The organism is Nocardia goodfellowii (genome assembly GCF_017875645.1).
GTDB classification, from domain to species: domain Bacteria; phylum Actinomycetota; class Actinomycetes; order Mycobacteriales; family Mycobacteriaceae; genus Nocardia; species Nocardia goodfellowii.
Map to the genome: position 1 here is coordinate 2,629,620 of NZ_JAGGMR010000001.1, position 227,618 is coordinate 2,857,237.

The 227,618-nt window shown below is 67.2% G+C and carries 220 protein-coding genes, 2 tRNA genes, 1 other RNA gene and 1 pseudogene (2 of these 224 cut by a window edge); 110 read left to right on the plus strand and 114 right to left on the minus strand.

All coding sequences use genetic code 11. The features are described 5' to 3' along the window. From BJ987_RS11645 to BJ987_RS11655, 3 genes are all read right to left on the minus strand, one after another. A protein-coding gene (locus BJ987_RS11645; protein WP_245366860.1) for a DUF3499 domain-containing protein crosses the window boundary here: on the minus strand, window positions 1-143 show its beginning. The gene continues 241 nt to the left of window position 1, outside the view; 143 of the gene's 384 nt are visible here — the first part of the coding sequence; the start codon lies at window positions 141-143; the stop codon falls past the left edge of the window. Between the two features lie 74 nt (window positions 144-217). Beyond that, window positions 218-691, minus strand: a complete 474-nt coding sequence (locus BJ987_RS11650) for a metallopeptidase family protein (RefSeq protein WP_209888079.1) — start codon at window positions 689-691, stop codon at window positions 218-220. A 142-nt stretch (window positions 692-833) separates the two neighbouring features. Continuing rightward, a complete protein-coding gene (locus BJ987_RS11655; RefSeq protein ID WP_194815746.1) occupies window positions 834-1,067 on the minus strand; it encodes a WhiB family transcriptional regulator in 234 nt (77 codons plus the stop codon). Window positions 1,068-1,607: 540 nt separating this feature from the next. On the opposite strand from BJ987_RS11655, the gene cofD reads away from it, so the two are divergent. From cofD to ahcY, 5 genes are all read left to right on the plus strand, one after another. Next, a complete protein-coding gene (gene cofD / locus BJ987_RS11660) occupies window positions 1,608-2,576 on the plus strand; it encodes a 2-phospho-L-lactate transferase (protein WP_209888082.1) in 969 nt (322 codons plus the stop codon). Further along, window positions 2,570-3,919 (plus strand): coenzyme F420-0:L-glutamate ligase, encoded by a 1,350-nt coding sequence (locus BJ987_RS11665; protein ID WP_372446849.1) that lies wholly within the window; start codon window positions 2,570-2,572, stop codon window positions 3,917-3,919. The genes cofD and BJ987_RS11665 overlap by 7 nt, the downstream gene beginning before the upstream one ends. After that, window positions 3,916-4,434 (plus strand): NUDIX hydrolase, encoded by a 519-nt coding sequence (locus BJ987_RS11670; RefSeq protein ID WP_209888088.1) that lies wholly within the window; start codon window positions 3,916-3,918, stop codon window positions 4,432-4,434. Before BJ987_RS11665 ends, BJ987_RS11670 begins: the two co-directional genes overlap by 4 nt. A 442-nt stretch (window positions 4,435-4,876) precedes the next feature. Then, window positions 4,877-6,034 (plus strand): alkane 1-monooxygenase, encoded by a 1,158-nt coding sequence (locus tag BJ987_RS11675; protein ID WP_209888091.1) that lies wholly within the window; start codon window positions 4,877-4,879, stop codon window positions 6,032-6,034. A gap of 58 nt (window positions 6,035-6,092) precedes the next feature. Further along, window positions 6,093-7,559, plus strand: a complete 1,467-nt coding sequence (gene ahcY, locus BJ987_RS11680) for an adenosylhomocysteinase (RefSeq protein ID WP_209888094.1) — start codon at window positions 6,093-6,095, stop codon at window positions 7,557-7,559. Window positions 7,560-7,869: 310 nt separating this feature from the next. On the opposite strand, the gene BJ987_RS11685 is transcribed toward ahcY, so the two are convergent. Next, window positions 7,870-8,154, minus strand: coding sequence for a hypothetical protein (locus tag BJ987_RS11685; protein WP_209888097.1), 285 nt, complete (start codon window positions 8,152-8,154; stop codon window positions 7,870-7,872). Window positions 8,155-8,231: 77 nt separating this feature from the next. Here BJ987_RS11685 and BJ987_RS11690 point away from each other — a divergent pair, with 77 nt between their 5' ends. The 6 genes from BJ987_RS11690 (at window position 8,232) to hpf (ending at window position 15,048) form a co-directional block, all read left to right on the plus strand. Continuing rightward, window positions 8,232-8,879, plus strand: coding sequence for a dTMP kinase (locus tag BJ987_RS11690; protein ID WP_209888100.1), 648 nt, complete (start codon window positions 8,232-8,234; stop codon window positions 8,877-8,879). A 78-nt stretch (window positions 8,880-8,957) separates the two neighbouring features. Beyond that, window positions 8,958-9,635 carry an MtrAB system response regulator MtrA gene (gene mtrA, locus BJ987_RS11695; protein ID WP_062984230.1) on the plus strand — a complete coding sequence of 226 codons (678 nt, stop codon included), beginning with the start codon at window positions 8,958-8,960 and terminating at the stop codon, window positions 9,633-9,635. 175 nt (window positions 9,636-9,810) lie between these two features. Beyond that, complete coding sequence (mtrB, locus tag BJ987_RS11700) at window positions 9,811-11,547, plus strand: MtrAB system histidine kinase MtrB (protein WP_209898213.1); 1,737 nt, start codon at window positions 9,811-9,813, stop codon at window positions 11,545-11,547. After that, the gene (gene lpqB / locus BJ987_RS11705; RefSeq protein ID WP_209888103.1) at window positions 11,544-13,397 is read left to right on the plus strand and encodes an MtrAB system accessory lipoprotein LpqB; all 1,854 of its coding nucleotides are present in this window, start codon (window positions 11,544-11,546) and stop codon (window positions 13,395-13,397) included. Before mtrB ends, lpqB begins: the two co-directional genes overlap by 4 nt. Before the next feature lie 34 nt (window positions 13,398-13,431). Then, a complete protein-coding gene (locus tag BJ987_RS11710; RefSeq protein ID WP_209888105.1) occupies window positions 13,432-14,073 on the plus strand; it encodes a ComF family protein in 642 nt (213 codons plus the stop codon). Window positions 14,074-14,355: 282 nt separating this feature from the next. Then, window positions 14,356-15,048, plus strand: a complete 693-nt coding sequence (hpf, locus tag BJ987_RS11715) for a ribosome hibernation-promoting factor, HPF/YfiA family (protein WP_307869575.1) — start codon at window positions 14,356-14,358, stop codon at window positions 15,046-15,048. A 66-nt stretch (window positions 15,049-15,114) separates the two neighbouring features. On the opposite strand, the gene BJ987_RS11720 is transcribed toward hpf, so the two are convergent. The 3 genes from BJ987_RS11720 to BJ987_RS11730 all read right to left on the minus strand — a co-directional run bounded on the left by BJ987_RS11720 (window position 15,115) and on the right by BJ987_RS11730 (window position 16,845). Next, window positions 15,115-15,624, minus strand: a complete 510-nt coding sequence (locus tag BJ987_RS11720) for a hypothetical protein (RefSeq protein WP_209888108.1) — start codon at window positions 15,622-15,624, stop codon at window positions 15,115-15,117. An 89-nt stretch (window positions 15,625-15,713) separates the two neighbouring features. Next, complete coding sequence (locus BJ987_RS11725; RefSeq protein WP_209888112.1) at window positions 15,714-16,142, minus strand: hypothetical protein; 429 nt, start codon at window positions 16,140-16,142, stop codon at window positions 15,714-15,716. A gap of 7 nt (window positions 16,143-16,149) precedes the next feature. Then, window positions 16,150-16,845 carry a helix-turn-helix domain-containing protein gene (locus BJ987_RS11730; RefSeq protein WP_209888115.1) on the minus strand — a complete coding sequence of 232 codons (696 nt, stop codon included), beginning with the start codon at window positions 16,843-16,845 and terminating at the stop codon, window positions 16,150-16,152. Between the two features lie 369 nt (window positions 16,846-17,214). Between BJ987_RS11730 and BJ987_RS11735 the strand changes: the two genes are divergently transcribed. Continuing rightward, a complete protein-coding gene (locus tag BJ987_RS11735; protein WP_209888118.1) occupies window positions 17,215-18,507 on the plus strand; it encodes an acetyl-CoA C-acyltransferase in 1,293 nt (430 codons plus the stop codon). A gap of 115 nt (window positions 18,508-18,622) precedes the next feature. On the opposite strand, the gene secA is transcribed toward BJ987_RS11735, so the two are convergent. Then, window positions 18,623-21,460, minus strand: a complete 2,838-nt coding sequence (secA, locus tag BJ987_RS11740) for a preprotein translocase subunit SecA (protein ID WP_209888121.1) — start codon at window positions 21,458-21,460, stop codon at window positions 18,623-18,625. A gap of 364 nt (window positions 21,461-21,824) precedes the next feature. Between secA and BJ987_RS11745 the strand changes: the two genes are divergently transcribed. The 7 genes from BJ987_RS11745 (at window position 21,825) to BJ987_RS11775 (ending at window position 29,088) form a co-directional block, all read left to right on the plus strand. Beyond that, window positions 21,825-23,225, plus strand: a complete 1,401-nt coding sequence (locus BJ987_RS11745; RefSeq protein ID WP_209888124.1) for a WS/DGAT/MGAT family O-acyltransferase — start codon at window positions 21,825-21,827, stop codon at window positions 23,223-23,225. Next, window positions 23,212-23,775, plus strand: a complete 564-nt coding sequence (locus BJ987_RS11750) for a DUF6912 family protein (RefSeq protein WP_209888127.1) — start codon at window positions 23,212-23,214, stop codon at window positions 23,773-23,775. Before BJ987_RS11745 ends, BJ987_RS11750 begins: the two co-directional genes overlap by 14 nt. Before the next feature lie 109 nt (window positions 23,776-23,884). Beyond that, on the plus strand, window positions 23,885-25,021 hold the full coding sequence (locus BJ987_RS11755; protein ID WP_209888130.1) for a ferredoxin reductase: 1,137 nt from the start codon (window positions 23,885-23,887) through the stop codon (window positions 25,019-25,021). 124 nt (window positions 25,022-25,145) lie between these two features. After that, the gene (locus BJ987_RS11760; RefSeq protein WP_209888133.1) at window positions 25,146-26,594 is read left to right on the plus strand and encodes a fatty acid desaturase family protein; all 1,449 of its coding nucleotides are present in this window, start codon (window positions 25,146-25,148) and stop codon (window positions 26,592-26,594) included. Between the two features lie 102 nt (window positions 26,595-26,696). Beyond that, window positions 26,697-27,947, plus strand: a complete 1,251-nt coding sequence (locus tag BJ987_RS11765) for a fatty acid desaturase family protein (protein WP_209888136.1) — start codon at window positions 26,697-26,699, stop codon at window positions 27,945-27,947. 81 nt (window positions 27,948-28,028) lie between these two features. Continuing rightward, window positions 28,029-28,658 (plus strand): 5,6-dimethylbenzimidazole synthase, encoded by a 630-nt coding sequence (bluB, locus tag BJ987_RS11770; RefSeq protein WP_307869576.1) that lies wholly within the window; start codon window positions 28,029-28,031, stop codon window positions 28,656-28,658. Between the two features lie 52 nt (window positions 28,659-28,710). Continuing rightward, window positions 28,711-29,088 (plus strand): nuclear transport factor 2 family protein, encoded by a 378-nt coding sequence (locus BJ987_RS11775; RefSeq protein WP_307869577.1) that lies wholly within the window; start codon window positions 28,711-28,713, stop codon window positions 29,086-29,088. Here BJ987_RS11775 and rsgA read toward each other — a convergent pair. The 3 genes from rsgA to BJ987_RS11790 all read right to left on the minus strand — a co-directional run bounded on the left by rsgA (window position 29,085) and on the right by BJ987_RS11790 (window position 32,975). Further along, the gene (gene rsgA / locus BJ987_RS11780) at window positions 29,085-30,131 is read right to left on the minus strand and encodes a ribosome small subunit-dependent GTPase A (protein WP_372446851.1); all 1,047 of its coding nucleotides are present in this window, start codon (window positions 30,129-30,131) and stop codon (window positions 29,085-29,087) included. The genes BJ987_RS11775 and rsgA overlap by 4 nt on opposite strands. Further along, entirely contained in the window at window positions 30,092-31,390 is a 1,299-nt protein-coding gene (aroA, locus tag BJ987_RS11785) for a 3-phosphoshikimate 1-carboxyvinyltransferase (RefSeq protein ID WP_209888145.1), read from the minus strand. The genes rsgA and aroA overlap by 40 nt, the downstream gene beginning before the upstream one ends. Before the next feature lie 85 nt (window positions 31,391-31,475). Further along, window positions 31,476-32,975 carry an aldehyde dehydrogenase family protein gene (locus BJ987_RS11790; protein ID WP_209888148.1) on the minus strand — a complete coding sequence of 500 codons (1,500 nt, stop codon included), beginning with the start codon at window positions 32,973-32,975 and terminating at the stop codon, window positions 31,476-31,478. 172 nt (window positions 32,976-33,147) lie between these two features. On the opposite strand from BJ987_RS11790, the gene BJ987_RS11795 reads away from it, so the two are divergent. Continuing rightward, window positions 33,148-33,942, plus strand: a complete 795-nt coding sequence (locus BJ987_RS11795; protein WP_209888151.1) for an SOS response-associated peptidase — start codon at window positions 33,148-33,150, stop codon at window positions 33,940-33,942. A gap of 24 nt (window positions 33,943-33,966) precedes the next feature. Here the strand turns inward: BJ987_RS11795 and BJ987_RS11800 are convergent, their stop codons facing one another. Together BJ987_RS11800 and ybaK are read right to left on the minus strand one after the other, a co-directional pair. Then, window positions 33,967-34,260 (minus strand): hypothetical protein, encoded by a 294-nt coding sequence (locus tag BJ987_RS11800; RefSeq protein WP_209888153.1) that lies wholly within the window; start codon window positions 34,258-34,260, stop codon window positions 33,967-33,969. 142 nt (window positions 34,261-34,402) lie between these two features. Next, window positions 34,403-34,894, minus strand: a complete 492-nt coding sequence (gene ybaK, locus BJ987_RS11805; protein WP_209888156.1) for a Cys-tRNA(Pro) deacylase — start codon at window positions 34,892-34,894, stop codon at window positions 34,403-34,405. Window positions 34,895-35,099: 205 nt separating this feature from the next. On the opposite strand from ybaK, the gene BJ987_RS11810 reads away from it, so the two are divergent. Further along, window positions 35,100-35,774 (plus strand): sigma-70 family RNA polymerase sigma factor, encoded by a 675-nt coding sequence (locus BJ987_RS11810; RefSeq protein WP_372446935.1) that lies wholly within the window; start codon window positions 35,100-35,102, stop codon window positions 35,772-35,774. A gap of 8 nt (window positions 35,775-35,782) precedes the next feature. Then, the gene (gene rsrA / locus BJ987_RS11815; protein WP_209898220.1) at window positions 35,783-36,046 is read left to right on the plus strand and encodes a mycothiol system anti-sigma-R factor; all 264 of its coding nucleotides are present in this window, start codon (window positions 35,783-35,785) and stop codon (window positions 36,044-36,046) included. Window positions 36,047-36,175: 129 nt separating this feature from the next. Here the strand turns inward: rsrA and BJ987_RS38195 are convergent, their stop codons facing one another. Further along, window positions 36,176-36,250: a 50S ribosomal protein bL37 gene (locus BJ987_RS38195; RefSeq protein ID WP_095887907.1), complete on the minus strand. Its 75-nt coding sequence runs from the start codon at window positions 36,248-36,250 to the stop codon at window positions 36,176-36,178. A gap of 62 nt (window positions 36,251-36,312) precedes the next feature. On the opposite strand from BJ987_RS38195, the gene BJ987_RS11820 reads away from it, so the two are divergent. Both BJ987_RS11820 and BJ987_RS11825 read left to right on the plus strand, forming a co-directional pair. Beyond that, the gene (locus BJ987_RS11820; protein WP_245365911.1) at window positions 36,313-36,558 is read left to right on the plus strand and encodes a biotin/lipoyl-binding carrier protein; all 246 of its coding nucleotides are present in this window, start codon (window positions 36,313-36,315) and stop codon (window positions 36,556-36,558) included. 17 nt (window positions 36,559-36,575) lie between these two features. Next, complete coding sequence (locus BJ987_RS11825; protein WP_209888160.1) at window positions 36,576-38,090, plus strand: sensor histidine kinase; 1,515 nt, start codon at window positions 36,576-36,578, stop codon at window positions 38,088-38,090. A 126-nt stretch (window positions 38,091-38,216) separates the two neighbouring features. Here BJ987_RS11825 and BJ987_RS11830 read toward each other — a convergent pair whose 3' ends face one another. Further along, window positions 38,217-38,471 carry a WhiB family transcriptional regulator gene (locus BJ987_RS11830; protein ID WP_011211115.1) on the minus strand — a complete coding sequence of 85 codons (255 nt, stop codon included), beginning with the start codon at window positions 38,469-38,471 and terminating at the stop codon, window positions 38,217-38,219. A gap of 255 nt (window positions 38,472-38,726) precedes the next feature. Continuing rightward, complete coding sequence (locus tag BJ987_RS11835) at window positions 38,727-39,671, minus strand: diacylglycerol/lipid kinase family protein (RefSeq protein WP_209888162.1); 945 nt, start codon at window positions 39,669-39,671, stop codon at window positions 38,727-38,729. Window positions 39,672-39,710: 39 nt separating this feature from the next. Between BJ987_RS11835 and BJ987_RS11840 the strand changes: the two genes are divergently transcribed. Further along, on the plus strand, window positions 39,711-40,151 hold the full coding sequence (locus BJ987_RS11840) for a hypothetical protein (protein ID WP_307869578.1): 441 nt from the start codon (window positions 39,711-39,713) through the stop codon (window positions 40,149-40,151). Here the strand turns inward: BJ987_RS11840 and BJ987_RS11845 are convergent. From BJ987_RS11845 to BJ987_RS11865, 5 genes and pseudogenes are all read right to left on the minus strand, one after another. Then, complete coding sequence (locus BJ987_RS11845; protein WP_245365912.1) at window positions 40,115-40,753, minus strand: endonuclease V; 639 nt, start codon at window positions 40,751-40,753, stop codon at window positions 40,115-40,117. The genes BJ987_RS11840 and BJ987_RS11845 overlap by 37 nt on opposite strands. Before the next feature lie 112 nt (window positions 40,754-40,865). Next, on the minus strand, window positions 40,866-41,363 hold the full coding sequence (locus BJ987_RS11850) for a GNAT family N-acetyltransferase (protein ID WP_209888167.1): 498 nt from the start codon (window positions 41,361-41,363) through the stop codon (window positions 40,866-40,868). Then, on the minus strand, window positions 41,360-41,971 hold the full coding sequence (locus BJ987_RS11855; protein ID WP_209888170.1) for an acid phosphatase: 612 nt from the start codon (window positions 41,969-41,971) through the stop codon (window positions 41,360-41,362). The genes BJ987_RS11850 and BJ987_RS11855 overlap by 4 nt, the downstream gene beginning before the upstream one ends. A gap of 173 nt (window positions 41,972-42,144) precedes the next feature. Next, on the minus strand, window positions 42,145-43,383 hold the full coding sequence (locus BJ987_RS11860) for an Rv3212 family protein (protein ID WP_209888173.1): 1,239 nt from the start codon (window positions 43,381-43,383) through the stop codon (window positions 42,145-42,147). A gap of 939 nt (window positions 43,384-44,322) precedes the next feature. Next, window positions 44,323-45,837 (minus strand): annotated as a pseudogene (locus tag BJ987_RS11865) (DEAD/DEAH box helicase); the annotation flags it as partial. Between the two features lie 119 nt (window positions 45,838-45,956). On the opposite strand from BJ987_RS11865, the gene BJ987_RS11870 reads away from it, so the two are divergent. The 3 genes from BJ987_RS11870 (at window position 45,957) to BJ987_RS11880 (ending at window position 48,064) form a co-directional block, all read left to right on the plus strand. Beyond that, window positions 45,957-46,136 carry a hypothetical protein gene (locus BJ987_RS11870; RefSeq protein ID WP_209888178.1) on the plus strand — a complete coding sequence of 60 codons (180 nt, stop codon included), beginning with the start codon at window positions 45,957-45,959 and terminating at the stop codon, window positions 46,134-46,136. Between the two features lie 124 nt (window positions 46,137-46,260). After that, a complete protein-coding gene (locus BJ987_RS11875; protein WP_209888181.1) occupies window positions 46,261-47,313 on the plus strand; it encodes a polyhydroxyalkanoate synthase family protein in 1,053 nt (350 codons plus the stop codon). Between the two features lie 49 nt (window positions 47,314-47,362). After that, the gene (locus BJ987_RS11880; protein WP_209888184.1) at window positions 47,363-48,064 is read left to right on the plus strand and encodes a ferritin-like fold-containing protein; all 702 of its coding nucleotides are present in this window, start codon (window positions 47,363-47,365) and stop codon (window positions 48,062-48,064) included. A 1-nt stretch (window position 48,065) separates the two neighbouring features. Here BJ987_RS11880 and BJ987_RS11885 read toward each other — a convergent pair whose 3' ends face one another. The 3 genes from BJ987_RS11885 to BJ987_RS11895 form a co-directional block, all read right to left on the minus strand. Next, on the minus strand, window positions 48,066-48,677 hold the full coding sequence (locus tag BJ987_RS11885; protein WP_209888187.1) for a class F sortase: 612 nt from the start codon (window positions 48,675-48,677) through the stop codon (window positions 48,066-48,068). Between the two features lie 5 nt (window positions 48,678-48,682). Further along, complete coding sequence (locus BJ987_RS11890) at window positions 48,683-50,275, minus strand: hypothetical protein (protein WP_209888190.1); 1,593 nt, start codon at window positions 50,273-50,275, stop codon at window positions 48,683-48,685. Between the two features lie 166 nt (window positions 50,276-50,441). Then, window positions 50,442-51,290, minus strand: coding sequence for a helix-turn-helix domain-containing protein (locus tag BJ987_RS11895; RefSeq protein WP_307869579.1), 849 nt, complete (start codon window positions 51,288-51,290; stop codon window positions 50,442-50,444). A 161-nt stretch (window positions 51,291-51,451) separates the two neighbouring features. Here BJ987_RS11895 and BJ987_RS11900 point away from each other — a divergent pair, with 161 nt between their 5' ends. Beyond that, a complete protein-coding gene (locus BJ987_RS11900; protein ID WP_209888193.1) occupies window positions 51,452-52,000 on the plus strand; it encodes a YceI family protein in 549 nt (182 codons plus the stop codon). Between the two features lie 100 nt (window positions 52,001-52,100). Continuing rightward, window positions 52,101-52,328, plus strand: a complete 228-nt coding sequence (locus BJ987_RS11905) for a DUF3107 domain-containing protein (RefSeq protein ID WP_209888196.1) — start codon at window positions 52,101-52,103, stop codon at window positions 52,326-52,328. Window positions 52,329-52,390: 62 nt separating this feature from the next. Here BJ987_RS11905 and fasR read toward each other — a convergent pair whose 3' ends face one another. After that, window positions 52,391-53,080 carry an HTH-type transcriptional activator FasR gene (gene fasR, locus BJ987_RS11910; protein WP_209888199.1) on the minus strand — a complete coding sequence of 230 codons (690 nt, stop codon included), beginning with the start codon at window positions 53,078-53,080 and terminating at the stop codon, window positions 52,391-52,393. Window positions 53,081-53,288: 208 nt separating this feature from the next. Here fasR and BJ987_RS11915 point away from each other — a divergent pair, with 208 nt between their 5' ends. The 3 genes from BJ987_RS11915 to BJ987_RS11925 all read left to right on the plus strand — a co-directional run bounded on the left by BJ987_RS11915 (window position 53,289) and on the right by BJ987_RS11925 (window position 56,623). After that, window positions 53,289-54,407, plus strand: coding sequence for a DUF3152 domain-containing protein (locus BJ987_RS11915; RefSeq protein ID WP_372446852.1), 1,119 nt, complete (start codon window positions 53,289-53,291; stop codon window positions 54,405-54,407). A gap of 115 nt (window positions 54,408-54,522) precedes the next feature. Further along, complete coding sequence (gene moeZ, locus BJ987_RS11920) at window positions 54,523-55,716, plus strand: adenylyltransferase/sulfurtransferase MoeZ (RefSeq protein WP_209888205.1); 1,194 nt, start codon at window positions 54,523-54,525, stop codon at window positions 55,714-55,716. A 55-nt stretch (window positions 55,717-55,771) separates the two neighbouring features. Continuing rightward, window positions 55,772-56,623 (plus strand): TIGR02569 family protein, encoded by an 852-nt coding sequence (locus BJ987_RS11925; protein WP_209888207.1) that lies wholly within the window; start codon window positions 55,772-55,774, stop codon window positions 56,621-56,623. Window positions 56,624-56,699: 76 nt separating this feature from the next. On the opposite strand, the gene BJ987_RS11930 is transcribed toward BJ987_RS11925, so the two are convergent. Both BJ987_RS11930 and BJ987_RS11935 read right to left on the minus strand, forming a co-directional pair. Further along, the gene (locus BJ987_RS11930; RefSeq protein WP_209888211.1) at window positions 56,700-58,184 is read right to left on the minus strand and encodes an MFS transporter; all 1,485 of its coding nucleotides are present in this window, start codon (window positions 58,182-58,184) and stop codon (window positions 56,700-56,702) included. 169 nt (window positions 58,185-58,353) lie between these two features. Next, window positions 58,354-59,025 carry a FadR/GntR family transcriptional regulator gene (locus BJ987_RS11935; RefSeq protein ID WP_209888214.1) on the minus strand — a complete coding sequence of 224 codons (672 nt, stop codon included), beginning with the start codon at window positions 59,023-59,025 and terminating at the stop codon, window positions 58,354-58,356. Window positions 59,026-59,252: 227 nt separating this feature from the next. On the opposite strand from BJ987_RS11935, the gene BJ987_RS11940 reads away from it, so the two are divergent. The 8 genes from BJ987_RS11940 to BJ987_RS11980 all read left to right on the plus strand — a co-directional run bounded on the left by BJ987_RS11940 (window position 59,253) and on the right by BJ987_RS11980 (window position 68,273). After that, the gene (locus BJ987_RS11940; RefSeq protein WP_209898229.1) at window positions 59,253-60,401 is read left to right on the plus strand and encodes an MFS transporter; all 1,149 of its coding nucleotides are present in this window, start codon (window positions 59,253-59,255) and stop codon (window positions 60,399-60,401) included. A 266-nt stretch (window positions 60,402-60,667) separates the two neighbouring features. Continuing rightward, complete coding sequence (locus BJ987_RS11945) at window positions 60,668-62,116, plus strand: MFS transporter (RefSeq protein WP_209888217.1); 1,449 nt, start codon at window positions 60,668-60,670, stop codon at window positions 62,114-62,116. Between the two features lie 29 nt (window positions 62,117-62,145). Next, the gene (gene nirB, locus BJ987_RS11950) at window positions 62,146-64,683 is read left to right on the plus strand and encodes a nitrite reductase large subunit NirB (protein ID WP_209888219.1); all 2,538 of its coding nucleotides are present in this window, start codon (window positions 62,146-62,148) and stop codon (window positions 64,681-64,683) included. Window positions 64,684-64,747: 64 nt separating this feature from the next. Continuing rightward, entirely contained in the window at window positions 64,748-65,149 is a 402-nt protein-coding gene (nirD, locus tag BJ987_RS11955) for a nitrite reductase small subunit NirD (protein ID WP_209888221.1), read from the plus strand. After that, entirely contained in the window at window positions 65,146-66,384 is a 1,239-nt protein-coding gene (locus tag BJ987_RS11960) for a uroporphyrinogen-III synthase (protein WP_209888223.1), read from the plus strand. Before nirD ends, BJ987_RS11960 begins: the two co-directional genes overlap by 4 nt. A 64-nt stretch (window positions 66,385-66,448) precedes the next feature. After that, window positions 66,449-67,333 (plus strand): sirohydrochlorin chelatase, encoded by an 885-nt coding sequence (locus BJ987_RS11970; RefSeq protein WP_245365914.1) that lies wholly within the window; start codon window positions 66,449-66,451, stop codon window positions 67,331-67,333. Between the two features lie 33 nt (window positions 67,334-67,366). Further along, the gene (locus BJ987_RS11975) at window positions 67,367-67,705 is read left to right on the plus strand and encodes a TfoX/Sxy family protein (protein ID WP_209888225.1); all 339 of its coding nucleotides are present in this window, start codon (window positions 67,367-67,369) and stop codon (window positions 67,703-67,705) included. A gap of 115 nt (window positions 67,706-67,820) precedes the next feature. Continuing rightward, window positions 67,821-68,273 carry a VOC family protein gene (locus BJ987_RS11980; protein ID WP_209888228.1) on the plus strand — a complete coding sequence of 151 codons (453 nt, stop codon included), beginning with the start codon at window positions 67,821-67,823 and terminating at the stop codon, window positions 68,271-68,273. 45 nt (window positions 68,274-68,318) lie between these two features. On the opposite strand, the gene narI is transcribed toward BJ987_RS11980, so the two are convergent. The 4 genes from narI to BJ987_RS12000 are packed head-to-tail and all read right to left on the minus strand — an operon-like array spanning window position 68,319 to window position 75,321. Next, window positions 68,319-69,080 carry a respiratory nitrate reductase subunit gamma gene (gene narI, locus BJ987_RS11985; protein WP_209888231.1) on the minus strand — a complete coding sequence of 254 codons (762 nt, stop codon included), beginning with the start codon at window positions 69,078-69,080 and terminating at the stop codon, window positions 68,319-68,321. Beyond that, entirely contained in the window at window positions 69,077-69,799 is a 723-nt protein-coding gene (gene narJ, locus BJ987_RS11990; protein WP_209888234.1) for a nitrate reductase molybdenum cofactor assembly chaperone, read from the minus strand. The genes narI and narJ overlap by 4 nt, the downstream gene beginning before the upstream one ends. Continuing rightward, window positions 69,796-71,577 (minus strand): nitrate reductase subunit beta, encoded by a 1,782-nt coding sequence (narH, locus tag BJ987_RS11995; protein ID WP_209888240.1) that lies wholly within the window; start codon window positions 71,575-71,577, stop codon window positions 69,796-69,798. The genes narJ and narH overlap by 4 nt, the downstream gene beginning before the upstream one ends. A gap of 3 nt (window positions 71,578-71,580) precedes the next feature. After that, window positions 71,581-75,321: a nitrate reductase subunit alpha gene (locus tag BJ987_RS12000; RefSeq protein WP_209898235.1), complete on the minus strand. Its 3,741-nt coding sequence runs from the start codon at window positions 75,319-75,321 to the stop codon at window positions 71,581-71,583. A gap of 443 nt (window positions 75,322-75,764) precedes the next feature. Between BJ987_RS12000 and BJ987_RS12005 the strand changes: the two genes are divergently transcribed. Then, window positions 75,765-75,986, plus strand: coding sequence for a YdeI/OmpD-associated family protein (locus BJ987_RS12005; protein ID WP_209888243.1), 222 nt, complete (start codon window positions 75,765-75,767; stop codon window positions 75,984-75,986). Between the two features lie 13 nt (window positions 75,987-75,999). Beyond that, window positions 76,000-76,803: an MmyB family transcriptional regulator gene (locus BJ987_RS12010; RefSeq protein ID WP_307869580.1), complete on the plus strand. Its 804-nt coding sequence runs from the start codon at window positions 76,000-76,002 to the stop codon at window positions 76,801-76,803. Here the strand turns inward: BJ987_RS12010 and mtnC are convergent. The 9 genes from mtnC to BJ987_RS12055 form a co-directional block, all read right to left on the minus strand. Continuing rightward, entirely contained in the window at window positions 76,800-77,477 is a 678-nt protein-coding gene (gene mtnC, locus BJ987_RS12015) for an acireductone synthase (protein WP_209888246.1), read from the minus strand. The genes BJ987_RS12010 and mtnC overlap by 4 nt on opposite strands. After that, the gene (locus BJ987_RS12020) at window positions 77,474-78,049 is read right to left on the minus strand and encodes a 1,2-dihydroxy-3-keto-5-methylthiopentene dioxygenase (protein WP_209888248.1); all 576 of its coding nucleotides are present in this window, start codon (window positions 78,047-78,049) and stop codon (window positions 77,474-77,476) included. Before BJ987_RS12020 ends, mtnC begins: the two co-directional genes overlap by 4 nt. Before the next feature lie 4 nt (window positions 78,050-78,053). Beyond that, window positions 78,054-79,688: an S-methyl-5-thioribose-1-phosphate isomerase gene (gene mtnA, locus BJ987_RS12025; protein ID WP_209888252.1), complete on the minus strand. Its 1,635-nt coding sequence runs from the start codon at window positions 79,686-79,688 to the stop codon at window positions 78,054-78,056. Window positions 79,689-79,802: 114 nt separating this feature from the next. Further along, window positions 79,803-80,147: a DUF1330 domain-containing protein gene (locus tag BJ987_RS12030; protein WP_209888255.1), complete on the minus strand. Its 345-nt coding sequence runs from the start codon at window positions 80,145-80,147 to the stop codon at window positions 79,803-79,805. An 81-nt stretch (window positions 80,148-80,228) separates the two neighbouring features. After that, complete coding sequence (locus tag BJ987_RS12035) at window positions 80,229-82,028, minus strand: NTP transferase domain-containing protein (protein ID WP_209888258.1); 1,800 nt, start codon at window positions 82,026-82,028, stop codon at window positions 80,229-80,231. A 194-nt stretch (window positions 82,029-82,222) separates the two neighbouring features. Then, on the minus strand, window positions 82,223-82,975 hold the full coding sequence (locus BJ987_RS12040; protein ID WP_209888261.1) for a VOC family protein: 753 nt from the start codon (window positions 82,973-82,975) through the stop codon (window positions 82,223-82,225). A gap of 27 nt (window positions 82,976-83,002) precedes the next feature. Next, on the minus strand, window positions 83,003-83,311 hold the full coding sequence (locus tag BJ987_RS12045) for an MGMT family protein (RefSeq protein WP_209888264.1): 309 nt from the start codon (window positions 83,309-83,311) through the stop codon (window positions 83,003-83,005). Between the two features lie 7 nt (window positions 83,312-83,318). Continuing rightward, entirely contained in the window at window positions 83,319-84,104 is a 786-nt protein-coding gene (locus BJ987_RS12050; protein ID WP_209898241.1) for an alpha/beta fold hydrolase, read from the minus strand. 49 nt (window positions 84,105-84,153) lie between these two features. After that, window positions 84,154-85,038 carry a TolB family protein gene (locus BJ987_RS12055; RefSeq protein ID WP_209888266.1) on the minus strand — a complete coding sequence of 295 codons (885 nt, stop codon included), beginning with the start codon at window positions 85,036-85,038 and terminating at the stop codon, window positions 84,154-84,156. A gap of 90 nt (window positions 85,039-85,128) precedes the next feature. On the opposite strand from BJ987_RS12055, the gene BJ987_RS12060 reads away from it, so the two are divergent. From BJ987_RS12060 to BJ987_RS12070, 3 genes are all read left to right on the plus strand, one after another. After that, window positions 85,129-85,575 carry a PaaI family thioesterase gene (locus BJ987_RS12060; RefSeq protein ID WP_209888269.1) on the plus strand — a complete coding sequence of 149 codons (447 nt, stop codon included), beginning with the start codon at window positions 85,129-85,131 and terminating at the stop codon, window positions 85,573-85,575. A 69-nt stretch (window positions 85,576-85,644) separates the two neighbouring features. After that, complete coding sequence (locus BJ987_RS12065; protein WP_372446853.1) at window positions 85,645-89,829, plus strand: PD-(D/E)XK nuclease family protein; 4,185 nt, start codon at window positions 85,645-85,647, stop codon at window positions 89,827-89,829. A 307-nt stretch (window positions 89,830-90,136) separates the two neighbouring features. Continuing rightward, window positions 90,137-94,279, plus strand: coding sequence for a UvrD-helicase domain-containing protein (locus tag BJ987_RS12070; protein WP_245365915.1), 4,143 nt, complete (start codon window positions 90,137-90,139; stop codon window positions 94,277-94,279). 6 nt (window positions 94,280-94,285) lie between these two features. Here the strand turns inward: BJ987_RS12070 and BJ987_RS12080 are convergent, their stop codons facing one another. Then, a complete protein-coding gene (locus BJ987_RS12080; protein WP_209888272.1) occupies window positions 94,286-94,681 on the minus strand; it encodes a DoxX family protein in 396 nt (131 codons plus the stop codon). Between the two features lie 209 nt (window positions 94,682-94,890). Here BJ987_RS12080 and BJ987_RS12085 point away from each other — a divergent pair, with 209 nt between their 5' ends. Further along, a complete protein-coding gene (locus BJ987_RS12085) occupies window positions 94,891-95,955 on the plus strand; it encodes a potassium channel family protein (RefSeq protein WP_307869581.1) in 1,065 nt (354 codons plus the stop codon). Window positions 95,956-96,006: 51 nt separating this feature from the next. Next, window positions 96,007-96,909, plus strand: a complete 903-nt coding sequence (gene nudC, locus BJ987_RS12090) for an NAD(+) diphosphatase (RefSeq protein WP_209888278.1) — start codon at window positions 96,007-96,009, stop codon at window positions 96,907-96,909. On the opposite strand, the gene BJ987_RS12095 is transcribed toward nudC, so the two are convergent. Continuing rightward, window positions 96,906-97,136 carry a mycoredoxin gene (locus BJ987_RS12095; RefSeq protein ID WP_245366889.1) on the minus strand — a complete coding sequence of 77 codons (231 nt, stop codon included), beginning with the start codon at window positions 97,134-97,136 and terminating at the stop codon, window positions 96,906-96,908. The two genes, nudC and BJ987_RS12095, sit on opposite strands and share 4 nt — an antisense overlap. A 90-nt stretch (window positions 97,137-97,226) precedes the next feature. Next, the gene (locus BJ987_RS12100; protein WP_209888284.1) at window positions 97,227-97,652 is read right to left on the minus strand and encodes a low temperature requirement protein A; all 426 of its coding nucleotides are present in this window, start codon (window positions 97,650-97,652) and stop codon (window positions 97,227-97,229) included. A gap of 562 nt (window positions 97,653-98,214) precedes the next feature. On the opposite strand from BJ987_RS12100, the gene BJ987_RS12105 reads away from it, so the two are divergent. The 3 genes from BJ987_RS12105 to BJ987_RS12115 all read left to right on the plus strand — a co-directional run bounded on the left by BJ987_RS12105 (window position 98,215) and on the right by BJ987_RS12115 (window position 101,442). Further along, entirely contained in the window at window positions 98,215-100,356 is a 2,142-nt protein-coding gene (locus BJ987_RS12105) for an ATP-dependent DNA helicase UvrD2 (RefSeq protein ID WP_209898247.1), read from the plus strand. 202 nt (window positions 100,357-100,558) lie between these two features. After that, window positions 100,559-100,978: a hypothetical protein gene (locus BJ987_RS12110; RefSeq protein ID WP_209888287.1), complete on the plus strand. Its 420-nt coding sequence runs from the start codon at window positions 100,559-100,561 to the stop codon at window positions 100,976-100,978. A 140-nt stretch (window positions 100,979-101,118) separates the two neighbouring features. Next, the gene (locus BJ987_RS12115; protein WP_372446854.1) at window positions 101,119-101,442 is read left to right on the plus strand and encodes a WhiB family transcriptional regulator; all 324 of its coding nucleotides are present in this window, start codon (window positions 101,119-101,121) and stop codon (window positions 101,440-101,442) included. Between the two features lie 228 nt (window positions 101,443-101,670). Here BJ987_RS12115 and BJ987_RS12120 read toward each other — a convergent pair whose 3' ends face one another. The 3 genes from BJ987_RS12120 to BJ987_RS12130 form a co-directional block, all read right to left on the minus strand. After that, complete coding sequence (locus BJ987_RS12120; protein ID WP_307869582.1) at window positions 101,671-103,020, minus strand: ABC1 kinase family protein; 1,350 nt, start codon at window positions 103,018-103,020, stop codon at window positions 101,671-101,673. A gap of 58 nt (window positions 103,021-103,078) precedes the next feature. Then, complete coding sequence (locus tag BJ987_RS12125; protein ID WP_209888293.1) at window positions 103,079-103,960, minus strand: hypothetical protein; 882 nt, start codon at window positions 103,958-103,960, stop codon at window positions 103,079-103,081. An 87-nt stretch (window positions 103,961-104,047) separates the two neighbouring features. Next, entirely contained in the window at window positions 104,048-105,481 is a 1,434-nt protein-coding gene (locus BJ987_RS12130) for a zinc-dependent metalloprotease (protein ID WP_209888296.1), read from the minus strand. 162 nt (window positions 105,482-105,643) lie between these two features. Here BJ987_RS12130 and BJ987_RS12135 point away from each other — a divergent pair, with 162 nt between their 5' ends. After that, window positions 105,644-106,675 (plus strand): YlbL family protein, encoded by a 1,032-nt coding sequence (locus BJ987_RS12135; RefSeq protein ID WP_209888299.1) that lies wholly within the window; start codon window positions 105,644-105,646, stop codon window positions 106,673-106,675. Here the strand turns inward: BJ987_RS12135 and BJ987_RS12140 are convergent, their stop codons facing one another. Beyond that, window positions 106,676-107,269 carry a PPA1309 family protein gene (locus tag BJ987_RS12140; protein ID WP_209888301.1) on the minus strand — a complete coding sequence of 198 codons (594 nt, stop codon included), beginning with the start codon at window positions 107,267-107,269 and terminating at the stop codon, window positions 106,676-106,678. Window positions 107,270-107,509: 240 nt separating this feature from the next. On the opposite strand from BJ987_RS12140, the gene BJ987_RS12145 reads away from it, so the two are divergent. Next, a complete protein-coding gene (locus BJ987_RS12145; protein WP_209888304.1) occupies window positions 107,510-110,503 on the plus strand; it encodes a UPF0182 family protein in 2,994 nt (997 codons plus the stop codon). A 147-nt stretch (window positions 110,504-110,650) separates the two neighbouring features. Here the strand turns inward: BJ987_RS12145 and BJ987_RS12150 are convergent, their stop codons facing one another. Beyond that, window positions 110,651-111,205, minus strand: coding sequence for a transglycosylase family protein (locus BJ987_RS12150; protein ID WP_209888307.1), 555 nt, complete (start codon window positions 111,203-111,205; stop codon window positions 110,651-110,653). 564 nt (window positions 111,206-111,769) lie between these two features. Here BJ987_RS12150 and BJ987_RS12155 point away from each other — a divergent pair. Continuing rightward, window positions 111,770-111,843 (plus strand) — tRNA-Met (locus tag BJ987_RS12155). A gap of 56 nt (window positions 111,844-111,899) precedes the next feature. On the opposite strand, the gene BJ987_RS12160 is transcribed toward BJ987_RS12155, so the two are convergent. The 4 genes from BJ987_RS12160 to BJ987_RS12175 form a co-directional block, all read right to left on the minus strand. Further along, window positions 111,900-112,490, minus strand: a complete 591-nt coding sequence (locus BJ987_RS12160; protein WP_209888310.1) for an ABC transporter permease — start codon at window positions 112,488-112,490, stop codon at window positions 111,900-111,902. 29 nt (window positions 112,491-112,519) lie between these two features. Beyond that, window positions 112,520-113,554, minus strand: coding sequence for a medium chain dehydrogenase/reductase family protein (locus BJ987_RS12165; protein ID WP_209888313.1), 1,035 nt, complete (start codon window positions 113,552-113,554; stop codon window positions 112,520-112,522). Between the two features lie 78 nt (window positions 113,555-113,632). Continuing rightward, window positions 113,633-114,202, minus strand: coding sequence for a TetR/AcrR family transcriptional regulator (locus BJ987_RS12170; protein ID WP_209888316.1), 570 nt, complete (start codon window positions 114,200-114,202; stop codon window positions 113,633-113,635). A gap of 62 nt (window positions 114,203-114,264) precedes the next feature. Continuing rightward, complete coding sequence (locus tag BJ987_RS12175) at window positions 114,265-115,077, minus strand: nuclear transport factor 2 family protein (protein ID WP_209888320.1); 813 nt, start codon at window positions 115,075-115,077, stop codon at window positions 114,265-114,267. A 94-nt stretch (window positions 115,078-115,171) separates the two neighbouring features. Between BJ987_RS12175 and BJ987_RS12180 the strand changes: the two genes are divergently transcribed. After that, complete coding sequence (locus BJ987_RS12180) at window positions 115,172-115,963, plus strand: phosphatidylethanolamine N-methyltransferase family domain-containing protein (protein WP_209888323.1); 792 nt, start codon at window positions 115,172-115,174, stop codon at window positions 115,961-115,963. Here the strand turns inward: BJ987_RS12180 and BJ987_RS12185 are convergent. The 11 genes from BJ987_RS12185 to BJ987_RS12235 form a co-directional block, all read right to left on the minus strand. Continuing rightward, window positions 115,951-116,409, minus strand: a complete 459-nt coding sequence (locus BJ987_RS12185) for a DUF2231 domain-containing protein (RefSeq protein WP_209888326.1) — start codon at window positions 116,407-116,409, stop codon at window positions 115,951-115,953. The genes BJ987_RS12180 and BJ987_RS12185 overlap by 13 nt on opposite strands. Window positions 116,410-116,498: 89 nt before the next feature. Next, window positions 116,499-116,702 carry a hypothetical protein gene (locus BJ987_RS12190; protein WP_209888329.1) on the minus strand — a complete coding sequence of 68 codons (204 nt, stop codon included), beginning with the start codon at window positions 116,700-116,702 and terminating at the stop codon, window positions 116,499-116,501. A 160-nt stretch (window positions 116,703-116,862) separates the two neighbouring features. Further along, window positions 116,863-118,623 (minus strand): aa3-type cytochrome oxidase subunit I, encoded by a 1,761-nt coding sequence (ctaD, locus tag BJ987_RS12195; RefSeq protein ID WP_209888332.1) that lies wholly within the window; start codon window positions 118,621-118,623, stop codon window positions 116,863-116,865. A gap of 312 nt (window positions 118,624-118,935) precedes the next feature. Then, window positions 118,936-119,523: a TetR/AcrR family transcriptional regulator gene (locus tag BJ987_RS12200; protein WP_209888334.1), complete on the minus strand. Its 588-nt coding sequence runs from the start codon at window positions 119,521-119,523 to the stop codon at window positions 118,936-118,938. 47 nt (window positions 119,524-119,570) lie between these two features. Beyond that, window positions 119,571-120,545, minus strand: coding sequence for a DoxX family protein (locus BJ987_RS12205; protein WP_209888339.1), 975 nt, complete (start codon window positions 120,543-120,545; stop codon window positions 119,571-119,573). A 25-nt stretch (window positions 120,546-120,570) separates the two neighbouring features. Continuing rightward, window positions 120,571-121,488, minus strand: a complete 918-nt coding sequence (locus tag BJ987_RS12210) for an alpha/beta fold hydrolase (RefSeq protein WP_209888342.1) — start codon at window positions 121,486-121,488, stop codon at window positions 120,571-120,573. Window positions 121,489-121,601: 113 nt separating this feature from the next. Further along, the gene (locus BJ987_RS12215) at window positions 121,602-123,344 is read right to left on the minus strand and encodes an N-acyl-D-amino-acid deacylase family protein (protein ID WP_209888345.1); all 1,743 of its coding nucleotides are present in this window, start codon (window positions 123,342-123,344) and stop codon (window positions 121,602-121,604) included. Window positions 123,345-123,350: 6 nt separating this feature from the next. Next, window positions 123,351-125,012 carry a steroid-24-oyl-CoA synthetase gene (casG, locus tag BJ987_RS12220; protein ID WP_209888349.1) on the minus strand — a complete coding sequence of 554 codons (1,662 nt, stop codon included), beginning with the start codon at window positions 125,010-125,012 and terminating at the stop codon, window positions 123,351-123,353. Window positions 125,013-125,028: 16 nt separating this feature from the next. Continuing rightward, window positions 125,029-126,069: an NAD(P)-dependent alcohol dehydrogenase gene (locus BJ987_RS12225; RefSeq protein ID WP_209888351.1), complete on the minus strand. Its 1,041-nt coding sequence runs from the start codon at window positions 126,067-126,069 to the stop codon at window positions 125,029-125,031. Further along, window positions 126,066-127,223, minus strand: coding sequence for a serine hydrolase domain-containing protein (locus tag BJ987_RS12230; protein WP_209888353.1), 1,158 nt, complete (start codon window positions 127,221-127,223; stop codon window positions 126,066-126,068). Before BJ987_RS12230 ends, BJ987_RS12225 begins: the two co-directional genes overlap by 4 nt. Before the next feature lie 3 nt (window positions 127,224-127,226). Further along, window positions 127,227-128,597 carry a flavin-containing monooxygenase gene (locus BJ987_RS12235; protein WP_245365917.1) on the minus strand — a complete coding sequence of 457 codons (1,371 nt, stop codon included), beginning with the start codon at window positions 128,595-128,597 and terminating at the stop codon, window positions 127,227-127,229. 109 nt (window positions 128,598-128,706) lie between these two features. Here BJ987_RS12235 and BJ987_RS12240 point away from each other — a divergent pair, with 109 nt between their 5' ends. Further along, window positions 128,707-129,318 carry a TetR/AcrR family transcriptional regulator gene (locus BJ987_RS12240; RefSeq protein ID WP_209888357.1) on the plus strand — a complete coding sequence of 204 codons (612 nt, stop codon included), beginning with the start codon at window positions 128,707-128,709 and terminating at the stop codon, window positions 129,316-129,318. On the opposite strand, the gene BJ987_RS12245 is transcribed toward BJ987_RS12240, so the two are convergent. After that, a complete protein-coding gene (locus BJ987_RS12245) occupies window positions 129,315-129,791 on the minus strand; it encodes a hypothetical protein (RefSeq protein ID WP_209888359.1) in 477 nt (158 codons plus the stop codon). The two genes, BJ987_RS12240 and BJ987_RS12245, sit on opposite strands and share 4 nt — an antisense overlap. A gap of 216 nt (window positions 129,792-130,007) precedes the next feature. Here BJ987_RS12245 and BJ987_RS12250 point away from each other — a divergent pair, with 216 nt between their 5' ends. After that, on the plus strand, window positions 130,008-130,766 hold the full coding sequence (locus BJ987_RS12250; protein ID WP_209888362.1) for a DUF6319 family protein: 759 nt from the start codon (window positions 130,008-130,010) through the stop codon (window positions 130,764-130,766). A 3-nt stretch (window positions 130,767-130,769) separates the two neighbouring features. Here BJ987_RS12250 and BJ987_RS12255 read toward each other — a convergent pair whose 3' ends face one another. From BJ987_RS12255 to BJ987_RS12265, 3 genes are read right to left on the minus strand one after another with little or no spacing between them, the layout of a single operon-like run. Beyond that, entirely contained in the window at window positions 130,770-132,383 is a 1,614-nt protein-coding gene (locus tag BJ987_RS12255; RefSeq protein ID WP_245365918.1) for a GGDEF domain-containing protein, read from the minus strand. Further along, complete coding sequence (locus BJ987_RS12260; RefSeq protein ID WP_209888366.1) at window positions 132,383-132,958, minus strand: hypothetical protein; 576 nt, start codon at window positions 132,956-132,958, stop codon at window positions 132,383-132,385. The genes BJ987_RS12255 and BJ987_RS12260 overlap by 1 nt, the downstream gene beginning before the upstream one ends. Before the next feature lies 1 nt (window position 132,959). Then, a complete protein-coding gene (locus BJ987_RS12265) occupies window positions 132,960-133,556 on the minus strand; it encodes a pyruvoyl-dependent arginine decarboxylase (protein ID WP_245365919.1) in 597 nt (198 codons plus the stop codon). Between the two features lie 397 nt (window positions 133,557-133,953). On the opposite strand from BJ987_RS12265, the gene BJ987_RS12270 reads away from it, so the two are divergent. Together BJ987_RS12270 and BJ987_RS12275 are read left to right on the plus strand one after the other, a co-directional pair. Continuing rightward, entirely contained in the window at window positions 133,954-135,672 is a 1,719-nt protein-coding gene (locus BJ987_RS12270) for a sodium:solute symporter family protein (RefSeq protein ID WP_372446855.1), read from the plus strand. A gap of 12 nt (window positions 135,673-135,684) precedes the next feature. Beyond that, window positions 135,685-135,966: a hypothetical protein gene (locus tag BJ987_RS12275; RefSeq protein ID WP_245365920.1), complete on the plus strand. Its 282-nt coding sequence runs from the start codon at window positions 135,685-135,687 to the stop codon at window positions 135,964-135,966. Window positions 135,967-136,076: 110 nt separating this feature from the next. On the opposite strand, the gene BJ987_RS12280 is transcribed toward BJ987_RS12275, so the two are convergent. The 3 genes from BJ987_RS12280 to BJ987_RS12290 all read right to left on the minus strand — a co-directional run bounded on the left by BJ987_RS12280 (window position 136,077) and on the right by BJ987_RS12290 (window position 138,920). Next, on the minus strand, window positions 136,077-137,537 hold the full coding sequence (locus BJ987_RS12280) for a PepSY-associated TM helix domain-containing protein (RefSeq protein ID WP_307869583.1): 1,461 nt from the start codon (window positions 137,535-137,537) through the stop codon (window positions 136,077-136,079). A 170-nt stretch (window positions 137,538-137,707) separates the two neighbouring features. Beyond that, window positions 137,708-138,271 carry a hypothetical protein gene (locus BJ987_RS12285; protein ID WP_209888368.1) on the minus strand — a complete coding sequence of 188 codons (564 nt, stop codon included), beginning with the start codon at window positions 138,269-138,271 and terminating at the stop codon, window positions 137,708-137,710. Window positions 138,272-138,380: 109 nt separating this feature from the next. Next, window positions 138,381-138,920, minus strand: coding sequence for a cysteine dioxygenase family protein (locus BJ987_RS12290; RefSeq protein WP_209888371.1), 540 nt, complete (start codon window positions 138,918-138,920; stop codon window positions 138,381-138,383). Window positions 138,921-138,995: 75 nt separating this feature from the next. On the opposite strand from BJ987_RS12290, the gene BJ987_RS12295 reads away from it, so the two are divergent. Further along, window positions 138,996-139,880, plus strand: coding sequence for a LysR family transcriptional regulator (locus BJ987_RS12295; RefSeq protein ID WP_209888374.1), 885 nt, complete (start codon window positions 138,996-138,998; stop codon window positions 139,878-139,880). Between the two features lie 24 nt (window positions 139,881-139,904). Here the strand turns inward: BJ987_RS12295 and BJ987_RS12300 are convergent, their stop codons facing one another. From BJ987_RS12300 to BJ987_RS12325, 6 genes are all read right to left on the minus strand, one after another. Then, window positions 139,905-141,545, minus strand: coding sequence for an acyl-CoA synthetase (locus tag BJ987_RS12300; protein WP_209888377.1), 1,641 nt, complete (start codon window positions 141,543-141,545; stop codon window positions 139,905-139,907). 187 nt (window positions 141,546-141,732) lie between these two features. Next, complete coding sequence (locus BJ987_RS12305; protein ID WP_209888380.1) at window positions 141,733-143,358, minus strand: acyl-CoA synthetase; 1,626 nt, start codon at window positions 143,356-143,358, stop codon at window positions 141,733-141,735. 106 nt (window positions 143,359-143,464) lie between these two features. Further along, on the minus strand, window positions 143,465-143,917 hold the full coding sequence (locus tag BJ987_RS12310; RefSeq protein ID WP_209898262.1) for a helix-turn-helix domain-containing protein: 453 nt from the start codon (window positions 143,915-143,917) through the stop codon (window positions 143,465-143,467). Window positions 143,918-144,078: 161 nt separating this feature from the next. Further along, window positions 144,079-144,813 (minus strand): RNA polymerase sigma factor, encoded by a 735-nt coding sequence (locus BJ987_RS12315; protein ID WP_209888384.1) that lies wholly within the window; start codon window positions 144,811-144,813, stop codon window positions 144,079-144,081. Window positions 144,814-144,916: 103 nt separating this feature from the next. Then, on the minus strand, window positions 144,917-145,426 hold the full coding sequence (locus BJ987_RS12320) for a winged helix-turn-helix domain-containing protein (protein ID WP_209888387.1): 510 nt from the start codon (window positions 145,424-145,426) through the stop codon (window positions 144,917-144,919). Window positions 145,427-145,491: 65 nt separating this feature from the next. Then, entirely contained in the window at window positions 145,492-145,896 is a 405-nt protein-coding gene (locus tag BJ987_RS12325; RefSeq protein ID WP_209888389.1) for a DUF3224 domain-containing protein, read from the minus strand. 69 nt (window positions 145,897-145,965) lie between these two features. Between BJ987_RS12325 and BJ987_RS12330 the strand changes: the two genes are divergently transcribed. Next, complete coding sequence (locus BJ987_RS12330) at window positions 145,966-146,757, plus strand: helix-turn-helix domain-containing protein (RefSeq protein WP_209888391.1); 792 nt, start codon at window positions 145,966-145,968, stop codon at window positions 146,755-146,757. A gap of 27 nt (window positions 146,758-146,784) precedes the next feature. Next, window positions 146,785-147,249, plus strand: coding sequence for a T6SS immunity protein Tdi1 domain-containing protein (locus tag BJ987_RS12335; protein ID WP_209888393.1), 465 nt, complete (start codon window positions 146,785-146,787; stop codon window positions 147,247-147,249). Between the two features lie 54 nt (window positions 147,250-147,303). Here BJ987_RS12335 and BJ987_RS12340 read toward each other — a convergent pair whose 3' ends face one another. Both BJ987_RS12340 and BJ987_RS12345 read right to left on the minus strand, forming a co-directional pair. Next, the gene (locus BJ987_RS12340; RefSeq protein WP_209888395.1) at window positions 147,304-148,524 is read right to left on the minus strand and encodes an acyl-CoA dehydrogenase family protein; all 1,221 of its coding nucleotides are present in this window, start codon (window positions 148,522-148,524) and stop codon (window positions 147,304-147,306) included. Between the two features lie 33 nt (window positions 148,525-148,557). Beyond that, window positions 148,558-149,952, minus strand: a complete 1,395-nt coding sequence (locus BJ987_RS12345) for an acyl-CoA dehydrogenase family protein (RefSeq protein WP_372446856.1) — start codon at window positions 149,950-149,952, stop codon at window positions 148,558-148,560. A gap of 899 nt (window positions 149,953-150,851) precedes the next feature. On the opposite strand from BJ987_RS12345, the gene BJ987_RS12350 reads away from it, so the two are divergent. Beyond that, window positions 150,852-152,282 (plus strand): glycosyltransferase family 39 protein, encoded by a 1,431-nt coding sequence (locus tag BJ987_RS12350; protein ID WP_209888399.1) that lies wholly within the window; start codon window positions 150,852-150,854, stop codon window positions 152,280-152,282. Between the two features lie 113 nt (window positions 152,283-152,395). Next, a complete protein-coding gene (locus BJ987_RS12355; protein ID WP_307869584.1) occupies window positions 152,396-152,905 on the plus strand; it encodes a GNAT family N-acetyltransferase in 510 nt (169 codons plus the stop codon). Window positions 152,906-152,909: 4 nt separating this feature from the next. On the opposite strand, the gene hisN is transcribed toward BJ987_RS12355, so the two are convergent. The 3 genes from hisN to BJ987_RS12370 form a co-directional block, all read right to left on the minus strand. Next, the gene (gene hisN / locus BJ987_RS12360; protein WP_209888405.1) at window positions 152,910-153,692 is read right to left on the minus strand and encodes a histidinol-phosphatase; all 783 of its coding nucleotides are present in this window, start codon (window positions 153,690-153,692) and stop codon (window positions 152,910-152,912) included. A 77-nt stretch (window positions 153,693-153,769) separates the two neighbouring features. Continuing rightward, window positions 153,770-154,213, minus strand: a complete 444-nt coding sequence (locus tag BJ987_RS12365; RefSeq protein WP_209888408.1) for a hypothetical protein — start codon at window positions 154,211-154,213, stop codon at window positions 153,770-153,772. A gap of 44 nt (window positions 154,214-154,257) precedes the next feature. Continuing rightward, window positions 154,258-154,836, minus strand: coding sequence for an NADPH-dependent FMN reductase (locus BJ987_RS12370; RefSeq protein ID WP_209888410.1), 579 nt, complete (start codon window positions 154,834-154,836; stop codon window positions 154,258-154,260). A 174-nt stretch (window positions 154,837-155,010) separates the two neighbouring features. On the opposite strand from BJ987_RS12370, the gene BJ987_RS12375 reads away from it, so the two are divergent. From BJ987_RS12375 to smpB, 11 genes are all read left to right on the plus strand, one after another. Further along, entirely contained in the window at window positions 155,011-155,868 is an 858-nt protein-coding gene (locus BJ987_RS12375) for a helix-turn-helix domain-containing protein (protein WP_209888412.1), read from the plus strand. A 154-nt stretch (window positions 155,869-156,022) separates the two neighbouring features. Then, window positions 156,023-157,138: a peptide chain release factor 2 gene (gene prfB, locus BJ987_RS12380; RefSeq protein ID WP_209888415.1), complete on the plus strand. Its 1,116-nt coding sequence runs from the start codon at window positions 156,023-156,025 to the stop codon at window positions 157,136-157,138. A 216-nt stretch (window positions 157,139-157,354) separates the two neighbouring features. Then, a complete protein-coding gene (locus BJ987_RS12385; RefSeq protein WP_209888418.1) occupies window positions 157,355-158,206 on the plus strand; it encodes a mechanosensitive ion channel family protein in 852 nt (283 codons plus the stop codon). Next, window positions 158,187-158,399, plus strand: coding sequence for an Rv3103c transmembrane domain-containing protein (locus tag BJ987_RS12390; protein WP_209888421.1), 213 nt, complete (start codon window positions 158,187-158,189; stop codon window positions 158,397-158,399). Before BJ987_RS12385 ends, BJ987_RS12390 begins: the two co-directional genes overlap by 20 nt. 51 nt (window positions 158,400-158,450) lie before the next feature. Beyond that, window positions 158,451-159,140, plus strand: a complete 690-nt coding sequence (gene ftsE / locus BJ987_RS12395) for a cell division ATP-binding protein FtsE (protein ID WP_209888424.1) — start codon at window positions 158,451-158,453, stop codon at window positions 159,138-159,140. After that, on the plus strand, window positions 159,140-160,042 hold the full coding sequence (gene ftsX / locus BJ987_RS12400; protein ID WP_209888428.1) for a permease-like cell division protein FtsX: 903 nt from the start codon (window positions 159,140-159,142) through the stop codon (window positions 160,040-160,042). Before ftsE ends, ftsX begins: the two co-directional genes overlap by 1 nt. A 93-nt stretch (window positions 160,043-160,135) precedes the next feature. Then, a complete protein-coding gene (recQ, locus tag BJ987_RS12405) occupies window positions 160,136-162,010 on the plus strand; it encodes a DNA helicase RecQ (RefSeq protein WP_209888431.1) in 1,875 nt (624 codons plus the stop codon). Window positions 162,011-162,148: 138 nt separating this feature from the next. Beyond that, complete coding sequence (locus BJ987_RS12410) at window positions 162,149-162,937, plus strand: alpha/beta fold hydrolase (protein ID WP_209888435.1); 789 nt, start codon at window positions 162,149-162,151, stop codon at window positions 162,935-162,937. A gap of 146 nt (window positions 162,938-163,083) precedes the next feature. Continuing rightward, window positions 163,084-164,148: a metallophosphoesterase gene (locus BJ987_RS12415; RefSeq protein ID WP_209888438.1), complete on the plus strand. Its 1,065-nt coding sequence runs from the start codon at window positions 163,084-163,086 to the stop codon at window positions 164,146-164,148. A 100-nt stretch (window positions 164,149-164,248) separates the two neighbouring features. Beyond that, window positions 164,249-164,476 (plus strand): WLR motif membrane protein, encoded by a 228-nt coding sequence (locus BJ987_RS12420; RefSeq protein ID WP_209888440.1) that lies wholly within the window; start codon window positions 164,249-164,251, stop codon window positions 164,474-164,476. A 57-nt stretch (window positions 164,477-164,533) separates the two neighbouring features. Next, window positions 164,534-165,010, plus strand: coding sequence for an SsrA-binding protein SmpB (gene smpB, locus BJ987_RS12425; RefSeq protein ID WP_194815049.1), 477 nt, complete (start codon window positions 164,534-164,536; stop codon window positions 165,008-165,010). Window positions 165,011-165,024: 14 nt separating this feature from the next. Here the strand turns inward: smpB and BJ987_RS12430 are convergent, their stop codons facing one another. Both BJ987_RS12430 and BJ987_RS12435 read right to left on the minus strand, forming a co-directional pair. Next, window positions 165,025-165,690, minus strand: coding sequence for a class I SAM-dependent methyltransferase (locus BJ987_RS12430; protein WP_209888442.1), 666 nt, complete (start codon window positions 165,688-165,690; stop codon window positions 165,025-165,027). Window positions 165,691-165,728: 38 nt separating this feature from the next. Beyond that, window positions 165,729-166,478 (minus strand): SDR family NAD(P)-dependent oxidoreductase, encoded by a 750-nt coding sequence (locus BJ987_RS12435; protein WP_209888445.1) that lies wholly within the window; start codon window positions 166,476-166,478, stop codon window positions 165,729-165,731. 51 nt (window positions 166,479-166,529) lie between these two features. Between BJ987_RS12435 and BJ987_RS12440 the strand changes: the two genes are divergently transcribed. Both BJ987_RS12440 and mraY read left to right on the plus strand, forming a co-directional pair. Beyond that, window positions 166,530-168,077: an AMP-binding protein gene (locus BJ987_RS12440; protein ID WP_209888448.1), complete on the plus strand. Its 1,548-nt coding sequence runs from the start codon at window positions 166,530-166,532 to the stop codon at window positions 168,075-168,077. A 104-nt stretch (window positions 168,078-168,181) separates the two neighbouring features. Next, window positions 168,182-169,258 (plus strand): phospho-N-acetylmuramoyl-pentapeptide-transferase, encoded by a 1,077-nt coding sequence (mraY, locus tag BJ987_RS12445; protein ID WP_209888451.1) that lies wholly within the window; start codon window positions 168,182-168,184, stop codon window positions 169,256-169,258. A gap of 57 nt (window positions 169,259-169,315) precedes the next feature. On the opposite strand, the gene BJ987_RS12450 is transcribed toward mraY, so the two are convergent. Both BJ987_RS12450 and BJ987_RS12455 read right to left on the minus strand, forming a co-directional pair. Beyond that, complete coding sequence (locus BJ987_RS12450) at window positions 169,316-169,558, minus strand: hypothetical protein (protein ID WP_209888453.1); 243 nt, start codon at window positions 169,556-169,558, stop codon at window positions 169,316-169,318. A 69-nt stretch (window positions 169,559-169,627) separates the two neighbouring features. Continuing rightward, window positions 169,628-169,873 carry a helix-turn-helix domain-containing protein gene (locus BJ987_RS12455; protein ID WP_307869585.1) on the minus strand — a complete coding sequence of 82 codons (246 nt, stop codon included), beginning with the start codon at window positions 169,871-169,873 and terminating at the stop codon, window positions 169,628-169,630. A gap of 454 nt (window positions 169,874-170,327) precedes the next feature. On the opposite strand from BJ987_RS12455, the gene BJ987_RS12460 reads away from it, so the two are divergent. Beyond that, on the plus strand, window positions 170,328-171,377 hold the full coding sequence (locus tag BJ987_RS12460; RefSeq protein ID WP_209888459.1) for a helix-turn-helix domain-containing protein: 1,050 nt from the start codon (window positions 170,328-170,330) through the stop codon (window positions 171,375-171,377). A gap of 3 nt (window positions 171,378-171,380) precedes the next feature. Here BJ987_RS12460 and BJ987_RS12465 read toward each other — a convergent pair whose 3' ends face one another. After that, a complete protein-coding gene (locus BJ987_RS12465; protein WP_209888462.1) occupies window positions 171,381-171,968 on the minus strand; it encodes a hypothetical protein in 588 nt (195 codons plus the stop codon). A 133-nt stretch (window positions 171,969-172,101) separates the two neighbouring features. On the opposite strand from BJ987_RS12465, the gene BJ987_RS12470 reads away from it, so the two are divergent. Genes BJ987_RS12470 through BJ987_RS12490 form a run of 5 tightly spaced genes read left to right on the plus strand, consistent with a single transcriptional unit; the run spans window position 172,102 to window position 174,406 of the window. Further along, a complete protein-coding gene (locus BJ987_RS12470; protein WP_209888465.1) occupies window positions 172,102-172,386 on the plus strand; it encodes a hypothetical protein in 285 nt (94 codons plus the stop codon). Next, entirely contained in the window at window positions 172,383-173,105 is a 723-nt protein-coding gene (atpB, locus tag BJ987_RS12475; RefSeq protein WP_209888468.1) for a F0F1 ATP synthase subunit A, read from the plus strand. Before BJ987_RS12470 ends, atpB begins: the two co-directional genes overlap by 4 nt. Window positions 173,106-173,145: 40 nt before the next feature. Next, complete coding sequence (gene atpE / locus BJ987_RS12480; protein ID WP_209888471.1) at window positions 173,146-173,406, plus strand: ATP synthase F0 subunit C; 261 nt, start codon at window positions 173,146-173,148, stop codon at window positions 173,404-173,406. Between the two features lie 6 nt (window positions 173,407-173,412). Beyond that, window positions 173,413-173,886 (plus strand): F0F1 ATP synthase subunit B family protein, encoded by a 474-nt coding sequence (locus BJ987_RS12485; RefSeq protein WP_209888474.1) that lies wholly within the window; start codon window positions 173,413-173,415, stop codon window positions 173,884-173,886. A gap of 4 nt (window positions 173,887-173,890) precedes the next feature. Continuing rightward, window positions 173,891-174,406 (plus strand): F0F1 ATP synthase subunit B family protein, encoded by a 516-nt coding sequence (locus BJ987_RS12490; protein ID WP_209888477.1) that lies wholly within the window; start codon window positions 173,891-173,893, stop codon window positions 174,404-174,406. Window positions 174,407-174,462: 56 nt separating this feature from the next. On the opposite strand, the gene BJ987_RS12495 is transcribed toward BJ987_RS12490, so the two are convergent. From BJ987_RS12495 to BJ987_RS12505, 3 genes are all read right to left on the minus strand, one after another. Further along, entirely contained in the window at window positions 174,463-174,828 is a 366-nt protein-coding gene (locus BJ987_RS12495; RefSeq protein ID WP_209888480.1) for a cupin domain-containing protein, read from the minus strand. Window positions 174,829-175,049: 221 nt separating this feature from the next. Then, a complete protein-coding gene (locus BJ987_RS37710; protein ID WP_209888483.1) occupies window positions 175,050-175,691 on the minus strand; it encodes a 2'-5' RNA ligase family protein in 642 nt (213 codons plus the stop codon). Window positions 175,692-175,887: 196 nt separating this feature from the next. Beyond that, window positions 175,888-176,208, minus strand: coding sequence for a hypothetical protein (locus BJ987_RS12505; protein ID WP_209888486.1), 321 nt, complete (start codon window positions 176,206-176,208; stop codon window positions 175,888-175,890). 303 nt (window positions 176,209-176,511) lie between these two features. On the opposite strand from BJ987_RS12505, the gene BJ987_RS12510 reads away from it, so the two are divergent. After that, window positions 176,512-177,498, plus strand: a complete 987-nt coding sequence (locus tag BJ987_RS12510) for a hypothetical protein (protein ID WP_209888489.1) — start codon at window positions 176,512-176,514, stop codon at window positions 177,496-177,498. Between the two features lie 237 nt (window positions 177,499-177,735). Continuing rightward, the gene (locus BJ987_RS12515) at window positions 177,736-178,272 is read left to right on the plus strand and encodes a restriction endonuclease (protein ID WP_209888491.1); all 537 of its coding nucleotides are present in this window, start codon (window positions 177,736-177,738) and stop codon (window positions 178,270-178,272) included. Between the two features lie 999 nt (window positions 178,273-179,271). Here the strand turns inward: BJ987_RS12515 and BJ987_RS12520 are convergent. Together BJ987_RS12520 and BJ987_RS37715 are read right to left on the minus strand one after the other, a co-directional pair. After that, window positions 179,272-179,673 (minus strand): hypothetical protein, encoded by a 402-nt coding sequence (locus tag BJ987_RS12520; protein ID WP_209888494.1) that lies wholly within the window; start codon window positions 179,671-179,673, stop codon window positions 179,272-179,274. Beyond that, window positions 179,666-179,800 carry a hypothetical protein gene (locus tag BJ987_RS37715; protein WP_281070365.1) on the minus strand — a complete coding sequence of 45 codons (135 nt, stop codon included), beginning with the start codon at window positions 179,798-179,800 and terminating at the stop codon, window positions 179,666-179,668. Before BJ987_RS37715 ends, BJ987_RS12520 begins: the two co-directional genes overlap by 8 nt. 190 nt (window positions 179,801-179,990) lie before the next feature. Here BJ987_RS37715 and BJ987_RS12525 point away from each other — a divergent pair, with 190 nt between their 5' ends. Further along, entirely contained in the window at window positions 179,991-181,208 is a 1,218-nt protein-coding gene (locus BJ987_RS12525) for a helix-turn-helix domain-containing protein (RefSeq protein ID WP_209888497.1), read from the plus strand. Between the two features lie 39 nt (window positions 181,209-181,247). Here the strand turns inward: BJ987_RS12525 and BJ987_RS12530 are convergent, their stop codons facing one another. From BJ987_RS12530 to BJ987_RS12540, 3 genes are all read right to left on the minus strand, one after another. After that, window positions 181,248-181,496, minus strand: coding sequence for a hypothetical protein (locus BJ987_RS12530; RefSeq protein ID WP_209888500.1), 249 nt, complete (start codon window positions 181,494-181,496; stop codon window positions 181,248-181,250). A 38-nt stretch (window positions 181,497-181,534) separates the two neighbouring features. Beyond that, window positions 181,535-181,906: a transfer-messenger RNA gene (gene ssrA / locus BJ987_RS12535) on the minus strand. A 117-nt stretch (window positions 181,907-182,023) separates the two neighbouring features. Beyond that, the gene (locus BJ987_RS12540) at window positions 182,024-183,259 is read right to left on the minus strand and encodes an MFS transporter (RefSeq protein ID WP_245365927.1); all 1,236 of its coding nucleotides are present in this window, start codon (window positions 183,257-183,259) and stop codon (window positions 182,024-182,026) included. A gap of 249 nt (window positions 183,260-183,508) precedes the next feature. On the opposite strand from BJ987_RS12540, the gene BJ987_RS12545 reads away from it, so the two are divergent. After that, a complete protein-coding gene (locus tag BJ987_RS12545; protein ID WP_209888503.1) occupies window positions 183,509-184,345 on the plus strand; it encodes an alpha/beta fold hydrolase in 837 nt (278 codons plus the stop codon). 144 nt (window positions 184,346-184,489) lie between these two features. On the opposite strand, the gene BJ987_RS12550 is transcribed toward BJ987_RS12545, so the two are convergent. The 4 genes from BJ987_RS12550 to BJ987_RS12565 form a co-directional block, all read right to left on the minus strand. Next, complete coding sequence (locus BJ987_RS12550; protein ID WP_209888506.1) at window positions 184,490-185,323, minus strand: SDR family oxidoreductase; 834 nt, start codon at window positions 185,321-185,323, stop codon at window positions 184,490-184,492. A gap of 118 nt (window positions 185,324-185,441) precedes the next feature. Beyond that, a complete protein-coding gene (locus BJ987_RS12555) occupies window positions 185,442-186,347 on the minus strand; it encodes an esterase/lipase family protein (RefSeq protein ID WP_209888509.1) in 906 nt (301 codons plus the stop codon). A 171-nt stretch (window positions 186,348-186,518) separates the two neighbouring features. Further along, on the minus strand, window positions 186,519-187,190 hold the full coding sequence (locus BJ987_RS12560; RefSeq protein WP_209888512.1) for a response regulator: 672 nt from the start codon (window positions 187,188-187,190) through the stop codon (window positions 186,519-186,521). Beyond that, window positions 187,187-188,746 carry a sensor histidine kinase gene (locus BJ987_RS12565; RefSeq protein WP_209888515.1) on the minus strand — a complete coding sequence of 520 codons (1,560 nt, stop codon included), beginning with the start codon at window positions 188,744-188,746 and terminating at the stop codon, window positions 187,187-187,189. The genes BJ987_RS12560 and BJ987_RS12565 overlap by 4 nt, the downstream gene beginning before the upstream one ends. A gap of 174 nt (window positions 188,747-188,920) precedes the next feature. Here BJ987_RS12565 and BJ987_RS12570 point away from each other — a divergent pair, with 174 nt between their 5' ends. From BJ987_RS12570 to BJ987_RS12580, 3 genes are read left to right on the plus strand one after another with little or no spacing between them, the layout of a single operon-like run. Continuing rightward, window positions 188,921-189,898, plus strand: coding sequence for a Bug family tripartite tricarboxylate transporter substrate binding protein (locus tag BJ987_RS12570; RefSeq protein ID WP_209888518.1), 978 nt, complete (start codon window positions 188,921-188,923; stop codon window positions 189,896-189,898). Further along, on the plus strand, window positions 189,895-190,500 hold the full coding sequence (locus BJ987_RS12575) for a tripartite tricarboxylate transporter TctB family protein (RefSeq protein WP_209888522.1): 606 nt from the start codon (window positions 189,895-189,897) through the stop codon (window positions 190,498-190,500). The genes BJ987_RS12570 and BJ987_RS12575 overlap by 4 nt, the downstream gene beginning before the upstream one ends. Then, the gene (locus tag BJ987_RS12580; RefSeq protein ID WP_209888537.1) at window positions 190,500-192,044 is read left to right on the plus strand and encodes a tripartite tricarboxylate transporter permease; all 1,545 of its coding nucleotides are present in this window, start codon (window positions 190,500-190,502) and stop codon (window positions 192,042-192,044) included. The genes BJ987_RS12575 and BJ987_RS12580 overlap by 1 nt, the downstream gene beginning before the upstream one ends. Window positions 192,045-192,111: 67 nt before the next feature. Here BJ987_RS12580 and BJ987_RS12585 read toward each other — a convergent pair whose 3' ends face one another. Then, window positions 192,112-193,047, minus strand: a complete 936-nt coding sequence (locus tag BJ987_RS12585; RefSeq protein WP_209888540.1) for an ADP-ribosylglycohydrolase family protein — start codon at window positions 193,045-193,047, stop codon at window positions 192,112-192,114. Between the two features lie 189 nt (window positions 193,048-193,236). On the opposite strand from BJ987_RS12585, the gene BJ987_RS12590 reads away from it, so the two are divergent. After that, the gene (locus BJ987_RS12590; protein ID WP_209888543.1) at window positions 193,237-194,016 is read left to right on the plus strand and encodes a Rossmann-like fold-containing protein; all 780 of its coding nucleotides are present in this window, start codon (window positions 193,237-193,239) and stop codon (window positions 194,014-194,016) included. Between the two features lie 6 nt (window positions 194,017-194,022). Here BJ987_RS12590 and BJ987_RS12595 read toward each other — a convergent pair whose 3' ends face one another. Next, the gene (locus tag BJ987_RS12595; protein WP_209888546.1) at window positions 194,023-194,511 is read right to left on the minus strand and encodes a GNAT family N-acetyltransferase; all 489 of its coding nucleotides are present in this window, start codon (window positions 194,509-194,511) and stop codon (window positions 194,023-194,025) included. Between the two features lie 32 nt (window positions 194,512-194,543). Next, window positions 194,544-195,296: a histidine utilization transcriptional repressor HutC gene (hutC, locus tag BJ987_RS12600; RefSeq protein WP_209888549.1), complete on the minus strand. Its 753-nt coding sequence runs from the start codon at window positions 195,294-195,296 to the stop codon at window positions 194,544-194,546. Window positions 195,297-195,452: 156 nt separating this feature from the next. Between hutC and BJ987_RS12605 the strand changes: the two genes are divergently transcribed. From BJ987_RS12605 to hutG, 4 genes are all read left to right on the plus strand, one after another. Continuing rightward, on the plus strand, window positions 195,453-196,895 hold the full coding sequence (locus BJ987_RS12605; RefSeq protein ID WP_209888552.1) for a purine-cytosine permease family protein: 1,443 nt from the start codon (window positions 195,453-195,455) through the stop codon (window positions 196,893-196,895). Between the two features lie 46 nt (window positions 196,896-196,941). Beyond that, window positions 196,942-198,666 (plus strand): urocanate hydratase, encoded by a 1,725-nt coding sequence (hutU, locus tag BJ987_RS12610; RefSeq protein WP_209888555.1) that lies wholly within the window; start codon window positions 196,942-196,944, stop codon window positions 198,664-198,666. A gap of 3 nt (window positions 198,667-198,669) precedes the next feature. Further along, window positions 198,670-199,848 (plus strand): imidazolonepropionase, encoded by a 1,179-nt coding sequence (hutI, locus tag BJ987_RS12615; RefSeq protein WP_307869586.1) that lies wholly within the window; start codon window positions 198,670-198,672, stop codon window positions 199,846-199,848. A gap of 327 nt (window positions 199,849-200,175) precedes the next feature. Beyond that, window positions 200,176-201,126 (plus strand): formimidoylglutamase, encoded by a 951-nt coding sequence (gene hutG, locus BJ987_RS12620; RefSeq protein ID WP_307869587.1) that lies wholly within the window; start codon window positions 200,176-200,178, stop codon window positions 201,124-201,126. 231 nt (window positions 201,127-201,357) lie between these two features. On the opposite strand, the gene aztA is transcribed toward hutG, so the two are convergent. Continuing rightward, window positions 201,358-202,059, minus strand: a complete 702-nt coding sequence (gene aztA / locus BJ987_RS12625; protein WP_209888558.1) for a zinc ABC transporter ATP-binding protein AztA — start codon at window positions 202,057-202,059, stop codon at window positions 201,358-201,360. A 48-nt stretch (window positions 202,060-202,107) separates the two neighbouring features. Between aztA and aztB the strand changes: the two genes are divergently transcribed. The 4 genes from aztB (at window position 202,108) to BJ987_RS12645 (ending at window position 207,557) form a co-directional block, all read left to right on the plus strand. Then, window positions 202,108-204,096, plus strand: coding sequence for a zinc ABC transporter permease AztB (gene aztB / locus BJ987_RS12630; RefSeq protein ID WP_209888561.1), 1,989 nt, complete (start codon window positions 202,108-202,110; stop codon window positions 204,094-204,096). Continuing rightward, window positions 204,093-205,010: a zinc ABC transporter substrate-binding protein AztC gene (aztC, locus tag BJ987_RS12635; RefSeq protein ID WP_209888564.1), complete on the plus strand. Its 918-nt coding sequence runs from the start codon at window positions 204,093-204,095 to the stop codon at window positions 205,008-205,010. Before aztB ends, aztC begins: the two co-directional genes overlap by 4 nt. A 15-nt stretch (window positions 205,011-205,025) precedes the next feature. Next, window positions 205,026-206,192 (plus strand): zinc metallochaperone AztD, encoded by a 1,167-nt coding sequence (gene aztD, locus BJ987_RS12640; RefSeq protein ID WP_209888567.1) that lies wholly within the window; start codon window positions 205,026-205,028, stop codon window positions 206,190-206,192. Between the two features lie 72 nt (window positions 206,193-206,264). Then, window positions 206,265-207,557: a glycosyltransferase 87 family protein gene (locus BJ987_RS12645; RefSeq protein WP_209888582.1), complete on the plus strand. Its 1,293-nt coding sequence runs from the start codon at window positions 206,265-206,267 to the stop codon at window positions 207,555-207,557. 117 nt (window positions 207,558-207,674) lie between these two features. Here BJ987_RS12645 and BJ987_RS12650 read toward each other — a convergent pair whose 3' ends face one another. Both BJ987_RS12650 and BJ987_RS12655 read right to left on the minus strand, forming a co-directional pair. Beyond that, complete coding sequence (locus tag BJ987_RS12650) at window positions 207,675-208,418, minus strand: GAF and ANTAR domain-containing protein (RefSeq protein WP_209888585.1); 744 nt, start codon at window positions 208,416-208,418, stop codon at window positions 207,675-207,677. Window positions 208,419-208,436: 18 nt separating this feature from the next. Continuing rightward, window positions 208,437-209,240: a GAF and ANTAR domain-containing protein gene (locus BJ987_RS12655; protein ID WP_209888589.1), complete on the minus strand. Its 804-nt coding sequence runs from the start codon at window positions 209,238-209,240 to the stop codon at window positions 208,437-208,439. 266 nt (window positions 209,241-209,506) lie between these two features. Between BJ987_RS12655 and BJ987_RS12660 the strand changes: the two genes are divergently transcribed. The 3 genes from BJ987_RS12660 to BJ987_RS12670 all read left to right on the plus strand — a co-directional run bounded on the left by BJ987_RS12660 (window position 209,507) and on the right by BJ987_RS12670 (window position 211,385). Next, window positions 209,507-209,707 (plus strand): hypothetical protein, encoded by a 201-nt coding sequence (locus tag BJ987_RS12660; RefSeq protein WP_209888591.1) that lies wholly within the window; start codon window positions 209,507-209,509, stop codon window positions 209,705-209,707. 72 nt (window positions 209,708-209,779) lie between these two features. Continuing rightward, window positions 209,780-210,916 carry a serine hydrolase domain-containing protein gene (locus BJ987_RS12665; protein WP_209888593.1) on the plus strand — a complete coding sequence of 379 codons (1,137 nt, stop codon included), beginning with the start codon at window positions 209,780-209,782 and terminating at the stop codon, window positions 210,914-210,916. A gap of 169 nt (window positions 210,917-211,085) precedes the next feature. Further along, on the plus strand, window positions 211,086-211,385 hold the full coding sequence (locus tag BJ987_RS12670; RefSeq protein WP_209888595.1) for a hypothetical protein: 300 nt from the start codon (window positions 211,086-211,088) through the stop codon (window positions 211,383-211,385). Between the two features lie 2 nt (window positions 211,386-211,387). Here BJ987_RS12670 and BJ987_RS12675 read toward each other — a convergent pair whose 3' ends face one another. Both BJ987_RS12675 and BJ987_RS12680 read right to left on the minus strand, forming a co-directional pair. Further along, a complete protein-coding gene (locus tag BJ987_RS12675) occupies window positions 211,388-212,335 on the minus strand; it encodes a threonine/serine dehydratase (protein WP_209888597.1) in 948 nt (315 codons plus the stop codon). A gap of 55 nt (window positions 212,336-212,390) precedes the next feature. Further along, window positions 212,391-213,170: a dienelactone hydrolase family protein gene (locus tag BJ987_RS12680; RefSeq protein WP_209888599.1), complete on the minus strand. Its 780-nt coding sequence runs from the start codon at window positions 213,168-213,170 to the stop codon at window positions 212,391-212,393. A 245-nt stretch (window positions 213,171-213,415) separates the two neighbouring features. Between BJ987_RS12680 and BJ987_RS12685 the strand changes: the two genes are divergently transcribed. Beyond that, entirely contained in the window at window positions 213,416-213,889 is a 474-nt protein-coding gene (locus BJ987_RS12685) for a hypothetical protein (RefSeq protein ID WP_209888601.1), read from the plus strand. A 29-nt stretch (window positions 213,890-213,918) separates the two neighbouring features. Further along, window positions 213,919-214,653 (plus strand): helix-turn-helix domain-containing protein, encoded by a 735-nt coding sequence (locus BJ987_RS37990; protein WP_209888603.1) that lies wholly within the window; start codon window positions 213,919-213,921, stop codon window positions 214,651-214,653. Here the strand turns inward: BJ987_RS37990 and BJ987_RS12695 are convergent. From BJ987_RS12695 to BJ987_RS12720, 6 genes are all read right to left on the minus strand, one after another. Then, window positions 214,635-215,027: a VOC family protein gene (locus BJ987_RS12695; RefSeq protein ID WP_209888606.1), complete on the minus strand. Its 393-nt coding sequence runs from the start codon at window positions 215,025-215,027 to the stop codon at window positions 214,635-214,637. The genes BJ987_RS37990 and BJ987_RS12695 overlap by 19 nt on opposite strands. 50 nt (window positions 215,028-215,077) lie before the next feature. Continuing rightward, window positions 215,078-215,488 (minus strand): arsenate reductase ArsC, encoded by a 411-nt coding sequence (locus tag BJ987_RS12700; protein WP_209888609.1) that lies wholly within the window; start codon window positions 215,486-215,488, stop codon window positions 215,078-215,080. Between the two features lie 245 nt (window positions 215,489-215,733). Next, window positions 215,734-216,636: an oxygenase MpaB family protein gene (locus tag BJ987_RS12705; RefSeq protein ID WP_209888612.1), complete on the minus strand. Its 903-nt coding sequence runs from the start codon at window positions 216,634-216,636 to the stop codon at window positions 215,734-215,736. A 103-nt stretch (window positions 216,637-216,739) separates the two neighbouring features. Continuing rightward, window positions 216,740-218,038 (minus strand): D-arabinono-1,4-lactone oxidase, encoded by a 1,299-nt coding sequence (locus tag BJ987_RS12710; RefSeq protein WP_209888615.1) that lies wholly within the window; start codon window positions 218,036-218,038, stop codon window positions 216,740-216,742. Window positions 218,039-218,089: 51 nt separating this feature from the next. Then, window positions 218,090-218,764, minus strand: a complete 675-nt coding sequence (locus tag BJ987_RS12715) for a TetR/AcrR family transcriptional regulator (RefSeq protein WP_209888618.1) — start codon at window positions 218,762-218,764, stop codon at window positions 218,090-218,092. A gap of 97 nt (window positions 218,765-218,861) precedes the next feature. Beyond that, the gene (locus BJ987_RS12720) at window positions 218,862-220,091 is read right to left on the minus strand and encodes a lipase family protein (RefSeq protein WP_443677975.1); all 1,230 of its coding nucleotides are present in this window, start codon (window positions 220,089-220,091) and stop codon (window positions 218,862-218,864) included. Window positions 220,092-220,335: 244 nt separating this feature from the next. Between BJ987_RS12720 and crcB (BJ987_RS12725) the strand changes: the two genes are divergently transcribed. The 5 genes from crcB (BJ987_RS12725) to BJ987_RS12745 all read left to right on the plus strand — a co-directional run bounded on the left by crcB (BJ987_RS12725) (window position 220,336) and on the right by BJ987_RS12745 (window position 225,075). Next, window positions 220,336-220,836 (plus strand): fluoride efflux transporter CrcB, encoded by a 501-nt coding sequence (gene crcB, locus BJ987_RS12725; RefSeq protein WP_307869588.1) that lies wholly within the window; start codon window positions 220,336-220,338, stop codon window positions 220,834-220,836. Continuing rightward, window positions 220,833-221,195, plus strand: coding sequence for a fluoride efflux transporter CrcB (crcB, locus tag BJ987_RS12730; protein ID WP_209888624.1), 363 nt, complete (start codon window positions 220,833-220,835; stop codon window positions 221,193-221,195). The genes crcB (BJ987_RS12725) and crcB (BJ987_RS12730) overlap by 4 nt, the downstream gene beginning before the upstream one ends. Before the next feature lie 47 nt (window positions 221,196-221,242). Continuing rightward, complete coding sequence (gene pgm, locus BJ987_RS12735) at window positions 221,243-222,886, plus strand: phosphoglucomutase (alpha-D-glucose-1,6-bisphosphate-dependent) (protein ID WP_209888627.1); 1,644 nt, start codon at window positions 221,243-221,245, stop codon at window positions 222,884-222,886. An 88-nt stretch (window positions 222,887-222,974) separates the two neighbouring features. Then, window positions 222,975-224,225, plus strand: coding sequence for an MFS transporter (locus tag BJ987_RS12740; RefSeq protein WP_372446936.1), 1,251 nt, complete (start codon window positions 222,975-222,977; stop codon window positions 224,223-224,225). A gap of 142 nt (window positions 224,226-224,367) precedes the next feature. Next, window positions 224,368-225,075: a DsbA family protein gene (locus BJ987_RS12745; protein WP_209898283.1), complete on the plus strand. Its 708-nt coding sequence runs from the start codon at window positions 224,368-224,370 to the stop codon at window positions 225,073-225,075. Between the two features lie 552 nt (window positions 225,076-225,627). Here the strand turns inward: BJ987_RS12745 and BJ987_RS12750 are convergent. Next, the gene (locus tag BJ987_RS12750) at window positions 225,628-227,184 is read right to left on the minus strand and encodes a DUF222 domain-containing protein (RefSeq protein ID WP_209888630.1); all 1,557 of its coding nucleotides are present in this window, start codon (window positions 227,182-227,184) and stop codon (window positions 225,628-225,630) included. Window positions 227,185-227,307: 123 nt separating this feature from the next. Here BJ987_RS12750 and BJ987_RS12755 point away from each other — a divergent pair. Beyond that, window positions 227,308-227,380: transfer RNA gene (locus tag BJ987_RS12755), tRNA-Ala, on the plus strand. 176 nt (window positions 227,381-227,556) lie between these two features. Here BJ987_RS12755 and BJ987_RS12760 read toward each other — a convergent pair. Continuing rightward, a protein-coding gene (locus BJ987_RS12760) for a recombinase family protein (RefSeq protein ID WP_209888633.1) crosses the window boundary here: on the minus strand, window positions 227,557-227,618 show its end. 595 nt of this gene lie beyond the right edge of the window; only the last 62 of its 657 coding nucleotides appear in the window; its start codon lies beyond the right edge, outside the window — the gene reads right to left on this strand; it ends in the stop codon at window positions 227,557-227,559.

The following is a 227,618-nucleotide window of genomic DNA, read 5'->3' on the forward strand; positions in this document are numbered from 1 at the left end:
GATCCGTGCGTTTCACACAGATCCCAGGAGTGCGGTTCGGCGACGGTGGCCAGCGGGCCGACGACTGCCGTGGAGTCGGAGTACACATAGGTGAGCGTCGCGACGGCCGGATTCTTGCAGCCTGGTCGGCAACAACGACGCATGGGGATCACGCCGAGAAGAGTAACCCCCCTGGCCCTTTCACGGGCTCAGACACGCTCTAGATCGACGATTCGGGCTATTCGGGATCGATGATCTCGGGGTCGACGCCGAGGTAGGTGGCGATCTGCTGCACCAGGACCTCGCGGAGCAGTTCCACCAGATCGTCCGGGTCGCCCGCGCGCAGTTCCAGGGGCTTGCGGAACAGCACGACCCGGGCGCGGGTCGCGGCGCCGTGCCGATCGACCCCGGCGGGGATCAGGCGGGACAGCGGAACGGGGCCGTCGGCCACCACCTCGTCCGGCCAGGTGACCGAATCGGGGTGCAGCGGACGAATTTTCGGTACATCGTCGACCGCGATGTCGAGTTTGGTGAGCCGGTCGTGCCAGCGGCTGTCCAGGGGCGCGAACGCCTCCAGGACGAGACGGTCGAACTGCTGGCCGCGGGTGCGCCAGGCCGGGACCGTCGGCGGGAGCATGGGCCCGCGCACCCCACGGCCGCGGCGGATCACCGACCGGGCGGTCGGGGGTCGTCGGTTGCGGGAGCGTGCCATAGAGAGAAACTTACTGCGTCGCCCGGCGACTCCGTGCGGGGTGGCGGTCGTCCGCGGTGGGGTCCGGGCCCGGACAAACTCGCGCCGACCTCGGGAGAGGCCGGCGCGAGTGTTCGCTGTCGGAGAAACCGGTACCGCGGGACTATCCGATGCCGCGTTTGAGGCGGCGGCGCTCCCGCTCGGAGAGGCCGCCCCAGATACCGAAGCGTTCGTCGTGCGCGAGTGCGTACTCCAAGCACTCGTCCCGAACCTCGCAGCCCATGCAGATCCGTTTCGCCTCGCGGGTCGAGCCGCCCTTCTCGGGGAAGAACGCCTCCGGATCGGTCTGCGCGCACAGAGCACGCTCTTGCCACTGTTCTTCGATGGTTTCGAACATCTCGTCGAAGCCCGTGACGATCAGGCTCAACCGGGGTGCCTGTGCGACCTCGGGTTGTTGCGAGAATTCGTCACCTGCCGCGTGTTCGATGCCGCCGATGTCTGCGCAGACGCCACGTGCTGCGCCTGCTGTGGAATCGGTTGGCGTGACCATATCGTCGGCCATCGCTCCGCCTCCTCACTGTGTGTTAGCGCAGAATGATTCTTTCCGTCGGACCAACGCGCACACCGACGGCACTACCCCGCGACGTTGTCCCGCGGACATCCCCGAGCTCGTCACCCCAGTGCGAACATGCGTTCGAAAAGCCGTCCGCGCCTTGAGGTCTCGCGCGAACCCGGAATGACATGACTGTGATTAGACACGCCGGACGTGTCGATGGTCAAGCGGCCGACGCTATTCCGTTACTATCCGCCACCGTTTTCCGGCCTGATCTTGGTGTCAGCCATAGCAAATGGATAGCAAATAGGATCTTGCGGTCGGGCGCGTCGGTTACGCCTAGGCTGTGCGGATGTGACTGCACAACAAGCGGACGGCACCACCGTGCGCGCGCCGAAGATCGCCGTCCTGGTCGGCGGCGTAGGGGGCGCGCGTTTTCTGCAGGGCGTCCGGGAACTGCTTCCCGAGGCCGATGTCTCGGCCATCGTCAATGTCGGCGACGACGTCTGGATGCACGGTCTCCGTATCTGCCCCGACCTCGATACCTGCATGTACACCCTGGGTGGCGGCATTGATACCGAGCGCGGCTGGGGCCGGCTCGGGGAAACCTGGCACGCCAAGGAAGAGCTGGCGAAATACAACGCGCAGCCGGATTGGTTCGGCCTGGGCGATCGCGATATCGCCACGCACTTGATTCGAACTGAAATGCTGCGTGCCGGATACCCGCTTTCGGCGGTCACCCAAGCGCTCTGCAACCGGTGGCAGCCGGGCGTCGAACTCATCCCGGCAACCGACGATCGCTGTGAAACGCATGTCGTTGTGAGTGATCCGGAGCGCCCTGGCGAACGCCGCGCGATCCATTTTCAAGAGTGGTGGGTGCGCTATCGAGCGAACCTCGAAACGTACGGATTTGCCACAATCGGGGCAGATGAAGCGAAACCGGCACCAAATGTGACGGAGATCATAGCTGCGGCAGATGCCGTTCTGCTGGCCCCTTCGAACCCGGTTGTCAGCATCGGTTCCATCCTCGCGGTGCCCGGAATCCGGGGTGCGTTGCGCACCACGGAGGCGAAGGTGATCGGGGTGTCCGGGGTGATCGACGGCAAGCCGTTGCGCGGCATGGCCGACGAATGCCTGTCGGTGATCGGCGTGGACACCACCGCCGAGGCGATCGGCCGCTACTACGGCGCCCGCACGGCCACCGGCATTCTGGACGGCTGGCTGATCCATACCACCGACACCGCCGAGGTGCCCGGCGTCGAAGTGCGCAGCGTACCGCTGCTGATGACCGACCCGCCGACGACCGCCGAAATCGTCCGGGAGGCACTGGATCTGGCTGGGGTGAAGTGGTGAACCCGATCGTCGATCACGCTGCGGCCGAACTGACGATTCTGCCGGTCACCGGGCTGCCCGAGTTCCGGCCCGGCGATGATGTCGCCGCGCACATCGCCGCCTGCGCGCCGTGGCTGGCCGACGGCGACATCCTCGTGGTCACCAGCAAGATCGTGGCCAAAGCCGAGGGCCGCATCGTCACCGCGCCGCTGGATCCGGAGGAGCGCGACGCCGCGCGCCGGACGCTGGTCGATCAGGAAGCGGTGCGGGTGCTCGCGCGCAAAGGCCGCACCCTGATCACCGAGAACAAGCTCGGCATCGTCCAGGCTGCCTCCGGTGTCGACGGCTCCAATGTGGAGCAGGGCGAATTGGTGCTGCTGCCCGCCGATCCCGACGCCAGCGCCAAGGCCTTGCGCACCGCGCTCGCCGACCAGCTCGGCGTCGATGTCGCGGTGGTCATCACCGACACCATGGGCCGGGCCTGGCGCAACGGCCAGACCGATGCCGCCATCGGCGCGGCCGGCCTGCGGGTGCTGCACGACTACGCGGGCGCGGTGGACACACAGGGCAACGAACTGCACGTCACCCAGATCGCGCTGGCCGACGAACTCGCCGCGGCGGCGGATCTGGTGAAGGGCAAGCTCGGCGGGCTCCCGGTCGCGGTGGTGCGCGGGCTCCCGATCACCGATGACGGGTCGAGCGCGCGGGATCTGCTGCGCGGTGGCACGGAGGACCTGTTCTGGCTCGGCACCGCCGAGGCGATCGAGCAGGGCCGGCGGGAAGCGATCCTGCTGCGCCGCTCGGTGCGCCAGTTCGCCGATACCCCGGTGGATCCCGACCGTATCCGGGCCGCGGTAGGGGTGGCGTTGACCGCGCCCGCACCGCATCACACCCGGCCCGTGCGTTTCGTCTGGCTGCGCGATCCGGACCGCCGCGCCGCGCTGCTGGAAGCGATGGCCGACAAGTGGCGCGCCGATCTCGGCTCCGACGGCCGGACACCCGAGAGCGTCGAGCGCCGAGTCGCCCGCGGCCGCATCCTTTTCGACGCCCCCGAGGTGATCATCCCGTTCTGTGTCCCCGACGGCGCGCACGATTATCCCGACGAGCGCCGCCGCGCCGCCGAGCAGACAATGTTCACCGTCGCGGTGGGCGCCGCGGTGCAGGGCCTGCTGGTGGCGCTGGCCACCGAGGGGATCGGCAGCTGCTGGATCGGGTCGACCATTTTCGCTCCCGAGGTCACCCGCGAGGTGCTCGGATTGCCGGCCGACTGGAATCCGCTGGGGGCGATCGCGGTCGGTTACCCGCTGGAGGAACTGGCGCCCCGGCCCGCGCGCAGTCCGGGCGACGGGTTGGTCGAGCTGTGACCGCCGAGTCGCTGCACGCCTCGGCCACGAAACTGCTCGAAACTTGGTCACCGCCAACCGGTCCGGAACATGCGCTGCGGGAGGCGATGCTCGCGTTCCTCGGGTCGGCGCCGCGCGGCTGCCTGCGCGAGCACGCCCCGGGGCACATCACCGCCTCCGCCGTCGTCTTCTCGCACGACGGCGGCGCGGTGCTGCTGACCCTGCACCCGCGCGTGGGCCGCTGGATCCAGCTCGGCGGCCACTGTGAGGAGACCGACGAGACCGTCGTCGACGCCGCCTTGCGTGAGGCGACCGAGGAGTCCGGTATCGAGGGTCTGGTCATGGACCCGGAACTGTATGGCGCGCAGGCCCATCCGATCACCTGTTCGCTGGGCGTGCCGACCCGGCATCTGGATCTGCTGTTCCGGATCACCGCCCCGCCGGGCGCGGTGCCGGTGCGCAGCCACGAATCCACCGATCTGCGCTGGTGGCCCGTCGACGCGCTGCCGCCGAATGCCGAAGTGCTGCTGCGCTGATCGGCCCTACCACAGTGCGCCGGATTCCCGCTCGAAACATGTTGATACCAAATCGTTGTACTCCGTCTTTGCCTCGATGCCGGGCTGTTGCTCCGGTTTTCGAGGGGTCGATCGCCCCCGGCGCGCCTCGGTAAACCGCCGGGCGAGAGCGGTTCGTCACCTTTCGCTTCCTGTGGCTCCGCAGCCCGCGCGGTAGGCGCCGCAGGTCCCGCCGACTCGATCGGTGCTGGTCCCGGCTACCGCGGCAAGGACTTCCAAGTCAGGGCACCCTTCGTTAGCCGGACGTGTGCGGTGACCGCAGTCACATGTGACTCCACTCAAATAACGACCGCCGCCGTTGTAACCACTGCCACGTTTCCCCACTCGGTGCCGTTGTAACAGACGTAAAGTCTGTAAGTATTCTCATGCGTCGGAGTTAGGGTTCTTATTTAGCGGGGCAAACGTGCAATCGGCTGGCAAACCTGCGGGGTCTCCCGATCCAAAACGCCATTTGTGGGTTCTCGGCCTGATCGCCCCCTCATGTGCGCTCTTGCCTTCTCAACTGGTGCTTCACACCGGGCAAGCAGTGTTCTGGTGGATCGGGCCGATCATCGTGCTGGTAGTCATTCCGATCCTGGATTGGCTGGTGGGCGAGGACGGCAGCAACCCCCGGGACGAGGACTACGAGCTGCTGTCCAACGATCGGTACTACCGTTGGTGCACATACCTTTTCCTACCCATCCAGCTGATCGGTCTGGGGATCGCCTGTTTCATGTGGGCCGGCAATGACCTGAGCGTCCTGGACAAGCTCGGCCTGGCGGCGACGCTCGGCTTCGTCAGCGGGATCGGCATCAACGCCGCGCACGAACTCGGGCACCGGGTGGAGCATCTGGAACGCTGGCTCGCGAAAGTCGCGCTGGCGCAGTCCTGCTACGGCCACTTCTTCGTCGAGCACAACCGCGGCCACCACGTCCGGGTCGCCACCCCCGAGGACCCGGCCAGCGGCCGGCTCGGCGAATCCCTGTGGGAGTTCTTGCCCCGCAGCGTGATCGGCGGTTTCCGCTCGGCCATCGCGTTGGAACGCGAGCGCCTGGCGCGCAAGGGCAAGCGCTGGTGGGACCCGCACAACCACATCCTGCAAGCCTGGTCGATGTCGATCGTGCTGTTCGGTGGCCTGGTCGCGGTGTTCGGCATCGGTGCGCTGCCCTACCTGCTGCTGCAGGCGGTGATCGGCGCGGCGCTGCTGGAAACGGTGAACTACGTAGAGCATTACGGCCTGCTCCGGGAGCGGCGGCCCAACGGCAATTACGCCCGCTGCTCCGCGCGGGACAGCTGGAACAGCGACCGGCTCGTCACCAACATCTTCCTGTTCCATCTGCAGCGGCACAGTGACCACCACGCCAATCCGGGCCGTCGCTATCAAACCCTGCGCAGCTCCATGCAAGCCCCGCAACTACCCGCCGGCTACGCCTCGATGATCGTGTTCGCGGCCATCCCGCCGCTGTGGCGCGCGGTGATGGACCACCGCGTGATCGCGCACTACGACGGCGATATCAGTCGCGCGAACATCCAGCCGCGTAAGCGCCGCCGGATCCTGTCCGCGAACGAGGCGACCGCGTAACCCGTGACTGTCGTCTCCGACTAGCCTTGGTCGCGGAACTGTCGACCAGGAGAGGCTGATGACGACCTCAGAACTTACCGCCGATGTGCGCAACGGCATCGATTACAAAGTAGCCGATCTGTCCTTGGCCGAGTTCGGCCGCAAGGAGATCCGCCTCGCCGAGCACGAGATGCCCGGCCTGATGGCGCTGCGCCGCGAGTATCACGACGTGCAGCCGCTCAAGGGCGCGCGGATCTCCGGCTCGTTGCACATGACGGTGCAGACCGCGGTGCTCATCGAGACCCTGGTCGCGCTCGGCGCGCAGGTCCGCTGGGCCTCGTGCAACATCTTCTCCACCCAGGACCATGCCGCCGCGGCCATCGTCGTCGGGCCGCACGGCACTGTCGAGGAGCCCAAGGGCACCCCGGTTTTCGCCTGGAAGGGCGAGACGCTGGAGGAGTACTGGTGGGCCGCCGAGCAGATGCTCACCTGGCCGGAGGAACCGGCCAACATGATCCTCGACGACGGCGGTGACGCCACCATGCTCGTGCTGCGCGGCGCGCAGTTCGAGAAGGCCGGCGTCGTGCCGCCGGAGGAGGAGGATCACTCGGCCGAGTACAAGGTGTTCCTGAACCTGTTGCGCGCCAGCCTCGAAGCCGACAAGTCCAAGTGGACCAAGATCGCCGAGAGCGTCAAGGGCGTCACCGAGGAGACCACCACCGGCGTGCTGCGGCTCTACCAGTTCGCCGCCGCGGGTGAGCTGGTGTTCCCGGCCATCAACGTCAACGACTCGGTCACCAAGTCGAAGTTCGACAACAAGTACGGCACCCGCCACTCGCTGATCGACGGCATCAACCGCGGCACCGATGTGCTCATCGGCGGCAAAAAGGTGCTGATCTGCGGTTACGGCGATGTCGGCAAGGGCTGCGCGGAATCGCTTGCCGGACAGGGTGCTCGGGTCCAGGTCACCGAGATCGACCCGATCAACGCGCTGCAGGCGTTGATGGACGGCTACGACGTCGTCACCGTCGAGGAGGCGATCGGCGACGCCGACATCGTCATCACCTCGACCGGCAACAAGGACATCATCACCCTCGATCACATGAAGGCGATGAAGGATCACGCGATCCTCGGCAATATCGGTCACTTCGACAACGAGATCGATATGGCGGCGCTGGAGCGTTCGGGCGCGACCCGGATCAACATCAAGCCGCAGGTCGACGAGTGGACCTTCAAGGAGTCCGGCAAGGCGATCATCGTCCTGTCCGAAGGCCGCCTGCTGAACCTCGGCAACGCCACCGGTCACCCGTCGTTCGTGATGTCGAACAGCTTCTCCAACCAGGTCATCGCGCAGATCGAACTGTGGACCAAGCCGGAGCAGTACGACAACGAGGTCTACCGGCTGCCCAAGGCCCTGGACGAGAAGGTCGCCAAGATCCACGTCGAAGCGCTCGGCGGCACGCTGACCAAGCTCACCAAGGATCAGGCGGAGTACATCGGCGTCGATGTCGAAGGCCCGTACAAGCCGGAGCACTACCGGTACTGACGAGGCCGCGATTCGCTGTCGTGGCCGTTCCGTGTCAAGTATCATGGTGTGCGTCACGCATGTGATGTTGAGCGGTAGGGACCGCCCGCGACAGACGATCCCTACCTGATGGGTTAACTAATCCATACTCGACGGACTAGCACCAGCGCCCCGGCGATTACGGCAGCCATTGTGAGGACTATGCCGTAGTCGACCGGGGACTTGCTTTTCCGCCGACGATGCTTAGCCATTCCATCACCTCCTCCCTCGGCGCGGTGTGGCCTGGACTAGCTGGTTGCCACACCGCCCCTCGGTGGGAGGTGTCCCCACCCTACGTGAGCTGGGCCTCGCCAAATAGCGATTTCGCATGAATCCTGTTGCGCCCGACGGGGTCCTGCGCTTTGCCCGTCCCGGGTGGCAGGCAGGTGGTGCTCGGGACGATCATCCGAACCAGGCTGCATAGCCGGAAGGCGGTCGCCGGGCCCGACCCCGGGTACGCGGACCCGGTCACCGACCCGATCGCGGCGGGTTCGGCCACGGCGCTCGGGGCGATGCAGGCCGGTGTCGCGATGAGCAGGAACGCGATCGTCCCCGTGCGTGCGAGGTAGAGGTTCATCAGTGCATTCAAGCCGGATTCGGCTCGGCCGCGAGGCCCCGAATTGCAGTGGCTTGCGCGCCTGTAATCTCCTGCCCATGGGTGTGCTGGTGGCGGTGGAGGGTCTCGACGGTGCGGGCAAGCGCACGCTGATCGAGGCGACGGCCGCCCGGTTGCGCGCGGATGGACTGCGGGTGAGCACGCTGGCCTTCCCGCGTTACGGCCGGTCGGTGCACGCCGACCTCGCCGCCGAGGCCCTGCGTGGCGCGCACGGGGATCTGGCGGAATCGGTGAATGCGATGGCGTTGCTGTTCGCCCTCGATCGCGCCGACGCCCGCGCCGAGCTGACGAAGCTGGTGCTGGACAACGACATCGTCATTCTGGACCGCTACGTCGCCTCCAACGCGGCCTACAACGCGGCCCGCCTCGCGCAATCCGCCGACAGCGAGATCGCGCGTTGGGTGGCCGAATTGGAGTTCGGCCGTTTCCAGCTGCCCACGCCGGATCTGCAGCTGTTGCTGGACGTCGATACCGAGCTCGCGGCCGACCGCGCGCGCAAGCGCGGCGAACTCGACGCGACTCGCGCACTGGACGCCTACGAACGCGACGGCGGATTACAGCGGCGCACCCTCGAGGTCTATCGTGAGCTGGCCGAAGGCAACTGGCGCAGTCCTTGGTGGAGAATACGATCCGATGACGATCCGGCATCGGCGGCCGCGCGATTGGCCGAATTGGTTTCCGGATAAGGTTGGATGTGCGGCGGGTTCGCACCAGTGTTGGCGTGGCGGCCCGTTCCTGGCCTGGGAGATGACAACATAGTAATTATGAAGCCCAAGATTCTGGTCGTCGACGACGATATGGCACTCGCTGAGATGCTCACGATCGTCTTGCGCGGGGAAGGGTTCGACCCGCACGTGGTCGGCGACGGCACGCAGGCCCTGGCGGCGGTTCGTGAGATCCGCCCCGATCTTGTGTTGCTGGACCTGATGCTGCCCGGCATGAACGGCATCGATGTATGCCGCGTGCTGCGGGCCGATTCCGGCGTTCCGATCGTGATGCTCACCGCCAAGACCGACACGGTCGACGTGGTGCTCGGTTTGGAGTCCGGCGCCGACGATTACATCGTCAAACCGTTCAAGCCGAAGGAGCTCGTCGCCCGCGTGCGGGCGCGGCTGCGGCGCACCGAGGAGGAGCCGGCCGAGCTGCTCTCCATCGCCGACATCGTCATCGACGTGCCCGCGCACAAGGTGACTCGCGGTGGTGCGCAGATCTCGCTGACGCCACTGGAATTCGATCTGCTCGTCGCGCTCGCGCGCAAACCGCGCCAGGTGTTCACCCGTGAGGTCCTGCTGGAGCAGGTCTGGGGATACCGGCACGCCGCCGACACTCGTCTGGTGAACGTGCACGTGCAGCGGTTGCGTGCGAAGGTCGAGAAGGATCCCGAGAATCCGGAGATCGTGCTTACCGTGCGCGGGGTCGGGTACAAGGCCGGACCTCCGTGATCGAGCGCGCGAGCGAGCCATTCGACGCAGCGACCTCGGTCGGCGCGGAGGCGAGCGCTGACGAGGCGCGGCGGTGACCGAAAACCCGGAGCGCCCGCGCGGCGGATCAGGGGGACAGCGGTCGGCCGAAGCGTCCAGGCTTGCCGCGCGCCTGGAAGAATCGCTCGCGCCCGCGGTGGCCTGGCTCAAAGAGGTCGGTACCGGGCTCGGTCATGTCTGGCGCCGATCGCTGCAGCTGCGCGTCATCGTCTCCACGTTGACGCTGTCGCTGATCGTGATCACCATCCTCGGTGTGGTGCTGACCAGTCAGATCACCGACCGTCTGCTGGACGCGAAGATCAACGCGGCGGTCGAGGAAATGGATCGGGCCCGCAATACAGTCGAGAGCCAGCTGGTGGGCGCGCACGACGCCGGTTCCCAGGAACAGCGCCTCACCGACGCCCGCAGCGCCCTGTCCGACCGGGCCGGCGGCAGCGGATCCTCCGGCGCCGCAGGCGGTTTCGACTCCGCGCTGGCCATGGTCGGTGGCGCACCGCAGCAGCAGATCTTCACCGGGCCGATCCAGGAGGTCCCCGAGGAACTGCGCCGGTTCGTGCAACGCAACCAGGTCAGCTACCAATTCGCGATGGTGACGGACTCCGACGGCCGGCACGGCCGCGCCCTGATCATCGGCAGCCCCAGCGCCGAGGTGCCGACGCTGGAGATCTATCTGATCTTCCCGCTGTCCAACGAGGAACGCAGTCTGTCGCTGATGCGCGGCACCATGATGATCGGCGGCTTGGTCCTACTGGTGTTACTGGCCGCGATCACCGCGCTGGTCACCCGTCAGGTAGTGCTGCCGATCCGGTCCGCCGCCCGTATCGCCAGCCGCTTCGCCGACGGTCGCCTCAAGGAACGCATGCTGGTGCGCGGCGAGGACGATATGGCGCGCCTGGCGCAGGCGTTCAACGAGATGGCCGAAAGCCTGTCCAACCAGATCACCCAGCTCGAGGAGTTCGGTAATCTGCAGCGCCGCTTCACCTCCGACGTCAGCCACGAACTGCGCACCCCGCTGACCACCGTGCGCATGGCCGCGGACCTGATCCACGGCAGCAGCGACGACCTCGATCCCGCGCTCGCCCGCAGCTCCGAACTGCTGGTCACCGAACTGGACCGATTCGAAGGTCTGCTCAACGACCTGCTCGAGATCAGCCGTCACGACGCCGGCGTGGCCGAACTCCAGGTGGAGTCGCTGGATCTGCGGATGTGCGCGCGGGCCGCCATCTCCACCGTCCGGCACCTGGCCAAGGACACGGGCGTCGAGGTGATCGTCGACCTGCCCGAGGAACCCCTTGTCGCGGAGGTGGATCCACGCCGTGTGGAGCGGGTGCTGCGGAATCTGCTCGCCAACGCGCTCGATCACAGCGAAGGCAAACCGGTACTGATCCGGATGCGCGGCGACGTCGACGCCAACGCGGTCGCGGTAGTGGTGCGCGATCAGGGTGTCGGTTTGCGGCCGGGCGAGGAGAAGCTGGTCTTCAACCGGTTCTGGCGCTCCGACCCCTCCCGGATGCGGCGTTCCGGCGGCACCGGCTTGGGCTTGTCGATCAGTGTCGAAGACGCGAATCTGCACGAGGGCCGTCTGGAAGCCTGGGGCGAGGCCGGTGTCGGGGCGAGTTTCCGGCTGACGCTGCCGCTGGTCCGCGGGCGCAAACTGGGCCCGAGCCCGCTGCCGCTGGAACCGTCGCAGCGCAAGCCGCCCCCGCCGGTCGAGTTGGAGGCCGATGACGCGGACGGATCGAGTCAGCCGTTCCGCCCGGTCGGACCGTCCGAGAACGGCAACTCCGTGGCCGCGGAAGCGGCTTCTCCCCCGGACGGCGCGCAACCGCCCGGGTCCGGCGTGCTCACCGAACCCGGAGACAAACAGTCATGACTGTGTCTACCCACACCGGCGGCTATCCTGCCCAGTCCGCCCCGGCGCTTCCCCGGCGCAGGTCGCGGCTGACGGCGCTGGCCATCTGCGCCCTCGCGGTGGTGACCGCGCTGACGGGCTGTGCCAGCCTGCCGGAGAACTCCTCGCCGCAGGCCCTGGGCACCATCAACCGCGAACCCACCTCGGACGGACCGCCGCCGCCCCTGCTCGACCGCGACCCCGATCTGCTGCTGCGAGATTTTCTCGGAGCTACCGCCGACCCCGCGAACCGGCACCTGGCCGCCCGCCAGTTCATGACCCCGGCGGCTTCCGCCAAATGGGACGACGCGATCAGCACCACCATCGTGGAACGACCGGACACCCTGCGCGAGTCCCGCACCGGTGATCGGGCCACCTACGTGATTCGCGCGCGCCGGGTGGCCGAACTGTCGGCCGACGGCTCCTATCGAGCCGTCGAGGGGACGGTGCTGGAAAACAAGATCGAGATGAGCAAGGTCGACGGCCAGTGGCGCATCGACGATCTGCCCAACGGCGTGGTGATGGACGAATCGGCCTTCGCCAAGTCCTATCGGCGCTATGTGCTGTACTTCGTCGACCCCACGGGGACGACACTGGTCCCGGACCTGCGCTGGATCGCCGCGCCCAAGAACCAGCTGGCCGCGCGCCTGCTCACGTTGATCAGCGCGGGCACCCAGCCGGCGCTGGCGCCGGTGGTCCGCAACGAACTGACCGCGCCGGTGACGCTGCGTGGCCAGATCACCAAGGCCAACGGCGACCCGGACGAGGTCGGTGTCGGGTTGGGCGGTGTGCGAATAGATTTCGCGGGCGCGGCGAATCTCAGTCCGCGCGACCGGGAACTGCTGGCCGGACAGGTGGTGCTCACCCTGGCGGGCGCCGAGGTGCTCGGCCCGTACATGCTGCTCGCCGACGGCAAGCCCCTCGACGACCGCTTCGCCGCGACCGGCTGGTCGGTTGCCGACGTGCAACAGCTCAGCCCCGCGGTGCAGAGCCAGAACCGGATCGGCCTGCATGCCCTGCGCGGCGGGGCGCTGGCCCAGGTGACCGAGACCGGTGTGCTCAACGCGCCCGGCTATTTCGGCACCGTGAACAATCTGCAGGCGGCGGCGATCTCACCGGATGGCCAATTCGTCGCGGCGGTCGCCGATTCCGGCCGGCCCGCGCCCGAGCCGCAGCGCACCCTGATGGTCGGCAGCTATGGCGGCACCGCCTTCCCGATCGCCGAGGGCGGCAGCATCAGCCGGCCCTCGTGGAACTCCGACGGCAGCGCCGCCTGGGCGGTGGTCGACGGGGAGCGGGTCATCCGCGCGGTCAACGACCGCGCGACCGGCACCGTGTCGCCTCAGGAAGTCGACATCTCGGCTTTGCTGACGGCGCAGGGAGATCCGATGCCGCGGCTGCCCATCACCGAGCTGCGCGTCTCCCGGACCGGGGTGCGCGCCGCGCTGATCGCCGACGGCAAGGTCTATGTCGCCGTGGTCGAACGCCGCGCCAACGGCAGCTACGCGCTCACCTCGCCGCTGCCGATCGCGGTCGGGCTCAGCACCCGCGCGGTGTCGCTGAGCTGGCTGAACGCCGACACGATCATGATCGGCCGGGAGGGCAATATCGATCCGGTGAGCACCGTCTCGATCGATGGGTCCCAGCTGGTCTCGCAGATCAGCCAGAATCTCACGCCGCCGGTGCGGCTGGTCAGCGCGTCGCCGCAGCACCAGTACGTCGCCGATTCCCGGGCTGTGCTGGAGTTGACGAGCAATCCGGATGGCGGAGAGCCGTATTGGCGTGAGGTGCCGGGTCTGGGGTCGAGCGCGGTTCCGGTACTGCCGGGCTGAGGATTCTGTCGGTACCCGGGCGCAGACTCGGGCGATGGGGACACTGCTGGACCTGATTCTGCCGTCCGCCTGCGCCGGTTGTGACCGTCCGGGGACGGGTTGGTGTGCCGACTGCGACGGCGCGCTGGGCTCGCCGGTGCGAGTCCGCCCGCGTATCGATCCCGGGGTCCCGTGCTGGGCGCTGAGCCCCTACGCCGGAGCGGCCCGGTGCGCGGTGCTGGCGGCCAAAGAACGCGGCAGGCGCGACCTCTCGGAGCCGCTCGGGCATGCCTTGGCTCGCCGCCTGGCCGAGTTCCGCGACGGGAGGGTTCCCATGGTGCTGGTGCCCGCGCCGAGCCGCTCGGCAGCCGCCCGGCAACGTGGTGGCGACCCCGTGCTCCGGATGACGCGGGCGGCCGCTCGGTGGCTGCCCGATTGCCAGGTGGCGCCGGTGCTGCGGGTGTGGCGAGGTGTCCGGGATTCGGTGGGGTTGACACCGAATGAGCGGGAACGCAATCTGCGTGGCCGGATCACGGTGCCCGGCGGGTCGGCCGCCGTGGCCGCTATTCCAGAAAAAGCCGAGGTAGTACTGGTCGACGACGTGTTGACCACCGGTGCGACGGCCCGGGAGTCGGTGCGCGCGCTGGCCGCCGCGGGTGTGGTCACCCGGGCGGTTTTGGTGACATGTACTGCTTGACTCCGGAAAATTTGCGTGAATAGTGGCGCACTCGCAAATGTCGTACTAGCGTCGCGGACACACACCCAACCGGGAGTTTGGAGGTGGCGCCTCGGAGATTCCTCGTGCCGCGCGATTCCCGCCGCGATCCCCCCGCGAACCACGGAATCGGACATGCTCGGCACGGCTCAAACCCGCCGCACGTGAGTCAACAGGTGCGGCCAGATCCGGGAGGTACGCGTGACGACTTCTTCACGACCTTCAGTGCGAGATGCAGATCCTTCGGTGCAGAACGGCGCCGCTGTGGAAGACACCACGGAACAACAATCCGCTGCGGAGCGATCACGGGCTCCCCGCGCGGACGTCGTGGTCAAGGGCCGCAACGTCGAAGTACCAGATCATTTCCGAATTTATGTCGCGGACAAGCTCTCCCGACTCGAACGTTTCGATCCCTCGATCTTCATCTTCGACGTCGAGCTGTTCCATGAACGAAACCGGCGGCAGCGCAAGGCCTGCCAGCGCGTCGAGATCACCGCGCGGGGCAAGGGCCCCATTGTCCGGGCCGAGGCCTGCGCCGACAGTTTCTACGCCGCGCTCGAGTCGGTGACCGACAAGCTGGAAAGCCGGCTGCGCCGCACCAAGGATCGGCGCAAGGTGCACTACGGCGAGAAGACCCCGGTGTCGGTCGCGGAGGCCACCGCCGATTTGATCGACGAGTCGCTGTTCGCGCGCTCGAACGGCCATACGGCACACGACCATCCGGTCGAACAGCGCCCCGACGCGGCGCCGGACGGGGCGGATTACCAGCCCTCCGGGCCGGGCCACGTGGTACGCACCAAGGTGCACAGCGCGACCCCGATGACCGTCGACGATGCCCTCTACCAGATGGAGCTCGTCGGCCACGATTTCTTCCTGTTCCAGGATCGGGAGACCGACCGACCGTCGGTTGTCTATCGTCGGCACGCTTTCGACTACGGCCTCATCCGGCTCGCATAGAAGTCCCCGTCACCCGGCCGGACTCGATCCGGCCGGGTGTTTCGGACCTGGGTGCGGTGCTCGCGATCAGCGACCGCGGAAAAATGTGCGATGCAACAGTGATTCCCGCCGTGGCGGCCGCATCGCGGCCAGCATCACCAGATCCGCGAATGATTCGGCATCGCGTTCGCGTGCCGTCCCGTAATCGGTGCGACCCAGCACATGGGTAATGGACTCCGCCGAGATCGACGGCAGCAGTTCGGTGATCGCCGCGACGGAATGCGGCGTCTCGGACTCGGCGCTGTCCGGGCCGTGGCCGAGCAGCATGTGCCCGAGCTCGTGGGCGATGATGTGCTCGGCATGCCACTGAGTGGTGTCCGCGCCGTAGACGATGACATCACTGTCCCGCTTGGCGATCCACAGCCCGCTGCCCGTGCCGCACCCACTGCCGGCCAGCACCGCGGTGTCCACCGGATGCAGCGTGATCTCCCGGCCGCGGTACTCCGCCACGGCGTCGAGATAGAGGTGCAGATTCCAGGGGTGCGGTATCGGTACATCCCGGGAGACCTCCGAGAACCGGTCGTCCAAACCCGCCATGCTGACCCTTTCGAGCGATCTGCAGGCAGACGCTAGCGACGCGTTCACCTACAGCAGTTCTGCGATCCCGCCCCGTGCAGAAACAGATGCTACCGAGTTTTCGACCCAGACACCGCTTCGGTGCTCTGGATGACGGCCGTCAGCCGGGCCGGCTCGACATCGGAACCGCGCAGCGCGATGCTGGCGATATTCGCGTCGCGCATGGTCGCGAGCAGTTCGAGTTCCCGGTCGATCGCCGCGGCGATCGGGCCGGAGGTGGTGAGGTAGTCGGGTTTGACGCCGAAACAGTGCGCGAGCGCGGTCAGCACGTCGGATCCGACGGCGGCTGGTTCGTATTCGTCGAACATGCCCTCGCGCATCCGCTCCAGATGCTCGGCCGGAATCGTGCGCAGCAGCGCTTTGCTGATCTGTTCGGCGATCGAGTGCGTGCTGCGTTCCGGCGCCGAACGCGGGTGCATCGTGGCGAACAGGCGATTGATCTTGCGGCTCAGCGGTAGTCGCGCGGCGTCCTCGGTCATCGCTGGACTACCTTTCCATCCCACGGGCGTTGGCCGCTACCCACCGGGCATGGAAACGTGCTTCGGTGGCGGAATCCACATCCGCGAGCCGGCCCGCCAGCCAGCGCCGGTACTCGCGTTCACCGACCTCGTCCGGGTCGCTGGCCTCGGCGGGAATCTCCAGTAGATGCGAGAAGGCCATGGCGACCAGTGGATGCAGATCCCGGCCCGGCCCGCCGTTGCGTTCCAGCATGGCGGTCGCGTAGCGGGCCGACAGCCGCGAGACGACACCGTTGAGTTCGGCGACGGCGGCGAGTACGGCGGGTTCGGTGACGCCGGTGTGCTCGACCGAGTCGTTGAGCCGGCCCGCCGAGGCCAGTAACCCGGTCAGGTCGGCGATGTCGAAGCGAATCGAATCGGGGCCCGACACGATCGATTCGTCGCCCGCGTCGGGGGCGGATTCCCGCGCGGTCGGGGTGCCGCCGGCATAGGTGCGGGCGGCGCTGCCCGGCAGCCAGCGCAGCGGCCCATCCAGTTTGTTGAGGGTGTGCGTGCTGATCGCGGCCGCGCCGTCCTCGATCTTGCGGATGGTGGGTGCGGACGGGCCACCCAGATCGCCGATCTGCATCTGGGTCAGGCCGAGCTCGTCTCGGCGTTCCTTGATGATCCGGCCGAAGCGCTTCTGCCGCGACAGCTCCGCAGTGCTCTGCATAGTGGTCTTCATCGTAGAGCCTCTGGGCATTTCAAGACAAGTTTATGGAAAGCGTTTGAAAAGTTCATAGAAAACTTGCTACTGTTCTGACGCGCCGAGGGAGCGACGTCGGCCTGACTGGTTCTCCAGGAGTGCGATTCCCGGGGCGAGCAGGGGCGTTGCCGGGGATCGGCGCCCAGGTCTGCTTGCGCAACGGCGCGCGGGCAGGCCCAGGGCTCAGCGGCTTTTGGAGGGGATCGCTGAGCCCTTTCGGCTTGCTGTCCGCGCGGAAGGCCTCCCCGCCCGGTGGGGTGTGGGGAGGCCTGCTTCGGGCTGCCCGTAGACCTGAAACTTACTTAAGAGTAAGTTTGACGGGGATCAGGTCTCTCGAAGGGAATTCCCATGGCTACCAAAGCTGCTCGCCGTGCGGTGATCGTCTCCGGGGCGCGCACCCCGTTCCTGCGCGCCTTCACCGATTTCACGCGCATGGACTCCATCGCTCTCGCCGACGCCGCGGTACGCGGCTTGCTGGAGCGCACCGGGCTGCCGGGCGCGCAGGTACAGGCCATCGTCTGGGGCGGGGTCATCCTGCCCAGCGCCGCACCCAATATCGCGCGCGAGATCGCGCTGGACCTGCGACTCGACGCGGGGTGCGAGGGCTACACCGTCACCCGCGCCTGTGCCTCCGGCCTGCAAGCGGTGACCTCAGCGGCCGCCGCCATCGAACGCGGTGAATACGACATCATGATCGCCGGTGGCAGCGATTCCACCAGCAATGCCGAGGTCAAACTCCCGCAGAAACTAGTACACGCCGGCGCGCCACTGGCTTTGGGCAAGCCGAAGGTCAAGGATTACCTGTCCGCCGCCGCGCAGCTCGCCCCGTTCACCGACATCCTGCCGACCCGGCCCAAGATCGCCGAGCGCACCACCGGCGAGGTGATGGGGGAGTCGGCCGAGAAGATGGCCCGCATCCACGGCGTCACCCGCGCCGAACAAGACGAATTCGCCGCCCGCTCGCATCAGCGGGCCGCGGCCGCCATCGATTCCGGTCGCTTCGCCGACGAGGTGTTGCGCGTAAGCACCGCGGAGGGCGTCGACATCGAACGCGACGGTTTGGTCCGCGCGGACACCAGCGAAGCCAAACTGGCCACACTGAAGCCGGTCTTCGCCAAGGACGGCACCGTCACCGCGGGCAACGCCAGCCCGCTCACCGACGGCGCGTCGGCGGTCCTGCTGATGAGCGAGGAGAAGGCCCGCGAACTCGGCTATCACCCGCTGGCAGCCTTCCGTTCCTGGAGTTACGTCAGCGTCGACCCCACCGACCAGGTGCTGATCGGCCCGGCCATCTCGATGCCCCGCGCACTGGACAAGGCCGGAATGTCCCTGTCCGACATCGACTTCGTGGACATCCACGAGGCCTTCGCCGCACAGACCCTCTCGGTCGTGCGCGCTCTCGGCAGCACCGACTGGGCCAAAACCCGCCTCGACCGCGACACCGCCGTCGGTGAAATCGACATCGACACCCTCAACGTGCACGGCGGCTCGGTCTCCCTCGGCCACCCCTTCGGCGCCACCGGTGCCCGGATGGTCACCACCATGGCCAACGAACTCGCTCGCACCGGCAAGAACACCGCCCTGCTCGGCATCTGCGCCGCGGGTGGTATCGGTGCCTCGGCGGTCCTCGAGCGCGTCTGAACGACGGTCGTCCCGGCGAATGCCGGGACTCAGCTACCGCCGGGGTGAATTGCACGCCCGCCGGGAACGACGAAGGCGCCCATGGAAACCCATGGGCGCCTTCGTCATTCAGTGCCTAGTGCTTGCGGCGACCCTTCGGGGCGCGCTTGCCCTTGCTCTGGGTGCGGGCCGCCTCCCGGCGTTCCCGGCGGGTGGTGCTGTCCGCGTCGCTGCCGTACTCCTCGGCGTCGCTGTGGACGGTGGCGTTGCCGTCCTCGGCCGGGCCGTAGTAGCTGAGGCCGCGCTCGGTGCGGTCGTCGATCCCCTTGGCGCGCAACGCGGCCGGGGCCGCGTTGCCGGTCGGCGGGATCTGGTCGGTGGGCAGCGGGCGCGGCGGGTTCGCGCCGAGCGGGGACCGCAGACCCGGGTCGACGGAGACGCCCTCGGGCTGCGGCTGCTGCACCTCCACCTGCAGGTTGAACAGGAAGCCGACCGACTCCTCCTTCAGACCCTCGAGCATGGCCGCGAACATGTCGAAGCCCTCGCGCTGGTACTCGACCAGCGGGTCACGCTGCGCCATGGCGCGCAGGCCGATGCCCTCCTTGAGATAGTCCATCTCGTAGAGGTGCTCGCGCCACTTACGGTCCAGCACCGAAAGCAGCACCTGGCGTTCGAGATTGCGCATGGAGCCCGCGCCGGCCAGGCCGTCGATCTCCTGCTCGCGCTTCTCGTAGGCGTTGTGCGCGTCTTCGAGCAGCGCGTCCAGCAGCTCCTCGCGGGTGAGGTCGCCTGCCTCGCCGACGCCGGTCTCACCGGTCAGGTCTTTGTAGTCGACGCTCACCGGGTACAGCGTCTTGAGCGCCGTCCACAGCTTCTCCAGATCCCAGTCCTCGACGTAGCCCTCGGCGGTGGCGCCGTTGACGTAGGCGGTGATCACGTCGGTGATCATCTCCTGGACCTGGCCCTCCATGTCCTCGCCGCGCAGGATCCGATTGCGCTCGCCATAGATGATGGTGCGCTGCTGGTTCATCACCTCGTCGTACTTGAGGACGTTCTTGCGGATCTCGAAGTTCTGCTGCTCGACCTGGGTCTGCGCGCTCTTGATGGCCTTGGAGACCATCTTCGCCTCGATCGGCACATCGTCGGGCAGGTTGAGGCGGGTCATGATCGCCTCGAGCGCCGCGCCGTTGAAGCGCCGCATCAGTTCGTCACCGAGCGAGAGGTAGAAGCGGGACTCGCCCGGGTCGCCCTGGCGGCCGGAACGACCACGCAGCTGGTTGTCGATACGCCGCGATTCGTGCCGTTCGGTGCCGAGCACGTAGAGGCCGCCGGCCTCGCGCACCGCTTCGGCATCCTCCTCGGTCTGCTGCTTGACCTGCTCGAGCGCCGAATGCCAGGCGGCTTCGTACTCGTCCGGGGTTTCCACCGGGTCCAGGCCCTGCTTGCGCAGCAGGATGTCGGCGATGATGTCGGGATTGCCGCCGAGCACGATGTCGGTACCGCGGCCGGCCATATTGGTGGCGACGGTGACCGCGCCGGGCCGACCGGCCTCGGCGATGATCTCGGCTTCCTTCTCGTGGAACTTCGCGTTCAGCACGTTGTGCGGGATACCGCGCTTGGTGAACTGCTTGGACAGGTACTCCGAGCGTTCGACGCTGGTGGTACCGATCAGCACCGGCTGGCCGTTCTCGTGCCGTTCGGTGACATCGTCGACCACGGCGGCGAACTTCGACTCTTCGGTCTTGTAGATCAGGTCGGACTGGTCCGCGCGGACCATCGGCCTGTTGGTCGGGATCGGGACCACGCCGAGGCCGTAGATCTGGTGCAGCTCAGCGGCTTCCGTCTCGGCGGTACCGGTCATGCCGGACAGCTTGTCGTAGAGGCGGAAGTAGTTCTGCAGCGTGATGGTGGCCAGCGTCTGGTTCTCCGGCTGGATCTCGACCTTTTCCTTGGCCTCGATCGCCTGGTGCATGCCCTCGTTGTAGCGGCGGCCGACCAGGATGCGTCCGGTGAACTCGTCGACGATGATGACCTCGCCGTCGCGGACGATGTAATCCTTGTCCTTCTGGTACAGCTCCTTGGCCTTGATGGAGTTGTTCAGGTAGCTGACCAGCGGCGAGTTCGCGGCCTCGTACAGGTTGTCGATGCCGAGCTGATCCTCGACGAACTCCACACCGGCTTCGTGCACGCCGATGGTGCGCTTCTTGATGTCGACCTCGTAGTGCAGGTCCTTCTTCAACAGCGGTGCGATGCGCGCGAATTCGGCGTACCACTTCGAGGAGGCGTCGGCCGGGCCGGAGATGATGAGCGGGGTGCGGGCCTCGTCGATCAGGATGGAGTCGACCTCGTCGACCACGGCGAAGTTGTGCCCGCGCTGCACCAGATCGTCCAGCGAGTGGGTCATGTTGTCGCGCAGGTAATCGAAGCCGAACTCGTTGTTCGTGCCGTAGGTGATGTCGGAGTGGTAGGCGGTGCGGCGCTGAGCCGGGTTCATGCCGCCGAGGATGACGCCGACCTCGAGGCCGAGGAAGCGGTGCACGCGGCCCATCCACTCCGCGTCGCGCTTGGCGAGATAGTCGTTGACCGTGACGACGTGCACGCCCTCGCCGGACAGCGCGTTGAGGTAGGCGGGCAGCACACAGGTCAGGGTCTTGCCCTCACCGGTCTTCATCTCGGCGATATTGCCGAGGTGCAGCGCGGCGCCGCCCATGATCTGGACCTTGTAGTGCTTCTGGTTCAACACGCGCCAGGACGCTTCACGGGCAACCGCGAAGGCTTCGAGCAGCATCTCGTCGAGGGTTTCCCCGTCGGCGAAGCGCTCCTTGAACTCGTCGGTCTTGGCGCGCAGCTCGGCGTCGGTGAGCGCCTCGATTTCCGACTCGAGCGCGATCACCTCGTCGGCGAGATGGGCCAGGCGCTTGACCGTGCGACCCTCACCAATCCGTAGCAACCTCGTCAGTGTCAGCGCAGGCACGAGTCTCGTCAGTCCTCTGGTCGGTGTGTCAAATGTCGGTGCCGTTGGGGGGTGGGCGGCGGGTCGGCCTGGCCCGTCAGTTCACATGGCGGGTCCGCAGCACGCTCCATGGTAATTGCCGGGCCCATGGTAGGCGCCGGTGACCAGCGACGAACGGCACGCCCCGGATCTGTCGCGTATGCGGCGGCTTTCTTCTCTCACCGTAGCCGAGCAGGACGACTCACGTCGCTTACGATGGGATGCGTCCGCCGTGTCGAGGGCGGCGGGGCAGCGCAGCTCGCAGGCCCTTCTCCGGGCGGGGACGGTAGTGGTTCGGCCCGGGGATCGGGTGGGTGAATTCAGTGAGCAAGGAGCAGCGGGCAGCGTGATCACGAGGTTGACGCCGCAGGACGCGTCCTTCTTCCGGCTGGAGTCGAGCAGCAATCCGATGCACATCGGCGCGCTCGCGATCGTGCGGAACGCCGATGACCAGCCGGGCATCGATTACGACCGCCTGGTGGATCTGGTCGAGAGCCGCCTGCCGCTGGTGCCGCGCTATCGCCGCAAGGTCCGTGAGATCCCGTTCGCGCTGGGCCGCCCGGTCTGGGTGGAGGACAGCGGTTTCGACATCACCTATCACGTCCGGCGTTCGGCGCTGCCGCATCCGGGCACCGACGAACAGCTGCACGATCTGGTGGCGCGGCTGGCGTCACGCCCCCTGGATCAGACCCGCCCGCTGTGGGAGATGTATCTGATCGAGGGTCTGTCGGGGGATCGGTCCGCGATCTTCACCAAAACTCATTCGGCGCTGGTGGACGGGGACAGCGCGCTCGAGATCGGGCACGTCATCCTGGACGCGAGTGTCGCGCCGCGCGGGCTGGCCGACGACGCCTGGGTCGCGCCGCGCGAACCTCGCGACACCGAACTCCTGCTCGGCGCGCTGACCCATCTGATCGCGCAGCCGCGGGAGGTGCTCGAGGTCGCCCGCGATGCCAGCGCGGACGCGTTCGCGATGGTGGCCGCCGCGGGCCGGGCGGTGGACTCGGTGATCTCCGCGGTGCGCGCGGCCACCACCGGTGCTCCGGACAGCCCGCTCAACACCAAGACCACCCGCAATCGCCGCTTCGATGTGGTGCGCAGCGATCTCGAGGATTACCGCGTCATCCGCAAACGGTTCGACTGCTCGATCAACGACGCCATCCTGGCGGTGGTCACAGGGGCCCTACGCAACTGGCTGCTTTCGCGCGGCGAATCGCTCACCGAGTCCTCGACGGTGCGCGCCGTGGTCCCGATGTCGGTGTATGTAGAAGGCGGCGACGAGCTGAAACCGGCGAGCGAGGTGTCCTCGTTCCTCATCGATCTGCCGGTGGGCGAACCCAATCCGGTGATGCGGCTGTCGCATATCGCGCACGCGACCGAGGCCGACGGCAAGCGCCGGCGCGGGGTACGGGCGCGCACCCTGGTGCACATGGCCGGATTCGCACCGGCGAGCCTGCACGCCATGAGTGTGCGCGCGGCGAGTACTTTCGCAGAGCACACGTTCAATTTGGTGATCACCAATGCGCCGGGTCCGCAGACGCCGATGTTCATCGGCGGCGCGCGGATGCTGGAGATGTATCCGGTGTCGCCGTTGCTGCGCAATCAGGCCTCGAGCATCGGGATCACGTCCTACGACGGACAGGTGTTCTACGGACTCAACGCCGATCGCGACGCGATGGCCGACATCGGCGTGCTGGCCGCCGCGGTACACGAATCCATGGAGGAGATGCTCGGTGCCTGTGTCTGACGAGAAGACGCGCGTCTACATTCCGGCCACGGTGCCGTTGCTGCGCAGGCTGGTCGCCGACCGTGAGATCTTCCCGCTCGGCGCGACCGCGTTCGCGGTCACGCCGGCGTTGCGCGAGGCCTACGCTTCCGGCGACGACGACGAGTTGGCCGAGGTGGCGATGCTGGAGGCGGCCCGGGCTTCGCTGCGGCTGCTCGCCGGTGAACGCGATGATGCCGAGGATGTCGCCGAGCCCGCGGCGGGTGCGAACCCGCCGAGCCGGCCGATCTACCGCCGCGCGGTGATCGCCGCCGATGTCGTCGGGGCCAAGCACCGCCCGGATCTGGACGACGCGGTGGTGAAACTCGCCGGGCCGGTCGCTTACAACCAGATCGCGTCGGTGCATGTCGACCTGGCCGACGCCGAACCGCAGGTGGCGAAGGCCGTCGATGTCATCGATGCCGCCGACCTGGGCGATGCCGACGCCGAGTTCGTGCTCGGCGACGCCGAAGATCACCAGCTGGCCTGGTATGCGGCGCAGGAACTGCCGTTCTTGCTGGACCTGCTGTGATGCCCTGGTAGGGCGCGCTAACCTACGATGCCGTAACCTTGGGTCCAACGCAGTCGCACGGAGTGAGTCTTGCGACCTGCAAATCAGACACAGGAGATATACGGCACCGATGGTCTTCAAGAATGTGCGCGAGTGGCTGGAGGCGCCGGCCGCGAGTGTCGCCGATCGAGGCGGCCGGCTGAACGTTTTGCGGGGCGCTGTCGCCCGCGTGACCACACCGCTGTTGCCCGACGACTACCTGCACCTGGCCAACCCGCTGTGGTCGGCACGTGAGCTGCGCGGCCGAGTTGTCGAGGTGCGCAAGGAAACCGCGGATTCGGCGACCCTGGTGATCAAGCCGGGCTGGGGTTTCGATTTCAAATACCAGCCGGGCCAGTACATCGGCATCGGCATTCTGGTCGAGGGGCGCTGGCATTGGCGCTCCTACTCGCTGACCTGCCCGCCGAACTGGTCCGAACCGGGCCACGGCGGCAAGCGCGTCATCTCCATCGCGGTGAAGGCGATGCCGGAGGGCTTCCTGTCCAGCCACCTGGTCAACGGCGTGCAGCCGGGAGCCATCATCCGGTTGCAGGCGCCGCAGGGCGGTTTCGTCATGTCGTTCCCGCCGCCGGACAAGGTGCTGTTCCTCACCGCGGGCAGCGGCATCACTCCGGTGATGTCCATGCTGCGCGGAATGGACCGGCGCGAGCAGGTCACCGATGTGGTGCACCTGCACTCCGCGCGCACCGCCGACGATGTGATGTTCGGCAACGAATTGCGCGCGCTGCACGACCGGCATCCGAGCTTCAGCACGCATCTGCATCTCACCGGCGAGAACGGCAAGTTCAAGCTGACGGATCTGGACGAGCGCTTCCCGGATTGGCGCGAGCGCGAGACCTGGGCCTGTGGCCCGGCGGCGATGCTGGACGAGATCGAGCAGTATTGGCGTGAGGCGGGTCTGTCCGACCGGTTGCACGTGGAGCGCTTCGAGGCGGAACGTTCCGCCGTGGGTGAGGGCGGCACCGTCACTTTCGCCAAATCGGACCGCACGGTCGAGGTCGACGGGGCGACCAGCCTGCTCGAAGCGGGCGAGTCGGCCGGGGTTCAGATGCCGTTCGGCTGCCGGATGGGTATCTGCCAAACCTGTGTGCTCACATTGAGTTCCGGGCACGCCCGCGACTTGCGCAACGGTGACGAGAAGCGTGAAGGCGACAAAGTGCAAACTTGCATTTCCGCCGCCGCCGGAGATTGCACGCTCGATATCTGAGCGACATCGCTGGTAGAAACGGCGCGGCCGGGGTAACACCTATCGGCAGAGGGGCAGCGTCACAGCTGCGGGGTGGGTGAACACAGGTAAGCTCGAGCTAATTCGAGCCGACGAAGGGACCCGGGTGGCAATCACCGACATCAAGGCTTTCGCGCACCTCACCGAGGCCGATATCGAGATGCTGGGCCAAGAGCTCGATGCCATCCGGCGTTCGGTCGAGCTGTCGCGTGGCGAGCGTGACGCGAAATACATCCGCCGCACTATCGCCGCCCAGCGCGGTCTGGAAGTGGCCGGGCGCGCAATTCTTTTCGGCAGTCGCAACCGGTGGGCCTGGCTCACCGGCACCGCGCTGTTGTCGGTCGCCAAGATCGTCGAGAACATGGAGCTCGGGCACAACATCAGCCACGGGCAGTGGGACTGGATGAACGATCCGGAGATCCATTCCACGAATTGGGAATGGGATCAGACGGGTCCGTCGTCGCAGTGGCGGCGTGCGCACAATTACTCGCATCACACCTATACCAACGTGCTCGGCAAGGATGAGGATCTCGGGTTCGGCATCCTGCGGATGACGCGTGACGAAGCCTGGCGCCCGGTGCATCTGGTGCAGCCCTTCGCCAACCTGATCCTGGCCGCCACCTTCGAGTGGGGCATCGCGCTGCACGACTGGGATGCCGAGAAGGAACTCTCCGGCGCGCCCCGCAAGTGGAACTCCGAGCCGAACAAGGAGTTCGCGCGGAAAGCGGCCCGCCAGGTCGCCAAGGATTTCGTGTTCTATCCGGCGCTCACCGGTCCGGCGTGGAAGTCCACGCTGAAGGCCAACGCCACCGCCAATCTGGCGCGCAACCTGTGGGCCTACGCGGTGATCTTCTGCGGCCACTTCCCCGACGGCGCCGAGAAGTTCACCGTCGAGCAGCTCGACGGTGAGACCAGCGGCGAGTGGTATCTGCGCCAGATGCTGGGCAGCGCAAACTTCAAGGCGGGCCCCGCGATGGCGTTCATGAGCGGCAACCTGTGCTATCAGATCGAGCACCACCTGTTCCCGGACCTGCCGAGCAACCGGTATGCCGAGGTGTCGGTGAAGGTGCGCGAGCTGTGCGACAAGTACGACCTGCCTTACACCACCGGCTCGCTGGGCAAGCAGTATCTGCTCGCGTTCCGCACCATCCACAAGCTCGCGCTGCCGGACAAGTTCCTCAAGCGCACCGCCGACGATGCCCCGGAAACCTCCTCGGAGCGCAAGTTCGCGGGTGTCACCCTGCCCTCGCTACCGACCGCCGCGCAGATGCAGGAAACGTGGCATGACACCCACATCATTCCCGTCGATCCGGCGACCGGGCAGCGCTACGGCCTGCGCTCGGCCATGCAGGAGGCGAAGGTCGTACTGAAGGCGAAGGCCGAGCACGAGAAGGAAGTTCTGCGTGAGGCCAAGCGCGCGCTGAAGGAGAAAGCGCGCCAGGAGAAGCAGGTGCTGCGCGACGCCGGTGCGGCGCTGCAGGAGCGGGCCCGCCATGAGCAGGAAACGTTGCGGCACAAGCCGTTCTGGACGAAGTTGACCCGCCGCTTCGGATAACGGCTTAGCATCGTCGGGTCACGAATTCAATGCGGGATTTGCCACACTTTCATGTCGGATCTCGCAACCTACGGTCTCGTAACTTACGGTACTGTAACCGACATGGCGATCTCGGATGTCAAGGAATACGCACACCTCACCCCGGAGGATGTCGAAGCGATCGGGGCCGAACTCGATGCCATTCGCCGTGAGGTCGAGTCAGCACGTGGTGAAAGCGACGCCCGCTACATCCGCAATGTGATCCGGCTACAGCGTGCCCTGGAAATCAGCGGGCGCGGTGTGCTGTTCTTCAGCCTGTTCCCGCCGGCCTGGTTCGCCGGCGCCGCACTGCTCGGCACGGCCAAGATCATCGAGAACATGGAGATCGGCCACAACGTCATGCACGGCCAGTGGGACTGGATGAACGATCCGGAAATCCACTCCACCAACTGGGAGTGGGACAACGCGGGCCCGTCCGAGCACTGGAAGATCACGCACAACTTCCTGCACCACAAGTACACCAACGTGCTCGGCATGGACGACGACATCGGCTACGGCCTGCTGCGCGTCACCCGTGATCAGCGCTGGTCGCCGTTCTACCTGGGCCAGCCGGTGTACAACCTGCTGCTGCAGATGTTCTTCGAATACGGCGTCGCCATCCAGCATTTGGAGCTCGGCAAGGTCGCCAAGAAGAAGTGGGCGCCGGGCAGTCCCGAGCGGCTCCAGTTCGAGGAGGACCGCAGGCTGGTCCTGAAGAAGATCGGCAAGCAGGCCGCGAAGGACTACCTGATCTTCCCGCTGCTCACCGGTCCCGCCTTCTTCGGCACGCTGACCGCGAACCTGACCGCCAACGTGATCCGCAACGTGTGGACCAACGCGGTCATCTTCTGCGGCCATTTCCCCGACGGCGCCGAGAAGTTCACCCGGGGCGACGTGGACACCGAAACCCAGGGCGAGTGGTACCTGCGTCAGATGCTGGGGTCGGCCAACATCTCCGGTGGCAAGCTCATGCACTTCATGACCGGCAACCTCAGCCACCAGATCGAGCACCACCTGTTCCCGGACCTGCCGTCCAACCGCCTGGCCGGTATCGCGGTCCGGGTGAGAGCCATGTGCGACAAGTACGACCTGCCCTACACCACCGGATCGCTGCCGGTGCAGTACTTCAAGTCGTGGCGCACCATCATGAAGCTGTCGCTGCCCAACAAGTACCTGCGCCACACCACCGACGACGCGCCGGAAACCAAGTCGGAGAAGGCTTTCGGCGGTGCGCCCGTGATCGACCCGGCCACCGGACAGCGTCGCGGCCTGCGCACGGCCCTCACCGAGGGTCGGCGCCGGATCAGCCGTCGCCGCGAACCGGTGTCGGTCTAAGTAACCCGGCGCGCCGGTCGGCCTCGATCGGCGCGGTGGCCCCCTCGCCGGATTCCGCCTCGCCACTGCTTGACTGAACCGGTGAGTGCTGAGCAGTTGTACGAGATCATCCGGCGGCGCCGGGATGTGCGGGCGGAGTTCACCGGCGATCCGGTGGACGAGGCCACCCTGCTGCGCATCCTGGACGCCGCCCATCGTGCGCCGAGTGTCGGGAACTCGCAGCCATGGGACTTCATCGTGGTGCGGGATCCGGGGACGCTCGGCAAGTTCGCCGACCATGTCGCGGAGAAGCGCGTCGAGTTCCACGCCGCCCTGCCGCCCGAGCGGGCCGCCACCTTCGACCCCATCAAGATCGAAGGCATCACCGAGTCGGGTACCGGCATCGTCGTCACCTATCAGCACGACCGCGGCGGCCCGCAGGTGCTCGGCCGCGCGACGATCCCCGAAACCGGGGTGTACTCAGCGGTTCTCGCGATCCAGAATCTCTGGCTCGCGGCCACCGCCGAGGGGATCGGCGTCGGCTGGGTCTCCTTCTACGACCCGGAATTCCTCACCGCCCTGGTCGGCCTGCCCGGCGGCATCCAGCCGGTCGCCTGGCTGTGCGTCGGCCCAGTGCGCGAGTTCCAGGAGGTCCCCGACCTGGAACGCTTCGGCTGGCGTGCCGGTCGGCCGTTGTCGGAAGCCATCCACCGGGAGACCTTCGGCGGCTAGGACCGGCGCGGCAATACCGTTGCGTACGCCCGTGATCCGGTACCTTGTGCCGGTGGACCGCACTGCCGTGCAGGCATGGGTGGAGGAATACGAGCGGGCCTGGCGTACGCCGGGCACGGAATCGCTCGACGGCCTCTTCGCACCCGGCGTGGGATATCTGGTGTCGCCCTGGGCCGATCCGATCGACGGCCTCGAAGCGTTGGCCGAGTTCTGGGACAAAGGGCGCGACGGACCGGACGAGGCCTTCACGATGGAAGCCGAAGTCGTCGCGGTAGACGGGGATACGGCCGTCGTCCGGGTCGAGGTGGAGTACGAGCACGACGACCCCGCGCACTGGCGGGACCTGTGGATCCTGTGTTTCGACTCGGTCGGCCGCTGCACCTGGTTCGAGGAATGGCCGTTCGCGCCCAAGCAGGCCGACGGGCACTAATCGGCGGGACGCTGCCAGGATTCGTTGGAAGTCAACGCGGTCAGCAGGATTCGGATGGCCTCGACCCGGCGTTCCTTGCCCGGGAGCTGATCCAGGGCGCATTCCGGGTCGGCGGGCGGCCCGAGATGGGTGCAGCCGCGCGGGCAGTCCTGGATCGCGTCGGCGAGGTCGGTGAAGGCGGCGATCACGTCGTCGGGGGTGATGTGGGCCAAACCGAAGGAGCGGACGCCGGGGGTGTCGATCACCCAGCCGCCCGCGGGCAAGGGCAGGGCGACGGACTGGGTGGAGGTGTGCCGGCCCTTGCCGACACCCGAGACGATGCCGACGGCTCGATCCGCGTCGGGCACAAGGCGATTCACCAACGTGGACTTGCCGACGCCGGAGTGCCCGATCAGTGCGGTGAGCTTGTGATCGAGCAGCGCGTTGACCGGTTCCAGCGGGTCGTCCACGCCGCCGTAGACGATGGTCAGGTCCAGATCGTCGAAGGCGGAGGCGAAATCGGACTCGGCGGCCAGATCGTGCTTGGTCAGGCACAGAATCGGTTGCAGCCCACCGGCATACGCGGCGACCATGGCCCGCTCCACGAATCCGGTACGCGGCGGCGGGTCGGCGAGCGCGACCACGATGAACAGCTGCTCGGCATTGCCGACCACGACGCGTTCGAACGGATCGGTGTCATCCGCGGTGCGGCGCAATACCGTCCGGCGCTCGCCGACCCGCACGATGCGGGCCAAGCTGTCGGGTTTGCCGGACAGGTCACCGACCACGTCCACCTGGTCACCCACCACGATCGGGGTCCGGCCCAATTCGCGGGCGCGCATCGCGACGATCAAGCGCTCCGGATCCCCGCCGAGCACACACCCCCAGCGGCCGCGGTCCACCGAGACCACCATGGCCGCCTCCGCGTCACTGTGCCGCGGACGGGTTTTCGTGCGCGGACGGGAGCTTTTACCGGGACGAACCCGGACATCGGATTCGTCGTAGCTCGACGAACTCCGCCCGCTCAGTGCGACACTCCGCTCGGATCGAGCATCTGCTCCCACAGCTCCACGAAACCGGGCAGCGTCTTGGCGGTGGTGCCGATGTCCTCGATGTCGATGCCCGGCACCTTCAGGCCGAGGATCGCACCCGCGGTCGCCATCCGGTGGTCGGCGTAGGAATGCCAACGGCCGCCGTGCAATTCGGCCGGAACGATCTCGAGCCCGTCCGCTGTCTCGGTGACCTTGCCACCGAGTCGATTGATCTCGGTGGACAGAGCCGCCAGCCGGTCGGTCTCGTGCCCGCGCAGATGCGCGATGCCGCGCAGTACGGACGGGGATTCGGCGAGCGCGGCGAGCGCGGCCACGGTGGGGGTGAGTTCGCCGACGTCGTGCAGGTCGATGTCGATGCCCGCGAGCCGGTCCGGCCCGCGCACGGTGAGGATGCCGTCGACGATGCCCACCTCCGCGCCCATGCGGACCAGGATCTCCCGGATGACGTCACCCGGCTGGGTGGTGATCCGCGGCCAGTGCGGGATGCTGACCTCGCCGCCGGTGATCGCCGCGGCCGCCAGGAAGGGGGTCGCGTTCGACAGGTCCGGTTCGACTTCCCAGTCGACCGCACGGATCGGGCCGGGGTGCACGGTCCAAGTTTGCGCCTGACGGCTGTCGGCCGGGGCTTGCACCGATACGTCGGCGCGCCGCAGCATCTCCACCGTCATCTCGATATGCGGCATGGACGGCAGCGCCTTACCGTCGTGGTGCACGGTGAGACCCTCGTCGAACCGCGCACCCGAAAGCAGCAGGCCGGAGACGAACTGCGAGGAACCGGACGCGTCCATGGTGACGGTGCCGCCGCGCAGCGCGCCCTTGCCCCGCACGGTGAACGGCAGGGTATCGCCGTCGATGTCGGCGCCCAGACCACGCAGCGCGTCGAGGATGGTGCGCAGCGGGCGGGCCCGGGCCTGGGTGTCACCGTCGAAGGACACGGCTCCGGTGGCCAGCGTCGCGGCCGGCGGCAGGAAACGCATGACCGTGCCGGCCAGGCCGCAGTCGACGGAGCCGCCGCCCAGCGGCTCCGGGGTGACGGTCACGGTGTCACCGTCGCCCTCGATGCTCGTGCCCATGGCCCGCAGCGCCTCGATCATCAGATCGGTATCGCGACTGCGCAGCGCACCGGTGATCGTCGAGGGGCCGTCCGCCAGGGCCGCCAGGATCAAAGCCCGGTTCGTGATCGATTTCGATCCGGGCAAAGTAACGGTGGCGTGGACGGGAACATCGACATGGGGCGCTTGCCAATAAGTCACAGGTCCATCTTCGCCCATCCCCCCGACAGACACGCGGGCGGTCGCGGAATAAGACCAGCCGCACCGGCAAGGGGTTCCGGTGCGGCTGGACCGACCGTACTGCCTACTTGTGCCGTCCGTGCAGGAACGGCACCATCTTGCGGAGCAGGTTCATGGTGGACTCGCTGCGCGAGTAGGACAGCAGCGCCATACCCGGAATCGCGAAGCGCTGCATGGCGATCGAGTGCGGGCGCGCGAACTCGCGCAGGCCCGGCTCGCCGTGGATCCGGCCGATACCGGAATCGCCGACGCCGCCGAAGGGCAGACCGGGGATGGCGGCGAAGGCCAGCACCGAATTCACCGAGGTGGCGCCCACGCGCAGCCGGCGCGCGATTTCCAGGCCGCTCTTCTTCGAGTACACCGCCGAGGACAGTCCGTACTTGGACTTGTTGGCCAGCTCCACGGCCTCGTCGATGCCGTCGACGGTCTTGATGGTGACGGTCGGGCCGAAGGTCTCCTCGGCCACGGCCTCGGAGTCCTCGTCCACGTCGACCAGCACGACCGGCTCGATGAACGGACCCTTGACCGATTCCGGGCCGCCGAGCACCGCGGTGCCGCCCTTCTTCAGCGCGTCCTCGATGTGCCGGCGCACGATATCGATCTGGCTCGGCATGGTCATCGGACCGTAGTGCGCCCCGGCGCCCGAGCCCGGCTTCACTTCGGTGAGGATGCGCTTGACCTCGGCGACGAATTCCTCGCGCACCGAACGATCCACATAGACCCGCTCCACGCCGGCGCAGGTCTGCCCGCTGTTGGCGGTGGCGCCCCAGGCCACCGCGTCGGCGGCGGCCTTCACATCGGCGTCACCCGCGACGATCACCGCGTCCTTGCCGCCGCACTCGAGCAGCACCGGGGTCAGGGTTTCCGCGGCGGCGGCCATGATCCGCTTGCCGGTGGCGGTGGACCCGGTGAAGGCGATCTTGTCGACGCCGGACCGGACCAGCGCGGCGCCGGTCGCGCCGTAGCCGTTGACGGTCTCGAAGACGCCCTCGGGCAGTTCCGGATTCGCCTTCTTGAAGGCCTCGACCAGGAAGTTGCCGATACCGGTGGAGTACTCACTCGGCTTGAACACCACGGTGTTGCCCGCGGCGAGCGCGTAACCGATGGAACCGTTGGGGGTGTAGACCGGGTAGTTCCACGGCCCGATGACGCCGACCACCCCGAGCGGGCGGTACTCGAGCCGCGCGGAGAAATTCGACATCAGCGCGCCGGGGGAGACCCGCTTCGAGCCCAGCACCTTCTTGGCGTTCTTGGCGGCCCAGGCAATGTGCTCGAGCGCCAGCATCAGCTCCAGGAAGGCGTCATCGAGCGGCTTGCCGTTCTCCCGGTGGATCAGGGTGCAGAACGCCTCGGAGTCGGCGACGAGCTGGGATTCCCAGCGCTGCAGATACTTGCGGCGTTCGCCGTAGCTGAGCGCGCCCCAGGTGCCGGCGGCGGCGCGGGCCTTGGCGACGGCCGCGCGCACCGCCTCCTCGTCGTCGACGGTGTAGGTGGCGATGACTTCCCCGGTGGCCGGATCGACCGATGTCAGCAACGTTTCTGGGGTGGTCTCGGTGGTGGTCACGGTGAAACTCTCCTCTTACCTCTGCGGCGGCCCGGTCGGTGCGCGCACCGGCGTGGACGAGGTGTGATCCACCCCATCCGATGAGAGGATGTTATGCCAAAACTCTCACCAGGTCACCAGCTGACTTCGATCGGTCCCGGAAAGTGTCAGCGGATAGTGGGACCATCGAGATATGTGCGGACGATATGCGACCACCACGAACCCCGGCAAGCTCGCCGTGGAACTGGATGCTCTCGACGAGACAGGTAGCGAAAACGATTCGGGCGGAAACAATTTCACCAATTACAACGTCGCGCCGACCACCCAGGTCCTGACCGTAGTGGAGCGGCACGAACACGGCCACCCCGACGACGACCCGAAATTGCGGATCCGCCGCATGCGTTGGGGATTGGTCCCGGTGTGGACCAAGGCCGCCGAGCCGGGCGTGCCCGTCAAGGGAAAACCACTGTTCAACGCGCGGGCCGACAAGGCCGCGACCACGCCCTCGTTCCGCGACGCGGTGAAGTATCGCCGCTGCCTGGTCCCGATGGACGGCTGGTACGAGTGGCTGGTCGAACCGGACACCGGCAAGAAGGGCAAGGTGGCGAAGCAGCCCTATTTCATGGCCAACGCCGACGGTTCCCGGCTCTATATGGCCGGGCTGTGGTCGGTGTGGCGGGATAAATCCCTGCCCGACAGCGATCCGCTGCTCTCCTGCACCATTCTCACCACCGACGCGGTCGGCGATCTGACCCGCATCCACGACCGGATGCCGTTACCGATGCCGCGCGAACACTGGGATGCCTGGCTGGATCCGGATCACCCGGCCCCGGCCGACTTGCTGGCGACGCCCACCCCCGACGTGGTCGCCGGAATCGTGGCGCGGCCGGTCGCACAGCTGGTCAACAGCGTGCGCAACAACGGTCCGGAGTTGCTCGAGCCCCTGGACGACGCGACGAAAACGGCCGAACAGATCAGTTTGCTCTGATCCGCTCGGCCGCGCGTCGGGTAGTCAGATCTTGCAGGGCACCGCTTCGGTGGCGAGACTCAAACCGCACTTGATGACGCCCGCGCCCAGGTCGATGGCCCGGGTGACGAGCCCGCCGCCAAGCTTCTCGGCCTTCTCCGCCTTCTGCTCGGCCTCGTTGGGAGCCTTCTTGCCGGGGGCGTCCTGCTGGCCCGGATTGACCTGAATGATCACCGGATCGGCGCTCGCCGGGATGGCGGCCATCGGGCCGAGAGCCAAAGCGGTCGCTCCCAGTGCCGCGACGAGCGAGCGGGAGACGAGATGGTGCTGAGACAACATTGAGCATCACATCCTCGGGTCGGACGAATCGGACCTAGCTGGAGCTCGATCGCGCCGCCCGGCTGACCGAGCGGTGCGCTGCCTCGATAATTAGCGCACAGATCGGCGACCAGCTGTTGGATGCCACACAGTCTGTTTTCGCTCAGGCGGTGATGGGAGCGGTAACCGCCGCCGCGAGCCGCACCAGGTCCGCCGGTGCGAGGTCGATTTCCAGGCCGCGCCGCCCCGCGCTGCAGAGCATCCGGTCCCACCGCAGCGCCGACTCGTCCAGCACTGTCGGCAACCGCTTGCGCTGCCCGAGCGGCGAGATGCCGCCGAGCACATAGCCGGTGGTCTTCTCGGCCTTGGTCTTGTCCGCCATGGTGGCCTTCGGCGCGCCCAGCGCGGCGGCCGCCGCCTTGAGCGACAAGGTGTCCGGCACCGGCAGCACCGCGACCGCCAGTGTCCCGGTGGACAATTCGATCACCAATGTCTTGAAGATCTGTTCGGGCCGCACGCCGAGTTCCGCGCCGAGCGCGTCGACGGCCTCGGTGCCGTAGGAATCCGAGCGCGGGTCGTGGGTATAGGCATGCACGCGATGCGCCACCCCGGCTTCGGTCAGGGTGCGGATCGCCGGTGTCGAGGCTCCAGCCATGGGTGTGACTGTATGGGGATAGCAGGAGACCGAGCCAGCGGGGCAGGTAACCGCGGCCGGGAACACCGGGGCGCCCGTGCCTGTTGCATGCCATATCAGCCAGTTGTTGACGTGTAAGGAGAAGTCGGTGCCCGTACTGCTCGACGAACGTCCGGTATGGACCGGGGCCACTCCGGGAGACACGCAGTTCCCGATCGTTGTGCCGATGCCGGTAGATTTGGCAGGTACGGCTATCGAAGGGACAGGTGTGACGAGCGACGAAGACGTGGTGGACGACGGTCCGGCCGCCGCCGTCGACGAGGCGGAACTGGCACAGCGGTTCGAGCGTGACGCGCTGCCGATGCTGGACCAGCTCTACGGCGCCGCGCTGCGTATGACCAGGAACCCCGCCGACGCCGAGGACCTGGTGCAGGAGACCTACGTCAAGGCGTTCCAGGGCTTCAAGAGCTTCCGGGAGGGCACCAACCTGCGGGCTTGGCTGTACCGGATCCTCACCAACACCTACATCAACTCCTATCGCAAGAAGCAGCGCCAGCCCGCGCAGTACCCGACCGAAGAGATCACCGACTGGCAGCTCGCGGCGACCGCCGAGCACACCTCGACGGGCCTGCGTTCGGCCGAGGTGGAGGCGCTGGACGCGTTGCCCGACGACGACATCAAGGCCGCGCTGCAGGAACTTCCCGAGGAGTTCCGGATGGCGGTCTACTACGCCGACGTCGAAGGCTTCCCCTACAAGGAAATCGCCGACATCATGGGCACCCCCATCGGTACCGTGATGTCCCGGCTGCACCGCGGCCGCAAGCAACTGAAGGGTCTGCTCGCCGACGTGGCGCGCGAGCGCGGGTTCAACCGCGGTGAACGGCAGGAGGTCAAGCAGTGAGTGACGACATGGAGCTCGACTGCCGTGCCGTTCTGGCCGATGTCTGGCTGATGCTCGACGGTGAGTGCGACGACGCCACCCGCGCTCGGTTGCAGCACCACATGGACCACTGCTCGCCCTGCATCGAGGCCTACGGCATCGAGGAGAAGGTCAAGGGCCTGCTCAGTCGTAAGTGTGGCGGCGATCGCGCACCGGATTCGCTGCGCGACCGGTTGAGCATCGAGATCCGCCGATCGATCACGATCACCGAGATCAAGACCGAAGAGGCCTGACCAGCCGTAAAACCCAGCCGTAAAACATTGAGCGGCCCGCGCTTCCCGGAGGAAGTGCGGGCCGCTCGGTGTTTTCACACGTGCGCTACGGCTGACCGTTCGAGCGACCGGCGACGCGGTCGCTACGGGTCAGGCGTTGGGCCGCTTGCCGTGGTTGGCTGCGCTTCCCTTGCGGCTGCGCTTCTTACGTCCACGCTTACCCATGAGTAGGCTCCCTTCTGATTGAAGGCCATTCTTTCACGTGTGGTTGGCTGTACCTTCAGCGGATGCAGACCGAACCGAAAGATGGGGTATCCATGGCCGAGGAAGTGCGCGCGGAGATGGTGTCGACTGTCCTGACCGTCGATGTGCGGGTCGGCGACAAGGTGCACGTCGATCAGGCGCTCATCCTGCTCGAGTCCATGAAGATGGAAATCCCGGTCCTGACCGAGGTCGAGGGCGAGGTCACCGAGGTCGCGGTGCAGCCCGGCCAGGTCCTGCAGGCAGGCGATCTCATCGCCGTGATCTCCTGATCGAAACGTAGATCCCCGTGTCGACCCTCAGCGAGCTACTTGCCGAACACACCGATCTTCCCGGTCAAGCGGTGGATCATCTGCAACGGGTGGTGGGGGACTGGCAGTTGCTCGCCGATCTGTCCTTCGCCGACCTGCTGCTGTGGGTCGGGGCCGGGCCGGTCAACGACGGCGCCGATGTGGTGTGCGTCGCGCAGTGCCGCCCGACCACCGCGGCGACCGTGCATCTCGAGGACAGGGTCGGCACCACCGCCACTCCCGACGACTATCCCCAGGTCTTCGACGCGCTGATGAGCGGCAAGGTCGTGCGCGCGGACCGGGACGGCGAGGCGGCGGGCGTCTATCACCCGCATCCGGTGCACGCCGTCCGCGAGGCCATCCCGGTGCGCTGTGGCGACGACGTGATCGCGGTGCTCTCCCGGGACACCGACATGCAGCGCTCCCGGGTCCGCAGCACCCTGGAGATGGCCTATGTGGCCTGCGCCGACGACCTGTGCCAGATGATTGCCGACGGCTCCTTTCCGACCACCGAGGATCGTGCGGCCACCCATTCCAGTCCGCGCGCCGGTGACGGTTTCATCCGCCTGGACACCGAGGGCACCGTGGTCTACGCCAGCCCGAACGCGCTGTCGGCTTACCACCGGATGGGTCTGCAGAGCGATCTGGCCGGCCAGGATCTCGCGGTCACCACGCGCTCGCTGATCACCGATCCGTTCGACGCCCAAGAGGTGGTCGGTGATATCCAGGCGGCGCTGGCCGGGCGCACCGGTCGCCGGATGGAGGTCGAGGCGCGCGGCGCCACCGTGCTGCTGCGCACCCTGGTATTGCGCCCGCACGGCGAATTGGCCGGTGCCGCGGTACTTGTCCGTGATGTCACGGAGGTGAAGCGCCGCGACCGCGCGCTGCTGTCCAAGGACGCGACCATCCGAGAGATCCATCACCGGGTGAAGAACAACCTGCAGACGGTGGCCGCGCTGCTGCGCCTGCAGGCCCGCCGCACCGAGAACGAGGAGGCGCAGGTCGCGCTCACCGAATCGGTGCGCCGGGTGACTTCCATTGCCTCCGTGCACGAAATGCTGTCCATGTCGGTGGACGAAGAGGTCGATCTCGACGAGGTCGTAGACCGGCTGTTGCCGATCATGGCCGATGTCGCCACCGTGCACACCACCCGGATCAAGGTGCGCCGCGCGGGCTCGCTGGGCGTCTTCTCCGCCGAACGCGCGACGCCGCTGGTGATGGTGCTCACGGAGCTGGTGCAGAACGCGATCGAGCACGCCTTCGATTCGGGCGAAAACGGCACGGTGACAATCCGTTCCGAGCGCTCGGCGCGCTGGCTGGATGTGATCATCAGCGATGACGGCCGGGGTCTGCCCGCCGGTTTCAGCCTGGAATCCTCCGACCGGCTCGGCTTGCAGATCGTGCGCACGCTGGTCACGGCGGAACTGGGCGGCTCCATCGGCCTGCACCCCGGCGCCGATGTCGGCACCGATGCCGTGCTACGAGTTCCGTTGGGGCGCAGGACCGGTCGCTGACCAGCGCGGTCGCGGTGTTCGAATTCGTTGGTGGCGCAAATAAGCCCGGCACCTCTGAGGTGCCGGGCCGAATGCGTTCCCGGGCCGGGGGCTGATGGCCCGGTCAACGCCGTGTCGTCGTACTCTCTAGACGACGGTGCGGGTCCGGGTGCGTGCGTTACGACGCTTGAGCGCCCGGCGCTCATCCTCACTCATACCACCCCACACGCCGGCATCCTGACCGGACTTCAGGGCCCAGGACAGGCAGTCGGCAGTGACGGGGCAGCGAGCGCAGACCAGCTTGGCATCGGCAATCTGCGCGAGCGCAGGACCACTGTTACCCACCGGGAAGAACAGCTCAGGGTCCTCGTCACGACAGATGGCCTTGTGGCGCCAGTCCATTCCTCTGCTCCTTTGCTGGGCGCCGCAAATGGCGCCATTTGATGGTTTGTGGATCGTTCATTTGTGCAACGGAGAAGTTTCCGCACGGTTGCTTGTGAATGCTTTCACGAACACCGTAGATGTCAATAGGTATCCGGTGCACCGTGGGGAAGCTCACGCTCTCAAAGTTCCCAACGCGGGAACCTGCGGGCTCCTTTGTACTCGCTCTCCCCGGTTTTCGCAGCGCAACGTGATGTTTCACATCGCGTTTCTTCTTCAACGAGGCTGTGGGGCCACTACTTCGAGTACACCCGACACCGAGGTGAAGTCCACCACGTTGCGCTTGCCGATAAAGTCGCCATCGATTTGCAGGCCGATCGGCACCGGCGACTCGACTCGGACCGAGGGCACATCGTCTTGCCGAAACAAATTGCGCGACTTGGGATTTCCGTCAGTGGCGAGCAACTGCCGGGCGAGCAGCAGGGTCGGCAGGACATCCATCGACCGCATGGCAAACACGCCGAGACCCGCCTCGAAGGTGGTGCCCGGATTGGTGTGCACCGGGGTGTCGTTCAGGTAGGTCCACGGACTGGTGTTCGTTACGAACGCGTAATGAACCTCATCGACCGGCGCGTGTCCGGGAATCTGCACCCGGACGCTGGGCTCCTTGCCTTTGGCGCGGAAGAATTGCCGAACAGTTGTGCGAAGGTAGCGTGCCGGAGTGGCGGGATGGCCGTTGGCGCGGCTGGCGTCGATCGCCTCGCACACATCGGCGTCCAGCCCGACGCCCGCGCTGAAGGTGAACCAGCGATCGTCGGCCAGGCCCAGGCCGATCTTGCGGTCCCGGTTCACCGTGAGCAGGTCGATCAGCTGATTGGTCGCGGTCACCGGGTCGGGGGAGATACCCAGCGCGCGGGCGAAGACGTTCGCGGACCCGCCGGGAATGACACCCAGCCGGGGCCGCCAGACCTGATCGTCTTCGACCTGCGGCAGCGGCAGGAAACCGTTGATCGTCTCGTTCACCGTCCCATCGCCACCGTGCACGACGATCAGGTCCATTTCGTTGGTGGAAGCCCACTGCGCCAGCTCCGCCGCGTGGCCGCGATGCTGGGTGTGCGCAACGGTCAGCTGTGTGCGGCTCTCCAGCGCGTGTGCCAGCAGATCCCTAGTCTCCGGAGTGGTGGAAGTGGCATTCGGATTCACGATCAGCAGGGTCCGCACGGTCGGAAGCCTAGTTGGCGCGTCTCGTAGGCTTGGCGCGTGGTTGACAGCGACAGGAATGCGGCAAACGCGGGTGTGCCCGCGACGGTGCGCGGCGCGGGCGGACTGGTCGCGCTCGAGGGCGGTGTCGCGGTGACCGTGGCGATCGTGCTGGTGGTGCGCGGCCTGCTCGGGCACGACCAGTCCGCGACCAGCGGCTACGGCACCGCGGCGTGGTTCGGCATCCTCGGCGGCGCGGTGCTGGCCGCCGGTGTGGGCTTGCTGACTGGCCACCGCTGGGGCCGTGCCATCGCGGTGATCGCGCAGATCCTGCTGCTGCCGGTGGCCTGGTCGTTGCTCACCGACTCGCATCAGCCGGTCTACGGAACGCTGCTGGGCATTGTCGCGATCGCCGCACTGGGCTTGCTGTTCGCGCCCGCCTCGAACCGCTGGATGACCGAGGCCTACGGGGTCGACCCGAGCGCGGAGCGCAAGGCCTGACGGCAGAGCCGGTCGGCCTGCCTGGTGGTCTCGGGCTGGCGATAGTTCGGGGTGAGCGCCAAGACCTGAGCGCAGGCGGTGTCCAGATCGATGCGGTGCCCGACGGAGACGAAGACCGGTTTCACACCGGTTCTGGTCCGCAGCGCGCGGCCGACGACCGCACCGTCGATACGCACGTCGGTGGCGCTGCCGCGTTCGGGCTCCGGCTCGGTGTAGGTGCCCCACACCGTTTTCGCGACGCCGATGGTCGGGACACCGGTGAGGATGCCGAGGTGGCAGGCGAAGCCGAAGCGGCGCGGATGGGCCAGCCCCTGGCTGTCGCAGACCAGCAGATCCGGTGTGGTGGCAAGCTTTTCGAGGACGAGCAGCGAGGTGGGCAGTTCCCGGAAGGCGAGCAGGCCGGGGACGTAGGGAAACGATGTGGCGCCGTGCGCGACGGCGGTTTCGAGCGGATCCAGTGTGCTCGCGTCCAGCACGACCGCGGCCGCGGCGACCACGCCGGACTCGTCATAGGCCGAGTCCAGTCCGGCGACAGTCCGGAATTCCGGTGGGCGCGGATCGGTCTGGTCGACGAGGGGACGCAACCGGTCCTGTAATGCCATGGCTTCCTCCGCCGTGGCGGGCCAGGTTTCCGGCGTCGTCACCCGCATCGTCGCCCGCCCGAATCCGCGCCCCGAGAACGAGAACGTTCTCGCCCATATAGATTGGTGATGGTCACCGAGCTTGCTTCGCCAGCCGCAAGAGCTCGCCACCGGCCAGGCGGTAGCCGACCCAGTCGTTCTGTTCGACGGCGCCGAGCGAACGGTAGAACTCGATGGACGGGCTGTTCCAAGTGAGCACCGCCCAATCCACCCGGCTGTAGCCGTTGTCCGCCGCCTCCTTGGCGAGCGCCGCGAGCAGCGCCTTGCCGTAGCCCTTACCGCGGGTCTCCGGCTTCACATAGAGATCCTCCAGGTAGATGCCGTGCGTGCCCTTCCACGTGGAGAAGTTCAGGAACCAGATGGCGGTGCCGACCACGCCCGTCTCGTCCTCGACGACATGCGCGAAAAGCGCCGGCGCGGAACCGAACAGCGAGTTGTGCAGCTGGTCGACGGTCAGGGTGCACTCCTCCCGGGCCCGCTCGTATTCGGCCAGGTCGTAGACGAGGTCGACCATGGCGGGCACGTCGGCCGGGGTGGCGCGGCGGATGACGGCGTGGCCCGGGTGAGTCATCGGTTGGCTCCATTCAGCTGTGGAACGAGGTTGTGCGCGTGGATGGTTCGGTCGCCGTGGTCGTAGCCGAGCACGCTGGTCGCGGCCGTCGACATGGCGAAGCGGCGGCCTTCGATCAGTTCCAGCTCGGCCCAGCGGGTGATCAGGGCTCGGGAGAAGTGCCCGTGGCCGACCAGCACCACGTCCCGTTCGGCCAACTCCGGCTCCGCGGTGGCGAGCACCCGATCGGCGCGGGTTCGCACCTGCGCCGCCGATTCGCCACCGGGCACGGTGCCGGTCCAGATGGTCCAGCCGGGCGCGCTCTCGCGGATCTGCGGGGTGGTCAGCCCCTCGTACTCGCCGTAATCCCATTCGACCAAGTTGTCGTCGAGCGTGAAATCGCCGAGCCCCGCGAGTTCCGCGGTGCGTACTGCCCGCCGGAGCGGACTGACCAGCACCAGCGGATCACGCAGCTTCAACTCGGCCAGCAATGGCCCGGCGGCCCTGGCCTGTTCCTCGCCGAGCTCGGTCAGCGGCAGGTCGGTGCGGCCGGTGTGCTGGCGTTGCCTGGACCAGGCAGTCTCACCGTGCCGGAGCAGGACCAGTCGGGCGTCGTCGCGTGCGGACATGTCTCCATCATGCTCGAAGCGCGGACCGGATCCGACTGTCACTCGTCGAAGTGACCCCTGCCGGTGGCAGCAAGCGGTCGATCTCGGACGACGCAGCCGCCCGAGCGGTGCCAGGTGCCGCGTGCCGCGCTCGGCTCCGGCGGTGGTGCGCAGGATCAGTGGGCCGCGGGGAGTCAGCTGCCGAGGGCGTACAGGTCCGCGCCGCGATGCTCGAGCACGATCCCGCCGGCCACCGCCAGCGAGATGGGGGAACCGTCGTACCCGGCGCGGTCGACCGGAATGCGTTGCGCCTCAGCGCCATTGGCTGGGTCGAGCGCCACGATCGCACCCGCGACGGGCAACAGCAGCTTGCCCGCCATCAACGCGGGGGTGCCGAGCGCGCCGGGAGCGGTCCACATCGGATCGAACGTGCTCGCGTGCAAGGCGATCAGGCTGTTGCCGGTGAACACCAGGTAGGCCGAACCGATGCGCACGGTACTGGCGTTTGCCGCCAGCGGAGCCGAAAGCTGGTGCACGACAACCGGATTGCCGGTCGAATCGTAGATCGCGAGGCGCGGCGGTGTGGTCTCGCCGCCGGGCTGGGTGACGCCGGGCAGATACAGCGCGATGCGGCTGTCCGAGACCGCGATCACCCGGGCCTCGGGCGAATCCGCGCCGGGCCCGTTGAGCAGGCGCGAGCCGTATTCCTCGGGCACCGTGTTGTCTTTGGGTGCCGGATTGAGCACGGTCAGCCGGTTGACGCCGGCGTCCTCCGGGCAGCGTTCCAGCACCGCCAGCCGGGACGGGCTCGACCCCGCGGAGAGCAGTGTGCAGTCTTTGCGCGGTTGGGTTTTCACGTTCACCGGCGCGTCGACATACCCGTACTCGAGGGTGCGTACCAGATCCGAACGCCACATCTCCAAGCGCTTCTCGCCCTGCGCCAGCGTGTACGTGCCGTCGACGGACAAGCGCACCGCCGGGTCCATATAGCTGCTGCGCGCGGTGCGCCGGTCGCCGTTGTCGCCGGCGAGCAGCGTGGCCTGACTGCAGCCACGCTGATCCTTGTACACCGCCACGACCGTGCCGAATTGGGATTCGATACCGCACAGCGGCATATCCCGGCGGTACCGCCACAGTTCGGCGCCGGTGCGCGGATCGCGCCCGGTGACGGTGCCACCCGCACCGGTGATCACCGCGCCCCCGGAGATCATCGCCCGGGGCGCGGCGTCGGCCGGCGCGTGCCAGAGCTCATGCAGGGACGCAGGCAATTTATCCGCGGTGGGAGGCGCCGACGCCGGGGTCGCCGCGGTCACCGATTCGGTGCCGGTGGCATCGCCACGGGCCCACACCACCAGCGCCGCGACCACCACGAGCGTGGCGATCGCGACTGCGGAGATGATGTCGGCGCGCGTTCGCCGCTCGGGTGCGAGCACGTTTGCGAGAGTAGCGGATCCGCCGAATTATGCCGAAGTGGTCGCGCCCGACCTCGCCACCGCACCGTTGTCGGCGCTCTCCTCCGCGGGCTTGCGACGACGCCGGGCACGGACCGGCTTCTCCTCCGAATCCGCTTCCGCAGCACCATTTTCCGCGTTGACGCTGCCGTTCTCGGCCGTGGCTTCGGCAGCGGGCTTGCGGGTGCGTCGACGCTTGACCGGGGCCTCGGCGGGTTCGCCGTCACCCTGGCTGGCGGTTTCGCCGACCGTGGCCGTGCTGTCGCCGTTGCTCGTGGTGTCGGCGGCGGGCTTGCGGGTGCGCTGACGCTTGACCGGGGCCTCGGCGGGTTCGCCGTCGCCTTGGTTCGCGGTTTCATCGAGCGTGGCCGTGCTGTCGCCGTTGCTCGTGGCTTGGGCGGCTGTGGCCGTGCTCTCGCCGTTGTCCGTGGTGTCGGCGGCGGGCTTGCGGGTGCGTCGACGCTTGACCGGGGCCTCGGCGGGTTCGCCGTCACCCTGGCTCGCGGTTTCGCTTGCCGTGGTGCTGTCACCGTTGTCCGTGGCCTTGGCGGCTGTGGCCTCGAGGTCACTCGTGCCCGCGCTGTGGGCGGTCGTGGCCTCGCTGACACCACTGCCCGCGGCTTGGGCGACCGTGGTGTTGCCCGCACCGGTGTCCGCGGCTTCGGTGTCCGCGCGCTTGCCATCACCGTTGTGGGTGGTTTCGGCGTCCGCGGCCTTACGGGTGCGTCGGCGTGCGGGCTTCTCCTCCGGCGCGACCTCGGCCGACACCAGCTCGGTGCCGGTGGCCTCAGTGACCTCGGCGGCCGCGCCCTCGCCCGCGGGCTTGCGGCGGCGGCGACGGCGGCGGGCCGGTTGATCCGCGCTGTCCGAACCCGCGTCGACGCTCTCGACCATGGCTTCGGTGTCACCGTTGCTCGTCACAGCTGAGGTGTCGCCGTTGCTGGTCGCGGCCTCGGCGTCGCCGCTCGACTTGCCGCGGCGGCGGCGACGGCGGGTAGGCGCCGCGGTGTCGTCCGAAACAGGTTCGGCGGCAGCGGTTTCCTCGTTGCCGGTGCCGTTTTCGGCGGCTTCGTCCAGCGGCTGACCGCGCAGCGTCCGCCTGCGGTTGCGCTTGCGCGGGGCACGCGGTTCGCGCTCCACGACGACGGCGTCCTCGTCGCGCGCGGGCTTGGCCTTGCGGACCTGACCCGTCGCATCGGCGGGAATACCGAGATCGGTGAACAGATGCGGCGAGCGCGAGTACGTCTCGACCGGTTCCGGAATGCCCAGCCCGAGCGCCTTGTCGATACCGGCCCAGCGGTTCAACTCGTCCCAGTCGATCAGGGTGACCGCGACACCGGTGCGCCCGGCGCGACCGGTACGGCCGATGCGGTGCACGTAGGTCTTCTCGTCCTCCGGGCACTGATAGTTGATGACGTGGGTGACATCGTCGATGTCGATGCCGCGCGCGGCCACGTCGGTCGCGACCAGCACGTCGATCTTGCCGGTGCGGAACTTGGTCAGCGCCTTCTCGCGCGCGATCTGCCCGAGGTCACCGTGTACCGCACCGACCGCGAAACCACGGTCGGCCAGTTCGTCGGCCACCTTCTGCGCGGTGCGCTTGGTGCGGGTGAAGATCATGGTGGCGCCGCGACTCTCGGCCTGCAGGATCTTGGCCACCAGTTCGCTCTTGTCCAGCGCGTGCGCCCGGTAGACGAACTGCGTAGTCCGATCGTGCACCGAGGACGCATGGGCTTCCTCGGCCCGGATGTGCGTGGGCTTGGTGAGGAAGGTGCGGGCCAGGGTGATGATCGGGCCCGGCATGGTGGCCGAGAACAGCATGGTCTGGCGCTTGTCCGGAACCATGGTGAGGATGCGCTCGATATCGGGCAGGAAGCCCAGATCCAGCATCTCGTCGGCTTCGTCGAGCACCAGCACGCCGACCTTGCCGAGGATCAGGTGGTTCTGGTTGGCCAGGTCCAGCAGGCGGCCGGGGGTGCCCACGACCACGTCGACGCCGGCCCGCAGCGCGGCGATCTGGGTGTCGTAGGGGCGTCCGCCGTAGATCGAGGCGACCTTCAGCGAGCCCTGATGGTTCTTCAGGTACTTGGCGGCGTTCACCAGGTCGGAGGTGACCTGGATGCACAGCTCTCGGGTCGGCACGATGATCAGTGCGCGGGGTGTGCCGTCCAGCGGCGTGGTGCCGGTGTCGGCGGTGGCCAGGCGGTGCAGCAGCGGGACGCCGAAACCGAAGGTCTTGCCCATGCCGGTGCGGGCCTGGCCGATGAGGTCTTCGCCGGCCAGGGCCAGCGGCAGGGTCAGTTCTTGAATGGCGAAGGTGCGGTCGATACCGATCTCGGCGAGCGCGCGGACGATTTCGTCGCGGACGCCCAATTCGGCGAATGTGGGGCCGAGGTGCGATTCATCCAGTTCGGCGGTCAATAGGGTCTCCGCCAGACCGGGCTCTTGTTCGACAGTGATCTTGCTCAGGGTTCGTGCCTTCCTCGTAGCGCGTCACGCGCGCACGAGGCGTGGGGCGGGCCGGCCGGCCCGCGATGACCACGTATCCGCCTGTGATGTTCACCGTCCGGGCCGCTGGCACGATGTTCGCGACGGGTGCCGTGGATACGGCAGCTACCTGGGACATCGGCGCGGGCAAGGGTGATGCGGATCTGGTGCGCGCACATTTTCTCGGACAGCGGGATTCGCCGCTCCAGGCGCGAAACTTTCCGTTGTCCATGGTGATTGTAGCGTGATATGGTGCGCGCCCCGAATTGCCGCCTGCGTAATTCCGAAATCGCGCCCGTGGAGACCGGTAATTACGGACAAACCGGTCGTGCGTGTTACCGCCGGTATCAGGATGTGTGAGACATTCTTCGGGTGAGTTTCGCTGACACCGTCTCAATCGCCGCGCGCAATGTCTGGGCGCTGACTTTCGGCCCCGGCGTCGAAGCCCCGAATCCCACGCCGTCGACCGTGCTGTGGGACGCACCGCACCGTCTGCTGCGGCGTTTCGAGGGAGACGAAACATCCAGCGCGGCAAGCGATTCCGCGGTCCTGCTGGTTCCGCCACTGGCCGCCCCCGCGACCTGCTTCGACCTGCGCCCCGAACAGAGCCTGGCCCGATTCCTGCTGGAAACCGGCCGCGCGCCCTACGTCGTCGACTACGGCGAAATCACCTTCGCCGACCGCAGGCTGGGCTTCGAGGACTGGATCGACGACATCCTGCCCGACGCGATTCTGCGCGCCTCCGCCGATCGCGGCGGCGCACCCGTCGATCTGATCGGCTGGTCCATCGGCGGCACCCTCGCGCTGCTGACCGCGGCCGCGCACGCGCACCTGCCGATCCGCTCGGTCACCGCGGTCGGCGCACCGCTGAACTACGACAAGATGACCGGTATCCCGCAACTGCGCGCGGTCGCGAAATTGACCGGCGGCATCGCCACCTCCACCGCGGTCCGCGCGATCGGCGGCATCCCCGCCGGGCTCACCCGCGCGGCCTACAGGGTCACCGCGTGGGACCGCGAACTCACCCGCCCTTGGTTCGTGGCGAGCAATATCGCCCGCACCGAAACCCTGGCCAAGATGGAATCCATCGACCGCTTCATGGCCGAGATGCCCGGCTACCCGGGCCGCTTCTACGGCCAGCTGTGGGGCCGGTTCATCCTGCACAACGACATCGGCAACGGCGTTCTGCGCCTCGGCGAACGCACCATCGCGCTGGCCGACGTCACCGCGCACGTCCTGCTGGTCGGCGGACCGTCCGACGTCATCACCCCGGCCGCCGCCGTCGAGGCGGGTACCCGCACGCTCACCGGCGCCGCCTCACTGCGGTACGAAACCGCGCCGGGCAGCCACCTGGGCATCCTCACCGGCGAGACCGCCCGCGACACCACGTGGACGTACCTGGACAAATTCCTGTCCGAGCTCTGAGGGGAGCGCGGGCCACAGGTTTCCCCGAACGCGACTACGCTGGGCGGCTATGGGAGCACAGAGTTCGGGAGCAAGGGGATTTTCGTTGACCGATCAGGCCCTCGCGCCGATCGAATCGGACCACCCCGGCGTCACCGACCTGTTCGCCGTGCTGGCCTACGGCGAGATCTCGGCGTTCTACCGGCTGACCGAAGAGGCCAAATTGTCGCCGACGCTGCGCGGCAAGATCGCGGTAGCGAAGATGGCGGCCTCCGAGATGCGCCACTTCGAGACCTTGGAGGCGGCGCTGTCCGCACGCGGCGCCGACGCCTTCGACGCGATGGCGCCGTTCGTGCGCGCCCTGGATGCCTATCACGCGTCCACCGACCCCTCCACCTGGCTGGAGTCGATGGTGAAGTTCTACGTCGGTGACGGCATCGCCGCCGACTTCTACACCGAGATCGCCGACTCGCTGCCCGACGACGTGGCCAACGTGGTGCGCGATGTGCTCGCCGAGACCAGCCACTCCGAGTTCGTGGTGGAAGAGGTCCGCAGCGCCGTGCAGACCAGCAGGTCCGAACGCGACCGGCTCACACTGTGGGGCCGCCGCCTGCTGGGCGAGGCGATCACCCAGGCGCAGTACGTGATGGCGCAGCGCGACGAGCTCACCGAACTGGTGCTCGGCTCGGCCGGTGATCTCAACGGCATCGCCGCCTTGTTCGAACGCATGCAGGACAGCCACGCCAAGCGCATGGCTGTCCTGGGCCTCTGAATCAGCCTGTGGGCCGGGTTGATTGCGCGATCACGAAATAGTTGTCGTCGGTGGGTTCGCCATCGACGACATCACAGTTGGCGAGAATCAGTCGGCCCGGTACCGCTTTGCGTAGCTCGTGCCGGCTGAGCAACGAGCCTTTCGGCAGCGGGCCAACGGATTCCACCGTGTACTCCAGCACTCCGTTGGGCGTGCGGAGCACGACCAGGTCGCCCGGCCGGACCACCCGCAGGGCCCGGAAAGGCGCCGCGCGTTTCGCGTAGTTGTGCCCGGCCACCAGGACTGTCTGCTTGGTTTCCGTTCCCGGCAAACCACTTTCGCCCCACCACACCGGCAATTCGTCGACCGGATTCAACTGCTGTCCACCGGCGCCGCCGCGCAGCAATTTCTCGGGGTGCAGCGGGCTGCTCAAATAGGTCTCGCCGGTGGGGGAGCGCACTTCGATATCGGTCGGCTCGGCCGGTTCGATCACCGCACCGTCCGGCGCCGTCGCGACGATATGCGACGGCACCGGTGCGCGGTCCGGGGGTGGCAACGACACGCTGTCCTCGCCACAGCCCGCGACCGCGCACAGCACGGCCGCACCCACCAGCCAGAGGCGGGCGGCACGCATGCGTCTTACCCGCGAATCCGCTTGCGGCGCACCACAAGTGTGGTTGCCGTCGCGGCCACGCCCAAGACACCCACGCCCGCCGCCATGGCCACGATCATCGGCAGCTTCGAGCCGTCATCCTGGGAGTCGCCGAGCGCCAGTTCGACCGGCGGCAGTTCCCCGGCCAGGGTTTCGACACCGTTGCCGTCGGTCTTGTAGTAGTCGACGACCTCGAATTCCCCGTTGCCGTGGAAGACTCCGACCAATTTCACACCGCCGCCGAGCATGATCAGCGTTTCGGTCAGCTTGGTGATGCTGATGCCGGTGAGCAGTTCGCCGCCCAGGTTCAACGTCGTGACGAGTGCGACACCGGCGGCGATCGCGGCCTCGAGCTGCGCTTTCAGATCGAGTTGAGCTTGCAGCGCGGCAGTGAGCGCCGCGTTCGCGGCGCCCAACTTGACCTGCCATTCGGTGACGAGCGCCGCCGCCGCGTCGGCGTCGGCTTTCAGCCGCAGTGCGAGCGCCGCGTCGATCCCGGCCTGCGCCGCGGCCGAAGCGTCGAGGGCCGCCTTGGCGGCGAGCTGCAGCTCGTTCAGCTTCGCCGTCACGCCGGCGACTCCGGCCTGTGCGGCGGTGACCGCCGCCGAGGCCTTGGCCGCCGCGGCAATGCCTGCCTGCGCCGCCGCCTTCGCGGCGATCTTCTCGACCGCCACCTTGGCTGCCAGCGCCGCCTCGACGGCAACCTCGGCCTTGGCCGCGAGTTCCGCGGCCGCGACCGCCTCCACCTGGGCCTGGGCGGCCGCTTCGATCTTCAGGGTGGCCTCCGCGCCGGTGGCCGCCGCGGCCTCCGCGCCCAAGGCGGCGGCTTTGTCGGCGGCCGCACGAGCGGCGGCGGCGGCTTCGTCCGCGGCTTTCCGCGCTGCGACGACGGCGGCTTGCGCCGCCGCCACATCCGCCTGTGCCGTGGCGGTGACCTGGGTGGCGACGACGAATTCCTGCTCGGCCTCGACCGAAACCGCCGCGGCGCGCGACGCTTCGAGGTTCGCCTGGGCCGACACGACCGCGGCCTGCGCGACCGAATCATCGGGACGTGCGGCGGCGGTCGCGGCCGCGGCGGCGTGCGCCTGCTCGGCGTTCGCCGTGGCACCGGCCGCCGCGGAGACCGCGAGCGCGGCCTGTGCGCGGGCGTCCACATCGGCCGGGGTCAACGCCGCGGTGGCGTCGATGTGGATTCCGGTTTCACCTTGCACACCGCCCGGTTGCGGCTGGGTGGCGAGCGGCACGTCGATGGACGGCACGGCCACGGCGGGACTCGGAAGCCGCACTTCCGGGGACGGCAGCGTCACGGGCGGAACCTGGACCTGTGCCGTCGGAACAGGCACTCGCACAGTCACATCCGGCAGTTCCGGCGACGGGACCGAGACCTCGGGCTTGGGCAGATTCAGGTGCAACCCGGGTGCGCTGGTGGACGGCGCGGTGGCGCCGGTGGACGGCGCCGGTGCCGCCGAGGTCGGCTCGGCGGCCGCGATGGGACCGGCTACTCCGGTGGCGAGCGCTAGAACGGCGCCGGCGGCAGCCAGCCGCCGTAGTCGAGACATGGCGATAGAACGCTCCGACATCAGATTTACGACCCTCTCACTTCGTTGCTTCCGGCGCCGGGAAGCGGGGTCGCCCTTGCCCCGACAACGTCGGGCAACCAGAACGCACGTGCGCCGTGCAGGCGACTTGTTCAGCGCCTGCACCAATGTCGTCGCCCAGCGAACAGTTGTTACCGGGTGTTGCCGATCATTCGTTGGCGACCAGTCGCAGCCCGCGCGCGCCGGTCTCGAGCTTGTCGGTCAACCACACGACGATGCTCTGATCCCGGTCGGCGGCGAGCATCTCGAACGGCACGGCCACCGAGCCGTGCTCGGGATGATCGAAATGCAATGTGCCGGAGGCGTCTTCGCCGGGACGGTGCGATCTCCAGCGCTTGGCGAATTCCGGGTCTTTCCGGAGCGCTTCGATGGTCGCGCGCAAAGTGCCGTCGGCGGGCCAGCGCGATTTCGCGAGATGCAATGCGGCCACGAAATGATCCGCGGCACCCGACCAATCCCGGATGACCGTACGCGCGTTCGGGTTCATGAACGTGAACCAGGCGAGGTTGGGCCCGTGCTCCTCGTCCAGCATGCCGAGCGGTTCGACGAAATCGGCCCAGGCCGAATTCCAGCCGAGCACATTGAGGCGGCGGCCGACGACGAAAGCCGGTGTGGGATTCAAGGACCGCAGAATCGCTTCGATGGACTCCGGCAACTGCTCCTGCGGGGTACTGGCGCCGGGGCAGAGGGCGGAATCCTCGCTGCAGGCGGAGGCCGTGCCGGAGGCGAGGGCGAGCATGCTGAAGTGGCGGCGATCGGCGTCGTCGAGGAGCAGTGCGTCGGCGAGCGCGCCGATCACCGCGGCCGACGGGTTGCGGTCGCGGCCTTGTTCCAGCCGGGCCAAATAGTCGACGCTGACACCGGCGCGCACCGCGACTTCCTCCCGGCGCAGCCCGGGGGTGCGCCGCCGGCCGCCGGCCGGCATCCCGACATCGGCCGGGCGCAGCTCGTTGCGCCGGGCGATCAGGAAATCGGCGAACAAGTTCTCCTCTGCCACCGCTCCATGGTGCCTCGTCCGCGGACCCGTTGCCTCGCCCTGTCAGTGCCTGGATAGATTTCTCACAGGCCGAAAGTACGTGGTCGCGTTATCCCCGCACTGCGAATCCCAGGATAACGGCGGTCTGGTTACCGGCCGCGGTCACGGCGAGGGTGGTTGCCATGACAACTTCGGAATCCACCACTGCCACCTCGACTCTGAAGCCCGGCGCCTGGGCGCTGGACACCGCGCACTCCACGGTCTCCTTCACCATCCGCCATCTCGGTATCTCCAAGGTGCGCGGCGGCTTCACCAAGTTCGAGACCGAGTTCGTCGTGGACGAATCCGGCGCCGCCACCCTCGGCGCCACCATTTACCTGGACAGCTTCGACACCGGCAACGCCGACCGCGACGCGCACGTACGCAACGCCGACTTCCTCGATGTCGAGAACCGCCCCACGCTCACCTTCCGCGCGCTCGGGCCGGTCCAGATCGCCGAGAACTTCACCGTCGAGGGAGAGGCGACCCTGGGCCAGATCACCCAGCCGGTCACCCTCGAGGTCGAGTGGGGCGGCGTGCAGGACTTCCCTCAGGCCGGTGAGCGGCACGCCGGGTTCTCCGCCACCGGCAGCATCAAGCGCACCGATTTCGGCGTCGGCGGCCACATGCCCGGCATGCTCAGCGACAAGGTGCAGATCGAACTCGACATCGAGCTGATCGAACCCAAGTAGCCGGTGTTCGCTGTCAGCGCAGGCAGGCTGGTGCCCCGGCATACATGCCCTGGACTAGCCTTGATTCGACAGCACAGGACTCTAGGTTCGGAGGTTGGCCGTGGAGGTCAAGATCGGTATTTCGGATAGCCCGCGCGAGCTCATCATCAACAGCTCGCAGACCGCCGCGGAGGTCGAGGCGCTGGTGTCCGGTGCGCTGACCGGCGACGGCGGCCTGGTGTCGCTGACCGACGACAAGGGCCGCAAGTTCCTGATCCAGGCCTCGAAGGTCTCTTACGTGGAGATCGGCACCCCGGCCAGCGGCCGCGTGGGCTTCGCCACGGTCTAGGGTCCCCCCAGCAACGACCGAGCCCCTGTCCGGAGCGGACAGGGGCTCGGTCGTTCGCGGTCTCAGGAGCCGAGGCTGCGCGGCACGCCGTCGATCGGATGCAGCGGCACGTGCGACAGGCCACCCCAGGCCAGCGTCACGGTGGTGTCGATGGCGTCGTCCTTGGGAATGGGACGATCGGCTTCCAGCCAGTAGCGGGCGGTGGTCTGGCTCGCGCCGACCAGGCCCACCGCGAGAATGCGGGCGCGGTACGGATCCAGGCCGGAGTCGTGCGCGACCAGATCGAAGACCGCGTCTACGCAGGCCTCGGTGGCCTGCTCGACCCGGCGCTGTACCTGCGGCTCGGAGGTCAGGTCGGACTCGAAAACGAGTCGGAAGCCCTGCATTTCGTTGTCGACGAAATCGAAGTACGCCGCGACGGCGGCGCGCACGCGCTGCTTGTTGTCGGTGGTGGAGCGCAGTGCCTGGCGCACGCTCGACACCAGCATGTCGACGTAGTTCTGCAACACCGCCAGGTACAGCTCGAGTTTGCTGGTGAAGTGCTGATAGAGCACCGGCTTGCTCACCCCGGCGCACTGGGAGATCTCGTCCATGCCCGCCGCGTGGTAGCCGCGGAGCACGAAAACCTCACTGGCCGCGTGGAGTAGCTGCTGTCGCCGTTCATCCCGGGGCAGCCTGGTACCGCGTTTAGCAGGTGCCATGGCCTCGGACGATGATCTACGGGACGGCATCCGGTCCACGAGGTCGGTCATTTCGGCTCTCCCAGTCGAAGCCCCGGCTGAAGGGGTAGTACACCGGGTATCCCCTGAACGATACCCGGTCGTGGGTCACACGCGGAGGGGGGTTGGGCAACAACCGCTACAGCATGAGATATCGCACAGCGAACCCGTGTTGCCTCTCGTAGCGAGTCTTTCGCACTCGCGGCAATGCCGACTTGCCCACTGTGAGAGTCTGTTAGCCGTGACCGACCGAACGGAAACTCCGTCCGGAGGCGGGCGTGACGCGCACCGCCCCGGCTCCGTCGCGTCCGGTTCCGTCACATCGGAACCTCCACCGCGGCGCGATCGCGACGGTGTAGAGATCTACGATCCGCTCGGCCTGTACCCGGCCGGAGCGCAAGACCAGACGGATCGATCCCATCAGCCGCTGCGTGCGCGCTGGGATCCGACCGCACCCGAGGAAGGCAAGGACCGCGCCCACCGTCCGGGCCGGGTGGTGAAGAAGCAGAGCCGGTTGGGCCGGTTCGTCTCCACCTACGGCTGGCGGGCCTACGCGCTGCCGGTGCTGGCCGTGGTCACCGTGCTGGTGGTCGTCGACGCGGTGCGCGGCGGCCCGGACGCGGCGGGCAACGGCAATCCGGGATTCGGCGCGCTGAGTCCCCGGGCGGACTCGGCGGGCATCATCGGCGCACCGCCGGGCGACGGTCAGTTCCCGACCGACCTGCCCACCGGCGCGCTACCCCAGGGTGGTGCGTTCACCGACGCGGGCGCGGGCACCTGGCGGGTAGTGCCGGGCACCGCCGAAGTCGGCGCCGACGCCGCGAACGTCTTCACCTACAGCGTGGAGATCGAGGACGGCATCGACACCTCCGGCATCGGCGGCGACACGGCGGTCGCGACGATGGTCGACTCCACCCTCGCCAATCCGAAGAGCTGGTCGCACGACAAGCAGTTCGGGTTCCGCCGGATCGACCAGGGCCGTCCCGATTTCCGGATCTCGCTGACTTCGCGCCAGACCACCCGCAAATCCTGTGGCTTCGATATCCCGATCGATTCCTCCTGCTACAACGCCGACTCCGGCCGGGTGCTGCTGTCGGAGGTGCGCTGGGTGCGCGGAGCGCTCGCCTTCGAGGGCGATATCGGCTCCTACCGGCAGTACCAGATCAACCATGAGGTGGGTCACGCCATCGGCTATCACCAGCATCAGCCGTGTGAGACCGACGGCGGGCTGGCGCCGATCATGATGCAGCAGACCTTCGGCACCAAGAACAACGACATCGCGGCGCTGGACCCGTTCGGGGTGGTGCCGATGGACGGCAAACGCTGCCGGTTCAATCCCTGGCCATATCCGCGGGGCTGACCCCCGTGTCTCAGTGGCACGGCCGTACGGGACGATAGGGCGGGAAGAACGGCCCGGCTTCCGGCGTTGCACACGCTGAGCTACGAGGCCCACCGATTCGAGGAGAGTCCGGACCATGTCCTTGGGTAGTACAGCAAAGTCCTTGCCGCCGTTGGTCGAGCCGGCCGCGGAGCTGACCCGGGACGAGGTCGCCCGCTACAGCCGCCACCTGATCATCCCGGATCTCGGGATGGACGGGCAGAAACGGCTGAAGAACGCCAAGGTGCTGGTCATCGGCGCCGGCGGCCTGGGTTCGCCCGCGCTGCTGTACCTGGCCGCGGCCGGTGTCGGCACGCTCGGCATCGTCGAGTTCGATGAGGTGGACGCCTCCAACCTGCAGCGTCAGATCATCCACGGGGAATCCGATATCGGCCGCTCCAAGGCCGACAGCGCGCGCGATTCGATCCTGGAGATCAACTCCGGCATCACCGTCAACCTGCACAAGATCCGGCTGGGGCCGGAGAACGCGATCGAGCTGTTCGCCCAGTACGACCTGATCGTCGACGGCACCGACAACTTCGCCACCCGCTACCTGGTCAACGATGCCGCGGTGCTGGCGCACAAGCCGTACGTGTGGGGTTCGATCTACCGCTTCGAGGGCCAGGTGTCGGTCTTCTGGGAAGACGCCCCGGACAACCGCGGCCTGAACTACCGCGATCTCTACCCTGAGGCGCCGCCGCCGGGCATGGTCCCGTCCTGCGCCGAGGGCGGCGTGCTGGGTGTGCTGTGCGCGTCCATCGGTTCGATCATGGTGACCGAGGCGATCAAGCTGCTCACCGGCATGGGCGACCCGCTGCTGGGCCGTCTGATGGTCTACGACGCACTCGACATGAGCTACCGCACCATCAAGCTGCGCCGCGATCCGGAACGTCAGCCGATCACCGAGCTGATCGACTACGACGCTTTCTGCGGCGTGGTGTCGGAGGAGGGGCAGGCCGCCGCGGCCGATTCCACCATCACCGCGCGTGAGCTGAAGGAACTGCTCGACGCGGGCAAGGAGATCGAGCTGATCGACGTCCGCGAACCCGTCGAGTGGGACATCGTGCACATCGACGGCGCGAAGTTGATCCCCAAGGACCGCATCCTCTCCGGGGAGGCGCTGTCGGAATTGCCGCAGAACCGCCCGATCGTGCTGCACTGCAAGACCGGTATCCGTTCCGCGGAAGCGCTGGCCGCGCTCAAGCAGGCGGGCTTCGCCGACGCCTCCCATGTGCAGGGCGGAATCCTGGCCTGGGCCAAGCAGATCGATACTTCCCTGCCGGTTTACTAGTGGGTTTGGGCGCGCCATCGGCGCGTCCTACCAAACTCGGCGGTACCGTACGGCCGTGACTTCTGTGGAACCTCCCGAGCACGTGCGCGCCACGTTCGGTCTGCGCGAAGTGACGCCGGTTGCCTTGGGAGACTGGGACGGTGGCTGGCGCTGCGGTGACGTGGTGCTCAGCCCGGTCGCCGATCATGCCCGCGCGGCGTGGTCGGCGAAGATCCGGGAGACGCTCAAGGTCGACGGGCTGCGGATTGCCCGCCCGGTGCGCGCCACCGACGGCCGCTACGTCGTGTCCGGCTGGCGCGCCGACACCTACCTCGAGGGCACCCCCGAACCCCGTCACGATGAAGTGGTTTCGGTGTCCCTGCGCCTGCACCAGGCCACCGCGAAACTCGAACGCCCCCGCTTCCTGGTCCAGCCGCCCGTCGCCCCGTGGGTCGACGTGGACGTCTTCGTCGCCGCCGACCGTGCCGCCTGGGAGCCGGTTCCGCTGCGCAGCCTGCGCGCCGGCGGCACCCTCCCCACCACCACTCCCGACGGCCAGCGCAGTATCGAACTGATCGGCCAGCTGGCCACCCTGCGCAAACCCGTCCAGGCCGCCCCGCAACTCGTGCACGGCGACCTGTTCGGCACTGTCCTGTTCGCCGGTGTCTTCACCCCCGGCCTTTCCGACATCACCCCCTATTGGCGCCCGCCCGCCTGGGCCGCCGGCGTCATCGTCATCGACGCCCTCGCCTGGGGCGGCGCCGACGACGGTCTGCTGGACCGTTGGCGCGCGCTCCCCGAATGGCCCCAAATGCTTTTGCGCGCAGTGATGTTCCGCCTCGCCGTGCACGCCCTCCATCCCCGCTCCACCCCGGAAGCCTTCCCGGGCTTGGCCCGCACCGCGGATATGGTCCGGCTGATGCTGTAGGGCAGGGTTGCCCGACACAGTCGAGTGCCGCACCGAGACCTGTTGTCCCGGTGCGGCATTCGGTCTGTTACGGCGGCTACACGTTGGCGTAGGCCAGGGAGGGGACTCGGCCGATGGCGAACGAGGACCGCAGGTAGAAGAACCAGGTGACGCCGGCCATCACGAGGAAGGCGACGGCGTAGGCCCAGAAGGCCGGGTTCATGCTGCCGAAGTTGATGTTGGACAAGCGAAGTGCCTGCTGGAGCAGGTAGCCGCCGGAGGCGCCGATCGCCCCGATGACGCCGATCGCGGCGCCCGCTTGGCGTTTGGCGGAGGCGAGGGCATCGGTGATTTCCATACCGTGTTCGGAGGCGTGCTTCTTGGCGACGGCGGAGAAGATGGACGGGATCATCCGGTAGGTGGAGCCGTTGCCGATTCCGGTGAGCACGAACAACATCAGGAATGCCGCCAGGTAGAGCGGGAAGCTCTTCAGCTCGAGCGCCGCCATGATCAGCGCGACGGCCACCGACATGCCGCCGAAGACGAAGACGGTGATCTTCGCGCCGCCGACTTTGTCGGAGACCCAGCCGCCGAACGGCCGGCTGAACGAGCCGACGAACGCGCCGAGGAAGGCGAGATTGCCGAGGGTGGTGATCCAGCCGATCTGGGCCAGGTGCGGGAAGTTGGCCTTGATCAGGGTCGGGAAGGCGAAGGAGAAGCCGATGAACGAGCCGAAAGTGCCGATGTAGAGGAACGACATCACCCAGGTGTGCCGGTTGGTCAGCGCCAGTTTGTAGGACTTGCCGTCGGACTTGGCGGTGGCGATGGAGTCCATGTAGCGCAGCGCGCCGAAGGTGGCGATCAGGATGAACGGCACCCAGACCAGCACCGAGAGCGTGATGCCGAACCGGTAACCGGCCGGATCCTTGGCCAGCAGATGCGTGCCCAGGGTGATCAGCAGCGGCAGCACCAGTTGGGTCTGTGCCACGCCGAGATTGCCGCCCGCGGCGTTGATGCCCAGGGCCGCACCCTTTTTCCCTTCCGGGAAGAAGAACGAGATGTTGGCCATCGACGAGGAGAAGTTGCCGCCACCGAAACCGGCCAGCGCCGCCAGCACCATGAACACCCACATGGGTGTGCCCGGCTGGTTCACGAAGTAGGCCAGACCCAGGGTCGGAATGAGCAGCATCGCCGCGCTGAACGCGGTGAAGGCGCGTCCGCCGAATTTGGGAATGGCGAAGGTGTAGGGAATGCGCAGGGCCGCGCCGACCAGGGTCGGGGTGGAGGTCAGCAGCAGCGCGTTGCTCACCGCGACCGGATCGCCTTTGCCGAGCCCGGCCAGGAAATCGAAGCCGGCCAGGCCCATGCTGGTCACGACGGTGCCCCAGATGACCCAGACCGAGAAGCCCAGATTCTCGGCGAATACCGAGAAGAGCAGATTTTTGCGGGCGGTCTTGTTGCCGCCGGATTCCCAGAATTTCGTATTGTCGGGGTCCCAGTGTTCGAGCCAGCGTCCGCGCTTCTGGTGCTCGAATCCGGGGGTTTCCGACTGCTGGCCGGTGGCAGCAACTGTGGCAGTCATCGGCTTCCTCTCGATCGCCTCGCTGGTGGGTCGAGTCAAAAGGTAGAAGCCGGTTGTTGCGTCCCCATGGCCTTCGGTGACGTTCCCGGCAAATCCGACTCACATGGGGGAAACGGCGTCGGTGACCAGTTGGTTACTTACGGTTCTGAATACGGGACCAGTCGGAATTTCAGCGGTCGGGATATTCCGCGATCAGCGCGGCGAGGAAACAGCGTGCGGCTTGCGCCGCGGCGTCCGGGTTGCCATCGATCACGGCCTGCACCAGTTCGATGTGCTCGGCGTCATAGGAGTCGTCGGATTTCGAGGTCCGCGCCCGGATCACCTGCTCGATGATCGGCAACAGCGAATCGTAGAACTCGACGTACACCGCGTTGTGGCTGGCGACCACGATCGCGCGGTGCAGTTCCACGTCGGCGGCGATGGCCGCGTGGTTGCCCTCGTCCCACTTGTTCTCGTTGCGTTCGGCGAGCAGGCGGCGCAGCGTCGCGATGTCGGTGTCGTCGCGCCGGCGCGCGGCCAGCGCGGCCGCGTTGGTGTCCAGCGCCAGACGCAGTTCGAGCACATCGCGCTCTTCCGCGTCGGCGAAGTACTTGCCGAGCGTCCCACCGACCTCCGAGGCGGCCACCACATAGGTGCCCGAGCCTTGGCGTCGCTCGAGCATGCCGGCGTGCACGAGCGCCTGGACGGCTTCGCGCACGGTATTTCGACCCGTTCCGGTGAGCTCGGTGAGCTCCGGTTCGGTGGGGATCCGAGAGCCGATAGGCCAACGCCCCGAACGGATTTCGGCACGCAGCTGCTCTGTTACCTGGGCAATGAGGCTGGTGCGCCGGACTGGTTGCACCGAAATAGAGTACCGCGCATCACAAACTGTTGCCTCCTATCATCGGGTCATCCTATGATTTCGGGGTGACAGCAACTCTCTCGGAAACCACAGTGCCCGCGGAAACCGCGACCCCTCGACCCGGCAGCGACCGGGTCGAGCAGCGTCCGGGGTGGCCTGCCGACGGAGTCGAAAAAACGCGCCGTGGACTGATCGAGGGACGGCTGCTGGTCCTGCTGGCGATCGTCATGTCCGCGCTCACGCTGCGCGTCGCGGTCACCGCGTTCAGCCCGCTCGCCGAGCGGATCGGCGATGATATCGGTTATTCGACCGCCGTCATCGGCGTCTTCGGCATGGTCCCGGCGGCCATGTTCGCGCTGTCCGGCCTGATCACGCCGATCATGGTGCGCAGATTCGGACTCGAACGCACCGCGATGCTCGCCATGCTGACGGCGGGCGCCGGCATGCTGATCCGGGCTGTCGTCCCGAACACCGGCGAACTCCTGGCATTCTCCGCGCTCGCCCTGGCCGGTATGGGTATCGGCAACGTCGTGATCCCCCCGCTGGTCAAGCGCTACTTCTCCGATCGGCTCGCGATCGTCAGCTCGCTGTACATCACTATGGTGCAGCTCGGCACGGTGATCCCGGCGCTGATCGCGGTACCGGTGGCCAACGCGTCCGGCTGGCGGATCTCGATCGGCCTGTGGGCCGCGATCGGGTTCGCGGCGGCGCTGCCCTGGATCTGGGTGCTGCGCGCCCGGCGTGGCCACGATCTGGCCGACACCACCGCGCTGCCCTCGGAGCAGGAGCCCAAGGGCCAGGTCTGGCGTTCGCCGCTGGCCTGGGGCATGGCCGGAATGTTCGGTATGACCTCACTGATCACCTACGCCATGTTCGCCTGGCTGCCGCGCATCCTGGAGGACGCGGGCGCCAGCGACGCCTTCGGCGGCACCATGGTCGGGCTGTTCGCGCTGGTCGGCCTGTCGGCGGCGTTCACCGCACCGACGCTGGTGGCCAAGGTGCGCAACCCCTTCCCGTTCGTGCTCGCCTTCGCCGCGTGCTTCTTCATCTCGTTCGCCGGACTGCTGATCGCGCCGATGAGCGTGCCGCTGCTGTGGGTGGTGCTGCTGGGCCTGGGCCCGAGCACCTTCCCGATGTGCTTGACGCTGATCAATATGCGGACGCGCAGTTCGCAGGGTTCGGCCGCGCTGTCCGGGTTCGCCCAGGGCGTCGGTTACGCCGTGGCCTGCGCTGGTCCGCTGCTGTTCGGCATGCTGCACACCGCCACCGGCGGCTGGGCCGCCCCGTTCGGGATGCTGGTGGTCGCGGTGCTGGTGCTGCTGGCCGGTGCGTGGCGGGCCTGCAAGCCGCAGATGCTCGAAGACACCTGGAACTGAATCGCTACGAGTTGCGCGCCGGTGGGTGTGACCGCATGATGGTGCGCGTCACACCTCACCGGCTTTCGCATTCGATTTCGGGTCTTATTCACCCGCGGAAACCCTTGTGTCACATGCCCGAAACATTCCGGCGAAACTCACCCCGCTGACCGGAGATACGTGAGCAACCGTTGATATAGCGGCAATTCAGGGCGACATTCCGGCAATACCCGTTTCCTACCGTTGTGCCTAACCGAATCTTTCGGGTTGAACACAGTGGGAGGCCCTTGTTGAGCACGCTGACGCGTAACCGCAACATCGAGCACTGGGATGCCGAGGATGTCGCCGCCTGGGAAGCCGGCGGCAAGAACATTGCGAAGCGCAATCTGATCTGGTCCGTGATCGCCGAGCACGTCGGGTTCTCCGTCTGGTCCATCTGGTCGGTCATGGTGCTGTTCATGCCCACCGACAAGTACGGCATCGACGCGGCCGGGAAGTTCTTCCTGATGGCGGTGCCGACGCTGACCGGCGCGGTCCTGCGCATCCCCTACACCGTGGCCACGGCGAAGTTCGGCGGTCGCAACTGGACCGTCTTCTCCGCGCTGCTGTTGCTCATCCCGACGCTGCTCACGCTGTACTTCATCAATCAGCCGGGCACCTCGTACACCACCTTCCTGATCGTGGCGGCGTTCGCCGGTTTCGGTGGCGGCAATTTCGCCTCCTCGATGACCAATATCAACGCCTTCTACCCGCAGCGCCTCAAGGGCTGGGCCCTCGGCTTGAACGCGGGCGGCGGCAATATCGGCGTGCCGGTGATCCAGCTGATCGGCCTGCTGGTGATCGCCACCCTGGGCAACGACTACGCCTCGCTGATCTGCGCGATCTACCTGGTCGCCGTGGCGGTCGCCGGTCTGGGCGCGGCGCTGTACATGGACAATCTCACCAACCAGAAGGCCGACCTGTCCTACATGGTCTCGGCGCTGAAGGTGCCGCAGTCCTGGGCGATCGCGTTCCTCTACATCGGCACCTTCGGTTCGTTCATCGGCTACAGCTTCGCCTTCGGGCAGGTGCTGCAGATCAGTTTCAAGGCCGGTGGCGACACCGCCGCGCAGGCCGCGCTGCACGCCGCGCAGATCGCGTTCATCGGTCCGCTGCTGGGTTCGCTGGCCCGCCCGTACGGCGGTAAGTGGGCCGACCGGGTCGGCGGCAGCAAAGTCACCCTCTATGTCTTCGGCGCGATGATGGCGGCGGCGGTCCTGGTGGTCGCGGCGAGCACGGTCGGCGACAGCAACGGCGGCGTGCCCAGCGGCGGCGTAATGGCCGCGCTGGTAACGGGTTTCATCGCGCTGTTCATCCTCTCGGGTATCGGCAACGGTGCGGTCACCAAGATCATCCCGTCCGTCTTCGACGCCAAGTCCCGCAGCTTGGATCTGCCCGAGTCGGCTCGAGCCGCCTGGTCGCAGAACTGCTCGGGCGCGCTCATCGGTTTCGTCGGCGCCATCGGCGCGCTCGGCGGCGTCGGCATCAACCTGGTGCTGCGCTCCTCCTACGCCTCGACCAGCTCCGCGACCACCGCCTTCTGGGTCTTCATGGCCTTCTACGTGGCCTGCGCCGCGGTCGTCTACCTGGTCTTCCTGCGGCGGCCCACCGCCACCGACTCCGACATCGTCGCCGAGGCCGAAGCCCTGGTCCTCGAAGCCGAAAGCACCTCGTCCAGCTCGTCGGCCCGCGCCTGACACCCGATCCCATCCCCGGAGGACACCTCATGAACAACGAATCCCGCAAGACCGCGGTGGTCGTCGGCCATGGCATGGTCGGGCACCGTTTCGTCGAAGCCCTGCGTGCCCGCGACGAGGCCGGCCAGTGGCAGGTCGTCGTGCTCAGCGAGGAAGCCCAGCCCGCCTACGACCGGGTCGGACTGTCGTCCTATGTCGGGGCATGGGATCCGAAAGAGCTTGCCCTGCAAGGCAACACCTATGACGGGGACGACCTGGTCGACCTCCGCCTGGGCGTGAAGGCCGACGCCATCGACCGGGACGCCCGCAAGGTCACCACCTCCACCGGTGACGTGATCGGTTACGACGCGGTGGTTCTCGCGACCGGTTCGTACGCGTTCGTGCCGCCCGTGCCGGGCCACGACTCCGAGGGCTGCTACGTGTACCGCACCCTGGAGGACCTGGACGGCATCCGCGCCGCGGCCGAGGCCGCCGGGCCGGGCGCGGTCGGCATCGTGGTCGGTGGTGGTCTGCTCGGCCTGGAAGCCGCCAACGCGCTGCGCATGCTCGGCATGACCCCGCACGTGGTCGAGTTCGCGCCGCGGCTGATGCCGGTGCAGGTCGACGAGGGTGGCGGCGCCATCCTGGAGAAGCTGGTCACCGATTTGGGCCTGCACGTGCACACCGGCGTCGGCACCTCGGCGATCGCGGTCGTGGACGATGCCCCGGTCGCGGAACGGCTGGAGGTGACCCTCTCCAACGAGACCGCGGTGCGGGCCGCGGTGGTGGTATTCGCCGCCGGTATCCGTCCGCGGGACGAGATCGCGAAGACCGCCGGGCTCGAAGTCGGTCCGCGCGGCGGTGTCATCACCGATCTGGGGTTGCGGACCTCCGACCCCAACATCTACGCCGTCGGCGAGGTCGCCGCGATCGAGGGCGTCTGCTACGGCCTGGTCGCGCCCGGCTACACCACCGCCGAGATCGTGGCGGACCGATTGCTCGGTGGCGCAGGCGAATTCCCGGGCGCGGACCTGTCGACCAAGCTGAAGTTGCTCGGCGTCGACGTGGCCAGTTTCGGTGACGCCTTCGGCGCCACCGAGGGCGCGCTGTCGGTCGTGCTGCACGACGCCGCCAAGGGCACCTACGCGAAACTCGTTGTCTCCGACGACGCCAAGACCCTGCTGGGCGGCATCCTGGTCGGCGACGCGTCGGCGTACGCGGCGCTGCGGCCGCTGGTCGGTTCACCGCTGCCGGCCGATCCGGCGGCGCTGATCTCCCCGGCGGGTGCGGAACTCGGCGCGGACGCGCTGCCCGACGATGCCCAGATCTGCTCCTGCAACAACGTTTCCAAGGGTTCGATCTGTGGCGCGATCGCCGAGGGCGCCTGCGACGTGCCGGCCATCAAGAGCTGCACCAACGCCGGAACCTCCTGCGGCGGTTGCGTTCCCATGCTCAAGAAGCTGCTGGAGCAGTCCGGTGTCGAGGTCTCCAAGTCGCTGTGCGAGCACTTCTCCCAGTCGCGCGCCGAGCTGTTCCACATCGTGCAGTCGACCGGCATCCGCAAGTTCTCCGAGCTGATCGCCAAGCACGGCAAGGGATCCGGCTGCGATATCTGCAAGCCCACCGTCGCCTCCATCCTGGCCTCGACCTCGAGCGAACACATCCTCGACGGCGAGCAGGCGGCGCTGCAGGACACCAACGACCACTTCCTGGCCAACCTGCAGAAGAACGGCACCTACTCGGTGGTGCCGCGGATGCCCGGCGGCGAGGTCACCGCCGAGCAGCTCATCACCATCGGTGAGGTGGCCAAGGAATTCGGCCTGTATGTGAAGGTCACCGGCGGTCAGCGCATCGACCTGTTCGGCGCGCGGGTGGAGCAGTTGCCGCTGATCTGGAAGCGGCTGGTCGAAGCGGGCATGGAATCCGGTCACGCCTACGGCAAGTCGCTGCGCACGGTGAAGTCCTGCGTCGGGTCCACCTGGTGCCGCTATGGTCAGCAGGACTCGGTCGGCATGGCCGTGCTGCTCGAAAAGCGTTACCGCGGTTTGCGTTCCCCGCACAAGCTGAAGCTGGCGGTGTCGGGTTGCGCCCGCGAGTGCGCGGAAGCGCGGGGCAAGGACGTCGGCGTCATCGCCACCGAGAACGGCTGGAACCTCTATGTCGGCGGCAACGGCGGCCTCACCCCGAAGCACGCGGTGCTGCTGGCCGGTGAGCTGGACGACGAGACGCTGATCCGCTACATCGACCGCTACCTGATGTTCTACATCCGGACTGCTGATCGTTTGCAGCGCACCGCGCCCTGGCAGGAAGCGCTCGAGGGCGGCATGGATTACCTCAAGCAGGTCATCTGCGAGGACAGCCTCGGCATCGCCGCGGATCTGGAGGCCGCGATGGCCCAGCACGTCGACGGCTACCGGGACGAGTGGGCCGCGGTGCTCGACGACGAGGAGAAGCTGTCGCGCTTCGTGTCCTTCGTCAACGCCCCCGCGGAGGCCGATCCGACGATTTCGTTCGACGACAGCGGCGAGCGGAAGGTGCCGGTGCTGTTGGGTACGCCACAAATCCCAGTAGCTACGCCCGGGAAATGACGGCTTAACCCCATAGAAACAGGACGCCGGTACCAATGGGTAAGGCGTTTGGAGGATGACACCGATGACCGTGATCGATAACCCTGGCATTGCACCAGCTACTACGATCGAGTGGACGCAGGCGTGCCGTCTCGACTACCTGATCCCCGGCCGCGGCGTGGCGGTGTTGCTCAGAGGTGGCCAACAGGCCGCGCTGTTCCTGCATACCGACGGCACTCTGTACGCCGTAGGCAATATTGATCCGTTCGGTCGGGCCGCGGTCATGTCCCGTGGCCTCGTCGGCGACCGCGGTGGTGTGCCCGTGGTGGCCTCGCCCCTGCTGAAGCAGGCATTCTCGCTGCTCGACGGCCGCTGCCTGGACGACGAAACCGCCGCGTTGCCGGTCTACGCCGTGCGCGTGGACGACGGCATCGTGTCGGTGTCGAATACCGTGCTCGATCCCGAAGATGCGGCGGAGACACCATGACCGCGGCCGACCAGGGTGCTTGCCTGGCCGGGTTCACCATCGGCATCACCGCGGCGCGCCGCGCCGAGGAATTCGGCACGCTGCTGACCCGTCGCGGCGCGAATATCGTTTCCGCCCCGGCCATTCGGATCATTCCGCTGGCCGACGACACCGAGTTGGAGCGGGTCACCCGCAAGCTCGTCCAAGAGCCGCCGCAGATCGCCGTGGCCACCACCGGTATCGGGTTCCGCGGCTGGATGGAAGCCGCCGAGGGCTGGGGCCTGGCCGAAGAGCTGCGCACCACTCTGGCGTCCACCCGGATGCTGGCGCGCGGTCCGAAGGCCAAGGGCGCCATTCGCGCGGCCGAACTGCGCGAGGAATGGTCACCGGCCTCGGAGTCCTCGGCCGAGGTGCTCGACCATCTGCTCGCCGAAGGCGTGGAGGGCGTGCGCATCGCCGTCCAACTGCACGGCGCGACCACCGAATGGGAACCGGTCCCGGATTTCTGTGAGGTATTGCGCTGTGCCGGTGCGGATGTCGTGCCGGTGCCGGTCTATCGCTGGACGCCGCCGCAGGATCAGGGTCCGATGGACCAGATGATCGAGTCGATCGTCACCGCGAACCTGGATTGTGTGACCTTCACCAGCGCGCCCGCCGTCGCGTCACTTCTCATGCGCGCCAAGGAAACCGGTTTGCTGGAGGGTGTGCTGCACGCCCTGCGCGGCCGGGTGCTGCCCGCCTGCGTCGGTCCGATCACCGCGGCCCCGCTGGAAGAACTCGGCGTGCCGACCTCGATGCCCGCCCGCGCCCGCCTGGGTGCGCTCGCGCGGCACGTCGCCGAGGAACTTCCGCGCCGCGCCAACCGGATTCAGGCCGCCGGGCATCACATCAGCGTGCGCGGTGCGTGCGTCGTCGTCGACGGGACCGTGCGCCAGCTGGCCCCCGCGCCGATGGCGTTGATGCGCTCGCTCGCGCGGCAGCCCGGTCGCGTGGTTTCCCGCGAGGATCTGCTGGCGGCCCTGCCGGGCGGCGGTGACGACACCCACGCCGTGGAAACCGCTATCGCCCGGCTCCGCGCGGGTCTCGGTACACCGAAAGCCATTCAGACAGTGGTGAAGCGGGGCTACCGTCTCGCGTTGGACGCCGCTGAATGCGCCGACGACAATGTCCGCCCGGTCACCCCGCCCGCCCGCCCGCACGGCATCGCCACTCCGGCGCGTGCGCCGGGGTACGCCCAGACGATGGGCAGCTGGTGATGGGGCAGCACCGCGAACGGCCGAGAGGTCGTGTCGGCACGACGAAACTGAGCGAGGTGGAACTATGAGCGCTCCCGCGCTGGTGCTCGTCGCCCACGGCACCCGTAGCGCGCGCGGCGTCGAGATGATCGCCGCGCTCGCCGAGGCGGTTGCCGCCGAATTACACGTTCCGGCAAGGGGTTCGGCGGAACTGGGTTCGGCCACGACATTGTCCCGGGACTTCGGCGCCGCGGTTTCGGGGCGTGGCGCCGGCGCCGCTCATCGTTGCGGCGATGCCGAGGCGGTCGCTCCGGTTCGTGATTGTTGCACCATCGTTCGCGAGCCGGAGTCCCCCGCGGTACGCACCGCGTTCGTGGACGTGCTCGGTCCGTCGCCGTCGGAGGTCCTGCGTGACCTGCACACCGGCGCGGAAGGTGTTCCCGCCGTGGTGGTTCCGGCTTTCCTGGCCTCGGGCTACCACGTCTACCAGGATGTCCCGCGCGAGGTCGCCGAGAGTGCGCACCCCTCGACGGTCGTCACCCCCGCCATGGGCCCGGATCCGGCCCTGGCCCGGATCATGGCCCTCCGGCTGCGCGCGGCGGGCTGGCGTCCCGGCGACGCGGTCGTCTTCGCCGCCGCGGGTTCCTCGGATGCCCGCGCCCGCCACGACGTCCGCCGGGCCGCGGCCATGCTCACCGATCACCTCGCGACGCCGGTCCGCATCGCCTATGTCGCCACGGGATCCCCGCGCGTTCCGGAAGTCGTTGCCGACCTTCGGGATTCGGGTGCCGAGCGGGTCTTCATCGCGTCCTACCTGCTGGCGCAGGGCCTGTTCCAGCAGCGTCTGCACGACGCCGGCGCGGACGGTGTCGCCGAACCGATCGGCGTCCACCCGGCCGTGGTCCGGTTGATCGCCGACCGCTACCGCAGCGCCGTACGGGACCTGGCCCACGTCCATTCACCCTCCTGAACTTTGTCGGTGCCCTGGTCCACACTGTGACCTATGGCATACGACGACGAGCTGGCCGAGCGGATTCGTGAACTGATCACACCCGGTCCACATCTGGTCGAGAAGAAGATGTTCGGCGGCCTGGCCTTCATGGTGGACGGCAATATGGCCGTCGCCGCCAGCGGCCAGGGCGGTCTCTTGGTCCGCGTCGACCCCAAGGAAGTAGATGCGCTGCTCGCGGCCGATTACGTCGACATCATGGTGATGGGCGGCCGCGAAGCCCACGGGTGGCTGCGTGTCACCCCCGAGGCACTGGACGACGACTCGATCCTCGCCGAATGGGTGGACCGCGGCGTCACCTACGCCAAGTCCCTGCCGCCGAAGAAGAACTAGCGGCGGACGCGTCCGGCCCAAAGTTTTTTCGAAAAGTGCGGGAGATGTGTAGAAGGCGGGGAAGCGGCTCCGACCTATGGATGACAGCAGGTCAACCACACATCAGGAGCGCATCATGGCCGTCACCACTTTTTTCTGGTTCGAATCCGGCGCCGAGCAGGCGGGGCAGCGGTACGTCGAGATCGTCCCGAACTCGCGGGTGCTGAACATCGCCCGGCAGGCCGATGGTTCGGCGTTCGTCGTCGATCTCGAGCTGGACGGACAGCGGGTCACGTTGATGAACGGCGGACCGGGTCATCCGCTGACGGACGCGGCGTCGATTCAGCTGATCGTGGATACCCAGGACGAGGTCGACCGTTTGTGGGACGCGCTCACCGAGGACGGGGAGCCGGGTCCGTGTGGCTGGCTGACCGATCGCTTCGGGCTGAGCTGGCAGGTCGCGCCCTCGGCTTTGCCGCAGCTGATGCTGGACGGTAATCCAGCGCAGACCGCTGCGGTCGGGGCCGCGTTGCGAACCATGTCGAAGATCGATGTCAAGGCTTTGCGGGACGCCTACGCCCAGGCCTGAACACGGATCCGCCCACACCCGATCAAGGGTGTGGGCGGACCGGTGTCAGGAGCGCCAGCTTTCCGGGGTGACCGGGGCTTCCCAGGCGCCGGCGTAGCGCTTGGTGTCGGGGGCGTTGGATTCCTTGGCGCGGTAGACGATGTAGGGGCGGGTGAGGTAGCCGATGGGGGCACTGAACATGTGCACCAGGCGGGTATAGGGCCACATGCCGATCAGGGCGAGGACGACGAGACCGTGGGCCTGGAAGGTCCACGGCGTGCCGACCATCAGCTCCGGCTGTGGGTTGAGGCTGAAAAGGCTACGGAACCAGGGGGATACGGTCTCCCGGTAGTTGTAGGTGCCCCACAGCAGGTTGCTGCCCCAGGTATTGAGCAGGCCGGTGACCAGGGCGGCGGTCAGCAGGGCGTACATCAGCTTGTCGTTGCCGGTGGTGGCCTTGCGCACCGCGGTCACCGTCCACCGCCGGTACAGCAGGATGCCGACGCCGGTCAGCACCATCAGTCCCGCAACGGATCCCGCGCCGACCGCGATGATGTGATAGGTGTGCTCGGAGATCCCGACGGCGGCAGTCCAGGACTCCGGAATCAGCACACCGAGCACATGCCCGCCGAACACGCCGAGCATCCCGAAGTGGAACAGCGGGCTGCCCAGGCGCAGCAGCCGGCTTTCGTAGATCTGCGAAGACCTTGTGGTCCAGCCGAATTGGTCGTTCCGGTAGCGCCAGACGTGCCCGAGGACGAACGAGGTGAAGGCCACATACGGCAGGATCAGCCATAGTTCCGTGGGCAGGTGCGGGACATAGTTCATCGTCGGCCTCCACGGGGGTGGTAGTCGGCGGAGCCGCCGGGACGGGTAGGTGCCGCGCTGTCGAACAGCGCGGGGTCCATGGCGAACGGGTCGAGGCCGACTTCTTCCTCGGGCGGCCCCTGGGCGGCGAGTTCGGCGATCTTGCGCCGGTCGGCGGTGGTCAGCGGCGGCAACGTCGCGACCACCGCACCCAGAATGCCCGCGTAGGGAGACTTGGTGTCCGACAGGGACAGTCGCAGCAGTTCGATCACCGGGAGGTGCTCGCCGAGGAGCCGTTCACCGCCGATCGGGTCGACGGTGGCGGCGAATTCCAGCAGGACCGGAAGATGGTCGGGCAGTTCGTGATCGCCCAACTCCACACCCGCGTGCTTGTAGGCGTGCTTGAACCGCAGCAGTGCCATTCCGCGTTTGCGGGTGTCGCCGTAGGCGTAGAAGGTCAGGTGCATGCTGGCACGGCGGCGCAGGTCGAAGGTCTCCACATACGACGCCGCGAGCGCCAACGGCGGGGTTGCCCGCAGATGGGCCAGCAGTTCGCTGAAGTACGGTCGCATATGCTCCGGCAGTTCCGCTGCCGCACTGGATAATTGGTCCAGCATCGCCAGCGTGTCCGCATTCGGGTAGTCCAGCAGCAGCGCCGCCATCCGCCAGACCAGCCGGCGCTCGTGTTCGGAGATCCGGATCGCCGGTTCGGGCCTGCGCCGCACTTTCAACAAGCTCATTGCGGTGCTCCGTTGATGGTGACGGACGGCGATCCCGGCGCGGCGCCATTGCCTGCCGGGATCGCCGCGCCGTCCGCGGCGGCGCCATTGCCGCCGTTGCTCGCAGCACCGTTGGTCCCGGACCCGTTGACTCCAGCACCGTTGACCGGCTCCGGTGTGGTCGCCCGCTCCTCCTGCTGTTCCGCCGCGGCCGGAATCAGCCCGCTGGTGCTCTTCCCATCCCAGTTCAGCAGGTTGATGCGATTCGACTTCTCCTCGGGCGCGGCGCCATTGGTGTCGGTGAGGTGAAACTTCTCCACCATCTGGTCGAACGCGGTCATGCCGGGTCCGCCATCGGTGTCCAGGCTGCACCCGGTCGCGAGGGCGTCGAGCTGGTGCGCCTCCGAACCGGCGCCGTTCGGAATCACGTACCGGTCTTCGTATTTCGCGATGGCGAGCAACCGGTACAGCGCTTCGATCTCCTCGGGTTGCAGCCGCACGTTCGGCGCGATCGAGGGGTCCGGTTCCTCACCGAGGTTCACCGACCGCATGAACGCGCGCATGCCGGCCAGCCGCTGCAACGCGGCGCGCACCGGACCCACATCACCGGCGGTGAACAATTCGGCCAGGTATTCCACCGGAATACGCAGTGCGTCGATGGCGCCGAACAGGTTTCGCGCGTCCTCCCCGTCGTGCCCGGTCTCCGACAGCACATCCACCACCGGCGACAGCGGCGGCACGTACCAGACCATCGGCATGGTGCGGTATTCCGGATGCAGCGGTAATGCGATCTGGTAGTCGACGATCAATTTGTAGACGGGCGAGTTCTGCGCGGCCTCGATCCATTCCGGGGAGATCCCGGCCCGCTCGGCTTCGGTGACGACGCGCGGATCATGCGGATTCAGGAATACGCCGAGCTGCGACGGATACAGATCCGCGGTTTCGGTGACCGACGCCGCTTCCTGCACTTTGTCCGCGTCGTAGAGCATGACGCCGATGTAGCGCAACCGGCCCACGCAGGTTTCCGAGCACACCGTCGGAATACCGACCTCGACCCGCGGGTAGCAGAAGGTGCATTTCTCCGCCTTGCCCGTCTTGTGGTTGAAGTAGATCTTCTTGTACGGGCAGCTGGTGACGCACTGCCGCCAGCCGCGGCACTTGTCCTGGTCCACCAGCACGATGCCGTCTTCGGCGCGTTTATAGATCGCGCCGGACGGGCAGGCGGCCGCGCACGAGGGATTGAGGCAGTGCTCGCAGATCCGCGGCAGGTAGAACATGAAGGTCTCTTCGAACTCCAGTTTCACCTTGTCCGAGAGCCGCCCGAGCAGCGGGTCCTTGCCGACCTGTTCGGGACCGGAGCCGAGATCGTCGTCCCAGTTGGCGCCCCAGGTGACCTGCGTATCCTCGCCGGTGATCAGCGATTTCGGGCGCGCCACCGGAACGGTGTCGATGGGCGGGCTGGACAGCAGGTTGTCGTAGTCGTAGCTCCACGGTTCGTAGTAGTCCGACACCGTGGGCATGTCGGGATTGGCGAAGATGTTGAGCAGCCGCTTCATTCGCGACCCCGACTTCAGGGTGAGCTTGCCGCGCTTGGTGAGCGTCCAGCCACCCTTCCACTTCTCCTGGTCCTGATACTGGCGTGGATAGCCTTGCCCGGGACGGGTTTCCACATTGTTGAACCAGACGTACTCGGTACCACCGCGATTCGTCCAAGCCTGCTTGCAGGTGACCGAACAGGTGTGACAGCCGATGCACTTGTCCAGGTTCATCACCATGGCCATTTGTGCCATAACGCGCATAACTCAGTACTCCACGTTCTGCGAGCGTCTACGAATGGTCGTCACTTCGTCGCGTTGATTTCCGGTGGGGCCGTGGTAGTTCAGTGCGAAGGACTGCTGGGCGTACCCGCCGATGAGATGGGAGGGCTTGATCATGATTCGAGTCAGCGCGTTGTGGATACCGCCGCGCTTGCCGCGGCCCACCTGCTTCTCCGAGGTACCTTCGACGCGCGGCACGTCCACGGCCCGATCCTGGGCGTGGTACATGAACACGGTGCCCTCGGGCATCCGGTGCGAGACGATGGCCCGCGCCACCACGATGCCGTTGCGGTTGATCGCCTCGATCCAATCGTTGTCGGCGACACCGATTTTCGCGGCGTCCCGGTCCGACATCCAGATCGACTGACCGCCCCGGGACAGCGTCAGCATGTGCAGGTTGTCCTGGTAGGCGGAGTGGATCGACCACTTCGAGTGCGGGGTCAGATACCGCACGGTGACACCGTTCTCGCCGACCGCGCCGACGCCGGGTTCACTGAACAGCGCGGTCATGTCCAGCGGTGGCCGGAAGATCGGCAGCTGCTCGCCGAGTTCGATCATCCAGTCGTGGTCGAGGTAGAAGTGCTGGCGTCCGGTGAGGGTGTGCCACGGCTTCAACCGCTCGGTGTTGATGGTGAACGGCGAGTATCGGCGGCCGCCGGTCTCACTGCCGGACCATTCCGGCGAGGTGATGACCGGAACCGGCCGGGCCTGCGTGTCCTTGAAGGTGATCTGTTTGCCCTCGTGCTCCGCGGCCAAGTCGGCGAGCTGGGTGCCGGTGCGTCGTTCCAGGGCCTCGAACCCCTCCACGGCCAACCGGCCGTTGGTGGTGCCGGACAGCGCCAGAATCGTCTCGGCGGCGTGGGTGTCCTTCGCCAGCGACGGGCGCCCCTGTGCCACACCGGAAACCACGGTGCCGTTCACTCCGGCGAGGTAGGCGACCTCTTTCTCGGGATAGGTGGTGACGCCCTTGGTGGTGAGGCCCATCGTTTCGACCAGCGGTCCCAGGGCGGCCATCTTCTCCGCGATGTTCGGATAGTCCCGTTCCACCACAACGAGTTTCGGCATGGTCTTGCCCGGAATCGGCTCGCACTCACCGGCTTTCCAGTCCAGCACGCGCCCACCGGCCTGCGCGAGCGCGTCGGGCGAGTCGTGCTGCAACGGCACCGCGACGATGTCTTTGCGTTTGCCCAGGTGCTTTTCGGCCATCCAGGAGAAACCGCGGGCGATCCGATGGAAGGCGTCGAAGTCCGTCTTGGCCTCCCACGGCGGCGAGATCGCCGGGGAGAAGGCGTGCACGAAGGGATGCATGTCGGTCGAGGACAGGTCGTGCTTCTCGTACCAGGTCGCGGCGGGCAGCACGATGTCGGAGAACAGGGTGGTGCTGGTCATCCGGAAGTCCAGGGACAACAGCAGATCCAGCTTTCCGGTGGCCGCTTCGTCGCGCCACACCAGCTCCTGCGGCCGGACGCCGCCGTCGTCGGTGGTCTGCACATTGGAGTCCGCGCCGAGGAGATGCTTGTGGAAGTACTCGTTGCCCTTACCGGAGGAGCCGAGCAGGTTCGCCCGCCACACGGTCAGCACGCGCGGGAAGTTCTCGGGTGCGTCGGGATCTTCGCAGGCGAACCGTAATTCGTCGGACTTCAACCCCTCGACGACATGATCGGCGGCCGACTTGCCCGCCGCCTCGGCTTCGTCGGCCAGATCGAGCGGATTGCGATTGAAGGTGGGATAGCTCGGCATCCACCCCAGGCGGCTGGCCAGTGCGATGTTGTCGGCCGCGGTGCGACCGGCGAACGCGCCCTTGCCCAGCGGCGAGGCGAACGACTGCGAGGTGAACGGGTCGTAGCGCCACTGGTCGTTGGTGAGGTACCAGAACACCGTGCCCTGCATCTGGCGCGGTGGGCGCTGCCAGTCCAGGCCGAAAGCCAAAGTGGCCCAGCCTGTTACCGGACGGCACTTCTCCTGTCCGACGTAATGCGCCCAGCCGCCGCCGTTCACGCCCTGGCAGCCGGTCAGCAGGGTGAGGGTGAAGAACGCCCGGTAGATCTGATCGGAGTGGAACCAGTGGTTGGTACCGGCGCCCATCAGAATCATCGATCGGCCGCCGGAACGGTCGGCGTTGTCGGCGAATTCGCGCGCGATCCGGATCACCTGCTGGGGCGGCACACCGGTGATCGTTTCCTGCCAGGCCGGGGTGTAGGGCTGGGAGGCATCGTCGTAGCCGGTCGCCCAGTCACCGGGCAGCCCGTCGCGGGCCACGCCGTATTGCGCGAGCAGCAGATCGAATACGGTGGTCACGCGTCTGCCCGCCACCATGCGGGTGGGCACGCCGCGCACCACCACGCCGGCGGTGTCGGTGTCGAACCGCGGCATCCGCACCGCGACCGCCTCCGCGCCCTCGGCGCCGTAGAGCGTCAGCAGTGGATCGACACCTTCGAGGTCGAGGTTCCACTTGCCCGCGTCCTCGGCCGTGAACCGATGCCCCAGTGAACCATTCGGCACCACCGGTTGCCCGGCGTCGTCGAGCAGCACCGGTTTGTGCGCGGCGGTTTCGTCGTCGGCGCCCAAATCCGCCGCGGTGAGGAACTTTCCGGCCAGCGCGCCGTCGTGGTGATATTCGCCCGCACCGTCCCAGCCCGCCGGGTCGTCCAGGCACACCAGGTACGGCAGGTCGGTGAACTTCTTGATGTACTCCAGGAACCGGGGCACCTGCTTCTCGATGAAGAATTCCCGCAGGATCACGTGCCCCATCGACATGGCCAGGGCAGCGTCGGTTCCCGGCCGGGCCGCGACCCACTCGTCGGCGAACTTGGTGTTGTCGGCGTAGTCGGGTGAGACCACCACGACCTTCTGGCCGCGGTAGCGGGCCTCGGTCATGTAGTGCGCGTCCGGGGTCCGGGTCACCGGCACATTCGAGCCCCACATGATGAGGTAACCGGCGTCGAACCAGTCCGCCGACTCGGGCACGTCGGTCTGGTCACCGAACACCTGGGGGGAAGCCACCGGCAGGTCGGCGTACCAGTCGTAGAACGACAGCATCGAGCCGCCGAGCAGCGAGATGAACCGCGCACCGACGGCGTGGCTGACCATCGACATCGCCGGAATGGGGGAGAAGCCCGCCACCCGGTCCGGTCCGTACTTCTTGATCGTGTGCACGTGCGCGGCGGCGGCGATCTCGGCGGCCTCCCACCACTCGGCCCGCACGAATCCGCCCTTGCCGCGGGCGGACTTGTACCGCTCGGCCTGTTCCGGATCCTCGACGACGGCTTCCCAGGCCAGTACCGGGTCCTTCAGCCGCTCTTTGGCCGCCCGGTACAGCTCCAGCAGCACCCCGCGCACATACGGGTACCGCACGCGCGCCGGGGAATACGTGTACCAGGAGAACGACGCGCCCCGTGGGCAGCCGCGCGGCTCGTACTCGGGCTTGTCCGCGCCGACCGAGGGGTAGTCGGTTTGCTGCGATTCCCAGGTGATCACGCCGTCCTTGACGTAGATCTTCCAGGAGCAGGACCCGGTGCAGTTCACGCCGTGGGTGGAACGCACCACCTTGTCGTGCGCCCAGCGGTCGCGATAGAACTCGTCGGCGCCACGCCCGCCGACCTTGTGCAGGCTGCGGTGGTCGTCGGAGATCTCGCCACTCTGGAAGTATTTCCCCAGCCGGAGCAGAGCATCACCGGCGGCAGCCGGAGTGGAGCCCGCGGCACGACCAGAGGGTTCTGTTGGCAGGCTTGCAGAATTAACCACGACGCCCCTTCGGGTGAGTGAATCGGGCTGTTGACACCGACTCTAAGGAGGGTTGGACGCGCGGCAAAATGATTCTCTCACAGCTTGCGGAGGCGGTCTGTGCGTTGTGAGGTCGGCGCAACACACCGGTCACTACGCGGTAGCGACGAAACTAACCGGCTGTCGATGCGACCAGGCTATATGCTCGCTGACCGGGTGAAATGCAGCTTCCGGCAGATGTTTCGGGGGCTTGGCGGTGATGCTTTGGAAACCGGGGGTTCTCGGCTGCTTAATATTTGTTTACACAACCGCATGGTCGTCTGGGCTCCGTCTACGGCGTGCCGAAGTGTCCGTGATCCCCCCGTCCGGGGACCATCTTTATCGATCTTCTATCTATTCGCTCGAGGTTTGCCGAATATTCGGGCCGAGCAGATTATTCTGCATTCATGCAGCGATTCGAGGCGGTGATCGAGGCGGGTGCGCGCGGTGGCGCGTACGTGCCGATGCCGCCCGAAGTCATGTCCGCGCTGGGCCGGGGCGGGCCCACGCCTGGGCGCGCCCGAAATTCCTGCACCGACCGGCGTCAGCTGGTCGCCGCGATCACCGAGGCCAAGCGCCCGAAAGTCCGGGCTCGCCGTATCGAGAAAGCTGTCGCCGCGTCTAGCTGAAGGAGTTAGTGCCGTGCCACGCAAAACGATCGACATCGCCGACGAACATCTACTGCGGCCGCCGAGTTTCGGCGGCCTGCTCCGCAGACTCCGGGACGAGCGCCATATGTCCCGGGAGAAATTGGCCTTCGCGGCGGGGGTGAGCGCCAGCTACATCACCCATCTCGAAGGCGGCGACCGCGAACATCCCACCCGAGCGGTGGTGGACGCGCTCATCGGTTACCTCGACGGCATTCGCCCGCTGCTCCCGGTCGAGCGCAGACACCTCTACGACCTCGCGGGCTTGGTCGAAGACGCCTTCCCCAGCGTCGAGAAACTGCGCTCCGCGATCGACGAGGACATGCGCCGGGGTTTGCTGGTGCATCGGCCCAACGCCGCGGGCTACATCGATACGCGCTGGAACGTGTTGTCCTGCAACGATGTCTACGCCGAAATGTTTCCCGGCCTGGTCGACGACGTGAACGTGCTGCGCTGGTTCTTCGGCAACGAAGTGTCCAAGCAGGTCATGGTGGAGTGGGAGCGCGAAGCCGGGCTGACCGTGGCGTGGCTGCGCGGCCTGATCGGGCAGACCGGCGATACCGCCTGGTCCCGCTCGTTGCTGGAAGAACTGGGCAATTACCCCGAATTCCGCAGTATGTGGGCCGCCGGGGGCACAGCGTACGGCCGGGAAACCCCCGACATGCGCCTGCGCGACCTGCGTACCGGCGAAACCTACAACCTGTCCGTGCAGATGTTCCGGGTGGACTCCACCAACCATCCCGGTCGGATGCAGTTCTTCCTCGGCGTGCGCCAGCCCAGCCTGACCCCGGCGACCTAGGGCCGAATCTCCGCGAAGGTCTCGACCCACCGATGCGGCGGGCGCGGCGGATTGGGCTCGCCGGGTCGGTGGATGCCGACGGCGGACCAGCCCGCCTCGACCGCCGCGTCGAGCTCGTCGGGGTGATCCGACAGGAACAGGATGTCCGCCGGTTCGACCCCGATCACGCTCGCGATCTCGGCGTAGGAGGCGGCTTCGCGCTTCGGCCCCGCGCTGGACAGGTCGAAATATCCGCTGATCAGCGGGCTGAGTGCGCCGCCGCGCGCGAATTCGAACCAATCCCGCTGATTGCGGACCGAGCCGGAGGAGTACACGTACAGCCGCAGCCCGGCCTCGTGCCAAGTGGTGAGAGCCGGGGCCACGTCCGGGAAGAACTCGCCGTGCAGCGCACCGGCCCGGAATCCCGCGGCGCAGATGATGCCCTGCGCGGTTTTCAACGGTTCCGCTTTCACGTCGGACTTCAGCCATTCGCGCAGGATCTCGGCGACTTCCGCCGGATCCGCGTCGGGTCGCCCGGCCAGCTCGCGGGTGCCCGCGATCACGGAAGCCGCTGCCCCCGAAGCGTTGTCGGCCAGCCACTCGGGCAGCCGGGCACGGGTGTACCCGTACAGATCCGCACGCACCGAGCTGGTCGGGCTGGTCGTCCCCTCGATATCGACGACGACGGCTTTCACCGAGCCGCCAGCAGCTCATCGAGGGTCGGGAACCCGGAGCTGATCTTGTCGCCGGTGAAGTCGCCGATCCAGCCGTCCTCTTCCTCGAAGAACCGCACCGCGACGAAATCTGGGCGGGTGCCCATGTCGAACCAGTGCAGGGTGCCGGCGGGCACCGAGACCAGGTCACCGGCCTCGCACACCGTGGCCAGGACCTCGTCACCGATGTGCAGGTAGAAGCAGCCACGCCCGGCGGCGAAGAAGCGCACCTCGTCCTCGGCGTGGCGATGCTCGTCGAGGAACTTCTCGCGCGCGCCCTTGGCGATGGCGGGCCATTCCGGGTTGGTGTCGTCGGGGTGGATGCGGGCGATGTCGATGTGGCGGTAGCGGCCCGTGGCATTCAGGGTCGCGATGCGCTCGGCGTATTCGGCGAGCAGTTCGTCCGACGGGATGGTGGAGGCGTTGTCCAGCGTCGGCCAACGCTCGAAAGTGATGCCGCGCGCGGCCAATTCGGCGGCGATGGCGGTGTCGTCGGTGGTGCGGACCTTGATATCGCCGGCGTCGCCGGCGGCCATGATCTGTAGCAAAGTCATTGTCTTATCCAATCTCCGGGTCTGTGGCGGACTGGGCATACGCGGATTGCCGGCCGGTGCGGATCACCAGCTCGCACAGCGCCTCCAAGCATTCGGCGCGATCGCGGGCCCTGGAAAGATTGTCCCCCCATGTGGTGATGCCGTGGCCCGCGATACCCAATACCGGGGCGGCGCCGGGATTCTCGCGGAGATACCGCTCGATGTCCGCGCCGATCCGGGGCACGTCCGGCCAGTTCGGGAAGATGGGGATATCGATCACATCGGTGCGGCCGAGACCCTTGATGAGCTCGAAATCGGTGATTCGCAGCATGGTCGACTCCGTCTGCGCACCGACCCGGGTGGAAAGGGTTGTCGCATAAGGGGGATGGACGTGAACCACCGCCTGGGCGCCGGTCGTGCGATAGATCGCGGTGTGAATGGTGGTCTCCGCCGACGGTTTACGCCGCTGTGCGCCCACCGGCTGGGCGTCGGTGATCGAGACGCGCACCATGTCGGCCGCGGTGAGCTCGCCCTTCGACAGTCCACTGCCCGTGACCACCGCCGAATCTCCGGTACGCACGGAGATATTGCCCGCGGTGCCCGGCATCCAACCGCGCTGATACAGCTCTCGCGCGACCTCGGCGATCGCCGCGCCTTCCCCCGTATCGCCGCCGTACACCACACCCTCCTCGGTGACGACAGCCGTCACCAGGTCGGCCGGAGTGACGTCGAACGCGGGATTGAATACCGCGGTCCCCTCGGGAGCCGTTGCCACGCCACCGAATCCGGTGACTTCCCCGGCGGCGCGCTGCTCGACGACGATCTCGCCGCCGGTGGCCATGCGCAGGTCCCGGGTCGACTCCGGCGCGACCACGATGAACGGAATCCCATGGTGCCGAGCCGCGATGGCGAGGGCGTAGGTTCCGATCTTGTTCGCCACATCGCCATTGGCGGTGACCCGATCCGCGCCGACGATGACGCAGTCGACCTGCCCGGTGGCCATCGCCCACGCGGCAGCCGAATCCATGGTGAGCCGGTGCGGAATTCCCGCCTCGGCCAATTCCCAGGCGGTGAGCCGTGCGCCCTGCAACAGCGGGCGGGTTTCATCGACGATCACGTCCGCGATGAGCTCGCGCTCGTGCAGCACTCGCAGCGCGCCGATCGCGGTGCCGAACGCGCTGGTCGCCAGCCGCCCGGTATTGCAGTGGGTGAGCATGCGCAGCGGACGGTCCGGCAGCAGACGCTGCACCAGGTCGGCGGCATGGGTCGCGGCGGCCCGATTGACCCGCCCGTCTTCGGCCAGCATCTCGAGGGTCTCGGCGAGCACCGCGTCGGCGCCCGCCTCGACCTTGGTGACCACCCGGCGCACCGCCCACGCCAGATTCACCGCGGTCGGCCGGGCCGCCTCGATCCGGGCCGCCTCGGCCCGTACCCCGGCCACATCGACGACCCCGTGCGCGGTATGCGCGCGGGTGGCGATGACGACGCCGAAGGCGCCCGCGATCCCGATCGCCGGCGCGCCGCGAATCGCGAGCGTCTGGATCGCCTCGATGACCTGATCGACGGTCGACAGCCGAAGTTCGCGCACCGCATGCGGCAACCCACGCTGGTCGATGGTGACCAGAACACCGTCGTCCCAGGTCAGGGAGCTGTCGTCCATCAGGCGCATCCTTATCGCGTCGGCTGCATCATGCCTGGCAAACGGTATCGGACCTGAGCTGCTCGCTCGAATCGGCCCTTACGCGACCGGGTGCGCGCCCACCCGAGATCGACTTCAGCCGGGCAGCTCAGCGCGCAATTGGGCGGCGCGCTTACGCGGGTCGTAATCCGGGCCGACTCCCTCGACCAGCACCAGGTCGCCGTCGATGTGGTCGGCGCGCAGCCGCAGGATCTCCTGGTAGGCGGGGGAGTGATACCAGGCGCGGGCGCGTTCGACGTCGGGGAATTGCAGCAGCACCATGCTGCCCGGCCAGTCGCCTTCGAGGATCTCGAGCGGCGGGCCGTGTACGAGGAAGCGACCCTCGAACGGGTCCAGGGTGGCCTGGATGCGTTCCAGGTATTCCAGGATGTCGGCGTGCGGGCGGCGGGTGCGCAGGTGTGCGAAACCGTAGGCGGGCATTGGTGTTTCCTTCGACGAGGGTCTGCCTCGACGGTAGGCGCCATGGTTACGCCCGCCAATTACCTGTGGGGTAATACGCGCTCAGCTGTGCATCGGGAGGAATTCGACCGGGGTGGCGTCGGTGGCGTGTGCGGGAACGATGACCAGGCCGTCCCGATCGATCAGGCCGCCCAGGTACGCGGTGGAGCGATGCGGTTCCGCCAGAAAGCCGCCGAAGGGGGCGCGGCGGGCGGCGACGACGCGGGGGACCGAGCCCGCGACGGAGTTGGCGTTGTGCAGCGGGCCGATGTAGGGGCGTGCCGGGTGGGCCCCGGTGCGGCCTTCGACGATGGCCGGAGCCATCGCCATCAGTGTGGCGACGGCCGCGAACGGATTACCGGGAAGGCCGAGAACCGTCGTGCGAGAAGGCAGTTCGGCGACCAGGGTGGAACCGCCGGGGCGGAGCTCCAGGCGCGGCACCAGGAGTTCGGCCTGGGTCCGGCCGACCGCACAGCGCAATTGGTCTGCGGCCCCGCCGCCGGTCGCGCCGACGATCACCAGCAGATCGAAGTCACCGGCGGTGGCGAGGACATCATCGAAGCCGGTGGGGGTGTCGCGCAGATGCACCCGGTCCACGGTGCGAATGCCGTACCAGGACAGCACATCCGGGAGGATCGGACCGATCGAGTCGCGGGTCTGGCCGGTTTGCAGCGGGCCGTCGCTGCGAATCTCGTCGCCGGTCATGACGATCCGGGCGCGCACGGGGCCGCGCACCACCGCCTCGGTCACCTCCACGCTCGCCGCGGCGGAGATCAGCCCCGAAGTCACCGGGGTGGCTTCGGCGGCGATGAGATCGCCGGGCAGGTGAATGTCGCCGCGGCGGCGGATGTCCTCGCGCAGCGGAGTGCCGGGGCGCCGGTGCAGCACGTTTTCCGCTGTGACATCGGTGAATTCGTCGCGCAGCACATTGCCGGTGCCGTCGGGGACATGCGCGCCGGTGGCTATCCGCACCGCCTCACCGGGTAGCAGCCCGACCGGACGCTGTCCGCCCGCGAAGCCGATATCGCGGCGCAATCGCCAGGGTCCGTCACCGGCGACGGCGTACCCGTCCATCGCGGAGACGTCGAACCGCGGCAACGCACCTGCGGCGAGGATCGGCGCGGCGAGCGCGGCGCCACGGACGGCCCGGAGCTCGGTGCGATATGCGGTGAGCTTGAAAAGTCTGGCGCGCAGCAGATTTCGCGCCTCGTCCAGTGGAAGCGGTCGGGTCGGCGGACCCTCCGGCACCGGCTCTGGCTGGGAATCGCTCTGAGGCACGGCACTTTCCGCACCGCTTGCCGCGGCTTGCGCGCGCCGCACCTCCTCGGCGGTATCGCAATCGGCGACCCCGGTCAGGTGCACCGTTACGGTCTCATCCGGAATCAGAGCCTTCATCGGTTGATTCACCAGCGAATCCAGTTGTGCCAGCGCCGCGGTCAACGCCGATCTGCGCCACACCCCGACCAAATACTGCGGGCGGCCCGACTTGTCGGCCGCGAACACCGCGTCCGCCCCGGTTTCGGACTCCTGCCTCAGCAATTCCCCGATCGCGGTCGCGGTCAGGAACGGCATGTCCGCGGCCAGCACCACCACCAGCGGCGCCGGCTCCGGATGCAACGCGTGCAGGCCCGCCTCGATCGCCGCCACCGGCCCCGACCCCGGCGGCACCTCCCGCACCTGCAGAATCGACGGATCGAGCTCCGGCCGGTGCGGCCCCACCACCACGGTGCGAGCGCAGCCGGCGACCGCCGTGAGCGCCGCGTCCAGCATGGATCGCCCGCCGATCACGATCGCCGGTTTGTCTACCCCGCCCATCCGGCTGGCCCGCCCGCCGGCGAGCACAATCGCGTCGACGGCGGTCACGATAGGCGAGTCGAGGCTAGAGAGAACATGGCCGACATGCTAATTCGTCGGCCCGCCTCGCTCGGCGAACCCGGCCGCGCTTCGGCCAGCCGCCGCAGGTCAGCGGCTGATTTCCGGCGGGTCGAGATAATTGCCGGTCCGGTGGAAGTCGCGGTGGAGTGGGGCACTCCGCCCGCGACTGCCGAAGTCATCGATTACACCGGCGTGAAGTCGGAATATGTTGTCAGGACGTTGAATTCGTTGGTTTCGGGATCGGCCAGCGTGAAAGCGTCGGTGGCGAAATCGGGTTCGGCGGTGATGAGCGGTGTGGCGCCGGCCGCGCGCAGGCGGCGGACATCCTCGGCCGGGTTACCGGCGGGGAACGAGGTCAAGTTGAGTCGTAGCCGGTTGCGACCGGATTTCTCCTCCGGCGTGCGGACGAATTCGAGCCAGCACCCGAGGCCGGTGGCCGACCGTAGCCCCGCCACGTCCGATCCCGCGTGACCGACCGGCCAGCCCGAAGCGGTGGACCAGAATTCGGACAGGCGCACCGGATCCCGGGTGTCGACGACGATGGCGGCCACCGCGCCGGTGTCGACGTAGTGCTCCCGGGGCTCCAGGACACAGAATTCATTGCCTTCGGGATCGGCGAAGACGACCCACGGGACGCACCCCTGGCCGATGTCGATACGGCGGGCGCCCAGGGCCAGCGCCCGATCGACCTGCACGCGTTGATGATCCATCGAACGGCTGGCCAGGTCGAGGTGGATGCGATTCTTCCCGGCCTTCGGCCGGGTGGCGGGTAGGAAGGTCAGGGCGATGTCCATGCCGGCGGGATCGGGAGCGGCCACGTCCACCTCGTGCGGACGGTCCAGCGTCACCGCCCAACCGAGCAATTCGGCCCAGAAATCCGCGACGGCCCGGGGCCGGTCTGCCTCGAACACGACACACGCCAGTCGAGTGGACATCCGACAACGGTAACCCGAACGGGCCGGCTAATCCCCGAGTTCGGGAAACCGGAAACGGGCGCCGCGCAGGTCCACTCGCCCGTCCCGGATGGGGACGCCCTCCTCGGCGAGCCGTCGCAGTTGGCGCTGCGCGAGGTGCGCGGCGGGCTTGCCGCCGGCGCCGAGCACACGGTGCCAGGGCAGATCCGCGGAGTCGGTGCGCATGATCCAGCCGACCGTGCGCGGGGTGGACAGTCCGGCCGCGGCGGCGATGTCACCGTAGGTGGCGACCTGTCCTGGCGGGATTCGCGCCACCAGTTCTCGAACCAGCTCGATCTGGGCGTCGGTGGTCGGCATCGATGTCCTACAGCGCCGCTCGGATGAGTTCGGCGGTCTCGGCAGGCCGAGCCTGCGGCACCATGTGATCGCAATCGAACTCGTGCACGGTGAGCCGCGGGCCGAGGTGCGCCGCGAGTGCCGCCCGGAACGCCGGCGTCACGAACGGCGGCTGCACCTTCATCGCCTGCACCAGCACCGTCGGCAGATCGGCGGACGGCAGCACGAAATCGCGCGCCAGCTGGCCCCAGTAGGACGTCACGGCGGGCAGGCTGAGCCGCCAGGCCACCCGTCCGTCCGCGGTCGGCACCAGATGCTCGGCGAGTTCCGCTTCCAGCACCTGGGATTCGACGTCGTGCCAGGCGCTGGCCAGCTTGTCCTGCCGGGCCTGGTCCACGTCGGCGTAATCGGGGTGGGTGAGCCCGCGCACCGCGATGTCGTGCAGCAAACCGGGCTCGATCGCGATCGCCGGGTCGAGCAGCACCAGCCCGCGCACCAGCTCCGGATGCCGGTGCGCCAGGTGCAGGCCCGTCGCGCCGCCGAACGAATGGCCCACCACCAGCACCGGTTCCGTGGTTTCGGTGGCCAGCAACGCCACCATGTCGGCGACGATCGTCTCGAAATCCCAGGGCGGCAGGGCGGTCGAGCGGCCGTGCCCGCGCAGGTCCGGCGCGACGATCCGGACGTCGGCCAGATGCTCCTCGGCCAGCGCCGCCCACCGTCGCCCATGCCCGGTCAACCCGTGCAACGCGAGGACCACCGGCCCCGTGGCGGGGCCGAACCGATAGACATTCACAGTCGACACCCGCCCCATTGTGTCGCTTCGGCTGTTCGCCCGCATGTCCACTCCTGCCCGGACCCGGTCACGAGCCGGACCCGGCGCCCCAACTGGGGTGCTGCGCAACTTCTTCAGGGTCGGACAGCAGGCGCGGGTCGCTGCCGTCCCGGTTCATGACCCAGAGTTCGGCTCCGCTCTCGGGTGCCGTACGGGTACGGGTGTACAGGACTTTCGCGCCGTCGGGGGAGAAGGCCGGGTGCACGGTCCACTCGTCGGTGAGCGGGCGGATGTCGGTGCCGTCGATGTTCATCGCATAGATCGCCGACCGGTTCTTGCCGCCGCGGTTGCTGGTGAACACGACGGTGGCGCCGTCCGGACTGAAGACCGGATCGCTGTTGTGATGTGTATCGGCCAGCAACGGCCGGGCGCCGGAGCCGTCGGCGGCCATCACCCAAATCGCGCCGCCGCGAGTGAACGCGATCTTCGAACCGTCCGGTGCGAACACCGGATCCTGCGATGACGCCTGATTGGGACCGGTGGGGGCGGGCAGGTCTCCGAGTTGCCGCGGTTCGCCGCCGTCGGCGTTCATCACGAAGAGCGCGCCGCCCCGCGTGAAGACGATCCGGGTGCCGTCGGGAGAGAAGACGGGGTCGTATCCGCCTTCGGCCAGCTTTCGGACGCCGCTGCCGTCCGGGGCCATCGTCGCGATCAAGCCACCGCCGACGACCAGCTTGGACCCATCGGCGGCGAAGTTCGGATCGGTGCCGGCCGCGATTCGGGTGACCCCCGTGCCGTCCGGATTCATGACGAAGATCGACTTCGAATCGTCGAACGCGATCTTCGCCGGGTGTGCCGCCTGCTCGGTGTGCTCCGGCCCGTGCTCGGCATCGGCTCCGCAGCCGGCGGTCAGCCCCGCCAGTGCGAGGGTGAGGGCGGCGGCCCGCAGCACACGGCTTCGTCTCTGGCGCATGCCGCCAACCTATCCGGTCCGCCGGAGCGGGTCCGCACGGAATCTGTCTGAGGTACAGGGCATTATCGCTACACCGAGCAAGGAGGCCGGATGGACGACGAACAGGTCACCGCCGAGGTGCGGACGCGGATCGAGGAGTGTTTCGCGCGCCAGGGGCTGATGACGCACCTCGGGGCGCGGCTGTCGCACATCGCGCCGGGCCGCGTGCACATCGTGCTGCCGCATCGTCCGGAAGTGACCCAGCAGCACGGATACATCCATGCCGGAGCCACCAGCGCCATCGCCGACAGCGCGGGCGGGTACGCGGGATTCACGCTGTTTCCGGCGGACTCGTCGGTGCTGACGGTGGAGTACAAGATCAACTTGCTCGCCCCCGCCGCCGGCGAATACCTGGAAGCGGTGGGCACCGTGCTGAAGCCCGGACGCACGCTGACCATCTGCAAGCTGGAGGTCTTCGCCGTCCAGGGCGAGCAGCGGTCCCTGATCGCGACCGGCCAGCAAACGTTGATCTGCATGAACGGAAAACCGGACCGCTGAGGCAGGTGAACGGGCGGCGACGGTGATGTTGACTACGTCCGTACGGAGTGGCCGCCCGGTGTGTCGGTCGTGTCTGTTGCAATAGCCCGCGTGGTGCAGTCGAATAGCGCGGTGCGACTTGTTCGCCGGAACGCGGTGGCACCCGGGGCGCGGCTCTGGGGCGCTGAAGTGCGCGCGCTGTTCGAAGCCCACGCCGCTGACGCGCCGGCACGTCCGGGGTGGCGTCCATGGCAGGTGCTCGGCGGGCCGGGCACCGGCAAGACGTCGCTGCTGGTCGACTTGGCCGCCGAACGGATCGCGGCGGGCGCCGATCCGGAATCGGTGCTGCTCCTGACCCATTCCAAGCAGGCGGCGCGCGGTGTGCGGGATGCGATCACCGCGCGACTGGCCGGTCCGGACGGGCTGGACGGTGGTGTACCCGGCGCGACTCGCGAGCCGCTGGTGCGGACTCTGCACTCCTACGCGTTCTCGGTGTTGCGGCGGCACGCGCTGGTGCACGGCAACCCGCCGCCGCGTTTGCTGACCGGTGCCGAGCAGGATGCCGTGCTGCGGGAAATGCTGCGCGGGGACTTGACGGACATCGCCGACGGGAACGACGCGCTGTGGCCGCAGCGACTGCAACCCGCGCTCGCCCTCGGCGGGTTCGCCGAACAGTTGCGAGATCTCATGCTGCGCGCCACCGAGCGCGGTATCGGCCCCGAGGATCTGATCAAGCTGGGCCGGGAGCACGGCAAGTCCGAATGGGTCGCGGCGGGCAGGTTCGCCGTGCGCTACGAGCAGGCCATGCTGCTGCGCTGGTCGGTCGGCGTGGAGGCGCCCGAGGCCACCGCTCCAGCGCTGGATGCCGCCGAACTCATCGGCGCCGCCCTCGACGCCCTCGCGGCGGACGCGAATCTGCTGGCCGCCGAACGCAACCGCATCCGATACCTGCTGGTGGACGACGCGCAGCAGCTGGACCCCCAGGCCGCGCTGCTGGTCCGGGTGATCGGCACCGCCGCACACACCGCGGTCGTCGCCGGCGATCCCGATCAGGCCATCTTCACCTTCCGCGGCGCCGACTCCAGCTTCCTCGCCGACCTGGATGTGCCGGATGAGCGCCGAATCATCCTGCGGCGCAACCAAAGATCCGGCGCGGCGGTGCATCTGGCGCTTGCCCGGGTCGCCGCCAAGTTGCCGGCCAGTGCCCCGCACCGCTTCACGCTGCCCAACCGCGCCGACGAACCCGAGGACGACGGCGCCACCGTCCGGGTGCGCGTCCTGGCCTCCCCGGCCAAGGAGGCGGCGCTGATCGCTGACCATTTGCGGCGGGCTCACCTCACGCACGGTGTGCCCTGGTCGCGCATGGCGGTGATCGTGCGTTCGGTTCCGCTGTCCCTCGCTCCGCTGCGCCGTGCCCTGCTCGCCGCCGGAGTCCCGGTCCAGCAGCCCGCCCTCGATGTTCCGCTGGCCCGGCGGCGCGGCGCGGCCTGGATGCTGCTCGCATTGCGTGCCGTGCTGGCCTCGGAACGCTCCCGGCGCGCGGCCGCGGAAATGTTCACCGCCGACGACGCGCTCGACCTGCTCGGCGGTCCGCTCGGTGGCGCAGACCAGATCACGCTACGGCGGCTTCGTCGCGGTATCCGGCGCAGTGTGCTGGAGTCGCAGCGCAAACCGGGACGTCAGGGTGCCACCGATATCGGAGACGACTCGGCGGCAGCTCTGTCGGCTGCCGGGGATTCTTTCGACGAGGAACTCGTCAGCGAATTCGATTGGTTGCGATCCGAATCCGACTGGGAGCCCGGCAGTGATTCCGAGGACGTTGGCGAGGCCGGACTGGGCTCGGCAGCCGATAGCGCTCCCGGTGAGGATTCTGACGGCCCGACGGTATTTCAGGCTGTGCCCGCTGGTTCTGGGTTGGGTGCTGACGGTCCCGAGTTGGGTGCCGCTGGTCTCGGGATGGATGCTGACGGTCTCGGGATGGATGCCGCTGGTCTCGGGATGGATGCTGACGGTGCCAGGATGGGTGACGGTCCCGAGTTGGATGCTGACGGTGCCAGGATGGGTGACGGTCCCGAGTTGGATGCCGCTGGTCTCGGGATGGGTGCCGACGGTCCCGAGTTGGATGCCGACGGACCCTGGATGGAGTCCGACGATCCCGGGGTGGAGGCCGACGATCCCGGGGCGGAGGCCGACGATCCCGATTGGGGTTCCTACGATCCGGAGCAGTGGGTCAGCGAATCCGATTGGTACGGTGACGATTCGGATTGGGGTCTGGAGGTCGCCGAGCACGCCGACGACAGCAGGCGCGGACGGCCGCCGGTGGTGCCCACCGAGCCGGAGCGGCGTGAGCTGGGCCCGGCCATCGACACTACCGATGATGTCGCCGAGCGGGTCATGGATATCGCGGCGCTGATCGAATTGTCCTCGGCCGAAGTCCTGCGCGGCTTGCTGATCGGCGAGATCGACCGATCGATCATGGACAAGTTGACCGACGTCGAGGCCAGGCCGCTGCGCCGGGTGCTCGACGCGCTCGACCGAGCCGCCAAGGCCCGCAAGGACGGCGCGGGGCTCGAAGAGGTGATGTGGGCCCTGTGGAGCACCTCGCAGCTGGAGCGTCGCTGGGTCGCGCAGTCCGAACGCGGTGGTGCGGTCGGTATGCAGGCCGATCGCGATCTCGACGCCGCGGTCGGGTTGTTCGACGCGGCCGCCGCCTACGTGGATCGGCTACCGCGCGCGAGCATCGAGGGATTCGTCGAATATCTTGTGCAGCAAGAGATCCCGCAGGACACCGCCCCGTTGACCGCGCCTGGTGAGGCAGTCGCGCTGCTCAGCGCGCATGCGGCGGCGGGCCGGGAGTGGGACGTGGTCGCGGTCGCCGCTGTGCAGGAAGGTATCTGGCCGAACACCCGGCCGCGCGGCACCCTCCTGCACACCGAGGATCTGGTCGATCTGACGGCGGGCATCGCGCTGGGGGAGCAGGTCAGCCGGGCCGCGCCGATCCTCGCCGAGGAACGCCGGTTGCTGCTCGTGGCGTGCAGTCGCGCCCGGCGATCGCTACTGGTCACCGCCGTCGAATCCGTGTCCGGCGAACGGGATCTCGTGCCGTCCCGCTTCCTCGCCGAACTGCTCGGACATGACGATGACAGCGAACCCGGTGTGCTCCCCATCGCCGATCCCGGACGCGCCCTCGTCATGCATTCCCTGGTGGCCGAATTGCGCGGTGTGGTCTGCGATCCCGAGTCCGATCCGGAGCGACGCGGCCGTGCCGCCCATCAACTCGCTCGCCTCGCGCAGGCCGGTGTGCCGGGCACCCATCCCGAAGAATGGTATGGCACAAACGATCTGAGCTCCGAGGATTCGCTGTGGGCCGATGACGACAGCGCTGTAGCGCTCTCCCCGTCGACCGTGGAACTGCTGCGCACCTGCCCGCTGCGCTGGGCGCTGGAACGCCACGGCGGCACCGACGGCGACAACCCGCATGCCGTCAAAGGCAACCTGGTGCACACCCTGGTGCAGGCGCTGGCAGGCCGCGTCCCCGAATCCCAGGTGCGCGCCGCCCTCGACAAGGCTTGGCGCGCCATCGATCCCGGCACCGGCTGGCACTCCCGCCAGGAACTCCGCCGCACCGAAGCCATGCTGGAAACTTTCATGGCCTGGGTGCACAACACCCGCGGTGAACTCACTCAGGCCGGCGTCGAAATCCCGGTCGACTGCGAACTGCCCGCCCGCACCGAAGCCGAACGCCCCGTCCGCATCCGCGGTCGCGTCGACCGCCTGGAACGCGACGCGCTCGGCCGCTTCGTCATCGTCGATGTGAAGACCGGCAAGAGCCCGATCACCAAACAGGCCGCCATCGACCACGCCCAACTCGCCACCTACCAGGTAGCCGCCGCCATGGGCGCACTGGACGCGGCCCTCGGCGAAAGCGACAGTGCCTCGGCGGATTCGACCCCTCCCCTCGAATCGGCAACCCCGCCAGGTGATTCCGGCCCGGACCACCCTTCCGACGGACCTGATCCCGCGCAGACCGCCGAACCCGGCGGCGCCCGCCTCGTCTACGTCGCCAAGCCCAGCGCCAAAGAAGGCGCCACCCAACGCCTGCAACCCCCACTGGACGCCGAAGCCCTCGACCAGTGGCGCACCACCATCCACGACGCCGCCGCCGCCACCCGCGGCCCCAGCTACCTCGCCATGCGCAACGACGGCTGCCGCCACTGCGCCGTCGCCGGCTCCTGCCCCGTCCAAGACACCGGCCGGCAGGTGACCGACGAATGACGACGCCCCGCGAATTACAACCGATCCGCCGTATGCCACCAGTCGCCGCCTACCCCAGAGCGGCGACCACGGCGGTTGCTACGCGACACCCGGGCTACTCCCAGCGCCGTCATGTCTCGTGGATGGCGGTCGACTGGAGCGTGATGGGTGCGGCGCACTGCCTGAGCTGCCTGGTGCATCGCCTTGTCTCGCTGGTCGCGGTCGGCGGGAGTAGATCACGTGCACGGCGGGGTGGTGCTCGGTGGGGGATGGCTGCTCCGGGGCGGGGATGTGGCTCGGCCGGGGTGGGTTGTTTCGGGGTGCGGGCATGAGTCGGGTGACTCCGCGGCAGTTGGCCGAGGCGTTGGGGCTTCCGCCGCCGACCGATGAGCAGGCGGCGGTGATCGCCGCGCCGGCGGGGCCCACGCTGGTGGTGGCCGGTGCGGGGGCGGGGAAGACCGAGACCATGGCCGCGCGTGTGGTGTGGATGGTGGCCAATCGGCTGGTGTTGCCGGATCAGGTGCTCGGCCTGACGTTCACGCGAAAAGCGGCGCAGCAGTTGACTTCTCGTATCCGGACGCGGCTGGCTCGGCTGGCGGGGGCGCCGCTGCTGCGGGAGCTGGATTCCACCGGGGATCTGCGTGCCCAGTTGGCCGGTGCGGAACCGGAGATCAGCACCTATCACTCGTACGCGGGCAGGCTGCTGACCGAGCATGGTCTGTTGCTGCCGGTCGAGCCTTCGGCCACGCTGCTCACTCAGACCCAGTTGTGGCAGCTCGCGCACCAGGTCGTCCGCAACTGGGACGGTGACCTCGAGACCGATCGAACCCCGGTGTCGGTCACCGAAGCGGTACTCGCGCTGTCCGGTCAACTCGCCGAGCATCTGGTGGAAGCCGAGCAGTTGGCCGAGGCGCACACCGAGTTGGAGAAGCTGGTCCACACCTTGCCGCCCGGTCCGCGTCAGCGCGGCGGACCCAGCCAAACTCTGCGCGGCATCCTCGAAGTACAGAAGGAGCGCGTCGCGTTGCTGCCCCTGGTGCAGCAGCTCGCGGAAGCGCTACGTCGCCGTGGCGCACTGGATTTCGGTGCGCAGATGTCGCTCGCCGCCCGCCTCGCCGCCGAGCACCCCGAGGTCGCGGCCGCCGAACGCGCCCGTTTCCGCCTCGTACTCCTCGACGAATACCAGGACACCGGCCACGCCCAACGCGTCCTGCTCGCCGCACTCTTCGGCGGTACCGGACCACGAACCGAGGACCGATCGCGTGCACAGCGGGGAGCCCGCCGCGCTGACGATGTCGCCGGCCCTGCGGGCGACGTGGCTCGCCGCGCTGACGGTGTGGGTCGTTCCCCTGATGGTGCCGCTCGTCCCGCCAGCGGTGTCGTACAGCCTGCCGATGATGTCGCTCGGCAGCGAGTGTCGAGCCGGTCGGAAATCGACGCGGTGGCCGAGTCCGGCGAAGCGGGGCAACATCGCCGTGCCGGTTCGGATCAGCGCGCGGGCCAAGCCGCGGACGTGCCGGATCAAACTGTAAGCGGCGCACAGCGTTTGGCGGTTACCGCGGTGGGTGACCCGATGCAGTCCATCTACGGTTGGCGCGGCGCGTCCGCTGCGAACCTGCCACGGTTCGCGACCGACTTTCCGCTGGCTCCCGGCGTTCCCGCTCCCACGCTGCCGTTGCTGACGAGCTGGCGGAATCCGCCGGAAGCGCTCGCGGTGGCCAACCTGGTCGCGGATCCGTTGCGCCGCAGTGCCATCGACAAGGGTGGGGTGACTGTCGACGCGTTGCGCGCCAAACCCGATGCGGGGCAGGGCGTCGTGGAACTGGCGCTCACCGAAACCGTGGCCGAGGAGCGGCAGTGGGTGGCCGAAAAGATCGCGGCCGAATGGGCGGCGCGCCGGGACGCGGAGGAACCGCCGCCTACCTCCGCGGTGCTGGTGCGCCGTAATGCCGACGCCTCTCCGCTCGCCGAAGCGCTGCGCGCACAGGGCCTTCCGGTCGAAATCGTCGGGCTCGGCGGCCTGCTGGCCACCCCCGAGGTCGCCGATATCGTCGCGACCCTGCGCTTGATCGCCGAACCGGCCGCCGGTAGTGCCGCCATGCGTATCCTCACCGGCGCTCGCTGGCGCATCGGTGTCGCCGATATCGCCGCACTGGCCCGGCGGGCCCGCGACCTGTCGATCAGCAGGCTGTCCGGCGGCGACTCGGGCGAGATCACCGATAGCGCGACCCTCGCGGATGCCCTGCGCGAAGTGGCTCCCGAACCCGCCGAGCAGGCCGGTCTGGCCGACGCGATCGCCGATCCCGGTGACGCGGAGAACTATTCGGCGTCCGGGTTCGCTCGCATCGAAGCATTGGGCCGGGAACTTTCCGCGCTGCGTGAGCGCAGCGGACAGCCGCTCGCGGAGTTGGTCGCCGATGTCGAACGCACCATCGGGGTCGGCGTGGAAACCCAGGCCCGCCGCGCCATGGCCGGAACCGGTGCGGGCCGTGAGCATTTGGACGCCTTCGCCGAAGTGGTCGCGGGCTACTCCGCCGACTCCGGCGCCTCGCTGAGCGGTCTGCTCGCCTTCTTCGCCGCCGCCGAATCCGTCGAAAATGGTTTGGAGCCAGGCGAAGTCGAGGTAGCGAAGGATCGCGTTCAAATCTTGACGGTGCATGCCGCCAAGGGCTTGGAATGGGAAATCGTCGCCGTACCGCACGTGGTCCGCGGCGTCTTCCCTTCCGGTGCCGCCTCCGGCACCTGGCTCGGCGCGCTGGCCGAACTCCCGACCAGCTTGCGCGGCGACCGCATGCAAGAGGACGCCGCCGAGGGCGTCCCGGTGCTCGACCTCGCCGATCTCTACGACCGCGCCGACCTCGAACGTGCCATCAAGGCACATAAGGACGCCCTGGACCGCCGCCGCCTCGACGAGGATCGCCGGCTGTTCTATGTCGCGCTCACCAGAACCGAACGCGTGCTGCTGGTTTCGGCGCATCACTGGGCCGAAACCGGTTCGTCCCCGAAGGGCCCCTCGGATTTCCTGCTGGAGTTGAAGCACGCCGCCGACACTGCGGGCGGCATCGACATCCCCCGCTGGGACGACCCGCCCGAACCCGACGCCGTCAACCCTTTCACCGACAACCCCGCGACCGCGGAATGGCCGCGCGATCCCCTCGGCAACCGCCGCGACCCGATCGAGCAGGGCGCGGCCATGGTCCGCGCCGCCCTGGCCGAACTACGAGCACAAGCCGCCCGACCCACGGCACCAGTAGCCGAGCGAGACCACGCCCCCGTCTCCACCCCTGATGAACTTGTAACGTCGCCGCTCAGCGACCCCGAACGGCCGTCCGGTGGTGACCCTGAAGCCCCGCTCGATCAGCGCGACCGCCCCCCGTCCGCTTTCGCGCATTCCGATGCTGGTCCAACCAAGCGTCCCAGCGTGGCAACCCCGTGGGAGCGCGCCCAGCTGACCACCGTTTCGGTTCCGCTGCCACCGGATTTCGTCCGGCTCGATACCGGTCTGTCCGCGGACTCGGATCACCTCACCCCGACGGACGACCTCCCGCCGCCGGAAGACACCGATGATGCAGCGTGGGAAGAGATTCCACCGCCTCCGGACGAAACATCTCTACCACCAGACGATTTCGTCCACCCGCTGGTGGAATTCTCCGCGCCCGATGACATCCCGCCGATCCTGGACGAGTTCGCCCCGCTTCCGGACGATTTCATTCCGCCGCCGGACGAATACGTCCCGCCGGTCGACCCCGATGACCCGGACGGGTGGGCTGCCGACGTGGATGCTCTGCTCGCCGAGTTCGAGGCCGATCAAGCCGCGGCGGAGGAAGTCGAACTGCCGGGGCAGATTCCGGCGACCGCGCTGGTGGAGATGCGCGCGGATCCGGCGAAACTCGCTCGCCGCCTGCGCCGTCCGCTGCCGTTCCCGCCGAATCCGCTGGCGCGCCGCGGCACCGCCTTCCATGCCTGGGTGCAGCGCTGGTTCAGCGACAGCCGATTGGTCGGCTTGGATCAACTTCCCGGCGTCGGCGACCTCGACAGCGCTGACGCGGGCGTCGACGCCGAACTCACTCGCATGCAGGACGCGTTCCTCAACTCACCGTGGGCCAATCGCAGCCCGGTCGAGGTGGAGATCCCGTTCGAAACCTCCATCGCGGGCACCGTCATCCGCGGCCGGATGGACGCGGTCTTCGCCGAACCCGACGGCGGCTGGGTTGTCGTCGACTGGAAGACCGGCGCCGTTCCCGGACCCGGCGACGAGCCCGCCGTCGCCATGCAGCTGGCCATCTACCGCCTGGCCTGGGCTCGCCTGATGGTCGCCCGCACCGGCGCCACCGAAGCCGCCATGCTCGAAAAGATCAGTGCCGCTTTCCATTACGTCCGAACCGGGCGCACCATCGCCCCCCGTCACCTACCGGGCCCGGCCGAACTGGCCGACCTCATCCGCCGCTCGGCCCCGCCCGCCGCCCGCTAACTCGCGTCACCGTGCCCGGCGGCTGACCTTCAGCGACTGGGTGATCAACGGGATCTGCAACGGCAGTCGCAGGACCGAGCCGATCTTCATGACCTGCGGCGCCTTCTCGCTGTTCAGCATGTCCACCGCGAACTGCACATTGGCCGGGAACACCGCGATGAACAGCAACGCCGCCAGGCGACCACCGAAGCGACGGGTGCTGGGGACCGCGAGGGCGGCGGCCACGCCCAATTCGGCCACTCCGGAGACATAGGTGTAGGTCCGGGCCTGGCCGGGCAGTTGCCGCGGCACGATCGAATCGAACGGTTTCGGCGCGACGAAATGCAGGACCCCGCTTCCGAACAACAAGGTAGCGAGGGCAAGCGCGGGCCGTCGCCCGTGGTCGATTTCGATCTGAGCCATGACTCACCCTGACATCCGCGCGTGCCTTCCGTCGAGTCGGCGTACCGCATAACCTCGAATCCATGCCACTACTCCCGGCATCCGAGCTTGCCGGCCGGATCGCGCCTCGGCCGGGCATCGCACCGATCTCGCGGTAGGCTCCCGTGTCGTGCCGGAGCGAGATGTCATGCCGGAGTTCGTCGGAAGCAGCGACAGGGGTGGTGAGACCGGTGTTGAGTGAGTTCGAGGAGAACGCGATCAAGCGCGGCGTCTCCGCTCGTCCGCATTTCGCGCTGGTCGGTCTGCTGCGGATCCCCGAAGTGCAGACGAGTCCGTGGACGCAGCTGATCCGCCGGGTGCTGTTCGCGATCGGTCTACTGTTCACCGCGGCGACGGTGGTCTACGTCGGGCGGCATGGGTATCGAGATGTCTCCGAGGACGAGCTGTCGTTCCTCGACGCCTTCTATTACGCGACGGTGTCCCTGTCCACCACCGGCTACGGCGATATCTCGCCGGTGTCGCCGGCGGCGCGACTGGCCAACATCATCATCATCACGCCGCTGCGAGTGCTGTTCCTCATCGTGCTCGTCGGTACCACCCTCGGCGTGCTCACCGAACGTTCCCGGCAGGCATTCAAGATTCAGCGTTGGAGGCGCAGCGTGCGTAATCACACCGTGGTTGTCGGATACGGCACGAAGGGGCGTACCGCGATCGACGCCATGCTCGGCGACGGCGTACAGCCGGCCGACATCGTCGTGGTCGACACCGATCTCGAGGTGCTGGACGCCGCCGCGAACGCGGGCCTGGTAACCGTGCACGGTTCGGCCACCCGATCGGACGTGCTGCGGCTGGCGGGTGTGCAGAATGCCGCCTCGGTGGTCGTCGCCGCCAACCGCGACGACACCGCCGTGCTGATCACACTGACCGCCCGTGAACTCAACAAGGCCGCGAAGATCGTGGTGGCGGTGCGCGAAGCCGAGAACACCCATCTGCTGCGGCAATCCGGCGCGGACTCGGTCGTGGTGTCCTCGGAGACCGCGGGCCGGCTGCTCGGCGTCGCCACCACCACACCGAATGTCGTGGAGATCATGGAGGATCTGCTTACCCCGGAGCAGGGTTTCGCGGTCGCCGAACGCGAGGTGGAACCGTCCGAAATCGGCGGATCCCCAAGGCATCTCAGCGATATCGTGCTGGGCGTGGTGCGCGATGGGACGCTGGTTCGGGTGGGGGAGCCGGCCGTCGACGCCATCGAGGCGGGCGACAAGCTGCTCTATATTCGTCGCACCCATAAGTAAGGGGAGCGGCCGCCCCGCAGGCGGGCAGGCGCGCGCCGCTAGTCTTGACGCGTGTCGTTCCAGCTGAATGGTGTCCCCCTGCTCTCGCGCTCTGTCGTCGATCGGGCCGAGGAGATCCGCGCCGACGAACAAGCACTGAAGGAAGGCTGGGCACAAGCCCGGTTACTGCGGGTGAACAAGCGCGGCCAGGTCCGATTCGAGGGCAACGCACTGGTCCTGGACGCGGCCACCGACCTTTCGGCCGAACCGGACCCGGCCGCGGTGTTCCTCGGTCTCGGCGAGGGTAAGCATGTCTGGGCGGTCCGGGACAACGAGATCACCGGCACCCTGATGGACCTGAGGGTCGCCGCGAACGAGGTCGACGACTACACCGCTGGCCTGCTGTCCACCGCGATCGCCCTGCTGAACTGGCACGACAAAGCTGGATACAACGCCGCCGACGGCAGCGTCACGGTCGCGGCGAAAGCCGGCTGGTCCCGAGTCACCGAGAGTGGCCACGAGGAATTCCCGCGCATCGACCCGGCGGTGATCTGCCTGATCCACGACGGCGGTGACCGGGTGCTGCTGGCCCGGCAGCACACCTGGCCCAAGACACTGTTCTCGCTGCTGGCCGGTTTCGTGGAAGCGGGCGAATCCCTCGAGCGCTGCGTCGAGCGCGAGGTGAAGGAGGAGGTCGGGGTCGACCTCCGCGACATCCACTACCTGGGCAGCCAGCCGTGGCCGTTCCCGCGGTCGCTGATGCTCGGGTTCGCCGCCGTCGCCGATCCGGAGCAGCCGTTGGCGTTCTCGGACGGCGAGATCGCCGAGGCCCACTGGTTCACCCGCGCCGAGGTGCGCGAAGCGCTGGCGCTGGGCGACTGGTCCGCGCAGAAAGAGGGCAACCGCCTGCTGCTGCCCGGGTCGATCTCCATCGCCCGCACCATCGTCGAATCCTGGGCCGAGCTCGACTCCTAGGCCAGCGTCGCGAGATGCTGCTTGACGGCGGCCAGCGACGGGTTGGTCGCCGTGGAACCGTCGGCGAACTTCACCGTCGGCACCACGTGGTTCCCGTTGTTGACGCTGCCGACGAATTCCGCCGAGGCAGGGTCCTGCTCGATATCGATCTCGACGTAGCTGATGCCGGACTCGTCCAGCTGCTTCTTGAGCCGCCGGCAGTAACCGCACCAGGTGGTCGAGTACATCGTCAGATCAACGTTCGCGTCAGTCACGGTTGCTTCAACGCTCACGGCACGCATCCTGTTCCTGGGTGCATGCCGCTCGACTGCTGAGCGTCACGCCGTGTGCGTCTGCCGGGCGGCCCGGTACTCCCACAGCAGCGGCCACAGGATCACCCCGGCCAATCCGCAGACCAGTCCCAGCGCGCCGATATGCGGGGCGAAGACACCGAGCGCGACGGCGATCAGCGCACACGGCACAGGCCAGATCAGACTCCGTGTCCAGCCAGCGTGCGTAAACAGACCGAGCAAGGCGTTGATGGCGAAATACGCGGCCACGCCACCGCACAGTGACCAGCCGATGCCCGCGGTCAGATGCCCGGAGGCATGGTCGATGGCCAGGCCGAGCCCGCCCGCGATGGTGGCTATCGCGCCGGTGAGGAAGCAGTGCAGCACCATCACATGCCTGCGGGACAGGCCGGTCTCGGCACCGCCGAGCAACCTGGCCACACCGCCGTACAGCATGATCACCGCCCACACCATCCAAAACGCAAGGTAGAGCAGCACATACAGCCCGAGGTCGCCCAGGAGGCGTGCCGCTCCCGCGTCTCAGCCGGTCCCTGCGGTGTCTCGGTGGTCACCGAGACAGTAATAGTCCTGGGCGGTCGGTCAGTCCGGCCCGCCACGCCGTCCACCTGGACGCCGATCCGTCCTGCGGGAAAAGGTCGACTCCACCTGCGCCGATAGGTAGAGTGGAGCACGTCACGCGAGTGATGCCGAGGGCGGTGAGACGCCGTTTGCTGGAACGACGCCCCACCTGGTTGGGGATTTACCTAGTCAGCCCTCGGCGGACCAAGTGGTAAATGAGCGCCCCGGCGATTACGGCTACTCCTGTCAGACAGAAGCAAACGCCGTAATCGACCGGGGTATCACTCTTCACCCGGCGATGTTTCGCCATTCCCCACCACCTCCCTCCTGGGCGCGGCGTGGACCACGTTGGAATGCAACCGCTTTCGCACATCACAGCAACTTTCTGGCGTGTCGCTCCTCCGGTGTGCCGCCGACAGGTCTGTGGTGACGCGTCCGCTTGTCGGACCCGGCTGTCATGATGGTGCTCGTGCCCCTCGACCTCGCTGCCCTGGATCCCGAGCAGGCGGCCGCCGTAAAGGCGCCGCGCGGGCCGGTATGTGTGTTGGCCGGTGCGGGGACGGGCAAGACCAGGACCATCACGCATCGCATCGCGCATCTGGTGTCGGCCGGGCATGTGAAGGCCGACCAGGTGCTGGCCGTGACGTTCACGGCGCGAGCGGCGGGGGAGATGCGCAGCCGCTTGCGTGAGCTGGGGCTCGGGGGTGATGCGAATCAGGTGCAGGCCAGGACATTTCACGCGGCGGCATTGCGTCAGCTCAAGTACTTCTGGCCGCAGATCGTGGGGGAGGTGTCGTGGCGGTTGATCGATGGCAAGTTCCAGATCGTGGCGCAGGCGGCGCACCGGGCGGGGCTGTCCGCGTCGACGGAGAGCGTGCGAGATCTGCTCAGTGAGATCGAGTGGGCGAAGGGCACGCTGATCGCGCCGGAGGACTATCCGGCGGCGGTGGCCAAACATCGGCGGGAGACGCCGTCCGATCCGGCACGGATCGCCGAGGTGTACTCGGCCTACGAAAGCCTGAAGACATCGCCGGACGGATTGCTGCTGGACTTCGACGACCTGCTGCTGCACACGGCCGCCGCGCTGGAAGACTATCCCGCCGTCGCGGAAGAGTTCCGAAGTCGCTACCGCAGTTTCGTGGTCGACGAATATCAGGACGTCACGCCGTTGCAGCAGCGAGTGCTCGACGCCTGGCTCGGCGATCGCGACGACCTCACCGTGGTCGGTGACGCGAACCAGACGATCTACTCGTTCACCGGCGCGACCCCGTCCTATCTGCTCGACTTCTCGCGCCGATTCCCCGAGGCGACGGTCGTCCGGCTGGAACGCGACTACCGCTCCACCCCGCAGGTGGTGTCGCTGGCCAATCGGGTGATCGGCGCCGCGCGGGGCCGGATCGCGGGGACCAGGTTGCAATTGATCGGCCAGCGGCCCGACGGCCCGGAACCGGTGTTCGCCGAGTACGACGACGCGCCGGCCGAGGCGTCCGCGGTGGCCCGGCAGATCAAAACGCTGATCAAGGACGGTGTCCCGGCCGCGGAGATCGCGGTGCTGTACCGGATCAACGCGCAATCCGAGGCCTACGAGCAAGCGCTCACCGAACAGGGCATCCCGTATCAGGTACGTGGTGGGGAAGGTTTCTTTCAGCGCGCCGAGGTCCGGCAGGCCGTGAGCCTGCTGCGCCAAGCCGCCTCCCGGGAGGACCTGCCCGACGAGTCCCGCAGCGGAACCGCCCTGGTCACCCTGGTCAAGGCGGTGCTCGCACCGGTGGGACTCACCAATACCGAGCCCGTGGGTGCACAGGCCCGGGAGAAATGGGAGTCGCTGGTAGCGCTGGTCCGGCTCACCGAGGAACTGGTCGCCGCCGAGGAAGAACTGGATCTCGGCGGATTGTTGCGTGAGCTCGCCGCGCGCGCCGAGGCCAGGCACCCACCGACCGTCCAGGGCGTCACCTTGGCGTCGCTGCATGCCGCCAAGGGGCTGGAGTGGGACGCGGTATTCCTGGTGGGCCTGGTCGACGGCACCATGCCGATCCAGCACGTGCTGGCCGGTGACGGCTCGGTCGCGGACGTCGCCGCGCTCGAGGAGGAACGGCGGTTGTTCTACGTCGGGGTCACCCGGGCCCGCGAGCATCTGCGTCTGTCCTGGGCGCTGTCCCGTAACCAGGGCAGCCGGCGCACCCGGCGCCGGTCCCGGTTCCTGAACGGCCTCGTCCCGGACGACTCACCGGCCTCCCGCATCGCCGCGCCGGTGCCGGAAAAGAAGGGCGGCGGCATCCGCCCGTCCTGCCGGGTCTGTGCGAAACCGCTGATCGGCACCTATGCGACCATGCTCGGCCGGTGCCGTCGATGCCCTGCCGAGCTGGACAACGTCCTGCTCGATGCCCTCAAGGAATGGCGCGCGGAGAAGGCCGAAGTGCTGCGGGTGCGCGAGTTCGTGATCTTCACCGACACCACGCTCACCGCGATTGCCGAGCAATTGCCCGCCGATGACCGGGCGTTGGGCGCGATCGCCGGGATCGGGGCGAAGAAGATCACCGAGTACGGGGCGGACGTCCTCGCGATCGTCGCCTCGCGGATGCGCGCCCGCGCGCGGTGAAACAAGAGTCCTGTAGCGTGACCGAGCCCACCCGTGGCCGAAACCCGCTGAGCCCGAAGATTGCTCGGAAAAATCTACAAAACCGCAGGTAGAAAATAGGTTGTCGGTTTCTCCCGCATTGCATATGGTGGGAACACGCACCGGGAGGTAATCCCAGCGCGCACAGTTGACAGATCGACGAGAGAAGGAGGGAGGCAGACCGATGAACAACATCAGCATCGCCAGAAGCCTCAACGCGTTCAGCGTTGTGGCCGGTGCGGCCATGTCGTTCGACAGTGCATTTGCCTCCCGGGGGATCTCCGCTTTGCAGGGGATCGGTCTGTCTCGCGTCAGCGCATTCGGAACCAAGGTCGACGTGACGGCGAAAGCTGTCTCGTTTACGCACCCGATTTGCGTCCAGCAACAGGCAGACAAGCCCAGCGGGGCTTGGCATCCGGCGGCTGCACAGGCAGCGGTCGGCGCCTTCGTCATCGATTCCGGTTATGAGCCGGCGGGCAACAACCCCGCGGCCGCCGGACCGGCAGCAGATATTGCGGCCGGCGTCGAGATGGCGAACCGCCTCCGCACCGCACAAGACCCAGCGACCGTGATCAGAGATCGACACAGGTGTCGAATTAGGTAGGGGACACCCCTCACCTCCTGGCCACGGATCGCAACCCGCGAAACCGTGGCCATTGTTTTTAAGCGGCTCTTCAGCCGTTTGGAACCGGTTTCGTGGACAAAGTAAACGAACCGCTGCAAACGAACTGAAGGAGAACCGACGTGTTCACCGCAGAAGGCTGGCCGGAGGCCGCTACTGACGTGACATGCCGCACTGTGGCACGATCCACCCGCACTCGCGAGGCCACGGTGACCGTGCCTTGCCGCGCCGGAGATCCCGATCTCTGGTTCGCCGAGAGCCCGGCCCAGTTGGAGGAAGCCAAGGCCCTGTGCGCGGCTTGCCCCATCCGAAAGGGCTGCCTGACCGCGGCTATCGACCGTGGTGAGCCGTGGGGTGTTTGGGGCGGTGAGATCTTCGACCAGGGTGTCGTGATCGCCCGCAAGCGTCCGCGTGGTCGCCCGCGCAAGGTCGCGGTCCCGGCATGAGCGGCGATAGCCCGCTCATGCCGCGACTGACGGCATACCTCCCTCCGGTCCTCGTGGCCCGGCGGGCCCTAGTGGACCGCCGGCGCGCCCAGGAACGAGAAAGCACACGAACCGCTCACCGCGTGATCAGGTGGGCGGTTCGTTTGCGTTGTGCGGCAAGGCATATGGCGAGCGCGATCCAGCTGTCGGGGTGTCAGCTGGATCGAACTCGCGGTGCGGCGGGAACTCTCAACTGGTGAGTTCGCCGCGCTCCTCGCGGAGGCCGGGCAGCCATTGATTGGCCAGACCCATGAAGGGCAGCTCCGCGTCCAGCTGCGCGAGGATCCCGACGGACCCGCCCAGGACCCGGAAGATCATCACGTGCTCGGCCGGAAGTTGCATCGCCCGTGAGGTTTTCATCTCCGCACTGGTGATGTCGGTGGCCTTGCCCGCCACCCGCTGCATCCATCGGCGGGTGAAGTGGAACGACTCGGTCCGGATCGGGTCGGTGAACGGCCGCAGGAAGTCGGCGATCTCCTGGTGGGTGACGGTGCGGCCGGGAATGATCCAGCCGTTGTCGTAGAGAACCTGGGTGAGTTCGTCGAACCGTTCCTCGACGGCCAGCGCGAGGATCTGCCCGAGGATTTTCGGGAAACCATCCGGTAGTGGAGCGCACGCGCCGAAATCGATGACCGCGAGCCGCCCGTCGGGCAGCATCATGAAGTTGCCCGGGTGCGGATCCGCGTGCAGCAGGCCGGCGATCTCAGGCGAGGAGAAGTGGAATTCGCCCATCAGACCCGCGACCCGGTTGCGGAGCTCGTAGGTGCCCTCCGGGTCCGCCGCGCCTTCGCCGATGATCTTGGACACCGGTGTGCCGTCCAGCCATTCGGTGACGATCACCTTCGGGGCGCCCGCCACCACCTTGGGCACCACGATCCGGGGGTGCCCGTCGAAGGCTTTGGCGAACGTGCGCTGATTGCGCGCCTCGTTGCGGTAGTCCAGTTCTTCCTCGGTGCGCTCGGTGATCTCGGCCAGGATCGGCTTCACGTCCGCGCCCGGGACGACCGAGGCGATCAGACCCGTCATTCGAGACAGCGTCTTCAGATCGGCGCGCAGCGCCTCGTCCGCGCCGGGGTACTGCACCTTCACCGCGACGACGCGTCCGTCCGACCACACCGCCTTGTGTACCTGACCGATACTGGCCGAGGCGGCCGGAGTGTCGTCGAAGGATTGGAAGCGTTCCCGCCACCGAGTGCCCAGCTGCACGTCGAGCACCCGGTGCACGGTGGCGGCCGGCATCGGCGGCGCGGCGGCTTGCAGCTTGGTGAGCGCCTCGCGGTAGTGCTCGCCGAACTCCTCCGGGATCGCGGCTTCCATCACGCTCAGCGCCTGACCGAACTTCATTGCGCCGCCCTTGAGTTCACCGAGGACGGTGAACAACTGCTCGGCGGCCTTCTGATTGAGCTGGGCGTTGATTTCGGACTTGTCGCCGCCGGCCAGCTTCTTGCCGAACCCGACGGCGGCCCGCCCCGCGATCCCCAGCGGAATCTTGGCTAACTTGGCATTTCGGGATGAGCCACGGCGCACAATCTCAGACACGTACCCATCATGGCCGACGGACCCCCGGCTTTGCCATGGCAATTTGGAGACTCGTGCGTCACTCATCGGGCCCACCTGCGCAAACACCGCGGCATCCGCAGGCCGGATGGACGGCCCAATCTCGGTGCTCGATCCGATGGGAGGCCAGATCCAGCTCGAGCGTGCCGTCCAGGGTGCCCAGTGTCCGGGCGGCCGAGCACGCCAAGATCGACTCCAACTCGCCCAGCGCTAGCGCGGCGGTTGCCGCGACCGCCGCGGTCGAAGCCTGGCCGACCCGGCCGAGCAACTGCGCCGCGAGATGCGGCCAGGCCGGGTCGAGATCGGTGCGTGTCAGGTCCGCGCAGCGCAGGCAACTGGTCCGGCCGGGCAGTACCAGGGGGCCGACGATTCCCTTGCCGTCCCGAATGTGGACGGCCAGATGGGGAATCTGATGCAGCACAAGGTCGTTGGCGAGCCGCGGGTCGGGGACCACCTCGTCGGTGAGCAGCACCAGCTCGCCGTGCCAGCTGCCGATCGGGGTATCGGGGGTGTAGCCGCGCGACCGGATGGGCCGGACCCCCAGCCGGCGTACGCCGATACTCAAAGCATCCGAGAGCGGACCGGACCCGTGCACCCGAATCGACCGGATGCGCCGGGCCGCTGCCTCGGGCGGGACCAGCAGACCGGCGTCCTCGATGTCGGTCAGCAGCGCCGCGGCCTGGCTCGGCTGGATTCCGGATTCTTCGGCGAGCCAAAGGATCTGGGGCCGGGTGCGCATGCCGTCGAGCAGCCGGAGGAAGCTGAGCACGGTGGCGGTGTCGAGATCGGCCGGGTCGAGCACGACCGCGGTGTCCGGGTCCCAGCCCAGTTGCACCGCGCCGGAGGGTCGCACCAGGATCATCACCCGGGGATGCAACATCGGCCCGCAGGGCCCGTTGACGGCGAGATGTGTCGATGTCATGGGCCGAGTATGTGCGGGCGCGCCTACCGCCCAGCCTGCGAAAACCCCTGTTATGCACAGGGATTTACGATTTTCACAGGACAGTGACTAGGACGTGCCGGAGTCCTCGGGCTTGTCATCCTCACCGGTCGACGGCTTCCCCGGCTCGTCCTCCTGCTTCGCGGCATTGCCCGAGTCACGTTCCCGCGCCTCGGTTTCGGCGAGCTGGGCGAGCGGGTCGTCGAACGCTCCGGTACCGCCGCCGATCACCGAGTCGATGAAGCCGGCCGGATGATCCAGATCATTGGAATCGGGCAGCAGATCGGGGTGCGCCCACACGCCGTCCCGCTTCTCCATGCCCGCGTCGTCGGTGAGCCGCTGCCACAGGGCCGCCGCTTCGCGCAGCTTGCGCGGCCGCAACTCCAGGCCGACCAGAGTGGCGAAGGTCTGCTCGGCCGGGCCACCGGAGGCACGCCGGCGGCGCAGCGTCTCGGCCAGCGCGCCCGCGCCGGGCAGCCGGTCGCCCACGGCGGCGGCGACCACGACCTGCACCCAGCCCTCGATCAACGCGAGCAGCGTCTCCAAGCGCTCCAGCGCCTGCTTCTGCTCCGGGCTGGTCTGCGGTTCGAACGCGCCCTGTGACAGCAGCTCCTGCAGCTTGGCCGGATCGCTCAGGGTCATGGGATCGATACCCTGCGCGGCCTCCTCGATGGAGGAGAAATCCATCTTGATGCCGCGCGCGTAGCTCTCCACCGCGCCGAGCACCTGCTGGCGCAGCCACGGCACGTGCCCGAACAGACGCTGGTGGGCGGCCTCGCGCGCGGCGAGGAAGACCATGATCTCGCTCTCCGGCTGCTCCAGGCCCGCGCTGAACTCGGAGATCGCGGCGGGCAACAGCGCGGCGGTGCCGCTCGGGCCGAGCGGCAGGCCGATATCGGTGGAGGTCAGCACCTCCTTGGCGAGCTGGCCGAGGGCTTGGCCTAGCTGCGAACCGAACGCCAGGCCGCCCATCTGGCTGAGCATGCCCATCATCGGGGCGGCCATCTCCTTGGCCTCCTCCGGCAGCTGCGCGGTCCACATGCCGTTGACCTGCTGCGCCACCGGATCGCAGAGCCGCTTCCAGGTCGGCACCGTCTCTTCGATCCAGTCGTTCGCCGTCCAGGCGGCGGTCTTGGTCGCACCCGCGGGCAGTGTGGTGGCGCCGTCGAGCCAGAGCTCGGCCAAGCGCGCCGCGTCGGTGATGGCGTTCGCCGTGCTCTCCGACACCGGGGTCAGGTCCGCGCCGAGTTGCTGGCGCGCGAGCCGCTTGGCCACGTCGTAGTTCACCGGCCCGGACTGCCCGCCGCTGCCCGGCTGGCCCATGCCGCTGAGCATCTGCCCGAGCTGGGTCAGCATCTGGCCGAGCTGCGACGGATCGAAACCCGCGCCCGAACCGCCCAGGGCGAAACTGAATGGGTCGTTGGCCCCGGAACCCTGGGATTCGTCGCCTTTGCGCGCGTCGTCGTCGTCACGGTCCGAGAATCCGAACGGCATGTCACTCATGTCTATTACGCTACTCGTTCAGGCCTGGTGGTCAGTGCTCGCGCACCGTAGCGATCGCTTGCGGGTCGCTCGAAAGGGTCGGCGAAATCGGTTCGACGCGCGGACCGCTGAAAAGCTTGCCTCTGCGGCCGTAGCGCGGGGTCCATCACTATGGTGGGCCTGGTGAATCGTCGGATTTGGACCCTGCTGGCCGCCCTCGTCCCGGTGCTCGTACTCGGCGTACTCGGCACTGTCATCACTGTGCCCTATGTCGCACTGGGCCCCGGCCCCACCTTCAACACCCTCGGCGAAGTCGACGGCAAGCAGGTAGTGGACGTACGCGGCACCGAGGTGGATCCGACCACCGGCCATCTCAATATGACCACCGTGTCGGTGCGCGACGGGCTCAATCTGTTCGAGGCGTTCGGCTTCTGGGCCAGCGGCGAGCACGGCCTGGTGCCGCGCGCCGAGGTGTATCCGCCCGGGGTGCCGCGCGAGGAGATCGACAAGTCCAACCAGCAGGACTTCAAGGATTCCGAAGGCAACGCCGAGGTCGCCGCGCTGCACTATCTGAAGCTGCCGACGGTGGTGCTGGTGCGCAAGGTCGGCGACGAAGGCCCCGCCAAGGACATTCTGCGGCCCGGCGACGAGATCGTCAGCATCAACGGGACGCCGATCGCCACGCCGCAGGACGTGGTGACCGCGGTGTCCTCGCAGGCGCCCGGCAGCAAGCTGACGATCGCGCTGCGCCGCGACAACGCCGAGCAGACCGTCGAGATCACCCTGGCCGCGCGCCCCGACGACCCGGCCAAGGGCTACCTCGGGGTCACCCCGGCCGAGGGCGCGCGCCCGCCCATGCAGGTCACCTTCAACCTCGCCGACATCGGCGGCCCGTCGGCCGGTCTGATGTTCAGTCTCGCGCTCATCGACAAGCTCTCCCCGGGCGAGCTCGACGGCGGCAAGTTCGTCGCTGGCACCGGCACCATCGAACAGGACGGCAAGGTCGGTCCGATCGGCGGCATCCAATACAAGATGATGGCCGCGCGGGAAGCCGGCGCGGAGACCTTTCTGGTCCCGGCCGCCAACTGCAACGAGGCCCGCGCCCGCACGCCCGACGGCCTGCGCCTGGTGAAGGTCGAAAACCTCGACGGCGCCGTGCAGTCTCTGGCGGACATCAACGCCGGTCGTGAGCCGGTGAGCTGCGCCGCCGGCTGATCAGTCCTCGAAGCCTTCCTCGAAGGTGTGGTGCAGAGCTTCGAGCACGTTCGGGGCCAGGTTCGGATAGGTGCGCAGGTCGAGAGCGGGGAAGCTGTCGTCTTCCTCGGGCTTGATCTGTAGCAGCGCCAGCTGCATTCCTTCTCTGAGCACACCGGCGAACAGGCGGGCGGCGCGGCGTTCCGGATGGGCGTGCGCGGCGGCGCGAGCGGCGGCGTCGGCGGCCTCGTGGTCGGCCAGCAGCGGGGTGAGCGCGTCGTCCAGCGTGCTTTCCGCGTCCGGCGGCAGCACCACGATCTCCTGCACCAGTACGCAACCCCGTACGGCCGGTGGCCAGGTGGTGGTGGCGAGGAACTCGTCGAGTGCCATCGATCCGCCGGTGATGTCGTCCGGCAACGCTTCCTGGGCGATCGGCGTCAGCTCGTTGCCCTGATCCAACTGGTCCAGCAGCCCGGGCTCGGCGGCGACCAGGTCGGCGGTGGGTACCAGGGCGAACAGCTGCGGCGGACGTCCCCAGCCCTCGGCGTCGGCGAATTCCGCTACCTCGCGTACGGCGCGGGACAGGACGAGTTCGGCGTGCAGGTCTGCGGTCACCGAAACATCCTCGCATCACTTCGACGAGCCCGGACACAGACACCGCGATCGGTCAGCATCGCGACAGCGATCCCGGGCGAGGTGGTGGTCGGGCGACGGGCGGGGCCGCGAGGCACCTTTCGGTGTCCGTTTCCGTAGAGTGGGCGCGAGACGGTCGACACGTGTGGACCGCTGGAACATTCGGACTGCGGCGCCCACCGGTAACGGTGCGGGCGCCGCCGGATCTTGGAGCGTGGCATCGTGGGCATGCGGCCCCCAACCGGCTTATCGTTGTCCCGCCGCAGCCGAGTGCTGCTGGTGGCGGCCATTGTTCTGGCGGCGCTGCTGCTGCTGGGACCACGGCTGACCGATACCTACACCAATTGGCTGTGGTTCGGCGAGGTCGGCTACCGGAACGTCTATCTGACCGTATTGCGGTCCCGCGTCATCCTTTTCGCGGCCGTCGGATTGTTCGTCGGTCTCGTGGTCTGGCTGGCGTTGCTGCTGGCTTACCGGACCCGGCCGGTCTTCGTGCCGGTAGCGGGACCCAATGACCCGATCGCGCGCTACCGCACCACCGTGATGAGCCGGCTGCGGCTGTTCGGCATCGGCGTCCCGGTGCTGCTGGGCCTGCTGTCGGGTTTGGTGGCGCAGTCGAATTGGGTGACGCTGCAGCTGTTCCTCAACGGCGGCGACTTCGGTCAGACCGATCCGCAGTTCCAGCTCGACGTGGGCTTCTACGCCTTCGACCTGCCGTTCTACCGCATGGTGCTGAACTGGCTGTTCGTCGCGATCGTGATCGCGTTCTTCGCCAGCCTGGTCACCCACTACATCTTCGGCGGCCTGCGGCTGAGCGGCCGCGAGGGCGTACTGACCAGGCCCGCGCGCGTCCAGCTCGCGGTGATCGCCGGAATCTTCGTGCTGCTCAAGGCCGTTGCCTACTGGTTCGACCGCTACGAGTTGCTGTCCAGCAGTCGTAAGGCGCCGACCTTCGAGGGCGGTTCGTTCACCGATATCAACGCGGTGCTGCCCGGCAAGCTGATCCTGCTCGCGATCGCGGTGATCTGCGCGATCGCGTTCTTCGCGGGCATCGTGCTGCGTGATCTGCGGGTGCCGGCCATGGCGGCCGCGTTGCTGGTGCTCTCCTCCATTCTGGTCGGCGCGGTGTATCCGCTGATCGTGGAACAGTTCTCGGTGCGCCCGAATGCCGCGGACAAGGAAGCCGAGTACATCGAGCGCAATATCGCGGCGACCCGGAATGCCTACGGCATCACCCCCGACAAGATCGAATACAAGGACTACAAGGGCGAGAGCCGCAAGAGCCCGCTGGAGGTCCCGGTCGACCGGGTCACCATCGCCAACGCCCGGCTGCTGGATCCGAACATCCTCTCGCCCACGTTCACTCAGTTGCAGCAGCGCAAGAACTTCTACGGCTTCCCCGAATCGCTGGACATCGACCGCTACAGCATCAACGGCGAGGTCCAGGACTACATCGTCGCCGCGCGTGAGCTGGATCCGCGCGCGCTGTCCGGCGGACAGACCAACTGGATCAACCAGCACACCGTCTACACCCACGGCAACGGCTTCGTCGCGGCCCCGGCCAACCGGGTGAACAAGCCGCAGGCCGACGCCAATCAGGCCTCCAGTGGTGCGAGCGACAGCGGCTATCCGATCTTCATGGTCAGCGACCTGGCTACCGCCCCGGACAAGCAGCACATCCGGGTGGACCAGCCGCGTATCTACTTCGGTGAGCTGATCTCGCAGTCCACCGCCGACTACGCCATCGTCGGCGGCTCGGAGGGTCAGGCCCCGCGCGAATACGATTCCGACACCGCTTCCTACACCTACACCGGTGCGGGCGGCGTGCCGATCGGCAACTGGTTCAACCGGCTGGCCTTCGCGGCCAAGTACGCCGAGCGCAACCTGTTGTTCTCCTCGGCCATCGGCGAGAACTCGAAGATCATCTTCAACCGCAGTCCCAAGGACCGGGTGCAGAAGGTCGCGCCGTGGTTGACCACCGACGGCAATGCCTACCCGGCGGTGGTGGAGGGCCGCGTCAAGTGGATCGTCGACGCCTACACCACGCTGGACAAGTACCCCTACGCGCAGACCACCTCGCTGGAGGGTGCGGTCGAGGACAGCATCGACCAGAAGACCGGTCGCCTGCTGCCCCGCAAGGAAGTCAGCTATATCCGCAACTCGGTGAAGGCCACCGTCGACGCCTATGACGGCACGGTCACCCTCTACGAAACCGACAGCACCGACCCGGTACTGAAGGCCTGGCGCGGTGTGTTCCCGGGAGCGGTCAAGCCGGAGAGCGAGATCTCGCCGGAACTGCGCGCGCACTTCCGCTACCCCGAGGATCTGTTCAAGGTCCAGCGCGAGATGCTGACCAAGTACCACGTGGACAATCCGCGAGAGTTCTTCACCAACAACGCCTTCTGGTCGGTGCCGACCGATCCGACGATCGAGAGCCAGGGTGGCAGCTTCAAGCAGCCGCCGTACTACGTGCTGCTCGGTGATCCGAAGTCGGACAAGCCGGTGTTCAACCTGACCAGCGCGATGGTGGGCTTCAACCGGCAGTTCCTCTCGGCCTACATCTCGGTGCGCTCGGATCCGGACGGCTACGGCAAGTTCACGATTCTGCGTTTGCCGACCGACACGCAGACCCAGGGCCCACAGCAGACGCAGAACAGCATGACGACCGCGGACGAGGTCTCGCGGGAGAAGACACTGCTGTCCAACTCGAACAAGATCAAGTACGGCAATCTGCTGACGCTGCCGATCGCGGACGGCGGCATCCTGTACGTGGAGCCGTTCTACAACGAGCGCAATACCGGCCCGAACACCTCGACCTTCCCGCAGTTGCTGCGCGTGCTGGTCAGCTACCGGGACGACGCGGGCAGCGTTCGAGTCGGCTATGCCCCGACTCTGGCCGAAGCGCTGAACGAGGTGCTGCCCGGCGCCGGGGCGCTGGCCACCAACTCCGGTGGGGATCCGGCCAACCGGCCGAAGCCGGGCACGCTCCCGCCGGCGCCGGACACCAGCCAGCCACAGCCGGGAGCGAACACCCCGGTGCCCGGCACGGTGACGCCGCCGACCGGGTCCTCGGCGGCCAAGGATGCCGCGGCCGCGGAGCTGAATCGGCGGATCGAGGCGGTACGCACGGCTATGAAGACCGGTGACTTCGCCGAACTCGGCCGGGCGTTGAACGAACTGGAGGTCGCGGTGAAGGCCTACCAGGAAGCCAAGTAGGCCCACCCGGTCGCCCGACCGCTACCCGTCATCGAGACGCTGTGCGTCGCCGCTACCACAGAAGCGGCCTCGCTGATCCCCAGTGATCAGCGAGGCCGTTCCTGTATGCACTGGACGGGCCGGGTTCGGCGGCCCGCCCAGCGGGTCTTAGTTGCCGCCCAGCGAATCGATGAGCGGGGCGTGCTGGTCCAGCAGCTGCTGGTACAGATCCTGCACCCCGGCCTGCGCGGCGACGTTGGCGCCGACATTCTTGGCCTCGTCGACAGCGGCCTTGGGGGAGAACGGGATCGCGGCCTGGACGGCCGGGGCCGGTTCGGGTTCCGGCGCGGGGGCGGGCTCCGGCTCGAGGCCCGAGGAGACGCCTTCGGTCAGGCGGCTGCCGCAGGTCGGCCAGGCGCCGACGCCCTGGGTGGCGAGCACGTTCTCCGCGACGCGGATCTGCTCGGCCTTGCTGGCGTTGTGGGCATAGCCGGTGCCGCCGTTGGCCACCCAGGTGGAGTGGCTGAACTGCAGGCCGCCGTAGTAGCCGTTGCCGGTATTGATGCCCCAGTTGCCGCCGCTCTCGCACTGGGCGACGCCGTCCCAGTTGTGGGTGGCAGCCTCGGCCGTACCGGCGGCGAGTGTGAACGGGACGGCAACAAGGGCGCCGGTGACGGCCGCGAGGCCGAGGGCGCGGGCGTTGAACTTCCGGTTCTCAGACATGTGTGTTTTCCCTCCCTGTGCCCACCTCCGCGACGGATGTCCGTCGAGGCCCTGCCCCCAGGAGTCGGGGATCCTCGAACCGCGGGACAGGGTTACCGGCGTGCGACGGCTCGAGTTCTAGCCCATCCGCAGATTGCCTCCGGGCCGAGCACGACGGTAACGAACAAATCTCGGCAGATCACGTCTTGATAACGAGAGAATTGCATGAAGCAAATAACACATTTATCGTTGTCTGTGCAGGTGACTTGCGCATTATGGTCTGATCCCGAACGGTCGGTTATAGCTCCGTGATGTGCTCGGCGTCACAGGTAAATTGTGATGCAGGGCACGTTTGAAACGTGCTACCTAGATCGAATGTGCGGGTTTTCGGATTTCGGATTGTGCAAAACGGATAAATCGGACCGGTTCCCCCGGTGGGCCCAGAGTGGGGTGTCGCGCGTGGTTCCCGGTTCGGCCGCAATCCCGCCATCGGAGCCCTGTCCGGCTGGTTGACCTGCGCAAACCCGCCCTTCCGTCAGCGATTTGCCATCTGGGTGTAGACGTGTGTAATGTTGTGTTTACCGACGCGGGGTGGAGCAGCTCGGTAGCTCGCTGGGCTCATAACCCAGAGGTCGCAGGTTCAAATCCTGTCCCCGCTACTACAAGACCCAGGTCAGAATTTCTGACCTGGGTCTTCTTATGTGTCCGGAGCAACTCACGCGTAGCGGGGATCGGCTGCCACCGCACGTCGACGAGGTTCCAGGGCCGCCGCGACCAAATAGCTGCCGCCACCCGCCAGGGCCAGGACCCAGTACGGGCTGGCGCCGTCGAGGAAGAGCGCGGCCGAGGAAGTGAGGCCCAGCCAGGCGCCGAGCGCGTATTGCAGCACGTCGCGATACGCGGCTCCGCCCGCGAGATAGAGCAAGCCGACGATCAGGCCGGAGCCGGCCGGCCAGAGCAGCATCTTCAGATCGTCCTGGCTCAGCGCCGAACTGAGCGCGGTGATGATGAAGAACAGCGCACCGAAGCCGACCAGCCAGGAGGCGGCGAGCAGATTCCCGACTACCGCGTCCCGGCCGGTGGCCGAGCGCTGGGCCTTCATGCTCACCACGATGGTGATGACCAGCGCGGACAGCAGTCCGGTGATCAACAGGGCACTCGGCACGGCGGAGGGGAGTCGCAAAAGGGGATTTTCCCCGTGCGACAAGGCGTACGCGCCGTGGCCGAACAGCCAGGCCGCGCCGAAGCTCAGATAACTCGGCCGGTTGTCCAGAATTGCGCGCAGGTGTGAATTGTGCTGAGACATAACATTTCTCCTCGAGGGAATCGGATTGTTCAGGCCGGGAAATCGGTGACGATGACGACTTTGCCGACCACAGTGCTCGACTCGGCGAGTTCCATGGCTCGGGCGGCCTCGGTCAGCGGGATGCGGGCCGCGACTTGGGCGCGCAGCGTGCCCTGTGCGGCGAGGTCGAACACCGCGCCGAGATCCTCGGTGATGCGTTCGCGGAAGCGGGGGAGGTCGCGCTTGCCCGCCCACAGGTTGTAGAAATGCGCGTTTCGCTTGTTGGGCAAGGCTTTCCACAGCAATAGCTGCCCGAAGAGCTTCAGCACGGGCAGCCGGGAGTTGCCTGCGTCGTCCTTGGTCGCCGCGGTGCCATAGGAGACCAGGGTGCCGTGCGGTGCGAGCAGTCCGAAGGAATCGTGGATGCCGGGACCGCCGATGTGATCGAACACGGCATCCACGCCGGTCGGCGCGAGCGCTCGAACCTGTTGTGGCACGTCACCGCGATAGTCGATCCAGGTCGCGCCGAGTGCTTCGACGGCTGCGGCATTGCGGGCCGAAGCGGTGCCGAGGACTCGAATTCCATTGGCGTGGGCCAATTGCACGAGTGTCGAGCCGACGCCGCCGTTCGCACCGTGGACCAGAATGGTCTGGCCGGGCTTCGCTTTCGCGGTGCGATAGAGCATTTGCCACGCCGTAATGCCGTTCACCACAAAGGTTTCCGCTTCGGCCGCGTCGAGAGCCGCGGGGACCCGGACCAGATCGCGGGCGTCGAGCAAGGCGTGGCTGGTCCAGCCGCCGACTTTGGTCAAAGCGGCGACGCGTCTGCCGACCAGCCTCGGATCGACCTCGGATCCGGCCGCGGTCACGGTCCCCACCAAGTCGTATCCGGGCACGAATGGGAAGGGCGGCTGGTCGTAGTACTTGCCGCGTCGCATCTGCTGCTCGGCGAACGAGACGCCGCTCGCCTCGACCCGGACGAGTGCCTCGTGCGGGCCGGGTGCGGGGAGTTCGCGCTCGGTGATCAGCAGGCCGTTCGGTTCGACGCGGCCGGGCAAGACGATCTCGGTGGCGGTGGTAGACATGGCGTGCTCCTAGTGTGTGACTGGTCAATCACTCGATGGGTCGAATAAAGGCCCCCGTGCGGGGGCCGCTGGTTGCGGTCAGTGGGCCTTCGGGTGGCGGATGCCGTCCGTGAGGATGGTCGCCCAGGGGCTGTCGTCGCCGTCCAAGCCGAGGGTGGTGATGAGGTGGCAGAGTTGCCCGAAGGCGATGAAGCGCTGAACCTGCTCGTCTGCCGCGCCCGATCGTTGTTTGGCGAAGCCGGTGACTCGGCCCAGCCCGGCGCGCAGGGCCGCGCCGATCTCCGGGATGTCCGCGACGGACTGGGCGTGCACCTGCAGCATCAGCAGGCTCTTGTCGCTGATGAGTTCCGCGTAGGCGCCGCCCATTTCGTGCAGGATCTGCTCCGGGGCCGTTTCGCCGGCCCGAGCCGCCCCCGATGACAGGGCGCGCTCGATCAAGTCGAAGCAGCGTTCCAGCGCGGCGACGAAGAGGGCGACTTTGCCGGGGAACAATTTGAAGACATAAGCGGGCGAGATCTGAGCCGTCGCCGCCACCGTGCTGATGGGGGTGCCGTGATAGCCGGTGCGGGCGAACTCGGTGATCGCGGCGTCCACGACGGTATCGCGCCGGACGTCGGATCGGGAGAGGGTGGCTCCGCTCTTGCTCATGTGAGTGACTGTACACTCACTCTTTGTCGGCGACAAGCCGTGGCTTGATGGCCGACGGGCGCTCAGGTGTTTTCGTCGAGGAAGACGGTGATCGCGGTGATTCGGCGACTACCGGTCGCGAAGTCGACGAACGCGACGCCGCGTGCCTCGTCCAGCCGCACCGACGCCGACACGGTGCGCCCGGCGGCGATCAGCTTGTCCCAGCGCATGTTCCGGGTGCGGTTGGTGAACTCCTCCACCGATACCGTGCTGCCCGCGGGCAGCTGGAGGATGGCGCTGTCGTCCAGCAAGGTGCGCACCCGGCCGATATCGGTCGCGGCCGCGGCCGTGAAGAGTTGTGCCACTGCGTCTTTCCCGGACCGGCCGACGCTGCGGATCGCCCGCATCAGGCCGACCATGCCGCCGACGCCTTGATTCAGGATCAGTTGCGGACCGAGCTTCGCCGACGCGGTCAGTCCGCGTACGCCGGTGCGCAGCATCAGCTGGGTGACCATGGCCGCGAATTCCCAATGTGCCGCCAGCCGAACGATTTTCCAGAGACCGTCGATCTCGGCGAGGTCGTAACGCAGGTGCATCGGCACCCGCACCGTCGCGCCCGTGGACATGGTGGTCTCGATGTAGAGATCGCGTACCACCGACTGCCCGTGGACGAGGTCGAGTTCGATGTCGAAGGCGATGCCGTTCGGGGCGATGAACGTGTCGTAGAAGCGCTCGATGGCGGCGCGGCCGAGGTGCGGGCGTGCTCCGACCGGGTCGTTGACTTCGGCATCCGCGGCGAACAGCGCTACCCAGGCGGATTTGTCGTGTGCGGCAACGGCTCGCGGTGAGGCCTGCACCGCCGCGAGCAGCGCTTCTGCGGTCGGGTTCAGTGCCATGGGAGGTTCCTCCGCGGTTGTGGGCCAAGGCTGCGTCCCATGGTAGAACATGTTCTAATTCAGCGGCGAGCTGTCTCACTCTGCAAGGATTTCGATGGACTGGTACACCGGGAACACCACCTATGACACCGTGCTCACGGTCGCCTTCGCCTTCGCGGCCTTCGTGCTGATAGGCGGCATGTTCGCGCAGAGCCCGTACGGCCGGTTCGCCTCCACCAAGGTGGGTTTCAACCTGAATCCGAAGCTCGGCTGGTGGCTGATGGAGATTCCCGCGACCGTGGTGTTCGCGGTGTTCTATCTGAGCGGGCCGAATCGGTTCGAGCCGGTGCCGCTGGTGCTGGCCGGGATCTGGTTGCTGCACTACGGGAATCGTGGCTGGTTCTTCCCGCTGTCGATCCGGCAGGTGCCCGGAAAGCGCAGCAGCTTCAATGTTTCGGTGCTGGCGGCGGGCATGTTCGTCACGGCGCTGCACGGCTACCTCAACGGGTCGTTCTTCAGCCACGACTACCTGAACCAGTACGGAACGCAGTGGTTGACCGATCCCCGATTCCTCGCCGGTCTGCTGGTCTACCTGAGCGGTTTCGCGCTGCTGGTGCGCTCGGAGTGGATTGTGCGCAACCTGCGGGACAAGAAGAACCCCGGGACGACCGAATACAAAATCCCCTTCGGCGGCGGCTTCCGCTTCGTCACCAGTCCGGCCTATCTCGGCGAGCTCCTGGCCTGGGCCGGCTTCGCCTTGCTCACCTGGAGCTGGGCGGGGGTGGTGATCTTCCTGATCACGGCCGGAAATCTGGTGCCGCGCGCGTTCGCCACGCACAAGTGGTACCGGGAGCGGTTCGCCGACTACCCGGCAGAGCGGAAAGCGTTGATCCCCTACATCATCTGACCCCAGACCGCCCGCGAGCCGGATTCGCCGACGCGGTAGACCTGCACAGTCGCGGCGACGCTCGCGCCGATCGTCAGCACCGCGATGACCCAAATGAGTAGGTGCGCAAGGGGTTTCCCACGCTGCTCGCGTAGGAAGACCACCAGCAGCGCGGCCGCGGCCAGCAGCAGCGGCACCGCGAAGTAGTTCATGGTGCCGCCGAGATCGGTGTGCTTCTGCAGCGCCTCGGACGGGCCGAACCGTGTCGCGAAGTTCGCACCGGCGATGATGGTGACCGGCGTCAGCGCGGCCGTGATCGCGGCCAGCGCCACGGCCGGCCAGATCAGGCGCCGCCGCGCGGCGGGCCACACCGCGCACAGCACCAGCGACAGGGCTGTGAGCGGCACGAACACTACGATGACGTGCACGAGTAGCACATGCGCGGGCAAACCGTCGATCGTCGACATGAGGCGCTCCCAGTTCGGTTCGGCCTCAGTATCGCCGATGCGACCACCGCCGCGCGGTATACCGCGACGGCAATTCGCGTCGTGCGCTGTCAGTTCATGGCCGGGTCGGGTAACGCTCCCTCGGCGGCGCGCAGGCGCTCGCTGACTCTGGTGAGCAGGTCGATGGATTCTTCGGAGAGGCCGACCGTGGTGCGCACGAGGCGGCGCAGACCGGGGCTGGACAACTGCCGGACGAGGACGAGGTCATGATCGCGGTCGTGGCCGCGATGGTCGAGATCCACAGGGGTGCTCACAATCTGATTACTCAGGTGAAGATGACGCTCAGGTAATAGGCGTGTGGAGGCGGCAATTACTTCGCTAGGGGGATCCGGTCACGGGCATGACATAGCCACAGCGACACAGACTGCTTCTCGCGGCCGTGGCGGCCGCGAGACGGAGCCGGGCGATGCCGGATCACGGCTCCTTGGTTTCGGATTGGTCCGGTTGCCCGGTCTTTTCCAGCGCGGGCGCCGATTCGGCGATCCGATGGGCCCGTTTCGACCCCCAGCCGACCGCGGACTCGGCTCGGTTGCGCTCGATCATGTGCGGGTAGTGCAGCTCGAACGCGGGGCGTTCGGACCGGATGCGCGGCAGTTCGTAGAAGTTGTGCCGCGGCGGCGGGCAGGTGGTGGCCCACTCCAGCGAGTTGCCGTAGCCCCAGGGATCATCCACGGCCGCGACTTCGCCATAGCGGTAACTCCTGAAGACGTTCCAGATGAACGGCAGCATCGAGGCGCCGAGGATGAACGCGCCGATCGTGGAGATCATGTTCAGCGTGGTGAAACCGTCACCGGGGAGATAGTCGGCATAGCGGCGTGGCATGCCTTCGTTGCCGAGCCAGTGCTGCACCAGGAAAGTGGTGTGGAACCCGAGGAAGGTGGTCCAGAAATGGAACTTGGCGAGACGCTCGTCGAGCATGCGCCCGGTCATCTTCGGGAACCAGAAGTAGATGCCCGCGAAGGTGGCGAACACGATGGTGCCGAAGAGCACGTAGTGGAAGTGCGCGACCACGAAATAGCTGTCGGTGACGTGGAAGTCCAGCGGCGGCGAGGCCAGGATGACGCCGGACAGACCACCGAACAGGAACGTCACCAGGAAGCCCAGTGCGAACAGCATGGGTGACTCGAAGGTGAGCTGCCCGCGCCACATGGTGCAGATCCAGTTGAAGAACTTCACTCCGGTGGGGACCGCGATCAGGAACGTCATGATCGAAAAGAACGGCAGCAGAACGGCACCCGTGGCATACATGTGATGCGCCCACACCGCCACCGAGAGACCGCCGATCGCCAGCGTGGCGTAAACCAGTGTGCTGTAACCGAATAGGGGCTTGCGGCTGAAGACCGGAAAGATCTCGGTGACGATGCCGAAGAACGGCAGCGCCACGATGTAGACCTCCGGATGCCCGAAGAACCAGAACAGGTGCTGCCACAGCAGGACGCCGCCGGTCGCCGGGTCGTAGATGTGCGCGCCCAGATGCCGGTCGGCGAACAACCCCATCAGCGCGGCGGTGAGAATCGGAAACGCCAGCAGCACAAGCACACTGGTCACCAGGATGTTCCAGGTGAAGATGGGCAACCGGAACATCGTCATGCCCGGTGCGCGCAGGCAGACCACCGTGGTGATCATGTTGACGCCGCCGAGGATGGTGCCGACACCGGACAGCGCCAGCCCCATGATCCAGAGATCCCCGCCGACGCCCGGCGAATGCTGGAAGTCACTGAGCGGGGTGTACCCGGTCCAGCCGAAGTCGGCGGCGCCGCCGGGCGTGATGAAACCCGCGGTGGCCATGGTCGCGCCGAACAGGTACAGCCAGTAGCTGAACGCGTTCAGGCGCGGGAAGGCGACATCGGGCGCCCCGATCTGCAACGGCAGCACCGCGTTCGCGAATCCGAAGAGGATCGGGGTCGCATAGAACAGCAGCATGATCGTGCCGTGCATGGTGAACAGCTGGTTGTACTGCTCGGTGGACAGGAAATGTAAACCGGGACGGGCTAATTCGGCGCGCATCAGCAGCGCCATCAGGCCGCCGATGAAGAAGAACGACATCGCGCTCGTCAGGTACATGACACCGAGCACCTTGGGATCGGTGGTGGTGATCATCTTCCACAGGTACGAGCCCTTCGGCCCGAGCCGGCGGGGGTAGGGCCGTACTGCCTGGACCTCGGTGACTGCCATGGCTACGCCTCGCTCCGCTCGGCTCCGCCCCGGCAGTAGCCGGTCGTGATTTCGGTTTGTTCGCTGCGCTCACTCACAGTGGTCGCCACCTTCCATCACCGCCGACCAGCCTGTGACGGGGATTATGCGCCTGTTCGATCACCGACATGCGGAGTTTGGGCCGAACACATGGGATTACCGGGCGACTCGCGGCCACGGTGTGACTCACCTCTCCGACCACGGAGGGATGGGTGGCACCGGCGGGACTCGTAGCGCTGCATCAGCATCCCGGGTAACTGGAGTCGCAGCGTGCCGAACCCGCCCGCCGGCCGGTTAGCAGGTTGGCACCCGGAACCGCGCGATCAGCGCCTCGCCCATTTCCAGGGCGCGGCGTGCGGCGAGCCGATCCCCTTCGGCCGCGGCGACGATCGATCCCTTCATCAGGATGTGCCAGGAGCGGGCGAAATCATCCGGATCGTGTAAGCCCGCCTCCTCGGCGCGGCTGCGCACCATGTCCCGGATGGTGGCGAGATGACCGATGCTGGCGATTCCGGTGGGATGATCCGCGCCCATTTCCAGCAAGACGTTGACGAAGGTGCAGGTATCGAAACCTTCGGTGGTGAACCATTCGTCGAACACATCGAAAATGGCCAACAAGCGCTGCTCGGGAGTGGCGCCGCGTAGGTGCGATTGTTTCTCGATGAAACCGAAAGTCCACAGTTTCTCGCGCCGTTCCAGCACGGCGAGAACCAAGTCGTCTTTGGTGCGAAAATGCCGGTACAGCGTCGCTTTCGCGATGGCCGCTCGCGAGATCACCTCGTCGATGCCCACATCACGGATACCGCGCCGGGTGAACAGTTCGTAGGCGGCGGACAGGATCCGTTCGCGGGCACCGACGACGGGGTCTTCGCGCGCAGCCATGAATCCAGCCTAAACCGCGACGGAACGCCGCGGTTCAGGCCGTCCGATCAATGCCGCCGCGCTTCGGCGCGCTCCCGGGCCGCCTCGGCCCGTTCGCGTGCGGCTTCAGCTAGGTAGGCGCTGCGTTCGCGAGCGGTGTGGGCAAGTTCCGGTCCGCGTTCGCGGGCGGTGTCGGCCAGCTCCGTACCCTTATGCTGCGCGGCTTCGGCGAATTCCGAGCCCCGCTGGCGGGCGATCTCGGCCAGTTCCGCCGCGCGCTCCCGAGCGATCTCGGCGAATTCGGCGCCTCGCTTCTTGGCGATCTCGGCCCATTCCGAGCCGTGCTCCTTGGCGTATTCGGCCCACTCGGAACCGTGTTCTTTTGCCGTAGAAGCGATCTCGGGCCCACGGTGCTTGGCGACCTCGGCGAGTTCGGTGCCGCGATGCTGCGCGGTCTCGGCGAGCACGGCGCCCTTCGCGGCGGCGATCTCACCGAACTTCTGCGCCCGGACGGCCGCTTCGTGCGCCCGTTCCCGCAGCACCTCGGCGGTCTGCGAGTCCGAGGACCCGGTGAAGGGCAACGCCGCGGCCGCGGCCGACGCCGCCTTGCGGCCGCGCCAGCCCAGCGAAGGTTTGCCCTCGGTGTCGGCGGCGGCGATCATCAGCCCGCCGAGCAGGCCGAGATCCTTGAGGAAGGCGGTCCGCTTGGCGTTTTTGCGGTCCGGATCCTCCTCGTCCCAGAAGTTCTGTTCGGTGATCGTGGCCGGCACGACCGTCGCGGCGAGCACGAGCGACGCCAGTCGCGGCGTCTTGCCCAGCGCCAGTAGCACGCCGGCGGAGACCTGGGCGAACGCGTTGACGCGCACCACAGTGCCCGGGTCGGCGGGAAGTTTCGCCGCGTATTTGTCCGGCAGCGTGCGTTCACCGCGCTGGACCAGCGTGGCGGCCGTCTTCGCCCGTGGCTCGGGATGGATCAGGGTGTCGACCCCGTCGACAATGAACGTGGTCGCAAGCAGTGGTCGGGCAAGTCGGCGTAGCAACATAGCGGGCAACCCTTTCCTCGGTGGCTTAGTGGTCGGGTTCCCGCGCATTCTCCCGCCAAACACCAAGATCAACTGTCGGCGACACGGGTTCTACCTGCGCGAATTCCGAGGGTCCCGGTAGGCCGGCGAGAAATTCGACGATGGTGCTGGTCACCGCGGCGGCATCCTCCATCATCGGCAGGTGCCCGCAGTCCGCCAGGACCACGCTGGTGTGCGGCCGCAGCGTGGAGGCGTCGAGCGCGGCGCCGGCGGCGGCGGACAAGATGCGGTTCTGCGCGCCCCAGATAGTGCAGATCGGCGGGAAGCCCGGGCCGGGACGGAAGGTATCGAGCGCCCGGAAGGCCGGGAAGTCCTGGACCAGCCGATCCAATGCGATCAGTCGCCCGGGGTCGCCCCAGGGGCCTTTCAAGGTCGGGGAATTCTGCAGCCGCCGGGCCCGCCCGGACGAGCCCAGCTGGTTGGCGACGATCAACTCGGCTGCCCGGTCGGGCAGCGCGAGTCGCCGAGCCAGCGGCGCGAGGGGCAGTCTGGCCGACAGCCAGGCCAGTGGCGCCTGCCGACCCCGGTACACGGTGTTCCAGGTGAGGGGATTGATCAGCACCAGCCCCCGCACCCGGGCCGCGGGCCGGGTGATGGTGTAGCTCAGCGCGATCGCGCTGCCCAGGCAGTTCCCGACGAGGACCACATCGGTGCAGTGCCGCGCGTCCAGGAACGCGTCGAGCATGCGCACATAGTCGACCAGCCGATAGCCGGTCGCCGGACGCTGGGATTCGCCGTAACCGGGTAGGTCGAGTGCGAAAACCTCGTGATCACGCCGCAATTCGGCGATCTGATCAGCCCAGATCCGCCGGGACGCACCCGCGTTGTGCAACAGCACGATCGGTGGTCCCTCGCCCATGCGGTCGTAGACCACGCTGCGTCCGTGGTGCGCGAAAGTGGCCACATCGCCTCCTTGCGATCGGGAGGCCGGTGCGCCCGCCCTGCGATCCACGGTAATCCGAGTCCGCCGTCGCCCGCCTCGATATGGTTCGGCCGGTCACGGCGCGGCCGAAAACGTCAGACGCCTACGCGCAGAAAGCGGCCGGTGCGCTGTTTCCCGAGGAGCTCGTTGGGTGCGCCGTTTCCGAACACGTGCTCGCCGTTGATCAGTACGGCGGTGACGGTGTCGTCATTGCGATTGACCATGCGGGACAGATTGCCGAACTCCGGGATGGGGGATTCGGCGTAGGCCTCCACGGCGTCGTCCAGGCGGGCGGGGTCGAGAACGACGACGTCGGCGCGATCGCCCGGCCGCAGGTGTCCGGCGTCCAAGCCGTACCAGTCGGCGAGTTCACCGGTGATCCGGTGCACGGCGCGTTCCATCGACAGGAACGGCGTGCCGGCCTGCTCGGCGAGGTGGACGCGGCGCAGCAGGCGCAAGCCGAAGTTGTAGAAGGCCATATTCCGCAGATGCGCACCGGCGTCGGAGAACCCCAGTTGCACACCGGGATCGGCGGCGAACCGGGCCAGGACCTCGGGTCGATGGTTGGAGATCGTGGTGTGCCAGCGCACTTTGTCGCCGTGCTCCACCACCAGGTCGAGGAAGGCGTCCACCGGATGCAGACCGCCCCGGTCCACACCCACTTCGCCGAAGGTCTTTCCGATGACGGCCGGGTCCGGGCACTCGACGATCTCGGCGTCGAAGAAGTCGCGGTGCCAGACCCGCGGACCGTACTTCTTGTCGTAGTCCTTGCGGAAGCGGCGGCGGTAGGCCTCGTCGCGCAGCAACTCGCGGCGCTCGTCGAGCTGGTTGGACAGGTGCAGAGCCGCTGCGCCGGAACCGAATTCCTCGAACACCGGCAGGTCGATGCCGTCGGAGTAGACCTCGAACGGCACCGGCAGATGCTGCCAGCGGAAGTCGCCGCCGAGCCGGTTGATCACCTGGGCGAGAAGCGGAAAGATATGCGCCACAGCCGGTATGGCCTTGATGTCGGCCGCGGAGAGCAGGCTGACTTTCAACGGCTTGCGGAACAGGCCGAGGCTCGAGGCCGCCATCGCGATCAGGCTCTGCGGCTTGGCCACGTCCGGGCCGCCCTGCAAGGCGCGGCCCCGGTCGCGCAGGATCGCGTTGAGCCGCCGCCGCTCCCGGGTGGTCGCGAAGGTCGACGGGAGCGTGCGGGAACGGCACAGCTCGCCGTCGACTTTGTCGAACATCAGTTGCTGCGAGGACATTCCGAGGAAGCCGGCGTCCAGTGCCTCGGTGAGTTTGGCCGACATCGTCGCCAATTCGGCCGCGGTCGGGCGGACATCGGAGCGGGTGGCGCGGTCCAGCCCCATCTCCGCGGCTCGGATATCGGAATGCCCGATGAACGCGGCGAGGTTGGGGCCGAGCGGCAGCGCCTCCAGCGCTTCGACGTATTCCGCTGCGCTGGACCAGGTCTTGGCTCGGGTCACGGCCTCGATGACGTGCCGGCGGGGAATCGCCTCCACCCGCCCGAACAGGTCCCCGGCGTCGGTGGCGTCGACGTGCACGGTCGACAGCGAGCACGACCCCAGGAATACGGTGGTGACGCCGTGGCGTACCGACTCGGTCAGCGCGGGCCCGGTCAGCACCTCGACGTCGTAGTGGGTGTGGATGTCGATGATGCCGGGCAGCACCCATTTGCCGGTCGCGTCGATGACGTGCGGGCACCCGGTCTCAGCGAGTGGTTCGGGCGTGACGGTGGCGACGCGGCCGTCCCGGATGCCCAGATGACGGATGGCGGCGGGCGCACCGGTTCCGTCGAACCAGCGGCCGCCCTTGATGATGGTGTCGTACATGGGTTCTCACAGTTCGAGACCGCTCCGCATGACTTTGCCGGTGGCATTGCGGGGCAAGGGGGTGGTGGTGATCCGCCAGCGGGCGGGCACCTTGTAGTACGCGAGTCGCTCCGCGGCGAACTCGGTCAGTTCCTGTTCGGTGGTGGCGTCCGGTGCGCCGACCACGACCAGGGCCGCGACTTGCTGACCGAGGTCGTCGTCGGGCACCCCGAGGACGGCGCTCTCGCGGACCGCCGGGTGCTCGTCGAGCGCCTGTTCGACCTCGGTCGGATAGACGTTCTCCCCGCCGCGCAAGATGAGATCCGAACGGCGGCCGGACAGGCGCAGCCGACCCTGTTCCAGGATGCCGATATCGCCGGTGCGCAGCCAGCGGTCGGGCGTGATGACCGCGGCCGTGGCTTTGTCGTCGTTCCAGTAACCGAGCATCACATACTGGCTGCGAACGCAGATCTCGCCCTCGACTCCCTCGCCCACCGGTTCGCCCGCGGCATCCCGGATCTCCAGATTCACGCCGATCACGGGGCGGCCGACGGTATCCGGGAACGCGGCCAGCTCCTGCGGAGCGGCAATGGTCGCGGCGGTGGAACATTCGGTCATGCCGTAGCTGGTGACCAGTGCCGTGCGCGCCACCGGAAGCTGCTCGCGCAGCTTGTGCTGCAACGCCGCCGAGGACGGCGCGGAATTGAGCGAGAACGCGGCCAGCGAGGACAGGTCGTAGTTCGAGAGGTCGGCCTCGAGCAGCCGAGTCGCCATGGTGGGCATGGCGCCCCAGTTGGTGATGCGCTCGCGTTCGATCAGGCGCAACACCCGGTCGGCGTCGAAACCGCCCTGATAGATGACACAGGTGTCACCGGTGACCATGCGCGGGAGCACCAGGTTGTGCAGGCTGGCGATGTGGAAAAGCGGTGAGGTGACCAGGAATCGGCGGCCCTTGGGGGAGCCGTCGTCCGCACCGCCGCCGAACGCCGCCGCCATCGCGTCGTTGAAGCGGTGATAGTCGATGACAGACAACAGGTTTCGCTGTGAATGCACCGCACCCTTGGGACGGCCGCTGGTGCCGCTGGTGTAGAGGATGACGGCCGGGTCGTCCTCGCCGACCGCCACCTCCGGCGGCACACTCGCGCGGCCGGAGAACTCCTGGATCAGTGCCGGAAGCTGCTCCGACATGGTCAGCACCGGGACGCCGGTGTCCAGACCGGCCAGCCGCTCGGCCCGCTTGGTGTCGACGATCAAGACCTTCGGCGTGGTGTGCTCGAGGCCGTAGCCGATCTCCCGCGGCGTCCACCAGGCGTTGTAGCCGACGGCGATGGCGCCGAGCAGCTGGGTGGCCCAGAAGGAGACGACCCACTCGATGCTGTTCGCCGCCAAGAGCCCGACCCGGTCGCCCTGGCGGACGCCGTAGCGTTCCTGCAGCGCCCAAGCCAGGGCGACCGCCTCGGACTTGTGTTCGGCGTAGGTGATCCGGCGATCTTCGGTCACCAGGTACTCGCGGTCGCCCAGTGCCGCGGAGGCCAGCAAGACATCGGTCAGTGATTTTCCGCGATGCTTCAGCACTGGAATCTTCGCGCCCAGCACGTCTTCGACGGTGATTTCGAACGGTCCGCCCGGGCCGGTCAAGCGTCCGGCGATCTGGGCCGCCATCGCTTGCGCGTCAACAGGTTTGGTCATGAGGCTTTCCTCGTGTCTAAGGGATCAGTACCGCGCGGCCCTGGATGAGGCCTTGGTCGAGCCGGTCGAGCGCCGTGCGCCCGTCGGCGAGATCGAAGCGTTCGACCTCGACCCGGATGCGGCCCGACCGCGCGAGCGCTACGGAATTGAGCAGATCGGATTTGGTGCCGCCGTAAGACTTTCGCACCGACGCACCCCAGGGCCAGCCCGGTCCACCGGCGGGGCCGGCGGTGATTTCCGGTGCGCCGCCACCCAGTCCGACCATCCGGTAAGCGCCGTTCGGGGCCACCGACGCCACCGCCAGATTCGCGGTCTGGTCGGTGCCGACGAAGTCGAACACCGCCTCGGCGCCGCGCCCGCCGGTACGGTCCAGAATGGCTTGCGCCGTGCCGGATTCGCACAGCAGGCCCTCGGCGGCGCCGCAGCGTGCCGCGAGTTCCAGCTTCGCCGCGGCGATATCGACCGCGATCACCCGGGCCGCGGTGGTAGCGGTAAGGATCTGTACCGCGACGTGTCCCAGCCCGCCGACGCCGATGACCACAGCCGTCGATCCCGGTTGCAGCTGGGGCCGGGCGCCCTCGATCGCGTGGTAGCTCGACAGCGCGGCGTCGGCCAGCGGTGCGGCCTGCGCGAACTCGAGATCGCCGATCGGCACGAAAGAGCTTGCGGGGATGCGGATGTACTCGGCCATGCCGCCGTCGGGGCCGAGTCCGGGGCACGGTGGCATGGCGACCCGACCGGCGGCGAGGCACACATTCTCATTGCCGCTCACGCATTCCCGGCAGGTGCCGCAGGACCAGCAGAGGTAGACCAGTCCGCGTTCACCGACGGTCCGGCCGTCGACCGCCCCGCCGACCGCTTCGATGGTGCCCGCGATCTCGTGTCCGAGGGTGAGCGGGTCCGGGCGGAGCTGGAACGGCAGTTGCAGGACATACAGGTCGGAGTGGCAGATACCGGCCGCCCCCACCCGCAGCAGCAGATCGGCCGGACCGATCTCGGGAACCGGAACCTCGCGCAGTTCCAGCGCGCCCGGACCGGTCAGTTGCAGTGCTTTCACGCCCGTACCGCCGCGTAGGCCGCCCGCAGGTAGGCGTTCGCCCGTGCTGAGCCGAGGATGCCGGGCTCCATCTTGTTCATGGTGTAGGCGAACGTCATTCGATGTTCCAGGTCGTTCACGACGATGGAGCCGCCGTAACCCGACCACCAGCAGACGCGGCCCTCGGGGACTTCCGGCGCGGTGTGCGGCTGCGGCAGCCCGTATCCGATGCCGAAACGCAGCGGCACCATCAGCGCCTGATCCACCCCGTCGGACTGCTGCTCGAAGATCAAATCAATGGTCTTGCCGGACAAGAACTTCCGGCCGTCGAGCGTGCCACCGTTGGCGATCAGCGACTGCACCCGGGCGACCGACCGCGCGTTGCCGTGCCCGTTGACGGCGCCGATTTCGGCCTGCTGCCACTGCGGAGTCGGCGTCATCGCCGCCACATCGAGCAGTGGGCTGGTGAGCGTCTTGACCAGGATGCTCTCCTGATCCAGCAGCGACATGTCGAATTCCAGTGCGGGCGGCGGGATCAGCGGGGCGATCCGGGCTCGGTGCTCGGGTCCGGTGCCGATGTGGAAGTCCGCGCCGAGCGGACCGGCCAGCTCCTCGGCGAAGAACCTGCCCAGGGTGCGGCCGGTGATCCGGCGCACCACCTCGCCGACGAGATGCCCATAGTTCAGACAGTGATAGGCCGACGCGGTACCGGGCGTCCACCACGGCGGCTGGGCAGCCAGGCGCGCGGCGGCGGCTTCGGTGTCGTAGATGTCCTCGATCGTGATCGGCGGCTGCCATCCGGACACTCCGGAGGTGTGCCCGAGGATGTGCCGAATCTCGATGTCCGCCTTACCGTTCGCCGCGAACTCGGGCCAGTAGTGCGCTACCTTCCGGCGCACGTCCAGCGCGCCGCGATCGACGAGCAGCAGTGCGGACAACGCGGTCATCGTCTTGGTGATGGAGAAGACGTTGACGATGGTGTCGGCCGCCCAGGGCCGGGTGCGTTCCGGATCCAGATGCCCGCCCCAGATATCGACGACCGGTTCGCCGTCGACGACCACGGCGATCGACGCGCCCAGTTCCGCGCCGGAGGCCAGCTGGTTCTCCAATTCCTGACGCAGACCGGAGAATCGGTCGGTGCAGGAGCCCGAAGTTGTTGCGGTGGTTGATGTCATGGTCTACTCCGCCTGCTCGAGTACGCGGGCGGGAACCGGCAGCGCGTTTCCCGCGGCGGCGGCACGCTTGGCGCCCCTGGCCATTTCCTTGAACATGTCGCGGACGTACGGTTCGAACTCGATCTGGATCGTGTGCCGCGGCGAGTCGTAGTAGCGCTCGCGCTTGTTCTGTTCGGCCGCGGCGATGTCGGCGCGCATGTCCGCCTCCGGCGGCGGTAGATACTTCCCGGTCAGATAGGCCGCGACCAGCTTGCTCTGCTGTTCGGCGAAGTTCACCAAGGTCGGCAGCGGTTGGGCCAGGCCGAGATAGAACAGGTTATCCACGCCCGGTTTCATCATTTGCTTGAACAGCGGCAGTCGATTGTCTTTGTCCGGCACCAGCTCCGGGTCGGAGAAGAACGGGAAGCTGATGTGATATCCGGTGGCGCAGACGATCACGTCGACTTCCGCCGTGCTGTCGTCGGCGAAGCGCACGCGCGGGCCCTCCAGCGCGGTGATGGCGGGCTTGAAGGTGATGTCGCCGCATCCGGCGCGGTGCAGGAACTCCTCACTCGCCGAGGGATGCGCCTCGAACGGCTTGTGGTCCGGTTTGGGCAGACCGTAGAACTCCATCTCGCCGCGGAACTTCCGGACGAACCGCTGCTTGAGCTTCAGCGCCAGTTTGCGGGGCAGCCACGGAGGCACGCTCTGCTTGTCCCCGACCGTGCCGTGCACGTATTTCGGCAGCACCCACACCCCGCGCCGGGCCGACACGATGAGCTGCTCGGCGAGAAAGCGCTGGGACAACTCCGAGGCGATGTCCAGGCCGGAGTTGCCCATGCCCACCACCACGACCCTCTTGCCGCGCATGTCGACCGGATCGAACGGGTCGTTGTAGGCGTGGCTGTGCATCAGCACACCGTCGAATTCGCCCGGATAATCGGGGATTCGCGGATCCCAATGGTGGCCGTTGCAGACGATCAAAGCGTCGTAGCCGCGGGTCTGCCCGTCGCTGGTGGTGATCAACCAGGCGCCGTCGGACTGTCGTTCGGCGGCGGTCACCGCGGTATTGAAAATGATCTTGTCGCGCACACCGAAGTGGTCGACGTAATTCTTGAAGTATTCGAACAGCTGCGAATGGTGCGGGAAATCCGGCCAATCATCCGGCGCGGGAAAGTCTTCGAACGCCAAGCGGAACTTGGACGTATCGATGTGCAAACTCTGGTAGCAGGCCGACATGCCGTTCGGATTCTTGAAATACCAATTTCCCCCGACCTCGTCGGAGGCTTCGAAGCAGTCGAACGGAATGCCGAACTCCTGCAAGCGTTTCGCGGCGGTGATTCCGGATGGTCCCGCGCCGATGACACAGACCTTGGGGAGATTTCGTGGAGTCAATGCAGTGATCCTCATCTGGCAAGCTGCCGTCGCCGAGAGCCGACGGGCTCCGGAGTGACGTAGGCAACAAGTTAACACTCGCTAGACGCGCTGTCTAGTGAATGACATGATGTCCAGTGTGACTAAGCCGAGCTTGCGGGACGAACAGAAACTGCAGACCAGGGCCAAGCTGATCGACGGCGCGAAAGCCCTGTTCAGCAGCCAGGGTTACGCGGCGGTCCGGGTCGACGACATCGCCGCCGCGGTCGGCTGTAGCCGTGCCACCTTCTATCTGCACTTCACCGGCAAACTCGACGTCCTGCGGGCGGTGGCCGAACAGAGCACCGCGCCGAGCGCCCTGCACTTCTACGAGGATTTGGACCGGGTGCTCGACACCGGGTCCCGCGCGGAGTTCGTCGGCTGGATGACCCGCGCGATCGAATGGTTCCAGGAGTACAAGGATCTGCTGCCGGCCTGGGACGAGGCCACCGCACTGGAACCGGAGTTCCGGGAGATCGCCAAGCAGGGCATCCTCGCCCTGCCCAACGCCATGACCTCATATCTGGCGCGCTGGCCCGACGATCGCCAGGACGAGGCCCGGCTGCGCGTGGAACTGCTTGTGGCCCAATTGGAACGATTCTTCACCCGCTGGGCCATGCAGGGCACCATCGACGTCACCGCGGCCCAGGCGGCCGAGGTACTCAGCGATATCTGGTTTCCGGCATTACAGGCGCCCGATTAGCCGGAAAGTGGCAGGACCTCCGGCGCGCCGCCGTCCGGGGTCTTGGTGAGGGTGGTGAAGACTCCGTCCGCGGGCATTGTCAGCTCGACGGTGACCGGGAACGATTGCCGTGGGGCCGAGGCGCAGTCCGGATGGCACACACTGCGTGACTCCATGCCCCGGCCGGACGCTCCGCTGTCGGTCCAGCTGTCCCATCGGATCCGGTCGATGATCATGTTCCGGTCGGCGCAGGTGAGGATGATCGCGGCGGGCCGGATCTCTGGCTGACGTTGACAATTCAAGACCGCGACGGCGATGACCGGCGCGGGGGCGGGCGTCGCCGGGGCCGGACTGTGCTCGGTCGCGACATCGTGCGCACCCGCCGGATCGGCCGCCGCGACCGCGTCCGACTGGTCCCGCCCGCAGGCGGACAGGGCCGCGGTCGAGACGACCGCGGCGATGACCAGGGGTATGACGGCGGCGATCCTGCGCATGGAACTCCTCCTGCTGGTACGCGTCCGGGCGATTACCAGAATGTAGCTGAGAGTTTGCTGAACCTGGGGATGTGCGTGTCGGCAACTCTTCGGCTTGGTGCGCACGGCGTGGATTCGGTGACGCGGTGCAAATCTGTCGGTGCCGTGCGGCATCATCTGTGCACGCAGCCCTGCACGACGAACCGTAGTCAGTTACGAAACCGCTCGGAGTTCACCATGCCGCCCAAGACCAAGCCCAAGCCATTGTCGGACACGGAGATTCAGCAGATCGCCCAGGACATCGAGGGCGGTCGTCCGCCGATGGTCTGGTTCACCGCTGCCGCGGTCGGTGTGCCCGAGGGCCGGTCCGGCAAAGTGGTATCGCTCGGCGACCCGGCCGACGGAGATTTCCTGCAGGTCCGTCCGACCGGTTCGAAAGATGTACTGTCCTTCTCTCCCACCGAGGTGACGTTGACCAAGCCGCCGCGGAACCCGGAGAAGGCGGTCAGCTCGAAAACTGCTCAGCCGAAGTCGACAACCAGGAAGGAATCCACTGTGACCCAGCCGTCGACCATGACGAGCGTTGCGAATCAGCCCGCCCCCGCCCCGGTGGCAGACAGTATGAAACCGATTGGCGCGCAATCGGAATCCGTCGAATCGGCCCCCGAGGCCAAGGCTGCCGCGAAGCCGGCCGCCAAGCCGGTCAAGTCCACCGCGGTGCGCAAGGCGAAGGCGCCCGAGGTCACCGTGACGTTGAACGGCACCGCCGACGGCGAATGGACCGTCGAGGTGATCAACGGCAAGAAGCGCACGGTGCGCGGGCTGCCGGTGCAGAGCTCCGCCGTGGCCCAGGCCGCCAAGATCTTGCATCCCGAAGTCGCCGAGGTCGTTTCGGGCATTCTCGACGCCGCCCGGCAGGTGCAGGAGCAGAAAGTCGCCGCTTTGCAGGCCGAGCTCGAACAGGCCCGTCGGCTACTGGACGAACTCGCGGACTGATTCTTAGACCGCGGTACTCGTAGTCCGGGGGGCCGGCCGCCAACTCCGGCGCCCGGCCTCGGCGGGCGCCGGTGCCGCGACGCCCCGGCGGGCGACGGGCTGCGCCTTCCATGCGGCCGCCGGTGCGGCGGTGTGGCGCATCTCGTCGTGCCGAGCCATATCGTCGTGAAAGGTGTAGCCGAGCGCGTATTCCTTCGCGTGGTACATCGCCGAATCCGCCTCCCGGATCAGGTCGTAGATGCTCGCGTCGGAGGTGCGCGGACCGGTACAGGCGATACCGACACTGGTGGTGATCGGTACCTCGCCGGCGCTCAGCTCGAAGGGGCGCACGAATGCGCCCAGTAGTCGTTCGGCCAGCATCGCGGCCTCCTGCCGCCCCAGCGGCGCCAGGATCACGAACTCGTCGCCGCCGTACCGGGCGACCACATCGTCGCGGCGCACGACGCGCCGAATCCGGGAGGCGGCGTTGGCGATCAGCTCATCGCCGACCGCGTGGCCGTAGCTGTCGTTCACGCCCTTGAAGCCGTCCAGGTCGATGAACAGCAGGCACAGCGGTTGCCCGGCCCAGTGCTCGCTGTTGCGATTGAGCGCGCGCAGCAGGGCCGCGCGGTTCAGCAGCCCGGTGAGCATGTCGTGGTCGGCCTGGTATTGGGCGCGGCGCTCGCTGCGCTGGCTGCGCTGGATCGCCCGTTCGCTGCGCACCAGCACCCCGATGAGCAAGAGCGCGAACAGCGACGACACCACCACCCGGTCCACCGTGCCCAGACTGGAACCCACCACCGGCACCAGCGACGCCACTATCAGCGCGACCGCGATGAAACTGGCGCGCTGCCGGGAGTGATGGGGATGGATGCGGCGCGGGCCGCCGAGGCTCGTCATCGTCGGGTGCAACGCCGCGAATCCGACGGTCGCGTAGCCCACCAGCAGCGGCGTGACCAGTATCTCGTGTCCGAACGTCGCGGTGCCGACGGTGTCGAGGCTGTAGCCGAGATCGCCGACGAGTACCGAGAACAGCGCGAGATGAAGCAGGCGCAGCGATGTTTCCGACCGGGTCGACGTCGCCACCGAATGCGCCACCAAGGTGAGCAGCAGTGCGTCCAGCACCGGGTAGGTGGCCGCGGCGATGGTGTTCAGGGTGGCCGCGTTCACCTGCAGGATCGGCGAGATCAGGAAAGTCCAGGAGGCGAGGAGTGCGCCCAGCCCGATCAGCGTGGAATCGAGCAACAGGTCGTAGTTTCCGCGCACCTGGCGGGGCCGCAGCCACAGCGTCGCGGCCACTCCGATCCCCAGATAGCCCGCGAGCGTGAACATGTCATCGATCGGGCTGACCGATTCCGCGGGGAACTCGCGCAAGGCGGTGCCGATGGCCGACAGCACCGCCGATACCGAGATCAAATACCAGGGCAGCGGTTGCGCGGGCCGGTGCCGGCGCAGGCCGACCGCGATCATGAACTGCGCGCCGCCGACGACGACCAGCATGGACAACAGTGCCAGTGCTGGGAAATCGACGACCAGCGGCAGCGCGATCAGCGCCGACATACCTACCAGAAGCAGCATGCACCAAGGCGTTCCGAAGGGGAACGGCTCGCTCGTCGACTGCTCTTCGCTGATTGTCATCAGCCCCCCTTGGTCGCTCCATCCTCGGTGAACAGCGCGGCGTAGTAGGTCTGTGAATCCTCCACCGCGACTTCGACGTTCGCCTGCTGATCGAGCACCACCCGAACTCGGTCGATGATCGATCGATGAGTGTTGTTATACGAGCAGATGTCCCAACCGACCGCTGCGCGCTCGGCCACCAAAACTTGGACAGCTGATTTGATCATGGCATGAAAGGCGTCCCCTTGTCGCGCACTTGGGGATACGAGAGTGAACCCCGCATAGTAGATCGCGTTGCGCGCGGCATGTTCGGGAAAGCGCGCTCGGAAGTAATCCGGGCTGATCCAGGGCACTGTTTCCAGATGTCTGGTTAGTGTGGTGAGCCCGATCGGTTCGCCGGTTGTGGTGCGTGCCACATGTTTTTGTATGCGGGGGTCGACCATTTCCGCCTGGAATTCCTCAGGATGCAGAACCTGTCGGGCGATCGCCCGAGTGCGCATCGGTCCGAAGGCGTCCTCGTACAGTTTGTGAAACTGCTCGATCTGCTCCGCGGGAATCTCGGTTTCGATGGTGACGTGCAGCTCCGGTCCGGTCATCTCAGCTCCACGGTGTCGTGTGATACGCGGCGAGCACCAACGCGCAGGCCGGATCGCCGGCGCATTTCGTCTCGGTGATCGAAAGTTGCACGGGCCCAAAGCTTTCCGGACGATTTGCGGTCATATCGCGTAGGCTGGCTCGGATCAACTGCTCGACCTCCTCGGATGTCTCCGCTTCATGTTCCACGAAAAGCCCTGCGCCGGAGCCGTCATCACGCAGGACCCAGCCGATGCCGGCGGCCGCGGACACCCCGGCCTCGGTCGCATGCTGCACGGCGTAGACGCAGTAGAGCCGATCACCCCAGCCGATGGGTTTGCGCACGCGGTCGCCGCGTTCGAGGACGGCGCGCGGCGGGATGACGGAGGAAAGCCGAATCAAGTTGGCATCACCCACTCCCAGCTCACGCAGTGCCGCGTCGAAGGCGGACATGATTGTCGGCCCGACCCCGGTCGCTGCGCCGATCTCGATCGTCAGTGGTGCCCCGTCAGCGGTGGGTACGCCGGTATGCGCGGCGCGAATCCGGCCGAGGGGCGGGCGTAGTCGTCGATCGAACCACTGCAGCCCGAGTAAGCCGCTGCGTGGGGTTGTGTGAATCATAGTGCCCTCCCACTGAAACATCCGACCCATTTTGCCGGTCGATTTTGCGTCAAATTGACTGTGCGCTACGAACCGCGATCCCGCACGGGGACGCGGCGAAACCCGTGCTCACCCGGCGTGTCGCCGAAGCGGGATCCGATGTCCTTGCCGCCGTGCGGTTTTCGTGTGAGGTGGGTCACGTCATAGGACGGTTGTTCGAGCGACCGGCGAGCGACCCGCGTGGACTAAGCAACTGACCAGGTTTATCGTCGAATGTGGTCTTGCGGCGCGGCGCGGTCGCGCACAGTAGATGGCAGCCGACAATGTCCGGCGGGTACCACCCACACTCGCAGGACCCTGCTCGACGCCAGGTTTCACCGCCAGGAGGGACGACGCTGTGCCGCTTGCCGACTCACCCGTGTTCGTAACCGCTTCGACTGGGCAGCTATTGGCCGACGGGCAGCTGCGGCTGGACGCAGCGCCGGTCGACTACGCGCTGGTCGCCTTGTATTTCGTCTTCGTGCTCGGGATCGGCCTGCTGGCCCGGTCGCGGGTGTCCAGCAGTATCGACTTCTTCCTGTCGGGCCGGTCACTGCCCGCGTGGGTGACGGGTCTGGCGTTCATCTCCGCGAATCTGGGCGCGGTCGAGATCATGGGCATGTCGGCCAACGGCGCGCAGTTCGGCTTCCCGACGTTCCACTACTTCTGGATCGGCGCGATCCCGGCCATGCTCTTCCTCGGCGTGGTGATGATGCCGTTCTACTACGGCTCCAAGGTGCGCAGCGTGCCGGAGTTCATGCGCCGGCGGTTCGGCACCGGCGCACATCTGGTGAACGCGCTGAGTTTCGCGATCGCGCAGGTGCTGATCGCCGGCGTGAACCTGTACTTGCTCGGTTCCATCCTGAATGTGCTGCTCGGCTGGCCGCTGTGGATCTCGGTGATCGTGGCGGCGGTGATCGTGCTCTCCTACATCACCCTCGGTGGGTTGTCGGCCGCGATCTACAACGAGGTGCTGCAGTTCTTCGTCATCGTGGCCGCGCTGCTGCCGCTCACCCTGGTGGGTCTGCACCGGGTCGGCGGCTGGGACGGCTTGAAGGACAAGGTTTCCGCGTCACCGGGCGGCTCAGCGCAGTTGAGTTCCTGGCCGGGCAATGAGCTCAGCGGATTCGCCGACAACTTCATGTCGGTACTGGGCATCGTGTTCGGGCTCGGGTTCGTGCTGTCGTTCGGCTACTGGACCACCAACTTCGTCGAGGTCCAGCGCGCGCTCGCGACGCACTCGATCTCGGCGGCGCGGCGCACGCCCATCCTCGGCGCCTACCCGAAGATGTTCATCCCGCTGATCGTGGTGATCCCCGGCATGATCAGCGCGGTGCTGGTGCCGCAGATGGCGGAGTTCAAACAGGCCAAGGCGGCGAACCCGGACTACAGCGGAGACGTCAAATACAACGATTCACTGCTGTATCTGATGAAGGAAGTCCTGCCCAACGGTTTGCTCGGCGTCGGCCTGGCCGGTCTGCTGGCGGCGTTCATGGCGGGCATGGCGGCCAACATCTCCGCGTTCAACACCGTGTTCAGCTATGACCTGTGGCAGCAGTACGTGATCAAGGAACGGCCCGATCGCTACTACCTGACCGTCGGCCGCCTGGCGACCGTCGGGGCCACGGTCGCCGCGATCTTCACCGCGATGATCGCCGGCAACTTCAGCAACATCATGGACTACCTGCAGACCCTGTTCAGCTTCTTCAACGCCCCGCTGTTCGCGACCTTCATCCTCGGCATGTTCTGGAAACGGATGACGCCGACCGCGGGCTGGATGGGCCTGGTCTTCGGAACCCTGTCCGCGGTCACCGTTTTCCTGATGCACGAGGCGGGTGTGTTCACGCTCTCCGGCCAGGGCGCCAGCTTCGTCGCCGCGGGGGTCGCGTTCGTGGTCGACATCGTGGTCAGCGTGGCCGTCACCATGGTGACCCAGCCGAAGCCCGCCGCCGAGCTCGTCGGGCTGGTCTACTCCGAGACGCCCGAGGAGATGCGCACCGACCCGGAACAGGCGTCACTGCCCTGGTATCAGCGTCCGGTCCTGCTCGCGGGTATCGCGCTGGTGCTCGTCATCCTGCTCAACGTGCTCGCCGGATAAAGGAGTCCCGCAATGCTTTTCGATATTCGCACCATTGTCGGCGCACTGCTGGCCCTCTACGGCATCATCCTCAGCATCACCGGGCTGGTCGCCTTTACCGCCGAGGAGAAGGCCAAGACCGGCGACTGGAACATCAACCTGTGGGCCGGTCTCGCCATGCTGGCGGCCGGACTGCTGTTCATCGCGTGGGCCGCGCTGCGACCGGTCGTCCCGGAACAGGTGCAGGTGGCTGCCTCGGACGACCCGCTAGCCGCGCCCGACGCCCGCGAAGCCGACCCGTTCGACAACAAGTAGCCGGGCCGGGTTCGAGTACAGGCCGTTGCCCCGGGCACCGGCCAGGCCGGTCGGCGGTGCCCCGAGGAGGCGGCACCGCCGACGCGTAATGCGCTGAGCGAGTAGAGCACTCAGACCGCGGTGGAGCGGTTGCGTTGCGCCAGGCCGACGAGCACGTCGACGATCAGGAACGCGATCAGACTGAGCCCGACGAGCGGCACGCACCAGCCGATGGCGACCGCCGCCACGCCCAGCGGCACCGTGATCCAGGGCGAGGTTGTGCGCAGCACGCCCCGGCGCGGCGCGCGGCCGAATGCCGCACCGCCGCGAGTCGGCCTGCGCTGCCACCACATCCGGTAGCCGTAGCAGATGACGACGATCAGCCCGAGCATCGCCGCGAGCAGCAGCAGCTGATTCGGCAGACCGAAGAGCAGGCCCATGTGGAAGGCGATACCCCAGTTGCTGAGTTTGGCCATCAGCGGCCAGTCGGCGTAGCCGAGCCGGTCGGTGACCTGGCCGGTGCGGCCGTCCACGGCGATCGAATCGACGGTGTAGGTGCCCGGCAGCCGTCGTTCCTTGATGGTGAACGCCTGAGCGGACTCGGACGGAATGCCGATTTCCGAACCCTGCGTCACGCCGTTGGCGCGGGCCACGGCGTAGACGGTGTCGAGCTGGCCGATCCGTTGTTCCGGGTCGGCCGGCTTCGGCATCTCGTGTCCGGCGTGCTGGTGCTCGCCGCCGGAAGCCGTTGCGGGCGTGGGTGATCCGGGCAGCGACGCGCTCACCGACGGCGTGACCCAGCTCAGCCGCTCACGCAGTTCGGTGACATTCGCGCCGGCGTAGGTCGACCAGGTCAACCCGGTCGCGGCGATCAGCAGCAGCACCGGCAGGGTCCAGAGGCCGAGGGCGCCGTGCCAGTTCATGGTCGCCGCGCGGCCGTGCTTGGTGCGGTCCGGTCGCAGCAGCCACGCGGCCGAGTTCCGGGCGCGGCGGCCGCGCACCCGGCGGATCCACAGCACCAGGCCCGCGAGTGCGATGATCCACAGCCAGGAGGCCGCGAGTTCGGCGTAGAGGCGGCCGGTTTCGCCGAGATGCACACTGCGGTGCAGTTGGTCGATCCAGGTGCGCAGGGGTAGCGCGCCCGAGCTTCCGTAGACCACGGAGTCGCCGACCGGGCGCGCGGTGTACGGGTCGACGAACACCGCGCGGCGCTCGGATTCCCCGAGCGCGGGATCGTGGAAGATCACCCGGGTGGTGTCCGTGGCGCCGGGCGCGGGGGAGACCGCGACGAGCGCGAGGTCGGGTCGCGTCGCGACGGCCGCGCCGACCTGCTCGGACAGCGGCTTGGGGCGGCCCTGCGGTTCGACCCGCAACAGGTCCTTCGAGGTGAAGTTCTCCAGGGTCGGCGAGATCGCGTAGAGCGCGCCGGTGACGGCGGCGATCAGGATGAACGGCGCGACGAACACACCCGCGTAGAAGTGCAGCCGCATGGCCAGCGCTTGCAGGCCGTTGCGGGTCGCGGGCGTGCGCGAACCGGCGGGTGGGGGTGGGGACGCCGAGGTGTCAGCGGGTGGAGTTTCGGTTGTAAGCACGGTCTTTTCGCTTCGTCGGGTTGGGGACCCGGTGGCGTTGTCGGCCGTCGCGAGGACAGCTGCGACGCAGCGCGAACAGAACGATGACTGGCCGGCAGCGGCCCGCGCGATGTGGCAGCGCTCCGCGGCGAGACAGCGTCAGGTTCGGCAGTTACCGGGTGTGGGTGAATTCAGACGAGAGCGCGGCGGGGCGGGCCCCGCGTCCGGAGGGTCTCAGCCGCGAGAATGCGCAGGATGACGCGGTCGCGGTAGACCGTCCGTAAGGGCGCGGCGTCGGGGATGCCGGGCGCGCGGCACAGCGCGGGCAGGATTCGCGCCAGCACGGAGATGCCGATCCGGTACGCCGCCTCCACACCTCGGATGATCAGCGCGGCCAGGCAGGCGGCCATGATGTGCGCGGTGAGCATGGCGGGGGACAGTTGGGCATCGCCGTGATGCAGGTGCCCGGAGTTGACGCCCATGGTGAAGTGGCCCAGCAACTGACCCGCGACCAGCGCGGCGATCAATCCACCGGCGGTGTCACGTAATGGCGCGACGCCCGCGACGAGCGCGCCGACCACCGCCGAGGCCCCGGCCAGGAGAACGAAAGTCGTGCTCGCCGTGGTCATCCCGCCCGAGGCCCAGCCGTGCGCGGCAATCGAGATCGCCCCTGAGATCGATCCGGCCGCTCCGCCGCGCACCCGCGCGACGGCGCTGCGGTGCTCCGCAGCCGACCGGCCGAACTCTCTACTCACCCGCTGATGATAACCGACCGTTCACCTGCGCTATCCGGTACGGACTGCGGTGTGAGAACCGGGTGCGACCAGCGATTTCCGGTCAGGAGCGCGGATCGGCTACGAAGCCTCAGGATCGGTCCGGCCTGGGTCGAACCGGCAGATCGTAGACGCGATGAACGCTGCTGCGACCGCCGCCGAGGTCCGCGCCATAGACGTGCAGCGTGATCGCTGGGGTGTTACCGGGATTGCGCACCTTGTGGATATCGCCGGGCGGCGCGAACCCGCTGACTTCGCCGGCGCCGTTCACCGACTGCCCGAGCAGGGTGAGGTGGTCGCCGTCGTCGCGATAGAGCGTCTCCTCCTCCACCCCGCGCAGCACGGCGAACGCGCACCACGCGATGTGGTCGTGGATGTAGGTCTCCTGCCCGGACTGCCAGATCACCGCTTGGATCGAGAATCGCTCCTCGGTGTGCAGCAGCACCCGGCCGATTCCCGTCTCGGCTCCGCGCTGTTCGCCGGCCGTGAGGATGCCGGTGCCGGGGCGGTGTGTCCGCAGCGCCTCGGCCACCGCGGTCGCGATGCGGTGCGGGTCACCCGCACCGAGTGCGGGACGGATGCCGTCGATGAGACGGGAGAGACCGGGACGAGTTTGCGTCAGTAGTTCCATGGCTTCGAGCGTGCGCGCTCGAGAACCATAGGTCTAATGCCAAAAACCTTGGCGGAACATAGATATCGTTGATGAATGTTGGATGTGGGACGCCTGCGCGTACTCGTCGCGGTGGCCCGCACCGGTTCGGTCACCGCAGCCGCCCGGGAGCTGCATTTTTCGCAACCCTCGGTGAGTCATCACCTGGCCCGGCTGGAAGCCGAGACGGGCGCGCGACTGATCCAGCGGGCCGGGCGCGGAATTCGGCTCACCGAGGCCGGTCGGCTGCTCGCGGACCGGGCGGCCGAGATACTCGGGCGGCTCGACATCGCGGCGATGGAACTGTCCGCGCACGTCGGGCTGCGCGCCGGAACGGTGCGGGTGGCGACCTTCGCGTCAGCCATGCTCATGCTGATGCCGCGGGTCGCCGAACGCCTCGCCGCCGAACATCCGGGTCTGGAGTTGGAGTTGACCGACACCCATCCGCCGGAGGCGCTGCACATGCTGCGGACCGGAGCGGTGGATGTCGCGCTGGCCTACCGCAACGAGCACGCCGTCGAAGACTCCGGCGTCCGGTTGACCTCCCTGTTCGACGACCCGACCTGCCTGCTCACCCCGCTCGGCGACGATCGCGATTCGGTTGCCGCGCACCGGGATACCCGATGGATCGCCGGATGCGAGCGGCAGCGCGACAACCTGGTGCGGGTGTGCGCCGACGCGGGTTTCACCCCGAAGATCACCTGCACCACCGACGATATCGCCACCAAACAGGCGCTGGTCGCGAGCGGTGTCGGGGTGACGCTGATCCCGCGCCTCGCCCTGGCGGCGTATCGCCATCCCGGCGTCGCCGCCTTCGAGATCCCGGGTTCGGCGCGGCACATCTACGCCGCCACCTACGGTGCACCGCCGGACCCGCCGGCGACCCGCGCTCTGCTGGACGCGCTGGCCGCCGTCACCCAGCGACGCCCGCACGCGATATGAGCGCGGGCGCCGCGGGTCGGAGGATCAGGCTTCGACTTCCATCTCGATCAGCGGCTTGCGCAGCAGCTTGCCGGTGGCGTTGCGCGGCAGTTCGTCGAGGAAGATCACCTCACGCGGCACCTTGTACCGGGCGAGGTTGGCCTTCACGAAATCCTTGATCTCCTGCGGATCCCGCTTGGACTCCGGGCTGGGCACCACGACCGCGCGCAGGCGCTTGCCGTATTCGCGGTCGTCCACGCCGACCACGGCGGCCTCGAAGATGTCCTCGCGGCCCGCGAGCAGGTTCTCCACCTCCAGCGGGAAGACGTTCTCGCCGCCGGAGACGATCATGTCGTCATCGCGGCCGTCGATGTAGAGCAGGCCGTCGGCGTCGAAGTGGCCGACGTCCCCACTGGACATCAGGGTGCCGACCATCTCCTTGTTGCGGCCGTCGGTGTAGCCGGAGAACGCGAAACCGTTGTCTACGAAGATGGTTCCGGTGACATTCGGTGTCGTGATGGGCTTGCGGTTCTCATCCAGCAGTGCGATCCGGATGCCGACCGGCGGCTTGCCCGCCGTGGTCGGCGACTTGCGCAGCTCGGCCGGGTTGGCGACGGTCATGACCGCGCATTCGGTGGACCCGTACAGGTTGTAGAGGCTGTCGCCGAAGTAGTCCAGGCTGCGGGTGACCACGTCGGGCGCGATCGCCGAACCGGCCGCGAAGATCACCTTGATGCTGCTCGGGTCGTACTTGGCCAGCACTTCCTCGGGCAGATCCAGGATGCGCTGCAACATGGTCGGCACCACGATCAGCGAATCCGCTTGGTACTTCACGATATTCGCCAGGGTCTGCTCGGGATCGAAGCGCCGCTGCTGGAAGACCACCCGGTTGCCCAGCGCCAGCCCGAGGGTGAACTGGGACAGCCCGGTGCCGTGGAAGATGGGCGCGGCCATGATCATGGTGCCGCCCTGGGGCAGCGGGACGCGGTCGAGGAACTGCGCCGAGGCGATCGGGCTGACCCGGTCGCGCGGCGCGCCCTTGGGGGTGCCGGTGGTGCCGGAGGTCAGGATGATCATGCCGCCCGGCTGCTCGGGGGCGGGATGGGTGGCCGTGGACTGGCCGGCCGAGACCGATTCGATGGTCGGGATCGAAGGGTCGGCGTTGTGTTTGGCGTCCACCCAGGTGAGCACCCGCGGGATCTCGGCGGGGATGGCGCTCATCAGGTCGAAGAACTCGCTGTCGTGCAGCACGGCCTTGACCTGTTCGCGGGCGGCGACGTCGGCGAACTGCGGCTTGGCGAAACCGGTGTTCATCAGCACCGCGCGCACGCCGAGCTTGCCCGCGGCGAGCAGGCTGAGCACCATGCCGCGATGGTCGCGGGCCAGCAGCGCGATCACGTCTCCGGGCCGCAGACCCTGCGCGGCCAGGCCGCGGGCCAAGGCGCTGGACTGTTCGTCGAGCTGGCCGAAGGTCAGTTCCCCGCGCTCGTCGACGATGGCCGCGGCCTGCGGTGTGCTCTGCGCGGCGTGCATGACGACCCCGGCGAACGGGCCGAACTTGAGAACATTGATCGCGGACTTGGCGGCGTGATCGAGGCGGAGCGGGTTGAACAGCCCGCGCTTGCGCATCACATTGACGCCGGAGGCTAGATCGCCCACCTTGCGGGCGGTGCCGGACAGAGACATCGAGAACAACCTTCCGCGATCCCACTCGTCGAGCCGACCCCTGGGCAGACCTGTGCGGAGTGGTGTAGACCGCAACATCGAGATCCAGTGCTGGCGCTAACAATAGCAAGCATCTGTGACGAGCTGTGTCATGTATCTCACGCAGCACGAAGGCCCCGTGCCAGGTACGGGGCCTTCGACGGTGTTTTTACGCTGTGACGTCGTATTCCACCAGGACGCGGCGCAGCAGCTTGCCGGTCGGGTTACGCGGCAGATCATCGAGGAAGACCACATCGCGGGGCACTTTGTAGCGGGCCAGATTGTCGCGGACGTACGCCTTGATCTCTTCCGCGACCGGGCTGTGACCCGGCTCCGGGACGACGAAGGCGCGCAGCCGCTTGCCGAACTCCACGTCGTCCACGCCGATGACTGCGGCGTCGAACACGTCCGGTCGCTCCAGCAGCAGGTTCTCCACCTCCTGCGGGAAGACGTTCTCGCCGCCGGAGACGATCATGTCGTCGTCGCGGCCGTCCACCATGAGCAGGCCGTGCTCGTTGAAGTGACCGACATCGCCGCTGGACATGTAGCCGTCGATGATCTGCTTGTGCCGCCCGTCGGTGTAGCCCTCGAACGGCGCACCGGAGCGGATGAAGATGCGCGCGGTCGTATTGATCGCGGTGACCTGCTTGTCGTTGTCGTCGTAGAGGCGAACCTCGCAGGTGACCGGCGCCCGGCCCACGGTGCCGGGGGACAGCGCCAGCTCCTCCGGATTGGCGACCGTCGCGACCGCGCATTCGGTGGAGCCGTACAGGTTGTAGAGCACCGGGCCGAAAGTCTGCGTGGCCTTGACGCAGAGTTCCGGTGCGAGCGCCGAACCGGCCAGCAGAATGCAGTTGAGTGAGGACAGGTCGTACTTGGCGCGAACCTCCGCGGGCAGTTCGACCATGCGGTGCAGCATGGTCGGCACCGCGACCAGCATTTCCGCCTTGTGGTCGGCGATCATCTTCAGCGTGGCTTCGGCGTCGAAGCGGCGGCGCACGACCACCTTGTTGCCGATCGAGCCGGCGAGCATCCAGGTGGCCAGGCCGGTGCTGTGGAAGATCGGCGACACGATTACCTGGGTGCCCCGGTTCGGGAACGGGATGCGGTCCGCCAGCTGCGCGGGGGCGACCGGGGTGATCTTGCTGCGCGGCGCACCCTTGGGCAGGCCCGTGGTGCCGCTGGTGAGGATGATGAAGCCGCCCGGATTCTTCGGTGCGGGCAGTTCCTCGATGGAATTGGCGGCAATCAGGTCATCGAGAGTTTGGGAACCGGCGGGCAATTCGGTGCCCTCGTCGACCCAGGTGAGGTAGCGCGGCATATCCGCGGGGAGCGCGTCGAGCAGCCCGAGGAACTCGCTGTCGTGCAGCACCGCCTTGACCTGTTCCCGGGCGCAGACCTCGGCGAACTGCGGTTTGGCGAAACCGGTGTTCATCAGGGCGATGCGCACCCCGAGCTTGCCCGCCGCGGCCATGGACAGGATCAGGCCGCGATGATCGCGGGCCAGGACGCCGATCACCATGCCCTCGGTGAGCCCGGCGGCTTTCAAACCCCTTGCGATGGCGTTGGATTGGTCGTCGAGCTGCTTGTAGGTGAGCTCGCCGCGCTCGTCGGCCAACGCGGGGTTGTCCGGCACGACGCGGGCGGAATGCCGGATCGCGGTGGCTTGCGGGCCGAAGACCTGCGAATCCTTGATGGTCTTCAACGATTCCAGCGGCTTGCGCGGATCGGTGACCCCTCTCTTTCGAAGAACCCCCAGCGCTTTCACAACTTCCAGCGCGTGCGCCACCTTCATGCGTACACCCTCCACTGCCAAATCTCGCGAGGCTCTCGCCCCGGCATAATTGCCGACACCGTAGCAGTGCGTAGCCTAGGTCACATTCATCTGATTCTGTCGGGTTTCACTCTGTTCCATCCGCCGGGATGTCCGGCAGTCCTTCGCTCGCGCGCAGCTTCTCCGCCATGCTGGTCAGCAGGCTCTGCGACTCCTCGGACAGGTCGAAAGCCCGAGACGACAGGCGGCGCAAACCGTAGCCCTGCAACTGCGCCAGCAACTCCAGGTCGTGGTCGACCTTCCGCGCGTAGGCGTCGTTGAAGAAGTAGTCCGGTTTCACCTTGAAGAAGCGGGCCAGCGCCGCCACGGTTTCGTCCGAAGGGTTTCTGCGGCGGCCCGAACGCAGTTGCGACAGATAGGGTTTGGAGATCGGGTGGCCCGCCGCTGTCAAGGCCGCGGCGACCTCCGCATTGGTGTGCGCTGTGCGTCCGGGCGGGCGGACCGTTTCGAACAGCTTGTTCAAACGCCGGCTGAAGGTGACCTCCGCCGTGGAGACGGGGTAGTCGTCGAGGAAGGCGATCACGGCATGCGCCTCCGCCAAGGCCTCGGCTCGCGCCCGAAGCGCGTGGACCCGGTCGTCGCCTATCTCCAATTCCCTTGTCCGCGTGGGCGAAACACCCAGCGAGGACTGTTCGATGAGCTCGGTGATCCGGGTGGTCTCCGGCACATTGTCGTCGGTCATCACTGCTCCTTCCCGGCGAGCCGATTGATCCAGGCATACTCCAGTCGCAGGCGCGCCCAACGGCGTTCCACCGCTTTCGCGCTGGGCCAGTCGAACAGACCCGCGATCTCGGCGGCGGTATAGCCGGAGGCTTTGCCCCACACCATGTTTCGGTCCCGTTCGGTCAGCTGGGCCAGATGGGTGTACAGCACGGCCCGATTCACCACCGATTCGGTGAAATCCGGGCCGGACGCGGGTTCGCGATAGTCGCCCGCGACGATGGGATCGGTACCGATGCCGGTCGCCGACAGCTCACCGGTGCGCCGGTATTTACGAAAGGCGTCGATGAAGGCATACAGGCACGCGCGCACGAAATAGGCCGACAGGCTCGCACCGCCGTCCTTGCGCCAACCATTGCCCGCCAACGCCTTTCGCTGGAAACTGGCCAGCGCGGCCGAGACCGCGTCGTTCGCCAGATCCTCGCTGAGCCGGACCGCGACCAGTTCCCGTTCCTGGACAGACGGGCACAGATCGCGTCCCAGCGCGTTCGTCTCGGCGAAGATGTGCCCTGACCGTAGCCAGGCCGTCAGCACCACCAATCCGTACCGGACCAGCCGGTCCGCGAGGACGTCCCACGCGGGCCCGCGGAAACCGGTCGCGCTGACCACATCGAAAAGTTCATGCTCGGCGCACTCGATCAAGGGATCGAGCTGCCCGGGTCTGCCCGCGGCTGGTTCTTGCGCGTCGTTGGCCACCCCACCACCTCCTGCACGGCTTTTTCACAGTAATAGGCGGGTGCGGTGGTGTAACCCCCTGTGTCGCAACGATTGAGCAAATAGAAATCGACTGCAGGCGTCGTCAGCGCCGTGAGCTGGCCAAAGCGACCAGGAGTGGCACGACCCGATTGGCGGGCACCTCGAATCGGCCACGCCCCGCGGTGTGTAGCCAACCGACAGCAGCCAGCTGGCGCAGGTGGTGGTAGATCTGGCCGGAAGTGCCCACCTCGGGGAGGCTGGCCAGTTCGGCGGCGGTGCGGCGACCGGCCAGAATCGCTCGCAGCAGTCGAAGGCGTACCGGACTGCCCAGTGCGGCAAGGCATTCGGCGGCCTCGTCGGCATCGTCCAGCAGCAAGTCGTCGGTGCTGAACATGGTCTGCCAGCCGTACTGCTCACCGGGCGGCAGGCGCACCGACCCGGTGAACAGCACACCCCCGTTCAGCTCGTCGGCCGCGGCGTACTCCTGCTTCAGCCGGTGCAACGCCCATGATTCCTCGTCCGCCGGAACGGCGATCCGCACCGGTACCGCTTGCGCCGCTTCTAGTTTCGCGAGCCGCCGCTCCAGCTCCGTGACGCGTTCTGCCAGACTCACCTGTACGACATTACGAAACTACGTACCTTCGGGCAACAGTTTCTTTCCGCCCCTATCGCCGCTGGTCAGGGCAAGCTGTAGACCAGGGTGTAGGTGGTGGCGCCGGCGCTGGACACGTAGCCGCCGGTGCCGGAGATGTCGGCCAGCTCTCCGGTGCCGGAGCCGGGCACCACCGACCAGTCGGCTCGGGAGTCGCCGGTCGCCGCGAATGTCCCGGACATCCGCAGGACGAAGCTCCCGGACCGTCCGTCCAGCGTGCCGGTGGTGCGTTGCAGGCTGTCGAATGTGCCGCTGCCGTCCGTGAAGGCGCACATCAGGCCCTGCCAGTGCGCCTCGCCCTCGAAGTCGCCCCGGTAGACGTCGAAGCCTTGGGCGGTCGCCAGTTTCGGTACACCGGCCCCGGCGTCCGCGTATTCGGTCTGGTCCCAGGACTTCGATTCGATGGTGCCGGTCGCCTTGTTTTCGCTCATATGCTCGACGCTATTTCGACCGCCGCGACGTGGTCTTGAACAAACGCGAACGCACGCGACAATGGTGCGATGGACCCGACCACGGACACTCCGCCGCGTGGTTTGCTCGATCCCCGGGCCGGGGACGGCCTGTACCGGGAATCGCTCATCCCGGCGTGCCCGGCTCTTGCCGACATCGTCGCGCACCATTGGGCCGTGCACTGGGATCTGCGGGAACGTGATCCCTATGTGGTCGAAGTGCTTTCGCATCCCGCGGTGATTCTGGTGGTCGAGAACGGGCGCTGTCGCGTACACGGAGTACTCCGCGGGAAATTCAGCCAGCGGCTCAGCGGCTGCGGCGATATCTTCGGTACCACATTCCGCCCCGCCGGGTTTCATCCGCTGGTGCGACGCTCCGTCGCGGCACTCACCGACCGCGTGGTGCCGGGCACGGAGATCTTCGGTGCCGCCGCCGATCGCTACGCGGCGACAATCGCCGCCACCCCGGATACGGCGGCGCGAAAGGAATTATCGGAAGAATTTGTCCGCCAGCATATTTCCGAGCCCGCCCGCACTGTCGCGCTCGTCAACGAGATCGTCGACGAAGTATCCGCCGATCGCACGATCCTGCGGGTCGACGATGTCACCGCACGTTTCGGAATGGGAAAACGCACGCTGCAGAAGTTGTTTCGCGATCTGGTCGGCGTATCGCCGAAATGGGTTATTCAGCGCTACCGCCTGCACGAGGCGGCCCAGCGCCTGGACAGCGCCGATGCGGACCTGGCCACCGTGGCCGCCGAACTCGGATATGCCGATCAGGCGCATTTCGCGCGGGACTTCAAATCCGCGACAGGCCGACCTCCGGCCACCTACCGTGGCTGATCCGGCGAACATCTGTAGGGTGTGGTCGTGGAATTGATCAAGTCGTTCACGACCGAACAATTCGAGTCCGCCCTCGCCTCCTGGGAATGGATCGGCCTGGCGGGCAAGACGCCGCTGTGCACGTCGTTATTCGGCGATGTCTTCTTCGACTCCGAGGAAGGCCTGTGGTGGCTCGACACCCTCAACGGGGAGTTGACCAGGCCCTGGGATAACGCCGACGACCTGGAAAAAGACCTGGACACCGCCGACGGCATGGAGCAATACCTGCTGGCCACCCTCGCGGCCCAAATCGCCGAGACCGGCCTCGTCCCCGCCGAGCACGAAGTCTACGATTTCGCCCAGCCGCCCATTCTCGGCGGCGAACTCGAGGTCGGCAACGTCCAGGTCAACGATTTCGTGTCGGCTCTCAATGTGGCCGGCCAAATCCACGCACGCGTCGCCGACCTCCCACCCGGCGCCGAAGTCGACCCAGAACTGCTGGTCATCGAATAGAAAACCGGTGCGAGCCCAGGGCTCGCACCGGTTTCTCGTTCTAGCCGTGCGGCGTCACTTCAGCTCGGCGCTGGTCTTACCGAGCACGCGACGGGCCACGATCAGCTGCTGGATCTGCTGGGTGCCCTCGAAGATGTCCAAAATCTTCGAGTCGCGGCCCCACTTCTCCAGCAGCGAGTGCTGCGAGTAGCCGATGGCGCCGGCCAGTTCGACGGCCTTGAGGGTGACGTCGGTGCCGGTGCGGCCCGCCTTGGCCTTGGACATGGAAGCCTCGAGCGAGTTCGGCTTCTTGTTGTCGGCCATCCAGGCGGCGCGCAGCGCGAGCAGGTAGGCCGATTCGTAGTCGGCCTCCATGCGCAGGAATTCCGCGGCCGCGGCGTGCTGGTTGTTCGGCGGGGTGTCGTAGGAGATCTCCACGCCGGCGGCGGTCAAGATCGCGCGCAGCTCCTCGAGGGCGGCGCGGGCGACACCGACGGCCATCGCGGCCACCAGCGGACGGGTGTTGTCGAAGGTCTGCATGACCCCGGCGAAACCCTTCTCGACGTTCACCTCGGGGCTGCCGAGAATATTGTCGGCGGGGATCCGGCAGTCCTGCAGCAGCAGCACCGCGGTGTCGGAGGCCTTGATGCCGAGTTTGTGCTCGAGCCGGGCCACCGACAGACCCGGAGCGTCGCGCGGCACGACGAACGACTTGATCGCCGCGCGGCCGAGGCTCTTGTCCACGGTCGCCCACACCACGATGTGGGTGGCGCGCTGGCCGGCGGTGACGAAGATCTTCTCGCCGTTGAGCACCCACTCGTCGCCGTCGCGCACCGCCGTGGTGGTGACCGCGGCCGAGTCGGAACCGAAGGACGGCTCGGTGATCGCCATCGCGGCCCACACCTTGCCGAAGCGCTCCAGCTGCTCGTCGGTCGCGACCGCGGCGATGGCGGCGTTGCCCAGGCCCTGGTAGGGGATCGACAGCATCAGGCCGACATCGCCCCAGGAGGTTTCCAGGGCGTTGAGCAGCGCGGACATATTGCCGCCGTTGCTGTTGCCGAGGAGTTCGGTGGCGTGCTCGTCCTCATCGGAACGGCCGCCCGCGGCGCCGCCGATCTTCTGGGTGCCCGAATCGGCGAGGCCCTCGACCATGGCGGCCATGGTGTCCAGTTCGACCGGGTACTCGTGCTCGGCGAGGTCGTACTTGCGCGAGATCGGGCGGAAGATCTCCTGCGCGACCTGATGCGCCTGGTTGGCGCTGGCCCGCAGCTTCTTGGGGAGTTCGAGGTTGATCATGGGAAAGTCTCCTGGAGTAAGGAACGGGCCGGTTTAGATGAGCACGACACCTTCGGCGACGCCGACGGCCCGCAGATCGCGGTACCAGCGCTCGACCGGGTGTTCCTTGGTGAAGCCGTGACCGCCGAGCAATTGCACGCCGTCCAGGCCGATCTGCATACCCTTGTCCGTGGCCAGCTTGCGAGCCAGCGCGGCCTCGCGACCGAACGACAGACCCTGCTCCGCGCGTGACGCACCCCGCAGAGTCACGAGCCGGATGCCGTCGAGTTCGATGGCTATGTTCGCGACCATGAACGCGACCGCCTGCCGGTGCGAGATCGGCTCGCCGAACGCCTCGCGCTCGTTCACGTAGGGGATGACGTAGTCGAGCACGGCCTGGCCGGTGCCCGCGGCCAGAGATGCCCAGCCCAGGCGCGCCAGACGCACCGCATCGGCGTAATCCTCGGCGCGGGACTTCGCGTCGCCGTCGCCCAGGATGGCGTCGCCGCCGACGGCGACATTGTTCAGGATCAGGCGGCCGATGCCCGCGGCGCGCAGGCCCATGCTCGGGTCGGCCTCCACGACCAGACCCGGGGCGTCCGACTCGACGACGAAGATCGCCGGGCGGCCGTCGAGTTCGGCGGCGACCAGGAATAGTTCCGCGTCCGCCGCGGCGGGCACCAGGGACTTCACGCCGTTGAGACGGTAGCCGCTGGGGGAGCGAGTGGCCTTGGTCTGCAGCGCGAACGGATCGAACAGGGCGCGCGGCTCACTGATCACGACCGAGGCCTGCGGCACGTTCTCGCCGGTGAAGGCGGGGAGGTAGGTCTTCTGCTGGGCGTCGGTGCCCCACTGGGCCAGCGCGACCGCGACACCGGAGGGCGCGAGGATCGGCAACGCCAAACCCATATCGCCGTGCGCGAGCGCCTCGGCGACCATCGAATTGGTGACCGCACCCCGCTCCGAAGCCGCGCCCTCGAGCTCTTCGGGCACGTTGATCAGGGTGATGCCGAGTTCGGCGGCGCGCTCCAGCAGGTCGCGCGGGGCCTTGGCGGCGGCATCGGCGTCGTAGGCGGCGGGCCGCAGGATCTCGGCGGCGAATTCCCGCACCGTCTCGACGATCATCTGCTGCTCGTCCGAGGGGGTGATGTCGAACAGGTCCTTCTTCTTGGACTCGTTCTCCGGCAACCGCTTCGGCGCACCGCCGCCGGCGACCTTGTTGAACGCGCGGGTCGCGGCGCCCAGGGTGCGGAAACCGGTCTTGGTGCCCTCGTAGGTGACTCGCTCGATCGGCTTGCGCAGGTTGTACTTCTCGGCGAGCTCCGACCCGGTAAGGGTGGTCATCACGCGCATCGCCGCCCCCATCCAGTCCCGCTTGGGCTGGCTGAGGCCGACTGCGGACGTGTCTTGACGTCGCGTCGTTGCGCTGTCTCGAGTACTCATCATCACCTGTTTTCTCGGGTGGGTGGGGTGAGGTCTGGTCCCAGCTATCTTACTGCGGAGTAAGGCTATCTTACTCCTCGGTAAGAACTGCGTCGAGCCGCAGCATACGCCGTTGTTTGCGCTCACGGGACCCATCTGGGGCAGCTGTGGTCGGCAATAGTGCGGAGTCGCTGGTCGGCGCCGCTAGGGGTCGGATGCGGGGGTACAGCGCCGAGCGGCGAGAGGCATGTGGGTTTGCGACGAGACCAGCGCTGATAGCCCGGTCTGTACGGACATCGTTTCATCGCGGACATCGTGCGGACTGCGCTGTCGCTGGGGATTTGGTGTGGACCCATGGACCCGGTGGAGTCCCGTGGATCCGGTGGGGATTGTGGGCCTAGTGGCGGCTGTGGCGCTAGTCGGGGGCTGTGGTTCCGGTGGGTCTACAGTTCTGGTGGGGGTCTACGGTTCTGGTGGGGCTGTGGTGCCAGCCGGGGCGGACATGTGTCCCCGATGCTGTCTGTGGCCTCCGATATGCGACCGCCTGGGCACGACGTTCGCTTTGTCACGAACGCTGCGTTTCGATCGGCGGTCACCGCGCGCGGCATCGACTGTGTGGAGCTCGGCGACGACAGTGGCGGCTACGGGAGAGTGCAACAGGCGCTGAGTCACGGTGTGCCGCCGCTGATCGCCGCCGATGACAGTTCGGACAAACCCGCGATCGCGGCCCGGTGGCCTACGTCGGTGTCGGCGTCGACCTGGGCACGCCCCGGCCCCGGGCCTGCCGCCGTGCGGGCAGCGGTCGAGTGGGTGCTGGAGAAATCCGTCCGCCGCAGCGAAAACACTGCGGTTCCGGAGGGGATTGTGGTTTTGGTGCGGCCTGCGGATCCGGTGCGGGCTGTGCGAGGGTGTGGGACAGTGGCGCAATGTATTGGGTGGCGGGGTTTTTCGCTGCCGTGCTGGTGGCGTTCGCGAACCGTTATGGCTATCACCGGGACGAGTTGTACTTTCTTGCCGCGGGGCGGCGACTGGACTGGGGATATGCGGATCAGCCGCCGTTGACGCCGTTCGTCGCGCGGGTCATGTCCGCGATCGATCCGGATTCGCTGGTTTTACTGCGCGTTCCGGCGATTCTCGCCGCGACGCTCGTGGTGTTGTGCGCGGGGTGGATGGCGCGTGAGTTCGGTGGGGGACGGGCGGCGCGGGTTGTGGCGGCCGGCGCGGTGGCCGGGGCGGCGATGGTGCTGGGGGTGGGGCACATGTTGAGCACCGCGGTGTTCGATCTGGCGGCGTGGTCGGTTGTCGGTCTGCTGGTGTCGAAGGTGCTGAACGGCGCGGATCGGCGCTGGTGGCTGGTGATCGGAGTGGTGGTCGGTGTCGGATTGCAGAACAAGCTGCTGCTGATCTTCCCGGTGCTGGCGCTCGCGGTCGCGCTGGTTGCGGTCGGCCCGCGGAATGTGTTCGCCACCAAGTACTTTCCGCTCGCCGTCGCGGTTGCGGGGTTGATCTGGCTGCCGTACCTGGTGTGGCAGGCGAGCAACGGGTGGCCGCAGTGGGAGTTGAGCCGCGCGATCGCGGGCGGGTCGTCGGGGACCTCGGATTCGCCGATCGAGTTCGTGATCTTGCAATTCGGCCTGATGGGCCCACTGCTGGTGCCGCTGTGGCTGTTCGGGTTGTGGCGGTTGTGGCGTGCGCCCCGGTTTCGCGCGTTCCCGGTGAACTATGTGCTGCTGTTCGTGGTCTTCCTGGCGACCGGCGGCAAGGCGTACTACCTGGGCGGGATGTATCCGATCCTGCTGGCCGCCGCCGCGGTGCCCTTCGCCGAGTGGTTGGCGCAGAAGCGAATGCTTTGGCTCGCAACGGCTTCGGTGCTCGCACTGAACGCCATCGGCTCGGCGGTGCTGTTTCTACCCGTGCTGCCGGTATCCGGGTTGAACGATTCCCCGGTCCTCGCAGTCAACTACGACGCGGGAGAGACCATCGGCTGGCCCGAGTTCGTGCGCCGGATCGGCGGAGTGCGTGATGATCTCGGCCCTTCCCTCTCCATCCTCACCGCGAATTACGGCGAGGCGGGCGCCATCGAACGCTTCGGCGCGGACTACAACCTGCCGGCCCCGCACTCGGGCCACAACGCCTACTGGTGGTGGGGTCCGCCACCTGACACCGCCGCCGAGGTGATCACCATCGGCCTCGACTCCGGCCGCCTCTCCAGCCTGTTCGCCGATTGCCGGCCTGCGGGCACTGTCGACAACGGCTTGGGCATCGACAACGACGAACAGGGCGAACCGATCTTCGTCTGCCGCAACCTCCGCGCCCCTTGGCCCGATCTCTGGCCCGGGATGAAGCACCTCGGCTGACGAGGCCCGCACCGGCCCACCCTTGGCAACCACAGCGCTGACCGGTGTGAATCCGCAGGCACCGTGTCATCAGGGCGCGGTACTGTCGATCGGACGTCGGCGAGAGGAGCGGTGTGGTCGAGGCAGCCCCGATGGTGATGGCTCAGCCCGCGGACGCGGCGGATATCGCCGGACTGCGAGATCGGCTGGCGCAGTGGATGATCGACGCCGGCATCGCGCAGTGGCTGCCCGGTGAGTACCCGGCCGAGCGCATCGCCGCGGAGGCGGCGCGCGGGGAGTGGTTCCTCTGGCGGGAAGGTGGGCGGCTGATCGCGACTGTCCGCTTGATCTGGCGTGATCCGGAGTTCTGGGGCGAGGATGACGCCGAAGCCGGATACATCCACGGTCTGATGGTCGCGCCGGAACAGCGCGGCCGTGAGCTCGGCGCCCGGATCATCCAGTTCTGCGCCGAGCGCACCCGCGCCCAGGGCATCACCCGCCAGCGCCTGGACGCCGCGGCCAGCAACCCGGTGCTCCGGAAGTACTACACCGCACAGGGTTTCACCGAAGTGCGGGAAGCGCCGCTACCGCCACAGTTCCAAGGCACCGCGACGGTGTTCCTCTTCGAGAAGGATCTCGATTAGCGAGTCAGCTCAGGCGACGCAGAACTTCATCCTGGAGCAGGCCGTTGCTGGCGACCGCGTCGCCGCCGTGCGGGCCGGGCTTACCGTCCAGCGAGGTGAAGGTGCCGCCGGCCTCGCGGATGAGGATGTCGAGGGCAGCCAGATCCCACAGCGACACCTCAGGTTCCGCGGCGATGTCGACCGCGCCCTCGGCGAGCAGGCAGTAGGACAGGAAGTCGCCGTAGCCGCGAACCCGCCACACCGCGTCGGTGAGCTCGAGGAATTTCTCGCGCAGGCCGCGATCGCGCCAACCGGAAAGGCTGGAGAACGCCAGGCTCGCCGAGGCGAGGTCTCCGACCGCCGACACCGAAATCGGTTTCGCCGCAGCGGAAGCGAAGGCCGACCAAGCTCCGGCGCCCGCTGAGGCCCACCAGCGCCGAGTCAGGGCGGGCGCGCTCACGACGCCGAGGACCGGCACGCCGTCCTCCAGCAGTGCGATCAAGGTGGCCCAGATCGGCACGCCACGCACGAAGTTCTTGGTGCCATCGATCGGGTCGACGACCCACTGCCGCCCGGTGAATTCGACATCGCCGCCGAATTCCTCACCGAGTACCGAATCGCCGGGCCGGGCATGCTCGAGCAGCCCGCGGATCGCCTTCTCCACCGCCAGGTCGGCATCCGAGACCGGCGTCAGATCCGGCTTCGAATCCACCTTCAGATCTAGCGCGCCGAAGCGGGCCTTGGTGATCGAGTCGGCCTCGTCGGCCAACCGCAGGGCAAGTTCGAGGTCAGAGGAGTGCGCAGCCACGAACCGAACCCTATCCGGCGCTATCGCCCCCGCGGCGCCCGGCACGCGCGGACCCGGGAGACCCGCGGATACCGGCGCTACCAGGCCCTGGCGTACCGAACAGCGTCCGCGACCGCCGCCAAGTCGATGTCCAGCTCCGGATGGCGTTCTTTGACCGCGGCGAACTCCGCCAACGCATCGCCGATCGTCGCGCGGCGGGCCGAGGCGGTCAGCTCCTGCCGGACATATGTCTCGATCGGCAGCTTCGCGGCGTACGCGCGGCGACACCATACGGCGACCACGTCGGTGGGCAGGTCGTAGATCTGGATCAGAGCCAGCGCGCCGGTGTCGACGGTCGGGTCGACCGGCCAGCCCTGCCGGTCCCAGAACTCCACCACCGTGTCCATCGAGGTGCGGTGCCGGGCGAGAGCGATGAGCTCATGTCGGAGGTAGTCGCCGAGGGGGAGCCCGGCGGTTTTCGCCCGCCGCCGGAGTACTTCGACGGCGGTATCGGCGAGATCGTCGGGATAGATATCGGCCATGCGGGCCACGGTAACCCGGTGCGCGCGGTGCTGCACGCCCCCGATCACCCGACCGCCACGTTGCGGGCCGCTGTCAGAGCGGCGGCCCACCAGTGCAGTTGATCGAGCAGGGCCGCGGCCGCGGCGTTCGGCTCGGTCGGGTCGATCAGTTTTCCTTCCGCATCGAACAGCAGGTAATACCGCGGGAAGGAGACATAGTTACGCACCGTGTGGGCGTTCAGCTCGTTGAAAACCTGACGCAGGCCCTCGATGGCCAGAAGTCCGCCGCTGGCACCGCTGTACCCGACGAATCCGATTGCCTTGGAATCCCATTCGGTGACATACCAATCGATGGCGGCCTTCAGGACGGCGGGATAGCCCCGGTTGTAGTCGGGTGTGACGATGATGAACGCGTCCGCGGCGGCTAGGCGTTCACCCAGCGCGGCGACCGAGGCCGGGCGCGGCCCGCCGGGATCCATCATCGGCGGGATCGCCGGCAGATCCCGCGGCAGATCGAAGTCGGCGAGGTCGACCACGTCGATGTCGAATCCGCCGTGCGCGGCGGCCTGTTCGGCGAACCAGTCGGCCACGGTGGGGCCGAATCGGCCTTCGCGGACGCTGCCGATGATCACTGCGAGCTTCATGGGGTGCTCCTTCGAGAGTGGGCCGCGGGTTCGGCCGTTCCTCAAATCTGCGCCCTCGCAAGGTCCCCAGGAAGACCGTGGTGAGAGTGGTAGTGACAGGGTCACCTTCGGCCTCTCGGATCTTGTTAAGTTCGAAGCGTGCGGGAGTGACCTGCACGGGGAGGAGAGAGGCAAGTGAGCGACAACGAGCTGGGCCTGTTCCTGCGTAGCCGCCGTGAGGGGGTCACGCCCGCCAAGGTCGGCCTGCCCGCCGGCCCACGCCGCCGCACTCCCGGATTGCGCCGCGCCGAACTGGCCACCTTGGCCGGCGTCAGCGTGGAATACATCATCCGGCTCGAACAGGGCCGTGATCGTAGACCGTCGCCGTCGGTGCTGTCCGCGATCGCTGACGCCCTGCATCTCACTCCCAACGAACGAATTCACCTGCACCGCTTGACCAAATCCGTAGACGCCGGCTTCAGCTGCATGGGTTTCGTGCAGCCGAACCGCGAGGTCCGTCCGGCCGTGCGCGCGATTCTCGAGCACCTGGAGCCCGCACCCGCCGTCGTGGTCAACCGATTGCGGGAGGTCATCGCCTACACCGAGGGCTATCACCGGTTGATGGCTCCGACCGGTCTGCTCGACGATCCGCGTGGCGCCAACCTGCTGCTCTTCGCCTTCGGTGATCCGCGCGCTCGCGAGGTCTATCCGGATTGGGCGCACGTGGCCGACGAACTGGTCGCCGGCCTGAAGAACGGCCCCTTTCGCACCGACCCGGCCGCCGCCGCCCTCGCCGACGAACTCACCGTCCTCGCGGGCGAGGAATTCACTCGGCGGGTCGAAACCGTGCCCAGCCTGGCAGCCGCGACCGGCACCACCCGCCTCGACCATCCGCGAGCGGGCGCACTGCGCCTGACTTACGAAACCCTCGATCTCTCCGCCGACGACGACCAGCAATTACTCGTCTATCTCCCCGCCGACGAGGCCACCGCGACCGCTCTGGACACGCTCAGCGGGCGTCGGCCCGGCGCACTGCGCGTGGTCAGCGCATGAAAGTAGGGCGGAAAAGGGGTCGCCAGCCCTGGCAGACCGCCGCTACCCTTGTTTCATGGGGAAATCGACGCACAGTCCGAAGACACCGCTCGCGGCATCCGCTCACCCGGCCTGAAGAGCCGGTGGGGCGCGGCGCCCGCTAGTCTTGACCATCGTGCATCCTGACGTTTCCGCTGATCTCGCCGAACTCGACGCCACGCTCAAGACGGTCGAGTCGGTCCTCGACATCGAGGAACTGCGCCGCCGTATCGATGAGCTCGAACACCAGGCGGCCGACCCGGAACTGTGGAACGACCAGGACCACGCCCAGCAGGTGACCAGCGAGCTGTCGCACGCTCAGGGTGAGCTACGGCGCGTGGAGGAGTTGCGTCAGCGACTCGATGATCTGCCGGTCCTCTACGAGTTGGCCGAGGGCGAGGAGGGCCACGCGCATGTTCAGGCGCTCGCCGACGCCGATGCCGAGCGGGCCGCGCTGCACGTCGACGTGGAGGCCATGGAGGTCCGCACGCTGCTCTCGGGTGAATATGACAAGCGCGACGCGCTGGTCAACATCCGTTCCGGGGCCGGTGGCGTGGACGCCGCCGACTGGGCGCAGATGCTGATGCGGATGTATATCCGCTGGGCCGAACGGCACAAGTACACCGTCGAGGTCTATGACACCTCCTACGCCGAAGAAGCCGGGATCAAGAGCGCCACCTTCGCGGTGAAGGCGCCCTACGCCTACGGCACCCTGTCGGTGGAGATGGGCACGCACCGTCTGGTGCGTATCAGCCCGTTCGACAACCAGGGCCGCCGCCAGACTTCCTTCGCCGAGGTCGAGGTGCTGCCGGTGGTGGAGACCACCGACCACATCGAGATTCCGGAGAACGAGATCCGCGTCGATGTGTATCGCTCCTCGGGCCCGGGTGGTCAGAGCGTCAACACCACCGACTCCGCGGTGCGCCTGACCCACATCCCCACCGGCATCGTCGTCACCTGCCAGAACGAGAAGTCGCAGCTGCAGAACAAGATCTCGGCCATGCGCGTGCTGCAGGCCAAGCTGCTGGAGCGCAAGCGACTGGAAGAGCGCGCCGAGATGGACGCGCTCAAGACCAACGAGGGCGCGTCCTGGGGCAACCAGATGCGCTCCTACGTGTTGCACCCGTACCAGATGGTGAAGGATTTGCGCACCAACTACGAGGTGAACAACCCCTCGGCGGTGCTGGACGGTGAAATCGATGCCTTCGTGGAGTCGGGTATTCGCTGGCGTATGCGCGAGCAGGCGAATTAGCTTGCGGCTGGCTGGATTTCGATCCGGCGCCGAATTCGCTACCGGGCCGCAGCGCTCGTGTCGCGCGGCGCTGCGCGGTAGCCTGTCTGGCGTGCGTGTTACGGATGGTACGAATCTGCTGCCGCGGGGTGAGCGCTGGGCCCGGAGGCGGCAGCGGAGTGTAACCACGGAGGGCACCGCGAACACCGCCAATCCAACACAGCGAGGTGGGCGGTGATGGCTCTCGGCATCGCCTCGGACACCACGGTCTGGTTGCGATCGCAGGGGCTCGAGATCGTCCTGCTGATTCTCGGCGCGATCCTGTTCAGCCGATTCGCGACCTTCATCAGGGACCGGGTCACCAATAAGATCGACGCCGGCTTCCGCAGCAGCGACGCGCTGGTCCGGACCGAGGCGGCGAAACACCGGCATGCGCTGGCGCAGGTGCTGACCTGGGTGGTGCTGACCATCGTCTATGTCCTGGTCGGCATGGAGGTGCTGCGCCGGCTCGGGTTCCAGGTCACCGGTCTGGTCGCGCCCGCCGCGGTGCTCGGCGCCGCCCTGGGTTTCGGTGCGCAGCGCATCGTGCAGGACATTCTCGCCGGGTTCTTCCTGATCACCGAACGGCAGTACGGCTTCGGTGATGTGGTGAGCATCTCGGTTACTGGCTCCGCGGAGCTGGCCGAGGGTACGGTCGAGGACGTCACGCTGCGGATCACCACGCTGCGCAACGCCGACGGCGAAGTGATCACCGTGCCGAACGGTCAGATCGTGAAGGTGACCAATCTGTCCAAGGATTGGGCGCGCGCCGCGATCGACGTGCCGGTCGCGGCCAGCGCCGACATCACGCGGATCAACGAGATCTTGCACCAGGTGGGCGCGGACGCCTATCGAGACCGCAGGCTCGAACCGCTCCTGCTCGACGAACCCAGTGTGATGGGCGTCGAAGATCTCACCGTGGACCAGATGAACATCCGAATGGTTGCCCGCACGTTGCCGGGTAAGCAATTCGAAGTCAGTCGTGAGCTGCGCGTGCGTGTTGCCGCCGCGCTGCGACGGGAGGGCATCAGTGAAACTTCAACTTCGTAAGCCGACCTCGCTCAACCCGCTGCAGACCACCGAGTTGAAACCGCGAAAGTCCACGGCGATCCTGATGGCGGCGTGGGTCGGTACGTTCGCGCTATGGCTGTTCGTCAAGCCTGATGAACCATCTCAGCCAGGCGCGGGTTTCTTCGTCAATAGCGTGTCTACTTCGCAGAAGGCGGAGCCCGCTGCTCGATAGCTGTTGCGCCCCGGGTGTATGCGCGGGCGTTGCTGGCTACACTGGCTCCCCGTGATCACCATGCGGAACGTCACCAAGCTCTACAAGACGTCGACGCGGCCCGCGCTCCAGGACATTTCAGTTCAGGTGGACAAGGGCGAGTTCGTCTTCGTGATCGGTCCGTCCGGATCCGGTAAGTCGACCTTCATGCGGCTGCTCCTCAAAGAGGAGGCGCCGACCGCCGGGCAGATCCAGGTCGCCGACTTCCAGGTCGATCGGCTGCCCGGACGGAAGGTCCCGAAACTGCGCCAGCGAATGGGCTGCGTATTCCAGGACTTCCGGCTGCTGCAGCAGAAAACCGTCTACGAGAACGTGGCGTTCGCGCTGGAGGTGATCGGCAAACGGCGCCAGTTCATCGACCGCACCGTCCCGGAAACCCTGGACATGGTCGGGCTGGGCGGCAAGGCGGACCGGCTGCCCAATGAGCTCTCCGGTGGTGAACAGCAGCGGGTGGCGATCGCGCGCGCGTTCGTGAACCGGCCGTTGGTGCTGCTGGCCGACGAGCCGACCGGCAACCTCGACCCGGACACCAGCGCCGACATCATGATGCTGCTCGAGCGCATCAACCGGGTCGGCACCACCGTGGTGATGGCCACGCACGACAACAACATCGTCGACGCGATGCGCAGGCGGGTCATCGAACTCGACCGCGGCCGCATGGTGCGCGACGACGCCTACGGCGTTTACGGAGTGGATCGGTAATGCGGCTGAGCTTCCTGTTCAACGAGGTTTTCACCGGTCTGCGTCGCAACGTCACCATGACGGTCGCGATGATCCTGACCACCGCGGTGTCGCTGGCCATGCTCGGCGGCGGTCTGCTGTCGGTGCGGATGGCCGACAAGACCGAGCAGTATTTCACCGGCCGGTTGGAGGTGCGTTTCTACCTCGACGAGACCATCTCCGACAGTGATCCGGATTGCGCGGCCGAGCCGTGTAAATCGCTGCTGGCGGATATGAAGAAGACCGACGGCGTGGTGAGTGTGCAGTTCCTCAACCGTGCGGCCGCGCTGGAGGAGGCGAAGAAGCTCTTCGCCGATCAGCCGGAGATGGTGCAGTACATCTCGGAGACCCCGCTGCCCGCGTCGATGCGGGTGAAGATGACCGACGGCAGTCAGTACCAGCACATCTACGAGACCTTCCACGGCAGGCAGGGTGTGCGGACGGTCGCCAACGATCGTGAGTTCGTGGACCGGCTGCTGCGGTTGTTCGACGGATTGCGCAACGCGGCCTTCGGTCTGGCGATCGTGATGGCTCTGGCGGCGCTGCTGCTGATCGCGAACATGATGCAGATCGCGGCGTTCACCCGGCGGACCGAGGTCAGCATCATGCGGCTGGTCGGTGCCACGCGGTGGTACACGCAGTTGCCGTTCCTGATGGAGGCGGTGGTCGCGGCGCTGGCCGGGTCGCTGCTGGCCATCACGGGTCTACTCATCGCGCGGCCGCTGGTGATCGATCGGGCGCTCGGGCCGTTGTTCGACAGCAATGTGTTCCCGCGCATCACCGGTGACGACATCGCCGTGGTCGCCTTGACCATCGCGCCGATCGGCGTGCTGGTCGCGGCGGTGACGGCGTATGCGACGCTGCGCTACTACGTGCGGGAATGATTTCTATCCACATGTGCACAACTTGGGCATCGCCCCAGGTCGACCTTCGCCACGGGGGCGCGGTCGCCGGGGAGCGCTCGTAGGATGGGCCGGGTGACCCTCTCCGAAGCATCCACGGTGACCGACGGTGAAGCCCCCGCAGGCGCGGAACCCTCTGCGGCACAAGAGGTTCTACGGCGCGTCTTCGGCTACGACAGCTTCCGCGGCGAGCAGGAGCAGATCGTCGAGCAGGTGATCGCCGGCGGCGATGCGCTGGTGCTCATGCCGACCGGCGGCGGTAAATCACTGTGCTATCAGGTACCCGCGCTGGTGCGTCCCGGAGTCGGCGTGGTCGTCTCGCCGCTGATCGCGTTGATGCAGGATCAGGTCGACGCGCTCAGCGCGCTCGGCGTGCGGGCCGGGTTCCTGAACTCCACGCAGTATCCGGACGAGCGGCGGCTGGTCGAATCGCAATTCGTCGCCGGCGAACTCGATCTGCTGTACCTCGCCCCGGAACGATTGCGGCTGGAATCCACCGCGCAGCTACTCGATCGGGGCAAGGTCGCGCTGTTCGCGATCGACGAGGCGCACTGTGTGTCGCAGTGGGGCCACGACTTCCGCCCCGACTACCTGGCGCTGTCCATGCTGCACGAGCGCTGGCCCGACGTGCCGCGGATCGCGCTCACGGCCACCGCCACGGCGAAGACGCGCGACGAGATCGTGCAGCGGCTGGATCTCGGGGGTGCGCGGCAGTTCGTCGCCAGCTTCGACCGGCCGAATATCCAATATCGAATCGAACCGAAGAACCGCCCCGATCGTCAGCTGCTCGAGTTCCTGAAGGCCGAGCACCCCGGCGACGCCGGCATCGTCTACTGCCTGTCCCGCAATTCGGTGGAGAAGACGGCGGCGTTCCTCACCGAGAACGGCATCACCGCCGTTCCGTATCACGCCGGGCTGGATCACCGCACGCGCGCGGAGAATCAATCCCGGTTCCTGCGGGAGGAGGGCCTGGTGGTGGTGGCGACCATCGCCTTCGGCATGGGCATCGACAAGCCGGACGTGCGGTTCGTCGCACACCTGGACTTGCCGAAATCGGTGGAGGGCTACTACCAGGAGACGGGCCGCGCCGGCCGCGACGGGCTGCCGTCCACCGCGTGGATGGTGTACGGGCTCAACGACGTTGTGCAGCAACGGAAGATGATCGACTCCTCCGAGGGCGACGCCGCGCACCGCCGGCAGCTGCAACTGCACCTGGACGCGATGCTGGCCCTCTGCGAGACCGTCAGCTGCCGCCGCACCCAACTGCTGGCCTACTTCGGCCAGCAGGGTGATCCGTGCGGCAACTGCGACACCTGCCTGGCCCCACCCGAGTCCTGGGACGGCACCGTGCCCGCCCAGAAACTGCTCTCCACAGTGCTGCGCCTGAAACGCGAACGTGGGCAGAGCTTCGGCGCCGGGCACGTCATCGACATTCTGCTCGGGAAGTCGAATCCCAAAGTGCTGCAATACGATCACCACGAACTGAAGGTCTTCGGTATCGGCACCGACCTGCGCGATATCGAATGGCGCGGCGTCGTGCGGCAGTTGCTGGCGCAGGGTTTGCTCGCGGTGCACGGCGATTTCGGGGTGCTCACCCTCACCGAAGCCGGCAACGAGGTGTTGTTCGACGGCCGCCAGGTGCGATTGCGCCGTGAGGTCGAGCGCGCCCCGAAGCCCGCTCGTGCGGCGAAGGCCAAGGCGGGCAAGGCACCGGCCGCCGATCTCGCCGCCGCCGACGTGCCGCTGTTCGAACGGTTGCGGGCGTGGCGCGCCGCGACGGCCAAGGAGCAGGGTGTGCCCGCCTATGTGGTCTTCCACGACGCCACCCTGCGAGAAATCGCCAAGCGCAAACCCACGAGCCTGTCCGAGCTCGGCGCTGTCGGCGGCGTCGGTGAGGCGAAGCTGGCCAAATACGGCGAGGGTGTGCTGGAGGTCCTCGCGGCCGAGTAGCGCTGCGGTGGTCGCCCGACCGGTCGACGGCTGGAGCGCAGCTCGATGAGTTTCCCGACGTGACGACGTCTTTACCGGTAGTGGACCTCTGGATCCGGGGGTCGAATGCCGCCGACGAACGCTCGAGGAGACCGACTCATGAGTGACCATCTGACCACCTCTCGCGGCGACCGGGTCGCCTACGATCTGCGCGGCTCCGGCCCCGCGCTGATCTTCATCGCCGGGGCCGGTCCGTATCGTGCTATCGATCCGACCACCACCGCCACCGCGGAACTGGCTGCCCGGCAAGGCATTACGACCATCGTCTACGACCGCCTCGGCCGCGGTGAGAGCAAGGTGGACGGGCCGATCGATCTGGCCCGGGAGTTGGCCGCCGTAGCGGCCCTGATCGGAGCGGCGGGCGGCAGCGCTGTGCTGTGTGGCCACTCGTCGGGCTGCTCCCTCGCCCTCGCTGCCGCCGTGCGCGGGCTGGCGGTAACCGGGCTCGCGCTGTGGGAAGCCCCGCTGGGCCCGCCGGACAGCGGCGCCCGGGAATGGGCCGCGGAGGTCGACCGGCGCATCGATGCCGGTGATCTGGAGGGCGCGATGCGCTACTACATGAAGGACATGCCGCCGGAGTTCTTCGAGACATGGCGGCAGTCACCGGAATTCCCGGACCTGGTCGCGCAGGCCGGCAGCCTGCGTGCCGACGGCGAGTCGCTCGTCTGGGCCGAATCCGCACCCCTCACGGAACTGCTGGCGACCGTCCGGGTTCCGGTCCTGACGATGGTGGGTGAGCAGACCTATCCGGTGATGCACGAGGCCGCCGACTCCCTGGTCGCAGCACTCCCTGGCGCGACGAAGAAGGAAATGCCCGGAGCGAACCACACTTGGGCACCGGAACCGATGGCCAAGGAACTTGTCGAATTCGTGCTCGCGACTCGCTGACGCTCGGTAATCTCCGCCGAATTCCGGTCGTTGCGGTACAACACCACGGGGACAAGCCGTGAACGGCCGGTGCGGTGCTGGACACATATTGGTCAATCGACCAGTATGTGCGAGTGGCGATCGCGCGGAACCAGCAGGAGGCAGCAATGAGTGGCGCGCAGGGCATCGGACGCCGTGAACTGCTGACCGGTGCGGCGGCCGTCGCGGCAAGCGCGACGCTCGTCGGTCTCTCACCAGCGCAAGCGGTTCCGGTCGCCCAGGGTGTCGAGAAGTTCGCGTTGTCCACCGATCGGCAGCGCGTCCGAGTTCTCATCACCGGTGACGCGGGCACCGGCACCCGCACCCAGTGGGCCGTCGCCGACGCCGCCCGTGCATTCCACCGCCGCGAGCCCTTCGCCCTGGCGCTCGGCCTAGGCGACAATATCTATGAATCCGGCCCCACGAGCGCCACCGACGTCCAGTTCGCCGACAAATTCGAAAACCCCAATGCCGGACTGGATTTCCCGTGGGCGATGGTGCTCGGCAACCACGACACCAGCTCCATCCTCCCCGGTGACGGCGGCTGGCTGCTGCGCGGCAACACCGAAGTCGAATATCACGCGCACTCGCCGCGCTGGTGGATGCCGAGCCGCTACTACTCGATCCGCCCGAACCCGGTGGTGGAGTTCTTCATCCTCGACCTCAACCCGCTCGCCGCCTACATCCCGCCGTTGCTGTCGGACTACTGGGCGGTCGAGGGCACGTTCATGAACGAGCAGCGCGCCTGGCTGGACCGCGCCCTGGACGAGTCATCGGCCACCTGGAAGATCGTCTGCACCCACCACCCGTATCTGAGCAACGGCAGCCACGGCAACGCCGGTCGCTACGAGGGCCTGTCCATCGAGCCGATCAACGGCGTGCACGTGCGGCGCTTCTTCGAGGAGCACGTGGCAGGCAAGGCGCACTTCATCCTCTCCGGCCACGATCACGACCTGCAGGTGCTCGAGCCCACTCCGGAATCCAAGGGCACCCGTCAGATCGTCTCCGGCGCGGCGGCCAAGACTTCCGGCAACGCCGGGCGGTCCGGTCCCAACGCGGCACTGTTCGAGACCCATCACGAACTCGGCTTCATGGTCATGGATCTGTCGGCGAACGCGGTCGACCTGCGCGTGATCACCGTCGACCCGGCCACCGGCGTGGGCAGCGAGGCGTTCCGCCGCCGCCTGGCCTGATCGCAACGCGCCTGCGCCGCAACATCACCGAATCGCAACACCGGGGCCGCCGGGGGATCAAACCGGGCAGGATGGTGGGAACGCCCGTTACCGTGCTGGCATGGCATCCGGTGATGGCGCGTCCGAGGACGAGTCCGAAGTGTCCGGTGGTTCCCCTGTCGAAGGCGGAAATGCCGACATGCACGGTCGCAGGAGAGGAGACTCCATGGTGGATCCATCCCGGCTCGGCCACCGGCATCCCAGACGTCTCGGCCGCCCCCGCGTCACCACCTTGCTCATGCTGGCCGCATTCATCGGCTTGTTCGTGCTCTACCTCAACCTTCAATGAGCTCCCAGGCTGCGGCCGCGGAAAAATCCACTTGCCGCGTCACATAAAGTGGACCGAATGAAGGAGAAGGGGCGCAAGGTCATCGCGACCAACCGCCGAGCGCGGCACAACTACACGATCCTGGAGACCTTCGAGGCCGGGATCGCACTGGTCGGTACCGAGGTGAAGAGCCTGCGTGAGGGCAAGGCCTCGCTGGTCGACGCCTTCGCGACGGTCGACAACCGCGAGGTGTGGTTGCGCGGTCTGCACATTCCCGAGTTCAGCCACGGCACCTGGACCAACCATTCGCCCCGCCGCGTCCGCAAACTGCTGCTGCACAAGCGCGAGATCGAGCGTCTCGTCGGCAAGTCCCGCGAAGGCAACCAGACTCTGGTGCCGCTGTCCATGTACTTCTCCGACGGCAAGGTGAAGGTCGAACTCGCCCTGGCCAAGGGTAAACAGGACTACGACAAGCGCCAGGACATCGCCCGGCGGACGGCCGAACGCGAGGTCACTCGCGAGATCGGCCGTCGCGTGAAGGGGATGAGCCGCTAGCGGCCTCGGTCCCGCTACAGCCGGCGGAACCGGGCGAGCCAGGCGGCGACGCTCACCCGGCCGTTCGCCTGCTCCAGTGCGGCGGCTTGTTCGGCGACCGACTCGGTCACCCGGCCGAGGTACCGGGCGGGCTGGAGGTCCTCCAATTCCCAGCCGGCGCTGAAGGATTCGCGGATGATCGAGTCGCTGATGCGCGGTCCGAAGCCTGGCTCGCGGTCCGAGAGCGCCAGTACGTGGACCCGCCCGCCGGGCTTGCACACCGCGTGCAGGCTGCGTACGTAGGCGGCGCGGGCATCGGGGGCCGCGCCGAAGACGTGGAACAGGGCGCTGTCCACGATGGTGTCGAACAGCGGCGCGCCGTCGTCGTCGGCCAGTGCCGCGGCCGCGGTGAGATCGAGCGCATCGGCGACATCGAACCGGGCGCCCGGCACACCCTGCGCCGCAGCATTGCGGCGCGCGTACTCGACCGCGCTGGGGGAGACATCGACACCGCGCACGTCATATCCCAGCCGGGTCAGCAGAATGGTGTGCTCACCGGCACCACTGCCCGGATCGAGCACTCGCCCCCGGATCCAGCCCTGCTGTTCCAGGGAGACGATCGCGGGTTGCGGCTCGCCGATCACCCACGGGGCGGAGTCGTTGTCGTAGAGGGCATTCCAGGTTTCCACAGGTGTGCTCATGACTCCACTGTGTGCGCTCAACCATGGTTGAGGTCAAGTCATTCGAGGCTGCGTCCGCCATCGACGATCAGCCGCTGTCCGGTGACGAAACCGGCCGCTTCGGAGGCGAAGAAGCTCACCGCGTGCGCGATATCCTCGGGCGTGCCCATCCGGCCCACCGGCGTGGTGGCCAGGTAGCTCGCCCGGTCCGCGGCGGAGACCTCGGCATGTCGCTCGACCGGGATGAAGCACGGCGCGATCGTGTTGACGGTGATCCCGTCCGGTGCGAGCTCGCGCGCCCAGCCGCGGGCCAGCCCGATCTGCGCGGTCTTGGCAGTGGCGTAGGCGGTCCGCCCGGGCGCGGACCGGTCGGCGGTATCGGAGTCGATGTGCACGATCCGACCGAATCGACGGCTTCGCATCGCCGGAAGCACCGCCTGCCCCAACAGGATCGGGCTCTTGACGAAGAAATCCAGCTGCGCCAGGTGATCGGCCCAGGTGACGTCGGCGAGCAAGCCTTCCGGTTGCGGTCCCGTCGCGTTCAGCACCAGCACCTCGACCGGGCCGAGCCGTTCGGTGACCGCGGCCACCAGTTCACGCGCCTGTGTCTCGTCCGTGACGTCAGCCGGAATCGCCTCGGCCACACCGCCTTCGGCCCGAATCGCGTCGGCGACCGCTGCCAGTTCTCTGGATTCCCGAGATCCGTTCACCGCGACGGCCATGCCGTCGCGTGCCAGCCGCCGCGCGATCACACTCCCCAGCCCCCTGGAACTACCGGTTACCAGCGCTACCCGTCGTGTCACCGCCATATCTCGATCATGACACGGGCTCGCTGATCGCAGCCGTGGCAGACTGCGCACATGCCGGATGCCTTGGTCCCCACCATCACCTGCGGTACGCGGGTGCGTCGCCAGCTCGACGCGCACACCCGTGCCGGAAGTCTCGCCGCCGCACTGATTTCCGTCGGCATCAACCGCGGTGATCGCGTTGCGGTGGTGCTGCGCAACGACATCGAGTTCCTGGAGGTCGCGCTCGGCATCGCCGCCTGCGGTGCGAACCCCGTGCCGATCAACACCCGGTGGAAGGCCGCCGAGATGGCCCATGTCCTGGCCGACGCGGATATCCGGCTCGTGATCGCGCACACCGAGTTCATCGCCACCGTCGAATCCGCTGCGGCACAGGTGGCCGACGCCCCGGCGATCGCCGAGGTCGGCATGTCCGAGGAACTGGTGCGCGCCCTTCGCCTCGATCCCGCCCACGCCCGCCCCACGCACCGGCATCCGACGCTCGAACAGTGGATCGCCGCTCATCCCGAACCGCTCGGCTACGTCGAAGGCGCGATCAGCGATTCGATGGGTCTCGTCTACACCTCCGGCACCACCGGCAAGCCGAAAGGCGTTGCCCGCGAACGTATGACCCCGGCCCAGCTGCTGGCCATCGCGGGCGGCACCGCGCAGCGCATGGGCCTTGTCCCGGGTGGCCGCATGCTGGTGGCGGGCCCGCTCTATCACACCAGCCCGAACGCGGTCGCCGTCCTCGCGCTTCGCATGGGCGCCGATATCACCATCATGCCCCGCTGGGATGCCGAGGATTTTCTGCGTCTGGTCGACCGCGATCGCATCCAGCACGCGAAAGTCGTCCCCACTATGCTCAGCCGCCTCCTGAGTCTTCCGGACGAAACCCGTTCTCGCTACGACGTTTCCAGCCTCACCCACCTCATCCATTCCGCCGCCCCCTGCCCGCCCGCGATCAAGCGCGCGGCCATCGACTGGTTCGGTACCGCGCTGCACGAGTTCTACGGGTGCAGCGAAGCCGGCGCGATCACCTGGATCACCGCCGCCGAATGGCTGGAAAATCCCGGCAGCGTGGGCCGCCTCGTCGACGGCTCGGCCGTCCGCATCCTCGATGACCACGGTGCGGACCTCCCGGCCGGCTCGATCGGCACCGTCCATCTGCGCGGTGCCGACTACTGGCCCGCCTTCCGCTACCTCAACCAGCCCGGCACCCGGTCCAGCCCGATCCCGGGCATGATCACCGTCGGCGACACCGGCTACCTGGACGGGAACGGCTACCTCTACCTCACCGGCCGCTCCGCCGAGATCATCATCTCCGGTGGCGTCAACATCTACCCCGCCGAAATAGAGAACGCCCTGCTGTCCCTGCCCGAGATCGAGGACGCCGCCGTCTTCGGCGTCCCCACCACCGCCGATCTCTGCGAAGCGGTACACGCGCACCTCGTCCCGCGCCCCGGAACCGCGCCGGACTCCGAGCGCATTCGAGCCGCCCTCGCCGAACTCCTCGCGGACTACAAACTCCCAGAAATCCACATCGTCGACCAACTCCCACGCGACGACTCCGGCAAGGTCTACAAACACCAACTCCGCGCGCAGTACCTGGCGCGGACCTGACGGGGTCGCCAGACCGCCACCGCGCGATGGCTACCATCTTCGGAAGCGCGTGGCGCGGTTCTTGATCGGTGGTAGTCGGAGTGATCCGGCGGGTTGGGTGGCGTATGAGGCAGATCCTGTTTTCGGCGATGATCGCGCTGGCGGTCTCGATCACGTTGACACCCTTGCTGATCAAGCTTTTCGCGACCAGGCGGATCGGGCAGGAGATCCGCGCCGACGGACCGGCGAGCCATCAGGCCAAGCGCGGGACACCGACCATGGGCGGGATCGCGATCTTGGCCGGCATCTGGGCCGGGTATCTGGGATCACACCTGCTCGGGATGCGCTACAACGCTGAGAGTCCGTCCGCCTCCGGGCTGCTCGTTCTCGGTTTGGCCACCGCGCTCGGCATTGTCGGTTTCCTGGACGACTCCATCAAACTCCGTAGGCGACGCAACCTGGGCTTGACGGCGACCGGCAAGTACGTCGGTCAACTCGGCGCCGCGGTGATTTTCGGCGTGCTGGCCCTACAGTTCCCGAGCAATACCGGGCTGACTCCTGCCAGCCGGCACCTGTCCTACGTCCGGGACTACACGACGGTGACGTTCGGGATCGTGCTCTTCCTGCTGCTGGTCTGCTTTCTCGTGGTGGCCTGGTCCAACGCCGTGAACATCACCGACGGTCTGGACGGCCTCGCGGCCGGATCGATGAGCTGTGCCCTCGGCGCGTACATGATCATCACCTTCTGGCAATACACCAACGCGTGTACGACCACCCCGGAAGTCGGCTGCTACAACGTCCGCGATCCGCTGGATCTCGGCGTGATCTGTGCCGCCGGCGTCGGCGCCTGCATCGGATTCCTCTGGTGGAACGCAGCACCCGCGAAGATCTTCATGGGTGACACCGGTTCGCTCGCCCTGGGCGGGCTGCTGGCGGGCCTGTCGATCACCACCCGCACCGAACTGCTGATGGCCGTGGTGGGAGCTCTCTTCTGCGCCGAAATCTTCTCGGTGCTGCTGCAAATTGTCGTCTTCCGCTCCACCGGCAGCCGCCTGTTCAAGATGGCTCCCTTCCACCATCACTTCGAACTGAGCGACTGGGCCGAAACCACGGTGATCATCCGGTTCTGGCTGCTCGCCGGCATCGCGGCGGCCGTGGGGCTGATGCTCTTCTACGGCGAATATCTCGCCGCCGTAGGCTGAGCGAGTATTGTGTGGCTCCGCTCTGGCAAACCGGAAAGTACGTTCAGGACGAAAGGCTTACCGCCGCAGCAGAATCAGCCGAATAATTCCCATTCCGATCAACATCGTCGATACGAAACTGCCACCGCCGGTGAGGAAGGATTGGGCGAGCGATAAATCCGACGCTACCGCCACGATTCCCGCGATGAGTCCGGCGATCAGGGCGGCCGTCGTCGCTAGCCCGAGACTGAGCAGAATTACCGCTCGCTCGGTATGCGAGTGATCGGTGTCGGCGGTGGAACCGGTCTTCTTCTGAACCATGACCTTTTCTTTCGTTCTCCGAGGCAACGCCGAGATAACTCCTGGTCCCATCGACCTGGAGGGCTGTGCCTAGCCGGCCTGATCCTCGCCGGATTCGGTCGTGATCGCTGCGAGCTCAACGTCGAGCGCTTTGGCGAGTCGTCGGGCGACGTCCCACGTGCACGGACGCTCCGCGCGTTCGATGTTGGATAGGTGCGATGGACTCAGGTGTACCTGGCGAGCGAGGTCGGGTCCACTGAGACGGCTCTTGATCCGGAGGGCCCGAATCGTTGCTCCAACCCTTTTCGGGTCGTCTTGCAATGCCATGTGCAGCATCGTAGCTACAAGGTGGCATTGGTTGCCACAATGAATAGGAACATTGTGCTCACTATTGGATCGATTCAGGTCAGGCCTGGTTTATCACCTGCCGAGCTATTCCTTGGCCATCTCAGTGCCGAGGTGGCATAGTATGCCTATGGGCGCGGCCGAAGACTGGAAACGGTTGGCTGAGCGCGTGGTCACCCGCCGCGAGCAGCTCGACATGCATACGCGACAGGATCTATCCAGGTCGACGGGTCTGAGCTACCGGGTACTCGGCGATCTGGAGCGGGGTACCCGCGGTGTCTCGGAAGGCACCCTTGCCCTCGTGGAACAGGCGCTGGAGTGGGCGCCGGGTAGTGCGCGGAAAGTGCTGCGCGGGGGTGAGCCCGCTGTCACCGCCGTCCCGGCGCCGGCGGTAAGTCGCGGCAGCGACAACGCTGATCGCGACAATGGCAGAACCGCGCCGATCATGCGCCCGCTCGCCGAAGCGTACCGAATCGCGGCCAAATTCTCGGGGGCGGAATTCGGGTATGAAGGCAGGCGTCTGTTCGAAGTTCTCGATGAGATCCGGCAGCTACTCGACCAGAATTCGATGCGAGACGGTTCGCAGGCATCCCGGCCGAATTCCACTGAGTCCGAGCTGAATCGAAAGGAATCCCTTCCCACGGTTCTACGGATCGCTATCGGGCGGTACTTGAAGCGGCAGCGAGAAGACAACGGGCTGGATTGTGAAACGGTCTGCGATCTCCTCGGGTATGCCGACGACAAATATCTGCGTCAGTTGGAGTCGGGCCGCGCCGCTTTCGGCCCGCAGACCCTGCATAAATTGCTGCTTCTGTATCGGGTGCCCGGGGCGATAGCCGAGCGTGATCTCGCGGGTCTGGCCATGGCCGCCGGCCGGTCCGGCTGGTGGACGCGCTATGACGATATTCTGCCGGACTGGTTCAAGCAGTATGTGCAGCTGGAGCAATGCGCGGCTACCATCCGTACCTTCGAATCCCACTTCGTGCCAGGGCTTTTGCAGACCGCCGACTACGCGCGAGCCGTTCTGGGCCTCTCGCAGGTGGACAGCGTCGGAAGCCGGGTCCAGATGAGACTGCAACGTCAGCTCATCCTGCACACCGCTACACCCCCGAAGCTGTGGGCAATAATCGATGAGGGTGCACTCAGGCATCCGCAGGAGCCGGTGGCGATGATGCGCGACCAGATTCGCCATCTGTTGTTCATGTCGGGCAAGCGGGGAGTCACCATTCAGATCTTGCCGCGAAATGCGCCGACGTGTACGAATGTCGGCTCGTTCAGCTTGCTGCGCTTCGGTTTCGAGAAGAAGGACGATCCGGACATCGTCTACCTCGAGCAATTGACGACCGCTTTGTATCTGGATCGGCCCGAGGAAGTTTCCGCGTATCGAGCCTTGATGAATCGGCTCAGTGTGGCGGCATTGTCCCCACGAGACTCCGAAACGTTCTTGACCGACCTCTACGATCGATACCAGCGAGAATCCGACCAACTCGTTTAGGGTTCAATTGTTCTCGGCTACCTGCCTGCGATACTCCGCTCCCCGGGGGGAGAGCTCGTAGCCGACCGTCAAGCTGTGCGTCAGCCCTAGGTTCTTCAGCTTGCGGACATCGAGTTTGAAGGATTCTTTGTCTCTGCCCATCAGCTCCGCCAAGTCGGCGGCGCGGTGGCCCGGATTCCTTGCGACGACATCGAGGATGTCAGCTGTCCACGGCCCGCGTCGGCTTGCCCGGTCCAGGCGGGAGAGCGCGGTCCTGATCTCGTCGATGTCGCGCTGCGACAGGTCGGCACGGCTACGTAACTCCACGCGCTCGTCGGGACCGAGGAAACGAACGGTGATCCGGAAGACCGGGTCGGTCTGGTCGCCGCGGCAGGACGCCCGCACGGCGTGCGCGCTCGGCTCACCCGCCTTTCGTGCGTCCGTGTCGGAAATTCTCTGGGGGTCAATAGCTTCCACGCTCACGATCTGGACGATCCCCGCCGACGTGTGCAAGGTGCTGCCGACTCGGACGCGCGGCACCGACCAAGGCCGAAAGACCTGTACGACCTCGCCCGCCGCGATTGCGCGCGCCACACGATCAGAAAGGATCATCCTTCGATCGTATGCGCCCCCCGTAGCGCATCTCTCTATTTCACCGCATAACGGTGGCTGCCGTCAATAGTCTTGTTGCGATCGAATGTAGCAACTATGCTACGTAGTATCACGACCTCGACGGGGAGGCCTTATGGCGATATCGCTGGTTTTGTTCATCTGCGCCGGACTGGCGCTCGGCTGGGGGAATGCTCGATTCACCAAGGTCTCGGTGGCGCGGGTCGCGGATTCGGCGGCCGGCGGTCTCGGTGCGCTGGCGCTGCTCTCCGGTGCGAGATTGGTTGTCCTGACCGCTGTTTCGGTGACGGTGGCGTTCCTGATACGGCCGAGTGGGTTCGGGATCATATTGGGGCTGGCGGCATTTCAAGCGTGCGCGCTGCTGTGGGTGGCGCGGCCGATGCTGCGGGGGCGGACATGACGACGGTGCGGGTCGGTGAGCATCAGACCGCACGGTGGCTCGGGATGGAATTCAACATCGACACGATTCTGTCGACGGCGGTAGCCGCGGCAATCGTGCTCGCACTGGCCTTCTATCTGCGAGCGACGGTGACTTCTGGTGTGCCGAACGGGGTTCAGCTGTTCTTCGAGACCGTCACGGTGCAACTGCGCGGGCAGGTGGAGTCCGCGATCGGGATGCGGATCGCGCCGTTCGTGCTGCCGCTCGCGGTCGCGCTGTTCACCTTCATCCTGCTGTCGAACTGGCTGGCGGTGCTACCGGTGCGCTACGGCGAGGGCGAGCTGATCCATCCGCCGACGGCGGACATCAACTTCGTCTACGCGCTCGCGGCCTTCGTCTTCGTCGGATACCAGGTAGCGGGCGCGGCGCGGCGCGGCCCACTGACCCATTTGAAGATGGTGCTCAAAGGCCATACCGGCTGGGGCCCAATGGTATTCATCAACATCATCGAAGAGATCGCGAAGCCGCTGTCCTTGTCGCTGCGGTTGTTCGGGAACATGTTCGCCGGCGGCGTGATGCTCTCGGTCATCACCCTGCTACCCGCCTGGATCAGCTGGGGCCCGAATGCGATCTGGAAGCTGCTCGACCTGTTCGTCGGGCTGATCCAAGCCTTCATCTTCACTCTGCTCACCATCCTCTACTTCGGTCAGTCGATGTCTCGCGAAGACGAAAAGCACTGACCGGCAGGACTTTCCAGTTTCACCAAGAAGGGAAACGAAAATGGCGGACATCACGAACACCGGCATGATCCAGGCCGCGGCGCTCATCGCCGGTGGATTCATCCTGCTCGGCGGCGCGATCGGCGCGGGCTTCGGCAACGGCATGGCCAGCTCCGCGCTGATCAATGGTGTTGCCCGGCAACCGGAATCGGAATCCCGGCTCCGCGGCAACTATTTGATGGCAGTCGGCCTGATCGACGCCGTCTACTTCATCAACCTCGCGTTCATGGCGCTGTTCGTGTTCGCCACACCGGGTAAGTAGCGGACCATGTCGACGAAAAACACCGCCGGAGAGAACTTCCTGCTCCCCAACGGCACGTTCTTCGCCGAACTGCTGATCTTCCTGACCGTCCTCGGCGTCATCTGGCGCTTCGTCGTTCCGCCGATCCATCGCGTGCTGGCCGAACGCGAGGCCCGCACGGCCCAGACCGCGGTCGACCAGGCGGCGGCGAAGCAGGCGCGGGCGGAAGCCGAGGCCGCCTACCAGGCGGCCCTGGCCGAAGCCCGCGTCGCGGCCACGGGCATCCGCAAACAGGCCCGCGATGAAGGTCAGTCCCTGATCAAGGAGCGCCGCGCCGCGGCGCAGGGGGAGGCCGACGCACAGATGGCCCGGTCACTGGCCGAGCTGCGGGCGAACGCGGACCAGGTGAACGCCGACCTGCGGACCACCATCGACCCGCTCGCGCAGGCCCTCGCCGACCGCGTCCTCGGGGCTGAAACAAGCGGGGCCGGAAAGGGATAGGAGTATGCACCACATCGTCTGGGATTGGCCGATCTTCCTCAGTCAGCTCTTCGGCTTCGCGGTCGTCCTCTATGTCCTCAACCGCTCGGTCAAACCCCGCGTCCGCGAGGCGATGGCCAAGTCGCAGAACACTATTCGGACCCAATTGGAAGACAGCCGGCGCGCCGCCATCCAGGTGGTCGCGGCGGCGGAAGCCCACGAAGCCGCCCTCGCACAAGCGGAGCTGGCCAAATCGCAATTCGAACGGGAGGCGCACGCCGCCGCCGAGCGAATCCTCGCCGAGATGCGCGCCGAAGCCGAGGAGGTGGCCGCGCGCACCAGAAGGCAGGGTCGCGCCCGCGTCTACCAGGCGCGCAGGGAGTTGGTCGAACAGCTGCGATCGGATCTGCACACGGCGGTTCTGGACCGCGCCGAACACATGGTGCGGCACCGCCTCGCTACCCCGCCGGCCAGGTCGGGGAGCGTCGACCGTTTCCTCGACGATCTGGAGGAGGTGAACGCACGCCCGCAGGCGGCCTGAGCGCTCGTAGAAAAGGGCCCGTCGGCAAGTCGCCGACGGGCCCTCGGCGTCGTGGTCTACTGCGGCTTGGCGTAGTCGGCGTAGCCCTGCCAATCGACCAGCACGCAGGGCTCGTCGCCTACCACCCACGCGTCGTGTCCCGGCGGTGCGACCATGAGGTCGCCCGGCCCGTATTCCTGTTGTTCGCCGTCGTTCATGGCCACCACGATGCGCCCTGAAATGCAGTAACCCATGTGGGGCGCTTCGCAGCTATCGGTCTGCGCGATCGGTTTGACATGCTTCGACCACTGCCAACCGGGTTCGAAGATCGCTCGCCCGACTTGGCCGCTGTCGAGATCGACGAGGTCGAGTTTGCCTTTGCCGTCGGCGAAGGGGCGGGTTTCCTCTGGTGAATCGAAGGTCTTACGTATTAGACCGGACATAGCCGCTCTCCTTGAATTGCATTGCCGCGGTACACGATGGCTGGTTCCCCGCAGCCGAAAGGCACGCTCTGGGCGCGCCACCGCCATCACCGCTGTTCATTGCTGACAGCACCCCACCCGCGGTGTTGTCGCCCGCACACATCTGCACGATCATGATGTGACGTGAGTCACACGCTAGTCCGTTGCGGTCGAAGTGGCAAGGTAGCCACTTGACCGCTGGATCACCCGAGCGGGATCACCGCACAGTCACTCCATCGGTACGCGCGATCCACTCGCCGAAGTTCCACCAGGTGCAATTCCCGCACCCGAACCGTCGCCGCGGGCAGAGCACGCAGCGCGCCCACGTCGCTGATCAGCTGCCCCGCGCCCTGATTCCGATTGAGGTAGCCAATCCCCAAATGCGGTCGAAAATCAGACGTTTCACCCAGCCCGCTCGACGGCCGATGCTCAGCGGTCCCCGAACGCAGTCGGCGATGCAGATCCAGCAACTGATCCCACGGAGTGACGGAGAACCGCAGCGCACTCTGCGAGCCGGTCAAAGGCCCGACCCGCAGACGGAACGGCTGCACCGCCGCCGCGGCCCGCCGCCCCGCATCGGCAATACCGCCGAGCTCCTGCTCACTGACCTCACCCACCCGGCCGATGTTCAGCAAGGGCATATGCAGCCCATCCAACGGAACCGGGTCGAAACCCTCTGCGGCGAGCCTCGCCTGGCACTGCGCGACCAGATCAACCAGCCCCGGCTCCGAAAACGTCAGATACCAGTAATAACTCGCCTGGCCAGACTCCCACTGCTCCAGCGACCAATGGTCATGAACAGTGCTCAGCTCCTCGAACGCCGACCAATCATTCTCGCGAATCACCCCGGCATCGCTGGTCGACCCGGGCCCCAACAGCGGAAACGGTCGTCTAGATGTTGCAGTCATGCGGCTGCCGTACTCCCTCTATCGCAAACGACCTGGCGCCCGAGAAGTCTACGGGCGAGGCGAGCGGTCGGCTCGGCGGATGCCTGGGAGTGGAGCTGTTCGGGATCGAAACCGACTCGAAACCAAGAGTGGTCTATTTGTTCATGCGCTCGAGCATCCAGCGCACGGCCGCTTCTTCATCAGCGGTGGGGATCGCGTGCGTCCAGTGCAGCGGCGGTGTGACCCACCGGATCCGTCGCCACCCTCGGCCTGGCCGGATGGCCCACCCTCCGTATTCAGGGAGCAGCACCGGACCGAAAATGGCGTCCTTCGCGAGCGGTGGCATGTGCCGGCGCTTGTTGTACAGGTGGCACCGCAGCCAGAACCCGCGGCTCGACCAGGTAGGCGAGCCGACGCTGATGTCACCGCGGAGAAGCTTCATTGCGGCCAAACCTAGCATTGGATGAACGTCCACGGCGTCTCCTTGCGGGCCTCGTCAGAGCCCGTATCCCAGGTGGCCGTCATCACGATCCTGCCTTGCCAAACGCCAGGCTAGGTAGGTCATGTCACGGCGCGACCGAGACCTACGTGCTACGCTAATTCGACTCGCTACAGGATCGCCGGTCGCACCGCGATTACCAGCCAGTCTTCTTCAGAAAGCAACGCGCCCGAATCGTGTACTGCTGCGCCCATTTGATGCCGTCGCATGATTCGTGCTCAGCATCGAAATTGCCGACTTGGGCAAATTTGCCGTGCGCAGAAACGGATCAGATCGCACATGGATGAATTGAAATACCGCGCATTTCTAGTGAGCAGCACACCGTCCAAGCATCGTGTCTTCGCCGTCGTTGGTAACGAGCTCGAAGCTGTCGCAACCTTTGACGAACGCATTCAGGCACGGTGGCTGGCCGGTGCGCTGAACGAGTACATGCAAGGCTGGATGGCGGCCCGCGAAAGCTTGTACGTGTTCCATCAGCAGAACCTGCCAGGGCCGGTGCGTGCGCAGATCCGTCGCATCGAGGAATCGCTCCGCGTTCCTATCGAAGGGCTGTCAGCTCGTCGCGCGCAAGGAGCGTTCCCCATTATCGAGGCGTTGGAGCCTGGCCGTCCGGTGCACTCGCTAATGCTCTACTCGGATCCAGCTCATACAGACGCACATCACCACATAAGCCCACGCACAGCAGCAGCCATCTACGACGTCTGCGAGGGAATCATCGAGCTGTTGGCGCAAACGACCGACGCCCAGATCCGCGAAGATGAGCCGCTGCGCTGCTGGGCCGTTGCCCCGGGACTCCACGCGCAGAACAGGGATATCGCCCTTCTGTATATGGAGGTCGTGGAGAAGTTTCAGAGCGACCTGTGTTGGGGCGGATTACTCCCTCAGTCGCTGTTTGAGGAAATTGTGTTGTGGGAGATCCTCAACATCGCCGAGTCGGACATCAAGAAGATCCGAGAACTTGGCCCCGACGTAGACGACGACACGTACTGCGCAGAGGTATATGCGCTAGGTGATCTAGCCGAGCTGCCTGAAAGAGAATATGACCATAACTACGGACAGCTACGCGAAGTGCTGTTCGAAGAGGAAGAGACCGCCGATATTCGACGCATACTGACAGCCCTGAATGAGCCGCTTCCGACCGACTTCGATATTTCGTTTCTGTTCCTCTCTTTCGATGAGATGTGCGTCGAGGACGACTGCGATGAGTGCGACATCCATGCTGGCGACTTCCGGGCAGCCCTCCTACGCGAAGGCTACGAAGCGTAGATTCCGACCAACGGTTGTACTGGGCTAGAGAGTGACTCGGTTTGGCGGACCACTCTGCCGTATGTTTGGTCTGATCGGGATCCGGCTCATCGATGATGGCCTCGCACATTTCGCCATGGACGGATTGCAGTATCCACAGATCCCCGTCCTCACATTCAGTCAGCTCGTTCAGTCGATCGAAACGTTCGTCCTCGGCGAGTTCTTACGACGCGCTCGCAACGAGATCGTGCACAGTGGATGAGCGACCTGGATCCGCTCGTGGTGCAGGCATTCCTGCACACCGCGCGCACCGCCGCCGACACCGACTCGCAGGGCAAGGCCTACGAGGAGCTGACGGCCTACCTATTCGGGTTGGTTCCCGGGTGTCTCACCGATCGAAATCTGATGTCTTTCTTCAAGACTGAGCAAATCGACGTTGCAGTGGCGAACAACAAACACAACGACGGCCTCTACGCCCTACCGCATGTCTTTCTCATCGAGTGCAAGAACTGGAGCTCTCCCGTCGACAGCAGCACATTGGGCTACTTCATCAATATCCTTCGTAGCCGCAAGGTCGAGGTAGGCATTCTCATTGCCGCTAACGGGATCACCGGCGACCCAATAGCTTTGACCAACGCCCATGCTTTGGGCGTCAGCGCGATCGCGGATGGGATCAAAATGCTGATCATCACCACCGAGGATATCGCCAAGCTGACGTGTGTGACTGAACTCGTGGAGATCATACTTCGACGATTCCTTCGTGCCTATGCAAGAGGCGGGCTGGGCACTCCGTAGTTCGCAGCGTCCGTGGGTGGTGGCCGCATCACCACCTAGCCGCACCTCCGCAGCAGTCAGCCGCTCATGGAAGCTGACCCGCGGTGCCCGCACCACTGCCGTCGCAGCCGTGCCGCGGACGGCTGCGTTTGCGGTAGATGTCGTATCTACTCGGGACTCGACGTTCGCTCACCGGAACCATCGAGCGCTTGAAACGTGCGTCCTCGCATGGATCGCTCGCGGACCTCGACCTCCCCCTTCGCGACGAGTTCCGGCACAGGCGCCGGATGCCGTCGGCAAGCCGGCTGCGCCACACTGCCGCATCGTTGATGGTCCGATTCGGCGCGCACTTCAAGACCGCACAGCGCCAGCTCGGGCACAAAACGGCCACCTGTTCGATGACGACCTCGACGATGTAGCCGATCGGATGGGAGCCGGGCCTACGCATCGACGTGGCGAAGTGTGAGCAAAATGTAGGCACACGCCCTGATCTGCGCGTGTCCGGAACACGAAAAGGCCCCCACCTGCGTCGGAGGTAGGGGCCCGGAGTGGAGCTGCCGGGAATCGAACCCGGGTCGAGGTGCTGGACATGGGGTTGAATGGGGGCTGACCTTGGGAATTACATCACTGTGATTCACTCCAGATCACGGTATTTCAGGTCAGGTTGTGCCCATTATGTGCCCGCGGGCACTCGACTTCTGGGCTGTGTGCCGGAAGTCGATACGCCCCGGCGCGGCAACGCCGGGGCGCACGCCGTCGCGGGGAGTTCAGCACACGACGAAACTGAGGGCTACCCCTGAAGGGCGGGGGATCGCTGGACCGTGGCGGGGATAACCCAGCCGTGCTGGTCGCAGATCTCGATGAACTGCGCCAACCGGGCGCAGGACTGACGACTGGTGCCGTCACCGGGCACACATTGCAGGTGAGGAAGCGCGATCTGGTGCAGCACTCCGCGATGCTTGTGGAGGATCCACTTGTTTGCGCGCCAACGGTTGTGGCCGTACACAGCCCAGGGGTCATTCATTGGTCGCACTCCCATCCCGGTCGGCCGTCGAGCCAGATCGCGGGCATCGGCAGCAGCCGGTCGACCATGACGAGCGTCCACAACGTGTCGAGTGAGATGTGGCAGCGGCGCATCATTTCCGCTTCCGGCCAGTACACGATCGGTGTCGGTGGCTCGGTGGGCGCGCTCTCCGATGTCCATGCGTCGGCCCGCTCGACACTCCATCCGGGGTCGCTGCCCAACTGGACGTCTTCGCCGGGCACCCAGATCGGTCCTTCGTGCCGCCAGCGGGCCAGGATGTTTGGTCGGATCTGCTTGCGGTGCGCGAGAGCTGTGAGGCCGAGATAGTGCGGGGCTCGAGACCACCGCCGGGCGTGCTGGCGATGCAGGGAAGCGGTGCCGGTTACGGATCTAGTCATCGGCCGCTCTGCTCGGCGCGGGGGTCTCGCGTGGACCGCGCCGACGCAGGTCCAAGAACTCGATGGCCAGATAGATCAGGTAAGCCGCTATGAAGAAGGCGGCTATCGCGAGATGGTTTGCGGGCATGGGCGGTACCCCTTGTGCGCGGTGCGTTGGATGTAGGCACCCGGCCGCCCGGGGGTTTGCCGCCAAAGAGGACGCAATGGCGAGGCGGCCCCGCGAAGAGCCGGGTGCCTCCATACGGTGACCCATGACACAATGGAGAAGGGGCACAAAGTGTGCCCCTATTGCGAACGATCTCCATTGGACTGCTGCCATGGCTCGAGACAATGAATTCGGTCAACGACTCCAACGAATCCGCACGCAGGCTGGCATGAGTCGTCCTGTGCTCGGCGAACTAGCCGGGCGCTCAGCCAGTTGGGTGAAGGCCCTGGAGACCGGACGGCTACAGCAGCCCCGACTGCCCATGCTGATCAGGCTGGCCGAGATCCTGGAAGTCTCCGACCTCACACAGCTCACCGGCGAACAGCCGCTTGTCCGGTCGCTGTACGGCAAGACCACTCACCCCTCGCTGCCGAAGGTCACCGAGGCGCTGGCCTCCTATCCCGTCACGCCTAGCGAAGACGGGGCTGATCTGTCGCTGGAGGCGGTCAGTGCCCGCGTGCAGCAAGCCTGGCAGCTCTGGCACGGCGCGGCTTTTCAGCGATCGGCTATCGCGGCGATCCTGCCGAACATCCTGCGAGACACCAGGATCGCGGTGCGCCAACTCGACGGCAACGATCGGCGCAAGGCGCAAACGATGCTGGCGCAGGTCTATCACCTGACCCAGCTGTACTTGTCGTTCCAGCCGCCGGCCCCGCTCATTCTGCTCTCCGGAGATCGCGCGATGACCGCGGCGCAGGACGCGGACGACCCGATCGCCATGGCCGCAGCCGCTTGGTACGTCAACCACGTCTACCGCGACGCGGGCGAAGAGGCCGAAGCGCGCGTCGAACTCGCCCGGCAGATGTGCACAATGCTCGACCCCAGCAAGGAAGGCGACGACCTCGCGATGTGGGGACTGCTCCGCCTCGCGATGGCATTGTCGTACGCCAAGATCGGCAGGGAAGGCGACGCGCTACGGCACTGGGACGAGGCCGACCGGGCAGCGAAAGCCCTCGGTGACGACTACATGCACCCCTGGCTGATGTTCTCCCGCACGATGGTCGACGCCTACATGATCACCATCCAGACAGACCTGATGCACCCCGGCTACGCCATCCGCCAAGCCGCGAAAGTCGATCTGACGAGGATGCCGTCCGCGACCCGTCGTAGCTTCCACACCTCCGAAACAGCGCGCGCTCATCACCTGCGCGATGAAGCATTGGCGACAGTGACATTGCTGAGCAAGGCGCACGAGGAGTCGCCGGACACCCTCGGGTTCTCACTGTTCGCCCGCTCCGCCGTGCCGGACCTCGTGGACGAAGGCGGCCAGACCGCGCGCCCAGCCGCACAACGGCTTGCGACCGTGCTGGGGCTGGACGGGTCTCAGTAGATAGCACACGAGTACGCCCAGTACGCCAGCTCTCGTATCTCAAATCAGATCGGGATCCCACGGCTCATCAGGCGCCGCACTGATGACCGCCAGGGCTTCGGAGAACTCCGCCACCTCGCCACCAGGCTCGAGCACAAGTCCGCGGTGATGACGCTCGACAACCACGGGCATTTGTTCAAAGACGATCTCGACGGCGTGGCCGATCGGATGGGCGTTGGATTCCGCGATGCCGCGGCAAGGTGTGCCCAAATGTGCCCAAACGGCCCGATCTGCGAGTGGTCGAGGCATGAAAAAGGCCCCTCACCTGCGTGTTGGTGAGGGGCCGGGAGTGGAGCTGCCGGGAATCGAACCCGGGTCCTCCGCCGTGTCTTCAGGGCTTCTCCGTGTGCAGTTCGCTAAGTCTCTACTCGGATCTCCGGGTCTCGCGAACAAGCTCGGATGACGATCCCAGTCGCTGTTCGATGTCCCGCCCAGATCCGCGACCGACCTGGACGGTAATTCCCTCTAGCTGATGCCAGTACCCGGGTCGAGGGACGAACCCGGACTGACAGACACGCTTCGCTACTTAGGCAGCGAGAGCGTAGTCGCGCTGATTGGAATCGGCGCTTAATTGGTTGCAGCGACGCTTACGGTGGTCTCTTGCCTGCACCGACACGCTTCCCCTGAATCGACGTACGCAGTCGAAACCGTTCAGCCCCGTACGTGCCCGCACCTTGCGGGCTAGTCATATTAACACTGCCCGCCGCACGGTTCATTCCCATTATTTCCGGCGGGTTCCGGCCGGTACAGGCCTCAGGAGATGCCCAGGTCGGGCGCTATGGCGGGGTGGTTTGGTGGCGGGTGAGGGTGCGGACGCTCGGGACGAGCAGGGCGCCCGTGGTCGCCGCGACGACGAGGACTGCCGCGCCGGTGAGGGTGGTGGCGGTGCCGAATTCGGCGGCCAGCGGGCCGACGGCGATTTCGCCGAGGGGGATGGCGATGAAGGAGCCGAGGGCGTCGTAGGAGTAGACGCGGGCCAGGCGGTCCGGCGGGACGTTTTCCTGCACGGAGACGTCCCAGGCGATGCTGAATTGTTCGATGGTCATGCCCGCGAGGAAGTAGGCGGCGAGGAGCGGGATCAGCTCGGGGGCGTGGGCCAGGGTCAGCAGTGGGACGGCCTCGACCAGGACCAGGACGGTGCCGAAGAGCAGGGCGCGGCGGGGTTGCCAGCGGCTGGCGAGGATGCCGCCGAGCAGGGCGCCGGCGGTTTGCGCGCCGAGCACGATGCCCCAGGCGAATCTGCCGATGGTGGCGTCGGCGATGGCGGGACCGAGAACCTGGGTGCCGCCGATCAACGCCGCGTTCACGATCATGAAGGCCAGCACGATCGTCCACACCCAGGTGCGTGAGGTGAACTCGGTCCAGCCGGCGCGTAGCTCCGCGATCGGCGCGGCGGGAGTGACCGGCGTGACGCGGGGGACGCGGACTCGGGCGTAGAAGTAGGACGCGCCGGCGAAGACGACGGAGGTTACCGCGAGCGCCCAACCCGGTCCGGCGAGGGCGGCGAGCATGCCGCCCAGTGACGCGCCGGTGATCATCGCGGCGTTGATGCCGACGCGGACGACGGCGTTCGCTTGCCGGAGCAGGGTGGGCGGCACGGTTTGCGGGGTGAGGGCCGCCGCCGCGGGGAGCGACATGGCCGAGACGGCGCCGTTGATGACGCTGAGCACCAGCAGCAGCGGGATCGAGGCGAAGCCGAGCAGTACCGCCAGAGCGGTCGCGGCTTGGGAGAGAGCGGCGGCGAGACTCGCGCCTTGCAGGATCACCCCGCGCGGCAGCCGGTCGGCGAGGACTCCGCCGAGCAGCAGCAAGACGACATTGGCGATCGATCGGGCGCCGACCACCAGGCCGAGGGCGGATACCGAGCCGGTGAGGTCGAGGACGGCGAACGCGAGCGCCACGGGTGCGATGGCATTGCCGATGTAGGTGGTGACGCGGCCGATGGCGAGGCGGCGGAACATGGGCTCGCGCAGCGGCGCGAGCATTCCGGGCTCTCGTGCACGCAGCGTCATCACAACAACCGTTCGATCCCGTCGAGGGTGACGAAATGCCCTCGACCGCCTCGATCACCCTATCGTGATCAGGTACGAGTTCGCGGTGCTCCGTTGACGTTCGGGGTACGTCCGCCTGAGTGCAATCACCCTGCTGCTGAACGCAATTCACCTCGCTGCGTGTGGCATGCCTCACATGAGCGGGCGATTATTTCGGCACCGCACCTTCGTCTACACGGTGAGAAACCCCGGCCACGAAAGGCTTTACCGATGGAAACTGTGACCACCCCTGCAGGGATCGAGCTCGCTTTCGATCGCATCGTCGGCGGCGACTCCGGAACGGTGATCCTGATCGGCGGCGCGTTCAGTTATCGGCGCTTCCCGAAAATGGTTGAGCTGGCCGAGAAATTGGCGGCGGACTACCGCCTCACGATCATCAATTACGACCGGCGCGGTCGCGGCGACAGCACCGATTCGCCCGGCGTGTACCACGTCGACAACGAGATCGACGACCTCGCGGCGCTGGTCGAGGCGGTGGGCGGCCGGGCCGAACTGTTCGGCTGGTCCTCCGGCGCCGGCCTGGCGTTGCGGGCCGCGGCGTCCGGACGGGTGCCGGGCATCACCAAGGTGGTCGCGTTCGAGCCGCCGTTCGTGGTGGACCACGAGAATTTCGTGCCGCCCGCCGACCTCGCCACCACGCTGCATGCCCTGATCGCGGCGGACAAGCGCGCCGAGTTGGTGCGGTTCTATATGACGAAGGGCATGGGCGTGCCGCGCGTTTTCACTTGGCTGATGCGGCTCACGCCGATGTGGAAGAACCTGCTGGCCACCGCGCCCGCCGCGGCGCACGACTGGGCGATCATGGGTGAGTTCATGCGCGGCGAGCCGTTGCGGGCCGCCGATTGGGCGGGCGTCGAGGCGCCGACCCTGGTCATCTCCGGGGCGAAAAGTGATGCGCTGCTGCGCAACGCCGCCCGCGCCATCACCGAGGTGCTGCCCGATGCCCGGCATCAGGAACTGGCGAAGCTGAGCCACAACCCGGATATCAGCCTCCTGGCGCCGGTTGCGGGCGAATTCCTTGCCGCGGCGGACCGGCCGGCAGCCTGATTCCGAGTATCGCGGTGTAGTGGCCGGTCGAGTCGTTGACGTAGGCGAGCGCATGGCGATGTCGCGGCTCGGCGGTAGCGGCGGCGAGACACGGGTCGGCGGACACGATGTCGTCGCGGAGGCCGACGCCGAGTTCGCGACCGGTCATCGGAAAGTGTGGGCGTTCTCCTCGGCCCAGTGGCGGAAGGGCCGGGCTGGGGCACCGGTGACGGCGGAGACGGTATCGCGGACGCGCAGCAACTCGTCGTTGACGTCTCCGCCGGTGACGTCGAGGACCGCGTCTACGGCGTCCGCGCCGAAGAAGGGCAGCATCTCCGCACGGGCCTCCGCGCGACTGATCTCGGCGAAATCGATGTCCCGGCGCAGGGCGGCGGCGAGGGTCGCCACTTGGTCGCGAGCCGTGACGAGCTGCGGGCCGGTCAGGGCATAGGTCCGGCCCCGGTGGCCGGGTTCGGTGAGCGCCACCCGTGCTACGGAGGCGATGTCGGCGGGGTGGATGGTGGGGAGTCCGATGTCGGCGTAGGGCACGCGGACCGGGCGGTGTTCGCGGATGGCGTCGGCCCACAGCAGGCTGTTCGACGCGAACTGGGTGGGGCGCAGGATGGTCCACGCCATGCCGCTGGCCTGAAGCTCCTTTTCGATCGCGGACTTCTGGGCTGCCGGGGCGAGATGGGGGTGCGTCCGGACGGTGATCGAGGACACCAGCACCACGTGTTCGACGCCTGCTCGGCGGGCGGTGTCGATGATGTCGGCGTCCGGTCCGACACCTGACACGAGGAACATCGACCGCACCTCGCGCAGCACGCGGCGCAGCGAGACTTGGTCGGCCACATCGGCTTCCGCGGGTTCCACGCCGGTGGGGAACGAGCTCCGCGTCGCGTCGCGCGTGAGTGCTCGCAGCGGTCCGGCGCCCGCGGCGTGCAGTTCCCGCACCAGTGGGCTGCCGATATTGCCGGTGGCACCTGTGACGAGCAGCATGAGCGTTCTCCTGTCAGCGATGAGCAACTGAGGCGAACACTAGAACCTCAATATATCTTCAGGTCAAACGCATTCGTCGCTGTCGGGCGCGCCCCCCAGGCAGAGTGATGCCCGAGTCCTAGGCGGGGCAGGGGTTTCCCGGATACCGCAGGTCCAGCGCCTGGTGCACGAGGTAGGAAACCGCGGGGGAGTCCGGAAGGATTCCGTGGCGAAAAGTGTCTGTGGCACAAACGTTTTGGACCCATACATTGTCGACGGTGGCTCCGGGACCGGCGCGCAGGAAGGTGGCTTCCGGCGGAGTGACCACACGGTCCACTCGCGTGGCGATGGCGGTGTAGGCGATCCCGGGCTCGGTGTCACCCGCCGCGTTCAGCCTGCGCAGGAACTCGCTACCGGCCAACTGCTGGGTGGCGGCGGTGCCGAGCACCCGCGCGATCACCGCGTCCGACGGTGCGGACGCGCTGCCGCCGGGCAGCAGATAACCCAACCCGTCCGCCGTGGTTCCGTGGTGGGTGGCGCCGATCGTGACGAGCCGATGGACTTCGGGACCGCGCTGTGCTCCGCCCTCGAACCGCAGATACTGCCGCACCAGCGGTCCGCCCTGTGAGTGTGCGACCACGTCTACCCGCGCGGCCCCGGTGGCCGCACGCACCCGGCCGACGAACACGGCGATTTCCTTGGCGGACGAGCGGATGTCGGCGGTCCCGTAGACCCCCGGCTCGGCACCTCTGAGACTGAAACCCTGCCGCCCGTAGTTGAGCGAAAAGACGCACACCCCAGCATCTTTCAACTGCGGTGCCAACCCGTTCCACGTGCTTTGATTTCCCCACGTCCCGTGCACGAGCACCACCGGCTCCGGATGCCGCGCCGTCGGCACGCACCCCCAATCGTTCGCACCCGATGGTGCGGTGATCCAGTCCTCGCTCGCCTCCGCGTGCCCGGGGCCCGCGGCGACAGCTCCCGCGAGCACCATTGCCGCGGTGAGGCTCTCGATCACCCAGCTACGTCTCTTCCAGGCAGACACCGGCCCGGCTCCTTCCGCTCGCACATCGCTTCGCGAATCGGCCGCCAGCCATCCACCAGGTGTCGTGGCCAATGAAAGCACCGGAGCGATCAGCCGCCAAACACCTCGTCGGGGTGGCGGGTAACCGAAATGCCGCGCGGCCAGGTCGACCCGAATCGGGTCAGCTCGCGGTCAGTTGCCGATCCAGCGGTAGCGGCGTTCGGGACGACCGGTGCCGCCGTAGCGCAGCCGCACTTCCGCGCTGCCGGTTTCGGCGAAATGCTCCAGGTAGCGCCGCGCGCTGACGCGGGACAAAGCGGTCGCGTCGGCGCATTCCTGCGCGGAGAGATCGGAATCAACGCTGCGCAGCACGTTTTCGACGAGCAGGGCGGTCTGGGCGGTGAGGCCTTTCGGCAGGGTGACGGCGGTGCGGGGGCGACCGGCGAAAACCTGATCGACATCGGATTGGGCGGCGTGCGAGATCTCGCCGAGTTTGGTGTGCAGGGCGGCGAAGTGCTGGAGTTGGTCGTAGAGCGCGCCGTAGGTGAAGGGCTTGATCAGATAGTGCAGGACACCGCCGCGCATGGCGGTGCGGATGGTGTTGACGTCGTCGGCCGCGCTGATGACGATCACGTCGGTGGCTTCGGCGGTTTCGCGGATGCCGCGCAGGACGGTGAGGCCGTCCAGATCCGGCAGATAGATGTCGAGCAGTACCAGATCGGGTTGCAGGTCGCCGATCAGCCGAAGGGCTTCGGCGCCGGTGCGGGCGACGCCGGCGACGGTGAAACCCGATGTCTTGGCGACGTATCCGCTGTGCACCTTGGCCACCATGAAGTCGTCGTCGACGACCAGCACGCGGATCACGCGTGCACCTGCATCGGCAGCGTCGCGGTGAACACCGCGCCGTCGGCGTTGTGGACCGAGACGGTGCCACCGCGGCGGACGCAGGCCTGCCGGGTGATGGCCAGGCCGAGCCCGCGCCGCCCGCCGGCGGCCGCCTTGGTGGTGAAACCGTGGCGGAAGACCTCGCGGGCGAGTTCGGGCGCGACGCCGGGGCCGGAGTCCTGGACCACCACGTGCACCGCGGCATCCAGCACCCGGATATCCACCTCGATCCAGCCGGGGCCGGTGAGCGCGTCCAAGGCGTTGTCGACCAGATTCCCGAGCACGGTGACGATGTCACCGGACAACCCCGGGTCCACTTCCGGCAGTGCGCTGGTCGTCGAAAGCCGCAGTCCCACACCCTGTTCGGCGGCCAGGCTGGATTTCGCGATGAGCAGTGCCGCCACCGCGGGGTCGGCGATCCGCGAGGTCACCTCCGCCTGCCACTGGTCGCGATTGGCGCTGACCCGGGTGATGTAGCGGGCCACCTCGTCGTATTCGCCGAGTTCGATCAGCCCGGCGATGGTGTGCAGCCGGTTGCTGAATTCGTGCGCCTGCGCGCGCAACGTGTCGGCGGTATTGCGATTCTCGGTGAGCTGATCCTGCAACCGCACCAACTCGGTTCGATCGCGCAGCGTCACCACCGCGCCCAGGGTGCGCTGGTCCCACTGGATGAGGGTCCGGTTCATCACCAGCACTTTGCCGCGGCGCAGGCCGATGAGGTTGGTGCCCTCGGCTTTTCCGGTGAAGACGTCGAGCAGACGTTCGTTGAGGCCGAGCTCGTACACGCTGTGCCCGACCACATCGCCCAGCGTCAGCAGATCTTTGGCCTGATCGTTGACCAGGGTGACCCGATGCTGCTGGTCCAGACCGACCACGCCCTCGTGCACGCCGTGCAGCATCGCCTCGCGATGCTCGACCAGCGCCGCGATCTCGGCGGGCTCGAGGCCGAAGGTCTGACGCTTGACCCACCAGGACAGCGACAACGATCCGGCGACGCCGAGCACGGTGGCGATGCCGAGCAGGCTGAGCAGGCCGGGGAAGGATTCGGCGAGGGTCTGCCAGATCGCGGGCTGCTCCTTCTTCGCCGCGACATAGCCGACGACCCGATGATCGCCCTGTCCGATCACAGGTACGTGCGCGACCACCGCGTCGTCTACCTCGCCGACCCAGGCTCGGCCCTCGCTGACGGTGGAGTCCGCCAACCGCAGCGGCTTGTTGATCTCCGTGGGGTCTTGCGAGGTGAGCACCTTGCCGTCGGCGCGCGCGATCACGACTTCATCGGCGCCGGAAGCGACTTGGGCGGCGGTCGCGAAGGGCGCCAGCAGCAGGTGCTGCTTCGGATCGGCCAGCAACACCCGCAGACTCGGGTTGGCCGCGACGTCCTCGGCGATACCCAGCATGCGCCGGGACTCGGTATTGCGGAACGTCTCGCTCACCTGCGCGACCACCACCGCGGCGACCGCGGCGAGCAGGACCAGCACGATCAGCAACTGCAGGGCAAGCAGCTGCCGTGCCAGTGAGCCCTTCTTGCCCACGCCTACCTCCTGTGCGACCTGCCCGCAGCCAGTTTCCCTGTCCTCCGGCCGAAATGGGACATGTTCGGCGTGAACACTATGACCACAACAAACGTTGTGGCCGCAAAGCAGACAGAACGACGTGGGCCAGCTCACAATTCCTCCCAGCTCAACGATGAGAGATGAGGATCTCCAGTGAAAACTCGGAAGTTGCTGACCGCGTTCGTCGGTGTCTGCGCGGCCGTCGCCCTGACCGCCTGCAACGGCGCGGGCGGCTCGGCCGACAAGCTGTCCGGTGTCCGGATCATGGTCCCGAATTCGCCCGGCGGCGGCTACGACATCACCGCCCGCACCTCGGCGAAGGTCATGGAGGACGCCGGCGTCGCCCGCTCGGTGGAAGTGTTCAACCTGCCCGGCGCCGGCGGCACCGTGGGTCTGGGCCGGCTGGTCGGGGAGAAGGGCAACGGCAAACTGGTCATGCAGATGGGCCTGGGCGTCGTGGGCAGCGTCTACACGAACAAGTCGCCGTCCAAGCTGACCGACACCACGCCGATCGCCCGGCTCATCGACGAGCCCGACATCATCGTGGTCTCCAAGAACTCCAAGTACACCGCCATTGACCAGCTGGTCGCGGACTGGAAGGCGAACCCGGGCGCGGTCCCGGTCGGCGGCGGTTCCTCGCCCGGCGGCCCGGATCACCTGGCGCCGATGCTGGTAGCCAAGGCCATCGGCATCGAACCGAAAGCGGTCAACTACGTTCCGTTCGACGGTGGCGGCGAGCTGCTGGCCTCGGTGCTCGGCAACAAGATCGCGTTCGGCGTCTCCGGCGTCGGCGAATACCTGGACCAGATCCAGGCCGGTGAACTGCGCGTGCTGGCCGTGACCGGACCCAAGCGCATCGACGGCGTGAACGCGCCGACCTTGAAAGAGGCCGGTATCAATGTCGAATTCACCAACTGGCGTGGTGTGGTCGCGCCGCCCGGGATCAGCGATGAGCAGCGCCAAGACCTGATCGACGCCTACACCAAGATGCACGACTCCGCGGAATGGAAAGAAGCGGTCCGCACCAACGGCTGGGGTGACGCGTTCCTGTCCGGCGCGGAGTTCGGCGCCTTCATTCAGCAGCAGACCGATCAGTGCGGGGCCGTGCTGAAGGATTTGGGGCTGGCATGAGCTCGATAGCCCCGGAGCCGGGCGACTCGGAGACGAGCGCCGGGCCGGAGCGCGGCGCACCGAGAACGGGTGTGGCCGGCTGGTTCCAGGACCGGTCCGAATTGGTGGTCTCGGTCCTGCTGGCCGGGGCGGGCGCCGTGGTGATCACCGACGCGCTGCGGATGTCGACCAGCTTCACCCAGCGCGGTCCGGTCGGGCCGAAGGCGATGCCGCTGGTGGTGGGTGCGCTGCTGGTACTCGTCGCCGCCGCACTGGCTTTCGATGTGCTGCGCGGTGGACGCGGTGAAGCCGAAGGCGGCGAGGACGTCGACCTGTCCGCGCCGCCGGAATGGCGCACCGTCGCACTGTTGATCGGTGTGTTCGTGGCGAACATCGTGCTGATCGACATCGTCGGATTCCCGATCGCGGGCACGCTCCTGTTCTGGGGTGCGGCGTTCGCGCTCGGCAGCCGGCACTGGGTGCGCGACCCGCTGATCGCGGTGGCGCTCGCCCTGGTGACCTATGTGGTGTTCGGCGAATTGCTGGGCGTCACACTGCCGGGAGGCCCGTTGGAGGGAGTCCTCTCCTGGGGGACGGCGACCGGCGGGGTGGTTGAGCTCTGATGGACTCGCTGAACAATCTGATGGCGGGTTTCGGCACCGCCCTCACGCCGACACATCTGCTGCTGGCCGCGGTGGGTGTGCTGCTGGGCACCGCCATCGGCGTGCTGCCCGGCATCGGTCCGGCGATGGCGGTGGCGTTGCTGCTGCCCATCACCTACAGCGTCGAACCGACCGGCGCGTTCATCATGTTCGCCGGGATCTATTACGGCGGCATGTTCGGTGGCTCGACCACTTCGATCCTGTTGAACACCCCCGGCGAGACCGCCTCGGTGGTCACCGCTATCGAGGGGCATCCGATGGCGAAACGGGGCCGGGGGGCGCAAGCGCTGGCGACCGCGGCCATCGGGCACTTCATCGGCGGTATCGCGGGTACCGCACTGCTGGTGCTGACCGCGCCGCTGGTGGCGAAGTTCGCGGTGGACATCGGCGCGCCCGACTACTTCGCGATCATGCTGCTGGCGTTCATCGCCGTCACCTCGGTGCTGGGCAGTTCACGGGTGCGCGGATTCGCTTCGCTCGGAATCGGTTTGACGCTCGGCCTGATCGGGCTCGACCCGATCACCGGCCAGCAGCGGCTGACCTTCGGCTCGCTGCAACTGGCCGACGGCATCGACGTGATCATCGTCGCCGTGGGACTTTTCGCGGTCGGCGAGGCACTGTGGGTGGCCGCGCATCTGCGCCGCCGCCCGGGTACGGCCATCCCGGTGGGCCGAGCCTGGTTGAGCCGCAAGGACTTCGACCGTTCCTGGAAGGCGTGGTTGCGCGGGCCTGTCATCGGATTCCCGTTCGGTGCGGTCCCGGCGGGTGGTGCGGAGATCCCGACGTTCCTGTCCTATGCGACCGAGAAGCGGCTGTCCAAGCACAAGGACGAATGGGGCAAGGGCGCCATCGAAGGCGTCGCCGGGCCGGAGTCGACCGCGAGCGCGTCGGCGGCGGGCACCCTGACCACCATGCTGACCCTCGGCCTGCCGACCACGGCGACCGCGGCGGTCATGCTGGCGGCGTTCCAGCAGTACGGAATTCAGCCGGGACCGCTGCTGTTCCAACGGGAATCGGAACTGGTGTGGACGCTCATCGCGAGCCTGTTCATCGGCACGGTCCTGCTGCTGGTGCTGAATCTGCCGCTGGCCCCGGTGTGGGCGAAGCTGCTGCGCATCCCGCGGCCGTACCTGTACGCGGGCATCCTGTTCTTCGCCAGCGTCGGCGCGTACGCGGTGTCCGGCGACGTGGTGGACCTGATGCTGCTGCTGGTGATCGGCGTAATCGGTTTCATCATGCGCCGTTTCGGGTTGCCGCTGCTGCCCGCGATCATCGGCGTCATCCTCGGGCCGAACGCGGAGATGCAGATGCGGCGCGCGTTGCAGATCAGTGACGGCGCGCTCAGCGGATTGGTCGACACCTGGTTCGCCAGAATCGTCTACGCGATCATCGCGGTGATCCTGTTGTGGCCGCTGCTGGCGATGGTGCTCCGAAAGCTGCGTGGCGGTGGGGATTCCGACGGCACCGATAAGCCCGCCGAAGTCGAAACGACGGTGCCGGCCTAGTTTCGGCGTCCCGGCCGGGGTCCGGCGTTCTGCGTGAATGCCCGGGTCCCGGCCGGCGGCGTGCCGGTCAGTCGATCGAGTACCGGTCATCCGGGGCGGTCCAGCCGGACCAGAGTTCGACCGTCCCGGCGGGGATTCCGGCCCAGGCGGGGAGCGGTTCGCAGCTGCGCAGCCATTGGTCGGGGATCGCGTCGATTCCCGACCGTCCGGCGAGGATGCCGCCGACGATGGCGCAGGTGGTGTCGACATCGTCGGAGGCGATCGCGGTGGCCCAGAGCGCTTCGGTGAAATCGTGCGGATACTTCGCGACCACCCAGAGGCAGAGCGGCACGGTGTCGGGTGCGGAGATCTCCCGCCCGGTGCCGAGAGTGGCTGCGGCACTGCGAGAATCGTGCAGATGCAGCAGCCGTGCGGCGGTCTCGATACCGTCGCGGACCAGACCCGGCGGGGTGTACTCGGCGACCGTGGTCAGCAGATCGGCGCCGTGCAGCCCGAGCGCGGCGGCGACGGCCACCGCCACCGCGCCCGCGACGCCTTCCGGATGGGTGTGCGTGACTTCGGCCGACGCCACCGCCTCCCGCACGACCCGGTCGAGGTCGTCGGCGAAGAACGCGCCCAGCGGGGCGACCCGCATCGCCGCGCCATTGCCCCACGATCCACGTCCGTCGAAGGCGGCCCGCGCCAATTCGCGCCAGTCACCGCCTTCTTGGCGGATCAGGCGCAGCATGCGGTTCACCCCGGCGCCGTACCCCCGATCGAAATCGTGATGTTTCGCGAAGGACGCCGCCAGCGCGTCCTGGTCGATCCGGCCGAGCCGGTCCAGCACGGCATAGACCGAGCAGGCCATTTCGGTGTCGTCGGTCCAGAACCACGGCGCCCGTGGCAGCGTGCGATTGTGCAAGCCCTGGGAGTTTCCAGGGACGAAGAAAGAGGAGCCGAATCCGTCGCCCACGGCCAAGCCGTGCAGCGACGCGACGGCACGAGTGCGGCGGTCAGCGGTCATATGCTCGATCTTGCCGAAGCGCGGGCCTCTTCCGCAAACGTGTTTTCGCACTCCGTACCGACCGGAGCGTCCTTTCGGACCGGCCTGAATTCGCTGCGGTGCACCGAGTTCCACTCCTACACTGATGCGGTGAGATTCCGGAACTGTGCCGGAATGCGACAATCTTTTGCTGAATCGCAGGTATTTCCCATGCGTGTAATCCTCTACGGCTGCGGCGATTTCTCCTATGTCATCGAATATTTGCAGGTAGCGCTGAAGGCGCTTCAATTACCGGCCTATGCGTCGTTCGATCCGCAGGACTCCAGCTCCCATGTGCCGGTGGACGTGATGGCCACCGAGCTGCGCACGCTCGACCAGCTGAAGCGCCAGTACGGGTTACGAGTGCAGGAGAACATCGCGGCCCTGCAAGCGCGGGGCGTCACTGTCGAGCTGGGGGTGAACGCGGTCGGGCATCCCTCCTACGGGCCCTTCGACCTGGTGATCTTCCGGAACCCGCACACCGGAAACTACGGCAGCAGCCAGGACCCGTCGATGACGTCGTATCTGGAAGCGATCGGGTCGAATAATGGCCTGTTCCAAGGAGTGCTCGCCCAGACCCATCACACCCGGGTGCCCTACGGTCTGGTCCTCATCACGGTGGTGGGCTGGCCGTACCTCGGCAAGAACCCCAAGTCGCAGCTCGGCTTTCAAGGCTTGCAGCTCGAAAACGTCAACTACGCGAGGGAATACGGCAATGCGGCGGGGCTGGAATTCCTGCGGCACATCAATTTCGGCCCGCAGTGGGTCGCCCGAAACACCGGCGGTACTTTCCAGGCCGACGAAATCGGGCTGCTGTATCGCGATGCCACACATTGGCTCGATCTCCGGGAACTGGAACACACCATGCGGGCCTATGACGAGGACCGCGTCCCGGCCTGGTGCAAGCTGCATCCCGATTACGAGGCGATGCGGCGGAAGATCGGCAAATGATTTTCCTCAGGACAGGTGCTTGACGTATCGGTGGGCCGGGACGGGAACCGGACCTTCGGGACCTGGTGCGTCGTGGGTGAATTCGCCCTCGTCGAGCCAGCCGTTGCGCTCGTAGAATCGGCGCGCCCGCGCGTTGCCGCCGACGACGGCCAGCCAGGCCCGGCGGTGGCCGTGGTCGCGGACCAGGTGTTCGGCGGCGGCGAGCAGCAACGCGGCCAGGCCGGTGCCGCGGTAGTTCGCGTCGACGTAGACCTGCTCGACCTCGTCGTCCGCCACCATCACGAACCCGGCGACCGTCCCGTCGACGGTCGCCACGGTGGTGTCCGGAACACGTTGTGCCGCACGGTGATCGAAGGACTCGCGGGGCCGCACCGCGACCAGCGCGTCGGGGACGTTGCCGACATGGCCGTCCTGCCAGCCGTCGTACCAGATCCGCGCGACCCGGGCGGCGTCTTCCGCCCGCCCGGGGCGTAGTTCAACCGCCGCCTCGTCCATTCCGGAACTCTAGCAACGGGATCGGCGGCGGATCAGCGGTTGCCGAAGACTCCTTCGAGCCGGTTCCGGGAACCGGGATGGACCAACCGGGCGGCACTCACCAGCCCCGTCGAGGACCAGGTGCGGCGTCGAATGAGCAGGCACGGTTCACCGCGTTCGATGCCGAGCAATTGGCATTCCTCCGCGGAGCCGAGCACGGCTTCGACGATATGCTCACCGCGCTCCAGCGGCGCGACCTTGCTGAGGTAGGTGTTCGGCGTCAGCGCGGTGAAATCCTGGTCGAGATAGTCGGGCGCCTCGGCCGGATTGACCAGCCGGTCCTCCACCTGGATCGGCACCTCGTCCTCGTAGTGCACGAGGATGGAGTGAAAGACCCGGCGCGGCAGCAGTTCTCGCATGATCGAGCGCCGGTCGAGTTCCTCTTCGCGGACCGACACCACCTGGGTGCGGTGCCGGTGCCCGCGCTGCTGGATCTCGTCGGCGATGTTCTTCACCTCGAACAGCGACGACGGCGCCTTGGTGCCCGCCACGAACGTCCCGACCCCGGCATGCCGCACGATCAAGCCTTCGGCGGTGAGTTCCCGCAGCGCCCGATTGATGGTCATGCGCGAGAGCCCGAGCGCGGTGACGAATTGGTTCTCCGAGGGCAACTGGTCGCCCTCGGACCATCTGCCGGATTTGATCTGCGCGGTGACGAGATTCTTGACGCGCTCGTAGGCGGGTGCCGACTGGCCCGAATCCCGGAACAACGCAGTGAGTTCCGCGTCGTCCGCCGCGATCGCCATGTCCAACACCCATCCTCGAGTCACACCGATAGCTACCGGCGGCTGCAGTCTATCGAGCTCAGCGGCCGATTGTCCGAGCACTTGACAGCCGGTTGTCTATACAGGACTATACACGTCAGTCGCCGCGAGCGTGACGCGGCACACAGTGAATGAGGTATGCCGGTGTCCCATGACGATCAATCCGGAGCGGGGCTCACTCCGGAACGCCGCACCATCGACGTCGTCCCCGACCACGAACGGCACGGTTCGCCGCGCAGCCAGTTCACCCTGTGGTTCGGGGCGAACATGCAGATCACCGCGATCGTCGACGGTGCGCTGGCCGTGGTCTTCGGCGCCGACGCCTGGTGGGCCATGCTCGGTCTGCTGATCGGCAATGTGGTCGGTGGCGCGGTGATGGCGCTGCACTCCGCGCAGGGTCCGAGAATGGGGCTGCCGCAGATGATTTCCAGTCGCGCGCAGTTCGGCGTGCAAGGCGCGGTGGTGCCGCTGCTGCTGGTGATCCTGATGTATCTGGGCTTCGCCGCCACCGGCACGGTGCTCGCGGGCCAGGCCGTCAACAAGATCCTGCACATCGACACACCGGTGGTCGGCATCCTGATCTTCGGCGGGCTCACCGCCTTCGTGGCGGTCACCGGATACAAACTGATCCATGTGGTCGGCCGGATCGCGACCGTCGTCGGCATCATCGGGTTCACCTATCTGTGCGTGCGACTGTTCAGCACATACGAAGTGTCGGACTTCCTGGGCACCAAGCCCTTTCACGTCGCGACGTTCCTACTCGCCATCTCGCTCGGCGCGGGCTGGCAGCTGACCTTCGGCCCCTACGTCGCCGACTACTCCCGCTATCTGCCGCGGTCGACCAGTGAGCGCACCACCTTCTGGTCCACCTTCGCGGGCACCGTGATCGGCTCGCAGTGGGCGATGATGCTCGGTGTGCTGATCGCCGCGTGCGCCGGCAAGAGCTTCCTCTCCGATCAGGTGGGCTTCGTCGGCCAGCTGGCCGGGCCCGCGCTCATCGCCATGCTGATCTACCTGGTGATCGTCGTCGGCAAGCTGACGGTCAACTGTCTCAACGCCTACGGCGGCTTCATGTCGATCCTGACCACCGTCACCGCGTTCAACGGGCAGTCCCGGATCTCCACCACCGCGCGCACCGCCTACATCGTCGGCTTCACCGGCGTCTCGGTGCTGATCGCGGTCGCGGCCAGCGCGGACTTCCTGAACAATTTCAAGAACTTCGTGCTCGTCCTGCTCATGGTGTTCACGCCGTGGAGCGCGATCAACCTGATCGACTACTACCTGATATCCAAAGAGCGCGTGGACATTCCGGCGCTGTACGACGTGCACGGCCGGTACGGCCGCTGGAACGTGACGGCGCTGAGCTGCTACGTCATCGGTGTCGTCGCGCAGGTCCCGTTCCTGGCGCAGAAGATGTACACCGGGCCGATCACGAAAATGCTCGACGGCGCGGACCTGTCCTGGATCGTCGGCATTCTCCTCACCGCCGCCATCTACTACCCGATCGCGCGCCGCACCAGCAATCCGCCCGATCGGATGATCTACCCGGCGCACACCGAAATGGCCGACAGCCGAGTCTGATTCGCCCGGTCCCCGTACCTTCCCATCGATCCGAGGAGCAGAATTCATGTCCGACCGCACTGGGTCCACCCACCCCGCCGGCTGCGTCGACTGCCGACCCCCGTGCGGCGCCCGCCCCGTCTCCGCGCCGCGCGGCAGCGAACTGACCACCCTCGGCTGGCAGCAGGAGGGTGCCTTGCGCATGCTGATGAACAACCTCGATCCCGAGGTCGCCGAGCATCCCGACAGCCTCGTCGTCTACGGCGGCACCGGGCGCGCGACCCGCAGCTGGGCGGCCTTCGACGCCATGGTGCGCACGCTGAAGACGCTGAAGTCGGACGAGACCATGCTGGTGCAGTCCGGCAAGCCGGTCGGCGTGTTCCGCACCAGCGAATGGGCCCCGCGAGTACTCATCGCCAACTCCAATCTCGTTGGCGACTGGGCGAATTGGGAAGAGTTCCGCCGGCTCGAGGAGCTCGGCCTCACCATGTACGGCCAGATGACCGCCGGGTCCTGGATCTACATCGGCACGCAAGGCATCCTGCAGGGCACCTATGAAACCTTCGGCGCGGTCGCCCGCAAGCTCGCGGCGGCGGGCCGGGGGAGCGGGACGCTCGCGGGCACCATCACACTCACCGCCGGGCTCGGCGGGATGGGCGGCGCGCAACCGCTGGCCGTCACGATGAACGAGGGCGTCGCGATCTGCGTCGACTGCGACGTCACCCGCATCGACCGCCGGATCGCGCACAAGTACCTCGACACCAAGGCCGAGGATCTGGAACACGCGCTGCGGCTGGCGATCGAGGCCCGAGATGCCCGGCGGCCGTTGTCCATCGGCGTCGAAGGCAATGCCGCGGAGCTCTTCCCGCGCCTGCTCGCCATGGGCGCGCCCATCGACATCGTCACCGACCAGACCTCGGCGCACGACCCGCTGTCCTACCTGCCCGCCGGAATTCCGTTCGCCGACATGAAGGCCGCGGCCGAGCGGGATCCGGACCTGTTCACCAAGCAGGCGCGGGAGTCGATGGCGCGCCACGTCGAAGCCATGGTCGGTTTCATGGACGCGGGCGCCGAGGTCTTCGATTACGGCAACTCCATTCGGGACGAGGCTCGAAAAGGCGGCTACGCCAGGGCTTTCGAGTTTCCCGGCTTCGTTCCCGCCTACATTCGGCCGCTGTTCGAGGAAGGGCTCGGCCCGTTCCGCTGGGCGGCGCTCTCGGGCGACCCGAAGGACATCGCCGCGACCGACAAGGCCATCCTGGAGCTGTTCCCGGAGAACGAGCACCTGCGTCGCTGGATCGAAATGGCCGGGGAGAAAGTCGCTTTCGAAGGCCTCCCGGCACGCATCTGCTGGCTCGGTTACGGCGAACGTCACCTGGCGGGCCTGAAGTTCAACGAGATGGTGGCCTCCGGCGAACTGTCCGCGCCCGTGGCGATCGGCCGCGATCACCTGGACTCCGGGTCGGTCGCCTCGCCCTACCGGGAAACCGAGGCCATGCTCGACGGCTCGGACGCCATCGCCGACTGGCCCCTGCTCAACGCCCTGGTCAACACGGCCTCCGGCGCGTCGTGGGTGTCGATCCACCACGGCGGCGGGGTCGGCATGGGACGCTCCATCCACGCCGGTCAGGTGTGCATCGCCGATGGCACCGAGCTGGCGGCGGAAAAGATCACCCGAGTGCTGACCAACGACCCCGGGATGGGCGTCATCCGGCACGTCGACGCGGGCTACGAGCACGCGGCCGATGTCGCGCGGGAACGTGGCGTTCGCGTCCCCATGACGGAAGGCTGAGCTGTGTCGGTGCTGCTGACCAATATCGGCACGCTGGTAACCAACGATCCCGGTCACGGCGTGGGCGCGTTGGGGGTGCTGCATGACGCCGCCCTCGTTTTCGACGGCGACGCAGTCGCGTGGGTGGGTGCCGCGGCGCAAGCGCCGGACGCGGACACGCGGCACGACATGGGTGGCGCGGCGGTGCTGCCGGGCTTCGTCGAAAGTCACGCGCATCTGGTGTTCGCCGGTGATCGGGCCGAGGAGTTCGGCGCGCGCATGGCCGGAAAGCCGTATGCCGCAGGCGGTATCCGTACGACCATCGCCGCTACCCGCGACGCCACCGACGATCAGCTGCGCGCCACCGTGCGGCGGCTGCTGGACGAATCGTTGCGCTCGGGCAGCACCACCGTCGAAATCAAGAGCGGCTATGGGCAATCGGTGCCGAGTGAGCTGCGCAGTGTGCGGATCGCCGCCGAATTCACCGACGAGGTGACCCTCCTGGCGGCCCACGTGCCGCCGCCGGAGTACGCGGGCCGGACCGACGACTACGTCGCGATGGTGTGTTCGGAGATGGTCGATGTCTGTGCGCCGCACGCCAAATGGATCGATGTGTTCTGCGAGCAGGGCGCATTCGATCGGGATCAGGCCGACGCAGTGCTCACCGCCGGGGCGGCGGCGGGATTGATCCCGCGCGTGCACGGCAACCAGCTGCACCAAGGTCCGGGCGTACAGGTGGCCGTGGCGCACAACGCCGCCTCGGTCGACCACGTGGCACATGTCAGCCAGGCCGATATCGACGCCCTCGCGGCAAGTTCGACCGTGGCGACGGTATTGCCCGCAGCCGACTTCTGCACGCGCAACACCTATCCCGACGCGCGCGCACTGATCGACGCGGGCGTCACGGTGGCGCTCGGCGCGGACTGCAACCCCGGCACGTCGTACACGACCAGCATCCCCTTCTGCATCGCCTTGGCCGTGCGCGATCTGCACATGACACCGGAAGAAGCGGTGTGGGCAGCGACCGCGGGCGGCGCACGCGCCCTGCGCCGAGACGACATCGGCGCGCTCGCCCCCGGCAAACGTGCCGACGCGATAGTTCTGGACGCGCCGTCCTACCTGCACCTCGCCTACCGGCCGGGGGTGCCGCTGGTACGTCAGGTCTGGCGGGGCGGTGCGGTTGCGACGCGATGGGAGGCTTGAAATGAGCGGTAAGGCAGAGGAATTGAGTGGAGCGCCTCAGGCCGCAGCCGTGTTGGAGGGGTTGAGTGTGGCCGCGTCTGATGGGTTGATGAAGGTTCTGTTCGACGGTCCGGCGGTGGCTGTGATGGGCGGTAGGGCACGCGATTTCAGCAAAATGGGCTCGGCTGCGGTCGTGTCGAGGGGGCCGGGTGTGGCTGTATGTGGCGGTCCGGCGTTGGCCGTGTGCGATGGTCCGATGGCGGCTGTATGTGACGGTCCGGCGGTGGGCGGGTGCGATGGTGGGACTGCGGACGCGCGTCCCGGCGCTCAGGCCGCCGAGGTGCGCTGGTGAGCGGGGCTGGGGCAGCGACGCCGTGGACGGGTCGGGTCGATGGTGCCACCGACGAACATCTGCGGTGGCATCAAGTGGTGGAGGCCTTTTCGGAATCAGCGGAGGTTGGGGCCTGCGTCTTCATCGGTTTCGCCAGTGACGAAGGTGTGCGGCGGAACAAAGGCCGGCCGGGTGCGGCCGCTGGGCCCGGTGCGCTGCGTGGTGCGCTGGCGTCCATGGCGCTGCCCACCCCGCTGCGCGCCTACGATGCGGGCGATATCGAGGTCACCGACGGCAAGCTGGAGGCCGGGCAGGGCGCGCTCGCCACGGCGGTGTGCGCCGCACTCGACGCAGGGCACTTTCCGATCGTCCTCGGCGGCGGTCATGAGGTCGCGTTCGGCACCTATCTCGGTCTGGCTCGGTCCGCGCGGCGCACCACGGAGACCCGCCTCGGCATCCTCAATCTGGACGCACATTTCGACCTGCGGGCCGATCCGGTACCGAGCTCGGGCACACCGTTCCGGCAAATCGCGGAGCGGGAACAGGCGCAAGGCAGCGCCTGGCAGTACTCGGTGATCGGCATCAGTCAACCGAGCAACACCGCGGCGCTGTTCGATACCGCCCGCCGCCTCGGAGTGCGGTACCTGCTCGACGATGATTGCGGCACCGGCACTCTCGCCTCGGTGCTGGATTTCGTGGACGACTTCCTGGCCTCGGTCGATCAGGTCTACCTCACGATCGACCTCGACGTACTGCCCGCCGCGGTGGCCCCGGGCGTCAGCGCCCCGGCCGCCTACGGCGTCCCACTGGAAACGATCCAGGCGATCACCGACCGCATCGCTGACAGCGGCAAACTCGCTGTTTGCGATGTAGCCGAACTGAATCCGTCGCTCGACATCGACAACCGCACCGCCCGCACCGCCGCCCGCCTACTGCACCGCATCGCCACCCGCCGGATGGTCGGCTGATCGTCAGCAGCGGACGGCCGACTACCGTCAGCGCCGGCCGACGCGGCGAGCCCCACCGGGCACATGCCGCCTCCAATCGGCTGCGCGAGCCTGCCGGGCCTCGACAGGAGGCTGACACCGTCGTCGCGACGAGTTGCGTATGCGCATGATCGGCGTAACCCCGAAGTTCCGGATGCGCATGATCGGCCTACACCCAAAGTTGCATGCGCATGATCTGGCGTACCCCCGTTCTCAGGGGACGGCGGCCACTGCCAGGCGCCCGCCGAGAACTTCGTCCGGCGTGCCCGCCGCGATGAGCCGCCCGTCGCGCAGATGCAAGCAGTGGTCGGCGCGTGCGGCCTCGTCGAGGTCGTGGGTTGCTTGGACGACGGTCACGCCTTCGGCGCGGATTTCCGCGATACAGCGCGAAATGACCTCCTGCGCATCGGAATCCAGGCCGGCGGCCGGTTCGTCGAGTAGCAACAGCTGGGATTCCTGAGCCAGGGCTTGGGCCAGGAGCGTGCGTTGGCGCTGGCCGCCGGACAGGGTGTCCAGGCGTCGTGCGGCAAGCGTGGTGATGTCGAGCCGGGCCATGCACGCTGCCACCAGTTCGTGGTCGGCGCGGGTCAGCCGGCGCCATGGTCCGCGCACGCCCCAGCGCCCCATCGCCACTGTTTCGCGCACGGTCAGCGGGAGCGTGGTGGGGACGGCGGTGTGCTGAACGACGAACGCGGGACGCCCGCGGACCGTCCGCTGCATCGTCCCGGACCGTGGTGCCAGGACCCCGGCAAGCACGCTGAGCAGGGTCGATTTGCCCGAACCGTTCGGACCGATCAGTGCTGTGACCTCGGCGCTGGGGATGGTGGCCGTGACCTCGTGCAGCACCGGGGCCCCGGCGTAACCCGCGCTCACTCCGCTCAGCTCGATCGCGGCGGCGGGCGATTTGTGTTCCATGTCACCTCACTTGTAACGATAATCGTTTTCATCATAGTGTGTCGCGACATGGAGTGGCTGGTGGACCCGTTCGAGGTGGCTTTCGTGCAACGGGCGTTGTGGGGTGGGCTGCTCGTCTCCTGCATCTGCGCACTGGCGGGGACGTGGGTGGTGGTGCGCGGCATGGCCTTCCTCGGGGATGCGATGGCGCACGGGATGCTGCCCGGGGTGGCGGTGGCCGCGTTGCTCGGCGGAAATCTGCTGCTGGGTGCGGCGATCAGCTGTGGCGCAATGGCTTTCGGTGTGTCGGTGCTGACCCGTAATCGCCGCTTCTCGGCGGATACCGGAATCGGATTGCTGTTCGTGGGGATGCTGGCGCTCGGCGTGATCATCGTGTCGCGCTCGGATTCCTTCGCGGTGGACCTGACCGCGTTCCTGTTCGGTGACGTATTGGGCGTGCGCGCAAGCGATCTCGGATTCCTGGTCGTGGCACTGGTCCTCGCGATCGCGGTGGCGGCCCTCGGGCACCGCGCCTTCGTGGCGCTCGCCTTCGATCCGCGCAAGGCGCACACCCTGGGATTGCGGCCGAAGGCGGCGCAGGTCGCCCTGGTGGGTCTGGTGACGCTGGCGATCGTCGCGTCGTTCCATGTGGTCGGCACGCTGCTGGTATTCGGTCTGCTGATCGCGCCGCCGGCGGCGGCGACGTTCTGGGCCGATCGAATCCCCTGGATCATGGGCCTCGCTGCGCTGTTCGGCGGGGTCTCCACCTTCGCCGGTCTACTCATTTCGTGGCATGCGCAGACCGCCGCGGGCGCCACCATCGCGATCGTCGCGGTCGGGTTGTTCTTCCTCTCCGCGATCGTCTCGGCGCTGCGGGATCGGTTGCGCCGCTCGGGGACCGGCGCGGCGGTGCTCGCCGCCGTGGTGGCGGTTCCGCTGGTCGGCTGCGGGACCGGGGAAGCCCCGAGCGAGCCGGTGGCCACCGAAACGCCGCACGGATACGTCGAGGGGGCCGAGGAGACCGCCGACGCCCAATCGCGGTTGATTCTCGCCGATCAGGGCACCGGAGCGATTCGAGTGCTGGACCTGATCACCGAGAAGGTCACCGAGGCAGGCAAGGCGGAGGGCGCACAGCGTCTGGTCGGTGATGGCCGATACGGCTACGCGGGCGTGGGGGATTCGGTGCGAATCACCGACGGCGGCGCGTGGACGGTCGATCACGATGACCACGTGCACTACTACCGCGCACCCGTTCGCGAAGCGGGTTCGATTGCGGGCGGGCGCATTACGGCCGTGCACAGTGACAAGTCCGTCGTGGCCGTCGCCTTCGACCACGGCGCGACGGTGCTGCTGGATCGGTCCGAGCTCGACAAGGGAACCGTCAAAGAGCTGCGCCGGATCGATGACGGCCTGGCCGTCCCGTACGCCGAGAGCCTGGTGGTGGCCGGGCAGGCGGGCCGGGTGGATGTCCGTTCCCGCGAAGGCGGCCCTGTCACCACCCTTGCCGAACCCTGTGCCGCCCCGCGCGGCCAAACGGTGACGCGCCGCGGCGTCGTATTCGGGTGTGCCGACGGCGCTTTGGTAGTGCGCAAGCAGGAGGACGGATTCACCGGGGAGAAGATCCCCTATCCGCAACCGGTGCCGGAGGCCGATCGTGCCACCGAGTTCACCCACCGCCCCGGCAGCACGACATTGACGGCCGCGGCCGGTCAGCGGGGTCTGTGGTCGCTCGACATCCGCAAGAAGACGTGGCGGCTGGTCCCGCTTGCCGACGTGATCGCGGTGAACACCGCGGGCGAGGGCGCGCCGTTGCTCGCGCTCACCCGCGACGGCGTACTGCACGGGTTCGACCCCGAAACCGGCGCCCCGACAACACGAACCAAAGTCCTGGCGCAACCGGCCGACACCGCGGCCCTGGTCGTCGACACCGCGCGGGCCTACGTCAACGACGCATCCGCCCGCGTCGTGCACGAGATCGACTACAACGACAACCTGCGCGTGGCCCGAACATTCAACCTCGACATCGCGCCGACGCTGATGGTGGAGACCGGTCAATGAGAACCTTTATTCGCGTAATCGCTTGTCTGGCAGTATTTCTGCCCGTACTGAGCGCCTGTTCCGGGGATAGCGGTGACCGCAAGGGCATCGTCGTCACCACGAACATCCTCGGCGATCTCACTCGCGGCATCGTCGGCGACGCGGCGCCGGTGACGGTGTTCATGCCCGCGGGCGCCGACCCGCACTCCTTCGCCATCTCCGCCCGCCAGGCCGCCGAGATCGAACAGGCCGCACTGGTCGTGCACAACGGCCTCGGCCTGGAGGAGGGCGTCGCGCGCAATGTCGCCGCCGCCGTCGAAGCCGGTGTGCCCACGCTGTCGGTCGCCGAGAAACTCGACCCGATCAATTACAGCTCCGACGAATCCAAGGGCAAGCCCGATCCGCATTTCTGGACCGATCCCAAGCGGGTGCGCACAGCCGTCGAACTGATCAGCGCCCGGGTGCTCGAGGAGGTCGACGGCATCGACGCCGCCGCCGTCCGCACGCGCACCGAGCGGTACCTGGCCGAGCTCGATCAACTCGACGCCTGGATGACCCAGCAGTTCGCCACCATTCCCGCCGGGAAACGCAAGCTGGTCACCAATCACCACGTATTCGGTTATTTCGCACAGCGTTTCGATTTCCAGGTGGTCGGCGCGGTGATCCCCAGCGGCACCACCCTGGCCTCGCCGAGCGCGTCGGATCTGAGCAACCTGGCCGACGCGATCCGCACCGCGGGCGTCGGCGCGATCTTCGTCGACTCCTCCCAGCCCGACCGTCTGGCGCGCGTCCTGGCCGAACGGGTCGGCCTGAACGTGCAGGTCATCGGCTTGTACACCGAGTCGCTCACCGAACCGGGCCAGGGCGCCGGCAGCTACCTGGAGATGGCCCGCGCCAATACCGAAGACATCGTCCGCGGTCTGACCGCATCGTAGAAAATGGAGTACCGAATGAATATCCGGTCACGTGCCACCAAAACGGTGGCCCTGTCCGCGCTGGTCGCCTCGGCGGTCGCCCTGAGTGGTTGCGGCGCAGACGATTCCGACAAGCACGACGGCCATGCGGCCGGCGCCGAGCCGATCGCCCTCACCTATGACGGCGGAATCCTGGTCCTCGACGGTCAAAGTCTCGAACAGCAGGCCGACGTCAAGCTTGAGGGCTTCAACCGGATCAACCCGGCCGGCGACGACCACCACCTGATGGTCACGCACAAGGACACCTTCAAGGTCTTCGACGCCTACGACGGAAAGTTCACCGATATCGAGTTCCCCGCGCCGAAGCCGGGTCACGTGGTGAACCACGCGGGACGGACCGTGCTGTTCGCCGACGGTACCGGCGAGACGACCAGCTTCGACTCGGCGAAACTCGAGGCCGGCAAGCCCGAAACCACGACCTACAAGTCCGCGGCGCCGCACCACGGCGTTTCAGTGGAGTTGGCCAACGGTCACCTGCTCACCACCCTCGGCACCGAGGACAAGCGCATCGGCATCGTGGTGCTGGACAAGGATCGCAAGGAGATCGCCCGCAACGAGGACTGCCCGGGCGTGCACGGCGAAGCCACCGCACAGGGTGAGGCCGTGGTGATCGGTTGCCAGACCGGTGTCCTGGTCTACCGCGACGGCAAGATCACCAAGGTGACCAGTCCGGACGCGTACGGCCGGATCGGTAACCAGGCCGGCACCGATGTCTCCGCGGTCGTGCTCGGCGACTACAAGAAGGACAAGGACGCCGAACTGGAGCGGCCGACCCAGGTGTCGCTGATCGACACCGCCGCCGGCACCATGAAGCTGGTCGACATCGGGACCAGTTACACCTTCCGTTCGCTGGGCCGCGGTCCGGCCGGTGAGGCGCTGGTGCTCGGCACCGACGGCAAGATTCACGTGCTCGATCCGGTAGCGGGCACGGTCACCAAGACGATCCCGGTGCTCGGCACCTGGACCGAGCCGCTGAAGTGGCAGCAGGCGCGCCCGGCGCTGTTCGTGCGCGGCGGCACCGCCTACGTGTCGGATCCGGCCACCAAGCAGGTGCATCGCATCGACCTCGCCGCGGGCACGGTCGCGGCCAGCGCCACGCTGCCGGCGGCTCCGAACGAGATCAGCGGTGTGGCCGCCCACTGATCGCCGGGGTGCGAACCCCGCCGCTTGCGGCGGGGTTCGAGCTCGTCGGGCCTATCGGTATAGTTGCCGCGGATGAATAGTTCCACCGCGCGTGATGCATCCAAGTCACCGGACCGCCGTTTCGGGCCCGTCGTGTGGCTTGTCCCGGCACTGTTGTGCGTGGTGGCCTACTTTTTCCTGACCGGGCCGATCTGGCCGGTGCAGGCGCCGACGGGCGAGGTCCCGATCACCGGTGATTTCATCGATCTGCAGGTCTACCGGCTCGGCGTCGAAGCGCTGCGCGACGGCGGCAATATGTACGGCGAGCTGCCGAAGACGAACGCGGGCATCAGTCTGCCGTTCATCTATCCACCGTTCGCCGCCCTGGTGCTCGGGCCGTTCGCATTGCTGCCGTGGGACCCGGCCGCGTTCCTCTTCTTCGCCTCCTCGGTGGCCGCGCTGGCGGTGACGCTGTATCTGGTCGCCCGCCGCGTCTGGCCCGAGCGGGCCCAGCTGCGCACCGCGCTCTACGCGACGGCCTGCGCCGCGCCGCTGAGCATGCTGCTGGAGCCGATCTGGGCGACCCTGAACTTCGGGCAGGTCAACCTGCTGCTGATGGTGCTGGTCACGGCCGATGTGCTGGCGCTGCGGCCGAAGTGGCGGCGCGGGATCTTGATCGGCCTCGCCGCCGCGATCAAGCTGACGCCGGCCGCGTTCGTCCTCTACTTCCTGGTCAAGAAGGATTACCGGTCCGCCATCACCGCCGCCGTCACCGGCGCGGTGGCGACCCTGCTGAGTTTCGCGATCCTGCCCAAGGCGTCGGTCGAATACTGGTTCAACGGTATGGGCAATGTGTCCGGGTTGAGCGGTTCGTCATTCCAAACCAACCAGTCGATCCAGGCGCTGCTCGCCCGGTTCGGTATCGAGAAGCCGCTGTTCACGATCGCCTGGCTGGTGTTGAGCGCGCTGTTGCTGGTATTGGTTGTGGCCGCGATGCGGCGCACGCTGGATTTCCCGCCGCTCGCGCTGGCGATCAACGCGGTGTTCACGCTGCTGGTGTCGCCGATCTCCTGGTCGCATCACTGGGTGATGATCGCGCCCGCGCTGTTCGCGATGTTCGGATACGCGCTGCGTTTCCCCTGGCCGCGACGACTGCGCTGGTTCGCGGTCACGGCGATCACCGCCTGGGTCTTCGTCTACGGTCCACAGAACTGGCTGCCGGGAGATGACGATCGCGAATTGTCCTGGACTCCAGGGCAACACCTCGTCGGTGACACCTATGTGTGGCTGAGCGTGCTGCTGGTGGCGCTGTTCCTGGTGGCCACCCGGCGCTCGGCGCGGATCCTCGGTGACGTGGAACCGGCGGAGCTGCAGCCGATTCGCTAGGTTGGCGCTGCCTACCGCCCGGGAGATGATCCGAGCGGGGCAGCCACCTTGCATTCAACCCGTCGAAACTGAGATCGCACGGGTGATTCGGGTGTGATTCCCCTGAGAACGGGCCGGCTAACCGATGCCGCCATCGTGCCCGGCCAGAACAGTTCCGGAGTCGACCGCACCCGAGACCACGCTGGCGGACAGATCCACCAGCCGAAGGTTGTTGGCACGAGCGTGATTCCGCAATCGGTGAAATGCCTGGTCCATATCCAGCTCTCCGCGTTCGGCGAGTACGCCTTTGGCCTGCTCGATGACGATCCGGCTGTTCAGCGCCGAACGCAATTGGCTGTTCAAGGTTTCCGAGCGGTGCAGGATGCGGTGCTGCAGGATGCCGATGCAGGCGACATCGGCCAGCGCCTGCGCCACGCGCATATCCTCGCCCGACAGCGCGCCCTTGGTCGCGCCGAAAAGATTCAGCGCGCCGATGGTCTCGGTGCGCACCCGCAGCGGCATGGCGTAGACCGACAGGTAGCCGTTGTCCAGGCCGCGGCGGGCGAACTCCGGCCAGCGGGCCGCGGCGGCGGCGAGATCGTCGATCGGCACCGGCAGCCCGGTGTGATAGGCCTGCACACAAGGCCCGTGGGCCGATTCCAGCTGGAACAGCTCCAGCAGGTGGGTTCGTTCGCTGGTCGCCGCCAGCACCTGGAGTGTGCCGCGGTGATCGGCCAGCAGCAGCCCGGCCTGGGATGCGTCGAGTAGCCGCACGCAGGCCTCGACCAGCTGCTGGCAGAGTTCTACCACGTCGTAGTCGGCGACAAGCGTGTCGGCGAGTCGCACGAAGGCATCGATCAGCGGTCCTTCCCTGGATTCCATGGTGTGCTCCACCTTCCTTCAGTTGTTCTCGGGACCGAAACGCAGCTGGCGGCGCACCACCCGCTCGGCCACTTCGGTCAGGGAAAGCCCTTCGGCATAGGCGTATCCACGCAGCAGGGCGTAGGCGTCGCGGGCGGTGATTCCGGCCTGCGCGATGACCATGCCGGCGGCCTGGTGGATATCGCGGCTGGTGGTGGAGGCCTCCCACCACCACTCCTCGGTGCGATCGGCGTGGTCGGGGCCGCCATCGGTGTGAGCCGCGGCTTCGGTGGCGGCGAGATCGCGCAACGCCGCCGCACCGTCGATTCGCACCGGATCGTCCGTGTTCCCGTCGCTGCGTGGCCCACCGGACAACAGCAGCGTCGTCACCAGATCGGCGACGTGCAGACCCGCGGCCAGCGTTCGACGCGGCAATACGCCGGGCCGTGCGCAGTAGATGTCGAGTACGCCCAGCCGAATGGCCCCCAGGTGCAGCGGCAACGCGAACATCGCGCCGGTGATGCCCTTGTCGGCGACGGCGCTCAGGAAGTTCGGCCAGCGGTCGCCGTCCGCGCCGAGATCCGACACCAGCACCGGCGTGCCCTCGCTGATCGCCGTGATGCCGGGCCCCTCACCGAGCATCGCCTGCATCTCTTCCACCTCGGCCGCCACCTCGTCGCTGGCGCACCAGACCTGCATGCCCGCATCGGCCTCGTCGACCGCGATAGCGGCCCGCTCGACGGCGAGCACTTCCGCGGCGGCGACGCACAGCCCGCCGACCCGATTCCCGTCGTGGTGTAGGGCCGACAGAAATTGGGTGGTTACCTGGTCGAATGAGGTCATCGGACGCGATCCGGGGAGCTCACGCCACCGCGCCTGTCCCGTCCGCGTTCGTGTGGTCCCTGCGGTTGGCGCAGTGTGGCCCCCGCGTCGCGGACGTATGCGCGGGAGTCCTCGTTCGCCAGCATAGTCTTCACCGGAGTGCGCCACGCCCATGACGCGACGGATCAATCGCTCGAACCGGGCAGTGGGGCGGGTCTGTCGCCTTCCGCTAATGGCCGCGGCGTCGTACTATTCCAGGCCCACCGCCGCCGGACAGGCTGATTCGGATGACGCCGCCTCGAATCAGCGTGCTGCGGCTGACCTCGGAATCCACCTGTGTCGCACCGGATATCATCAGGGCCACCGTCGCGCGCAGTAATGTGGACTTGCGCCCGAGCCTGTCCGAATCGCTCACCGAGATGACGGAATTGCCGGCCCGGCAACGACTCCGGCGGATTGTCGGATCCGGAGCCGTGGACTCGGCATGATGGGTTAACGGGTGTCGCTCCGGCGGTGATAACGACTTCGGGGTCGACACAGGCATAGCAGGGAGACGCCCGATGTGGTGGTCCATGAGGCGGGCGACGCTGGTCGCGGCCGCGGTTTCGTTGACGCTCACCGGCGCGCCCGCCGCTGCCGTGCCACCGCCGACCGCGCAGACCGCGACGTTGCAGGCGGAACTGGACGAACTGGTCGCGACGACGGGGGTGCCGGGCGCCCAACTGATACACACCGTCGACGGCCGGGTGGACCAATTCGACAGTGGAACAGGCGATTTCAGCACCGGCGCGCGTTTTCCGGATGGTGCGCAGGTGCGAATCGCCAGTGTCACCAAGTCATTCGTGGCCACGGTGGTCTTGCAGCTGGTCGCGGAAGGGCGGGTCGAACTCGACGGTCCGGCGCAGCGCTATCTGCCCGGTGTGGTGCGTGGCCCCGGCGGGGACGGCACGATCATCACGGTGCGAAATCTGTTGCAGCACACCAGTGGTATTCCCAACTATCTGCCGCTGATCGATCAGGATTCCGTCGAGGGATTGCTGGCGGCGCGCTCACCGGCCGAGTTGATCCGGCTCGGGCTCGACCGCCCGGCGGAGTTCCCGCCGGGCACGGAGGTCGGCTACTCCAACACGAACTATCTGCTGCTGGGTCAGCTCATCGAACGGGTCACCGGACTGCCGGTAGGTGTGGAGGTGACGCGGCGGATCCTGGTGCCACTCGGCATGTTCGCGACGTACTGGCCGTTGTACCCCGTCGAGCAGGTGATCCGCGGTCCGCACCCGCGCGGCTATCACGACTTCGGGGAAACCCGGGTGGACGTCACCGATATCGATGCCGGATGGGGTCTGGCCGACGGCGCGATGGTCGCCACCGGCGGCGACCTCAACCGGTTCTTCCTGGCGCTGCTGTCGGGGGAACTCCTGCCACCGGACTTGCTCGCGCAGATGCGGACCGGCCTGCCCACCGGCCTGACCGGCTACGCCGAAGCCGCCGGGCTCGGCCTGTTCCGGTTCTCCACCGCGTGTGGTGTCCAGGCCTGGGGGCACACCGGCGCGATTCACGGATTCAGCACGCTCAGCGTGGCCACCGAAACGCGCGCCGTCACCGTGCTCATGAACGAATTGCCGGGCATCGCAGGCAATATCGGCATCACCATCGGCTCCGACACCCTGCTCGAGGCAGTACTGTGCATGAACTGACCGGGTGCATCGAGCTGCCCGGCGCGGGTTCGGTGGGACGCTCGGCCAACCAGCGCCGGTAAGCCGACCGGTCGGAACTCTCTGTGAGTTCCGCTGTCGCTCAATCAGTTACGCGTACACGGAGTAGGATTTATCCGGCATATTCGAACCGGCCGAAGGGGAACCTACTGTGAGCGTTATTCTCGCCGCGACACAGGACTTGGTCGGCTCCGCCGTACTGGCCCAGGTCGGCAACCCGGAACCGCTGGCCCCGCCGATCGCGGACAAGTTCCAACAGATGGTCAGCTATTTCACCTGGTTCGTGCTGCTGGCCGGCATCGTCGCCATCATCTTCGCGGGCGGCAAGTTCGCCTGGGAGAAGTGGACCGGCGGCGGCCTGCAATCGCCGAAGATGGTGGCGGGCGCGATGATCGGTGGCGTGGTCGCCACCAGCGCGGGCACCATCATGAACGCACTCGTCGGTACCTAGCTCTACCACGCGCCGGGATCGGTGTTCGCGCCGCACAGCACGACGCACACCCGTTCACCGGGCGCGGGCCGGTAGCGGCCGGAGGTGATCGCCGCGAGCGCCGTCGCCGCGCCGTGTTCCACCACGATGCGGCGATCCGACCACAGCATTCGCCGCGCCGCGACGATCTCGTCATCGGTCACGAGCACCGACTCGGCGTCGAACCGCCGCGCCGCGGTGACGGCGAGCTGGGTGGCCCGGCGCGCCCCGAGCGAGTCCGCCGCGATCGAGTTCACCTCCACATCGACCGGCTCCCCGGCCGCCAGTGCGGCGTTCAACGCACAGCTCGCGGCCGGTTCGATCGCGATCGTCCGCACGCCGTAATGCCCTGCGGCCGTTGCCACCCCGGCGAACAAGCCGCCACCGCCCACCGCGACCAGGATGGTGTCCAACTCGGGCAGCCGCTGGTGGATCTCCTCGGCGAGCGTGCCCGCCCCCGCCGCGATCAGCGGATGATCGTAGGCGGCCGACAGCAAGGCGCCGCTGGACGCCGCGAACTCCCGGCAGGCCGCCAGCGCATCGGCGTACTCGGAGCCGGCCAGCCGCACCTGTGCGCCGTAGTCGCGCAATCGCTCGACCTTGACCGCGGGCGCTGTCGTCGGGACGAACACCGTCGCCGGAATGCCCTGACTACGGGCCGCCCACGCGCAGGCCAGACCCGCGTTACCGCCCGAGGCGATGCTCACCCCGGCCTCGGGCACCGTGCCCGCGTCCTTGTGCGCCTGGAGGAAGTTCTGTGCCCCACGGGCTTTGAACGTGCCGGTGTGCTGCATGTACTCCAGGGCGAACCACGCTGTGAACGGATCCGACCCGCCGGGCCCGATGCCCCCCGCGGGTGCCACGGCGACCGGACGGATCCGGCCGTCGATGCGAGCGGCGGCGTCTTTGACATCCCCGTAGGACAGTTCCATCATGCTCCTCGGTGCGCGGTCGATCCGCCCACCATTCTGTCCGATGCCGGTTCGGTTACCGTCGGGGGTGCTCGGGGACGTTGCGCCGCAGCAGGGCCAGCAGATCGTTCAGGTGCCGCTGGTAGGCCTGTTCGTCGAACACCGGGGTGTCACGCATGGTGAAACCGTGCGCGGTGTCCGGGTAGACGACCGAGGTGTGCGGCACCGCCGCCGATTTCAGGGATCGCTCCAGAACTTCGATGTCTGCCGGTGTCATCGACTGGTCCGCGCTCGCGTGCGCGATGAACAACTCGGCGGTGGCGTCGCCGATCGAGTGGTGCGGGCTGTCCGGCGCGTCGACCTCGGCGAGCCGTCCACCGTGGAAGCTGGCGGCGGCGGCGATGCGGGTGGTGTAAGCGGCGGCGACGCGCAACGCCATCCGCCCGCCCATGCAGTAACCGACGACGCCGATCGCGCCCGGCGCGCAGAACTCCGACGCGGCAAGATAATTCAGATAGACCGCCGCGTCCTGTAGTGATTTCGCCGGGGTGAGCGCGGCCCGTACCGGGCCGAGTTTCTTGAAGAATTCCGCATGCCCGGCCGGATCGCGCCGATCGGGCATCGGCAATACCGGCGAACGGCCGGACCGATACAGCACGTTCGGTGCAAGCACCGTGAAGCCGTCGGCCGCAATGGTTTCCATAATCTCCCGGATGACCGGCCGCAGGCCGTAGGCATCGGGAAATAGCAGTACCCCGGGGTGCTGGGCCCCGTCGGCGGGATGCGCCAGGTAACAATCCGCGATGCCGTCCGGCAACGAGATATCGGGGGTGCGGAATGCGACGGAGTTGCTCATCGGTGCCCTCCAAGACAATTGCCGGTCGATACAGCGACGCGCGCGGCCGACAGCGGCGGCCACGTGCGCGATCATAGCGGCGGATCAGCGGTTTCGTCCTCGGCGCGGAATCCGGTGGCGGGTCTTAATTAATTCCGAATAAATGCGGCCGGGTAGTCTGCATTCGCTGTTGAAGATTCATGCTCGGTTCGAACCATTGATCCCGACCTGCCGCCTGGTGCGCGGGCGTGACGAGAGGTTGACCTGTGAGGCTGATCTGGCTGACGGTTCCGGCGCTGCTCGCGGCGACGGTGGCGGGGTGCGCCGATGACGACAAGGCGCAGGAGGCGGCGCCTGTCACCACCACGACGGTCGCCGCGGTGACCACGACCGTCGCGCCGGTGGTGATCGAGGGGGTGCGAGTTCCGCTGGGCGACACCGAGATGGTCGTCGTGCCCGCGGACGCGGTGATGGACATCAAGGTGCCCGCCGCCTGGGGTGACGCGGTCGCCGGGCTGCGCTGCACGGTGACCGACAGCACCGGCCGCAACGAGGACCTGCGCTCCGGGGACCAGCGCAAGCGCGAAACCGTCGACGGCCGCGACTGGACCACCCTGTGGACCTTCTCGTCCTCCCCGGCCACCGAGGTCACCGTCGGCTGCAAGGACCCGCAGGCCAAAGTCGACACCGGCGACGTCGACTACCTGCGCGTCACGCCCCGCGGCCTGCTCCCGGAGTAGATGTCACCGGCCCGACGTAGCCTGTGAGCGTGGCTGACAGCACCGAGTCACCGGGTTACCGGGAGCGGCCGTCGCGCTTCGGCGACGCGGTCGTGTGGGAGCGCACCGTGGGCGCCGGTGACGTAGCGCCGGTGCTGCCCGATGGGTGCATCGACCTGCTGTGGCGCGACGGCAGCCTGGTCGTCGCGGGTCCGGACACCGCCGCCTACGCCCCGGCCGTGCCGGCTGGCGTACGGATCGCGGGCATCCGGTTCTTCCCCGGCGTCGCGCCCGCGCTGCTCGGTGTGCCCGCGCACGAATTGCGGGATCGCCGAGTGCCATTGGCCGATCTGTGGCCTGCTGCACGGGTGCGCAGGCTCACCGAGCAGGTCGACGACGCACCTGACCTACCGGCCGCGCTCGAGGCCATCGCGCTGGACCGAGCGGCCGAAGCGGACCCGGCCGATCCGCTGTTGCGCCGGATCGCGCTGGCCCTCGGCTCCGGGCGGTCCGTCGCGGCCACCGCGGCCGCGGCGGGGCTCAATGCCCGTGTGCTGCACCGGCGTTCGCTGGTCGCCTTCGGTTACGGCCCGAAGACGCTGGCCCGGATCCTGCGCCTGCAGCGCGCCCTGGCGGCAGCGCGTTCCGGCACTCCCTTCGCCGATACCGCGGCCCGGACGGGTTTCGCGGATCAGGCGCACCTGGCCCGCGAGGTGCGCGAACTGGCGGGAATGCCCTTGGGGCAGTTGCTCGGTCGCGCTCAGAGTCAGGAGAGCGGCGCGTAGAGGTCGACGCCGTTACCGTCCGGGTCCTTGATGACGGCGTACCGCTGGCCCCATACCGCGTCGAAGGGTTTGAGCTCACCCTCGTACCCGGCGTCCACCAGTTCGGCGAACACGGAATCGACCTCGGCGGGGCCGGCGCAGCGGAACGCCATGCCGACCCGGCCGCCGTCAGCCGTCGCCTGCCATCCGGGATAGAACGAGCGAATCACATCCTCGGTGTCCAGGGCGACCCGGATACCACCGGGAGTGGTGGCCTCCACGTGCGCTTCGCCCTCGGAACCCGCCGGAAACGCCAGTCCGAGCCGCCGGTAGAAGGCGACGGATGCGGCCATGTCCGAAACCACGATGCTGAGGAAATCCAATTGCGGTGTCATGCCGGCAACTCTAGGAGCGGGCTCCGGGAGCGGTCTTGAAGAAATCGGACTCAGTGCGGCGCGGGCACCAGTTCCGCGATCAGATTCTCCACGAGGATGCGGATGTGGTCGCGGATCGTGCGCACCACCTCGATGGACTGGCCCGACGGGTCGGGCAGCACCCAGTCCCGGTAGCTGATGCCGGGGAAGTACGGGCAGGCGTCGCCACAGCCCATGGTGATCACCACATCCGAAACCCCCACCGCTTCGTCGGTCAGCTTCTTCGGCGCCGCGCCGGAGATGTCGATGCCGACCTCGGCCATCGCGGCCACGGCGATCGGGTTCACCTGCGCACCGGGTTCGCTGCCGGCGGAACGCACCTCGATACGGTCCCCGGCGAGCGCGGTGAGGAATCCGGCTGCCATCTGGGAGCGGCCGGCATTGTGCACGCAGACGAACAGCACACTGGGTGTGTGGGCCATCGAGCGCCTTTCGGGGGTGAGGAGAGTAACCAGGGCTGTGCCGCCTGCCCAACGCGACGTCGTTGGGCCGAAACGCTGTCGTAGCGTAAGGGATACAGGTTCTCGCCTCATGCAGATGGGCCGGTTCCGGCGCGTTCGAGGCGCCGCGCTGGGCTTGCCGGAGGATTGCTATGCAGCTCGGGGTGGGTGACAGCAAACCGGGCCCGCGCTTGGCGGGCCCGGTTCGGGCGTGTCGGTTCCGGCTGTCAGATCGGGCGCAGGTCGATGACCTTGCGCAGACGCTGACGATCGCGTTCCAACCGCCGCGCCTCGTAGGCGATCGGGAAATAGCGCAGCCGTTCCGGCAGCAACGGCACCAGCCGGGCGAGTAGCCAGCCCAGTGCCCGGAGTTTGCGCTCGTCCGCCTCGGACCAGGACAGGCCGAGCTTTCGGCGCGCGGGTTCGGGCGTGGTGCCGACCGTGACGAAGTACTGCAGTGTGCCCACCGGAGCGACCGCGGCCCGCCAGATCGGCGTGAGCATGCGCGGTAGCTGCTTGGGTGGCGCGATCGATCGGATGACCCGCAGGTAGTCGCGCGCGGTATCGGTGGCCTCCAAGTGGTTCTCCACCATGTCGGCGAAGAACTTCTCGAACGCGGCGAAGTCGGCGGGAATCTCCTTGGGCGCCACCGAGAAATTGCGCATCATCTGCAATGTCTCCTGGTAGTACGCCTCTTTCTCCGCATAGGTGAGCGGCCGGCGCGCGAAGTACTTCGCGTTCTCGGTGAAGGCGAAAGTCCCCGTGTGCAGAACCCAGGCCCACGGGCCCGAGGCCAGCGCCTTGTGCTTGACGCCCGCCGCGTCGGTGGTGTTGAGCGAGGCGTGCATGGTGCGTAGCCGGTCGGCTTCGGCGAGCGCCTCCTCGCCGCCGTAAACCCACATCATCACCGAGGAGATGCTGCGCAGCGCCCGGCCCACCGGGTCGGTGCGGAAGGTGGAGTGCGCGTCGACCACCGCGGAGATCGTCGGCTCCATGGTCTGCAGCAGGAAGGCCGAACCGGCCGTGAGCGAGAAGGTGATGAGCCCGGTTTCGTCCCACGTCCGGGTGCCGGGCCGAAAGGGGCTGGGCGGCGGGAGTTCCGGTGCGGCGGCTTCGAGGGCGACAGTCATCGCGATCTCCTTTGATCGACCTTCACAAGATAATGAGAAGATTAGACCAACATTCTCTCATTATCTAGGTCTGCCGGTACCCGCCCTCCTGCACTCGGGAGTCTCAGTCGATAGGGCCGAGGACTCGATCCAGATAGGGATTGGCGAACAGGCCCTTGGGATCGAGTCGACGGCGCACCTCCGCGAACTCGTCCCAGTGCGGGTAGCGCTCGCGCAGGGTGCCGGCGGTCTGGAAGTGGCGCTTGCCCCAATGCGGGCGGCCCGCATAGCGATCGAAAACGGCTTCGCAGGCACGGAAGAACGGCTCCCACTCCATGCCCTGATACTGGTGCACCGCGATGTAGCAGGTGTCGCGGCCGCCCGCGGGGGACAGGAACGCGTCGTCGGGCGCGACCCAGCGCACTTCGATGGGCATCGGCGTCTCGTACTTCGCGGCCAGTTCCTTGATCTCACGGATCGCCGCGGCCGAATGTGCGCGCGGTATCGCGTATTCCATCTCCGTGAAGCGGAACAGTCTCGGGGAGGCGAACACCCGGTACGAGCGGTCGACCTGACGGCGGTAGCTGCCCGCGTAGGCCGCGCCGCGGTGGATCCACGGGATCATGCCCGGCCGCCACTTGCTGAGCCGGCACAGGCCGTCGAACATGTGGTTCGACATCAGAATGTCGGCGAACCAGTCCACCGCCTTGGCGCGCGGTTGCTCGGGTAGCTCGGTCTTGTTGTTGCGCTTGGTCATCGCCAGCGGGCTGTGCGCGAACATGTAGAACTCGAAGTGCTCGTTGCCGTCGACGTAGGAATCGAGGTCGTCCAGGATCTCCTCGACCGGCACCGGCCGCTCGATGCCTTCCAGCACGAACGAGGGCACCAGTCGCAGTGTCACCGCGGAGACGACGCCGAGGGCGCCGACGCTGACCCGGGCGGCCCGCCAGCCGTCCGGATCGGAGGCTTCGTTCAGTTCCAGCACGCTGCCGTCGGCCAGCACCAATTCCACCGAATGCAGTGCGGCCGAGATGTTCTGCAGGCCGGCGCCGGTGCCGTGGGTGCCGGTGGCGGTCGCGCCGGCGATGGTCTGCACATCGATGTCGCCGAGATTGGGGAACGCGAGACCGGAGGCGTGCAGGGCGTTGCTCGCGGCGTTGAGGGTGATGCCGCCCTCGACCCGCACCAGTCCGGAGGCGCTGTCGACCTCGAGGATGCGGTTCATGTTCGACAGGTTCATCAGGGTGCCGTCGGTGAGGACGGTGTCGGTGAACGAATGTCCCGCACCGGCGACGCGCACGGTGTGTCCGCGGTCGGTGGCGCGCGCGAGGATGTCCGCGATCTCGTCGCGATTGCGCGGTGCGGCGACATCCGCCGGAGCGCACTGCTGATCCCCGGCCCAGTTCACCCACGAGTTGGTCATGTGACCAACTTTAAGCGAACAATGTGACCTGCGCTACCTGCTTGCTGGTTTTCAGGTATTCCGGCGGCGGCCGGTGCACCCCTTGGCCTGCTCGACCTCGGCGTCGCTCAGCGGCGGCACGGTCAGCGGCCGCCGCGGCACCGCGTCCGAGCGCATCCCGTTGAGGGTGATGGCCATATAGCGCTGCCAGGTCTCGGAGTTGACCGGCCGGGCGAATTCGGCCAGCGCGTCGACCATGTGGATGAGCGCGAAGAAATCCGACGGCTCGATACCGGGCGCCAGCGCACCGGCCTGCTGGGCCCGGTCGATGAGGAAGCCGACGGTCGGCTTGATGCGATCGCGGACCTGGGTGAACCGCTCCAGATCGTCCTCGAGTTCCAGCAGGACATCGCTGAAGCCACGATTGGTGGCCAAATGGGTGCACGCGTACTCGAAGAACTGCACCACCCCGAGCCAGGGGTCGTCGTGCCGGGCCGCGTCCTCGGCGGCGACCGCGAACTCGTCGATCTTCTGCGCGAAGACCTCCGTGATCAGTTCCTTCTTGTTGGCGAACCGGCGATACACCGTTCCGACGCCGACTCCCGCGCGCTCGGCGACGTCGTCGAGCGTGATCTCCAGGCCGTGCTCGGCGAACAGGTCCGCCGCGGCGGCGAGGATCCGTTGCTGGTTGCGTGCGGCATCGGCGCGCAAACGCCGTGGTGGAGCGGGGGTAGTGGCCTGATTCACAACTCGATGCTAGCAACGGATCGGGTAAGTGGAGACTTGATCTCCGTTAAAGCTCGGCCCCGGCGTGGCAGCCGGGGCCGTTTCAGCGGAGAGCGGGTCAGCAGTTGGAAGGCGCGGGGAGACCCGCGAACCGGTCGGACATGTACACGAAGGCGTTCGGCAGACCCTGAATGCCCGCGATGCCGTGATCGGCGCCGGGAATCATCTCCAGCAGCACCGGCGTCCCCGCGTGGCAGTAGCGTCCGGCCAGCTCGCGCACCAGCTGCGGGCTGACCTGATCCGCGTCACCGTGCCATTCGAAAACCGGTGCACGGGGGACGCCCGGGTAGGTCTCCAGACTGTTCTCGTGCAGGATCCGGATCAGGGCCGGATCGGCGTCACTCAGCGCGACCTGGGTCGCCGAAGGCATGAACACGTCGTAGAAACTGCGGTTCGCGCCCATCGAAATGATCTCGGCGGAGCAAGCGTTCGCCATCTGGCCACGCAGTTCGTTGCCCGCGTCGTTGAGCTTGGACGCCATGTCGACCTCGTTGGAGTACTCCCGCTCCAAGCCGATCGCGGCCGCGAAGCCGAGCCCGAACAGGGCGTGCGGAGTCTGGCCGACATCCAGCGCGAGTTTGCCGATATTGACCGGCACCCCGCCCTGGGCGACGCCGACGATCGGCAGTTCCGGCGCGTAATCCGGAGCCATAGCCGCCGCGAAGCCGGTTGTCATGCCGCCGCCGGAGTACCCGGTCAGACCGACCTGGCTGTCCGCGAGACGCGCCGGTTCGAAGCGCCGGACCGCGCGGATGCTGTCGAGGGTGATCTTGCCGCCGAGCTGGGCCGCGCCGTAGGCGCTCGTCGGGCCGAGATGATCGGGGACGTTCACCGCCCAGCCGCGGCTCAGTGGGATGTTCAGTGCCGCCGCCTCCTGCATCTGGCCGTTGAACAGGCTGTGCGACGGTGCGCACTGCAGGCCGAGCGAGTTGACGAAGGGCTGATACGAGAGCAGCGGGCGCCCGCCGCTACTTCCGGTGTCGCTGCTGCCGGCGCCGCCCGCGGGGATCATCAGGGTGGTGACGGCGGCGATCGGGTTGTCGTGGGAATCGTTGGAGCGAAACAGCAACTGCCAGCCGGTCGCGCCGGGGAAGCCGGGCGTCGGGACCGGACGGCTGCGGATGACATCGCCGGGTTGGAAGTTGGCCAAATCGGGGGGCGCCCAGTAGAAGGCGTCGGGGTCCGGCAGCGGGTAGATCGCCGCCGTGGCGGGTGGCGCGCCGGCCAGGCCGGCCGAAAGGGCCGTGGCCGCAACGACTGTGAGCGCGCGGACCGCCGCGCGTCGCAACCACTGCACGCTGAAGGTTTGCGGCGGTGTGGTCGCCCGCTCTTGACGTGTGGTCGGAACTGCCTGTCCTGCCGCCATCTTCGCTCCCGGTATGAGGGTGTGGAGAATCGAGGAACTTTCGGCGAAACCTTCGTGGAATTCGTACGTGGTACCGGCGCGCGAGTCAACGAACGACGCTGTTCCGCACCCGCGTGGCGTCCCCTGGGGACCGTACCGTGCGGTCGAACCGATACCATGCTGCGCGATGACATTCGGCGCGGCAGGAGGTCAGGACATGGGTTCGCGAACCCGCACTCCGGCCGTCGAGCCGATGGTGCTGGTGGCGATCGCGCTCGGCGGCGGGCTCGGCGCGGTGGCACGATTCGGCATCGGCGAGCTGTGGCCGGTGCCGCCCGGACGCTTCCCGTGGTCCACGTTCGTGATCAACGTCGTCGGCTGTTTCCTGATCGGGATATTGATGTTCCTGATTACCGAGGTATGGGTTGCCCATAGGCTGCTAAGGCCGCTGCTGGGCGTCGGATTCCTCGGCGGCTTCACCACTTTTTCGACCTATAGCCTGGAAATTCGTAGACTGCTCGAATCTGGTGACACGGCCGTAGCATTCGGCTATCTCGGGGGAACGGTGGTGGCGGCGCTGGCCGCGGTGGTGCTCGGCACGGCCGCCGCGCGCTTCATGACAGGAAGCAGGTGGGGGCGGCAGAGCGAACTGGGAAACCGACGAGAAGCGAAGGGGGTCCACCGATGAACGGGATGCTGGTGGTGCTCGGCGGCATGCTCGGCGCACCGGCGCGATACCTCCTCGACCGGGCCGTCGCGACGCGTTTCGGATCCCGGCTGCCCTGGGGCACATTGACCGTTAACATTGTCGGTTCGGCGGTGCTCGGCGCTCTCATCGGCGCCGGGGTCGACGGATCCTGGCTGGCCGTCGCCGGTACCGGCTTCTGCGGTGCGCTCACCACGTACAGCACGTTCGGGTACGAAACCATCCAGTTGGTCACCAACGGTGCGTACGCGTCCGCGTTCGGCAACGTGGTGCTCAACGTGACGGCCGGCCTGGCCGCGGTGTTCGCTGCCGCGTCCGCGACCCAGGGGTCGTGGACATGATCCTGATGACGAGCCGGGCGCAGCCGACACTGAAGGGAGACCCGAGCATGGCCCATGATCGAGCCGGGCGTCCCGCGCGCCCGACCGACCTGGAAGACATCGCGCATCTGGTGACGGCCTACTACAGCCGTATCCCCGATCCGAAGGACCCGGCGCAGCAGGTGGTGTTCGGCACCTCGGGACATCGCGGGTCCAGCCTCGACACCGCGTTCAACGAAGCCCACATCCTCGCCATCACCCAGGCGATCGTGGAGTACCGCGCCACCCGCGGGATCACCGGCCCGGTCTATCTGGCGCGCGATACGCACGCGCTGTCCGAGCCCGCGTGGACGACCGTGCTGGAGGTGCTGGCCGGCAACGGCGTCACCGCGGTGGTCGACGCCCGCGACCGCTACACCCCGACGCCCGCGCTGAGTCACGCCGTGCTCCGCCACAATCGGCGGCGTACCAAGCATCAGGCCGACGGCATCGTGGTCACCCCGTCGCACAATCCACCGCGCGACGGCGGCATCAAGTACAACCCGCCGCACGGCGGTCCCGCCGACACCGTCGCCACCGACGCCATCGCCGCGCGCGCCAACGAACTGCTGCGGGCCGGGCTCACCGAGGTCAAGCGCACCACGCTGCGCAACGCCATGCGCACCCTGGTGGAGCGCTACGACTACCTCGATCACTACATCGCCGACCTGCCGAACGTCTTGAACCTGGACGCGATCCGGGGCGCGGGCATCCGGCTCGGCGCCGACCCGATGGGCGGCGCCAGCGTCGACTACTGGGAGGAGATCGGGCAGCGCTACGACCTCGAACTCGAGGTCGTCAACCCGTTCGTCGACCCGACCTGGCGGTTCATGACGCTGGACGCCGACGGCAAGATCCGGATGGATCCCTCCTCGCGGTACGCCATGGCCGCGCTCGTCGCCATCAAGGACGACTACGACATCTCCACCGGCAACGACGCCGATGCCGACCGGCACGGCATCGTCACGCCCGACGGCGGCCTGATGAACCCGAACCATTTCCTCGCGGTGGCGATCGAATACCTGGTGGCGAACCGGATGGGCTGGGACGCGCTCACCAAGATCGGCAAGACCGTGGTCACCTCGTCCATGATCGACCGGGTGGTCAGCGTGCTCGGCCGCGACGTGCACGAGGTGCCGGTCGGGTTCAAATGGTTCGTGCCCGGATTGTTCAGCGGCAGCCTGGCTTTCGGCGGTGAGGAGAGCGCCGGGGCGTCGTTCCTGCGGCACGACGGCACGGTCTGGACCACCGACAAGGACGGCATTCTGCTGGCGCTGCTCGCCGCCGAGATCGCCGCCGTCACCGGGCAGAGCCCGTCCGCCCGGTACGTCGAATTGGAGCGCCGCTACGGCAGCCCCGCCTACGCGCGGATCGATGCTCCCGCCAGCGCGGAACAGAAAGAGCGTCTGGCGAAGTTGAACCCGGACATGATTGCCTCCACAGAGATCGCGGGCGAGCCGATCACCGCGGTCCTCACCCGAGCGCGCGGAAACGGCGCCCCGCTGGGCGGACTGAAGGTGACCACCGAGAACGCGTGGTTCGCCGCCCGGCCCTCCGGCACCGAGGACAAGTACAAGATCTACGCCGAGTCGTTCCACGGCCCCGAGCACCTGACCCAGGTGCAGGCGGCCGCGGAGGAAATGGTCGGGCAGGCGCTGCAAGGTGCCAAGTAGAGATGTGCCGGGCACGGCGACGGACCGTTCTGTCGCCACCGGCGATCCGGCGATCGATGGGACCGTCGCGCCTTCTGCCTCGGTGACGATCCGTGAGCCGGTCCGGCGTGGGCGTAACCGGCCCGAACCGCTTCCGGTCGAGATCTGGGTCCTGGTCGGCGGGTCGTTCGTCATCGCCCTCGGATTCGGGTTGGTCGCGCCCGTCCTGCCCCAATTCGCGCGCAGCTTCGGAGTCGGTGTGGCCGCGGCGTCCGCGATCGTGAGCGCGTTCGCGTTGATGCGGCTGCTGTTCGCGCCGTTCAGCGGGCGGCTGGTGCAGCGGCTGGGGGAGCGCTGGGTCTACCTCAGCGGATTGCTCATCGTGGCGGTGTCCACCGGCGCCAGCGCGCTGGCCCAAACCTATTGGCAGCTGCTGGTCCTGCGATCCGTCGGCGGTATCGGGTCGACCATGTTCACGGTGTCCGCGCTGGCGCTCGTCATCCGGATGTCACCACCCCAGCAACGCGGCCGGGTGTCCGGCGTGTGGTCGACCAGCTTCCTCGTCGGATCCATCAGCGGCCCGCTGCTGGGTGGCGTGCTGGCCGGGCTCGGGGTGCGCGCGCCGTTCATCATCTACGCGCTCGCGCTGCTCGCGGTCACTCTCGCGGTGTATCTGGCACTGCGGAATTCCACCCTGGCCGCGCCCGAAGTCAGCGGCGTGCTGCAGGTGATGTCGTTCCGCCAAGCGCTCGTGCGCTCGGAGTATCGGGCCGTGCTGTGGTCCAACTTCGCCAACGGCGCCGCCATCTTCGGTGTGCGCATGGCCCTGGTGCCCTTGCTCGTCGTCGAGGTGCTGAAACTGCCCAGCGGGATGGCCGGTGTCGCGTTGACGACGTTCGCCGCGGGCAATGTGGCGGTGCTTTTCCTCGCCGGACGCGGTTCGGATCGCTTCGGGCGCAAGCCCTTCCTGATCGCCGGAGCGCTCATCTGCGCCATCGGCACCGCCGGTCTGGGCTTCGCCCCGAACCTGCTGTGGTTGCTGGTGACCTCTGTGGTCGCCGGTATCGGCTCCGGCATGCTCACCCCCAGCCAGCAGGCCGCGCTCGCCGACATCATCGGCCCGAAGGCGCGTGGCGGGCCGGTGCTCGCCGGATTCCAGATGGCGGGTGATCTCGGGACCGTCATCGGGGCGGTGTCCGTCGGTGCGCTGGCCGAATACACCTCCTACGAGGTGGCGCTGACCGTGACCGGAGCGTTGCTCGCGGCCGCGGCCGTGGCCTGGCTGGTGGTGCCGGAACCGATGCAGCGAGGTGGCGAACCCGAATTCGCCGGAGAACGCGACAAAGTGGATTCGGGATAGTCGCAGCTGTCGCCGCCGCCGGATACCGGCGCCCGCGGGCCTGCCGATCGCGTGTCGGCATGGCCCGGCGGCGAAGATCAGCGGCGGGTGCGGCAAAGTATCCGAGGTGAGCGATTCGCGTCCGAATTACACCCCGCGCCCGATGTCCAGCGTGACCACCTACGCCCTGGGCGCGCTCGCCCTCGTCGTGGTCGTCGTGATCGTGATCGTGGCCGTCCGCAGCGGACGCGGGAACGAACTGCCCGTCCGCAACGACGGCTACGGCCAGGTGCACAACACCGCCGTGGTCTCCGTCCTCGCCCCCGACGGCACCGTCCTACTCGGTCGCCCGGACGCCGCCAAGACCATCGACATCTTCGAAGACCCACTCTGCCCCGCCTGCGCCATGGTCGAACGCGCCTACGGCCAGGAGCTCGCCCAGAAGGTCGACGAAGGCAAACTCGCCATCCGCTACCACTACGTCAACTTCCTCGACGAACAGTCCGCCAGCCGCGACTACTCCACCCGCGCCATCGCCGCCGACGAATGCGTCGCCGCCGCCGGCTCCGGCCCCGTCTACTCCCAATTCCAGCACCGCCTGTTCACCACCGACCAGCCCAAGGAAGGCGGCGACAGCGACCTCACCAACCAGCAACTCGCCGACCTCGCCCGGGAAGTCGGTGCCTCCGCCGAGGCGGTGCAGTGCATCAGCTCCGGCGCGAAAGTCGAAGCGGCCAAGGCGAATGCGCAGACCGCGACCGAGGCTTTGAAGCGGCTGAACGATGGGAAGGTCTCGACACCATCGGTTTTCGATGGGACCAAGCGTCAGGATATGAACAATGAGAACTGGGTGGTGGAAGTCGCGCCGTAGGGTGGGGCGGGTTCTGCAGGGCGGTATGAGAGCGACGTAATCTGCTGTCCGCCAATAGGTCTACGGCTTCGTGCAGGGTGATGCTGAGCCGCTGTGGTCGTTTGTAGGACGGTGGCCATGTCGAGGGGGTGGGCGGTAGCGCCGCGCCGCTCGTCGGCGGGCTCGGTGTAGGCGTCGAATCGGGTTGTCTGCCACCGGAACTCAGGTGCTACGCGACAATCGGGCCGCGCTGGAGACGGTCCTGTGCCTGCTGGTGCTCACCACCGAACTCACCGATGCCTATACGCTACGATCAACTGCTCGCTCGAAGGCCTTGCCACCTTGGACGGACTACCGCCGGCCCGGCACGAGGGCGCGGCGATCTCGGCCGACTTCCTGTTCGGCACCTATCCCTATCGGTGTCCCCAAGATCTGCCGAAGGTCACGGCGGAGATCGCCTCCCGGGGTCGCCGCGACGCCTCAACTTCCTTGGCCGCCGTGACCTGCGCCACTCGCACCGCAACAGCTCGAACGGCGCGCCACGTGGCGGTAACTGCTGTGGGGCAAGAAATTTCAAGGGCCGATGTTGGTCATGGCCGTGTCGGGGATTTCGTCTTCGGGGGTGATCTGACGGAGTTGGCGGTGCAGGAGACTTCTCACCGGGTAGGCCAAATCCTCGGGGGTTGGGGTGTCGGCCTGGAAAGGGGAGGGCCGACGGGCATTCATGTGGCTTTCGGGCAGCGGCGATGGCGTGTGGATGTCGCTGTGCGTGGGCAGGTATCGGTCCCTCTCGCTTGTGGGACGGGGTGAGGGTACGTCGCTATCGGTGTGTGGGGAGAGATGCCGGCCCCCCTGGCTGAGGGCGGGCAGCTGCGAAGGCGCGTCGATATCGGTGTGCGGAAACAGGTATCGGGCTCCCTCACGGACAGTGGTGTGGATGTCGCCGTTGGGTGTGGTCCATTGCAGGCGGTCGGCGTCGGCATGCCAGATACGCCACGGCTGTTTCTTGTTGTCCGACAACGTCTTCAGGCGTTGGTGTCGGCTGCACAACACCACCAGTCCGGAGCTGTCACCGGTCGGCTGTGCATCCACTTCGCACTCCGCGGCCGGCAGCACGCAACCCGGGAAACGGCACATTCCGTCGACCGCGCGGATTTCGCGGACCAGTCGCGGCGACACCGGGTTCGCGGTGGCTACGTCCGGCTCGGTGGAACGCTCCGGTATGACCTCGAACCGCGCGTGCTCGGCCAGCATTCGTGCCAAGGCGGCGTCGATCGGCCCGTAGCCCGCCAGAAAGGCCGGCGCCTCCCGCATCCCGAACAGTGAATCCGCCGGAATCCCGATCTGAATCAGCGGACGGCGCGGCGTCTCGGGTTCGAGCCGTACCGGGCATCGATCACCTCGTCCACACCCGCACCGCAACCGCCCCGACCCGTCCGCCAGCGCCACCAGCGCATCCGCCCGCCGCTGCGGCATAGTCCGCGGATCCCGCGCGCACACCTGCAGGCTCATCTCCCGCAACCGCATCGCCACCGTCTGCGCCCCCGGCGCCGGCAACAGCCCGTCGAACACCGCCATACTGTCCTGCACAGCCCGAATCCGGACGTCCCGCTCCTCCTGCCGCTCCTCCCGACGCCGTTGCGCCCCACCAGGATCCAGCCGCATCACCCACCGCCTGGCCGCCTGCCGCAACCGCGCCGGATTCGTCCGCCCCGCCGCCTCGATCAACCGCGGCTCCAGCACCTCCGCCAACTCCTTGCTCAACGCCCGCGTGCTATCCACAATCACCCGCACCTTCGCCAAATCGATCCGCCCGCGAGCGAACGCCTTCCACGTCCGCGGCAACGCCTCCTCCAGCGCCAACCCGATATCGATCAACGCCGCCGCCGTCCCCTCATCCGCATGCAACGCCACCGCCACCTCGGTCGCCGCGAACTCCCCGGCCCGCACCCCACCCACCCCCGGCTCCACACTCCCGGCCCGATGCCGCCGATACAACTCCCGCACCGCGCCCACCTCCGCAGCCTGCGCCGCCGCAGCCGTCCCATGCGCCTCCCGCAGCCCATCAATGAGTTCTTCGTCACTCATAGCCCCGAAGTCCAGCTCAACAAGCCCCTTGAGTTCGAACATGTGTTCGATTCTACGCCCACCAACCCCCTCCCGCCAGCCCATATCTAGGCGATTTGGTTTCCACACACCCCGTCGTGTAACTTCATTCAAGCGCGAACGGGGAAGCCCGGGAGCGTCCACCCAGGGGCTATGGCGCAGCTGGTAGCGCACCACACTGGCAGTGTGGGGGTCAGGGGTTCGAGTCCCCTTAGCTCCACCGATGTATTCGGTATACGAACCGCTTCCGATCTGGGAGCGGTTTTTGTATTTTCGTCGGCTGTTTCCGTCTCGGCGTGGTTCTGTGGCACGTGGAATTCGGGGATCAGCCGGTTGGATGCGCCGACGATCACTTGGGCAACCAGCGCTCCAATCAACGCCTATGTTTGGTTGTGGTTACCTGTTCGGGCGATGTCGCTGATCTGATTCGCGATCGCTTCGAGGGTAGTCGGTTGGGG

Bases quoted from the DNA above. Each gene is read 5' to 3' on its own strand.
- rsrA (WP_209898220.1), top strand. From the start codon at position 35,783: ATGGAGCTCGACTGCCGTGCCGTTCTGGCCGATGTCTGGCTGATGCTC.
- BJ987_RS12440 (WP_209888448.1), top strand. From the start codon at position 166,530: ATGCCGGATGCCTTGGTCCCCACCATCACCTGCGGTACGCGGGTGCGT.
- BJ987_RS11940 (WP_209898229.1), top strand. From the start codon at position 59,253: ATGTCCGCGCTCACGCTGCGCGTCGCGGTCACCGCGTTCAGCCCGCTC.
- BJ987_RS11755 (WP_209888130.1), top strand. From the start codon at position 23,885: ATGGTCTTCAAGAATGTGCGCGAGTGGCTGGAGGCGCCGGCCGCGAGT.
- nirD (WP_209888221.1), top strand. From the start codon at position 64,748: ATGACCGTGATCGATAACCCTGGCATTGCACCAGCTACTACGATCGAG.
- BJ987_RS12650 (WP_209888585.1), bottom strand. From the start codon at position 208,418: ATGGAATCCAGGGAAGGACCGCTGATCGATGCCTTCGTGCGACTCGCC.
- BJ987_RS12325 (WP_209888389.1), bottom strand. From the start codon at position 145,896: ATGAGCGAAAACAAGGCGACCGGCACCATCGAATCGAAGTCCTGGGAC.
- BJ987_RS12230 (WP_209888353.1), bottom strand. From the start codon at position 127,223: ATGACATCAACCACCGCAACAACTTCGGGCTCCTGCACCGACCGATTC.
- BJ987_RS12495 (WP_209888480.1), bottom strand. From the start codon at position 174,828: ATGTCCGGTCTAATACGTAAGACCTTCGATTCACCAGAGGAAACCCGC.
- BJ987_RS37715 (WP_281070365.1), bottom strand. From the start codon at position 179,800: ATGCCCGCAAACCATCTCGCGATAGCCGCCTTCTTCATAGCGGCTTAC.
- crcB (WP_209888624.1), top strand. From the start codon at position 220,833: ATGAACGGGATGCTGGTGGTGCTCGGCGGCATGCTCGGCGCACCGGCG.
- BJ987_RS12255 (WP_245365918.1), bottom strand. From the start codon at position 132,383: ATGACAATCAGCGAAGAGCAGTCGACGAGCGAGCCGTTCCCCTTCGGA.
- BJ987_RS12170 (WP_209888316.1), bottom strand. From the start codon at position 114,202: ATGAGCAAGAGCGGAGCCACCCTCTCCCGATCCGACGTCCGGCGCGAT.
- BJ987_RS12030 (WP_209888255.1), bottom strand. From the start codon at position 80,147: ATGCCCGCCTACGGTTTCGCACACCTGCGCACCCGCCGCCCGCACGCC.
- BJ987_RS12200 (WP_209888334.1), bottom strand. From the start codon at position 119,523: ATGGCTGCGCGCGAAGACCCCGTCGTCGGTGCCCGCGAACGGATCCTG.
- BJ987_RS12660 (WP_209888591.1), top strand. From the start codon at position 209,507: ATGACGCCGCCTCGAATCAGCGTGCTGCGGCTGACCTCGGAATCCACC.
- BJ987_RS12050 (WP_209898241.1), bottom strand. From the start codon at position 84,104: ATGGGGCGGGTGTCGACTGTGAATGTCTATCGGTTCGGCCCCGCCACG.
- BJ987_RS12130 (WP_209888296.1), bottom strand. From the start codon at position 105,481: ATGAGTGACATGCCGTTCGGATTCTCGGACCGTGACGACGACGACGCG.
- ahcY (WP_209888094.1), top strand. From the start codon at position 6,093: ATGACGACCTCAGAACTTACCGCCGATGTGCGCAACGGCATCGATTAC.
- BJ987_RS12240 (WP_209888357.1), top strand. From the start codon at position 128,707: ATGTCCAGTGTGACTAAGCCGAGCTTGCGGGACGAACAGAAACTGCAG.
- BJ987_RS12745 (WP_209898283.1), top strand. From the start codon at position 224,368: ATGTCCAGCGTGACCACCTACGCCCTGGGCGCGCTCGCCCTCGTCGTG.
- atpE (WP_209888471.1), top strand. From the start codon at position 173,146: ATGGCGGACATCACGAACACCGGCATGATCCAGGCCGCGGCGCTCATC.
- BJ987_RS12175 (WP_209888320.1), bottom strand. From the start codon at position 115,077: ATGGCACTGAACCCGACCGCAGAAGCGCTGCTCGCGGCGGTGCAGGCC.
- BJ987_RS12350 (WP_209888399.1), top strand. From the start codon at position 150,852: ATGTATTGGGTGGCGGGGTTTTTCGCTGCCGTGCTGGTGGCGTTCGCG.
- BJ987_RS12105 (WP_209898247.1), top strand. From the start codon at position 98,215: ATGATGGTGCTCGTGCCCCTCGACCTCGCTGCCCTGGATCCCGAGCAG.
- BJ987_RS12125 (WP_209888293.1), bottom strand. From the start codon at position 103,960: ATGACATCGACACATCTCGCCGTCAACGGGCCCTGCGGGCCGATGTTG.
- BJ987_RS12590 (WP_209888543.1), top strand. From the start codon at position 193,237: ATGCGTGTAATCCTCTACGGCTGCGGCGATTTCTCCTATGTCATCGAA.
- mtnA (WP_209888252.1), bottom strand. From the start codon at position 79,688: ATGGACGACAGCTCCCTGACCTGGGACGACGGTGTTCTGGTCACCATC.
- BJ987_RS12260 (WP_209888366.1), bottom strand. From the start codon at position 132,958: ATGACCGGACCGGAGCTGCACGTCACCATCGAAACCGAGATTCCCGCG.
- fasR (WP_209888199.1), bottom strand. From the start codon at position 53,080: ATGACCGACCTCGTGGACCGGATGCCGTCCCGTAGATCATCGTCCGAG.
- BJ987_RS11900 (WP_209888193.1), top strand. From the start codon at position 51,452: ATGACAACTTCGGAATCCACCACTGCCACCTCGACTCTGAAGCCCGGC.
- BJ987_RS11930 (WP_209888211.1), bottom strand. From the start codon at position 58,184: ATGACTGCCACAGTTGCTGCCACCGGCCAGCAGTCGGAAACCCCCGGA.
- BJ987_RS12340 (WP_209888395.1), bottom strand. From the start codon at position 148,524: ATGATCAACCTCGAACTCCCCAAGAAGCTGCGGGCCAGCGCCAACCAG.
- BJ987_RS12055 (WP_209888266.1), bottom strand. From the start codon at position 85,038: ATGCGCCAGAGACGAAGCCGTGTGCTGCGGGCCGCCGCCCTCACCCTC.
- BJ987_RS12585 (WP_209888540.1), bottom strand. From the start codon at position 193,047: ATGACCGCTGACCGCCGCACTCGTGCCGTCGCGTCGCTGCACGGCTTG.
- BJ987_RS11800 (WP_209888153.1), bottom strand. From the start codon at position 34,260: ATGTTGTCTCAGCACCATCTCGTCTCCCGCTCGCTCGTCGCGGCACTG.
- BJ987_RS12305 (WP_209888380.1), bottom strand. From the start codon at position 143,358: ATGAAGGTGGCGCACGCGCTGGAAGTTGTGAAAGCGCTGGGGGTTCTT.
- BJ987_RS12020 (WP_209888248.1), bottom strand. From the start codon at position 78,049: ATGACTTTGCTACAGATCATGGCCGCCGGCGACGCCGGCGATATCAAG.
- BJ987_RS11885 (WP_209888187.1), bottom strand. From the start codon at position 48,677: ATGCGTGCCGCCCGCCTCTGGCTGGTGGGTGCGGCCGTGCTGTGCGCG.
- BJ987_RS12110 (WP_209888287.1), top strand. From the start codon at position 100,559: ATGAACAACATCAGCATCGCCAGAAGCCTCAACGCGTTCAGCGTTGTG.
- BJ987_RS11810 (WP_372446935.1), top strand. From the start codon at position 35,100: ATGCCGGTAGATTTGGCAGGTACGGCTATCGAAGGGACAGGTGTGACG.
- BJ987_RS12215 (WP_209888345.1), bottom strand. From the start codon at position 123,344: ATGTACGACACCATCATCAAGGGCGGCCGCTGGTTCGACGGAACCGGT.
- BJ987_RS12450 (WP_209888453.1), bottom strand. From the start codon at position 169,558: ATGGTTCAGAAGAAGACCGGTTCCACCGCCGACACCGATCACTCGCAT.
- hutU (WP_209888555.1), top strand. From the start codon at position 196,942: ATGTCCGACCGCACTGGGTCCACCCACCCCGCCGGCTGCGTCGACTGC.
- BJ987_RS12165 (WP_209888313.1), bottom strand. From the start codon at position 113,554: ATGTCTACCACCGCCACCGAGATCGTCTTGCCCGGCCGCGTCGAACCG.
- hutC (WP_209888549.1), bottom strand. From the start codon at position 195,296: ATGGCGATCGCGGCGGACGACGCGGAACTCACTGCGTTGTTCCGGGAT.
- BJ987_RS12100 (WP_209888284.1), bottom strand. From the start codon at position 97,652: ATGGTGTGGGCGGTGATCATGCTGTACGGCGGTGTGGCCAGGTTGCTC.
- BJ987_RS11960 (WP_209888223.1), top strand. From the start codon at position 65,146: ATGACCGCGGCCGACCAGGGTGCTTGCCTGGCCGGGTTCACCATCGGC.
- BJ987_RS12695 (WP_209888606.1), bottom strand. From the start codon at position 215,027: ATGACACCGCAATTGGATTTCCTCAGCATCGTGGTTTCGGACATGGCC.
- BJ987_RS11720 (WP_209888108.1), bottom strand. From the start codon at position 15,624: ATGGCGGGTTTGGACGACCGGTTCTCGGAGGTCTCCCGGGATGTACCG.
- BJ987_RS12710 (WP_209888615.1), bottom strand. From the start codon at position 218,038: ATGACCAACTCGTGGGTGAACTGGGCCGGGGATCAGCAGTGCGCTCCG.
- BJ987_RS12530 (WP_209888500.1), bottom strand. From the start codon at position 181,496: ATGCCTCGACCACTCGCAGATCGGGCCGTTTGGGCACATTTGGGCACA.
- BJ987_RS11690 (WP_209888100.1), top strand. From the start codon at position 8,232: ATGGGTGTGCTGGTGGCGGTGGAGGGTCTCGACGGTGCGGGCAAGCGC.
- BJ987_RS12705 (WP_209888612.1), bottom strand. From the start codon at position 216,636: ATGACTGTCGCCCTCGAAGCCGCCGCACCGGAACTCCCGCCGCCCAGC.
- BJ987_RS12750 (WP_209888630.1), bottom strand. From the start codon at position 227,184: ATGTTCGAACTCAAGGGGCTTGTTGAGCTGGACTTCGGGGCTATGAGT.
- BJ987_RS12180 (WP_209888323.1), top strand. From the start codon at position 115,172: ATGGACTGGTACACCGGGAACACCACCTATGACACCGTGCTCACGGTC.
- BJ987_RS11880 (WP_209888184.1), top strand. From the start codon at position 47,363: ATGGGAGCACAGAGTTCGGGAGCAAGGGGATTTTCGTTGACCGATCAG.
- BJ987_RS12160 (WP_209888310.1), bottom strand. From the start codon at position 112,490: ATGTCTCAGCACAATTCACACCTGCGCGCAATTCTGGACAACCGGCCG.
- BJ987_RS12675 (WP_209888597.1), bottom strand. From the start codon at position 212,335: ATGGAACTGTCCTACGGGGATGTCAAAGACGCCGCCGCTCGCATCGAC.
- BJ987_RS12520 (WP_209888494.1), bottom strand. From the start codon at position 179,673: ATGACTAGATCCGTAACCGGCACCGCTTCCCTGCATCGCCAGCACGCC.
- BJ987_RS12185 (WP_209888326.1), bottom strand. From the start codon at position 116,409: ATGTCGACGATCGACGGTTTGCCCGCGCATGTGCTACTCGTGCACGTC.
- BJ987_RS12365 (WP_209888408.1), bottom strand. From the start codon at position 154,213: ATGGCCGATATCTATCCCGACGATCTCGCCGATACCGCCGTCGAAGTA.
- narJ (WP_209888234.1), bottom strand. From the start codon at position 69,799: ATGAGCTTGTTGAAAGTGCGGCGCAGGCCCGAACCGGCGATCCGGATC.
- BJ987_RS12645 (WP_209888582.1), top strand. From the start codon at position 206,265: ATGAATAGTTCCACCGCGCGTGATGCATCCAAGTCACCGGACCGCCGT.
- lpqB (WP_209888103.1), top strand. From the start codon at position 11,544: ATGACTGTGTCTACCCACACCGGCGGCTATCCTGCCCAGTCCGCCCCG.
- BJ987_RS12385 (WP_209888418.1), top strand. From the start codon at position 157,355: ATGGCTCTCGGCATCGCCTCGGACACCACGGTCTGGTTGCGATCGCAG.
- BJ987_RS11820 (WP_245365911.1), top strand. From the start codon at position 36,313: ATGCAGACCGAACCGAAAGATGGGGTATCCATGGCCGAGGAAGTGCGC.
- aztC (WP_209888564.1), top strand. From the start codon at position 204,093: ATGAGAACCTTTATTCGCGTAATCGCTTGTCTGGCAGTATTTCTGCCC.
- BJ987_RS11855 (WP_209888170.1), bottom strand. From the start codon at position 41,971: ATGTCCGCACGCGACGACGCCCGACTGGTCCTGCTCCGGCACGGTGAG.
- BJ987_RS11975 (WP_209888225.1), top strand. From the start codon at position 67,367: ATGGCATACGACGACGAGCTGGCCGAGCGGATTCGTGAACTGATCACA.
- casG (WP_209888349.1), bottom strand. From the start codon at position 125,012: ATGACCAAACCTGTTGACGCGCAAGCGATGGCGGCCCAGATCGCCGGA.
- crcB (WP_307869588.1), top strand. From the start codon at position 220,336: ATGACATTCGGCGCGGCAGGAGGTCAGGACATGGGTTCGCGAACCCGC.
- BJ987_RS11735 (WP_209888118.1), top strand. From the start codon at position 17,215: ATGGCTACCAAAGCTGCTCGCCGTGCGGTGATCGTCTCCGGGGCGCGC.
- BJ987_RS12245 (WP_209888359.1), bottom strand. From the start codon at position 129,791: ATGCGCAGGATCGCCGCCGTCATACCCCTGGTCATCGCCGCGGTCGTC.
- BJ987_RS12550 (WP_209888506.1), bottom strand. From the start codon at position 185,323: ATGCTGCTCGTCACAGGTGCCACCGGCAATATCGGCAGCCCACTGGTG.
- BJ987_RS11765 (WP_209888136.1), top strand. From the start codon at position 26,697: ATGGCGATCTCGGATGTCAAGGAATACGCACACCTCACCCCGGAGGAT.
- aztD (WP_209888567.1), top strand. From the start codon at position 205,026: ATGAATATCCGGTCACGTGCCACCAAAACGGTGGCCCTGTCCGCGCTG.
- BJ987_RS11890 (WP_209888190.1), bottom strand. From the start codon at position 50,275: ATGTCGGAGCGTTCTATCGCCATGTCTCGACTACGGCGGCTGGCTGCC.
- BJ987_RS12415 (WP_209888438.1), top strand. From the start codon at position 163,084: ATGAGTGGCGCGCAGGGCATCGGACGCCGTGAACTGCTGACCGGTGCG.
- BJ987_RS12595 (WP_209888546.1), bottom strand. From the start codon at position 194,511: ATGGACGAGGCGGCGGTTGAACTACGCCCCGGGCGGGCGGAAGACGCC.
- BJ987_RS11845 (WP_245365912.1), bottom strand. From the start codon at position 40,753: ATGGCATTACAGGACCGGTTGCGTCCCCTCGTCGACCAGACCGATCCG.
- BJ987_RS11870 (WP_209888178.1), top strand. From the start codon at position 45,957: ATGTTCACCGTCCGGGCCGCTGGCACGATGTTCGCGACGGGTGCCGTG.
- BJ987_RS11685 (WP_209888097.1), bottom strand. From the start codon at position 8,154: ATGAACCTCTACCTCGCACGCACGGGGACGATCGCGTTCCTGCTCATC.
- BJ987_RS12665 (WP_209888593.1), top strand. From the start codon at position 209,780: ATGTGGTGGTCCATGAGGCGGGCGACGCTGGTCGCGGCCGCGGTTTCG.
- BJ987_RS11795 (WP_209888151.1), top strand. From the start codon at position 33,148: ATGTGCGGACGATATGCGACCACCACGAACCCCGGCAAGCTCGCCGTG.
- BJ987_RS12700 (WP_209888609.1), bottom strand. From the start codon at position 215,488: ATGGCCCACACACCCAGTGTGCTGTTCGTCTGCGTGCACAATGCCGGC.
- aroA (WP_209888145.1), bottom strand. From the start codon at position 31,390: ATGGGCGAAGATGGACCTGTGACTTATTGGCAAGCGCCCCATGTCGAT.
- ybaK (WP_209888156.1), bottom strand. From the start codon at position 34,894: ATGGCTGGAGCCTCGACACCGGCGATCCGCACCCTGACCGAAGCCGGG.
- ftsX (WP_209888428.1), top strand. From the start codon at position 159,140: ATGCGGCTGAGCTTCCTGTTCAACGAGGTTTTCACCGGTCTGCGTCGC.
- BJ987_RS12680 (WP_209888599.1), bottom strand. From the start codon at position 213,170: ATGAGCAACTCCGTCGCATTCCGCACCCCCGATATCTCGTTGCCGGAC.
- BJ987_RS12410 (WP_209888435.1), top strand. From the start codon at position 162,149: ATGAGTGACCATCTGACCACCTCTCGCGGCGACCGGGTCGCCTACGAT.
- aztA (WP_209888558.1), bottom strand. From the start codon at position 202,059: ATGGAACACAAATCGCCCGCCGCCGCGATCGAGCTGAGCGGAGTGAGC.
- BJ987_RS12300 (WP_209888377.1), bottom strand. From the start codon at position 141,545: ATGTCTCTGTCCGGCACCGCCCGCAAGGTGGGCGATCTAGCCTCCGGC.
- BJ987_RS11830 (WP_011211115.1), bottom strand. From the start codon at position 38,471: ATGGACTGGCGCCACAAGGCCATCTGTCGTGACGAGGACCCTGAGCTG.
- BJ987_RS12510 (WP_209888489.1), top strand. From the start codon at position 176,512: ATGGATGAATTGAAATACCGCGCATTTCTAGTGAGCAGCACACCGTCC.
- BJ987_RS12205 (WP_209888339.1), bottom strand. From the start codon at position 120,545: ATGTTGCTACGCCGACTTGCCCGACCACTGCTTGCGACCACGTTCATT.
- narH (WP_209888240.1), bottom strand. From the start codon at position 71,577: ATGCGCGTTATGGCACAAATGGCCATGGTGATGAACCTGGACAAGTGC.
- BJ987_RS12265 (WP_245365919.1), bottom strand. From the start codon at position 133,556: ATGATTCACACAACCCCACGCAGCGGCTTACTCGGGCTGCAGTGGTTC.
- BJ987_RS12485 (WP_209888474.1), top strand. From the start codon at position 173,413: ATGTCGACGAAAAACACCGCCGGAGAGAACTTCCTGCTCCCCAACGGC.
- BJ987_RS11655 (WP_194815746.1), bottom strand. From the start codon at position 1,067: ATGTTCGAAACCATCGAAGAACAGTGGCAAGAGCGTGCTCTGTGCGCG.
- BJ987_RS12005 (WP_209888243.1), top strand. From the start codon at position 75,765: ATGCAGCGATTCGAGGCGGTGATCGAGGCGGGTGCGCGCGGTGGCGCG.
- BJ987_RS12435 (WP_209888445.1), bottom strand. From the start codon at position 166,478: ATGGCGGTGACACGACGGGTAGCGCTGGTAACCGGTAGTTCCAGGGGG.
- smpB (WP_194815049.1), top strand. From the start codon at position 164,534: ATGAAGGAGAAGGGGCGCAAGGTCATCGCGACCAACCGCCGAGCGCGG.
- BJ987_RS12290 (WP_209888371.1), bottom strand. From the start codon at position 138,920: ATGGAACTACTGACGCAAACTCGTCCCGGTCTCTCCCGTCTCATCGAC.
- BJ987_RS12420 (WP_209888440.1), top strand. From the start codon at position 164,249: ATGGCATCCGGTGATGGCGCGTCCGAGGACGAGTCCGAAGTGTCCGGT.
- BJ987_RS12575 (WP_209888522.1), top strand. From the start codon at position 189,895: ATGAGCTCGATAGCCCCGGAGCCGGGCGACTCGGAGACGAGCGCCGGG.
- narI (WP_209888231.1), bottom strand. From the start codon at position 69,080: ATGAACTATGTCCCGCACCTGCCCACGGAACTATGGCTGATCCTGCCG.
- BJ987_RS11710 (WP_209888105.1), top strand. From the start codon at position 13,432: ATGGGGACACTGCTGGACCTGATTCTGCCGTCCGCCTGCGCCGGTTGT.
- aztB (WP_209888561.1), top strand. From the start codon at position 202,108: ATGGAGTGGCTGGTGGACCCGTTCGAGGTGGCTTTCGTGCAACGGGCG.
- BJ987_RS12470 (WP_209888465.1), top strand. From the start codon at position 172,102: ATGGCGATATCGCTGGTTTTGTTCATCTGCGCCGGACTGGCGCTCGGC.
- BJ987_RS12095 (WP_245366889.1), bottom strand. From the start codon at position 97,136: ATGTACTCGACCACCTGGTGCGGTTACTGCCGGCGGCTCAAGAAGCAG.
- nirB (WP_209888219.1), top strand. From the start codon at position 62,146: ATGAACAACGAATCCCGCAAGACCGCGGTGGTCGTCGGCCATGGCATG.
- BJ987_RS12150 (WP_209888307.1), bottom strand. From the start codon at position 111,205: ATGTCTGAGAACCGGAAGTTCAACGCCCGCGCCCTCGGCCTCGCGGCC.
- BJ987_RS12580 (WP_209888537.1), top strand. From the start codon at position 190,500: ATGGACTCGCTGAACAATCTGATGGCGGGTTTCGGCACCGCCCTCACG.
- ctaD (WP_209888332.1), bottom strand. From the start codon at position 118,623: ATGGCAGTCACCGAGGTCCAGGCAGTACGGCCCTACCCCCGCCGGCTC.
- BJ987_RS12545 (WP_209888503.1), top strand. From the start codon at position 183,509: ATGGAAACTGTGACCACCCCTGCAGGGATCGAGCTCGCTTTCGATCGC.
- BJ987_RS11650 (WP_209888079.1), bottom strand. From the start codon at position 691: ATGGCACGCTCCCGCAACCGACGACCCCCGACCGCCCGGTCGGTGATC.
- BJ987_RS12070 (WP_245365915.1), top strand. From the start codon at position 90,137: ATGAGTCGGGTGACTCCGCGGCAGTTGGCCGAGGCGTTGGGGCTTCCG.
- mtrA (WP_062984230.1), top strand. From the start codon at position 8,958: ATGAAGCCCAAGATTCTGGTCGTCGACGACGATATGGCACTCGCTGAG.
- BJ987_RS12490 (WP_209888477.1), top strand. From the start codon at position 173,891: ATGCACCACATCGTCTGGGATTGGCCGATCTTCCTCAGTCAGCTCTTC.
- BJ987_RS12540 (WP_245365927.1), bottom strand. From the start codon at position 183,259: ATGACGCTGCGTGCACGAGAGCCCGGAATGCTCGCGCCGCTGCGCGAG.
- BJ987_RS12465 (WP_209888462.1), bottom strand. From the start codon at position 171,968: ATGATCCTTTCTGATCGTGTGGCGCGCGCAATCGCGGCGGGCGAGGTC.
- BJ987_RS12655 (WP_209888589.1), bottom strand. From the start codon at position 209,240: ATGACCTCATTCGACCAGGTAACCACCCAATTTCTGTCGGCCCTACAC.
- BJ987_RS11980 (WP_209888228.1), top strand. From the start codon at position 67,821: ATGGCCGTCACCACTTTTTTCTGGTTCGAATCCGGCGCCGAGCAGGCG.
- BJ987_RS12330 (WP_209888391.1), top strand. From the start codon at position 145,966: ATGGACCCGACCACGGACACTCCGCCGCGTGGTTTGCTCGATCCCCGG.
- BJ987_RS12515 (WP_209888491.1), top strand. From the start codon at position 177,736: ATGAGCGACCTGGATCCGCTCGTGGTGCAGGCATTCCTGCACACCGCG.
- BJ987_RS12295 (WP_209888374.1), top strand. From the start codon at position 138,996: ATGTTGGATGTGGGACGCCTGCGCGTACTCGTCGCGGTGGCCCGCACC.
- BJ987_RS12080 (WP_209888272.1), bottom strand. From the start codon at position 94,681: ATGGCTCAGATCGAAATCGACCACGGGCGACGGCCCGCGCTTGCCCTC.
- BJ987_RS12525 (WP_209888497.1), top strand. From the start codon at position 179,991: ATGGCTCGAGACAATGAATTCGGTCAACGACTCCAACGAATCCGCACG.
- moeZ (WP_209888205.1), top strand. From the start codon at position 54,523: ATGTCCTTGGGTAGTACAGCAAAGTCCTTGCCGCCGTTGGTCGAGCCG.
- BJ987_RS11730 (WP_209888115.1), bottom strand. From the start codon at position 16,845: ATGAAGACCACTATGCAGAGCACTGCGGAGCTGTCGCGGCAGAAGCGC.
- BJ987_RS12605 (WP_209888552.1), top strand. From the start codon at position 195,453: ATGCCGGTGTCCCATGACGATCAATCCGGAGCGGGGCTCACTCCGGAA.
- BJ987_RS11850 (WP_209888167.1), bottom strand. From the start codon at position 41,363: ATGACTCACCCGGGCCACGCCGTCATCCGCCGCGCCACCCCGGCCGAC.
- BJ987_RS12060 (WP_209888269.1), top strand. From the start codon at position 85,129: ATGGACGACGAACAGGTCACCGCCGAGGTGCGGACGCGGATCGAGGAG.
- BJ987_RS12430 (WP_209888442.1), bottom strand. From the start codon at position 165,690: ATGAGCACACCTGTGGAAACCTGGAATGCCCTCTACGACAACGACTCC.
- BJ987_RS12275 (WP_245365920.1), top strand. From the start codon at position 135,685: ATGCTTTTCGATATTCGCACCATTGTCGGCGCACTGCTGGCCCTCTAC.
- BJ987_RS11970 (WP_245365914.1), top strand. From the start codon at position 66,449: ATGAGCGCTCCCGCGCTGGTGCTCGTCGCCCACGGCACCCGTAGCGCG.
- atpB (WP_209888468.1), top strand. From the start codon at position 172,383: ATGACGACGGTGCGGGTCGGTGAGCATCAGACCGCACGGTGGCTCGGG.
- BJ987_RS11725 (WP_209888112.1), bottom strand. From the start codon at position 16,142: ATGACCGAGGACGCCGCGCGACTACCGCTGAGCCGCAAGATCAATCGC.
- BJ987_RS12045 (WP_209888264.1), bottom strand. From the start codon at position 83,311: ATGCCGACCACCGACGCCCAGATCGAGCTGGTTCGAGAACTGGTGGCG.
- BJ987_RS12460 (WP_209888459.1), top strand. From the start codon at position 170,328: ATGCGCCCGCTCGCCGAAGCGTACCGAATCGCGGCCAAATTCTCGGGG.
- mraY (WP_209888451.1), top strand. From the start codon at position 168,182: ATGAGGCAGATCCTGTTTTCGGCGATGATCGCGCTGGCGGTCTCGATC.
- pgm (WP_209888627.1), top strand. From the start codon at position 221,243: ATGGCCCATGATCGAGCCGGGCGTCCCGCGCGCCCGACCGACCTGGAA.
- BJ987_RS12370 (WP_209888410.1), bottom strand. From the start codon at position 154,836: ATGAAGCTCGCAGTGATCATCGGCAGCGTCCGCGAAGGCCGATTCGGC.
- BJ987_RS12040 (WP_209888261.1), bottom strand. From the start codon at position 82,975: ATGTCCACTCGACTGGCGTGTGTCGTGTTCGAGGCAGACCGGCCCCGG.
- BJ987_RS12455 (WP_307869585.1), bottom strand. From the start codon at position 169,873: ATGCTGCACATGGCATTGCAAGACGACCCGAAAAGGGTTGGAGCAACG.
- BJ987_RS12250 (WP_209888362.1), top strand. From the start codon at position 130,008: ATGCCGCCCAAGACCAAGCCCAAGCCATTGTCGGACACGGAGATTCAG.